This window comes from Arthrobacter sp. 10N44_2, from assembly GCF_056394385.1.
The window spans coordinates 173,015-336,909 of sequence record NZ_JBFTHT010000003.1 but is presented as its reverse complement, the minus strand read 5'-3'; the positions used below and the strand labels follow the sequence as shown (position 1 = coordinate 336,909).

142 protein-coding genes, 5 tRNA genes and 1 pseudogene (1 of these 148 cut by a window edge) are annotated in these 163,895 nt (G+C 67.8%); 50 read left to right on the top strand and 98 right to left on the bottom strand.

What is annotated here, in order from left to right:
* Positions 1–591, top strand: a 591-nt coding sequence (locus AC1DBX_RS06035) for an HNH endonuclease (RefSeq protein WP_476931279.1), incomplete at its 5' end; no start/stop codon positions are given.
* A 178-nt stretch (positions 592–769) separates the two neighbouring features.
* On the opposite strand, the gene leuD is transcribed toward AC1DBX_RS06035, so the two are convergent.
* Together leuD and leuC are read right to left on the bottom strand one after the other, a co-directional pair.
* Positions 770–1,372: a 3-isopropylmalate dehydratase small subunit gene (gene leuD / locus AC1DBX_RS06030; protein WP_018773513.1), complete on the bottom strand. Its 603-nt coding sequence runs from the start codon at positions 1,370–1,372 to the stop codon at positions 770–772.
* An 89-nt stretch (positions 1,373–1,461) separates the two neighbouring features.
* The gene (leuC, locus tag AC1DBX_RS06025; protein ID WP_223916419.1) at positions 1,462–2,916 is read right to left on the bottom strand and encodes a 3-isopropylmalate dehydratase large subunit; all 1,455 of its coding nucleotides are present in this window, start codon (positions 2,914–2,916) and stop codon (positions 1,462–1,464) included.
* A 130-nt stretch (positions 2,917–3,046) separates the two neighbouring features.
* Between leuC and AC1DBX_RS06020 the strand changes: the two genes are divergently transcribed.
* Together AC1DBX_RS06020 and AC1DBX_RS06015 are read left to right on the top strand one after the other, a co-directional pair.
* A complete protein-coding gene (locus AC1DBX_RS06020) occupies positions 3,047–3,766 on the top strand; it encodes an IclR family transcriptional regulator (RefSeq protein ID WP_026266447.1) in 720 nt (239 codons plus the stop codon).
* Positions 3,767–3,779: 13 nt separating this feature from the next.
* A complete protein-coding gene (locus AC1DBX_RS06015) occupies positions 3,780–4,316 on the top strand; it encodes a DUF1697 domain-containing protein (protein WP_230008516.1) in 537 nt (178 codons plus the stop codon).
* Between the two features lie 34 nt (positions 4,317–4,350).
* On the opposite strand, the gene AC1DBX_RS06010 is transcribed toward AC1DBX_RS06015, so the two are convergent.
* From AC1DBX_RS06010 to AC1DBX_RS05995, 4 genes and pseudogenes are all read right to left on the bottom strand, one after another.
* Positions 4,351–6,003 (bottom strand): GTPase, encoded by a 1,653-nt coding sequence (locus AC1DBX_RS06010; protein ID WP_476931278.1) that lies wholly within the window; start codon positions 6,001–6,003, stop codon positions 4,351–4,353.
* Positions 6,000–7,773 (bottom strand): annotated as a pseudogene (locus tag AC1DBX_RS06005) (dynamin family protein). Before AC1DBX_RS06005 ends, AC1DBX_RS06010 begins: the two are co-directional and overlap by 4 nt.
* Before the next feature lie 170 nt (positions 7,774–7,943).
* A tRNA-Glu gene (locus AC1DBX_RS06000) sits at positions 7,944–8,016 on the bottom strand.
* Between the two features lie 129 nt (positions 8,017–8,145).
* Positions 8,146–8,217 (bottom strand) — tRNA-Gln (locus AC1DBX_RS05995).
* Positions 8,218–8,562: 345 nt separating this feature from the next.
* On the opposite strand from AC1DBX_RS05995, the gene AC1DBX_RS05990 reads away from it, so the two are divergent.
* Positions 8,563–9,927, top strand: a complete 1,365-nt coding sequence (locus AC1DBX_RS05990) for a hypothetical protein (protein ID WP_476931277.1) — start codon at positions 8,563–8,565, stop codon at positions 9,925–9,927.
* Positions 9,928–9,964: 37 nt separating this feature from the next.
* On the opposite strand, the gene AC1DBX_RS05985 is transcribed toward AC1DBX_RS05990, so the two are convergent.
* From AC1DBX_RS05985 to AC1DBX_RS05915, 15 genes are all read right to left on the bottom strand, one after another.
* Complete coding sequence (locus AC1DBX_RS05985) at positions 9,965–10,690, bottom strand: HAD family hydrolase (protein ID WP_476858779.1); 726 nt, start codon at positions 10,688–10,690, stop codon at positions 9,965–9,967.
* Position 10,691: 1 nt separating this feature from the next.
* Positions 10,692–12,209 carry a glutamate--tRNA ligase gene (gene gltX / locus AC1DBX_RS05980; protein WP_476931276.1) on the bottom strand — a complete coding sequence of 506 codons (1,518 nt, stop codon included), beginning with the start codon at positions 12,207–12,209 and terminating at the stop codon, positions 10,692–10,694.
* Positions 12,210–12,326: 117 nt separating this feature from the next.
* A complete protein-coding gene (locus tag AC1DBX_RS05975; protein ID WP_476857798.1) occupies positions 12,327–13,103 on the bottom strand; it encodes a fumarylacetoacetate hydrolase family protein in 777 nt (258 codons plus the stop codon).
* Positions 13,104–13,108: 5 nt separating this feature from the next.
* The gene (locus AC1DBX_RS05970; protein WP_476931275.1) at positions 13,109–13,906 is read right to left on the bottom strand and encodes an MBL fold metallo-hydrolase; all 798 of its coding nucleotides are present in this window, start codon (positions 13,904–13,906) and stop codon (positions 13,109–13,111) included.
* A 115-nt stretch (positions 13,907–14,021) separates the two neighbouring features.
* Positions 14,022–15,134 (bottom strand): branched-chain amino acid aminotransferase, encoded by a 1,113-nt coding sequence (locus AC1DBX_RS05965; protein ID WP_476931274.1) that lies wholly within the window; start codon positions 15,132–15,134, stop codon positions 14,022–14,024.
* 150 nt (positions 15,135–15,284) lie between these two features.
* The gene (locus tag AC1DBX_RS05960) at positions 15,285–16,337 is read right to left on the bottom strand and encodes a 3-isopropylmalate dehydrogenase (protein ID WP_476931273.1); all 1,053 of its coding nucleotides are present in this window, start codon (positions 16,335–16,337) and stop codon (positions 15,285–15,287) included.
* Positions 16,338–16,550: 213 nt separating this feature from the next.
* Entirely contained in the window at positions 16,551–18,110 is a 1,560-nt protein-coding gene (metG, locus tag AC1DBX_RS05955; protein WP_476931272.1) for a methionine--tRNA ligase, read from the bottom strand.
* Between the two features lie 9 nt (positions 18,111–18,119).
* Positions 18,120–18,887, bottom strand: coding sequence for an ABC transporter ATP-binding protein (locus tag AC1DBX_RS05950; protein ID WP_018773527.1), 768 nt, complete (start codon positions 18,885–18,887; stop codon positions 18,120–18,122).
* The gene (locus AC1DBX_RS05945) at positions 18,884–21,670 is read right to left on the bottom strand and encodes an ABC transporter permease (RefSeq protein ID WP_476931271.1); all 2,787 of its coding nucleotides are present in this window, start codon (positions 21,668–21,670) and stop codon (positions 18,884–18,886) included. Before AC1DBX_RS05945 ends, AC1DBX_RS05950 begins: the two co-directional genes overlap by 4 nt.
* A gap of 205 nt (positions 21,671–21,875) precedes the next feature.
* Positions 21,876–23,471: a phosphoglycerate dehydrogenase gene (gene serA, locus AC1DBX_RS05940; protein ID WP_028277927.1), complete on the bottom strand. Its 1,596-nt coding sequence runs from the start codon at positions 23,469–23,471 to the stop codon at positions 21,876–21,878.
* 127 nt (positions 23,472–23,598) lie between these two features.
* On the bottom strand, positions 23,599–24,624 hold the full coding sequence (gene ilvC, locus AC1DBX_RS05935; RefSeq protein ID WP_026266449.1) for a ketol-acid reductoisomerase: 1,026 nt from the start codon (positions 24,622–24,624) through the stop codon (positions 23,599–23,601).
* A 78-nt stretch (positions 24,625–24,702) separates the two neighbouring features.
* Complete coding sequence (ilvN, locus tag AC1DBX_RS05930; RefSeq protein ID WP_018773531.1) at positions 24,703–25,215, bottom strand: acetolactate synthase small subunit; 513 nt, start codon at positions 25,213–25,215, stop codon at positions 24,703–24,705.
* Between the two features lie 2 nt (positions 25,216–25,217).
* On the bottom strand, positions 25,218–27,116 hold the full coding sequence (locus AC1DBX_RS05925) for an acetolactate synthase large subunit (RefSeq protein WP_028277928.1): 1,899 nt from the start codon (positions 27,114–27,116) through the stop codon (positions 25,218–25,220).
* A 471-nt stretch (positions 27,117–27,587) separates the two neighbouring features.
* Positions 27,588–29,309: a dihydroxy-acid dehydratase gene (gene ilvD / locus AC1DBX_RS05920; RefSeq protein ID WP_476857803.1), complete on the bottom strand. Its 1,722-nt coding sequence runs from the start codon at positions 29,307–29,309 to the stop codon at positions 27,588–27,590.
* A 129-nt stretch (positions 29,310–29,438) separates the two neighbouring features.
* Positions 29,439–30,377 (bottom strand): LysR family transcriptional regulator, encoded by a 939-nt coding sequence (locus tag AC1DBX_RS05915; RefSeq protein ID WP_230011110.1) that lies wholly within the window; start codon positions 30,375–30,377, stop codon positions 29,439–29,441.
* Between the two features lie 185 nt (positions 30,378–30,562).
* Between AC1DBX_RS05915 and AC1DBX_RS05910 the strand changes: the two genes are divergently transcribed.
* The 6 genes from AC1DBX_RS05910 to AC1DBX_RS05885 all read left to right on the top strand — a co-directional run bounded on the left by AC1DBX_RS05910 (position 30,563) and on the right by AC1DBX_RS05885 (position 34,544).
* Positions 30,563–31,633: a sunset domain-containing protein gene (locus tag AC1DBX_RS05910; protein ID WP_476931269.1), complete on the top strand. Its 1,071-nt coding sequence runs from the start codon at positions 30,563–30,565 to the stop codon at positions 31,631–31,633.
* Between the two features lie 46 nt (positions 31,634–31,679).
* Entirely contained in the window at positions 31,680–32,807 is a 1,128-nt protein-coding gene (locus AC1DBX_RS05905) for a PQQ-dependent sugar dehydrogenase (RefSeq protein ID WP_476931286.1), read from the top strand.
* 116 nt (positions 32,808–32,923) lie between these two features.
* A tRNA-Lys gene (locus AC1DBX_RS05900) sits at positions 32,924–32,999 on the top strand.
* A gap of 203 nt (positions 33,000–33,202) precedes the next feature.
* Positions 33,203–33,748, top strand: a complete 546-nt coding sequence (locus tag AC1DBX_RS05895) for a hypothetical protein (protein WP_476931268.1) — start codon at positions 33,203–33,205, stop codon at positions 33,746–33,748.
* Positions 33,749–33,818: 70 nt separating this feature from the next.
* On the top strand, positions 33,819–34,316 hold the full coding sequence (locus tag AC1DBX_RS05890; RefSeq protein WP_476931267.1) for a hypothetical protein: 498 nt from the start codon (positions 33,819–33,821) through the stop codon (positions 34,314–34,316).
* A 63-nt stretch (positions 34,317–34,379) separates the two neighbouring features.
* Positions 34,380–34,544, top strand: a complete 165-nt coding sequence (locus AC1DBX_RS05885; protein WP_476931266.1) for a hypothetical protein — start codon at positions 34,380–34,382, stop codon at positions 34,542–34,544.
* 881 nt (positions 34,545–35,425) lie between these two features.
* Here AC1DBX_RS05885 and AC1DBX_RS05880 read toward each other — a convergent pair.
* Positions 35,426–35,614, bottom strand: a complete 189-nt coding sequence (locus AC1DBX_RS05880) for a hypothetical protein (RefSeq protein WP_476848899.1) — start codon at positions 35,612–35,614, stop codon at positions 35,426–35,428.
* A gap of 288 nt (positions 35,615–35,902) precedes the next feature.
* Between AC1DBX_RS05880 and AC1DBX_RS05875 the strand changes: the two genes are divergently transcribed.
* Positions 35,903–36,532, top strand: coding sequence for a DUF2510 domain-containing protein (locus tag AC1DBX_RS05875; RefSeq protein WP_476857808.1), 630 nt, complete (start codon positions 35,903–35,905; stop codon positions 36,530–36,532).
* A 366-nt stretch (positions 36,533–36,898) separates the two neighbouring features.
* Positions 36,899–37,288, top strand: a complete 390-nt coding sequence (locus AC1DBX_RS05870; protein ID WP_476848897.1) for a hypothetical protein — start codon at positions 36,899–36,901, stop codon at positions 37,286–37,288.
* An 89-nt stretch (positions 37,289–37,377) separates the two neighbouring features.
* On the opposite strand, the gene AC1DBX_RS05865 is transcribed toward AC1DBX_RS05870, so the two are convergent.
* The gene (locus tag AC1DBX_RS05865) at positions 37,378–37,860 is read right to left on the bottom strand and encodes a MarR family winged helix-turn-helix transcriptional regulator (protein ID WP_043433894.1); all 483 of its coding nucleotides are present in this window, start codon (positions 37,858–37,860) and stop codon (positions 37,378–37,380) included.
* A 109-nt stretch (positions 37,861–37,969) separates the two neighbouring features.
* On the opposite strand from AC1DBX_RS05865, the gene bcp reads away from it, so the two are divergent.
* The 6 genes from bcp to AC1DBX_RS05835 all read left to right on the top strand — a co-directional run bounded on the left by bcp (position 37,970) and on the right by AC1DBX_RS05835 (position 46,335).
* Positions 37,970–38,443 (top strand): thioredoxin-dependent thiol peroxidase, encoded by a 474-nt coding sequence (bcp, locus tag AC1DBX_RS05860; protein WP_476931265.1) that lies wholly within the window; start codon positions 37,970–37,972, stop codon positions 38,441–38,443.
* A gap of 118 nt (positions 38,444–38,561) precedes the next feature.
* Positions 38,562–38,643: transfer RNA gene (locus AC1DBX_RS05855), tRNA-Leu, on the top strand.
* Positions 38,644–38,880: 237 nt separating this feature from the next.
* Complete coding sequence (locus AC1DBX_RS05850; RefSeq protein ID WP_476931264.1) at positions 38,881–39,558, top strand: fasciclin domain-containing protein; 678 nt, start codon at positions 38,881–38,883, stop codon at positions 39,556–39,558.
* A gap of 241 nt (positions 39,559–39,799) precedes the next feature.
* A complete protein-coding gene (locus tag AC1DBX_RS05845) occupies positions 39,800–41,455 on the top strand; it encodes an ABC transporter substrate-binding protein (protein WP_476931285.1) in 1,656 nt (551 codons plus the stop codon).
* A 78-nt stretch (positions 41,456–41,533) separates the two neighbouring features.
* Positions 41,534–43,036, top strand: coding sequence for a malate:quinone oxidoreductase (locus tag AC1DBX_RS05840; protein ID WP_476857811.1), 1,503 nt, complete (start codon positions 41,534–41,536; stop codon positions 43,034–43,036).
* Between the two features lie 119 nt (positions 43,037–43,155).
* Positions 43,156–46,335, top strand: a complete 3,180-nt coding sequence (locus tag AC1DBX_RS05835) for an efflux RND transporter permease subunit (protein ID WP_476931263.1) — start codon at positions 43,156–43,158, stop codon at positions 46,333–46,335.
* Here AC1DBX_RS05835 and AC1DBX_RS05830 read toward each other — a convergent pair.
* The 5 genes from AC1DBX_RS05830 to AC1DBX_RS05810 form a co-directional block, all read right to left on the bottom strand.
* The gene (locus AC1DBX_RS05830; RefSeq protein ID WP_476857813.1) at positions 46,332–50,666 is read right to left on the bottom strand and encodes a Pls/PosA family non-ribosomal peptide synthetase; all 4,335 of its coding nucleotides are present in this window, start codon (positions 50,664–50,666) and stop codon (positions 46,332–46,334) included. The two genes, AC1DBX_RS05835 and AC1DBX_RS05830, sit on opposite strands and share 4 nt — an antisense overlap.
* Positions 50,667–50,681: 15 nt before the next feature.
* Positions 50,682–52,133 carry an aspartate kinase gene (locus AC1DBX_RS05825; protein ID WP_476931262.1) on the bottom strand — a complete coding sequence of 484 codons (1,452 nt, stop codon included), beginning with the start codon at positions 52,131–52,133 and terminating at the stop codon, positions 50,682–50,684.
* A 75-nt stretch (positions 52,134–52,208) separates the two neighbouring features.
* Positions 52,209–53,480, bottom strand: coding sequence for a diaminobutyrate--2-oxoglutarate transaminase (gene ectB / locus AC1DBX_RS05820; RefSeq protein ID WP_476848890.1), 1,272 nt, complete (start codon positions 53,478–53,480; stop codon positions 52,209–52,211).
* Positions 53,481–53,953: 473 nt separating this feature from the next.
* Positions 53,954–54,985, bottom strand: coding sequence for a M20/M25/M40 family metallo-hydrolase (locus AC1DBX_RS05815; protein WP_476931261.1), 1,032 nt, complete (start codon positions 54,983–54,985; stop codon positions 53,954–53,956).
* A gap of 43 nt (positions 54,986–55,028) precedes the next feature.
* A complete protein-coding gene (locus AC1DBX_RS05810) occupies positions 55,029–56,456 on the bottom strand; it encodes an MFS transporter (RefSeq protein WP_476931260.1) in 1,428 nt (475 codons plus the stop codon).
* Positions 56,457–56,733: 277 nt separating this feature from the next.
* Between AC1DBX_RS05810 and AC1DBX_RS05805 the strand changes: the two genes are divergently transcribed.
* Together AC1DBX_RS05805 and AC1DBX_RS05800 are read left to right on the top strand one after the other, a co-directional pair.
* Complete coding sequence (locus tag AC1DBX_RS05805) at positions 56,734–57,858, top strand: LLM class flavin-dependent oxidoreductase (protein WP_476857818.1); 1,125 nt, start codon at positions 56,734–56,736, stop codon at positions 57,856–57,858.
* Positions 57,858–58,319 (top strand): MarR family winged helix-turn-helix transcriptional regulator, encoded by a 462-nt coding sequence (locus AC1DBX_RS05800; protein ID WP_223916163.1) that lies wholly within the window; start codon positions 57,858–57,860, stop codon positions 58,317–58,319. The genes AC1DBX_RS05805 and AC1DBX_RS05800 overlap by 1 nt, the downstream gene beginning before the upstream one ends.
* A gap of 26 nt (positions 58,320–58,345) precedes the next feature.
* Here AC1DBX_RS05800 and AC1DBX_RS05795 read toward each other — a convergent pair whose 3' ends face one another.
* The 3 genes from AC1DBX_RS05795 to AC1DBX_RS05785 form a co-directional block, all read right to left on the bottom strand.
* Positions 58,346–59,149, bottom strand: a complete 804-nt coding sequence (locus tag AC1DBX_RS05795) for a transglutaminase-like domain-containing protein (RefSeq protein WP_476931259.1) — start codon at positions 59,147–59,149, stop codon at positions 58,346–58,348.
* Between the two features lie 85 nt (positions 59,150–59,234).
* Positions 59,235–60,014 (bottom strand): hypothetical protein, encoded by a 780-nt coding sequence (locus tag AC1DBX_RS05790; protein ID WP_476873160.1) that lies wholly within the window; start codon positions 60,012–60,014, stop codon positions 59,235–59,237.
* 99 nt (positions 60,015–60,113) lie between these two features.
* Positions 60,114–61,556, bottom strand: a complete 1,443-nt coding sequence (locus AC1DBX_RS05785) for a M20/M25/M40 family metallo-hydrolase (RefSeq protein WP_476931258.1) — start codon at positions 61,554–61,556, stop codon at positions 60,114–60,116.
* A gap of 126 nt (positions 61,557–61,682) precedes the next feature.
* On the opposite strand from AC1DBX_RS05785, the gene AC1DBX_RS05780 reads away from it, so the two are divergent.
* Positions 61,683–62,357 carry a DUF1684 domain-containing protein gene (locus AC1DBX_RS05780; protein ID WP_028277528.1) on the top strand — a complete coding sequence of 225 codons (675 nt, stop codon included), beginning with the start codon at positions 61,683–61,685 and terminating at the stop codon, positions 62,355–62,357.
* Positions 62,358–62,361: 4 nt separating this feature from the next.
* Positions 62,362–62,847: a GtrA family protein gene (locus AC1DBX_RS05775; protein WP_476857822.1), complete on the top strand. Its 486-nt coding sequence runs from the start codon at positions 62,362–62,364 to the stop codon at positions 62,845–62,847.
* Positions 62,848–62,927: 80 nt separating this feature from the next.
* On the opposite strand, the gene AC1DBX_RS05770 is transcribed toward AC1DBX_RS05775, so the two are convergent.
* From AC1DBX_RS05770 to AC1DBX_RS05750, 5 genes are read right to left on the bottom strand one after another with little or no spacing between them, the layout of a single operon-like run.
* Positions 62,928–64,082 carry a cysteine desulfurase family protein gene (locus AC1DBX_RS05770; RefSeq protein WP_476931257.1) on the bottom strand — a complete coding sequence of 385 codons (1,155 nt, stop codon included), beginning with the start codon at positions 64,080–64,082 and terminating at the stop codon, positions 62,928–62,930.
* A gap of 8 nt (positions 64,083–64,090) precedes the next feature.
* Positions 64,091–65,017, bottom strand: coding sequence for a carboxylating nicotinate-nucleotide diphosphorylase (gene nadC, locus AC1DBX_RS05765; RefSeq protein WP_230008790.1), 927 nt, complete (start codon positions 65,015–65,017; stop codon positions 64,091–64,093).
* Between the two features lie 35 nt (positions 65,018–65,052).
* On the bottom strand, positions 65,053–66,903 hold the full coding sequence (locus tag AC1DBX_RS05760; protein WP_476931256.1) for an L-aspartate oxidase: 1,851 nt from the start codon (positions 66,901–66,903) through the stop codon (positions 65,053–65,055).
* Positions 66,900–68,207 carry a quinolinate synthase NadA gene (gene nadA, locus AC1DBX_RS05755; RefSeq protein WP_476871094.1) on the bottom strand — a complete coding sequence of 436 codons (1,308 nt, stop codon included), beginning with the start codon at positions 68,205–68,207 and terminating at the stop codon, positions 66,900–66,902. Before nadA ends, AC1DBX_RS05760 begins: the two co-directional genes overlap by 4 nt.
* Positions 68,204–68,920 carry an NUDIX hydrolase gene (locus AC1DBX_RS05750; protein WP_230012031.1) on the bottom strand — a complete coding sequence of 239 codons (717 nt, stop codon included), beginning with the start codon at positions 68,918–68,920 and terminating at the stop codon, positions 68,204–68,206. The genes nadA and AC1DBX_RS05750 overlap by 4 nt, the downstream gene beginning before the upstream one ends.
* A gap of 218 nt (positions 68,921–69,138) precedes the next feature.
* Here AC1DBX_RS05750 and AC1DBX_RS05745 point away from each other — a divergent pair, with 218 nt between their 5' ends.
* Positions 69,139–69,798, top strand: a complete 660-nt coding sequence (locus AC1DBX_RS05745; protein ID WP_476931255.1) for a maleylpyruvate isomerase N-terminal domain-containing protein — start codon at positions 69,139–69,141, stop codon at positions 69,796–69,798.
* Here AC1DBX_RS05745 and AC1DBX_RS05740 read toward each other — a convergent pair.
* Positions 69,795–70,271: an Lrp/AsnC family transcriptional regulator gene (locus AC1DBX_RS05740; RefSeq protein WP_028277521.1), complete on the bottom strand. Its 477-nt coding sequence runs from the start codon at positions 70,269–70,271 to the stop codon at positions 69,795–69,797. The genes AC1DBX_RS05745 and AC1DBX_RS05740 overlap by 4 nt on opposite strands.
* Before the next feature lie 183 nt (positions 70,272–70,454).
* Between AC1DBX_RS05740 and AC1DBX_RS05735 the strand changes: the two genes are divergently transcribed.
* From AC1DBX_RS05735 to AC1DBX_RS05715, 5 genes are all read left to right on the top strand, one after another.
* Positions 70,455–71,903: an amino acid permease gene (locus AC1DBX_RS05735; RefSeq protein ID WP_476871091.1), complete on the top strand. Its 1,449-nt coding sequence runs from the start codon at positions 70,455–70,457 to the stop codon at positions 71,901–71,903.
* 106 nt (positions 71,904–72,009) lie between these two features.
* A complete protein-coding gene (locus tag AC1DBX_RS05730; protein WP_476858808.1) occupies positions 72,010–73,047 on the top strand; it encodes a thiamine pyrophosphate-dependent enzyme in 1,038 nt (345 codons plus the stop codon).
* 115 nt (positions 73,048–73,162) lie between these two features.
* Entirely contained in the window at positions 73,163–74,146 is a 984-nt protein-coding gene (locus AC1DBX_RS05725; protein WP_476871183.1) for an alpha-ketoacid dehydrogenase subunit beta, read from the top strand.
* Positions 74,139–74,468 carry a biotin/lipoyl-containing protein gene (locus tag AC1DBX_RS05720; RefSeq protein WP_018775751.1) on the top strand — a complete coding sequence of 110 codons (330 nt, stop codon included), beginning with the start codon at positions 74,139–74,141 and terminating at the stop codon, positions 74,466–74,468. The genes AC1DBX_RS05725 and AC1DBX_RS05720 overlap by 8 nt, the downstream gene beginning before the upstream one ends.
* 4 nt (positions 74,469–74,472) lie before the next feature.
* Entirely contained in the window at positions 74,473–75,300 is an 828-nt protein-coding gene (locus AC1DBX_RS05715) for an alpha/beta fold hydrolase (RefSeq protein WP_476848875.1), read from the top strand.
* Positions 75,301–75,438: 138 nt separating this feature from the next.
* Here the strand turns inward: AC1DBX_RS05715 and AC1DBX_RS05710 are convergent, their stop codons facing one another.
* The 3 genes from AC1DBX_RS05710 to AC1DBX_RS05700 all read right to left on the bottom strand — a co-directional run bounded on the left by AC1DBX_RS05710 (position 75,439) and on the right by AC1DBX_RS05700 (position 78,996).
* Positions 75,439–76,794: an MFS transporter gene (locus AC1DBX_RS05710; protein ID WP_476858811.1), complete on the bottom strand. Its 1,356-nt coding sequence runs from the start codon at positions 76,792–76,794 to the stop codon at positions 75,439–75,441.
* A 159-nt stretch (positions 76,795–76,953) separates the two neighbouring features.
* On the bottom strand, positions 76,954–78,408 hold the full coding sequence (gene hpaB / locus AC1DBX_RS05705; RefSeq protein WP_223915967.1) for a 4-hydroxyphenylacetate 3-monooxygenase, oxygenase component: 1,455 nt from the start codon (positions 78,406–78,408) through the stop codon (positions 76,954–76,956).
* A gap of 51 nt (positions 78,409–78,459) precedes the next feature.
* Entirely contained in the window at positions 78,460–78,996 is a 537-nt protein-coding gene (locus tag AC1DBX_RS05700; protein ID WP_476857500.1) for a flavin reductase family protein, read from the bottom strand.
* 199 nt (positions 78,997–79,195) lie between these two features.
* Between AC1DBX_RS05700 and AC1DBX_RS05695 the strand changes: the two genes are divergently transcribed.
* Positions 79,196–79,912 (top strand): IclR family transcriptional regulator, encoded by a 717-nt coding sequence (locus AC1DBX_RS05695; protein ID WP_476857501.1) that lies wholly within the window; start codon positions 79,196–79,198, stop codon positions 79,910–79,912.
* A 40-nt stretch (positions 79,913–79,952) separates the two neighbouring features.
* Here AC1DBX_RS05695 and AC1DBX_RS05690 read toward each other — a convergent pair whose 3' ends face one another.
* The 6 genes from AC1DBX_RS05690 to AC1DBX_RS05665 form a co-directional block, all read right to left on the bottom strand.
* Positions 79,953–81,377: an MFS transporter gene (locus tag AC1DBX_RS05690; RefSeq protein WP_476931254.1), complete on the bottom strand. Its 1,425-nt coding sequence runs from the start codon at positions 81,375–81,377 to the stop codon at positions 79,953–79,955.
* A 188-nt stretch (positions 81,378–81,565) separates the two neighbouring features.
* Positions 81,566–84,664: an AAA family ATPase gene (locus AC1DBX_RS05685; protein ID WP_476931253.1), complete on the bottom strand. Its 3,099-nt coding sequence runs from the start codon at positions 84,662–84,664 to the stop codon at positions 81,566–81,568.
* Entirely contained in the window at positions 84,661–85,842 is a 1,182-nt protein-coding gene (locus AC1DBX_RS05680) for an exonuclease SbcCD subunit D (protein ID WP_476931252.1), read from the bottom strand. Before AC1DBX_RS05680 ends, AC1DBX_RS05685 begins: the two co-directional genes overlap by 4 nt.
* 82 nt (positions 85,843–85,924) lie before the next feature.
* Entirely contained in the window at positions 85,925–86,917 is a 993-nt protein-coding gene (locus tag AC1DBX_RS05675) for an aquaporin (RefSeq protein ID WP_476931251.1), read from the bottom strand.
* A gap of 193 nt (positions 86,918–87,110) precedes the next feature.
* Positions 87,111–87,452: a DUF202 domain-containing protein gene (locus AC1DBX_RS05670; RefSeq protein WP_476858817.1), complete on the bottom strand. Its 342-nt coding sequence runs from the start codon at positions 87,450–87,452 to the stop codon at positions 87,111–87,113.
* Positions 87,449–87,805 carry a YidH family protein gene (locus AC1DBX_RS05665; RefSeq protein ID WP_018775740.1) on the bottom strand — a complete coding sequence of 119 codons (357 nt, stop codon included), beginning with the start codon at positions 87,803–87,805 and terminating at the stop codon, positions 87,449–87,451. The genes AC1DBX_RS05670 and AC1DBX_RS05665 overlap by 4 nt, the downstream gene beginning before the upstream one ends.
* 184 nt (positions 87,806–87,989) lie before the next feature.
* On the opposite strand from AC1DBX_RS05665, the gene AC1DBX_RS05660 reads away from it, so the two are divergent.
* Positions 87,990–89,168, top strand: coding sequence for an ADP-ribosylglycohydrolase family protein (locus AC1DBX_RS05660; RefSeq protein WP_476931250.1), 1,179 nt, complete (start codon positions 87,990–87,992; stop codon positions 89,166–89,168).
* Between the two features lie 324 nt (positions 89,169–89,492).
* Here AC1DBX_RS05660 and AC1DBX_RS05655 read toward each other — a convergent pair whose 3' ends face one another.
* Both AC1DBX_RS05655 and AC1DBX_RS05650 read right to left on the bottom strand, forming a co-directional pair.
* Positions 89,493–90,035: a DUF4395 domain-containing protein gene (locus AC1DBX_RS05655; protein ID WP_223916168.1), complete on the bottom strand. Its 543-nt coding sequence runs from the start codon at positions 90,033–90,035 to the stop codon at positions 89,493–89,495.
* A 170-nt stretch (positions 90,036–90,205) separates the two neighbouring features.
* Complete coding sequence (locus tag AC1DBX_RS05650) at positions 90,206–91,222, bottom strand: 3'-5' exonuclease (RefSeq protein WP_476931249.1); 1,017 nt, start codon at positions 91,220–91,222, stop codon at positions 90,206–90,208.
* Between the two features lie 114 nt (positions 91,223–91,336).
* Between AC1DBX_RS05650 and AC1DBX_RS05645 the strand changes: the two genes are divergently transcribed.
* On the top strand, positions 91,337–92,104 hold the full coding sequence (locus tag AC1DBX_RS05645) for a VTT domain-containing protein (RefSeq protein WP_476849009.1): 768 nt from the start codon (positions 91,337–91,339) through the stop codon (positions 92,102–92,104).
* Positions 92,105–92,231: 127 nt separating this feature from the next.
* Here the strand turns inward: AC1DBX_RS05645 and rdgB are convergent, their stop codons facing one another.
* The 4 genes from rdgB to murI are packed head-to-tail and all read right to left on the bottom strand — an operon-like array spanning position 92,232 to position 95,528.
* Positions 92,232–92,909 carry an RdgB/HAM1 family non-canonical purine NTP pyrophosphatase gene (rdgB, locus tag AC1DBX_RS05640; protein WP_476931248.1) on the bottom strand — a complete coding sequence of 226 codons (678 nt, stop codon included), beginning with the start codon at positions 92,907–92,909 and terminating at the stop codon, positions 92,232–92,234.
* The gene (gene rph / locus AC1DBX_RS05635) at positions 92,906–93,664 is read right to left on the bottom strand and encodes a ribonuclease PH (RefSeq protein ID WP_028276043.1); all 759 of its coding nucleotides are present in this window, start codon (positions 93,662–93,664) and stop codon (positions 92,906–92,908) included. The genes rdgB and rph overlap by 4 nt, the downstream gene beginning before the upstream one ends.
* Before the next feature lie 53 nt (positions 93,665–93,717).
* On the bottom strand, positions 93,718–94,515 hold the full coding sequence (locus tag AC1DBX_RS05630) for an MBL fold metallo-hydrolase (protein ID WP_223915988.1): 798 nt from the start codon (positions 94,513–94,515) through the stop codon (positions 93,718–93,720).
* Positions 94,512–95,528 (bottom strand): glutamate racemase, encoded by a 1,017-nt coding sequence (murI, locus tag AC1DBX_RS05625; RefSeq protein ID WP_476931247.1) that lies wholly within the window; start codon positions 95,526–95,528, stop codon positions 94,512–94,514. Before murI ends, AC1DBX_RS05630 begins: the two co-directional genes overlap by 4 nt.
* A gap of 200 nt (positions 95,529–95,728) precedes the next feature.
* On the opposite strand from murI, the gene AC1DBX_RS05620 reads away from it, so the two are divergent.
* Entirely contained in the window at positions 95,729–96,523 is a 795-nt protein-coding gene (locus AC1DBX_RS05620) for an EAL domain-containing protein (RefSeq protein ID WP_476931246.1), read from the top strand.
* 5 nt (positions 96,524–96,528) lie between these two features.
* On the opposite strand, the gene AC1DBX_RS05615 is transcribed toward AC1DBX_RS05620, so the two are convergent.
* Positions 96,529–97,089 (bottom strand): DUF2017 domain-containing protein, encoded by a 561-nt coding sequence (locus AC1DBX_RS05615; protein ID WP_223915995.1) that lies wholly within the window; start codon positions 97,087–97,089, stop codon positions 96,529–96,531.
* Positions 97,082–97,447, bottom strand: coding sequence for an ATP-dependent Clp protease adapter ClpS (clpS, locus tag AC1DBX_RS05610; RefSeq protein ID WP_018775730.1), 366 nt, complete (start codon positions 97,445–97,447; stop codon positions 97,082–97,084). Before clpS ends, AC1DBX_RS05615 begins: the two co-directional genes overlap by 8 nt.
* 37 nt (positions 97,448–97,484) lie before the next feature.
* On the opposite strand from clpS, the gene AC1DBX_RS05605 reads away from it, so the two are divergent.
* From AC1DBX_RS05605 to AC1DBX_RS05595, 3 genes are all read left to right on the top strand, one after another.
* Positions 97,485–98,813: a nicotinate phosphoribosyltransferase gene (locus tag AC1DBX_RS05605; protein ID WP_459385190.1), complete on the top strand. Its 1,329-nt coding sequence runs from the start codon at positions 97,485–97,487 to the stop codon at positions 98,811–98,813.
* A complete protein-coding gene (locus AC1DBX_RS05600) occupies positions 98,814–99,512 on the top strand; it encodes an isochorismatase family protein (RefSeq protein WP_476931245.1) in 699 nt (232 codons plus the stop codon).
* Positions 99,513–99,587: 75 nt separating this feature from the next.
* Complete coding sequence (locus AC1DBX_RS05595) at positions 99,588–99,935, top strand: hypothetical protein (protein WP_476931244.1); 348 nt, start codon at positions 99,588–99,590, stop codon at positions 99,933–99,935.
* A gap of 142 nt (positions 99,936–100,077) precedes the next feature.
* Here the strand turns inward: AC1DBX_RS05595 and AC1DBX_RS05590 are convergent, their stop codons facing one another.
* The 8 genes from AC1DBX_RS05590 to AC1DBX_RS05555 form a co-directional block, all read right to left on the bottom strand.
* Positions 100,078–101,865 carry a DEAD/DEAH box helicase gene (locus tag AC1DBX_RS05590; protein ID WP_079554437.1) on the bottom strand — a complete coding sequence of 596 codons (1,788 nt, stop codon included), beginning with the start codon at positions 101,863–101,865 and terminating at the stop codon, positions 100,078–100,080.
* Positions 101,866–102,078: 213 nt separating this feature from the next.
* On the bottom strand, positions 102,079–102,396 hold the full coding sequence (locus AC1DBX_RS05585) for a DUF3039 domain-containing protein (RefSeq protein WP_370122952.1): 318 nt from the start codon (positions 102,394–102,396) through the stop codon (positions 102,079–102,081).
* Between the two features lie 60 nt (positions 102,397–102,456).
* Positions 102,457–103,239, bottom strand: coding sequence for a glucosamine-6-phosphate deaminase (gene nagB / locus AC1DBX_RS05580; RefSeq protein ID WP_230008509.1), 783 nt, complete (start codon positions 103,237–103,239; stop codon positions 102,457–102,459).
* A gap of 59 nt (positions 103,240–103,298) precedes the next feature.
* Complete coding sequence (locus AC1DBX_RS05575) at positions 103,299–104,870, bottom strand: transporter (RefSeq protein WP_476931243.1); 1,572 nt, start codon at positions 104,868–104,870, stop codon at positions 103,299–103,301.
* Positions 104,852–105,682 (bottom strand): ABC transporter ATP-binding protein, encoded by an 831-nt coding sequence (locus AC1DBX_RS05570; protein ID WP_476931242.1) that lies wholly within the window; start codon positions 105,680–105,682, stop codon positions 104,852–104,854. The genes AC1DBX_RS05575 and AC1DBX_RS05570 overlap by 19 nt, the downstream gene beginning before the upstream one ends.
* A 137-nt stretch (positions 105,683–105,819) precedes the next feature.
* A complete protein-coding gene (locus AC1DBX_RS05565) occupies positions 105,820–106,920 on the bottom strand; it encodes an NADH:flavin oxidoreductase/NADH oxidase (RefSeq protein WP_230008676.1) in 1,101 nt (366 codons plus the stop codon).
* A complete protein-coding gene (locus AC1DBX_RS05560; RefSeq protein ID WP_476931241.1) occupies positions 106,920–107,957 on the bottom strand; it encodes a co-chaperone YbbN in 1,038 nt (345 codons plus the stop codon). Before AC1DBX_RS05560 ends, AC1DBX_RS05565 begins: the two co-directional genes overlap by 1 nt.
* Positions 107,958–108,013: 56 nt before the next feature.
* Complete coding sequence (locus AC1DBX_RS05555; protein WP_476931240.1) at positions 108,014–109,933, bottom strand: hypothetical protein; 1,920 nt, start codon at positions 109,931–109,933, stop codon at positions 108,014–108,016.
* A gap of 193 nt (positions 109,934–110,126) precedes the next feature.
* On the opposite strand from AC1DBX_RS05555, the gene AC1DBX_RS05550 reads away from it, so the two are divergent.
* Positions 110,127–111,443, top strand: a complete 1,317-nt coding sequence (locus tag AC1DBX_RS05550) for an AI-2E family transporter (protein ID WP_374706739.1) — start codon at positions 110,127–110,129, stop codon at positions 111,441–111,443.
* A 108-nt stretch (positions 111,444–111,551) separates the two neighbouring features.
* Here the strand turns inward: AC1DBX_RS05550 and AC1DBX_RS05545 are convergent, their stop codons facing one another.
* Both AC1DBX_RS05545 and AC1DBX_RS05540 read right to left on the bottom strand, forming a co-directional pair.
* Positions 111,552–112,361, bottom strand: a complete 810-nt coding sequence (locus AC1DBX_RS05545) for an alpha/beta hydrolase (RefSeq protein WP_476858829.1) — start codon at positions 112,359–112,361, stop codon at positions 111,552–111,554.
* A gap of 10 nt (positions 112,362–112,371) precedes the next feature.
* Positions 112,372–112,743, bottom strand: coding sequence for an ATP/GTP-binding protein (locus AC1DBX_RS05540; protein ID WP_476848852.1), 372 nt, complete (start codon positions 112,741–112,743; stop codon positions 112,372–112,374).
* An 81-nt stretch (positions 112,744–112,824) separates the two neighbouring features.
* Here AC1DBX_RS05540 and nucS point away from each other — a divergent pair, with 81 nt between their 5' ends.
* Both nucS and AC1DBX_RS05530 read left to right on the top strand, forming a co-directional pair.
* On the top strand, positions 112,825–113,520 hold the full coding sequence (nucS, locus tag AC1DBX_RS05535; protein WP_026266819.1) for an endonuclease NucS: 696 nt from the start codon (positions 112,825–112,827) through the stop codon (positions 113,518–113,520).
* A 289-nt stretch (positions 113,521–113,809) separates the two neighbouring features.
* A complete protein-coding gene (locus AC1DBX_RS05530) occupies positions 113,810–114,013 on the top strand; it encodes a cold-shock protein (protein ID WP_011692441.1) in 204 nt (67 codons plus the stop codon).
* 180 nt (positions 114,014–114,193) lie between these two features.
* On the opposite strand, the gene AC1DBX_RS05525 is transcribed toward AC1DBX_RS05530, so the two are convergent.
* From AC1DBX_RS05525 to AC1DBX_RS05460, 14 genes are all read right to left on the bottom strand, one after another.
* A complete protein-coding gene (locus AC1DBX_RS05525; RefSeq protein WP_476931239.1) occupies positions 114,194–116,812 on the bottom strand; it encodes a bifunctional lysylphosphatidylglycerol flippase/synthetase MprF in 2,619 nt (872 codons plus the stop codon).
* The gene (locus tag AC1DBX_RS05520; protein WP_476931238.1) at positions 116,809–118,188 is read right to left on the bottom strand and encodes an alpha/beta hydrolase; all 1,380 of its coding nucleotides are present in this window, start codon (positions 118,186–118,188) and stop codon (positions 116,809–116,811) included. The genes AC1DBX_RS05525 and AC1DBX_RS05520 overlap by 4 nt, the downstream gene beginning before the upstream one ends.
* Before the next feature lie 5 nt (positions 118,189–118,193).
* Positions 118,194–118,625 carry a DUF2550 domain-containing protein gene (locus tag AC1DBX_RS05515; RefSeq protein WP_223916017.1) on the bottom strand — a complete coding sequence of 144 codons (432 nt, stop codon included), beginning with the start codon at positions 118,623–118,625 and terminating at the stop codon, positions 118,194–118,196.
* Between the two features lie 10 nt (positions 118,626–118,635).
* On the bottom strand, positions 118,636–118,920 hold the full coding sequence (locus tag AC1DBX_RS05510) for a F0F1 ATP synthase subunit epsilon (RefSeq protein ID WP_018775711.1): 285 nt from the start codon (positions 118,918–118,920) through the stop codon (positions 118,636–118,638).
* Between the two features lies 1 nt (position 118,921).
* On the bottom strand, positions 118,922–120,376 hold the full coding sequence (gene atpD, locus AC1DBX_RS05505; RefSeq protein ID WP_018775710.1) for a F0F1 ATP synthase subunit beta: 1,455 nt from the start codon (positions 120,374–120,376) through the stop codon (positions 118,922–118,924).
* Between the two features lie 81 nt (positions 120,377–120,457).
* Positions 120,458–121,351 carry a F0F1 ATP synthase subunit gamma gene (locus AC1DBX_RS05500; RefSeq protein WP_028276063.1) on the bottom strand — a complete coding sequence of 298 codons (894 nt, stop codon included), beginning with the start codon at positions 121,349–121,351 and terminating at the stop codon, positions 120,458–120,460.
* 76 nt (positions 121,352–121,427) lie between these two features.
* Positions 121,428–123,065 carry a F0F1 ATP synthase subunit alpha gene (gene atpA, locus AC1DBX_RS05495; protein WP_026266817.1) on the bottom strand — a complete coding sequence of 546 codons (1,638 nt, stop codon included), beginning with the start codon at positions 123,063–123,065 and terminating at the stop codon, positions 121,428–121,430.
* Between the two features lie 83 nt (positions 123,066–123,148).
* Positions 123,149–123,976, bottom strand: a complete 828-nt coding sequence (locus AC1DBX_RS05490) for a F0F1 ATP synthase subunit delta (RefSeq protein ID WP_230008751.1) — start codon at positions 123,974–123,976, stop codon at positions 123,149–123,151.
* Entirely contained in the window at positions 123,976–124,527 is a 552-nt protein-coding gene (locus tag AC1DBX_RS05485; RefSeq protein WP_223916021.1) for a F0F1 ATP synthase subunit B, read from the bottom strand. Before AC1DBX_RS05485 ends, AC1DBX_RS05490 begins: the two co-directional genes overlap by 1 nt.
* Before the next feature lie 48 nt (positions 124,528–124,575).
* Complete coding sequence (atpE, locus tag AC1DBX_RS05480; RefSeq protein WP_003804776.1) at positions 124,576–124,794, bottom strand: ATP synthase F0 subunit C; 219 nt, start codon at positions 124,792–124,794, stop codon at positions 124,576–124,578.
* Positions 124,795–124,919: 125 nt separating this feature from the next.
* Positions 124,920–125,720 carry a F0F1 ATP synthase subunit A gene (gene atpB / locus AC1DBX_RS05475; protein ID WP_223916023.1) on the bottom strand — a complete coding sequence of 267 codons (801 nt, stop codon included), beginning with the start codon at positions 125,718–125,720 and terminating at the stop codon, positions 124,920–124,922.
* Between the two features lie 91 nt (positions 125,721–125,811).
* On the bottom strand, positions 125,812–126,174 hold the full coding sequence (locus tag AC1DBX_RS05470; protein WP_476873179.1) for a hypothetical protein: 363 nt from the start codon (positions 126,172–126,174) through the stop codon (positions 125,812–125,814).
* Positions 126,167–126,652, bottom strand: a complete 486-nt coding sequence (locus tag AC1DBX_RS05465; RefSeq protein WP_476931237.1) for a hypothetical protein — start codon at positions 126,650–126,652, stop codon at positions 126,167–126,169. The genes AC1DBX_RS05470 and AC1DBX_RS05465 overlap by 8 nt, the downstream gene beginning before the upstream one ends.
* A 129-nt stretch (positions 126,653–126,781) precedes the next feature.
* On the bottom strand, positions 126,782–127,906 hold the full coding sequence (locus AC1DBX_RS05460; protein WP_476848847.1) for an MraY family glycosyltransferase: 1,125 nt from the start codon (positions 127,904–127,906) through the stop codon (positions 126,782–126,784).
* Positions 127,907–128,211: 305 nt separating this feature from the next.
* On the opposite strand from AC1DBX_RS05460, the gene AC1DBX_RS05455 reads away from it, so the two are divergent.
* Positions 128,212–129,108, top strand: coding sequence for a glycosyltransferase (locus AC1DBX_RS05455; RefSeq protein WP_476858834.1), 897 nt, complete (start codon positions 128,212–128,214; stop codon positions 129,106–129,108).
* 33 nt (positions 129,109–129,141) lie between these two features.
* Here AC1DBX_RS05455 and AC1DBX_RS05450 read toward each other — a convergent pair whose 3' ends face one another.
* The 10 genes from AC1DBX_RS05450 to argS all read right to left on the bottom strand — a co-directional run bounded on the left by AC1DBX_RS05450 (position 129,142) and on the right by argS (position 141,985).
* Positions 129,142–129,909, bottom strand: a complete 768-nt coding sequence (locus AC1DBX_RS05450; RefSeq protein WP_476931236.1) for a WecB/TagA/CpsF family glycosyltransferase — start codon at positions 129,907–129,909, stop codon at positions 129,142–129,144.
* Positions 129,906–130,655, bottom strand: a complete 750-nt coding sequence (locus tag AC1DBX_RS05445) for an L-threonylcarbamoyladenylate synthase (protein WP_476931235.1) — start codon at positions 130,653–130,655, stop codon at positions 129,906–129,908. Before AC1DBX_RS05445 ends, AC1DBX_RS05450 begins: the two co-directional genes overlap by 4 nt.
* Positions 130,652–131,581, bottom strand: coding sequence for a peptide chain release factor N(5)-glutamine methyltransferase (prmC, locus tag AC1DBX_RS05440; RefSeq protein ID WP_476931234.1), 930 nt, complete (start codon positions 131,579–131,581; stop codon positions 130,652–130,654). The genes AC1DBX_RS05445 and prmC overlap by 4 nt, the downstream gene beginning before the upstream one ends.
* A 16-nt stretch (positions 131,582–131,597) precedes the next feature.
* On the bottom strand, positions 131,598–132,671 hold the full coding sequence (prfA, locus tag AC1DBX_RS05435; RefSeq protein ID WP_079554478.1) for a peptide chain release factor 1: 1,074 nt from the start codon (positions 132,669–132,671) through the stop codon (positions 131,598–131,600).
* A 258-nt stretch (positions 132,672–132,929) separates the two neighbouring features.
* Entirely contained in the window at positions 132,930–135,104 is a 2,175-nt protein-coding gene (gene rho / locus AC1DBX_RS05430) for a transcription termination factor Rho (protein WP_476858837.1), read from the bottom strand.
* A gap of 319 nt (positions 135,105–135,423) precedes the next feature.
* Entirely contained in the window at positions 135,424–136,410 is a 987-nt protein-coding gene (gene thrB, locus AC1DBX_RS05425) for a homoserine kinase (protein WP_476857521.1), read from the bottom strand.
* Between the two features lie 2 nt (positions 136,411–136,412).
* Positions 136,413–137,519 carry a threonine synthase gene (thrC, locus tag AC1DBX_RS05420; protein WP_028276075.1) on the bottom strand — a complete coding sequence of 369 codons (1,107 nt, stop codon included), beginning with the start codon at positions 137,517–137,519 and terminating at the stop codon, positions 136,413–136,415.
* Positions 137,520–138,836: a homoserine dehydrogenase gene (locus AC1DBX_RS05415; protein WP_028276076.1), complete on the bottom strand. Its 1,317-nt coding sequence runs from the start codon at positions 138,834–138,836 to the stop codon at positions 137,520–137,522.
* The gene (gene lysA, locus AC1DBX_RS05410; protein ID WP_476858838.1) at positions 138,837–140,315 is read right to left on the bottom strand and encodes a diaminopimelate decarboxylase; all 1,479 of its coding nucleotides are present in this window, start codon (positions 140,313–140,315) and stop codon (positions 138,837–138,839) included.
* 5 nt (positions 140,316–140,320) lie between these two features.
* The gene (gene argS / locus AC1DBX_RS05405) at positions 140,321–141,985 is read right to left on the bottom strand and encodes an arginine--tRNA ligase (RefSeq protein WP_476931233.1); all 1,665 of its coding nucleotides are present in this window, start codon (positions 141,983–141,985) and stop codon (positions 140,321–140,323) included.
* Positions 141,986–142,181: 196 nt separating this feature from the next.
* Between argS and AC1DBX_RS05400 the strand changes: the two genes are divergently transcribed.
* The 6 genes from AC1DBX_RS05400 to AC1DBX_RS05375 all read left to right on the top strand — a co-directional run bounded on the left by AC1DBX_RS05400 (position 142,182) and on the right by AC1DBX_RS05375 (position 146,956).
* A complete protein-coding gene (locus tag AC1DBX_RS05400) occupies positions 142,182–142,619 on the top strand; it encodes an FMN-binding protein (protein WP_476848838.1) in 438 nt (145 codons plus the stop codon).
* A gap of 23 nt (positions 142,620–142,642) precedes the next feature.
* A complete protein-coding gene (locus tag AC1DBX_RS05395; RefSeq protein ID WP_476848837.1) occupies positions 142,643–143,515 on the top strand; it encodes an FAD:protein FMN transferase in 873 nt (290 codons plus the stop codon).
* Positions 143,512–145,095 (top strand): FAD-dependent oxidoreductase, encoded by a 1,584-nt coding sequence (locus AC1DBX_RS05390; RefSeq protein ID WP_476931232.1) that lies wholly within the window; start codon positions 143,512–143,514, stop codon positions 145,093–145,095. The genes AC1DBX_RS05395 and AC1DBX_RS05390 overlap by 4 nt, the downstream gene beginning before the upstream one ends.
* Positions 145,096–145,277: 182 nt before the next feature.
* Positions 145,278–145,350: transfer RNA gene (locus AC1DBX_RS05385), tRNA-Arg, on the top strand.
* A 191-nt stretch (positions 145,351–145,541) separates the two neighbouring features.
* On the top strand, positions 145,542–146,615 hold the full coding sequence (locus AC1DBX_RS05380) for a M4 family metallopeptidase (protein ID WP_476848835.1): 1,074 nt from the start codon (positions 145,542–145,544) through the stop codon (positions 146,613–146,615).
* Between the two features lie 44 nt (positions 146,616–146,659).
* On the top strand, positions 146,660–146,956 hold the full coding sequence (locus AC1DBX_RS05375; protein ID WP_230007827.1) for a protealysin inhibitor emfourin: 297 nt from the start codon (positions 146,660–146,662) through the stop codon (positions 146,954–146,956).
* Between the two features lie 24 nt (positions 146,957–146,980).
* Here AC1DBX_RS05375 and AC1DBX_RS05370 read toward each other — a convergent pair whose 3' ends face one another.
* On the bottom strand, positions 146,981–147,946 hold the full coding sequence (locus tag AC1DBX_RS05370; RefSeq protein ID WP_079554497.1) for a GlxA family transcriptional regulator: 966 nt from the start codon (positions 147,944–147,946) through the stop codon (positions 146,981–146,983).
* 92 nt (positions 147,947–148,038) lie between these two features.
* Here AC1DBX_RS05370 and AC1DBX_RS05365 point away from each other — a divergent pair, with 92 nt between their 5' ends.
* Together AC1DBX_RS05365 and hrpA are read left to right on the top strand one after the other, a co-directional pair.
* Positions 148,039–148,206 (top strand): hypothetical protein, encoded by a 168-nt coding sequence (locus AC1DBX_RS05365; protein WP_230007826.1) that lies wholly within the window; start codon positions 148,039–148,041, stop codon positions 148,204–148,206.
* Positions 148,207–148,385: 179 nt separating this feature from the next.
* Positions 148,386–152,426 carry an ATP-dependent RNA helicase HrpA gene (gene hrpA, locus AC1DBX_RS05360; protein ID WP_476858843.1) on the top strand — a complete coding sequence of 1,347 codons (4,041 nt, stop codon included), beginning with the start codon at positions 148,386–148,388 and terminating at the stop codon, positions 152,424–152,426.
* A gap of 48 nt (positions 152,427–152,474) precedes the next feature.
* On the opposite strand, the gene AC1DBX_RS05355 is transcribed toward hrpA, so the two are convergent.
* Both AC1DBX_RS05355 and AC1DBX_RS05350 read right to left on the bottom strand, forming a co-directional pair.
* Positions 152,475–152,903, bottom strand: a complete 429-nt coding sequence (locus AC1DBX_RS05355) for an HIT family protein (RefSeq protein WP_476857530.1) — start codon at positions 152,901–152,903, stop codon at positions 152,475–152,477.
* On the bottom strand, positions 152,900–154,084 hold the full coding sequence (locus tag AC1DBX_RS05350) for an NAD(P)-dependent alcohol dehydrogenase (protein ID WP_476931231.1): 1,185 nt from the start codon (positions 154,082–154,084) through the stop codon (positions 152,900–152,902). The genes AC1DBX_RS05355 and AC1DBX_RS05350 overlap by 4 nt, the downstream gene beginning before the upstream one ends.
* Positions 154,085–154,377: 293 nt before the next feature.
* Here AC1DBX_RS05350 and AC1DBX_RS05345 point away from each other — a divergent pair, with 293 nt between their 5' ends.
* Positions 154,378–155,883 (top strand): HNH endonuclease, encoded by a 1,506-nt coding sequence (locus AC1DBX_RS05345; protein ID WP_476931230.1) that lies wholly within the window; start codon positions 154,378–154,380, stop codon positions 155,881–155,883.
* 77 nt (positions 155,884–155,960) lie between these two features.
* Here AC1DBX_RS05345 and AC1DBX_RS05340 read toward each other — a convergent pair whose 3' ends face one another.
* Positions 155,961–156,833, bottom strand: a complete 873-nt coding sequence (locus AC1DBX_RS05340; protein WP_476871295.1) for a sulfurtransferase — start codon at positions 156,831–156,833, stop codon at positions 155,961–155,963.
* Between the two features lie 48 nt (positions 156,834–156,881).
* Between AC1DBX_RS05340 and AC1DBX_RS05335 the strand changes: the two genes are divergently transcribed.
* Positions 156,882–158,000, top strand: a complete 1,119-nt coding sequence (locus tag AC1DBX_RS05335; protein ID WP_476931229.1) for a PLP-dependent cysteine synthase family protein — start codon at positions 156,882–156,884, stop codon at positions 157,998–158,000.
* A 61-nt stretch (positions 158,001–158,061) separates the two neighbouring features.
* Here AC1DBX_RS05335 and AC1DBX_RS05330 read toward each other — a convergent pair whose 3' ends face one another.
* Positions 158,062–158,718: an MBL fold metallo-hydrolase gene (locus tag AC1DBX_RS05330; protein ID WP_476931228.1), complete on the bottom strand. Its 657-nt coding sequence runs from the start codon at positions 158,716–158,718 to the stop codon at positions 158,062–158,064.
* 132 nt (positions 158,719–158,850) lie between these two features.
* Between AC1DBX_RS05330 and AC1DBX_RS05325 the strand changes: the two genes are divergently transcribed.
* Positions 158,851–159,312: a Fur family transcriptional regulator gene (locus AC1DBX_RS05325; RefSeq protein ID WP_223916071.1), complete on the top strand. Its 462-nt coding sequence runs from the start codon at positions 158,851–158,853 to the stop codon at positions 159,310–159,312.
* Positions 159,313–159,435: 123 nt separating this feature from the next.
* On the opposite strand, the gene AC1DBX_RS05320 is transcribed toward AC1DBX_RS05325, so the two are convergent.
* The 5 genes from AC1DBX_RS05320 to AC1DBX_RS05300 form a co-directional block, all read right to left on the bottom strand.
* Entirely contained in the window at positions 159,436–160,323 is an 888-nt protein-coding gene (locus AC1DBX_RS05320; RefSeq protein ID WP_476848826.1) for a metal ABC transporter permease, read from the bottom strand.
* A complete protein-coding gene (locus AC1DBX_RS05315) occupies positions 160,324–161,139 on the bottom strand; it encodes a metal ABC transporter ATP-binding protein (protein WP_223916075.1) in 816 nt (271 codons plus the stop codon). It abuts the gene before it with no gap.
* Between the two features lie 49 nt (positions 161,140–161,188).
* Positions 161,189–162,163 carry a metal ABC transporter solute-binding protein, Zn/Mn family gene (locus AC1DBX_RS05310; RefSeq protein ID WP_476931227.1) on the bottom strand — a complete coding sequence of 325 codons (975 nt, stop codon included), beginning with the start codon at positions 162,161–162,163 and terminating at the stop codon, positions 161,189–161,191.
* Positions 162,164–162,339: 176 nt separating this feature from the next.
* Entirely contained in the window at positions 162,340–163,404 is a 1,065-nt protein-coding gene (locus AC1DBX_RS05305; RefSeq protein ID WP_028277499.1) for a hemolysin family protein, read from the bottom strand.
* Positions 163,401–163,895, bottom strand: partial view of a hemolysin family protein gene (locus AC1DBX_RS05300; RefSeq protein ID WP_476856718.1) — the 3' portion only. It continues 843 nt past the right edge of the window; 495 of the gene's 1,338 nt are visible here — the last part of the coding sequence; its start codon lies beyond the right edge, outside the window; its stop codon occupies positions 163,401–163,403. Before AC1DBX_RS05300 ends, AC1DBX_RS05305 begins: the two co-directional genes overlap by 4 nt.

Here is a 163,895-nt window from a genome sequence, read left to right as displayed (position 1 = left end):
AACACGGACAGAAACGGTGACGGCCAGTCCGGCGGTCCGGGGCACAGTGGTCGCCCTGGACCGGGTGGCACCGGAGGGAGCGGCGATGACCCCGCGTTCAACCTCTGGCTCCGGCGGCTCTACACCCACCCCGGGAGCGGGGAGCTCGTGGGGATGGACTCCCGCGCCCGGCTCTTCCCACCCGGGCACCGCCGCTTCATCCAGGCCCGCGACGACACCTGCCGCACCCCCTACTGCGACGCGCCCATCCGCCACCTGGACCACATCATTCCCTGGCACACCGGCGGTGAAACAACCAGCACCAACGGCGCCGGACTCTGCGAAGCCTGCAACCACACCAAAGAAACCCCCGGCTGGACTGCCCGGACCGTCCCCGCAGCAAGAGGCAGCGGCAGCAGGCACACCCTCGAACTCACCACCCCCACCGGCCACACGTACCACTCCACCGCACCACCGTTGCCCGGAACACCGCTTCGGCCACCAGCCGCAGACCAGCCAGGCTCCGAGCCCGGTTCCCGCCAGCTTCACCTGATCCGGATTCGGGCGAAGGCCCTCAAGAGCCGCAAACGCGTTGCCGTCGCGGCGGCCTAAGCGCGATGAAGGCCGTACAAAACATGAGCACCGCACAAACACGAGTGCCGCCGTCGAGTCTTACAACTCGACGGCGGCACATCACCAGGCGCAGTGCCAGGCGCATCACTGGGCCCCGGCCCTCGGCCCAGGAGCCTAAGGTCAGGAGCCTAAGGTCAGGAGCCTCAGGTATGGAACTTTAGGACAACCGGGCGGGCAGCGTCTTTGGCTTGAAGGAAGGCCGGGTGGCCTCGTACGCGGTGATGTCGGGTTCGTGCTTCAGGGTCAGCCCGATGTCGTCCAGGCCCTCGAGGAGGCGCCACCGCGTGTAGTCATCAATCTCGAACGGCGCCACAATGTTGCCGCACTGCACGGTCTTGGACACGAGGTCCACCGTCACCTCGGTACCCGGGGCGTTTTCAAGTTCTTTCCAAATGAGCTCGATGTCATCCTGGGCGACTTCGGCGGCAAGCAGGCCCTGCTTGCCGGAGTTGCCGCGGAAGATGTCGGCAAAGCGGGAGGACAGGACCGTCTTGAAGCCGAAGTCCTTCAGCGCCCAGACGGCGTGCTCGCGGGAGGAGCCGGTGCCGAAGTCGGGACCGGCCACCAGAACGGATCCTGCATTGAACGGCGCCTGGTTCAGGATGAAGGACGGGTCCTTGCGCCACGCGGCGAAGAGCGCGTCCTCAAAGCCGGTGCGCGTGATGCGCTTGAGGTACACGGCGGGGATGATCTGGTCCGTGTCGACGTTGCTCTGGCGCAGCGGGACACCGATTCCGGTGTGAGTGGTGAACTTTTCCATGGCGGATCCTTCGGGACTGTGTGGATCGAAACTGTATGGATCGAAACTGTATGGATCGAGGCTTCGGATCTGGGCGGGAAAGGCGGAGACTACGCGGCGCCGACTCGGACCGCCGCGGACTCCGGAGCAGGGTCCAGATCCGACGGCGAACTCAGGGTGCCTCGGACTGCCGTCGCCGCAGCGACCACGGGCGAGACGAGGTGAGTGCGGCCGCCCTTGCCCTGGCGCCCCTCGAAGTTGCGGTTGGACGTGGAGGCGCAGCGCTCCCCCACCTCCAGCTGGTCCGGGTTCATGCCCAGGCACATGGAGCAGCCGGCGAAGCGCCACTCGGCCCCGAAGTCCTTGAAGACCTTGTCCAGGCCCTCGGCTTCAGCCTCGAGCCGGACGCGGGCGGAGCCGGGCACCACCAGCATGCGCACGGCCGGGTCCTTGGTCCGGCCCCGGATGATGTCGGCGGCGGCCCGGAGGTCCTCCATCCGGGAGTTCGTGCAGGAGCCCAGGAACACCGTGTCCACCCGGATGTCCTTCATCGGGGTGCCGGCCTCGAGCCCCATGTACTGCAGGGCGCGTTCGGCGGCGGCCTTGGCGTTCTCATCGCCGAAGTCATCGGGCGAGGGCACCTTTGCGGACAGCGACACGCCCTGGCCCGGGTTGGTTCCCCACGTCACGAACGGTTCCAGGGTGTCGGCGTCGAGGTCCACCTCGACGTCGAACGCTGCGTCGTCGTCGGTGTGCAGCGTGTTCCAGTATTCGACGGCGGCATCCCAGTCGGCGCCCTCGGGCGCATGCGGGCGGCCGTGCATGTAGTCGTACGTGGTCTGGTCCGGAGCCACCAGCCCGGCGCGGGCGCCGGCCTCGATGGACATGTTGCAGATGGTCATCCGGGCTTCCATGGACAGCGCACGGATGGCGGAGCCGCGGTATTCCAGCACGTAGCCCTGCCCGCCGCCGGTGCCGATCTTGGCGATGACGGCCAGGATGATGTCCTTGGCGCTCACGCCGGGGCGCAGCGTGCCCTCAACATTGATCGCCATGGTCTTGAACGGCTTCAGGGACAGCGTCTGGGTGGCCATGACGTGCTCCACCTCGGAGGTGCCGATGCCCATGGCGAGCGCTCCGAAGGCGCCGTGGGTTGAGGTGTGCGAGTCACCGCAGACCACGGTCATGCCGGGCTGTGTGAGGCCCAGCTGGGGGCCCACCACGTGCACGATTCCCTGTTCGGCGTCGCCGAGGGAGTGCAGGCGGACGCCAAACTCCTGGCAGTTGTTGCGCAGGGTCTGGATCTGGGTCCGGCTGGTGAGATCGGCAATTGGCTTGTCGATATCCAGCGTGGGAGTGTTGTGGTCCTCGGTGGCGATGGTGAGGTCCGGGCGGCGCAGCTTGCGGCCGGCGAGCCGCAGACCTTCAAAGGCCTGCGGCGACGTCACCTCGTGCACCAGGTGGAGGTCAATGAAGAGGAGATCCGGCTGGGCGTTGGCTCCTTCGCCGTCCCCCTTGCGCACAACGTGCGCGTCCCAGACCTTCTCGGCCAGTGTCTTTGCCACGGCCTGCTCCCTTCACTGCGGTAAGTATTGTGCGTTCCGACGGACTATCTCCTCCACTGAACCAGCACAGCCAAGTAATACGCCAGCGCGTTGACTTGCATCTCAGATAATGAGACGTCAATATCATTACATGGACAATTCTAGTGGAGTCGGTGTCATCGATAAAGCGGCCCATGTGCTTGACGCACTTGAGGCCGGCCCCACCACCCTGGCGCAGCTCGTGGCGGCCACGGGACTGGCCCGGCCCACCGTGCACCGGCTGGCTCTCGCGCTGGTGCACCACAGGCTCGTGAGCCGCGATATCCAGGGCCGCTTCGTGCTCGGGAGCCGTCTGGTGGAACTGGCCTCCGCCGCCGGCGAGGACCGCCTCATCGCCTCCGCCGGCCCCGTGCTCATGCAGCTGCGCGACGCCACCGGCGAAAGCGCCCAGATCTTCCGCCGCCAGGGTGACTGGCGCGTCTGCGTGGCCTCCGCCGAACGCCCGATCGGGCTGCGCGACACCATCCCCGTCGGCACCCAGCTGTCCATGAAGGCCGGCTCCGCCGCCCAGGTGCTGCTGGCGTGGGAGGACCACGACCGCCTCCTGGAAGGCCTCCAGTCCGCCCGCTTCACCCCCACCGTCCTGGCCGGAGTACGACGCCGGGGCTGGGGCCAGAGCCTCGGCGAACGCGAGCCCGGTGTCGCCTCCGTTTCGGCCCCCGTCCGCGGGCCGTCCGGCCGCGTGATTGCCGCGGTGTCCATCTCCGGCCCGATCGAGCGCCTGACCCGCCAACCGGGGCGCCTGCACGCCGAAGTCGTCTGCAACGCCGGCCGTGTCCTGACGGAAGCGCTGCGCAAGACCAACGACTAAGTATGCTGTGCCCATGAACAGCTATGCGGTCTTCCTGCGGGGCATCAACGTGGGCGGCATCAATATCAAGATGGCCGATCTCAAGAACGCCCTGAAGTCCCGGCCATTTTCGGGTGTCGTGACCCTGTTGGCCAGCGGCAACGTCGTGCTGGCCAGCGAGCTGGATCCGGCCGGCGTCAAAAAGGAATTCGAGGCGTGCCTGCGGGAAACCTTCGGCTACGACGCCTGGGTGGTGGTGCTCACCGCGGGCCGTGTGGCAGCCCTGGTGGAGGCCTGCCCCTACCCGGCCGACGACGCGTCCACCCATACGTACCTGACGCTCGCCTCTGATGAAGAGGTCCTCTCGGAGCTGCTCGAGGCAGGCAGGGCCTTGGACGGGGCCGAGCTCACCCGGCTGGGCCCGGAAGCCCTGGCCTGGCTCGCCCCCGCCGGCGGCACTCTGGACAGCCCTTTCAGCAAGCTCTCCTCGAAGGCGAAGTACAAGGCTGCCACCACCACACGCAACCTCCGCACCATGATCAAGGTCCGCGACGCCGCGGCCGGGATTTAGGCAGGCCGCATCCGGCCGGCCCCGCACGGACGGCTCACTGCCGACCCGCGGCGGCCTTCAGCGCGGCCGTGAGCTTCGCCAGGCGGCTGAGCTCACGTTCCACGGGCGCCACGACGAGTTCCCCCGCGACGGCGGCGACGGCGGCTGTCAGTCGCTTCCGTGCCACGGCACTGCGTGACGCTGCCGCGGCTCCGGAGATGAACCGCGCCCCAATCGCCAGGACGATGCCCAGCAGCACTCCCCCGGCGATCATCACGGTAGGAACCGGCCAGCCCTGGACCCGTGGGACCTCTGGCACCGGCAGTTGCAGGTAGCCGAGCGCAGCCAGGACTCCCAGCCACGCGAACCCGGCCAGGGCCGTCACCAAGGCGAGCCACTGAACCGCGTTGAACCCACCCCACCACCAGGACTTCCTGCCAGCGGACAACTCTGTGGAGGCAATTGCCTGGTCCAGTGCATCCGGCAGCCGGTCGTTTCCTTCCCGGGCGGCGCCGCGGATGGCCGCCCGCCACGGGCCAGGGGCACCGGCGGACGCCGCCTCAGCGAATTCCCGGACGGCGGCATCGGTCCGCGCCTGTTCCGGCGCCCCGGCAGGCGGCAGCGAGGTCCGGTTCAGCTCAGGCTTGGCGCCCTCGCGGCGCAGGTTCAGACGCCGCAGCGGATCCGGCCGGAATCTGGCCAGCCAGCGGGTCACCGGCCAGCCCGTGCGCCGGGTTGCCTCCAGCCGATAGGACCGGGCGACGGCGTCGACCACCAACGGCACATTGGCGGCCACAGCCAATTCCCCCGCCAGCCGGGCCTTGGCCGCGGCCGTCGCACCTGCGGCCGTCCCGCCACCAGCGGCCGTCGTGCCACCCGTGGGCAGGCCGGACGCCTCGGCAAGCCGGGCGGCGGCCAGCGTGACATCTGCCGCAAGTCGCTGTGACATCGCTTTACGCTGCATCGCCACCTGCCGGATCGCGGCCCGCACCTTGTCCACCCCCGTCCCCAGCACGGCGGAAGCCCCGAGGACCTGAACTTTGTCCAGCCCGTCCCGCGCCAGGATAGCTGTGAGGGATTCCAGGACCGGCCGGACCTCGTGCTCCGGGAGCCTGTCGATTTGGTTGAGCACCACGATCGTCACGGCCCCGTGCGAGGACAGCGGTGCCAGGAAATCGTTGTGCACGGCGGCGTCGGCATATTTCTGCGGATCGAGGACCCAGACGAGGACGTCCACCAGGCCCACCATCCGCTGCACAATCTCACGGTTGGCGGCCCTGGTCGAGTCAAAGTCCGGCAGGTCCAGAAGGATCAGCCCGGTGTCGTCGTCGGCGAACCCTTTGATCGGTGCCGCAGCGTGGCGCTTTCGGACCTCCAGCCAATCCAGCAGCGCATCGCTGCCCTGGACGCCCCAAATGCCCGCCAGCGGCTCGGTGGTGGTCGGCCTGCGCACGGCCGCCGTCGCGATCTCCTCGCCGCTTACGGCATTGAAAAGCGAGGACTTGCCGCTGCCGGTGGCTCCAAAAAACCCGACCACCGTGTGGTCTCCGGACAGCGACCGCCGCGAACTCGCGCGGTCGAGCACCTGCAGGACACCGGCCAGGATCTCCTCCGGGAGGACTCCGGATGCGAGCTCCGTGGCGCTGTTGAGCGCTTCCAGTCTGCGATCGAGCTGGGACGTCTCGCGGGCGGCCCCATGACGGCTCATGACGTGGCCGCCAGCCGGCGCAGTGCCGCCGCATGCCCGGCAATGGCTGAGGGCGGCACGCCGCCGTCGACCTCCAGCCGGGTCAAGAACCGCCGGCACTCCGCAGCCAGCAGGCCCTGGCACCGCAGATGCAGGTCTTCGCGCGCGGTCCGGGCAAGCCGGCGGACGGTGTCCTCCCCGAATACTGCCTCCAGGAGGCGCTGACCCACGACGGCGGTGCCGCCGGCAACTCCGATCTCAAGCCCGGTCAGGCCCGCGGTCATGGAGAACACCACAATCATCAAGGCAGCGCCGAGGCCGTTGATTCCGAAGGACAACCAGCGGGCCTGGGTGCGCTTGCCCTGGCCTTCGGTGCGGATGAGTTCCATCAGGCTCCCCTGCCAAGCGCGGATTTCGGCCGCCACAGCATCCGCGAAGCCCTCGGAGGCACCGGAAAGATCGTCGGTGCCCAGCACCTGCCTTCCGGCGGGGTCTGAACGCCACCGCTGGTCGGCGTGCTCGGCGGCCTTGGCGGCTTGATCGACAATGACCGCCTGCAGTCCCGTTTCGATCGCGGTTTCCACCCTGACCGCAGGCGCCGGTTCACCCCGGACGAACGCGCCCACGCGGTCACGGAAGCGTCCGATGTTCTGTTCCATGGCGCGGAAGAACTCCCCGGTCCCGACGAAGTCCTGCCAGCGCGCCAGCACTTCGCCGCGCAGCAGTGCGCCGTCGCGGGTGGCCTCGAGGATCCTGGCTACGGCGTCGTCATAGGCGTTGCGGGCGTCGGCTGCGAGAACATCGGCTGCGTGCTGCTGTTCGGACAGCGCCCGCTCCGCCACGTCGGCGCGGTGGGCGAGGGCGAGGAGGGTGCCGTTGAGGGGTGCGCCGGGCGATTCCGGCCCGTCCCGCGGCGTCCCCGGCCAGCTTCCCGAGCCAAACGCGCAGCGGCTCGACGGCCTCTGCCGGAAGCATCCCCGCGGCATCCAGCGGCAGCTCCGGAACCACAAACAGTTTGGCGGCCCCCAGCCCTTCCCGGCTGAGCATGGCCTGCAGATCGGCGCTAACCTCCGCTTCCGCCGCCGGCGGCACCCGGTCCAGGACCACGGCCACCATGATGTCGCGGGAGGCCGCATCCAGGAGCAGGCGCCAGGGCACGGCGTCGGCATACCGGTTGGCTGTGGTGACAAACACCCAGAGGTCTGCGGCGGCAAGCAACTGCCCGGCCAGCTGCCGGTTGTTCTCGGAAATGGAGTCGACGTCGGGCGCGTCGACCAGGGCGATTCCGGGCGGGACCGCGGAGTCGGATACCAGGAGCAGGGAGGTCACCGGGCCGGGATCCAACGCCGCATCAGCCGGGGCCGGCGCCCGGCCGTCCACGAGGGCACCCCGGATGCGGCCCAGGGCCGGCAGCACCCGCTGGCCCTCAAACCAGGCGGCGTCGGCGGGATGGTGCAGCAGGATGGGCTGGCGGGTGGTGGGGCGGATCGCACCGGCCCGCGTGACGGGGTGGCCCACCAGGGCGTTGACCAGGGTGGATTTTCCGGCCCCGGTGGAACCGCCCACCACGGCCAGCAGGGGCGCGTCGAGGCTGCGGTACCGGGGCAGGATGTAGTCATCGAGTTGAGCCACGGCCCTTCGAAGGTCCAGACGGGTTTGGTCCGTCCCGGGCAGGGCGAGCGGCAGCCGGAGGGCCGCGAGGTCCTGCCGCACTGCCTCCAGGAGGGCCACGCCTGTTGCGGCCCCGGGGCCGGTTTCATGGGAGCTCACTGCATCATCATGCCAGTTCAGAACGTGGTTCCTGCGGGGGCGCCGCTGCGCGGAACCAAAGCGCCATGCGCAGCGCCTAGCGGGACTCGGAGCGCCCGGCAATACGCCGGCGGACGAGTCTCGCCTGGAAGCCCAGCCATCGGGGAAAACGAAAAACGGCCCCGGGCTGATGCCCGGGACCGTTTTCATTGTGACCCCAGCGGGATTCGAACCCGCGTTACCGCCGTGAGAGGGCAGCGTACTAGGCCGCTATACGATGGGGCCGCGTACTTCCTGAACAGCATTTCTGCCATTCAAGCCAAATGATTGTTTCATACATTTGGCCGCCGTTTCAAATCGGACCAGCCGATTCAAAACTTCCGAATTTCAGCGGAAACCCGCGGAACTTCAGAGCTGGGATACCAGGACTCGAACCTAGAATGACGGTACCAGAAACCGTAGTGTTGCCAATTACACCATATCCCAAAGGCACTTTTGCTCCGGATGTTTGGGCCTAAACCCTCGCTCCCGGCGCCTCAGCACGAGTAATTACTTTACCCGAGAGTTTTCACTTCCACAAATCGGGCGCACGGCGGCGGGATCGGGCCGCCGGGGCGGGCCGCGCGCGGCGTCGATGGCGGCAATACCCGCGCCAGCCCTTGCCAATCCGGCGGAAACACGTTTACGCTCGGTAAGTTACCAACGAGTAACCACCCCTCCCCCACTCCGTTGCGGGCAGCTTTGCGCTCATTTTCCGGTGTTAGCTGCGTCACAGCTGCTGGGGTGGCCGACAGCAGAGCCGCTGCCGGCGGGAACGTCGAGAGGAATCATGTGCCACAGAGTCGTGCCGCTATCAGCAAGACCCTGACCCGTGCGCAGCAAATCGCCATCGCCACCCTGGCATTGCTGCTCATGGCCCTGCTGGGGTTCTATACCCTCGTCACGGGCCGCATCACGGACGGTTCGGCCAAGCTCAAGGACGGGGCCGCGCAGGCGTCCGCCGGAGCCGGCCAGCTGGACGACGGCGCCGGGAAACTCGCCAACGGCGCCAGCCTGGCCGATACCGGGGCCGGAAAACTTTCCGCGGGGGCGGAAAAGATCTCCTCGGGCATCAGCACCCAGCTGGCACCCGGGGCGGACAAGCTCCAGGCCGGTGCCGGCCAGTTGGCCGAAGGTGCCGTCAAGATCGAAGCCGAGGTCACCAGCAAGCTGGCCCCCGGCGTCTACAAAGTCGACGACGGTGCGCAGAAGCTCGCGGCGGGGGCCGTGCAGCTTTCGGCCGCGCTGACGCCGACGCCGGCGGGCAACGCAGAGAACAACCTCGCCGACGGGGCCACCCGGCTCGACGGCGGCGCTGCCCGGCTGGCCGGCGGCACGGACCAGCTCAAGGGCTACCGCGGTGCCAACGGCAATCCGGAGGCCGGAACCGGGACCGCGGCCCTGGCTCAGGCGCTGGAACTGCTGGAGGCGGCGGCGGATGACCCGGTCAAGGGGCTCGTTCCGCTTTCGGTGGTGAAGGACAAGATCGCCAAGATCACCGCGGGCGCGCACAAGCTCGACGCCGGTGCCAGCCAGCTGCAGGCCGGCGCGCAGCGGCTGCAGGACGGCGCGGGCCAGCTGAACGCAGGAACGGGCAAGCTCAAGGCCGGATTCGCGACGCTGGCCGGGAAGCTCAACAGCCAGGACCCCGGCAGCCCGGGCGTGGTGCTTGGCACCCGGCTTCTGGCCGACGGCACGTCCAAGATCCGGGTCGGGATGGACGGGGTCCCCGGCGACCCCGAGCACCCGGGCCTGCTCAAGGCCGCCGCCCGGATGACCGAGGGCAGCTCTCGCCTGGCCGACGGAACCGTGGCCCTGAACGCCGGGATCAAGGGCAATCCGGCCGATCCTGCCAACCCCGGCCTGCTGGGCGGCTCCCAGGCCCTGGCTTCCGGCGCCTCAGAACTCTCGGCCGGCAGCACCAGGCTGGCGTCCGGCTCCTCGCAGCTGGCCACGGGGGCGGACAAGCTCGCGGACGGCAACGCCCGGATTGCCGATGGCACCGGCACGCTGTATTCCGGAGCTGCCTCGGTGTCGCCCACCAGCTTGCTCCGGCAGTCCGACGCCGCCACGGCACTGGGACTCGTCGCAGTGCTGGCCCTTGGCGCCGTTGGCGCCTTCCTGGCGCTGCGGAAGAGGCAGGCCGGACCACGGTAACTTCCGGTGCCGGTTGCAGCGCCGGTTGCGGCGCCCGTTACAGCGGGGGTTGCGCCAGCAGGTCCAGCAGGGAGCCGACCTCGCGGCCCAGGAAGCCCGGGGCCGGTTCCCCGCCGCGGTTCAGCCAGACGCCGAGGAGGCCGGCCGCCGTCGAACCTTCCGCATCGAGCAGCCGGTTGTCACCGACGTACAGCGTTTGGCCGGGACCCGTACCGATCCGCCGGACACCCTCGAGGTAGATCGCCGGGTCCGGCTTTGCGGCGCCAACGGTGTCGGTGCCAACCAGAACGGTAATCCGTTCCAGCCCGGCCGCATCCAGCTTCACTCGCTGATAGTCGTGGACGTTGTTGCTCACGGCGCCGTAGGGAATGCCGGCCGCGTCCAGGGCGTCCAGCAGGGGCCCGACGTCGTCGAACGCCCGGATGTAGCCGTGCTGGCGGCTCGCGTAGGAACTCACCCAGTGGTGGGCCTGTTCGCCGTCGGCAAGTTCGACGCCGAAGTACCCCAGCGCCGCCCGGCCGCGGAGCAGGCGCTGTTCATTGAACGTGATCTCGCCGGCCAGGTAGCGGTCGTAGAAATGGGTGGTCTCGCGGGTGAAGATCCGCCCGAACCTCTCCCACCCGGCCTCGTCCAGGCCGGGCAGGAGGTGCTCGCTGACGTCGCGGAGGGCCGCCGTCATGGCGAATTCGAGGTCCACGAGGGTGTCATCGATGTCGAACAGAACCCCCTGGACAGCGCCGCCGTCCAGGCCCGCTGCCAGCATGTCAGCCGCGGAAAGCGCGCAGGCGGGCCAGGGAGGAATCCTTGCCCAGGATGACCATGGACTCGAACAGCGGCGGGGAGATCCGCCGGCCCGAGACAGCCGTGCGGACCGGGCCGAACGCCAGGCGCGGCTTGACGCCGAGGCCTTCCACGAGGGCTTCCTTCAGGGCGGCCTGGATGTTCTCGGCCGTCCAGTCGGCAACGGGCTCCAGGGCGGCCAGGGCGGCGTCGAGCACCTCGGTGAGGTTCTCCGGCAGGCCCTTTCGGGCGTCGTCGGCGACGTCGATGGCGTCGTCGGCTTTGAACAGGAACGCGATCATTTCGGGGGCCTCGCCCAGCAGGGAGATGCGCTCCTGGATCAGCGGTGCGGCCTCGGCCAGGATCTCCTCATCGCGGTCCGTGAGGCTCTCCCCCACGAAGCCGGCGGCCTGCAGGTAGGGCACCAGGCGGCCGCGGAAGTCCTCGGCGCCGAGCATGCGGATGTGGGTGCCGTTGATGGCTTCGGCCTTCTTGATGTCGAAGCGTGCCGGGTTGGCCAGCACGTCGTTGACGTCGAAGTGCTCGATCAGCTGATCGACGGTGAAGATGTCCTCGTCGGCGGAGAGGCTCCAGCCGAGCAGGGACAGGTAGTTCAGCAGGCCCTCGGGGATGAAGCCGCGGTCCCGGAGCAGGAACAGGTTGGACTGGGGGTCGCGCTTGGAGAGCTTCTTGTTGCCCTCGCCCATGACGTACGGCAGGTGGCCGAAGGCCGGCATGTAGCTGGCGACGCCGATGTCCATCAGCGCCTGGATCAGCACCACCTGACGGGGCGTGGAGGAGAGCAGGTCCTCGCCGCGGAGCACGTGGGTGATGCCCATGAGGGCGTCGTCCACCGGGTTGACCAGGGTGTAGAGCGGGGAGCCGTCGGCGCGGACAATGACGTAGTCCGGGATGCTGCCGGCCTTGAAGGTGATCTCGCCGCGGACCATGTCCGTGAACGTGACGTCCTCGTCGGGCATCCGCACGCGCAGCACAGGCTGGCGGCCCTCGGCCTTGAACGCGGCGAGCTGGTCCTCGGAGAGTTCGCGGTCGAAGTTGTCGTAGCCGAGCTTCGGGTCGCGGCCGGCGGCGCGGTGGCGGGCTTCAACTTCTTCCGGCGAGGAGTAGCACTCGTAGGCGTAACCGGCGTCGATCAGCTTGGCCACGACGTCCTTGTAGAGGTCCAGGCGCTGCGACTGGCGGTAGGGCTCGTGCGGGCCGCCGACTTCCACGCCCTCTTCCCAGGTGATGCCGAGCCATTTGAGGGCCTCGAGCAGCTGCTGGTAGCTCTCCTCCGAGTCGCGGGCCGCGTCCGTGTCCTCGATCCGGAACACAAAGGTGCCCTTCGTGTGCCGGGCGTGGGCCCAGTTGAACAGGGCGGTGCGGATCAGGCCGACGTGCGGGGTCCCCGTGGGTGACGGGCAGAACCGGACACGGACCGGGGTGTCAGCGGTGACTTCACCGGTGGAGGCAGCAAGGGCGGAGCTGGGAGCAGTAGTCATAGTGGTACCAACATTACCAATCTCTACAACCGCCACTTGTCCGGATTTCCGCTGCGGAAACGGACAGCCGCCCCGTGGATCCACGGGGCGGCTGTCTGAAATCGGCGCGAAGAACCGTTAGCGGCGGACCACCGGGTTGGAGAGCCTTCCGATGCCCTCGATCTCGACCTCGTAGCGGTCGCCTGCCTGCACGGAGCCGACGCCGGCCGGGGTACCGGTCATGATGACGTCGCCGGGCAGCAGGGTGAAGGCCTGCGAGACGATGGAGACGAGCTCCCGGACGCCGCGGATCATCTGGTTGGTGCTGCCGTCCTGGCGCAGTTCGCCATTGAGCCGGCCCTGGATCTGCAGGTCCTCGGTGTCGAGCTCGGTCTCGATCCACGGCCCGAGCGGGGCCGAGGTGTCGAAGCCCTTGGCCCGGGCCCACTGCAGGTCCGTCTTCTGGACGTCGCGGGCGGTGAGGTCGTTGCCGCAGGTGTAGCCGAAGATCACATCATCGACCCGGTCCTCGGGCACGTCCTTGCAGATCCGGCCAATGACGACGCACAGCTCGGCCTCGAAGGAGACGTCCTCGGAGAACTCCGGCAGGACAATGGGATCGTTGGGCCCGATCACGGACGTGTTGGGCTTGAGGAACAGCAGCGGCTGTGCCGGGACCTCGTTGCCGAGTTCCCGGGCGTGCTCCGCGAAGTTGCGGCCAACCCCGATCACCTTGCTGCGCGGGATGATCGGCGCCAGCAGGCGGACGTCCTCCAGCTTGTGCTTCATGGGGGTTCGTTCCACGCCGTGGAAGAAGGGGTCGCCCTTGATGACAGTGACTTCCTCACTGCCGGGCTCACCTTCCACGATGCCGTAGAGGGGATCAGAATCGACTACAAACCGGGCGATACGCATGGTTCCTAGCCTACCGTCCCCTCGGTGCGCAGGTAGTCCAGCTGCGCTGCGACGGAGAGCTCCGCGGCGCGGCGGACGGAGGGGTCGACGTCGGCGTACACGGCGTCCGTGACGGCGCGGACATCGGCGTCGGCGCCCAGTGCCGCGAGGGCTGCCCGGACCTGTCCGAGCCGGCCCCGCCGGTGGTCCCGGTAGGCGCGGGCGACGGCGTCCAGGGCCGGCAGCACCGGGCCGTGGGCCGGCAGCACCGTGGCTGGCCCAAGGCGTTCGAGCCGGTCCAGCGAGTCGAGGTAGTCCCGGAGGGTGCCGTCGGGGTAGTCCAGCACCGTGGTTCCGGAGCCCAGAATCGTGTCCCCGGTCAGCACCGAGCCGTGCGGGCCGTCCTGCGGCAGGTGGAAGCACAGCGAATCCGAAGTGTGGCCCGGCGTCGCCAGAACCCGGATGTCAGTTCCGGCCGCCCGGATGGTTTCGCCGTCCTGCAGCGGGGGTGCACCGTGGCAGTGGGCGGGGTCCGCGGCCCGGACCGGTGCGCCCGTCAAGGCCGAAAACCTCTCGGCGGCCGCGGTATGGTCTGCGTGCCGGTGCGTGATCAGGATGAGTTCGACCGGTCCCTCGCCGGCCAGCGCCTGAAGGTGCGGCCCGTCGAGGGGCCCGGGGTCGACGGCGACCCTTGCCGCCGCCCCCGGGGCGGCAATGAGATAGGAGTTGGTTCCATCCAGGCTCATGGGGCCCGGATTCGGGGCGAGGCGGAACCGGGTCAGCTCACTGCTGCGGACAATGCCGCGGGATGTCTCGGAGGTCACGGACCCATCCTTGCATTGAATCGGGCGCCGTTGGCCCCAGCCCGGGACCACAGACGCCGACGGCGGCCCTCACCCGAAGGTGGGGACCGCCGTCGTGCACTAAGACGTTCTGTGGCTAGGCCAGCCGGGTCAGCCAGCCGTGGGTGTCCTCCACGGTGCCGGTCTGGATCCCGAGCAGCTGGGCGCGGATGGCCAGGGTGGTCTCCCCCGCCTTGGCGTCCTCGGAGCCGATGAACTCGGTGGCGTCCTTGAGCACACCGATGGGGGTGATGACCGCGGCGGTGCCGCAGGCGAAGACCTCGGCAATGTCTCCGGAGGAAACACCGTCGCGCCACTCATCCAGGGTGATCTTGCGTTCGGTGACTTCCCGGCCCATGTCCCGGGCCACCTGGATCACGGACATCCGGGTGATCCCTTCCAGGATGGTGCCGGAGAGCGCGGGGGTGACGAGCGAGCCGTCCTTCATGACGAAGAAGACGTTCATGCCGCCGAGTTCCTCGACGGCGTTGTCGTTGAACTGGTCCAGGAAGAGGACCTGCTTGCAGCCGTTGGCCTCGGCCTCCTGCTGGGCGATCAGCGAGGCAGCGTAGTTGCCGCCGCACTTGGCGGCGCCTGTTCCGCCGCGGCCGGCGCGGGCGTATTCGCGCGAGATCCAGATGGAGACGGGCTTGAGTTCGCCGCCGAAGTAGTTGCCGGCCGGGGAGGCGATCACGCGGAAGGAGACCTCGCGGGCTGCCCGCACGCCCAGGAACGCCTCGGTGGCGATCATGAAGGGCCGCAGGTACAGGGCTTCGCCGTCGCCGGCGGGGACCCAGTCCTTGTCTGCCGCGACGAGCTCGCGGATGGCGCCGAGGAAGTATTCTTCCGGGAGTTCGGGCAGGGCCAGGCGCCGGGCAGACTTGTTCAGCCGGGCGGCGTTGGCCTCGGGCCGGAACGTCCAGACCGAGCCGTCGGCGTGGCGGTAGGCCTTGAGGCCCTCGAAGATCTCCTGGCCGTAGTGCAGCACGGCGGCGGACGGGTCGAGGGAAATCGGGCCGTAGGGCTCAACGCGCGCGTCGTGCCAGCCGCCGTTGCCGGCGGCGTCGACGCTGTAGTCCACAATCGCGGTGTGGTCGGTGAAATAGTCGCCGAATCCCGGGTTTGCCAGGATGGCGGCACGCTCTTCAGCAGACTTCGGGGTCTCCGACAGGTGCTGGGTGAATTCGACGCCATGGGCAGTCTGAGTCATGGTTCCTCCACGATCGGCTGCCTGGTGTGGGAACGTGGTTCACCCTCGGACCACGGCAGCATATTGGTGATTCGAAACAAGCTTACGCCCGTTGGCAGCACGGTTTTGCGGCGTCTGCGGCGCCTGCCGTGCAGGAAATGCAGCCGGGGCCTACAGCGCCGCCGCGATGGCGTCGCCGATCGCGCTGGTGGTGCGGACGGCGCCGTCGCGGGCTTCGACGTCGGCCGTGACGGCCGCCTCGATCTTCCGGGCAGCGGTGGCGAAGCCGAGGTGGTCGAGCAGGAGCGCCGCGGAGAGGATGGCGGCGGTGGGGTCGGCCTTCTGCTGGCCGGCGATGTCCGGGGCGGACCCGTGGACCGGTTCGAACATGGACGGCGCGGTACGGTCCATGTTGAGGTTGCCGGAGGCGGCGAGGCCGATCCCGCCGGTCACGGCCGCCGCGAGGTCTGTGATGATGTCGCCGAACAGGTTGTCGGTGACGATCACGTCGAAGCGGGCCGGATCGGTGACCATGAAAATCGTGGCGGCGTCGACGTGGAGGTAGTCGTGCGTGACGTCGGGGAACTCCTGGGCCACGGCCTCGACCGTGCGCTTCCAGAGCTGGCCGGCGAAGACCAGGACGTTGTGCTTGTGCACCAGGGTGAGCTTCTTGCGGGGGCGGTCGTTGGCCCGGCGGAACGCGTCGCGGACCACGCGCTCCACGCCGTGGGCGGTGTTCAGGGACACCTCGGTGGCCACCTCGTGGGGGGTGCCGGCGCGGAGTGTGCCGCCGTTGCCCACGTAGGGGCCCTCGGTGCCTTCGCGGACCACGATGAAGTCGATCTCGCCGGGGTTCGCGAGCGGGCTGCCGACGCCGGTGTACAGGCGGGAGGGCCGCAGGTTGACGAAGTGGTCCAGGCTGAAGCGCAGCTTCAGCAGGAGCTCGCGCTCGATGATGCCGGAGGGGATCCGGGTGTCGCCGGGGGCCGCGCCGACGGCGCCGAACAAGATGGCGTCGCGGGTGCGGAGGTCGGCGAGGGTGGCCGCGGGGAGGGTCTCCCCCGTCGCGAGCCAGTGCTCCGCCCCCAGCTTGTAGTGGGTCTGCTGGAGCACGATCCCTTCTGCGGCCGCGGCCTTTTCAAGGACCTTCAGGGCTTCGGCGGTGACCTCCGGGCCGATGCCGTCGCCCGGGATGACTGCCAGATCAATCGTGGATGCGCTCATATTTTCAGCGTAGCCAAGTGATCCACATTCTGGTCAAGTTGTCTCACTATTCGATCACCCCTACCGACGCTCCCTCACTTTCGGCAGGAAAAGACGAAACGCTCCCGCACTTCCTGCGGCAAAAAGCGAAACGCTCCCGCACTTCCGAACGGAAGTGCGGGAGCGTCACTCGAAACGCCGCCGGATCTGCGGGGGCGTCAGGGCCGCAGGGGCTCAGGCTTCGGCGGGTTCCTCGTACTTCGGGAACACCGGGGCCGGGGCGGGCAGTTCCGTGCCGGCGGCGATCGGCGTGCCCAGGGCCGAGAACTGGCGGGCCGCGCCCTCGGGCTGGCCGAGCGTGTGCAGGATCGCCGCCGTCGCCACCGGCATGACCGGCTGGGCCAGGATCGCGACGATCCGCAGCACCTCGAGCGTCACGTAGAGCACCGTGTTCATGCGTTCGACGTCGGTCTTGCGCAGCACCCACGGGGCTTGCTCGGCGAAGTAGGCGTTGGTGTGCCCCAGGACAGCCCAGATGGCCTCCAGTGCGCGGCTGAACTCCTGCTTCTCGAAGGCGGCCCGGGCGGCGTCAAGCAGTCCGTTGGCCTGGGCCAGAATCGCGGTGTCCTCGGCGGAAAATGCGCCGGGCGCGGGCACGCGGCCCTCGCAGTTCTTGGCCACCATGGACAGCGACCGCTGGGCCAGGTTGCCGAAGTTGTTGGCGAGGTCGGAGTTCATCCGGCCCACGATTGCCTCGTGGTTGTAGTTGCCGTCGGCGCCGAAGGGGACCTCGCGCAGGAAGAAGTAGCGCACCTGGTCCAGGCCGTACTGGGCCACGAAGTCCGCGGGGGCCACCACGTTGCCGAGCGACTTGGACATCTTGACGCCGTTGTTCTGCAGGAAGCCGTGGATCATGATCCGCTTCGGCAGCTCCAGTCCGGCGCTCATGAGGAACGCCGGCCAGTAGATGGCGTGGAAGCGGGAGATGTCCTTGCCGATCACGTGGACGTCGGCCGGCCAGAACTTCTTGAAGGAGTCCGAGTCGACGTCCGGGTAGCCGACGCCGGTCAGGTAGTTGGTCAGCGCATCGACCCACACGTACATGACGTGCTTGTCGTTGCCGGGCACGGGAACGCCCCAGTCGAACGTGGTGCGGCTGATGGACAGGTCCTCCAGACCGCGCCGGACGAAGCTGATGACCTCGTTGAACCGGGACTGCGGGGCACCGAATTCCGGGTGGGCCTCGTAGAGCGCCAGCAGTTTGTCCTGATAGGCGGAGAGCCGGAAGAAGTAGCTCTCCTCGGCCGTCCAGGTGACCTCGGTGTCGGATTCGCGTGAGTAGCGGATCCCGTCGTCCTTGACCACGGTCTCGTCCTCGACGTAGAACGCCTCGTCGCGGACCGAGTACCAGCCTTCGTACTTGGACAGGTAGATGTCCCCGTTGGCTTCCATCTTCTTCCAGATGGCCTGCGACGCCGCGTAGTGGTCGGCGTCCGTGGTGCGGATGAAACGGTCGTAGGAGACCCCCAGGGCCGCGTGCGCCGCCTTGTAGATCTCGGCGTTCCGGTCCACCAGATCCTTGGGCGCCAGCCCTTCCTTCTCGGCGGTCTGGGCGATCTTCATGCCGTGCTCGTCAGTTCCGGTCAGGAAGAAGACGTCGTACCCGTCCAGGCGCTTGAACCGGGCCATCGCATCGGTGGCGATGTACTCGTACGCATGGCCGATGTGCGGCACCCCGTTGGGGTACGTGATGGCCGTGGTGATGTAGAACGGGGTCTTGTCAGTTGAAGTCACGGTCTAAATCTAGATCAGTTCTGTGAGGGTATCGCTCTGGCGGACCAGTTCGTGGTCATGTGAAGCCACCAGCACGGCAATGCCGTCCGAGGTGGTGTCCTTGAGGATGCTGATGATGCGGTTGGCCGCGGCCCGGTCCAGGCTGGCCGTGGGCTCGTCGACCACCAGGACGCGGGTGCCGAGGATGAGCGCCCGGGCGATCGCGACGCGCTGGCGTTCACCGCCGGAAAGCTGCGCCGGACGGTGGCGCATGCGCCGGCCCAGGCCCACGAGGTCCAGGAGGTCCTTGGCCATGTCGCGGCGCTTCTCGACCTCGCCGTCCGGCACGGCGGGCAGCAGGACGTTCTCGAGCGCGCTCATCCCGTCGATCAGCGCACCGCCCTGGTCGACGTAGCCGATCAGGGCCCGGCGGCGGTCGGCGATCTCGTCGTCGCCCATGGTCTCGAGCGAGTCGCCTTCCCAGAACACCCGGCCCGACGTCGGCAGGGTCAGTCCCGCGCCGACGGTCAGGATGCTGGTCTTGCCCGAGCCGGAGCGGCCCGCGACGCAGTGCATTTCGCCGGCGTGCAGGGTCATGTTGAAGTCGTCCACGACGTTGACGGCCTCGGCACCGCCCTTGCCGCCGCCGTAGTGGATGGTGATGTTGCTCAGTTCCAGCGGGGTGGCGTGGTCCGTGGCCTTCACGATCGTGTTGGCGCGGGTCTTGTGCGCACCGCGACGGGTGCTGGCGGTCATCCGGTCGTGTGCCTCCCGGTCAAGGTTCAGCTCGTTAGTCATTGGACCACTTTCGTTGCAATCGGAATCCAGCAAAGTACAGCTACGAGACCGGCAATTGCGGCCCACAGCGCGGCGTAGGGGGCCAGGAGGAGGCCGATGCCGAGGGCGCCCACAACACCCAGCGGCAGCGCGACGGTTCCCACCATGGCGTTTTCAAAGAAGCGGACCTGGCCCAGCATGTCAGGGTTCCAGCCCATGGCCCGCAGCGTGCCCAGGTACTGGCGCTTGGCCTGCAGCTCGAAGCGGCCGGTGACCATGGTCAGCAGCAGCCCGACGGCAACACCGGACACGCCCAGGATGATGCTGGGCAGGGCGATGCTGGCCGCGGCCAGCCCGCTGAGGGCGCTGGCGCCGGCGGCCCGCGGAATGTCGATCAGCAGGGCGACGAGTCCGCCGACGGCCGCGGCGAAGACACCGACGGCAACGGCCAGCGAGATGGTGTTGAACTTGTTGGTGCTCAGCTGCCGGTTGGCGAAGGTCAGCGGGGAATCGACCGCGATGAGCCGTTCATCGTGTTGCGGCTCCTGGTCCACGACGTCGCGGTGGCGCAGCTGCTGCGCCGCGATGAACGCGGCACCGGCGTACAGCACCAGGACCGACGCCGAGACCACCGCGGTGGCGGTGCTCCAGCTGATCAGGCTCAGGACGATTCCGACGACGGCCAGCAGCGCGGCGCCGACGCCGAATTCGGCCAGCACCCAGGAACGGATCTTGCGCTGGGTCCAGCCCATGGCGCGCAGGGTACCGGCCTCGCTGCGCCGTTTGCGGATGTAGCTGACGGTGGAGGCACCGGTCAGGAGGGCAGCACCGCAGAGGGTCAGGAACAGCAGGGTCAGGTTCGTGGCGGTCAGCGAGCCGGACACGGCGTCCGCGGCGTCCTGGCGGACCCACGACTGCTGCACGGTGCCCAGCGGCGATTCCTTGCCGGCGTCGTCCTTGGAGTAGCCGGGAACGGCGATGCTGGCGTCTTCGCGGGCCGAACCGGCCACCACAGTGGCCTGCAGGCCCATGTCGCGGATCTCGTTGGCGAGCTTCTCCACCTCGGGCTGCGCCTGCTTCCAGCTGCCCGGGACCTTGGCGCGGACCCGGACGGCGTCGATCACGTTGGCGTTCGCATCGTAGCCGCGGGCGGCGGCGAGGCCGTAGTAGTCGGTGATGGCTCCGGCGGACTGGCTGACCAGGCCCGTGGCGCTCAGCGACGGCTTGAGTTCGGTGTTGACGTCCTTGCCGGACGCGTCTTTGGTCAGGGTGAACGGCGCGGGGTCATAGCCGCCCAGGGGCAGCCGGTTGACGTCGCCGGCAGCTTCCTTCACGTTCGCGGCGTCGAAGGTGCCGTAGACCATGGCCAGCGGCGTGGCCAGCTTCTTGCCGGTTTCGAGGTTCTGGCGGTACGAGCGCTCGTCTACAGGTTCGCGTTGGGTCTGGTCGACGGATTCGCCGTTGGCGGCCTTGTCCGGCAGCCGGTTCACGGTGACCCAGTCACCGGGCGTGGCGCTCTTGTCAACGGCGCCGTTGGCGGCGGTTTCGCCGTCCTTGTATGTCGGGGCGGCGGCGAAGTTGGTGGTCCAGGTGGCCGGGTTGTAGAGGCCCTGGCCGAAGGATCCGGTGTCGCCCATGAGCTGGGAGAGGTCCTTGGACCCGGGCCAGGCGAGGGCGAACGGGGACTTGGAAACGAACGGCAGGTAGTCCTTGTCCAGCGAGCGGGTCACGGTGCCGACGTCCTTGGTGACGTTGCCGGAGTCGTCGATTTCCTCGATTTTGACCGAGTATTTCAGGTCCAGGGCGGTGCCCGAGCGCACGATCAGCGGGATGGCCTGCGAATCGTCGGTGAGCTGGCCGTCGCGCTTGGCCTGCTGGTACTGGGTCATCAGCGGTGCCCAGTACTTGAGCTTGACACCGAGGAAGTCCGGGCCTTCCTTGAGTTCGTCCATGCTGATGCCGTTGGTGAAGAGGCTCTCGAAGTGCCGGCCGATCGCGCCGGCGTTGCGGGCGTCCGCGGGCGGCGCCTTCTCCAGCGGGGACAGGAAGTCACCGGCCGTGCCGAGCAGCGCGCGTTCGGAGACGGGGTCGACGGCGACGACGGACTCGGTCACCTGCGGGGCCATCGGCAGGGAAACGGAGAGGTTGAAGAGGTTGTGCTCGGAGCCGCCGGCCGGGGTGGGGAACTTGATGCCGGTCTCGCCCTCCGGGCCCTGGATGCGGACGTTCTTGCCGCCGTCGACCTGTTCCTCGACCAGCTTCGCCTTTCCGAGGGAGCCCTCGGCCGTGGTCTTGAACAGGGTCTGGTCGGAGTGGCCGTCGGAGCTGACGGCGCTGGCCGTGAGGCGGTATTTCTTTGGCGTGTCGCTCAGTACCGATTCCGCGGCCGGCCACTTGCTCGGATCCGTGGCGGTCGGGTCGCCGGAGGTGCCCGCGAGGCCCGCGTTGAAGCCCAGGTAGTCGGTGGCGTCCAGCCGCGGCGACTCCAGGTTCTGCGTCACACGCGAGACCAGGCTGATGGGGGCGGCCACAGAGGTGCCGGAGAGCTTGCGGATGGAATCCAGCTGCTCGAAGCTGATGCCGCCCTGGCCGGTGGCGATGTCCGGCTGCATCAGGCCGCCGTTATCCTTCGCCTTGGCCTGCACCAGGACGTCATAGAGCCCCCGGGAGTTTTGGTCCACGGTCCTGCTCAGCGCCGCCTGGGACTGACCCTGGACGAGCACGGACAGGCACATGGCCACGATCAAAATGGACGCGGTCAGCAAAAGCACTCTGCTTCTGATGAACCTCTGGACGGCGTTCATTGGGCTCCTGAAAGCTGGATTGCGTGCGCACGCCGCAGTTCATTTCCTGAGGAAGTGAAGGCGTCCCGTGCCGGGCGTGCAAAAGTAAAGGCCGGTCTGCCGGCCAAGACCCGAAATTCGGTCCTAGCCATTGTACGCAGACCGGCCGGCCTCTCGTGGCCGCCAGCGGCGGTCATGCCGCCGCCGGGACCACGCGGGGAGGATTTCAGTCCTCGAGGTCAACCTCGCGGACCATGTCAGCGCCGATCCCGGCCTTGATCGCGTCAAGGACCTGCTGGGGAACGGAGCTGTCGATGGTCAGCAGGGCCAGCACCTGGCCGCCTTCCGTCTGGCGTGCCACCTGCATGCCGGCGATGTTGATGTTGTTCATGCCCAGGATGTGGCCGATCGTGCCGATCACGCCAGGGCGGTCCGAGTAGGCAACCACCACGAGGTGTTCGCTGATCGGGATTTCCACCTCGTAGCCGTTGACGCCGACCAGTTTCTGGATCTGCTTCGGGCCCGTCAGGGTTCCGGCGACGGAGATCTGGCTGCCGTCGCTGAGGGCGCCGCGCAGGGTCAGGACGTTGCGGTACGACTCGGTGTCCGGCGTGGTGATGAGGCGGACGTTGATGCCGCGCTGCTCGGCGATGACGGGTGCGTTGACGTAGGAGACCTGCTCGGTCACGACGTCGGCGAAGATGCCCTTGAGCGCCGCGAGTTCCAGGACCTTGACATCGAGCGAGGAGATCTCGCCGGCCACCTCGACGTCGAACTGGGTGAGGGAGGCATGGGTCAGCGCGGTGAAGATGCGGCCCAGCTTTTCCATCAGCGGGATGCCGGGGCGGACGTCCGGTGCGATGACACCGCCGGCGACGTTGACGGCGTCGGGGACCAGTTCGCCGGCCAGGGCCAGGCGGACGGACTTGGCGACGGAGACGCCGGCCTTCTCCTGGGCCTCGTCGGTGGAGGCGCCCAGGTGCGGGGTCACCACGACGTTGTCGAGTTTGAAGAACGGCAGGTCGGTGCTGGGTTCCTTGGAGAAGACGTCGACGCCGGCGCCGGCGATGTCACCGGCCTGCAGCGCGGTGTAGAGGGCTTCCTCGTCCACCAGGCCGCCGCGGGCGACGTTGACGACGTACGCCGTGCTCTTCATCTTCTTGAACGCCTCGGCGCCGAGCATGCCGACGGTTTCCGGGGTCTTGGGCATGTGGATGGTGATGAAGTCCGACTGGGCCAGGAGCTCGTCGAGCGTCACCAGCTGCACGCCGAGCTGGGCGGCCCGGGCGGAGGTGATGTAGGGGTCGTACGCGAGGATCTTGGTGTCGAAGCCCTTCAGGCGGGCCGCGACCAGGGCGCCGATCCGGCCCAGGCCGATGATGCCGATCTTCTTCTCGAAGAGCTCGATGCCGGTGTACTTGGAGCGCTTCCACTCCCCGTCCTTGAGGGCGGAGCTGGCCTGCGGGATGTGGCGGGCGAGGCTCAGGATGTGCCCGACGGTCAGTTCGGCGGCGGAGACGATGTTGGAGGTCGGCGCGTTGACCACCATGACCCCGGCCTGGGTGGCCGCCTTGATGTCCACGTTGTCCAGGCCGACGCCGGCGCGGGCGATGACCTTGAGGTTCTTGGCGGCGGCGATGGCCTCGGCGTCCAGCTGGGTGGCGGAGCGGACCAGGATCGCGTCGACGTCGGCGATCGCGGAGAGCAGCTGGGAACGGTCGGAGCCGTCAGTCTGGCGGATTTCAAAGTCCGGGCCGAGGGCCTCGACTGTGGCGGGCGAAAGTTCCTCAGCGAGGAGTACGACAGGTTTGGTGCTTGTCACCGGTGACCTCTTTAGCTCTCTTGTGTATCTGGTGGGGATTTTGGTGAATCGGGTGGTGCGGGTGGTGCTGGACAGCAGGGAAGCCGGACCCCAGGATGTGGTGTCCGGCTCCCCTGCCGGGCAATGCCTAGCGCGCGACTGTTCCTTCGGTGTAGTCGTCTTCGTTCTTGATCCAGGAGAACAGCTTGCGCAGTTCGCGGCCGGTGGCCTCGATCGGGTGGTCCTCACCCTTCTTGCGCAGCGCCTTGAACTCCGGCGCGCCGGCGTCCTGGTCGTCGATGAAGCGCTTGGCGAAGGTGCCGTCCTGGATGTCCGCGAGGACAGCCTTCATGTTTTCCTTCACCTGCGGGGTGATGACGCGGGGGCCGGAGACGTAGTCGCCGTATTCCGCGGTGTCCGAGACGCTCCAGCGCTGCTTGGCGATGCCGCCCTCGACCATGAGATCGACGATCAGCTTGAGCTCGTGCAGCACCTCGAAGTAGGCGACCTCGGGCTTGTAGCCAGCCTCGGTGAGGGTTTCGAAGCCGTACTGGATCAGCTGCGAGGCGCCGCCGCAGAGGACAGCCTGCTCGCCGAAGAGGTCGGTTTCGGTCTCTTCGGTGAAGGTGGTCTCGATGACGCCCGCACGGGTGCCGCCGATCGCCTTGGCGTAGGACAGGGCCAGTTCCTTAGCCTTGCCGGACGGGTTCTGTTCGACGGCGATCAGGTCCGGCACGCCGCGGCCGGCTTCGAACTCGCGGCGCACGATGTGGCCCGGGCCCTTGGGGGCGACGAGGGCGACGTCGACGTCGGCCGGGGGCTGGATGTAGCCGTAGCGGATGTTGAAGCCGTGGCCGAAGAACAGGGCGTCGCCCGGCTGCAGGTTCGGGGCGATGTCCTCGGCGTACACGTGGCGCTGGACCTGGTCCGGGGTCAGGACCATGATGAGGTCGGCCTCGGCGACGGCGTCGGCAACGTTCAGGACCCGCAGGCCCTCGGCCTCGGCCTTGGCGCGGGACTTCGAGCCTTCCTTCAGGCCGACGCGGACGTCAACGCCGGAATCGCGGAGGCTGAGGGCGTGGGCGTGGCCCTGGGAGCCGTAACCGATGACGGCGACGGTGCGGCCCTGGATGATCGACAGGTCGGCGTCGTCGTCGTAAAACATTTCAGTCACTGGGGTGTCTCCTTTTGAGTGGATTCTTCGTAGATATTGTCTGTGGTGCTGCGGTACAACGGGGCGGCTCCGGCGGTGTTACGCGCTGCGGAGGGCCCTGTCACTCATGGAGCGGGATCCCCGCCCAACGGCCAGGGTGCCGGACTGCACGATTTCGCGGATGCCGAAAGGCTCCAGCACTGACAAGAGTGCCGTGAGCTTCTCGGGGTGGCCCGTTGCCTCAATGACCACCGACTCTGTGGAGACGTCGACCACTGAAGCGCGGAACAGGTCTGCAGCCTGGGTGACCTGCAGGCGTGTTGCGGCATCCGCACGTACCTTGACCAGGATGTGGTCACGCTGTACGGAAGATTCGGAGGTGAGCTCGACGATCTTGATCACGTTGACCAGCTTGTTCAGCTGCTTCGTGACCTGTTCGATCAGCTCGCCATCGGCGTCGACCACCACGGTCATCCGGGACATGCCCGGGACCTCGGTGGGGCCGACGGCCAGGGAATTGATGTTGAAGGCCCGGCGGGCGAAGAGGCTGGCGACGCGGGTCAGCACACCGGGCTTGTCTTCGACCAGAACGGACAATGTGTGGCGGGTCATGTTCAGTCCTCCTCTTCCCATTCCGGGGTCATGTTGCGGGCAACCTGGATCTGGTCGTTGCTGACCCCCGCGGGGACCATCGGCCACACCATCGAGTTGGGGCTCACGACGAAGTCGATGACCACCGGGCGGTCATTGATCTCCAGTGCCTTCTGGATGGTCGCGTCGATGTCCTCGTCGCGTTCGCACCGGAAGGCAGCGCAGCCGTAGGCGTCCGCCAGCTTGACGAAGTCCGGGATGCGGACCGTGTCATGTCCGGTGTTGAGGTCGGTGTTGGAGTAGCGGCCCTCGTAGAAGAGGGTCTGCCACTGCCGGACCATGCCCAGGGAGGAGTTGTTGATGATGGCGACCTTGATGGGGATCTTGTTGATCGCGCAGGTGGCCAGTTCCTGGTTGGTCATCTGGAAGCAGCCGTCGCCGTCGATCGCCCAGACCACGCGGTCCGGTTCGCCCACCTTGGCGCCCATGGCCGCCGGCACGGCGTAGCCCATGGTGCCGGCGCCGCCGGAGTTGAGCCAGGCGTGCGGGCGTTCGTACTTGATGAACTGTGAGGCCCACATCTGGTGCTGTCCGACGCCGGCGACATAGACGCCCTCGGGACCGGTCAGGGCGCCGATGCGTTCGATGACGCGCTGCGGGGCGCTGAGGCCGTCCTCGGGTTCGGTCCAGCCGAGCGGGTAGGTTTCCTTGAGGTTGTTAAGGAAGGCCCACCAGGTGGTCAGGTCCGGGGTGCCGAAGGCTTCGAACTGCAGGCGCAGGGCCTCGGTCAGCTCCGGGATGATCTCCTTGACCGAGCCGACAATCGGGACGTCGGCCGTGCGGTTCTTGGAGATTTCCGCCGGATCGATGTCGGCGTGGATGACCTTGGCGTTCGGGGCGAAGGACTTCAGGATGCCGGTCACGCGGTCATCGAACCGCGCGCCCAGGGTGATCAGCAGGTCCGACTGCTGCAGGGCTGTCACGGCGGAAACCGTGCCGTGCATGCCCGGCATGCCCACGTGCTGCGGGTGCGAGTCCGGGAACACGCCCCGGGCCATCAGGGTGGTGACCACGGGGGCGCCGGTCAGCTCGGCCAGTTCACGCAGCTCGGCCGAGGCGTGGGCCTTGACCACTCCGCCGCCGACGTAGAGCACGGGCTTGCTGGCACCGGAAATGAGCCGGGCGGCCTCGCGGACCTGCTTGCTGTGGCCGCGCACCACCGGCCGGTATCCCGGGAGATCGATCTTGGGCGGCCAGGAGAACGTCATCTGGCCCTGCTGGGCGTCCTTGGCGACGTCCACGAGGACCGGGCCCGGGCGTCCGGTGGACGCCAGGTGGAACGCCTCGGCCATCACATGCGGAATGTCGTTGGGGTCCGTGACCAGGAAGGAGTGCTTCGTGATCGGCATGGTGATCCCGACGATGTCCGCTTCCTGGAAGGCGTCGGTGCCGATCACCCCGCTGGAGACCTGGCCGGTAATGGCCACTATCGGCACGGAGTCCATGTGGGCGTCCATGATGGCGGTAACGAGGTTGGTGGCACCCGGGCCCGAGGTGGCGATGCAGACGCCAACCCGTCCGGTAACCATGGCGTAGCCTTGCGCGGCGTGGCCGGCTCCCTGTTCGTGACGGACCAGAACGTGGTTCATTTTGGAAGCCATCAAGGGGTCGTAGGTGGGCAGGATCGCGCCACCGGGCAAACCGAAAATGTCCTGGACGCCGAGTTCTTCGAGCGAGCGGACAATTGCTTGCGAACCGGTCATGACCGTCGGGGGTACGACGTTGTTCGGTCCGAGGACAGGAGAGACGGCAGCAGAGTCGACGCCGGCGTCAGCCGGACGTTCGACGCGTTCCGGAGCCTTGTGGGCTCCAGTGGACTTGGTGGCCATCAGCGAGGGGCTGATCGGCGATCCTTTGCTCATCGGACTCTTCCTTTGTGGATCTTCGGTGATCGTGGAACTACTGGATTGTTCTGGTGGTGCGGCTGGTGAAGCGGGAAATAAAAAAACCCCTCAGCCGGCGGGCTCTTCGAGGGGTTGCGCGTGACGGTTCTTTACCAGTGAAGGCTAATGAGCCACGCGCTTGGTAAGTACGACGGAAACACCTGCAGCGCTCTCGACTGCAGTGCACTCAAATTCAGTGACTCCGGCTGTAACGATCTCGATCATGCGTTCAGTTTTCCCTCTGAGTGAGACGGGTGTCAACGAGCCCGGCCCGTGTCTCACTATTTGGACAACGGTGTCCACTGGTTGGGACCATCGTTTTCCCTTGGAGAGCCTGCAGCCATCGGCGGCAGGCGGGAATCTCCTACCCCGAACACCCGGCGCGGACGCCGTGCGTTCGGGGCCCCTCGGAGCTTCCCGTATTAAGCCTGGTCACCCAGGCCCGGAGGATCAGCCGCAATACGCGCCCGTGGAGGCGCTGTGGACGAGCTTGGCGTACTTGGCGAGCACACCCTTCGTGAACTTGGCCGGGAGCGGCTCCCAGCCGACCTTGCGGGCCTCGAGCTCGGCGCCGTCGACCAGGAGGTCGAAGGTGCGGGCCGCGATGTCCACGCGGATCCGGTCGCCGTCCTTGACGAACGCGATGGGGCCGCCGTCGACGGCTTCCGGCGCGACGTGGCCGATGCACAGGCCGGTGGTTCCGCCGGAGAACCGTCCGTCGGTCAGCAGCAGGACGTCCTTGCCCAGGCCCGCGCCCTTGATGGCGCCGGTGATGGCGAGCATCTCGCGCATGCCGGGGCCGCCCTTGGGGCCTTCGTAGCGGATCACGACGACGTCGCCCTTGTGGATCTCACCCTTGTCCAGGGCATCGAGCGCGCCCTGTTCGCGTTCGAACACGCGGGCCGTGCCCTCGAAGACGTCGGCGTCGAAGCCGGCGCTCTTGACGACAGCTCCTTCCGGGGCCATCGAGCCGTGCAGGATGGTGATGCCGCCGGTCTTGTGGATCGGGTTGTCCAGTGCGCGCAGGATCTTGCCGTCCAGGTCCGGCGGGTTGATCGCGGCGAGGTTCTCGGCCACGGTCTTGCCGGTGACGGTGAGGCAGTCACCGTGCAGCAGGCCGGCGTCGAGCAGTGCCTTCATGATCACCGGCACGCCGCCGATCTTGTCGACGTCGGTCATGACGTAGCGGCCGAACGGCTTGAGGTCGCCCAGGTGCGGGATCTTGTCGCCAATCCGGTTGAAGTCCTCCAGCGTCAGCTCCACCTCGGCTTCGCGGGCGATCGCGAGCAGGTGCAGCACGGCGTTGGTGGAACCGCCAAAGGCCATCGTGACGGCGATGGCGTTCTCGAACGCCTTGCGCGTCATGATGTCGCGGGCGGTGATGCCCAGGCGCAGGAGGTTGACCACGGCTTCGCCGGACTTGTGCGCAAAGGCGTCGCGGCGGCGGTCCGCGGAGGGCGGTGCGGCCGAGCCTGGCAGGGACATGCCCAGGGCCTCGCCGATGCAGGCCATGGTGTTGGCGGTGTACATGCCGCCGCAGGCGCCCTCGCCCGGGCAGATGGCCTTTTCGATGCGGTCCAGGTCCTCGCGGCTCATCTTGCCGGCGGCGCACGCGCCGACGGCCTCGAACGCGTCGATGAGGGTGACTTCCTTTTCGGAGCCGTCCTCGAGCTTGACCCAGCCGGGCATGATGGAGCCGGCGTAGAGGAACACGGCGGCCAGGTCCAGGCGGGCCGCGGCCATCAGCATGCCGGGCAGCGACTTGTCGCAGCCGGCCAGGAGCACAGAGCCGTCGATCCGCTCGGCCTGCATGACCGTCTCGACGGAGTCGGCGATGACTTCGCGGGAGACCAGGGAGAAGTGCATGCCCTCGTGGCCCATGGAGATGCCGTCCGAGACGGAGATGGTGCCGAACTGCATGGGGAACCCGCCGCCGGCGTGGACGCCTTCCTTGGCGCCCTGGGCGAGCCGGTTCAACGAAAGGTTGCAGGGGGTGATCTCGTTCCACGAGCTCGCCACGCCGATCTGCGGCTTGGCGAAGTCGTCGTCGCCCATGCCGACCGCCCGGAACATGCCGCGCGCGGGGGCGGCGTGGATTCCATCGGTAACGACCCGGCTGCGGGGCTTGATGTCCGGCTTGGTGTCTGCTGCTGTGTGGGTGTCCTGACTCATGGCTCAAAGTCTAGGGCTCTGCTACAGGCGCCAACGACCCAAGAACGGAGCGTTAAGCGGAAAACCGGGAATATTTCGATCAAATAGTGGACTCTCGTCTCACATCATGAAACCGGGACCCGATTTGACCTAGGCCTGGTGAGCCGTGTCACGCAGTTCCGGGGCCTCGGCGACACCTTGGGCCTCGGCCTTGAGCATCGCCAGGACCTGCTGGATGGTGGTCCGGGCCGCGACGTCCGGACGGGCCAGCGCCACGATGCTCCGGCTGGCCTTCACACCCTCGAGCGGGCGCAGGACGAACCCCCGGCCCTGGTTGCTGACCGCCGTGTACCGCGGCAGCAGGCTCAGCCCGTGCCCGGCGCTGACCAGGGCTTCCAGGACCCGCAAATCCGGGAACTGCTGGGCCCGGACCGCCTGCGAGTCGGCCCGCACCTCGATCTGGCGCAGCACGGTGTCGAAGGGGAATCCCTCCGGGACTCCCATCCACGGAAAGCCGACGACGTCCTCGGCGCACAGTGTGGCTTTGCCGGCCAAAGCGTGCCCGGCCGGCAAAGCCACGTCCAGGGGTTCGTCCAGCAGCGGCACCACTGTCAGGCCCTGGCCGCCGAAGACTTCCGGACCGTCGACACTGTGCGCCAGGACGATGTCGTAGTCCGCGGTCAGCCCGGCGAACCCTGCAACGCCCGGGTCCTCGAAATGCGCCTCGAACCGCAGCCCCTCGACGGCCTTGACCCGGTGCAGCATGCCCGGCAGGAACATCTCCGCGGCGCTGGGAAAGAAGGCTGCCACCACCCGCGTCTGCCAGCCGCGCCGGTACGTGTCGATGGTTGCTTCCGCCCGCGCCATGGCCGTCGACACGTCGGCGGCGGCGCCTGCCATGGCCAGCCCTGCCTCGGTAAGGCGCACTCCCCTGCCGGACTTCTCCACCAGGACGACGCCCAGTTCCTCCTGGAGGGTCTTCAGTTGCTGCGACACTGCAGATGGCGTGACCTTCATGGCCTCGGCCGTGGCGCCTACGGTCCCGCGGCCGGCGAGTTCACGCAGTATCTGCAGTCGCTTGAAATCCATGAGGCGAGGCTACACGCCGGGCCGGGTTTGGTTCCGGTTCCGGGTTGCTCACCGGGCCGGGGACCCGCTCCAGGAATGCCCGGCATTTGGCCGCCGGGAGGGTGGACAGCCGGCTTTGCCCGGACGTAACGTCAAGCATCGGCAACCATGCCTCATGGGCTGAATACGGACTGAAAGGCTCTGCTATGGACTGGATCGTCTGGCTCGTTGTCATCATCGTGGTGGTCGCTGTGGTCTGGCGGCTGCTGAACCGCAACAAGAGCCGCCCGGGCGCAGATTCCTCATCCGCCGCAGGCACCAGCACCGGCACTGCTGCCGGCATTTCTTCTGGCAGCCCCGCCGGTTCGACGCCGGTGTCTGGCGCGGAGAGCGGTTCGGCGGCCAGTTCGACGGCGGCGGCCAGTCCGGTTGGCCCGGCAGCGGCCGGGGCCGCGGGTCCGACGGCGGGTGCCGCCGGTGCCGGGATGGCCGCGCCCAAGGCAGCGCCTGCGCCTGAGCCGGACGCAGCGGCCCGGGAGGCCACGGCTGCCCCCGAGGCGACCGAGCCCGCAGCGGCCACCGCGGCCCCGACCATCGAGCCGGGCGCCGAGGCCGCCCCGGAAGCAACGGGAGCCCCGGGCAATGCCGAGTGGGAGACCCAGTGGTCCGAGACCGCCCCGCCGGCGGAGACACACACCGCCGCCCACGCTGAGCCGGCCCGCGGTGCGCACGCCGTGACGGCCGCCGAGCTTGGCGCTGCTGCGGAGACTGGACCGGCAGGCCTGCCCGTCCACCACCCCGAATACACTGAGCCCCACGCGCCGACTCTGCCCGGGGCGGAATCGGCAGCCGCGGAACCGGCCGACGACGAGGACACCGTTACCGGCACGGCCACTTCAACCAGCACTGGCGCTGGTACCGCCATCGGCACGGCGATGCCCGGAGTGCCCGACGCCGGGACACAGCCCGCAGGTCCCGCTGACACGGAAACGACGCAGATGGCGGCCTCGCCGGCAGGGGCCGAGGCCTCCGCCAGCCAAACGGCCGAGCCCACCGGCCACTTGGCCACCGAGCAGCCCTACGGCGAGGGGTCAGCGGCTCCGGCGGCCGACGGAAGCGGTCCTGAGGGTTTCACAGTCAAGGGCAATGCCTCGTCGATGATCTACCACGACGAGACCAGCCCGGCGTATGAAGAAACCCGGGCTGAGGTGTGGTTTGCCTCCCCGGCCCACGCCGAAGCAGCCGGGTTTCGGCCGCCGCGCCGGACGCGGCAGTAGCCGGCGGTCCGGGCGGCCGACCCATCCCCTCTCAACGCGTCCCTTGATACTCCCGCGTTTTACCGGCAGCCGCTTCGCTGGCAGGGCAGCGGCCCGGGCCGTGGCGCTTGCCGTTGTCCTTTTTTTCTTGAGCGCCTGCACCGGCGGCTCAACCTCGCCCGTGGTTCAGCCGGGAGACCGCACTGCCACCGGCGCAGCGGGTACGGCCGGGTCACCGGGTGAGCCCACGGTTGCGGGCCGGGTTAATGGGCTGCAACTGCCGTGGTCCACGGTCCATCTACCCGACGGCACCGCGGTCATCTCCGAGCGCGACACAGCACTGCTCAGGACCATCAAAGACGGACAGCTCGGCACGGTCGGCAAAGTGCCCGGCGTCGTGCCCGGCGGCGAAGGCGGCCTCCTGGGCCTTGCCCTTTCCCCCAACTTCGCGTCGGACCGTTACCTCTACGCCTACTTCACCGCGGCGGCGGACAACAGAATCGCCCGCATGCGGCTGGAGGAACGTGGCGGCAGGCTGGAGCTCGGCGCCTTGGAACCGGTTTTCACCGGCATTTCCAAGGCCGGCACGCACAACGGCGGCCGGATCCGCTTTGGGCCCGACGGTTTCCTGTATGTGGGGACGGGCGACTCCCAGCGCCGGGAGCAGCCGCAGGACCGCGCGGCGCTGGGCGGGAAGATCCTCCGCCTCACTCCGGATGGCAGGCCGGCACCAGGAAACCCGTTTGGTGATAACCCGGTCTACAGCTTTGGCCACAGGAACGTCCAGGGACTGGCCTGGGACAGCGCGGGCCGGCTCTGGGCCAGCGAATTCGGCCCGGACGTCAACGACGAGCTCAACCTGATCGTGCCGGGCGGCAACTACGGCTGGCCCGAGGTGACGGGCGCCCCGCACCGCCCCGGCTTCCTGGACGCCAAGGTGGTGTGGCCGTCGACGGCGGAGTCTTCCCCCAGCGGACTCGAAATTGTCGGCAGCACCGCCTACCTGGGCGCCCTGCGCGGCCAAAGGCTCTGGGTGGTTCCCCTCAACGGCGAATTCGCCGGAGATCCTGTGAGCTATTTCACAGGAAAGTATGGCCGGGTGCGCAACGTTTCACTCGCTCCTGACGGGCGCCTGTGGCTCCTCAGCAACGGGCAAAACCCTGATTTCGCGCTGATTTTGAACCTCCCCGGCTGACCCGGACCATCCCGCGCCCCTCGATTTCACACGACAGCCAATCTCGTGTAGAGTTTCATGTCGTTGCGGAGAACAACGCGGGAAATAAAAAGCCCCGGTGAACGAAAACAACAGATGCACCTCTAGCTCAACTGGCAGAGCAATTGACTCTTAATCAATGGGTTCCGGGTTCGAGTCCCGGGGGGTGCACCAGCGAGAAACCCTGTCTCGCAGGCTTAGCGGCCTGCGGGTCGGGGTTTCTTTTTTGTTGGCGAAAAGGAGCCGGCGACGACGCCGTGGCGGGCCAGATCCGGGCTGGTGCGCAGACCAGACTCGCAATCAGGTTGCCGAAGGCCTCCCCGACCGGCCGGGCCGGAATGACTTGCCTTTTAGGGCACTGACCGTAGACTCGGCCCATGTCTGGTCCTGGGGGAACGAAAACAGTCCGCTGCGCTGCGGCATACGTTGTTGGCCTGCTGCTCGCCGGTAGTTTGGCCTCCTGCGCCTACGAGGACGAGGGCGATCCGCGGCCGACGGCGGCCGGGCAAAGCCACCGCCCGGCACCCGCCGCCCCGACCAGAGATCCGGGGGTGCTGGGGGTGGAAGCGAGCAACTACGCCGAGCTGCACAAGCGTCTGGCCGAGGCGCCAGGGGCCGTGCTCCTCTCCGACGCCGGTCCGGCGGACGGGCCAGGGGTTGGCTTCACCAAGGCCGCTACGGTGACGGCCGCCGGTCCGCACACAGTCACCGCGGCCTGCGTGGGCATCCCCCATGCCCAGATCTTCCTCTCCCAGAACTCGCCGGGCGGAACAGAGCACACGGTGTTCGAGGTCGATTGCTCGCGAACCCAATTGCAGGTCGTCCAACTGCAGAAGGGCTACGTCAGTGCCCAGTTGACCCGCCCGGACCCGACCGGTCCCTGGACCGGGGCGGTCGCCGGCATCAAAGTCACGGGCCAGTGAGGCCGACGAGCTTGTATCGACTCAACTCGGCGCATCGGACCCAGCCCAACGCGTGGTGGAGGGACTACTGATGCCAACCGTAAATGCCGCCCTCGAGCCGTATCGCAACTGGACCGAGCCTCGCGACGGAGTCGGAGTCGGGTCGAACCCATTCCGGCTCGCCTGCAAGGTGGAGTCAGGAGCCTCCCTCGACGAAGTCTCAGGGGCTTGGGCCGCCCACCCACTTTTGCCCGAGCTGGAGGCCCTCTGGCTATCAAGTCGCGAGGCGTGGCTGTTCCAGGACATCGACTACGGCCAATGGGGCCTCCACTTTCTGGAACCCGCGACGGCGGCAGCGCGCACCAACGCCGAGCGAGCGAGCCGACCGACAGACGTTGTGCCGAGCGACGCCGTCATCGGCGAGTTCCTTGGCGACACGGACCTCTTGGTACTGAAAGCCAACGGCGCCGTCTTGGTCGCACAGCCCCTGGACCCGCGCAGTGACTGGCCACTGGCGGCGTCGACGCTGTCCGAGTTCCTGACCCTGTATCTCGAAGCTGTGGGCGATAAATACTGGGAGAGCTCCTGACTTCGACCTGAGCGCCGGAGTACGTCCTGCGACCGGCCGCTGGCCACGCGAGCTTCGGGACGGGTGACCCGCAAGGCGCTTGTCGTCCTCTCCGTCATCGCCGGTGGGCTCTGGATCGTCTTTGCGGTCCTCGCATTCCTGGGTGAGTCCGCCTCCCCGTTGGTTCCGATCGCCTGGACCATTGTGCTGGCCCTCCAGGGCCGCCGCTGGAGATCCTTGCCGCGGTGAATGCCAGGTCAGCTGTGCGGCCGGAGCCGGTCCAGGAGCCGCGAGTCATCCGCGGCTCCATTCGCTTGCGGCCCTCAATGTTCGGCATGAGTCAGATCTCCGGATGCTTGGGGTCTTTGGCGGGAGCGGGGTTCACTGTCGCTGCCCAGTGGTTGCCGAGCGAAGACCTTGCCCAAGCTAAGGAGACACGCAAAGGCCGGGATTCCCTGGCTGCCGGCGGTGAAACCCTACGATGGTGAGGATGAACTCCACCCGGAAGGTCTCGTACGCATCCGCCGTGGCCCTGCTGCTCGCCGTCTCGCCGTTGGTCCTTGCGCTGCCCGCGGCGGCCGCGCCCTGCAAGCCTGCCGGCCTTCTTCCCGTAAAGATCTGTCCCGCCTCGCCGACGCCGGGCCCACCGTCCGCTTCCCCGGCGCCCAGTGTGACTCCCCCGGGCAGCACAGCGCCGCCGTCGGACCCCGCGCCGCCCCAATCACCGTCACAGTCGCCGTCTCAAAGCCAGGTCCCCGGACAGGACGCGGCTCCGCCGACGCCGGGCCCCGCCCCCTCTGTCAGCCAAGGAGCGCCCACCCCACCGGCCACGGGTTCCGTTCCGGTCCCGGCCACGGCCACGGCGGGAACGTCCGCCCCTCAGTCGCCGGACGCTGGCCAGGGCCTGGGGTCCGCAACGGCGAATCCTTCCGCAGCGGCGGCCGGCAGGGTTGGTCCCGGACCGGACGGGCAAGGCAGTCTCGCCGGCGGATTCCTGCTGGCGCTCAGCGGCCTGCTCATAGGCCTTTCCGCGGCCATTGGCCTCCGCCGGCCCGCCCGGCCATGAAACGGCCGCCGAACCGTCACAGTGATCTGTGTGGTTCAGCGGCCGCCTCATGCACATCGATTTATCAGACCTTCTCGCGGGAACGGTCGCGCACCTTCTCCGGTTCTTCGACCGTGAACTCCTTGCTGCGGCGGGGGAAGGCCCAGAACCTGAATTCCGGCGCCTGCGACCGCGTCTCCGGGCGATCCTCAGATTCCTTTGCGGCATCCTTCCTGGTTTCCCGCCAGGAATCCCTGTTGTACGAATAGCACATCACTGACCTCCTTCGTGGTGATTGCCTATTAATCGTCCTCCCGATCGGCTGGCGCGTCGATACTTCCGGACTGCCCTTTTGCGCCTGGGCGGCAGGCTGGCCCAAGGGTTCCAGCGGACGGGTGTGCGCCGTCGGCCGGCCTTCCCGCCGGCACGGGCCGCGGTTAGACTCCATCCAGTGCACCACTGCGACCAATGGGGGAATCATGGAGTTGCCCATCCCCCTGTACGCTCTGTCACGGAACAGAAGAAACCAACGCGCGCCACGCCCCGCAAAGGATGAACAGCCATGACCGTCCCGCCCAACGCCTCCGCCCCTGGCCCTGGCTGGTATCCGGACCCGGCGGGCTCGGGCCGGCTTCAGTGGTGGAACGGTTCGGCCTGGACCGGCCAGTTCAACGCACCCCAGTTCCAGGCGACGCCGCCCCGCCACCCGGTGGCGCAGCGCAGGCGCATCAGCGACCGGACACCGGTCTACAACGCGTACATCTGGACAATTGTGGCCCTGCCGCTCGTGCCGCTCATCCTGCTGATGTTCTGGAACCCTGTGCTCCGGCTGCGCACCGTGGGCCCGCGGCAGATCCAGACAATTGATCCGGCGTCGATTTTCACGGCGCCTTACTTCCTCTTCATAGCAATCAGTTTCGTGGCCTACGGTGTGTCCGCCCTCCTGGCGTACCTGGACTGGGACCGGCTGCGCAAGGACGGCGTTGTCCGCCCGTTCCACTGGGCGTGGGTGTTCCTCAGCAGGGAGGTCTACGTGATTGGCCGCTCCGTGATCGTCCACGAGGTCGCCCCGCGGCGTGGGCTCGCCCCGGTGTGGGTCACGATCAGCGTCGTCTTGCTCACGGCGGTGCTCACCGGCCTCAAAATGTCAGCCATCGTCGCCACCCTGGCGAACCAGGCTGTAACGGTGTAGGCAGCGTCAATCCAGGCAGCGGCCAACGTGCCGGGGCTGCTCCGACCGCCAGCTTCCTGGCTCCTGAAACGATCCGTCCGATTGCGGCAGAAACAGGGTCTTTAGTCCCTTTTGAGAGTCAATGCTGGGGCGTTGACTGGAAAGGTGCTCCGGGCAACAGTTCTGGAGCGACCGGTCCTGCAGACCCGGACCGACAACAACGCCGGCCAGAGGGCCCGACGCGACCACCAAAAATGATATTCAGATCTCCCGGTGCCCACACTGAGGATCGCGTCAGCAGACACGGAAATCATGGGCCCCCGGCAGCATGCCTGCACGGCCCGCCCCCGGGGCCAGGGAAATCGATCTCCGTAAGGACCAAGTTTCATGAACAAGGCTATTCGCATCATTGGAACAACCGCGGTGACCGCCGCACTGGGCCTGGGCGCCAGCGCCGTGCCTGCCAGCGCCGCCGTTACCACTTCGACCGCCTCCGCCAGCTCCTGGAGTCAGTCCTCATTTGTGAACCGGCACCACATGCGGGACAACAACCGGCACGACACGCGCAATGGCTGGTGGGACGGGGAGAACCGGTGGCATGACAAGGACGACGGATGGGGTTGGCGCGACGATCATGGCAACTGGCGTGACGACAACGACCACCGCGGCTCATGGACGGGCCGGGACGGCTGCCGGCATGACAAGGACGGGTTCTGGGACCATCACGGAAACCGGCACGACAATAAGAAACACAACCACCACAGGAACACCTGGTGACCGGTCACCACTGAAGGCCTCGAGAACGGAACTGATTGGGACGGCGGGAAACCCTGCCGTCCCGTTCCCGTTCCCCCTCAGCAGCGTGGCTAATTCAGCGGGGTGGCCCCGGCAATGGCGCCCGGCTCGGCAGCCGTGACGATGGCATTGGCCTCCGGCGAGGAAGACTTGGTTGCCAGCACCCTGACCACGGCCTGGAGCTCCTGCCGCAGCACGTCGGGGTCAATGGGCGTGGCGGCGAGCACGGAACGTTCCATGTCGGCGGCCGCGGCAACCGCCTCGCGCCCCTGGTCAGTCAGCGACACCACATGGCTGCGCCGGTCGGAGGTGCTGCGGTGCCGCGAAATGTGGCCGTGCGCTTCCAGCCGGCTCAGTGTCTTGCCCATCGTCTGGGCCTGGACCCGGACGAGCTGGGCCAATTGGGCTTGCGTCATCGGCCCATTCGCCGAGAGCACCTCCATGGCGATCACCCCGGCATGGGTCAGGCCAATGGCCCCCAATTTTTCGTTCCAGGAGTGTTCTACAAGACGTGCTGCCGTGGACAATAGGCGGCCCGTGGGCCAGCGATCCATATCAGGCATACCCAAGAGTATAGCGAGCAGCGGATTCGTCCGGCGCCGATCGCGTCACTACGCTGGATTATCACCCCGCTTCATGACCAACCTCACCAAGGAGACACCCGTGTCCGAGCGACTCACCGCCGGTGCCACAGCACCGGATTTCACCCTCAAGAACGCCGAAGGACAGGACGTCAGCCTGCGTGATTTCCGGGGCCGGAAGACCGTGCTCTACTTCTACCCGGCAGCCGCCACGCCGGGATGCACCAAGGAGGCCTGCGATTTCCGGGATTCCCTCGGCGCGCTTCAGGCCGCAGGTTATGACGTCGTGGGCATCTCCCCCGACCCCGTCGGGAAGCTTGCCGCGTTCGCGGCCGCCGAAGGGCTGAACTTCCCGCTGCTCTCCGACGAGGACCACTCCGTCGCCGAGGCCTACGCGGCCCGGGGCGAAAAGAAAAACTACGGCAAGACCTACCAGGGCCTGATCCGCTCGACCATCGTCGTCGACGCCGACGGCCGGGTTGCCGTCGCACAGTACAACGTCCGGGCCACCGGGCATGTCGCCAAACTTCGCCGGGACCTGAAACTCGACGCCTAGTCCCCGGTCTCCGGTCCGTCCGCCCGCGGCAGCCGTTGCAACCAGCAAACCGGCAATAGGTACAATGGAGCCTGGCGTCCGCCGCCGGGGTTCTTTCCCGGGACGACGACGGCGCCGCGCGCGAGTGGTGAAATTGGCAGACACGCAGGATTTAGGTTCCTGTGCCTTCGGGCGTGGGGGTTCAAGTCCCCCCTTGCGCACAGAGAGAACCCCGGTCTTCGGACCGGGGTTCTCGTGGTTTCCGGCGCTGTTCCGGGATTTTTCAGGAGTTTTGACCCCGCCAAAAAGAATTTCACATCCGCACCCATCCGTTTCCTCCGAGCAGCCGAATACCCATTGAGACACCAACCAAGGGTCGGTGCCCAACAGTCGGGAAAGGGCCGCAGCGGCAAATATTCGCCGCCGGCAAACATCGGCACAACAAAGGAGAAACCGAAATGCAGAACATCAAGCGCACCACGTTCGCCGTTGCAGGTATCGCAGCTGCCGCCATGCTCAGCCTCACTGCCTGTGGCGGAACCAGCGCCTCGTCGGCCCCCGCCTCCTCGGCCCCGTCCTCCGCACCGGCGGAATCCAGCATGGCCTCCCCCTCCACGAGCGCCTCCGCCGCGGCCATGGATCCGGCCGCCAACCTCGTCGGCTCCGGCTGCGCCGCCTACGCCGCCCAGGTTCCCAGCGGTGCCGGCTCCGTCTCCGGCATGGCGCTTGACCCGGTAGCCACCGCGGCGTCCAACAACCCGATCCTCACCACCCTGACCGCCGCCGTGTCCGGCAAGCTCAACCCCAAGGTCAACCTGGTGGACACGCTCAACGGCAGCGAATTCACCGTCTTCGCCCCGACGGATGACGCCTTCAAGAAGATCGATCCGGCCACGATCGAGGCCCTGAAGACGGACGACGCCACGCTGAGTAAGATCCTGACCTACCACGTTGTCCCCGGCAAGATCACCCCGGACCAGATCGTCGGCACCCACAAGACGGTTCAAGGCGGTTCGGTGACGGTCACCGGCACCAAGGATGCCCTCAAGGTTGACGGCGCCAACGTTGTCTGCGGCGGCGTCCAGACCGCCAACGCCACTGTCTACATGGTCGACTCAGTTCTGATGCCCAAGTAGTCAGCCCATTTGCACTCCTGCCCGGCTCCAGCCTGACTCCCTGGACCACTAGGAGAAGCGGAGGCCCGCACCACCAGGTGCGGGCCTCCGCTTTTTGCGCTGCCGTGCGCCTTGCGGCGGTGTGCCACAAGAGCTGGCGGACCCGGCCGTCAACTAGACTGGGGCTGGTCCGCAGCCGGCGGACCATCCAGTTCCCAGAGGTGATTCTCGAGTGCCCAGCAGTACAGTGCCCAGCAGGACAGTGCGGCGGATTGCCGCCAGCATCGGGGCCGCCCTCCTTGTCCTGCCGCTCGCGTCCTGCACGGGCAGCCTCGGCCCGGCACCCAGCTCCCCCACCGCCTCTGCCACCGCCAGCGCGGCACCTACCGCGCTTTTCACCTTCGGCACCGGCTCGGAGCCGCTCGGGCTCGATCCTGCCCTGGTCTCCGACGTCGAGTCATACCGCGTCTCCCGGCAGGTACTGGAAGGCCTCGTGGGCGTAGACCAGACCACCGGCCAGCCCACGCCGCTGCTGGCCACCGAATGGTCCCAGAGCGATGAAGGCCGGACTTACGAGTTCAAGCTGCGCGGGAACGTTAAATTCCAGGACGGGACACCGTTCGACGCCGCCGCGGTCTGCACCAACTTCAACCGCTGGTTCAACTTCTCACCGGCCCTCCGCGAACAGGCCACCGGTACCACCTTCAAGGGCGTCTTCAAGGCCCATTCGGACCAGGCGTCGCTGTCCATATACAAGAACTGCACCGCCGTCGCGCCGGACAATGTGCGGATCGGCCTCACCCAGCCCTTCACGGGTTTTCTCCAGGCCCTCACCCTGCCGGCCTTCGCGATCTCTTCGCCCAAGGCCCTCGCCGCGGAGAACGCTGACGTCCTGAACCAGCGCCGGGGCGGGCAGCCGGTATCCGCCTACGGCCTCCACCCGGTAGGCACAGGGCCGTACGTTTTCGGCTCCTGGGACTCGGGCAGCGTCTCCCTGGCCAGCAACAAGGACTACTGGGGTGACAAAGGGCAGATCGGCACCATCAAGTTCGTGACCTACGATCACCCGCAGACCCGGATGCAGGCGCTCCTGGACGGCAAGATCGACGCCTACGACGCCGTCACCGTGGGAAACTTTGACCAACTGGTCAAGAGCGGAAAGCAGATCATCCAGCGGGACCCGTTCTCCGTGATGTACCTGGGCATGAACCAGCAGGTCCCCATCCTGCAGAACCTCAAGGTCCGCCAGGCGATCGAAATGGCGCTGGACAAGGACACTCTGATCCGCCGGTTCTTCATCGACAACACGGCCCAGGCATCCCAGTTTGTTCCGCCCAAGCTCAGCGGCTTCAACAACAATGCCGCGGCGCTCGGCTACAACCCGGGCAAGGCCAAGGAACTCCTGGCCGAGGCCGGCTACAAGGGCGAGGAGCTGAAGTTCTACTATCCGCTCAACGTCACCCGGCCCTACCTGCCGACGCCGGAAAAGGTGTACGCCGAGATCAGCCGGCAACTGACCGCCGTCGGGCTCAACGTCAAGCCCGTACCGGTGGACTGGGCTGACGGCTACCTGCAGAAGGTCACGTCCCCGGGCGACCACGCCCTGCACCTGCTGGGCTGGAACGGCTCGTATTCGGACCCCGACAATTTCGTGGGCCCGCTCTTCGGCGAGAACACCGGCGAATTCGGTTACCAGGATCCCCAGGTCTTCTCCAAGATCGCCCGGGCCCGGGGCCTGCCGGACGGCAAGGACCGCACCGAGGAGTACCAGACCATCAACGGGCAGATCGCGGCCACGGTGCCTGCGGTTCCCATTGCCTTCCCGATCTCGGCCCTGGCGCTCTCGGACCGGGTGCTGAAGTACCCGGCGTCGCCGGTGCTGAACGAAGTTTTCACAAAGGTCGAGCTAAGGCCTTGACGCCCGGGGCCAATTTCAGTTAGTGGGCGGTGCGGGATATTCTGTGACAGCCAGAGCCGCTGCTATCGGAGACTGATTGTGACTTTCATTTCCAAGACCCAACACGCCGACGTCGTCCTGATTGGCGGCGGCATCATGAGCGCCACGCTCGGCGCCTTCATCAAGCAGCTTGAGCCGAACTGGACCATCTCGCTCTTTGAGCGTCTGGACGAGCCCGGACTGGAAAGCTCCGACCCGTGGAACAACGCCGGCACCGGACACGCTGCCCTGTGTGAGCTTAATTACTCCCCCGCAGCCAAAGACGGCTCGGTGGACCCCGGCAAGGCCCTGAACATCAACGAGCAGTTCCAGTTGTCCCGCCAGTTCTGGTCCCACCTCGTCTCGAACTCGCTGATCGGCTCCCCCAAGGGCTTCATCAACACCGTTCCGCACATGAGCTTCGTGATCGGCGAGGACCACACCAAGTTCCTCCGCACCCGCTACGAGGCACTCAAGCCGAACCCGCTGTTCCGTTCGATGGAGTATTCCGAGGACCACGCGCAGATCGCCAAGTGGGCCCCGCTGATCGTCAAGGGCCGCGACCCCAAGCAGCGCGTCGCGGCAACCCGCGCCGCCGAGGGCACCGACGTCGACTTCGGCGCCCTGACTCGCGAGCTGACCACCTACCTGGGCAACAACGGCGTGGAGATCAACTACGGCCACAACGTCAGCGACATCAAGCGCGCGTCCGGCGGCGGCTGGGACCTGTCGCTGAAGCACGCCAGGAGCGGCGAGCACGGCTCCATCCACGCGAAGTTCGTGTTTGTCGGAGCCGGCGGCGGGGCCCTGCACCTGCTGCAGGCCTCCGGTATCCCGGAAGGCAAGGGGTTTGGCGGTTTCCCGGTCTCCGGCCAGTTCTTCCGCTGCACCGACGAGGGCATCGCCGCCCGGCACAGCGCGAAGGTCTACGGCCAGGCGTCTGTCGGCGCCCCGCCCATGTCCGTGCCGCACCTGGACACCCGCTACGTCAACGGCAAGCGCTCCCTGCTGTTCGGCCCGTACGCCGGCTTCTCCACGAACTTCCTCAAGAGCGGCTCTTACCTGGACCTGCCGCTGTCCATCCGCCCCTCCAACATCATCCCGATGCTGGCCGTGGCCAAGGACAACATGGACCTCACCGCCTACCTGATCAAGGAAGTCGCCAAGCGTCACGGCGACAAGGTCGAGGCCCTGCGGGAGTACTACCCCGAGGCCAAGGACGGCGACTGGGAGCTCATCACCGCCGGCCAGCGGGTCCAGATCATCAAGAAGGACCCGAAGAAGGGCGGCGTGCTGCAGTTCGGCACCGAGGTCATCGCCGGACGCGACGGCACCATCGGCGCCCTGCTTGGCGCATCCCCGGGCGCGTCCACCGCCGTGCCGATCATGATCGAGCTGCTCCAGAAGTCCTTCCCGAAGAACTTCAAGGGCTGGCAGTCCAAGCTCAAGGACATGATGCCCGGCTACGGCGTCAAGCTCAACGACAACCCTGAGCTCGCCGCCACGCTGGAGGCCGAGACGGCCAAGGCGCTGCAACTCGAACAGGTCACCGCCAGCAACTAAGCCGGTGCCCGGCCGCGGCTGGTTTACACTGCTGGTTTGGGACCGCTGCAACCCGTGACGTCCCCGTTTTTTGATGTCCCGTTGTGCAGGACGCCCCCGACCCACCAGGAGACCATGAGATGTTCCGGCTCGCAAAGCTGTCTCTCGCCAACCGGGCCCTGATCGCGCTGATCACGGTGTTCGCTTGCGTTTTCGGCGTGATCACGATGTCCTCGCTGAAACAGGAGCTCATCCCCTCCATCGAGTTCCCGCAGATCACTGTGATCTCCTCGATGCCCGGTGCGTCGCCGGAAGTCGTGGACAAGCAGATCAGTGCCCCGTTGGAAAAGGCGCTGAACAGCGTCGAGGGGCTGGAATCGACGTCGTCAACGTCCCGGAACGGCGTCTCGCAGATTTCCCTGGCGTTCACCTACGGCTCCAACCTGGACCGGGCCCGGAACCAGATCGACCGCGCCATCTCCAACGCCAAGCAGGCCCTGCCGAAGGACGTCCAGCCGCAGGCGATCGCCGGGAGCATCAGCGACTTCCCGATCGTCTTCCTGGCCGTGTCCTCCGACAAACCGCTCAGTGAACTCAACGCCGATCTCGCCCGGCTCAGCGTCCCTGTGCTGCAGAAGCTCGACGGCGTGCGCGGCGCCGACGTGACCGGCGGCGCCACGCAGCACATCCAGATCCTGCCGCGGCCCCGGGACCTGGCGGCATCGGGCACGAGCCTCCAGGCCATCAGCGACGCGCTGAAGAACAACGGTGCATTGGTCCCGGCCGGCACCATCGAGGAACAGGGCAAAACCCTCTCGCTGCAGATCGGCAGCCCGGTCGACTCCCTCGACGCCATCAAGGCCCTCCCGCTGGGCGCGGCCCGTGATGCGGCGACGATCGGCAGCGTGGCGGATGTCAGCCTGGTCGAGGACGCCCGCACGTCAATCACGCGGACCAACGGCAAGGAAACCCTCGCCCTGTCCGTGACCAAGAAGCCCGAGGGCGACACCGTCGCGATCTCCCACGCGGTCAAGGACGCCATCCCGCAACTTGAGGCCGAGCTTGGCTCCAACGCCAAATTCACCCCGGTCTTCGACCAGGCGCCGTTCATCGAGAAGTCCATCAAGGACCTCACCACCGAGGGCCTGCTGGGACTGGGCTTCGCCGTCCTGGTGATCCTGGTGTTCCTGATGTCAGTGCGCGCCACCCTGGTGACGGCCGTGTCCATCCCGCTGTCCCTGCTGATCACGTTCATCGGCCTCGCTGGCACCGGCTACTCACTCAACATCCTCACCCTTGGCGCGCTCACCATCGCCATCGGCCGCGTCGTGGACGACTCGATCGTGGTCATCGAAAACATCAAACGGCACCTGAGCTACGGCGAGGACAAGATCACCGCGATCGGAACCGCCATCCGCGAAGTTGCCGGCGCCATCACGGCGTCCACCCTGACCACCGTGGCCGTCTTCCTGCCCATCGCCTTCGTCGGCGACCTGGCCGGTGCGCTGTTCCGTCCGTTCGCCCTGACAGTGACCATCGCCCTGCTCTCCTCGCTGCTGGTCTCGCTGACCATCGTGCCGGTGCTGGCCTACTGGTTCCTGCGCACGCCCGCCGTCACCGGCTCTCCGGCCTCTGCCGCTGGCATTGCCGCCAAGGCGCACGAGGCCGAGCAGAGCACGCTCCTGCAGCGCGGCTACCTGCCTGTCCTGTCCGGCACGCAGCGGCACCCGGTCCTCACCCTGGTCGCCGCGGCCCTGGTGCTTGCCGGCACCGTGGCGATGTCCCCGCTGCTCGCCACCGACCTCCTGGGCCGCTCCGGCGAGAACAGCATGACCGTCAAGCAGGCCCTGCCGGCAGGGACCAGCCTTGACGAGGCCAGCGCTTCGGCGATCCGCGTCGAGGTCACCCTGCGGGGCATCGACGGAATCAAAGACGTCCAGGCCACCACCGGCAACGCCCAGACCGGCTTCTCGGCCCTGCTCTCCTCCGGCGCGTCCAATTCGACGTTCACCGTGGTGACGGACGAGAAGGCCAACCAGGGCAAGCTCCAGGAGACCGTCCGCAGCGAACTCTCCAAGCTCGGCGATGCCGGAAAGATCACGGTCGGTTCCCAGCAGGGCGGCTTCGGCACTTCGTCAACCGTGGACATCACCCTCAAGGCCGCCACCACCGCCGACCTCCAGACGGCCAGTGACGCGATGGTCAAGGCCATGGACGGTGTCCCGGGCAGCAGCGAAGTGGCCACCAACCTGGCCGCCAGCCAGCCGGTGGTCCAGGTCAAGGTGGACCGCGCCAAGGCCGTCGCGGCCGGCCTGAACGAGGGGCGCGTGGCCGGGGTCCTGGCCGCCACGATCAGCCCGATTCCGGCCGGGACGATCCGCATCGACACCAACGACTTCCCGGTCCGGATTGGCGAGGGCACCCGCTTCACGAGCATCGAGGCCGTCCGGGACATGCCGCTCCCGACGGCGGCCGGCGCCGTTGCGCTGGGCAGCATCGCCTCGGTAGAGCAGGTGGACGTCCCCGTCTCCATCACCGCCAGCAACGGCCAGCGCACCGCGCGGGTCTCGGTGACGCCGTCGGGCTCCAACCTCGGCGCGGTCAGCACCGAGGTGCAGAACCGGCTCAAGTCAGTCCAGCTGCCGCCCGGGGTGACCGCCACGATCGGCGGTGCCACGACGCAGCAGGCCGATTCGTTCCGCCAGCTCGGGCTCGCACTGCTCGCTGCCATCGCGATCGTCTACGTGATCATGGTGGCTGCGTTCAAATCGCTCGTGCAGCCGCTGATCCTGCTGGTCTCCGTCCCGTTCGCCGCGACAGGCGCAATCGCCCTGCTCGTGGTGACCGGTGTGCCGTTGGGCCTGCCGTCGCTGATCGGCATGTTGATGCTCGTGGGCATCGTGGTGACCAACGCGATTGTGCTGATCGACCTCATCAACCAGTATCGCCAGCCGCGCAACGGCGAACCCGGGATGAACGTGGCGGACGCGATCATGCACGGCGCCCGCCAGCGCCTCCGCCCCATCCTCATGACAGCGCTCGCCACGGTGTTCGCCCTGACCCCGATGGCGCTGGGACTGACCGGCGGCGGCGGATTCATCTCCCAGCCCCTGGCGATCGTGGTGATCGGCGGCCTGATCTCCTCCACCGCCCTCACACTCATCCTGGTCCCGGTGCTGTACCGGCTCGTGGAAGGCCGGCGCGAGCGCAGGGCACTACAGAAGTCGCTGCGCCGTGGACGCCATTCCGGGCCGGCCGTGACCGAGGACTTCCCCGACGACTTCCCCGAAGACGCTCCCCTGCCAACCAGTTCGCACTAGGAACCAGAACCCGGCGTCCCTGCTTTGTCCTCGGCCTCGACGTTAGGCTTGACGAGGGTCCGCGCTGCCTTGGGAGCCCTGTGCGTCCCGTGAGTTGCGTAGGTTCCCTTCGAGAGTCTGACGAGTCCAGCGGGTACTGCGACGGCTTCCCGGTGGCGGGGGCCACCGTGGCGCGGAACGCCGTAGCGAGGGCTCCCAGAAACCACGGCCGCGAGCGGTTTGGGGGCGACGGGGCTTGTCACCTCCCGCGCCGGGTTGCCGGTATAGGTTGCATCTTCCGGGACGTCTTCGCCCTTCATCAAGAGGGCGTCGGCACCGAGTGACGAACCATCCTGCATCGTCACCCCGTAGTTGACCCACGAATCCACGCCAAGGGAGCAGCGGTTGCCGAGAACGATGTAGTCGGACTTGAAGGCCCCGTCTTCCATGGAGTGGCCCTGAATGGTGGCTCCTTCATTGAACGCACAATCATCACCGATAGCCACAAGAGTTTTCTCCGGTATGTTGGCGCCGGCATCGTAGAGCCGCTTGCCGACTTTGACGCCCAGCATTCGCCAGATCACGGGCTTGAACGGGGTTCCGTTGAAGCCCGGCATGGCCAGCAGCTTCCATAGACGTTCGTGCCGCCAGAAGTAGGGGTCGTAGATGGAGCAGTATTGCGGCTTCAGGTGGCGGAAGCCCATGACCGAGCGCTCAACAAGCACGGCAATCAGTACGCGGAACAGCAGCAAGGTGAGCATCATGGCTGCGATCGCCAGCACACCGAGGAAGCTGAATGCCGACACGGCAACGGCGGCGCTAAACGTGGCAACAAACAACAGGAACCAGCGCACGGCCAGGAACAGCACCATGCTCAGGATGTTGTGCCGGTTCTTTGCCGGGAGAGCGCTGTTCCGCGCCTCTGCAATCGTCTGTTCATCAAATTGGGCGTCACGCTGAACAGACCGGGGAATCTCGAACGGCGGTGACCCCAGCAGGCCCACATCCGCACGGATCGGACCGTCGATCGGAATCATCACCTTCGTGGCCAAGAGACAGTTCTCCCCGACCCTGGATCCGATCGGAACACTGATGGCATTACCGAGAAAGTTGTGGCCAGCCAGGTGGACCCGCGAGAGACGGAACGACGTGCTTGAGAAGTCGGCGTTCATCATGTTGAGGCCGTCCGCGACCATAGTTCCTGTTCCCACTGAGCTCAGGAACGGCGACTCGTGGGCCAGTGTGGGGCCGAAGTTTGACCCGGTTTGCTCCACCCTGCCGAGGTTATAACCCAAGGCCTTGAGATAGTGCACTATGTACGAACTGTCGCCGAAGACATCTTTGTACAGTTTGACGTTGGACACGCGGGCGATCATGCGCTGGATGGTGAAGTGCACGCCGTACAGCGGATAGACCTTTTCCGGCTTGATGAAGCGATTGAGCAAACGCGGGATGCTGAAGATGATGATCAGGCCGGTGATCAGCCCGACAACGAACAGAACCAGTGTTACGGCGAGTACGTCTATGAAAAAGTTTGGGGAGCCCGGCTGCAGGTGTCCCGTGCTCAGGTAGGGGGGCAGGAGCACGGCCAGCCCGAGAAGGCCCGCCGGAACCACCAGGACCAAACGGTTGAACAACTGGAGAAGGCTGAAAATGACCCTGCGTCGCGTGCCGCAATTAGTGGGCGGGACACGCAGGTAATTGGTGTTGGTGCGCGCAGCAGGCGAACCGTGCCAGATTTGTCCACCAGGTACAACCTGCCCGGTCTGCAACGATGAAGCATGTCCCAGCTGAGTGTCGTCTCCCATCGACGTAGCGATGTCCAACGTGGTTTTCTCCGACACAAGGACATTTCTGCCCAGCATCACGGGACCGGTTTCAATCATGCCCGAGCGTGCCCGATAGCATTGGAACGAGGAGTTCTTGTGGATGACTGTGTTGTCACCGACGGTGAGCAGGTCCGGGCACGCGGGCACCTTCCGGGAGAAGATCACCACCCCCTTGCCGATCTTTGCGCCCAGGAGCCGCAGGTACACCACATACAGCGGAGAGCCGGCGAACAAGACCAGTGGATTTGCCCTGGTAAGTGTCTTGACTGCCCAAAAACGGAGATAAGCCAGACTCCATATTCGGATGTTGCCCGGCTTCCACCGCCCAACCAGAATCCACTTGGCGAGGATCGGGGTCGCGGAAAGGATCAGGAACATGGCGGCGCCGAAACCAATGGACCGCAGCCACATGTCAAATGGATTGCTGCCCCCGGATGTCCACTGGAAGCCGATAATCAGCAGGGAAGCAGCGTACGAAGTGTAACCCAGGAAAATCAGCAACTGAATTGCCCCGCACATGACGAACTGGAAGGTGCTGGGTGGTGGCATCGGAACCGGGGGTACAGCGTCGGTCTCTGCTACGGCCGCGCTGAGGACGGATTCACTGTGCCGGGCTTCGAGGCAGGCGGCGAGCTGCCGGACCGTCGGGTTCTCATAGATATCCTGCATCGCGGCTGCGGGCAGGGCGGTTTCTTTCCTGATGCGGGCGCAATAGCGGGCCATCAACAGCGAGTCGGCGCCAAGGTCGTTGAAGAAGTGGGCATCGGTGGAAACCTTCTCAAGGCTCAGGACGGTGCCAAGCTGCGCGGCCAGGGCCTCTTCGGCGGCAGTTGTGGGGGCGGTAAAGGACCCCGCGGCCGCCCGGCTGATCCTGTGCTCGGGACGGGGTAGCCGCTTCCTGTCCACTTTGTCACTGGCCATCATGGGAATGGAGTCCAGCTGTTCAAAATAGGCAGGAACCATGTATCCGGGGAGCCTGGTGCGCAGCATCCGGTGGAGGTCATGAGCATCCACGCCCTCCACGTCCTGGCGCAGGGTGTAGTAGGCGGCCAGCTCCACGGTTCCTTGTTCCGGCTCATACGTCTGTACGACTGCCTGTGCAATGCCGGGGAGCTGCAGGAGGACGGATTCTATTTCGCTCAGTTCGATGCGGTAGCCACGTATTTTGACTTGGGTATCGATCCGGCCGAAATATTCGAGCTGCCCGTCGTCGTTCACCCGTCCGAGGTCCCCTGTGCGATAAATCCGGCCGGACGGGTTGTTCTCGATTCCGAGGAAATCCGGGACAAAGGCCCGCTCCGTCAGGTCCTGACGGTTCACGTACCCGCGCGCCAGCCCCACCCCTGCGAGGCCGATTTCTCCCATTTCACCGCGCGGCAGGGCCCGAAGCTCGGCGGGATCCACAATGACCGCGGTGTAGGTGGGCAAGGGCACTCCGAGGGACACGGGCAGGTCCGGGTCCAGGACCGACCAGGTGGCAGTCACGGTCGCTTCGGTGGGGCCGTAGACGTTCAGGAAGCGCCGGCCGGGGCGGTGCCAGCGCATCACGAGATCCTTCGGGCACGCCTCTCCGGAGACCAGCAGGAACCGCAAATCGGGCAGGTCCTCGTCAAGCGTCGCCAGCAGCGTTGGAACGCAGCAAAGGGCGGTGATCCGTTTTTCCTGCAGGTACTCCGCGAGTTCGGCACCCAGCATGCTGGACCGGCCCGGCTTGGGCACCAGCGTGGCTCCGACCATCCAGGCAACCCAGATTTCCTCCACCGAGAAATCGAAGGCGATCGTCATACCTTGGTACACGCGGTCCGTGGACTCAATCCCGTAGATGTCAGAGGCCACCCGGACAAAATTGCAGATGCTGGCCTGCTCCACTGCCACGCCCTTGGGCCGGCCGGTCGAGCCGGAGGTGTAGATAATGTAGGCCAGCTCATCCTTGGTTCCGCCATGGTCCGCGCTTCCCAAACGGGAGGAATCCTTGGCGTCGATCTGGGCCTGCACATCATCGACGCACACCGTGACAGCGGCCACCTCAGGCAGCAGATCCCTCAGATGGGACAGAGACAGGACCATGGCCACGTTGGCGTCCTCGACAATGTACTGAAGACGGTCAGGGGGGAAACCCGGGTCCAGGGGAACATAGGCCGCGTGGATCTTCAGAACGGCCAGCATCGCCACGTAGGCCCGCCATGGCTGGTCAAACAGCAGGGCGATGCGGTCACCCGGCCGGGCACCGCACACCAAGAGATGCCGCGCCAGCTGGTTCGCCCGTTCATCCAGCTCCGTGTACGTCAGGACAACGTCCCCCGCATCGACGGCAACCTGGTCGCCGCGCCCCTGTTCCCGCAAGCGGTCGCAACTATCCTCAAACAGCCGGTCCAACCGCTCGCCCCGCCGCCAGCGGGCGGCCTGATCGGGCGCAGCCGACGTCAGGACAGTTCCGCCTTCCGAGCCGCCGATCATCGACATGATTCCCCGCAACTCGGGAGGTCTGGTGAGGCCGTTTCCGGTCCTCGCGGTCTTGCCCATCCTTTAGCTCCTTCGCTAGAAGTGACGTGCCACAGTTCTGTCGCCCGCCGGAACAGGGGTCATATCCTGGCCGGAAATCGGGACCCACGTCTGGAGCGGGGGGCCAACAGCGGGTGTGAGATGGCCTTCATGACCGGCCGCCGTTGCCTCGTCCGCCGGGGTCATGCCGAAGGCCCGCCGGACAGCGCGCTCGGCATCCGCGAGCCGGTCGGCGTGCGTGACAGCCCCCACGGACGTCTCGGAGATGTCGACGAGATCGAGCTCCACGTCGGCGTCGGACAGGGCCTTGAGGAAGGTGCAGAAGATTTGCGGGGACGACCGCATGCCCAGTCCAGTAATGGACACCCGGCCCACCCGGTCGTCGTGCTGCAAACCTTCAAATCCAATGCTTCCCTTTTCGGCATCCAGCACAGCAAGGGCGTTACCTGCATGGGCAGCAGGCACGATCAGTGCAACATCGGAACGCCTCGGGCCGGGGCCGGCCGTATTTTGGACAATTGCCTGGACATGCGCCCCGGACCGAGAGAGGACATGCAAGATGCGCGCCATGCTCTCCGGCTGGTCCGGAATTCCCACGACAGTGATTTTCGACGCCGAGTTGACCCCGGCTACAGCGGTCACCTCGGGTTGTTCCCTGGCGGGCTGGAGCAGTGGATGACGGTCAAGGCCGGGCAGGATCAACGTCCCGGGCTCCGGCACGAAGGAGGACCTCACATGGATCGGAATACCGAACCGGCGGGCGTATTCAACACACCGCAGGTGCAATACCTTGCAGCCGGAGGCGGCGAACTCAAGCATTTCCTCGCTCGAGAGGATCTCGATCTTCCGCGCCGTCGGGACAACCCGGGGGTCCGCGGTGTAGACGCCGTCGACGTCCGTGTATATCTCGCAAATATCGGCTTCGAGCGCAGCGGCCAGGGCGACCGCTGTGAGATCCGAGCCGCCACGGCCGAGCGTGGTCACCCTGTTCCGTTTCTTCGTCCTGCCCTGGAATCCTGCGACGATGGGGACCTCGCCACGGGCCAGACTACTGCGGACGCGGTCCGGCCTGACATCGGTGATGTGTGCCTTGCCGTGGATGTTGTCGGTAATGAGGCCGGCCGCACTGCCCGTAAATGTGCGGGGCAGCTGGCCGAGATCCGCCAGGGCAATCGCCAAAAGGGCCGAGGACACAAGCTCGCCGATGCTCAGCAGGGCGTCAAGGTCCACAGGCAAGGGCCGGGCGGAAACTTCCGCGGCAAGATCGCAGAGTTCATCGGTGGTGTCCCCCATGGCGGACACCACCGCCACGACCCGATAGCCGTTGGTCCGTGTTTTGGCGATCCGCTCGGCTGCCCGGAGGATACCCGCGGCATCTGCCAGGGACGAACCGCCAAACTTTTGAACAATGACACTACCCGGGGGAATCGCCCGGTCGGTTTCCGCTAGATCACTGTCGTTGAAAGCTGCTGCCTTGCGGGTACCCATTTTGCTCCCCGAAATCTACTTCGATTCTTGCAAGGGGCACTGGCCCCTTCGAGCCGTTTCGCCCTGATCGGATGCTCAAATGGTTGATCCCAAGGCCACCGGCTCCCCGGTCACAGTCACTGCGGCCGCAGCGAGAATATCGAGTCCCTTCTGAAGATCCTCGGGGCTGATAGTCAGCGCGGGCATCGTCTTGACCACTTCCCCTTCGGGTCCGGACGTTTCCACGAGCAGACCCCGGGCAAAGGATTCAGCCGCAATCCTCTCCGCAGTCTCGGGGTTGGGGTAGTAAACACCCGCGAGCAGTCCCCGGCCACGGACCGTGGCGCCTTCGACGCCCGCTGCGATCTGGGTAAGCCCCTCGTGGAGCTGGGAAATGAGCCCCGCGACGCTTGACTGGAAGCTGCCGTCCCGCCAGTAGTGCTCCAGGGCAGCGGCGCCGGTGACGAATGCCGGGTTGTGCCCCCGGAAAGTTCCGTTGTGCTCGCCAGGCTTCCAAATATCCAGTCCGGGTTTGAACAGTGTCAGTGCCAAAGGCAGTCCAAAGCCCGAGATGGACTTCGACAGGCAGACGATATCCGGAGTGATCCCCGCCTCCTCGAAGCTGAAGAAGGTCCCGGTCCGTCCGCAGCCGGCCTGGACATCATCCACGATGAGCAGGATGTCGTGTTGCCGGCACAGCTCGGCAAGGCCTCGCAGCCAGGACACCCGGGCGGCCCTGAGCCCACCCTCGCCCTGGACGGTTTCCACGATCACCGCTGCGGGCTTATCGATGCCCGATCCCCTGTCCTCCAGGGCTTGCCGGAGCCACAGAAAGTCCGGCATCTGACCATTGAAGAACCCGTCATAGGGCATGCTCGATGTGTTCGTCAGCGGGACGCCGGCTCCCTGCCGTTTCATTGAATTGCCCGTGACCGACAACGATCCCAGGGTCATCCCGTGAAACGCGTTGGTGAAGCTCAGGACATGCTGCCTGCCGGTAACCTTCCGGGCAAGCTTCAGGGCTGCCTCCACTGAATTTGTTCCCGTCGGTCCGGGGAACATGACTTTGTAGTCCAAATTCCTGGGCTCGAGGATCAACTCCCGGAAGGTTTCCAGGAAGCGCCGCTTGGCCGGTGTTTTCATGTCGAGTGAATGAACGATTGCGCCGGAGAGAAGATAGTCCACCAGCGGCTGCAGCAGCACCGGGTTGTTGTGCCCGTAGTTCAGTGCTCCGGCACCGGAAAAGAAGTCCAAATATTCTCTGCCGTCTTCACTGTAGAGGCTGCTGCCGGACGCACGTTCAAACACGGTGTCCCAACTGCGGCAGTAGCTGCGGACCTCAGACTCCAAGCTTTCGAAGATATCCATCTGTCGATGTCCCCCGTACTTCCGACTAGCGAAGTTGCCCGAGCGCAAACACAACCCGGGTTCCCGGATGACGGGCGCGGGGAAGGGGACAGCGCAGCGCCTGTGGCGCACTGACCTTTGCTTCACGGGGCCCGTATTTACTCCCGCATAGAGGTGCTCTAGGCGGGAACTGGGCAGATCCTAGACGCCTGCCCAAATGCTTTTCCGTTTCTTATCGTAAACTCAGGAAACTCACAGCACCTGAGTAGCGGGTACCTGTCTTTTCCCCTCAAACGGCTGATTAACTACCCGATTCGGCAGGGTTTCTCACCTTTGAAGGCCCCGGGCTACTCGGAAAAATGCCGGCCGCCGGGCATCCGGCGGACATGGGCGCCGGCGCCATGGACATCCGACTTCCTCTCCCAACGGGGCCGGCGAACGCGGCGAGGGATGGGACACCGTTTTGAGAGTCGTTTGAAAGGCGAAGCTGGTGTTTAGCCGGTCTTGGCCATCGCGTAGGCCACGGTGCCGTAGGCCAGGGCGCCGGACATTTCGGTGAGCAGTTGCGGGTTGGTGTTGGCGATCGTGTCGCAGGCCTCGTGGTAACAGGGATCCAGGTCCTTGCCCGCCACCCCGCCATAGGACTGCGCCTGGGCCTGGGTCTTCCGCTTCTCATCGCCGGTGAACAGCCCGCCGCCGGGAATGCCGGCCGAGAGGAAGGCGTCGTAGTCCGAGCCGCCGTCAAAGGGCGTGGTCTCTGCCGGCAGCGCGTTCTCCTGGAAGTACCGGAACAGGATGTCCTCGATCGCCTTGGACCCGGCCGGGCCGGCGTCGCCGAAATCCGATCCGTCCCCGTCATGCACGGACCGCACACCGTTGGGCGAGGCCGCCATGTCCACGTTCAGGTTCGCCGCGGTCTGGCCGATCTCGGTCTGGCTGAGTTCGTCGACGTAGTGCTGGGACCCGTACAGGCCGTCCTCCTCGCCGCCCCAGAACGCGAACCGGACCCGGTTGGCCGGGGCGATCCCGGCCTCCTTCATCCACCGCGCGGTCTCCAGGACGGCCGCGACCCCGCTGGCGTTGTCGTTGATGCCCGGGCCCTCCTGCACGGAGTCCAGGTGCGCACCCACCACCACGGTGTGCCCGGCATCGCCACCCGTGTCGGCGAGGATGTTGAAGGACTCCACCGTCTTGCCGCGCCGGCCGTCCTCTTTGAACGTGAAGCTCTGCCGCACCGGTTCATACCCGGCCGCGCGCAGCTGCTCCTCGACGTAGCGGGCCGACTCCTCATACCCCGAGGTCCCCGAGGCCCGGTTCCCGCCGTTGGCATCGGCCACCCGCTGCAGCGCCTGCAGGTGCCCCACCACGTCCCGGGACTCGAACGCCGCCAGCACCGCGCGCGCATCCACCGTGCTCGCCGGGGCCAGCACGGTGGGTGCCGAACATCCCGAAACCAAAAGGCTGATTGCCACCAGGACAGCCGCGGCCGCCGCGCGCCCCCGCTCGTACCTCCGCGTACCCGTCACGCTAAGAACATACTTCCTCAGTCGCCGGGGAGGAAGGCCACCCCTAGTGCGAGCCGGCCCTAAGCGGTGCGGCGGCCACGGCCGCCGGGTCGGAGAAGGCCAGACGGGGCACCACCACCAGCGCGGCAGCGGCGGCAAGCCCGGTGACTCCGCAGATGGTCCATACCGTGAGGTAGCCAGCGAGCGGCGCCGCGGTCTGACCGGCGTCCCCCGCGCCGGCCCCGGCCTCGGCCAGGACGTGGCTGACCAGGGCGATGCCGAACACCGCGGACGCGAAGGCTCCGCCGATGGTCTTGGTGGTGTTGGTCAAACCCGTGGCCATCGCGGTCCGGTTGAGGGGCGCGGCCGCGGCGGCCGCCGAAGGCAGCGCCGCCACGAGGGCCCCGGAGCCGACACCGGCGATCGCCATGTTGGCCAGCGCTTGGGCGAGGCTGCCGTGGAACGGCAGGAACAGCAGGTAGCCCAGGCCCACGAGCGTGGCGGCGCCCACGAGGGTCCAGCGCGGGGTGAGCCGGCGGGTCACCACTGGGTACAGCAGCGCGCCCACCAGCAGCGCCAGCACGTAGACCCCGATGATGATGGAGACCTGCCCGGCGCGCAGCCCGAGGCCGTAGCCGTGCAGCGCGGGATCCGTCCGGGCGAAAGTGGACAGCGGGGCCTGCGCGCCGAGCATCGAGACGCCAAAGAGCCCGGCGGTCAGCTGGACGGGCCACATGGACTTACCCCGCAGCATTCGGAGGTCGACGAGCGGATCGGCCGCGCGCAGCTCGAACCGCGCGAACGGAACGAACACCAGAACTCCGGCTCCCACCAGCGCCCACGGCCACCACGCACCGGCGCCATTGAGGCGCATGAAGGTCAGCCCGGACGTGATAAGCAGCAGCCCGAGGGCGAGGAGCGTGAAGCCGCGGGTGTCCACGCGTCCGCCGCTGCGCTCCCGCGACTCCGGCACGCCAAACCTGACGGCGAACCAGCATGCGGAGACGGCCACCGCGGGGACCAGGAGCACCAGCTGCAGCTGGCCCGCGAACACTTCCACGAGCGCACCGGCGGCGAGCGCCCCGGCGATGACACCGGCTTCCAGCGCCCCGACGAGGACGCCGGCCGCGCGCCGCGTGCGGGCGGCGGCGTCGGGCAGCTGATGGACGCGGCTGAAGATCAGGGCAATTTCCAGGGGCAGCCAGACCACGTAGAAACCCTGGAACGACCACGCGGCCAGGAAGGTCCAGAAGTCCGGGGCGAGCGCGACGCCCCAGGAGGCCGTGGCGGTGACCAGCGTGGAAACCAGCAGGATCCTCTTGTGCCCGTACATGTCCCCCAGCTTGGCCAGCACCGGCACGGCGAGGGCGCTGACCATGAGTTGCGCGGCCTCGAACCAGTTGACGTCGGCGTCGTGGATTCCCAGGTGCCGGGCGATATCGGTGAGGATGGGCGTGTAATAGCCCTGCAGGACTCCACTGGTGAGCTCCACCAGACACAGAAAAGCTACAACACGGCGCATGGCGGCCTTCCGGGAGGGCGGGCACCTCGCGGCCAGCCGATTGATTGCATCCTAGGCCCGCGCCGTCGCCGAAGGCGGGAACGCGGCCGGCAACGCGGCCGGGAAGACGGGGCGGCAAACCCGGCCGGAACGGCGCGGGAATATTCGTCCACGCCGGGCGTTATACCGGTCGATAGATGCAAACGCATCTAAATCGGCTATAGTAGAAACAGATCCCGGATCCACCCCGGCCACGGAAAGGCACACCATGCAGATCGGCGTATTCAGCGTCAGCGACATCACTACCGACCCCACCACGGGCCGCACCCCGACTGAGCACGAGCGCATCAAGGCGTCCGTGGCGATCGCCAAGAAGGTCGAAGAGATCGGCATGGATGTCTACGCCATCGGCGAGCACCATAACCGGCCGTTCTTCTCGTCCTCCCCCACCACCACGCTGGCGTACATCGCGGCCCAGACCGAGCGCATCATCCTGTCCACGGCCACGACCCTGATCACCACGAACGACCCCGTGAAGATCGCAGAGGACTTCGCGATGCTCCAGCACCTCGCGGACGGACGCGTGGACCTGGTCCTGGGCCGCGGCAACACCGCCCCCGTCTACCCCTGGTTCGGCAAGAACATCCAGGACGGGATCGAACTCGCGATCGAGAACTACTCCCTGCTGCGCCGCCTCTGGGACGAGGACACCGTCAACTGGTCCGGCAAGCACCGCACCCCGTTGCAGAACTTCACCTCCACCCCCCGCCCGCTCGACGGCGTCGCCCCCTTCGTGTGGCACGGCTCGATCCGCACGCCGCAGATCGCCGAAGTGGCGGCGTACTACGGTGACGGCTTCTTCGCCAACAACATCTTCTGGCCCAAGGAGCACTACCAGCAGCTGATCGGCCTCTACCGCGAACGCTATGAGCACTACGGCCACGGCAAGGCGGACCAGGCGATTGTGGGCCTCGGCGGCCAGTTCTTCATGCGGAAGAACTCCCAGGACGCCGTCAAGGAGTTCCGCCCCTACTTCGACAACGCCCCGGTCTACGGCCACGGCCCCTCGCTGGAGGACTTCACGTCCCAGACCCCGTTGACCGTCGGCAGCCCGCAGGAAGTGATCGAAAAGACCCTGACGTTCAGGGAGTACTTCGGCGACTACCAGCGCCAGCTCTTCCTGATCGACCACGCCGGCCTGCCGCTGAAGACCGTCCTGGAACAGCTGGACCTGTTCGGCGAGGAAGTGCTGCCGGTGCTGCGCAAGGAATATGCCGCGCTCAAGCCGGCACACGTTCCCGAACCGCCGACGCACGCCGGCCGGGTGGCGGCCGCACTGGCAGCGGGCACCGCCGACGCCGCCGCGGCAGAGACCACCGTTCAGGGCTCATGATGCCCGCCAAGACTACCGAATCGCCGGTACGCCTGGCCGCGGAAACCTGGGAGTCCCTGTTCCGGGCCCAGGTGGCGGTGATGCGCAAGCTGCAGGCGGCGCCGGCATTCAAAGCCCTGGCGCTCAATGAGTACGACGTCCTGTTTACGCTCTCCCGCTGCCCCTCCGGGTGGCTGCGCCTGAACGAACTCAACGACAACGTGCTGCTGAGCCAGTCCAGCCTGAGCCGGCTGGTGGAGCGGCTCGGGAAGCGCGGGCTCGTTGAACGGACTCCAGCCCCGGAGGACGGACGCGGGATCCTCATCCGGCTCACCGATGCCGGACGGGACCTGCAGAAGCAGATCGGCCGGGAACACGTGCGCGACATCGCCGCGCTCGTGGGCCCGGCCCTCTCCGCCGCCGAACAGCAGGAGCTGCTGCGGCTGACCGAGAAGCTCCGCGCCGCTGTCTCCGTGCGCTAAGACCGTGCCGTGAGGCCGTGCGCTGCCTAGTGGATCGCGACGAGCTGGGCCGGGTCTTCCTGCGGCAGGTCATCGACGACGGCGGTGACGCTGAGTTCCTTCAGGGACAGGCTGCCGCCCACGGTGGACAGGAAGGCGGTGTCCGAGGAATCGCGTCCTGCCGTGATCCGCAGCATGCTGTCCCGCGGCGCCAGCCCCGTGGGGTCGATGACGTGCCAGGCGCCATTGATGTGCGCCTCGGCCACGGCGTGGAAGTCCATCGGGGTCAGTCCCGGGGCGTAGACGGCGGCCAGCCGGGCCGGGACGTTCTTGGAACGCAGCAGGGCAATGGCGAGGTGAGCAAAGTCCCGGCAGACGCCGCGGCGGTGCAGCAGTGTTTCGACCGCGCCGTCGGTCCCCCGCGAGGATCCGCTGACGTAGCGCAGCTCGTTGAAAACCCAGTCCCGGACGGCGTGGAGTAGCTCCTCGCCCTGGAGCCCGCCGAATTCGGCATAGGCGGTGGGCAACAGCCGGTCTGATTCCGCGTAGCGGCTGGGCCTGACATAGCGGATCAGTTCCATGAGCCCGGGTTCCTCGGGCAGCGCGAAGCCGGTGACGGTGGCCGAATACTCAACCAGGACTTCGGTGGGTTCGGCGAATTCCATGTAGTGGAAGCGGCCGCCGTGATGGTCCGAGAGCTCGGTCAGCGGCACGTCCCCGCCTCCCGCGGTCACCCTGAGCGATTCTTCAATCGAGTCGTAGCCGGCGTTCCGGGCCACCGCCACGGCGAGAGCCACCTTGGTTTCGGCAACGGTCTTGAAGGCCAGGCGGGCGGCTACGGCGCGTTCCATGTATCTCTGTCTCCGGGATGTGGGATTGAGGTGGGTGCAGGGGAAGCCGCCGTCAACGGCCCGGGGATGTGCGGGGCGGGCGGGACTAGTTTTTGATCTTCAGAGACATTAGCATCCGCTGGAGGTTCGCGAATTCGGACCCCTCATTGACGTACTTGGCCGCCTGGTCGAGAGTGTCGAAGGCCTTGGCGGGGGCAACCTTCTGGTCCGGCGCCAACGCTTTGAGCACTGTCAGGTCCCCGAACGAATAGTCCCCCTTGCCGGCCGGGCCACGGACCACGTTCTGCAACGCGCAGCTCCTGCCGCCGGCGCCGCCCACCACGTTGGTGATGCCGTAGGAGCCGAAGTACTTGTAGCCCTGGATCACCCGGAACACCACGTGCGGGTCAATGGTTCCCCCGCCGCCGGCGTGCGGCAGGTCAACCGGCACGCTGCTGACCACGACGTAGTTGCGTGCAGCGTCGTCCGGGCAGGCCGCGGCCGGCTGCGGGGGCAGGCCGGTCTGCAAGGTGGCCAGGTAAGCGCCGCCGGCGTCCTTGACGGTGATCTTCAGGGCCCCGGGCAGCGCACCGGCGTCGGGAGCTACGGACTGGACAATCCAGTCCTGCGGCACCTCAAAACTGACGGACTTGGCCGGGTCGGTAAAGACCTTCCAGGCCGCTGCGCTCGAGCCCGCGCTGGGGGAAGCGCCGGCCGAGGCGGCGGCACCAGTGGTGGCAGACGGCGTCGCACTCTCACTCGCACCGGGACCCGCACTGTCCGCCGCGCTGCTGCCCGCGGTCCAGACCGGCGTCCCCTTGCCGTCGCTGCTGCAGCCCGAAAGGGCTGCCGCCGCGACCGCGAGCACCGCGCCGGTGCGCAGCACAGCGCACCGGATTCCTGCAGCGCCTGCTGAAGAAGCGGTGCCTGCTGAAGAAGGGGCCGTCCCTGTCATGGTGCCAGCGTAGCCGGGACGCCGCATGACTCAGAGCTCCCGCATCAGTGTTTCGTAGAACCGGACCCCCTGCTCCAGTGTCTCCAGCCCGATCTTTTCGTCAACGGCGTGGATCGAGCCGCGGGCCCGGACGTCCATGAAGAAGGGCGCGAAGCGGTACACGGCACCGCAGATCCCGGTGAAACGGCGCGAGTCGGTGCCGCCCATCATGATGTAGGGGGTGATGATCGCCTCGGGGAAGACCTGCCCGATGCAGTTCGCCAGCAGGTCCCACTGGGCCCCCGAGGAAGGCGACACCGGAGACGGGTCGTCTCCCTCCACGACGCGCAGTTCGACTTTCGGGTCGCGGATGATTTTCCGCAGCAGTGCCATGGTGCCCTCGACCGTCTCCCCCACCGCCACCCTGATGTTGGCGTTGGCCTTCGCCGTGGCGGCGAGGACGTTGGCCCCGGAGCTGCCTTCGAGCGTGGTGATGGCGACGGTGGTTCGGGTCATGGCGTTGGTCTCGCTGCCGAGCCGGCCGAAGAGCCAGGTGATCGGCGCCCGGAGCAGTGCCACGTTCGCGAACACGGCCCGCAGCGGTGGCGGGGTGTGCGGGCCGAAGCGGCGCAGCATCTCGGCGGTCACCTCCGGCAGCGACTGCGGGAACGGGCTGCGCTCGATCCGGGTGATGGCGCGGGCCAGCCGCGCTGTCGCCCCCATCCGCGGCGGCGTGGAGGCGTGTCCGCCCGGGTCCCGGGTCAGCAGCTCCACGTCCAGGATTCCCTTTTCGGCCACGCCGACGACGGCGGCCGGCCGGCTCACCCCGGGGAAGGCGCCGCCCGCGACGGCACCGCCCTCGTCCAGCACGAGCCAGGGCACCACGCCGCGGCCGGCCAGCAGGTCCGCGGCGGCCGCCGCGCTGTTGCCGGCCGTCTCCTCGTTGTTGCCGAACGAGAAGTAGAGGTCGTGCGCGGGCGCATACCCCGCCAGCAGCAGGCTCTCGGCCGCTTCCAGGATGGCCACGAGCTGGCCCTTGTCATCGAGCGTCCCGCGGCCCCAGAGGAACGTGCCGTCGTTGTGGCCGGAGAACGGCGGGTGTGTCCACTCCCCCGGGTCGTCTGCCGGGACGACGTCGTAGTGCGCCATCAGCACCGACGCACGGTGCACGGCCGCTGGGTCCTCCGCTGGTGCGGCGCCGGGCCAGCGGTACAGGAGGGCGTGGCCGTTGACCCGCTCCAGTTCCAGGGCAGCATGGACCGCCGGATACAACCGGGGCAGCGCCGCGATGAAGGCCTCGAACTCGGCTGTTTCCACCCCGGCCCCGGCCCGGGAGGACCCCTCGGCCCGGATGGACACGGTCCGGTACGTCACGAGCTCCGCCAGCGACGCCGCCGCGCGCCCGGCGCCCGGCGGGTGACCGGGGCCGCCCGGTGTTCCGCCGGGGCTCTTGAGGGTATTGCCGGCGGCCGCGTTCTGCAGGGGGTTGCGCATGCGCGAAAGTCTACGGCCGGAGGGTCCGCCGGAACGGGCCATTCGGCGCGCGGGTCCGGCCCCGGAATCCGGGGCACAATTTCGGCGCACAAATTTCGGCCCCGCGAAAGCGGATACGCTGGGGGCATGGCCGAACAGAGCATTGACGGAACGCACTTTGGGGATCTGGGCGACGTGGCAGGCATGTCGGCCCTCGATATCGCGGACTGGCGGCTGCGGACCTTTGCCCTCTACGCCACCACGCGAAAGATTGCCGCGGACAGCCCGGCCGAGGCGCATTCCTACTGGCGCCAGGAGCGGGACCGCATGTTCGGCACCCACCCGGCCTCCGCGCTGACGGCCGAGGCCAAGGCCACTTTCGGCGGCCTGAAGACGGCGGACTACGATCCGATCTACCGTTTCCACGTCCCGCTGACCCCCGAGGGCGCCGGGCGGGAGATGAACGTAGAGACCGGGACCGACGGCCTGGTCCGGTTTGTGCGGCTGGGCACCTTCGACCTGCCCGAGATGGGACAGCTCGCGGTCTGGAAGCTCAGGGGCTACGGCGGGGGCATCTTCGTGCCGTTCCGTGACGCCACCGCAGGCCAGCCCGGGGGCAGTTACGGCGCTGGACGCTACCTCCTGGACACCATCAAGGGAGCTTTCCACGGCGTGCGGGGCTCCGGGCCCCAGGCCGAATTCATCCTGGACTTCAATTTCGCCTACAACCCCTCGTGCGCCTACAACGAGGCCTGGGCATGTCCGCTGGCGGGCCCGGCAAACCGGCTGGCCGTGGACATCCCCGTGGGCGAGCTGTACTGAGCGGATGGAGTCCCAGCTCGAACAGCTTGACCCTGCCCCCGCCGTCGTCCTCGGGCCGAAGACCCGCCGGTACCGTGGAGTCCTCCGTTACCCCGTGGTCCGGCAGCTCATCCGGTTCACCGGCGTCGGCATTGTCTGCACCCTGACCTCCCTGGCCCTGTACGCCCTCTCCCGGCCCTGGCTTGGGGCCCAACCGGCCAACGCGGCGGCCCTGATCCTGACGTCGTTCATGAATACCGCCCTCAACCGGCGCCTGACGTTCAAGATCACCGAACGCCGCCGGATGAAGCGCGACCACCTCAACGGCCTGATCGTGATCGTCGTCGCGCTGCTGATCACCGGCGGCAGCCTCGCCGTCCTGCACTGGGTCAACCCGGACGCCACCGTGGCCGAGGAGCTGTGGACCACCACCCTCTCCGGTTTCGCCGCCACCGCCGTGCGGTTCACGATGCTGCGGCACTGGATCTTCCGCCGCGCCCGCCACCGCTGACGTCGCCCGGGGCCCTCACCCCGGGTTGAGCTATCAGTTCAAGCCGCTATGGAGGCCCGATAAAGACATTTAGTGACAGCTCAACCGGTGGAGGGGGTCCCGAGGGAGCGGACGCCGGCGACGGCGTTGCGGACCGCGGCCGCCGCCTCCTGCAACTGCGCTGCCGTCACGGTCGAGTCAAAGCTGAACCGCACCGCCGTCTGGGCGATCTCGGGCTCGATGCCCAGGGCCAGCAGCACCGGCGAGGGCGCATCCGAGCCGGCGGCGCACGCGGAACCGCTGGAGCAGATGATGCCCTGGCGTTCGAGCTCCAGCAGCACGGACTCGCCGCTGGTGCCCGGGAAGCAGAAGGATGCCACCGAGGGCAGCCGCTCGGTGGGGTGGCCGGTGAGCAGTGCGCCGGGAACACCGGCCAGCACGGCGTCAATAAACCCGTCGCGGAGGGCAGCGACGTGCCCGGCCGGTTCCCGCGGCAGCGCCAGTGCCGTCGCCAGCGCCACGGCCCCGGCGACGTTCTCCGTGCCCGACCGGCGGCCCCGTTCCTGCCCGCCGCCGTGGACCAGCGGTTCAAGCCGGACCCGGCCGCGCACAAACAACGCGCCGCTGCCTTTGGGCGCGCCCAGCTTGTGGCCGGAAATGCTCAGCGCGTCCACACCCAGTGCGCCGGTGTCCAGCGGCAGCCAGCCGGCGGCCTGGACGGCGTCGGTGTGGAACGGGACCCCGTGGGCATGGGCCAGCGCCGCGAGCCGGACGATGGGCTGGACCGTGCCGACCTCGTTGTTGGCGTACATGGTGCTGACCAGGGCCGTGCCGGGCTGCAGCACGGCGGCGAGGGCCTCTTCGCTCACCTGCCCGAAGCGGTCCACGGGGATCACGTCGACGGCGAACCCGTGGACCCGTTCAAGGTACCTGGCGGATTCTTCCACCGCGGAATGCTCGACGGCGCTGATCGCCACCCGGTCCAGGCGCGGATCGGCGGCGCGCCGGGCCAGGGCAATGCCCTTGACGGCGAGGTTGTCCGCTTCCGTGCCGCCGGAGGTGAAGACGACTTCCCCGGGACGGCAGCCGAGGGCCCTGGCGGTTGCGGCGCGGGCCCCTGCGAGCGCCGCGGCAGCCGCCTCACCCAGGGAGTGATGGCTGGACGGGTTGCCGAATTCGCCCGTGAGGTACGGCCACATGGCCTCCAGCACCTCGCGGCGGACCGGGGTGGTGGCCGCGGCGTCGAGGAAGATCATGGCGCGCCTCAGCCGGCCGCCGGGCCGGCGCCTGAGTCGACGGCCGGCTCGACGTCAAGCTCAATGTCCAGGCCGAGGTCCAGTGCCGTGACACTGTGCGTCAGGGCGCCGATCGAGATGACGTCCACCCCGGTGGCCGCGATGTCCGCCACGGTGGCGAGGTTGACGTTGCCGCTGGCCTCGACGCGGGCCCGGCCGCCCACCAGCCCGACGCCGGCCGCGAGCTCGGCCAGGGAGAAGTTGTCCAGCATGATGGTGTCCACCCCGGCGGCCAGGACGGGCTCGATCTGCTCCATGGTGTCCACCTCCACTTCGAAGTGTGTTGTGTGGCCGAGCTGGGCCTTGGCGCCGCTGAGCACTGCGGTCAGCTTCGCCGGATCGCCGCCGGTGAGGACGGCCAGGTGGTTGTCCTTGGCCAGGACGGCGTCGGAGAGGCTGAAGCGGTGGTTGGCGCCGCCGCCGCAGCGGACGGCGTAGCGTTCGAGCACCCGCAGCCCCGGCGTGGTCTTGCGGGTATCGGTGATCCGGGCCCGGGTGCCGGCCACGAGCGCCACGAACTCGGCCGTTTTGGTGGCGATGGCGCTCATCCGCTGGACCAGGTTCAGTGCGACGCGTTCGGCCAGCAGCACGGCGCGGGCGTTCCCGGTCACGCGGGCCAGGGCGGTTCCGGCGGCGAAGGCCTCGCCGTCGTGGACCAGCAGTTCGACGACGGCGCCCGGGTCGGTCAGCCGCATCGCCGCGGCGAAGACCTCCCCGCCGCTCAGCACCCCGGGAGCGCGGGCGTTGAGCACCGCGGTGGCCCGCGCCTGCGCCGGGATGAGCGTCTGGGAAGTGACGTCCCCGTACGGGGCGTCCTCCTGCAGCGCCGCGCGGAGGACGGCCAGGACGGCAGCCTCGGGCAGGCTCCCGGCGAGCGCCGCGGTGCGGGAGGGCAGGGTTTCCGGGGCAGCGGTTGCGTGGGCAGTGGTGGTCACGAGGAAATCCTTTGCATGGAATGGGTGAGGGCTGAGGCGTCGTCCGTGTCCGCCCGGTAGTGGGCTCCGACGGACTGCGTGCGGTTCAGGGCAGCCGCCACAAGCAGGCGGGCCGCGAGGAGCAGGTTCCGGTCCTCATGGGCATCCTGGCAGAGCCAGTCACTGTGGCCGGCATCGGGAGCGGTCTCAGAATGGACAACGGCGTCCCAGGCCGCAAGCACGGTCTCCGCCTCCCGCAGTTGCTCCCCGCCGCGCATTACCCCGGCGTCCGCCGTCATCAACCGCCGAAGAGCGTCGCGCGAGAAAACCCCGTACGCGGATACCGACTTCACAAAATCTTCGGACACGCTCGCTAAAGTGTCCTCCCCTGACGTGAAGTCGTGCGACGGCGCTGCGGAAGCGTGCGTCAAGGGGAGGCCGCCCGCGGCCGTGGGCCCACACGATCCGGGTTCCCTGGCCGAGCTTGCGAGGCTAGGGGGATCGTGGGGATCGTGGGGAGCACGCGGAGCAGTGGTGTCGTGCGACGGGTCGGCGCGCAGGAAGTCCTCGACCGCCCGGCGGCCGAACACCAGGCCCTCCAGCAGCGAGTTGCTCGCCAGCCGGTTGGCCCCTTGGGCGCCCGTGCGGGCCACCTCGCCGGCGGCATACAGGCCCGGTACCGACGTGCGGCCCCACAGGTCGGTGCACACGCCACCCATCCAGTAGTGGGCAGCCGGGGACACGGGTACGGTCTCCGTGGTCCAGTCGTACCCTGCGGCGAGGGTGGCCGCCGTGATGGTCGGGAACCGCCGGGCCAGGAAGCCCGCGCCCCGCTCTGCCTCGATGCCGCGGGCGTCCAGGTAGACCGGGCTGTCCGGCGCGGCCCCGGTGGCGGCCAGGTGCAAGGCGATGCTGCGGGAGACGACGTCGCGGGGGGCCAGTTCGGCGTCGGGGTGGTAGTCGGGCATGAAGCGGTATCCCGCGGCATCCAGCAGCACCGCGCCCTCGCCGCGGACCGCTTCGGAGATGAGCAGGGCCGGCGGCCCGCCCGGAATCTCCCCGGCGGCAAGGGTGGTGGGGTGGAACTGGAAGAACTCGAGGTCCCGCACCGCGGCGCCGGCACGCCAGGCCAGGGCCAGGCCGTCGGCGGTGGCGACGGCGGGGTTGCTGGTGCGGGCAAAGAGCCGGCCCGCACCGCCGGTGGTGAGCAGGACGGCGTCGGCGGCCAGCTCCTGGGGCCGTCCGCCAGCCAGGTAGGCCACGCCGGTGACCCGGGCCGGCGTCGGGGGTGCGCTGCCGGGCTGTGACGGAGCTTCCGGGCGGACACCAGGTTCGGTCAGGAGCCCGGTGACGAACGCGCTGGTCTCCACCCGGAGCCGGCCGTGGCCGGCGCGGTCCAGGACGGCGCGTTCGAGGACGGCGGCGACGAGCCCGCGGGCGATGCAGGCGCCCGTCGCGTCCCCGCCGGCGTGCAGGATGCGCGGGGCCGAGTGTGCCGCTTCCAGGCCCAGGGCCGGTCCGCCGTCGGGAGCTGCGTCGAAGTGCACGCCGTAGCGGCCCAGGCCGGCGATGTCCCGGACAGCCTCCGTGCACAGGATCCGGACTGCCTCGGGGTCGTTGAGCCCGGCACCGGCGGCGAGCGTGTCCGCGATGTGCGCTGCCACGGAGTCCCCGGGGGCAGCATCCTCCGGGGCCAGCACGGCCGAGATGCCGCCCTGGGCGTAGAAGGTGTTGCTTTGCTCCAGCGTCCCCTTGCTCAGGAGGACCACTTCGATGTCACGGCCGCCGGTGGCGGCGTCGTCGGTGGCGAGCAGCGCGGCGTAGAGCCCAGCAATCCCGCTGCCGACGATCACGAGCCGCCTGGTCACGGCCGCGCCGCCAGCATGCGTTCCAGGGCCACCCTGGCCGGGGCGGCCACGTCCTCGTCCACGGTGATGCGGTTCAGCACCTCGCCCCGGACGAGCGCTTCCAGGACCCAGGCGAGATAGCCGGGGTGGATGCGGTACATCGTGGAGCAGGGGCAGATCACCGGGTCGAGGCAGAAGATGGTGTGCTGCGGGTATTCCGCGGCGAGCCGGTTCACCATGTTGATCTCGGTGCCGATCGCAAACGTGGTGGGCTCCGTGGCCGCGGCGATGGCCTTCTTGATGAAGTCGGTGGACCCGGCGGAATCGGCGGCATCCACCACCTCCATGGGGCATTCCGGGTGCACGATCACCTGCACGCCGGGGAACTCGGCGCGGGCCTTTTCGATCTGGCCCACGTTGAAGCGCTTGTGGACCGAACAGAAGCCGTGCCAGAGGATTACCCGGGAATCGAGCAGGGCCTGTTCGTCGTTGCCGCCGAGGTCCTTGCGCGGGTTCCACATCGGCATCTGCTCCAGCGGCACCCCCATGGCCTTCGCGGTGTTGCGGCCCAGGTGCTGGTCGGGGAAGAACAGCACGCGCTGGCCGCGTTCGAACGCCCATTCCAGCACGGTCGCGGCGTTCGAGGAGGTGCAGACGATCCCGCCGCGCTCGCCGCAGAAGCCCTTGAGGGCGGCGGAGGAGTTCATGTAGGTGACCGGGATGACAGGGACCCGGCCCTCGGCGTCGGGCTCGGTGCCGAAGACCTCCTCAAGCTGTTCCCAGCACTCGGTGACCGAGTCGATGTCCGCCATGTCGGCCATCGAGCAGCCGGCGGCCAGGTTGGGCAGGATCACGGCCTGGTCGGGGCGGGACAGGATGTCCGCCGTCTCGGCCATGAAGTGCACGCCGCAGAAGACGATGGCCTCAGCGTCGGGCCGGGTCAGGGCGGCGTTGGCGAGCTGGAACGAATCGCCCACGAAGTCGGCGTATTCGATCACTTCGTCGCGCTGGTAGAAGTGCCCCAGCACGACGGCGCGGTCCCCCAGTGCCGCTTTGGCGGCGCGGATCCGGGCGTCGAGTTCGGCGTCGGAAGCGAGCTTGTATTCTTCCGGGAGCTGGCCCTGCCGGGGAGTGGAGGCCGGTGCGACGTCGGTGGAGGAGGCACCCGGCCCGTAGGCGGGCACGCCGGCGAGGGCCTCGGCGAGGTCGTAGTCCCAGGGCCCGCGGGCCAGCGCGGGGCTGCAGGTGGAGGCGGCCGCGCCTTGTGCCAGAGTGGTGGCCTGCTCGCGCGTGATCAGCTGGATTGCCGTGTTGACGCTGCTCATGGTGTGCTCCTGTTGTCTGGGTCGAGGCCTGGGCGGCCGGTGAAGCGGTAGAGGCGGGGCGGGCGGTGCTTGCCGCCCTGCAGATAATGGTCGGTTTCTTCGATTTCCGGCGTGGCCTTGACCTGCCGGCGGAAGTTGGCGGGATCGAGTTCGCGGTCCAGGACGGCCTCGTAGACCTCCCGGACCTGGGCGAGGGTGAAGTACTCGCCCAGCAGGTGGTAGGCGATGGATCCGTAGGCCATCTTGTTGCGCAGCCGCCACAGCGCGTAGTCGACGATCGAGTTGTGGTCGAAGGCCAGCCCGTCCAGCCTGTCGGCGCGGAACCAGCGCACGTTCTCCGATTCGTCGGCCAGCGCGGCCTCCGTGGGCTGGACGAGTGCCCAGTACACGATCGAGACGACGCGCTGGGTGGGCGAGCGGTGCAGCCCGCCAAAGGCGTAGAGCTGTTCGAGGTAGTTCGGGGCCAGCCCGGTGGTCTCGCGCAGGTTCCGCGAGGCGGCGTCCTGGAGTGACTCGGAGTGCGTGAGCGGGCCGCCCGGCAGCGCCCAGAGGCCCTTGAACGGTTCGCGGATCCGGCGCACCAGCGGGATCCACAGCGTGGGCCGCCCGGAGCGTTCGCTGGGACGCAGCGCAAAGATCACCGTGGAGATGGCCAGCGACGGCGGCGCGGTCTGGCGCTCCGAGACGTTGGCTGCTGTGGTGTAAACGGTGATCTACCCGCCCTCTGAGGTCCCGGGCGGGTCCCGCGATGGACTGCCCGGCTGGATCCGGCCCGACCGCCGGATTAGTTATAGTCACATTGACTAGAACTAATGATACGGCCGCGCCGCCCGGGCGCAAAATGTTTCAGGTCACACGGGCCGGACCGGGATGCCGCCGGCGCACGGACCGGGCTTGTCCGCGGGTGCCGGCACCGGTATTAATCGAGGCTATGGACGGAGAAGTCATGGACCCGGAGGGTACGGGCGCAGAGGCAGCGGGCGCAGAGGCGGTCAGGGCCCGATACGCGGGAGCGGCCCAGGCATTCATGGAGCTCGCCGGGCAGGTACCGCACCAGGCGTGGTCGCGGCCGGCACTGGGTGAATGGGATGTCCGGGCGCTGACCGGCCACACGAGCCGCGCCCTGACAACCGTGGAAACCTACCTCGCCACCCCGGCCGCCGGGGCGCGGGTGCCGGGTCCGGTGGAATACTTCCTGGGCGTCCGGGGCGCCACCTCCCCCGCCGCGATTGCGCAGCGGGGCAGGGAAACCGGGGAGGCGCTGGGCGAGGACCCTGCCGCTGCCGTGCGGGAGCTTGTCCAACGCGTCACGGCCCTCGTCAGGAACACGCCCGACGATGCCCTGGTGGCCACCCCGGCCGGAGTAATGACGCTCATCGACTACCTGCCGACCCGGACCTTCGAGCTGGCCGTGCACACCCTGGATCTGGCGCGCGCCCTGGGCCTGCCGCCGCCCGCCGCCTTGGCCCCGGCGGTCGCGGCCTCCCTGGAGCTCGCCGGAGCCATCGGCTCCCGGTTGCCGTCCGCCGGTGATTTGCTGCTCTTGCTCACCGGCCGGACCGGCCTGCCCGAAAACCTGAGTGTCCTCTAGCCCGTGCCGGCGGCCGCGGCTTCCAGCAGCGGCAGGGTGCGGCCCTGGAAGTGCGTATTGAGCACGATCACGGAGGACGAGCGCAGGACCGATCGGGTGGCGATCATGGCATCGAGGACGCGCTGGAGGTCCGAATTGGAGCGGGCGGCTATCCGGGCCATGAGGTCCGAGCTCCCGGAGACGGTATGGATCTCGATCAGCTCGGGGATCCGCGCCAGGGCTTCCACGACGGCGTCGTGCCCGAGGTCCTGGTTGATCGTGAGGGAGCAGAAAGCCACCACGGGGTAGCCAAAGTGCGCCGGATCGGGCTGGGGCACCCATGAGCCAATCACGCCGGCGTCCTGCATCCGGTCCAGGCGCGACTGCACCGTGGCGCGGGCAACCTTGAGCACCCGGGAGGCCTCCAGGACCGAGGCCCGGGGGGAATCCGTGAAAAATCGGACAATCTTTGCATCAAGCGGATCAACGTCCACTGATTCTTCCTTCCCAAGCGGGACCGGGCCGGACAAACAGCCACCAATGCCCCGATTCAGTTAGCAAACTGCCACCATGCTCTCACGGCGGAGGCGCCCCGGCGGCCGGGGGCCGGGCCCAAATCCGGTAAATTCAATAGGTCCCATAAGGACGCAAAGATCCAAACCACACGAAGGTTCGCCATGACGATGAAGTCCACCGCGACGCTACCCACCGCGGTTCCCGCCCCGAGCCTGGGGCACAGCATGAAACCACGCCAGCTGACCATGATGGGACTGGGCAGCGCGATAGGCGCCGGCCTGTTCCTCGGCTCGGGGGCAGGAATCCAGGCGGCGGGACCGGCCGTGCTGATCTCCTACCTCGTCGCCGGAACCCTGATCATCCTGGTGATGTGGGCGCTCGGAGAGATGGCCGCGGCCAATCCCAACAGCGGCGCCTTCTCCGTGTACACGCAAAAGGCCATGGGCAAGACCGCGGGCGCCACCGTCGGCTGGCTCTGGTGGCTGCAGCTCGTGGTGGTCATCGCCGCCGAGGCCCTCGGCGCGGCCGGGCTCCTGTTCACGGTGTGGCCGGTGATCCCCGTCTGGGCACTGTCCCTGATCTTCATGGCCCTGTTCACCGCCATCAACCTGGCGGGCGTAAAGAACTTCGGCGAGTTCGAATTCTGGTTCGCCATCCTCAAAGTGGCTGCGATCGTGATATTCTTGGCCATCGGCGGGGCCCTGCTGCTGGGCTTGCTGCCGGACGTCCCGTCTCCTGGCCTCGGCAACTTCACATCCGGCTTCGCCCCGGCTGGCCTGGGCGGCATCGCAACCGCACTCTTCGTCGTCATCTTCGCCTTCGGCGGCACCGAGATTGTCAGCGTGGCCGCGGCCGAGACGGAAAACCCGGAGCGCAGCGTCGCCCAGGCGATCCGCACCGTCGTCTGGCGGATCCTCGTGTTCTACATCGGCTCGGTATTCGTCATCGCGGCCGTCCTTCCCTCAACCTCCGCGGCCCTGAAGTCCCCCTTCGCCGGCGTCCTCGACGTCGCCCGGATCCCCGGCGCCGGCGCCGCGATCACCCTGGTCGCCGTTATCGCGCTGCTGTCCGCCCTGAACGCCAACCTCTACGGCGCGTCCCGCATGGTCTACTCGCTCTCTGAGCGCGGCGAAGCCCCCAAGTTCCTCTCCAGGCTCAACACGGCCCGGGTCCCGGTCGTGGCGGTGAGCGTCTCCGTGGCCTTCGGCTTCCTGGCCGCCGTCCTGGAACTGCTCTTCCCCGACCAGATCCTGCCGGCGCTGTTCCAGCTGGTCGGTTCCACCTGCCTCGTTGTGTGGGGCTCGGCCCTGGTGTCCCAGCTGATCCTGCGCCGCCGGGCAGACCGCGACGGCACGGCGCTGCCGCTGCGGATGAAGGGCTTCCCCGGGCTGACGATCTTCGGGCTCGTGCTCCTGGCACTGATCTTCGCCGTCGGCTTCAGCAGCCCGGAGAGCAGCAAGCAGCTGGTCAGCACCCTGGTACTGGTGGCCGGCATCGCCGTGGCGTGCTGGACCGGCGCCCGGATCACCCGGAACCGCAACGCCGCCGCCGCCGGCGCCGGCGCCGGCGCCGGCGCAAAAGCCGACCAGGCGGAACAGCCCAGCCGCTAGACAAATTGCCAAGCTCACCGGCGCGCGGGGCGGCATAAGTGTGCAGTCTGGGCACCCCAGCCTAGGCTGATTGCCCACCCCGCCGCCGGTGACTAGGGTCACAGGCATGGACACACTTCTCCCCGTGGCTTCCGGCAGCGCTGCCGGGCCGCTCACAGCCGATGAACTCCGCGAGCTCTATTCGCTCATGGTGGCCGTCCGGCACCTCGACACCTCGGCCATCGCCTGGCAGCGGCAGGGCATCATCCCCGGCTACGCCCCCGAACTCGGCCAGGAAGCGGCCCAGGTGGGCAGCGGCTACGCCGTGGACACCACCCGGGACTTCGTCTTCCCCACCTACCGCGAAATGGGCGTTGCCCGGACCATGGGGGTGGACATGGTGGCCTACATGTCCACCCACAAGGCCACGTGGCACGGCGGCCTGTACAACCCGCTGGAATCCCGGCTGGCCCCGATCCAGGCGGTAGTTGCCGGATCCGTCCTGCACGCCGTCGGCTGGGCCCACGGCCAGACGCTGGACAAAAAGGACGGCGTCGCAATGACGTACTTCGGCGACGGCGCCTCCTCCCAGGGCGACGTGCACGAGGCGATGAACTTCGCCGCCGTGATGAAGGCGCCCGTCGTGTTCTTCGTCCAGAACAACGGCTGGGCCATCTCGGTCCCCACCGAACGGCAGGTGGCCGGCGGCTCCGTCGCCGCCCGCGCCGCCGGTTACGGCATGCCCGCGCTGAAGATCGACGGCGACGACGTCGTCGCGGTCCTCGAGGCGACCCGCCGCGCCTTCGCCCACGCCCGCGCCGGCAACGGCCCCGTGCTCATCGAGGCCATGACGTACCGCCGCGGCCCGCACTCCACGTCCGATGACCCGGGCCGCTACCGCTCCCTCGACGAGGAACGCGACAGCGCCGGCACCGACCCGCTCGAACGGCTGCGGCAGCGGCTGCTGGCCGATGGCATCGCCGACGAGGCGTTCTTCGCCGAAGCGCTGGCCGCGGCCAAGGCCGAAGAGGAGCAGATCCGTACCGGCATCCAGGCCCTGGGCTCCCGGCCCGGCACCGAAATGTTTGACCTGGTCTTCCAGGAAACCACCCCTGCCCTGCAGGCCCAGGCCGCCAACTGGCGCGAGGAGTCCGAACATGTCTAACTCGATTCTCGAAAACGTAGACGCCGCAGGCGACAACACTGCCGACAACACTGCCGACAACACCGGCGACGACACTGTCACCAACCCGGCAGGAAGCGAGCCCGCCACCACGGTGATGTCGATGCAGCAAGCACTCAACCGCGCCCTCGACGAGGTCCTCGCGGACAACCCCAAAGCCGTCATCTTCGGCGAGGACTGCGGCCGGCTCGGCGGCGTCTTCCGCATCACCGACGGCCTGCAGGCCAGGCACGGCGCGCAGCGCGTCTTTGACACCCCGCTGGCGGAATCCGGCATCCTGGGCATGTCCGTGGGCCTGGCGATGGCCGGGTTCCACCCCATTCCCGAGGTCCAGTTCGACGGCTTCGCCTACCCTGCCATCAACCAGATCGTCTGCCAGATCGCCCGGATGAACTACCGCAGCCGGGGCACCATGCCGATGCCCATCACCCTGCGGGTGCCCAGCTTCGGCGGCATCCGCGCCCCCGAACACCACGGCGAAAGCCTGGAGGCGCTCTTCGCCCACGTACCGGGCCTGAAGGTGGTCTCGCCGTCGAACCCGCATGAGGCCTACCACCTGCTCAAGTACGCTGCCACGCGGCCGGACCCGGTGATCTTCATGGAGCCCAAGTCGAGGTACTGGCAGAAGGGTGAGGTGGACCTTGCGCACTGCGATGCAGACGGCGGCTCCCCCACCGGCGCCAAGGTGATGCGCGAAGGCCGCCACCTCACGCTGGTCGCCTGGGGCGCCATGGTGGCCCGCTGCCTGCAGGTGGCGGAGCTCGCGGCCGAGGACGGGATCGATATCGAGGTCCTGGACCTGCGCTGGCTCAAGCCGATCGACGCCGAGGCCCTCGCCGCCTCCGTGCGCAAGACGCGCCGCGCCGTCGTCGTCCACGAGGCGCCGCTGACCTCCGGCCTCGGCGCCGAAGTGGCGCAGCTGATCACGCAAAGCTGCTTCGACACCCTCAGGGCGCCGGTGGAGCGCATCACCGGCTTCGACGTCCCGTACCCCTCGGGCGACCTGGAAGATGAATACATCCCGAACATTGACCGGATCCTCTTCGGCATCCAGCGAGTATTGGAGTACAAACGTGGCTGAAATTTCCTTCCCGCTCCCGGATCTCGGCGAGGGCCTGATCGAGGCCACCGTGCTGGAATGGCTGGTTTCCCCGGGCGAGCAGGTGGAGCGCAACCAGCCGCTCGTGGAGGTCGAAACCACCAAGTCGGCCGTTGAATTGCCCAGCCCGCAGGCAGGTAAGGTAGTGCGTATCTACGGCGGGCCCGGCGACAAGATCAATGTCGGCGAGCCCCTGATTGTGTTTGAGGTGCCGGACAACACCGCCGGCATCGTGGGCACGGTCCCGAAGGAAGAGGCACCTAAGCGCCGGGTCCGCCTGAGCGCCGTACTTGATGAGGACTGAGAGCATGAGCGGCAGACACACCGGCGAGCAGCATTCGCACACCGTTGAGGGCACCGACCCCCAGCTGTACGTGCAGGTGCATGAGCCCCAGAACGACGCCGGGTTCCGTCCCGTCCTGCTGCTGCACGGCTTCTCCTCCTCCTCCAAGCTCAACTGGGAAGACAGCGGCTGGCTCACCGCGCTCCTGGAAGCCGGCCGGCGCGTCATCACCGTGGACCTGCCCGGCCACGGCCGCAGCGGCGCCCCGGAGGACATGGACTCCTACTCCCCCAGCCGGATCCGTGCGGACCTGCTGCAGATAGTCTTCGACGCCGGCGCGCGGCCGCTGCGCGACGGGGACCCGTCCAGCGGGCTCGACGTGATCGGCTATTCGCTGGGGTCCCGGCTCGCCTGGGAGTTCGGGGCCACGCAGCACGAGCTGGTGCACCGGCTGGTCCTGGGCGGCCCGAACGTCGCCGACCCCCTGGCGGACTTCGACCTGATCGCCGCGCAGCGGTACCTGGCCGACGGCACGCCGATCGCGGACGAGTCGACCGCCGGGCTGCTGAAAATGGCCATGCTGCTGCCCAGCAACAACATCTTCGCGCTGCTGTCCCTGGTCGAGGCAATCAAGACCGAGCCGTATGACCCCGCCGAAGCGGTCCCCCACATGCCGATGCTCCTCGTGGCGGGGGAAAACGACGACCGGGCCGCCACCATGCCGGAACTCGCCGCCCTGGGCGCCAAGGCCGGCGGCATGGTCGAACAGCTCGTGCTGCCGGGCCGCAACCACACCAACGCCATCACCAGCCGCGCCTTCAAGCAAGGCGCCATCAGCTTCCTGGGCGTCTAAACCCGCCTCACAAAAGCGACGCGGGGTCACTTACGGCCCATCCGAATGATCTGGATGGGCGCGCAGTGACCCCGCGTTGCTCTTTAACCCAGAGGGGCTCGGACCTTGCGGTCCGCGCCCCTCGTGCTTGCCTGGTTGCTAGTGCTTTGCGGCTTCGGCCGGCGCGTGGTGCGCGACGCCGAGCGGGCGGCCCTTCGTTTCCCCGGCCAACAGGACGCCGACGGCGGAGATGACGCAGAGGATCATGATGTAGATGCCGATGGAGCCGGTCCAGTGGGTGCCCTGCAGGAGGACTTCCGCGATGGTGGCCGCGAACGCGCCGCCGAGGATCGCACCGAAGGCGTAGCCGATCGAGATGCCCGAGTAGCGCACCTCCGGCGGGAACATCTCGGCGTACATGGCGGACATGGGGCCGTAGGACAGGCCCAGGCCGACCGTGAGGACGAACAGCGCGACGCCGTAGAGCACAATGTTCTTGGTGTCGATGAGGGCGAACATCGGGATCATCCAGGCAAAGACAATGCCGTAGCCGATCAGGAACGTCTTGACGCGGCCGATCTTGTCCGAGAGCCAGCCGCCGACCAGGGTGAAGATCAGCCAGCCGAAGGAAGCCAGCGTCGTGGCGAGCAGGATCTGCGGGGTGGGCATCTTCAGCGTCTTGGTGGCGTAGGAGATGAAGAAGGCAATCAGCAGGTAGCCGGCAGCGTTGTTGCCGATGAAGATCATCGTCGAATAGAGGACAGCCTTCTTGTGCTTGCGGAGCAGCTCGCCCAGGGGCGCCTTGCTTTCTTCCTTGCGGTCCTGCATCTCCTTGAAGACGGGGCTCTCAGCGACTGCCCGGCGGATCAGGTAGCCGACCACGATCAGCACGATGGAGAGCAGGAACGGCACACGCCAGCCCCAGGATGCGAAGTCTTCCTTGGACATGGACGTGTTGAGGAAGTACAGCAGGCCGGTCGCGAGGATCATGCCGACCGGAACGCCGATCTGCGGGTAGGCGCCGAACAGGCCGCGCCTGCTCTTGGGAGCGTGCTCCACGGCCATCAGGGCGGCGCCGCCCCATTCACCGCCGGCGGAGAAGCCCTGGATGACGCGGAGCAGGATCAGGAGGATCGGGGCCCAGACGCCGATCTGCGCATAGGTGGGCAGCATGCCGATCAGGGCCGTGGCGGCGCCCATCATGATCAGGGTGAAGACCAGCATGGCCTTGCGGCCGAGGCGGTCGCCGAGGTGGCCGGCGACGATCGCGCCGAGCGGGCGGAAGAGGAAGCTGATGCCGATCAGGGCGAAGGACAGGATCTGCGCCAGGCCAGGGTTGGAGGCGTTCAGCGGGGCCAGGAACAGCGGCGACAGCAGCGTTGCTGTCAGCTGGGCAAAAATAAAGAAGTCGTACCACTCGATGGTGGTGCCGACCAGTGTCCCGGCGAGGACCTTGCGTTCCTCGTGTTTGCTGCTGGGACCCGCCTCGGAATCTACGGATGAAGTTACGGTCATTGGAACTCCGTTGCTGGGGGCAGAGGTACTGCCCGGGTGGGTGCGAAGTGGATAACTGATGCCTCATGAATTACTGATCGAACGGTCAGTTAGTATCCTGAATACTACTACGAAAGATGTGATAAGGCACACATGTTCCCGGAAAGTGTCTTCCGCGGGTCAGTCGGTGCGGTTGAGCAGCTCGCGGACCCTGGCCCGGACCGGCTCGCGGTCGTAGGTGTTGACCAGGGCGCCGGCCATGCGGACGGGGTCTCCGAAGAAGAAGTACTCGTAGAGCGACTGGCGCCCGGAGAACCCGGAGATCGAGGCGTCGAAGGCCAGTTTGAACAGCCGGACCCGCTCGGGGCCGGTCAGGGTCTTGCCCTGCAGGTACAGCTCGATGTCCTCCCGGGCCTCGCTGTTGACGTCCGCCTCCCCCGGCAGGGCCATGAGGCCCGACGCCGAGAACTTCCGGATGATCTGCGGGAAGCGCTGGGCGATCTTCGGGTACCAGTTGCGGGCGGCGTTCAGGGTGGACCACTTCGGCAGCATGACGCCGGCGTCGTTGAGCCCGGCGTCGGCCTCGGACGCGCGGACCAGGGCCTTGCCGATTTCGACGTCGATAATCAGCTCTGCGATGTCCTCCTGGATGTGCTGGAATCCGTCGATGCCGATCGATTCGGCCAGTTCCGAGGCCAGGCCCAGGTAGAACTCGCTCTTGGCGATCGTGCGGGTGACCACCTGGTGGGTCATGAGCGCGCCGGCCCCGGTCTCGGTGTAGAAACTGTTGCACAGCTGCGGGTGGCCCAGCATGAAGATGCGCTCGTTGGGCACGAAGACGTGGTCAAAAACCGCGACGGCGTCCATTTCCTCATAGCGGGAGGCCAGCGGCTCGTCGTGGGTGCTGCCGCCGTTGTACAGCGAGGTGCGGCAGAGGTAGCGCAGGCCCGGGGCGTCGTTGGGGATGGCGAACGCGTAAGAGTAGGGGGCGTCCTCCGGGGTGCCCCGCAGGACCGTGGACGGAAACACGAGCAGTTCGTCGGCGATCGGGGCGATGGTGGCGAGCATGCGCGCGCCCTGGATGACGATCCCGTCCCCGCGCTCCTCCACGATCCGGGCCGAGAGCTGGCCGCCGAGCTGCTCCGACCCGGAGACGGACCGGTTGACCTGCGGTGGGATGAGGGTGTGGGTGGCGAGCACGTCGTTTTCCCGGGCCCACTCGTAGTAGTTGCGGATGTTCTCGCCAAACTTCGGATCCGCCTGCGCGAACCACTTCCCCGCCGTGCCCAGCGCGGTCAGCGCGGAGTTCATATAGTCCCCGGAGCGGCCAAGGAAGCCGTTGGAGGACTCGGCCCAGGTGGAGATGGCGCGGCGCCGCCGCTGGAGGTCCTCGACGGTCTTCGGCACCAGGAAGGAGGCGCTGACCAGGTCCCCGGTGCTGGGTGAGGCGTAAGTGAGCGCCTCCTGGTACTGCGGATCATGCTGCATGTCGAAGAGCCTGGCGTAGGAGCGGGCCACATTGCGGAAGGCCGGGTGCTCGGCGATCTTCTCGCTCACCACCTCGCCGTCGATCACCACGTGCGGCGTCATGGCATTGAGCTTGTCCAGGTACTGCCGTCCGGTACGGATACCCATTGGTCGTCCTCCAGTCGTCGTTGAGCTGAATTGCCGGGAAGGAATGTGGCGCTAGAGCAGATCCTCCATGCCCAGCTGGCTTTCCGGGATGGTGGTAAAGGTGCTGTTGGCGAAGGCCAAGGCATCGCCGTTGCGGTAGTTGAAGTCCACCACCTCGCCGATATAAAGGGTGTGGTCGCCGCCGTCGTACGCCGCCCACGGCTTGCATTCGAAATAGGCGAGGACATTGGACAGCCGCGGCGCGGTCTTCCCCTCCACCCACAGCGGCTCGGGGCCGGGCCTGCCGGCGAAGTGCATGGCCAGGTACCGCTGCTCGGCGCCAAGGATATTCACGGTGAAGGGCCGGCCGGCGAGCTCGTCGTGGGCCCTGGCCGTGCGGGCGATGCTCACCAGCACCAGCGGAGGGTCCATCGAGACCGAGGTGAAGGAGTTCACGGTGATGCCGTGGCGTTTCGTGGCCCCGTCGAAGGTCACGATCGCGACGCCGGTGGCAAACCTGCCGAGGCTGCCCCGGAAGTGGTTGGCCCGCGGTACCGACAGGGGGCCCTGGGCGCCCCCGGCGTGGCCGCGCGGCGTGGCAATCATCATTGATCCCTTGCGTTCGTTGCGTTTCCCGACCGTGGTGTGGGTGTGCTTTGGATCAGCCGTGTTCTATAGTCGAGTTCTGTATTGTGTTCTATAATCGAACAAACAGTTCCCATATAGAACGCTAGCTGACCATGAGCCGGAACACAAGGGTAGCCCGGCGAGCCCGGCGTCCAGTAACCCCGCACCTAGGATGGACCCCATGACCCCGAATGCCGGCACCGCCCAGGCTTCCCCGTCCCAGACGCTGTCCCGCGGTATCAGGGCGCTGGAGATCCTCGCCGAGGCCCAGCAGCCGCTGACCATTGCCGAACTCGCCGACGCCATGGGCGTCCACCGCTCCGTGGCCTACAGGATTCTGCGCACGCTCGAGGACCACTCGCTGCTGGTACGTGACGATGGCGGCCGCGTCCAGCCCGGCCCGGGCCTCGCGGTCCTGGCCCGCGGGGTCTCCCGGAACCTGCAGTCGGCGGCGTTGCCGGAACTGACCCAGCTGGCCAACACCCTGACCATGAGCGCCTTCGTGGCGGTCTGGGACCGGGAGGAGTGCGTGACGCTGGTGACCGTGGATCCGCGGCACAGCGGCGCCGCGGTGGTGCAGCACCCGGGGTCGCGGCACCCCATCAGCGCAGGAGCGCCGGGCATTGCGATCCAGTCAGCCTTCCCGGAGCAGGAGTGGCGGGCCCTGGTCCCGGGCATCCCGTACCGGTCCGAGGCGGCCGAGGCCCGGCACCGCGGCTATGCCGCCAGCCATGACGAGGTGATCCCCGGCGTGTCCTCGATTGCGGTGCCGCTGCGTGTGCCGGGCGGGCGTCCGGCCGCCCTCGCCGTCGTCTATATCCGCGCCGCGCAGGATCCGGACGAGGTCGCAGCGGCCCTGACCGACGCGGCGCGTCGCATCGAGGCGCAGCTGGGCTAAGCCCGCGCCCCGTCCCGCAGCAGCGCCGTCCCGTCGGGGTCTATGCGGCCGCGGCCGTCTTCTTCCCGCGTTGCCGGAGTACGACGGCGGCTGCCGTTCCGAGCAGGAACAGCGCCGTGGCGGCGCACACCGGAACCAGGAAGGCCGTCGAATACCCGAAGTTCTGCGCCAGCTGTCCGGCGATGGAGGATCCGAGTGCCGTGCCGGCCACAATGCCGCTGGCCAGGGCTGTCATGACCGTGCCGAGCTTTCCGGCCGGGGCCACGAGGCCGCCGATCGCGAAGACAGTGACCATGAGCGGACCAACGGGCAGGCCCAGGACCAGCAGTACAAGGACCATGGGCAGCGCCGTCGAGGGCAGCAACAGCAGTGATGCGAAGCCGGCCATCAGAGCCGCGCAGGCAATCCAGCGGGCGTTCACCGTGAAGCGCCGGGGCCAGTACGCGACCGAGAGGGCGGCCGCGGCAGAGCTCAGTCCCATGACGGCGTAGAGCAGGCCCGCGAGTTCGGAGGTGGCGAAGCTGGCGGAGAAAGAGCTCAGGGCTGTCTGGGTGGAGCCGAAGAACGTGCCCATGCACACCATCGCCAGCACGGGGAGGGCGACGGCGGCGAAGGTTTTGACCCGCCGGGCTGCCGTGCGGGTTTCCCCGTGGTTGTCCCCCGCCGTCGTGGGCGCCGGGCCGGCCGCGTGGCCTGCGGCCGGACCGGCGGGCCGGCGTTTCGTTGTGCGGACCACCGCGAGGTGCGTGGGGTGGACGGCGAAGCCGGGTACGAGGACCACGGTCAGTGCCGCGGCGAGGGCCAGCGGCAGCCACGGCGCGAGCAGGCTCGCGAGGATTCCGACGAGTGCGGGGCCGAGCACGAAGGTGAGCTCGTCCGCGGTGCTCTCATAGGAAAGGGCGGTGTCCAGGTCCGCGGAGTTTCCGGCCGCACGGGTTCCGGAGCCGGCCGTCCGGGAGGTCAGCGCCATCCAGCGGACGCGGGCCAGCGGACCGACCTGCGGGCAGCTCACCCCGGCCACGAAGGCCGCGGCCAGCACGGGCACCGCGGCGGCAAGGTCGTGGACCCCGGGGATGAGGTAGGCCGTGAGGATCAGGGCAACGATGGCCACGGTGTTGGCGATGGCGGATACGAGCAGGACACCGCGCTGGCCGAGCCGGTCGGCGAGGACGCCGAGGACGGGGGCACCGAGTGCGGAACCGATGCCGACGGCGCCGGCCGCGGCGCCGCCCACGGCGTACGAGCCCGTGACGGCGGTGACGAGTGTCAGGGCGCCGACCGTCAGCATGGCAAGCGGCAGGCGGGCGAAGAGCCCGAGGGGGATGAAGCTGCGGCCGGCGAGCAACGGCAGCTGCGCGTAGCGGCCGCCCTTTGCGGGCGACGGGGCAGGCAGAGCGTCGGTCGAAATTGAAGCGGCCGGCAGCGCGTAGGTCGGCGGCAGTGGGGCGTCAAGAGTAGACACCAAAGAAGACGGTGAAGGGTTCATGGTTTCCGGGTTCGCTAAATACTGCGCATCGTCCCTCCTCCCGATGCGCGCGACCCGGTAACAGACCAATGATACCCGATCCCGGGACGCCGGCCCTGGGACCAGACCCCGGGACCGGTCCCAGAGTGGGCCCCGGGACCGGTCCCAGGGCCCACTCTGGGTCCGGCTCAGGCCCGGGTGTCGTCGCTGATGTGCAGGGTGGAGCCGCTGCGGCCCTTGACCACCTGGAGCTGGGTGCCGATGCGCTGCTTCATTTCGGCGACGTGGCTCACGAGCCCCACCACCCGGCCGCCGTCGCGGAGGCTTTCCAGGGCGTCCATGACTTGTTCCAGCGCCTGTTCGTCGAGGCTGCCGAAGCCCTCGTCCACGAAGAGGGTCTCGATGTCCACGCCACCGGACTCCTGCTGCACGACGTCCGCCAGCCCAAGGGCCAGCGCCAGTGAGGCCATAAAGGACTCGCCGCCGGAGAGGGTGGCGGTGTCCCGGCGTTGGCCGGTCCACTCGTCCACGACCTCCAGGCCAAGGCCGGACTTCGCGCCGCGTGCTGCCTTGGCGTCGGTGTGCTGCAGCGTGTAGCGGCCATCGCTCATACCGATCAGGCGTTCGGAGGCAGCGACGGCCACCTGCTCGAGCCGGGCGGCGAGGACATAGCTGTTCAGGCTCATGCGATAGGTGTTGTCTCCGCCGCCCTTGGCCGCGTCGGCGACGGCGGTGAGCATCGCGGCCCGGTCCCGCGGTTCCCTGCCGGCGGCAGCGAGGTCCGCGTAGTCACCGGCGATGCGCCCGAGTATCCGGAGCGAGTTTTCCGCCAGCCCGGCCGCAAGCACGGCTTCCCGGGCTTTGCGTTCAGCCGCCGCCGATTCCGTCCTGAGCTCCTCGAGGGCGGCGTCGCTGACGATGTCCCCGGCGGCCCGCTCGGCTGCCGCCAGGGCCAGGTCCTCTCCGGCGAACAGTTCCTGGATCCTGGCGGCCTCGTCCTGTCCGGCCCGGATGGCCGTTTCAAGGCTTGTGGCCACCGGCGTTGGCAGCAGCGCTTCCCGCGCCGCGGTTTCGGTGCTGAAACCGGCTCCGGGAAGGGCCACTTCAAGGTGCCGGCGTGCCTCCGCGGTGCGGGCGGCGGCCTGTTCGTGGGCCGAGTGTGCGGCGTCGGCGTGCTCCAGGACCGCCGTGGTTGCCGTCAGGGCGGCGATCCGCTGTTCGAGGGTCGCGTGGCCGGCGCGCAGCTTGTCCAGGGTGGCTTCGAGGGCCTGTGCCTGTTCGTCGATTTCGGCGATCGTCGATTGCGTCTGCACGATGCCGGAGGCGGCGTCGGCCTGCGCCCGCTCTGCGTCGGCGATCACCGCTTCGAGTTCTGCCATCCGGGCCCGGCTCGCAGCAAGGTCCGTGGCAGCGCGGACGGCGTCATCAGCCCGTTCCCGGGCCAAGGCTGCCTCCTCACGGGCTTCCCCGGCAGGTGTGTTGCCGCCCTGGGCGGCCAGGACGGCGACGTTCTGTTGGGCCTCGGCGAGCTCACGACCTAGGGCGGCGACGGCTTCTTCTGCCGTGTCGCTGGCCAGTTGCGCGGTTTTCTCGGCCTCGGCGACGGCCAAGGCGGAGGCTGCCGCTGGGGCAGGTGCCGGGTGCTCAGGGCTGCCGCAGACAGGACATGGGACCCCGGCCAGGAGCTGGGTGGCGAGCTCGGCGGCGGCGTTGGTGAGCCGTTGCTCACGGAGGTCCAGCCAGTGCTGCCTCCGGTCCTGGTGCGTGCTGAGGGCCGCGGCGTGCTGTCCGGAGATTGCCGCGCACTCGGCCTCGGCGGCGAGGAAGCGGCCAACGATGGTCACGAGTTCGTCCGCTGCCGTCGCCTCCTTGGTGCGCAACTGGACTTCCGCGGCCAGCTCCTCGAGGGGGCGGATGCCGGCGGACAGGGCCGCCGACTCAGTGCGCAGGGTGTCCAGTGCGGCGGCACCGGCCAGCCGTCCTTTTTCCAGCTCCTGCAGTTGCAGGCGCAGCCGGCTGCCGCGCTGGGTCAGCCCGAGGAACCGGGCTTCGTCGGGCAGGCGTTCGGTGAGCACGGCGTGCAGGGACCGCAGCCGGGCGAGGGTTCCGCGGACGGCCGCGCTGTCCAACATGACGGATTTACCCGCCCGGACGAGGTCGGCATCGTCGTCGTCGGCGGTGGGGGCGCCGGCGTCGAGGACGTCCTGCCCGGCGAGCTCCGGGTCTGTGGCGGCCGCGGACCGCAGCTGCCGCGCGGCCTCCAGCAGGGCCGTTCCTGCCAGGTCCTCGGCTGCCGCGGCGCTTTCGACCGCCTGCAACTGGCCGCCGAGCATTTCGGCCTGGCGGTGCAGGCCCAGTGTGACGGCCTTGCCCGCCAGGACGGGGGCGGCGGCGTCGGCGTCGATCCGCCGCTGTTCCGCGGCGGCGAGTTTGGCGTGGCGGTTGGCCCGCGCGTTCGCCGCCTCCAACAGGGACGCCTGATCGTCGGCCTGCTTCTCGGCTCCCGCGGCAGCGCTGCGCCGGCCCTCCGCGGCGGCTGCCGCGGCGGCGTCGAGCCAGGCCAACAGGGCATCGGGCTCGTCCCGGCCGGGGGCGCCGTCGGGGTCGAGTTCGAGCGCAGCTGTTTCGGACTCCGCCTGTGCCAGCAGCAGGTCCAGCTTCGCGTTGAGGTTGGCGACCTCGGCCTTGGCGGTCTGCGCCTGCCGGGACAGTTCCTGTTCCACGGCTTCAAAGCGCTGGGTGCCGAACAGGCTCTGCAGCAGCTCCAGACGGTCGGATGCCTTGGAGCGCAGGAACGCCGCGAAGTCCCCCTGCGGCAACATGACCACGCGCGTGAACTGGTCCCGGTTCATGCCCAGGACGTCGGTGATCTCGGCGCCGGCCTCATCATTCCGGCCCGATTTCTCCACCCACGCGCCGTCGATGCGTTCGCGCAGCAGCGTGTTGGCCTGCTGGACCGTGAAGCCGTTCCGGCCCCGGGCACTCGGCTTGTCCCACGCGGGCGTGCGGGAGACTTCGAAGTGCCGGCCCTTGGCCGAGAATTCGCAGGTGACGCGCGGTTCGGCGGCGGCCGCCGCGTGGTCGCTGCGCAGCCGCTTTCCGTCCTGGCGGGCCCCGGGAACCGATCCGTAGAGGGCGAAACAGATGGCGTCCAGGACGCTGGTCTTGCCCGCGCCGGTGGCGCCGTTCAGCAGGAAGAGCCCGTGTGCGCTCAGGCGGTCGAAGTCGATCCGCTCCGTGCCGGCAAACGGGCCAAACGCGGAAATCTCCAGGCGGTGGATCCTCACAGGGACACTCCTTCCAGGCGTACGGCGTCGAGCGCCTCGGCGAGGACTGCGGCTTCGGCGTCGGAAGCCGGCCTGCCCCGGACGTGCTCGAGGAATCCGCAGCAGACCGAGAGGTCGTCCCCGGCTTCGGCCAGCCGGCTGCTGTAGCTGGCTTTGGGCGCCGCGCCGGGACCATCGGGATCGAAGCCGAGCACCAGGGTGTCGGGGAACCGTGCCCGCAGTCGGTCCATCGCCTGGGCCGGGCGGGCCTCGTCCGTCAGCGTGATCTGGCAGTAGGCGGTCTCGGCCCACGCGAAGTCCTCCGACTCCAGTAGGTCATCCAGCTTCCCGCGGAGCACGGCGAGGGTCCGGGGCGCGTCCCAGAGCACTTCGCGCACGCCGCCGATCCCCTCGGCGTCGACCTCCACGAGCCAGCTGCCCTTCCTGTGCTTCGCCTCCGAGAACGAATACGCGAGCGGCGAGCCGGAGTAGCGCACTGCCGGCGAGAGCTCCTGCCTGCCGTGCAGGTGGCCCAGTGCGGTGTAGCCAAAGCCGTCGAAGAGATCCAGCGGGACCGCGCCGACGCCGCCGATGCTCAGATCCCGTTCGCTGTCGGAGCTGATGCCGCCGCTGGCGAAGGTGTGCGCCAGGACCACCGAATGGACGGTCCGGGTCTGACTCCGCTGCCGCACGTCGGCACGGATCCGTTCGGTGGCGGCGCGGGTGACCTCGAAGTGGCTCGCGGTCTCGACGCCCAGCTGCTCGGCGACGAGCCGGGGCTCCAGCCAGGGGATCCCGTAGATGGCGAGCACCGGCGCTGCCCCATTCCCGGCATCGTCCCCGAGCGGAAAGAGCACGGGAACGTCCAGTTCATTCAGCCGTGTGCGCAAATGCACTCCACCGCGCTCGAGCAGCCGCGACGCGAACCCCAGCCTGATAGCGGAATCATGGTTGCCGCTGGTCAACACAACTTCGGCGCCGGCCCCGGTGAGGCGCACCAGGGCGTCATCCAGCAAGCCGACGACGTCGACGCCCGGCAATGCGCGGTCATAGACGTCCCCGGCGATGAGGACGACGTCGACGCTCTCTTCCCGGACAAACGCCACGAGCTGGTCGATGAAGGCGCGCTGGGCATCCAGCATGCCGATGCCGTGGAAGGACCGGCCCAAGTGCCAGTCGGAGGTGTGCAATAACCGCATATTCCTACGGTATCGGCTGCCACCGACACTCTTGCGCCACCACCCCGGAGGTGTGACAGAGGTTAAAAGTGGTCAGCAGTGGCTACTTCCCGCCCTTGCGGTCGAAGAAGCTGCGGGCCTCGTCGTTGCCGGCGGGGACGGCCGAAGCAGAAGCGGTGGTGGCCGTGACGTCGGCCAGCCCAGCGTCATCGAAATCGGCGCCATCCACATCGGCTTCCGTGAGCTTTCCGTCGGGCTGGGCGGTAGGCTGGTCGGCGGGCTGGGCGGTGACCGCGGCAGTGGCAGCGTCACTGGCCTGTCCACTGGTCCCGGCCGACTGCACGAAGCCGCGGAAAACCAGCCCGGCGATGGCCGCACCGACCACCGGTGCCACCCAGAAGAGCCACAGCTGCCCGAGCGCGTCCGGGCCGCTGAAGATGGCCGCCGCCGTTGCCCGGGCCGGGTTGAACGGCACATTGCCGAGGGCCTGGCCCAACTGCAGGAGCATCGCCGTCGTCAGGCCGACCGCGAAGGGCGCAGCCGCCCTGGCCGGATTCCGGCGGGCGGTCGTGGCAAGGAAGATGGCCACGAGCAGTGCCGTGCCGAGGACCTCCACGAGCAGGACGCCTGCCATGGGCACCTGGATGATCGAGTGCTCGCCGAATCCGGCGGCCACGGTCGCGAATGCGCCCTGGGAGTCGTTGATGGTCGGCACGGTGCGCAGGACGCCGTACAGGGCGACGGCCCCGAGCACGGCGCCCACCAGCTGCGCGCCGATGTAGGCGGCGGCGTGGGCAAGCCGGATCCGGCCGGCGATGGCGTTGCCCACGGTGAGGGCAGGGTTGAAGTGGCCGCCGGAGACGTAACCGACGGCGAGCATCGCCGCCGTCAGGGCCAGGCCGGCGGCCAGGGCGGCGGGCAGCGGGCTCGACTGCGGAATGGTGAAGAGCGGCACGCCCAGGCCCGCAACCACGACGATCAGGGTCCCCAGGGCCTCGGCGGACAGCCGGGCCACGAGCCCGGGCCGGGGCGGGACGTCGCTGGCGGCCGGTGGCTGGACCTCAACGGAGTCTGGGGCTGGCACAAGCAGGGTCATGGTCAGGATTCCTTTGCTGGCGGCGCGCCCAGGGGCTGCAGTTGCGGCGTCGCTGGACCGCCGCCGGGTTCGTGGTCCGGGGCGGCCTCGGCCGCCTGGGAGAATGGGTCCGCCAGCAGTCTGCCAGCGCAATCTGGATGTTGGCTGGATTCCGGCTGGGTGCCCGTTCCGGCCCGCGGCTCAGTGCCTCAGTTCAGTGCCCCAGGGCCACCGCGGCTACGGCGCTGGCGGCCAGGACCACGACGGCGGCGGCGGCCCAGCGCAGCAACGGCGCCGGCGGCGCAGCGTTGGACCGCCGGAGCTCGCGCCCGCGGACCAGCACGCACACACCCAGGACCAGCGTCGCGGCCATGGCGGCCAGCGCGCAGATGCCAAGGAAATCAACGGGACCTACAACGCCGCCCCGGGATCCTGCGAGCGCCCAGCTGCGCCAGACCAACAGGTCCGCCACGATGAGGGCCAGCAACGTCCGGCGCCAGGCCAGGGAGGTCCGCTCGGGCTGCAGCCCGGGGTCCCTGGCCGCAACTGGCCTCACCGCGCCACCAGGATCAGGACCGCGAACACCAGGGCCGCAGCCGCGACGCCGATGGTCATCACCAGCATCACTCCGGAGAACGGCAGCTCCCTGTTGTTCCGCATGGCAGCCTCCATGAGCCCCCACCGGTGGTAGGACAGGGCGGCCAGGCCAGCGCCCAGGAACGCGAGGATGACGCACAACACGATCCGCACGGGTCCGGGCGCGATCTCCGGGGCCAGCTGGTCGATCGCAAGGGCTCCGGCAATCAGGGCCAGGGACGTGCGGATCCAGGCCAGGAACGTCCGCTCGTTGGCCAGGGAGAACCTGTAGTCGGGGGTGGTCCCGGTCTTCCGCCACGCTGGTTCGCGCATTCGTTTCCTCCGCTGCCCGGCGGTACGGCGCCGGCGTTTGCCTCGTCTGACCGCTGGACGGGTCCTACCAGCACCCTACCGGCCTTCCGCATCCGCCGCCGCCCGGCCCCCAGGCGGCGGCGCTAAGTCCCCGGCGGGCGCCGGCATTGCGGGGTGCGGTGCAGCGCCGGGTAAATTTGAGGGCATGAGCACCGAGCCCGGGACCAGCCCCGCACCCGCCCCAACACCCGGCCAGCCGCACTCCCCTGCCCACGGCTCGCGCATCCACGGCTGCCTACTGGGCGGCGCGCTCGGAGATGCGCTGGGCTACGCCGTCGAGTTCGACAGCATTTCCGCCATCCGGGCCCGGTTCGGCCCCGCAGGCCTGCAGGATTTTTCCGCGCTCGACGCCGGCAGCCCGTTTTCGGACGACACGCAAATGACGCTGTACACCGCCGACGGCCTCCTCGAGGCGCTGGAATGGGCCAACGACGGCGTGGCGGCGGACATCAACGCGTGCCTGTGGCTCGCGTACCTGCGCTGGCTGGCCACCCAGGGCGTCGCCGTGCCGGCGTCGGCCCCGTTCCAGCCGCCGCGCTGGATCGATGCCCAGGATGTCCTGAAGAGCCGGCGCTCACCCGGCAACGCGTGCCTGAGCGGACTCGCCACGGGCGAGATGGGTACCGTGAAGCGGCCGGTCAATCCGGATTCGAAGGGCTGCGGCACCGTGATGCGGTCGGCGCCCTTCGGCCTGATCCCCCACCTCGAAGCGGAAACGGTCTATAAGCTCAGCGCCGATGCCGCGTCCCTGACGCACGGCCACCCCGCGGCACGGCAGAGCGCCGGAGTTTTCAGCCTTCTCATCCATGCCCTGTCCTCCGGCCACGGGCTGCGCGAAGCGGCGGAATCGGCCCTCGAGCAGCTGCTCGGCGGCATCCTGCGCAAGGGAGAAAATCCGGATCCGGAGGTGGTGGCACGGCTGGAGGCGGCCCTGCGGTTGGCCGGAGACCTGCCCGGCGGAGACGTGCTCAGCCCCGAGGGCCTGGTCGGCGAACTCGGCGAGGGGTGGGTGGCCGAGGAAGCCCTTGCCGTCGCGCTGTACGCCGTGCTGGCCACAGCCCCGGGGACAGGAACGGGGACGGCGGACGCCGGCGCTGCCGAGGCCGATCCCGCCCAGGCCGCTGCCCAGGCCCACTTCCGTGCCGCGATCGCGGTGGCGGTGAACCACAGCGGGGACAGCGATTCGACGGCGTCGATCGCCGGGAACATCCTGGGCGCGTTCTACGGCGAGCGGTGCCTGCCGGCAGACTGGCTGGCGGCCCTTCAGGCGCCGGAGGTCATCCGGGGCATGGCCTCGAAGCTGGCCGCCGTCACTGGCTCATAGCTTCGGCGGGCAACTGTCAGCCGGGCCCCTGCACGCCAGGCGTCGAGTCTCCGGCATTTGCGCAGTGCAGCCGGCTCCGCTTGGAAGCAGCGGCCCGGCCTGTCCGCGGGACATGCCCCGTACCTCCCCGCTGCGAAGGACATGTCCATCCCTGGCCGCGGCATCCTCAGGACATGCCCATCTCCGGCGGCGGCGACTGGACATATTGCCACTATGTCCACCCGTCCGAGCCTCCGGAGGCCATGTCCGTCCCTGGCGGCCGCCTCGGCGGAACCCGGCCGCTTCGGCGGAGCCCCGGTGCTCCGGACCTAAGCGCCCCGAGTCCTAGGCGCCGCGGAGCGAGATGTTGTTGCAGGCTTCGCAGACGTCCTCGGGGATGAGCCCGCGGCGCTGCAGGAAGCCGAAAATGGTGCAGCCGAGGCAGAACCCGGCGAACGCCTCAAGGGACGCGGCGGCGATCAGCACGGCGAGCAGCACCCACGCCGCCGGTGCGAGGCCGGCGGCCAGCAGCACCGCCGACGCCGTCGACACGGCAGCGCCGATGCCCTGGGCGAACCGCTTGGGCGGACCGGGAACGAGACGGGTCCGCCCAAGCCAGGGCGTCAGGACCTTGACCGAGAGCTGGGCCAGGGGCGAGATCCGGGGACCGAACAGCACGCGCAGCCAGAAACCGGCCGCGATGACGGCGAGCCCCCAGCCGAAACCGGTCAGCAGGGTCACGGCGGACAGCGCCACCACCAGGGCTGCGGTGATGCGGGCGGCGTACTCATTCACCGGGTTCGGAAACGCGAACACCCGATGCCAGTCAATTCCGCGCGTCGCCGGTGCTGACTTCGCGGGCGCCGACGACGCCGAGTCCGCCGGCATTGACGCCGGCGGCGCTGACTTGGCCGGCGCCGTGGGGGCCTGTGCATCCGTGGGTTTGCTCATCCGCCAAGGCTACGAGCGGGCGCGCAGTGGGAGGAATGATTGTTGCGCCGTGTGACTGCCGGGTCAGGCAGGACCCGGGCAGAAAGGACCCGGCAGCCAGGACCGGGTCAGGCAGGTGCGGCAGCCAGATGTCCGCCGACCATCTGGAGGAATTCGCCCTCGGACAGGACCTCGATCCGTTGCCCGCGTTCGTGCAGTTCCAGGACGCGGCGCGCCTTGCCGGTCAACCGGCCGGAGCGCAGGTCCGCGGCCACAAACCCGTCGCCCACCACCAGAACGGTAGTACGGGCCGTCACCCGGCTTTCAGGCCTGGCGCCAAGCTCCGCGGAACGGACCTTTGCTTCGGGGCGGGGAATTGCCAGTTCGCCGGTGAACACCACGGTCTGGCCGAACAGCGGGTGGTCAGGGCTGGCGGCGGCGTTGGGGGCCGGGTTGAGGCCTTCCTCCGGCCACCCGGCCACGAAGCGCCGGCCCGGGGGCGAGCCGGCGGTTCCCCCCGCGAGCGCCTCCATGGCGGCCACGGTGGCCTTGGACAGCGGGTCGCGCCGGGGGTCGAACGCCGGCTGGTGGGACACCGTCAGGCCGAGGGACAGGTACAGTTCCGCGATGCTTGCTGCCCCGTTGCGGGCCGCGATGTCGATCAGGATGCCGGCACAGGCCCGGGCGTCCTCGGCGGCATCGTGGTGGTTGAGCAGCGGGACCCCGGCCTCCTCGGCGGCGTAGGGCAGCGAATTGGACACCAGGGAGTAGCAGCGCCGGGACAATATCACCGTGCAGACGTAGTCGTAGGCCGGTCCGGACAGCCCGGACACCTCCAGGCCGGAGCGGATCACACCGAGATCGAACCCTGCATTGTGGGCCGCGAGCACGTCGCCGCCGATGAACGCGCCGATCTCCGGGAACAGCTCCCCGAACCGGGGCAGTCCCGCCACCTGATCCGGCCGGATGCCGTGGATCCGGACGTTGTGGGGATCAAATGTGTCATGGTTTTCCGGTGGCCGCATGAGCCAGGAGGCTTCCTCTACGACGACGCCGCCACGGACCTTGCTCAGGCCAACAGCGCACGGTGAACCGCGGAAGCCGTTCGCGGTCTCAAAGTCGATCGCCGTAAAGTCCAAAGTCACGGCCCAACTTTACCGCCCGCGGACGTACCCTCCCGCACCGGACCGGCCCCCGGGGCTTGGCCCCCGGGCCTGCAGCCTGCCGTCAAGTACCCTTAACAGGTGAACGTACTAGCAATGAGCGACCTCGCCGTGTCCGCCCTTGGCGGCGCCGGCCCCGTCCAGCCGCACCTGGCCTCCTTCCTGCCGGACTGGCTCAACCCGCAGGTTTTCCTGGCGAATCCGGCCTTCGCGCCGTGGGTTGTCCTGCTGGTCTGCGGCATCATCTTTGCCGAAACCGGGCTGCTGATCGGCTTCTTCCTGCCTGGGGACTCCATGCTGTTCACTGCCGGGCTGCTCGTGGCCACCGGCACCATCCAGGTCAACATCTGGGTCCTGACCGCGCTCATCATCGTCGCCGCGATCATCGGCAACCAGGTGGGCTACCTGATCGGGTCCAAGGCGGGACCTGCCCTGTTCAACAGGCCCAACTCCAAGCTGTTCAAGCGTGAAAACGTGGATAGTGCGCATGCGTTCTTCGAAAAGCACGGCGGCAAGGCCCTGATCCTGGCCCGGTTCGTTCCGATCATCCGCACCTTCGTCCCGGTGATCGTGGGCGTCGCGCAGATGAGCAAACGCAAATTCTTCACCTACAACGTGATCGGCGCGGTGCTGTGGGGCGGCGGCGTCACGCTCCTGGGTTACCTGCTCGGGGACAAGGTCCCGTGGGTCAAGGACAACCTGGACATCATCTTCATCGCCATCGTGCTGGTCTCCGTGATCCCGATCGCCATCGAGGTTGTCCGCGGCACGATCGCCAAGCGCCAGGCCGAGAAGTACGGCACCGACGTCGTAGACGAATTCATCGAAGAGCACGAGCCGGAAGAAGAACGCCGGACCCCGTAGCGCAGCGCCGCAGTAAATGCAGCGCAGCGCCCCAGTAAATGCAGTGCCGCAGTGAACGCAGCAGTTAACAAGGAAGGCGCCCCACCGAGTGGGGCGCCTTCCTTCGTCCTGAGCCTGGCCGGGCCGGCTACTTCCCGGCCAGGGCCTCGACGATGGCCGGCAGGAGCGCCCGGAACGCATGGCCCCGGTGGCTGATGGCGTTCTTCTCCTCGGAACTGAGCTCGGCGCAGCTGCGGTCCAGCCCGTTCGGCTGCAGGACGGGGTCATAGCCGAAGCCACCCTCCCCGCGCGGCTCCCGCAGGAGTGTCCCTTCCAGCTGCCCGTATTCCACGACTTCCCGGCCGCCGTCGGGCGAGGACCCGGGGACCGCCAGCGCTGCCGCGCAGACGAACGCGGCCCCGCGGTACTCGTCCGGCACGTCGGCCAGCTGGGCGAGCAGCAACTGCAGGTTCGCGGCGTCGTCGCCGTGCCGGCCGGACCAGCGGGCCGAGAAAATCCCGGGCGCGCCGCCGAGGACGTCCACAGAAAGCCCGGAGTCGTCGGCGATCGCCACGAGCCCCGTGGCCTCTGCCACCGCCCGGGCCTTGAGCAGCGAGTTTTCGGCGAAGGTTACGCCGGTCTCGGCGACGTCGGGGGCACCGACGGCGCCGGCGTCCACCACCTGCGTGTCGACGTCGAGCCCGGGAACCTGGCCGCGGAGCAGCTCACGCAGTTCCCGGAGCTTGCCTTTGTTGTGGGTGGCGAGGACGAGCCGCGGGCCCGGGCCGTCGGCTTCCAGCCGGTCCGCGACGGGCGTCTCCGTCACGGGGCCTCCGCCAGGGTGTCGCGCTGGATCGCGGCGAGCTGCTCCGTGCCCAGCAGCGCCAGGTCCAGCAGCTTGTTCAGCTCGTCGCGGTCGAACGGTGCGCCCTCGGCGGTGCCCTGGACTTCGACGAACTTGCCGGAGCCTGTCACCACGACGTTCATGTCGGTCTCGGCGCGCACGTCTTCGACGTAGGGCAGGTCGAGCATCGGGACGCCGTCGATGATGCCGACGGACACCGCGGCGATCGTGTCGATCAGGGGCTGGGCGTTGCGGGCGATCATCTTCTTCTCGCGGGCGAACCGGATGGCGTCGGCCAGTGCCACGTAGGCGCCGGTGATCGCCGCGGTGCGGGTGCCGCCGTCGGCCTGCAGGACATCGCAGTCCAGCACGATCGTGATCTCGCCGAGGGCCTTGGTGTCGATGATGGAGCGCAGCGAGCGGCCGATCAGCCGGGAGATCTCGTGGGTGCGGCCGCCGATTTTGCCTTTGACGGACTCACGGTCGGACCGGGTGTTCGTGGCCCGGGGCAGCATGGCGTACTCGGCCGTGACCCAGCCGCGGCCCTCGCCCTTGAGCCAGCGCGGCACGCCTTCGGTCAGCGAAGCCGTGCACAGGACCCGGGTGTTGCCGAACTCGATCAGGGCCGAACCCTCGGCCTGCTTGGACCAGCCGCGCGTGATGCTGATCGGGCGCAGCTGGTCGGGGGTACGGCCGTCGGCGCGGATGACGGGGACACTGGGAGCTTGGGAAGTCATGCCTTTAGCTTATCGACTCACCCGCCCCGGCCCGCGCGGGCGGTCAGCGCGCGCTAGACGGTGTAGTGCACACCCGCGACGGCGACGGCCACGTCCTTGCCGAAGATCTCTTTGGCCTCGGCCATGACAGTGGTCGGCGACGTCCAGACGGGAATGTGCGTCAGCAACAGCCGGCGCGCGCCGGCGGCGACGGCGGCCTCCCCCGCCCGCTTGCCCGTCAGGTGCACGTCCTTGATCCCGTCGTCGCGGCCTTCCTCGAACGCCGCCTCGCACAGGAAAAGGTCGGCGTCGCGAGCGGCGTCCTCCAGGCCCGCGCAGGAATCCGTGTCCCCGGAGTAGCTCAGGACGCGGGTCACGGGCGTGCCGTCCTTGGCGGGCTCGGTGACCTCCACGCGGAGGGCGTAGGCCTCCTCAACGGGGTGGTTCACCGCGTAGGGCGTCACCGTGAACGGGCCGACGCTGACCGGCTTGCGCTCGGACCAGTTGCTGAAATCGAATTCCTCGTGCATGCCCGGATCCAGGTCCAGCCCGTAGGCCGTGGCCATCCGGTCGGCCGTCGCGGCAGGCCCCCACACCGGAATCCTGCCCCGTCCCCAGCCGCCCGGCTTCCAACGCACGGCAACATGGAGCCCGCACAGGTCCATGCAGTGGTCCGGGTGCAGGTGGGTGAGGAAGATCGCGTCAATGTCCTCCAGGTCCGTGTAGCGCTGGATGGCGCCGAGCGCCCCGCTGCCGAGGTCCAGGACGATCTTCCAATTCCGCTCGCCGTCGTTGGCGGTCAGCAGATAGCACGACGCCGGCGAGCCCGGCCCCGGGAAGGAGCCGGTACAGCCCACGATGGTCAGCTTCACAGCCGTGGTCCCCCGCCCGCGGATCCGCCGACAAAGTTGGAGATCCGCGGCCGGCCCGCGCCGGCCCGGGCGGCGGCGATCATGTCCGGGGTGATCCGGGCGAGGCTGCCGGTGGGGTACTGCGCCGCGACGTGATCCACGTGGCGGACACTGAGGACCTCGGGGCCCAGGAAGCGCCGGGCTAGGTGCTCAAACTGGGCGGCGTCGCCGGTGGCGATGAAATTGTGCTCCGGCGCCGCGGTGTCCGTGCGCTCCAGGCCCCGGGAGGCCAAAGCCCGGTAGACGTCCTTGGCCGTCTCCTCGGCGCTGGAAACCAGCGTGACGTCCTCGCCCATAACGAAGGAGATCACGCCGGTGAGCAGCGGGTAGTGGGTGCAGCCGAGCACCACGGTGTCCACCCCGGCGGCAATGAGCGGTGCCAGGTAGTCGCGGGCGACGGCGAGCAGTTCCGGTCCGGTGGTAATCCCGGCCTCCACGTACGGCACGAACGCCGGGCAGGCCACGGACGTGATCTCCAGGTCCGGGGCCGCGGCGAAGGTGTCCTCGTAGGCGCGCGAGCCCACCGTGGCCGAGGTCCCGATCACGCCCACCTGGCCCGTCCGGGTCGCCGCGACGGCACGCCGCACGGCCGGCTGGATCACTTCGATCACGGGGATCCCGTACCGGGCCGTGTACCGTTCGCGGGCGTCACGCAGCACGGCGGCGGACGCGGAGTTGCAGGCGATGGTCAGCAGCTTCACGCCGGAATCCACGAGCTCGTCCATGACGCCGAGTGCGTTGGCCCGGACTTCGGCGATGGGAAGGGGGCCGTAGGGGCCGTGCGCAGTGTCACCGACATACAGGATGGATTCGTTGGGCAGCTGGTCGATGATCGAGCGGGCCACCGTGAGGCCGCCGACGCCGGAGTCGAAGACGCCGATGGGGCGCGATGCCAGCCCGGCATTTCCGGCGCTGCCCGCTGCGGTCTCCGCCGCAGCTGGCGCTGCCGGATCCGTATTGGATGCTGAAGTCATGATTATTCGAGGATAGGGCTTCACTACAGGCGCGGCCATCACATTGTGTCCTGCAACTCGTGTCTGATGGGTCACACGGGTTTCCGGCGGATGGGCAACGCGGGGAAGACCCCTGCTCATCGGTGGCAGCCTGCCGCTGTCCCCGCCCTGTATGCTATGGGCGCCGTCGAGATATCGGGGGCGACCGTCGTGCCCCCACGATGGACGAAACAGCGAAAGGACCGCATATGACATGCGACGGCTGCACGACGTCGTCACAGCTCGACTTTGATTTCAGCATGGCCTTCCAACCGATCTATGACGCCGTTGCTGGTCGCGTATGGGGCTACGAGGCACTGGTCAGAGGCTTGTCGGGCGAGGGGGCTTTTCACGTCCTGTCCAGAGTCGCACCTGAGCAAAAGTACCGTTTCGACCAGGACTGCCGCGTCAAGGCAATCGAGCTGGCATCGCGGCTGTTTCCTGCCGGTGAGGGCTTGATTCTCTCCATCAACTTCATGCCGAACGCGGTCTACGAACCGGCTGCGTGCCTTCGTGCGACGCTGCTTGCAGCCAGGCGTTGCAGCTTTCCGACGTCGTCGATCATGTTCGAGTTCACGGAGAATGAGGAGGTTTCCGACACTGCCCACCTCACGAACATCATCACCGAATACCGCAAGCATGGTTTCACCACCGCCATCGACGACTTTGGTGCCGGTCATGCAGGGCTGGGGCTCCTAGTCGATTTCCAGCCAGACCTGATCAAGATCGACATGAAGCTCATCCGGGGAATCGACACCAGCCCGGCCCGCCAGGCTGTCGTTGCTGGCATCGTCGGCATCGCCAAGGAGCTCGACATCACGGTGCTCGCAGAGGGCATCGAGACGGAGGAGGAGTTCCGGATTCTGAAGGAAGCCGGCATCCGCTTGTTTCAGGGATACTGGTTCGCAAAGCCGGCATTCGAGGAGCTTCCACAGATACAGTCCGTGCCTGTTTCTGACGCCACCGCTGTCGCTTAGCGGCCCTACCTATCGAGCGAGTGCACCATGGCCTGGACCAGCGACTCCTGCAGCCACGTGGTGAAGTTGTACACCAGGGCCAGGTAGCTTTCGACGTCCTCGGCCTGGGCCCAGTCCTGCATGAGGTGGATGTTGTCGGCGTCGGCATCATCACGGATGTCGAGGCGTTCGGCCAGCACCAGCCGGACATCGTTGAGCGCGGTGGCCCAGTGCCGGGCGTCGTCCGGGGTCAGGACGAGGTTGTCCCGGTCCAGGCTCAGTGCGGCCGCCTTCAGCGCGCCGATCTTGCTTTCGCGCAGCGACCGCTCGGTGTAACGACGGAACTCCAGGGAGGCGTCGTCGTCGTTCTTCATCACGTTCGGCAACAGCCGCCGCATGGCGCGGTCCGAGGGTTCGCGCGCTTCGGTGTCCAAACCCACCAGGGCCGCCAGCGGGTCCTCGTTGGCGCGCTGCTCCGGCTCCAGCATGGAAATGACGTCATCGAAAAGGCTGCGCAGAAGCTCCCGCTCGGCCGGCTCCAGATGGCCCTTGATGCCCTTGAGCCCGTACTTGAATGCCTTAGCCACGTTTTCCCTTGCCTTTGCCGGAACCGCCGGCGTTGCCGCCGGTGGCCTTTTCCACCGTCGCCCAGAGTCCGTAGCCATGCATCGCGACGGCGTGCTGCTCCACCTGTTCCTTGCTGCCGTGCGCCACGATCGAGCGGCCCTTCTTGTGGACCTCCATCATCAGCTTGTTCGCCTTAGCCTCTGAGTAGCCGAAATAGCTGCGGAACACATAGCTCACATAGCTCATCAGGTTTACGGGATCGTTCCAGATCACAAGGTTCCAGGGGACGTCCGGGGCGGTCAGGACGTCGCCGGACGTCACTGTTCCGGTCTGGGTACTCTCCCGTGTGTCGGGGCCGAGCGCAACGCTGAGGGTCATCTGTCCATTCTATGGGGATGCACACTAGAGTGAATTTGTGAGTACCTCCGCTGGCTGGGACCGTCCCCGCACGTCCCTGTACACAGACCACTACGAGCTGACCATGCTGCAGGGCGCCCTGCAGTCCGGCGCGGCGCACCGCAAATCGGTCTTCGAGGCCTTCGCCCGGCGGCTCCCGGACGGGCGCCGCTACGGCATCGTGGCAGGCACCGGCCGCCTCCTGGAAGGGATCGCGAACTTCCGCTTCGGCGAGCCGGAACTGGACTACCTGCGCCGGACCAAGGTGGTCAACGACCAGACACTGGAGTACCTGGCCGGCTACAGCTTTTCCGGCGACATCTGGGGCTATCCGGAGGGTGAGGCGTACTTCCCGAACTCCCCCGTGCTGATCGTTGAGTCCACGTTCGCCGAGGCCTGCATCCTGGAGACCTACCTGCTCTCCGTGCTCAACCACGACTGCGCCATCGCCTCTGCCGCCTCCCGGATGATCTCCGCGGCCGGGACCCGCCCGTGCATCGAAATGGGATCGCGCCGGACGCACGAGGAATCGGCGGCCGCCGCTGCCCGGGCCGCTGTCATTGCCGGGTTCGACAGCACCTCGAACCTGGAGGCCGGATTGCGCTACGGGCTGAAGACGGTGGGCACGGCCGCCCATTCCTTCACGCTCCTCCATGACACCGAGCGGGAGGCCTTCGAGGCCCAGATTGCCGCCTTTGGGCCGGACACCTCCCTGCTGGTGGACACGTACGACGTCGAAACGGCCGTCCGCACCGCCGTCGATCTCGCCGGGGACAAGCTGGGCGCTGTCCGGCTGGACTCGGGCGACCTCGTGGCCCAGGCCCAGTGGGTGCGCCGGCTGCTCGACGAGCTCGGCAACGACCACACCAAGATCGTGGTGACCTCAGACCTCGACGAATTCGCCATCGCGGCGCTGGCGTCCGCGCCGGTGGACTCCTACGGCGTGGGCACCTCGCTCGTGACCGGGTCCGGGGCCCCGACGGCGAGCATGGTCTACAAGCTCGTCAGCCGCACCGACGACGCCGGCGATTTCATCTCCGTCGCCAAGGCCGCCAAGAACAAGGCCAGCAAGGGCGGCCGGAAGTACGCGCTGCGCAAGCTCAACGAGCGCGGGACCGCCACGGCCGAAATCGTCGGCGTCGGCCATCACCCGGAGGACGACGGCAACGACCGTCCGCTGCTGCAGCAGTTCGTCAAGAACGGCGAGCTCCTCCCCGGGTGGACGGGCCCGGAGGGGGTCCAGCGCGCGCGCCGGCGCCACGCGGAAACCATGCGGGAGCTTCCCGCGGTGGTCAACCGGCTCCAGCGCGGCGAGGCGGCCATCCCCACCATCTACGAGGAGGACTGAATGTCCCGCGCCCTGATCATCGTTGACGTCCAAAACGATTTCTGTGAGGGAGGTGCCCTGGCCGTCCCCGGCGGGGCAAGCCTGGCCGGGGAAATCAGCGAGTACGTTGACGCCCACCACGGCCAGTTTGACCACGTCGTGGCCACCCAGGACTGGCACATCGATCCGGGTGAGCACTTCTCGGAGAAACCCGATCTCGTGGACAGCTGGCCGCGGCACTGCGTGGCGGGCACCCGCGGGGCCGAGCTGCATCCCGATCTTGATCCCGAACACATCCAGGCGTACTTCCGCAAGGGCCAGTTCGCCGCGGCGTACTCCGGCTTCGAAGGGCTGCTGGCCCCCGAGGACGAAATCCCCACCGGCGACCGCCAGCCCGGCGCCATGCCCGTTACCGGCGCCGGAGGCTCCGGCGACTCCGGAGACTCCGAAGACTCCGACAACACAGTGAGTTCCTTCGCCGGCAGTGATTTCGCCGCTGGCGAGGACGCGATCGGACTGGACGACTGGCTGCAGAGCCACGACGTCGAGGACATCGTGGTGGTGGGCATCGCCACGGACTACTGCGTCAAAGCGACCGCCCTGGATGCCGTCCAGGCCGGCTACTCCGTCACGGTGCTGCGCGGCCTGACGGTCGGCATTGCCGAAGACCTGGACGATGCCGTGGCCGAGATGGAGCTCGGCGGCGTCGATGTCCTCTGAGCCAGTAGACTCGAAATCCTTGCCCCATCGCCAGTCTTGCCATATTGACAGACCCGTAGAACCCCGGAGTACACCATGAAGAAGACCCTGACCGTCCTGATTGCCGCCGGAGCGCTGCTCGGCGCGGCCGGCTGCTCTGCCACGCCGCGGCTGACCAACGAGGAAACCTGCGCCCGGGTCAAGACCGTGGTCTCCGCCCAGTCGGCCACATCGGACAAGACCGGCATGACCCGGGTCGCCAACCAGCTGCGGCCCATCAAGGCGGCGGCATCCGAGGACCTGCGGGCCCCGCTGCAGACCATCATCGAATACTTCGACGAGTCGGCCAAGCCCTCCCCGGACACCGCCAAGCTCGAGGACATGAAGGCCGACTACACCGCGGCAGGCCAGACCTACGGCCAGGTCTGCGGCGCCGGCCAGTAGCCGAAGCAAAGTTCACAGCAGAGTAAACAGCAGAGGGACCAGTTCACAGTGAACTGGTCCCTCTGCTGTTGCCCGGCGCCTATTGGCCTGTGCCCATAACCCCCGGGCCCATAACCCCGTGCCCATAACCGCCTGCGCGGGGCTACTTCCGGCCGATGAACCAGTCCTGGAGCTTGCGCAGACGGGTCTGCAGCTGTTCCTCGTTGGCCTGGGCGACGGCCGGGCCGCCGCAGACGGTCCGGAGCTTGGTGTGGATGACGCCGTGCGGGGTCCCGGTGCGGGCCGACCAGGCCGCGACGTTTTTGGCCAGCTCGGTGCGCAGGTCCATGAGCATCCGGTGGTCCGGCACGGCCGGGGCCGCAGCCGCGGCTGCCTCAGTCTGCGGGGAGCGCCTGTTCTTCCGGTTCAGCTGCTCGTGCTGGCGCTGGCGCAACAGCGTGCCGACCTGTTCAGCGTCCAGCAGGCCCGGGATCCCGAGGAAGTCGAGCTCGTCCTCCGAGCCCACCTCGCCGCCGGTGCCGAATTCGCCGCCGTCGAAGAGCACCCGGTCAAAGGACGCCTGGGAGTCGAGGGCCTCGAACTTGCCCTTCATCAGGGAATCGGAAGCCTTCTCCTCGCGGTTCGCCTCGTCCATGAGCGAATCCTCGGGATTGAAGAGGCCGTCGCTGTCTTCCTTCTCCGGGCGGTCCAGGGCGTGGTCGCGCTCGGCCTCCATCGAGTTGGCCAGGGCCATCAGCTGCGGCACCGAGGGCAGAAATACCGACGCCGTCTCGCCGCGCTTGCGGGCACGCACGAAGCGCCCCACGGCCTGGGCGAAGAACAGCGGGGTGGAGGTCGAGGTGGCGTAGACGCCGACGGACAGCCGCGGAACGTCGACGCCTTCGGAGACCATCCGGACGGCCACCATCCAGCGCTTCTCGCTGGCGGTGAATTCCTCGATCTTGCTGGAGGCCTTGGCGTCGTCGGAGAGGATGACGGTGGGCGATTCGCCGGTGATCTTCTTCAGCTGGCCGGCATACGCGCGGGCGTCCTCGTGGTCGGTGGCAATGACCAGGCCGCCGGCATCCGGGACGCTGCGCCGGACCTCGCTGAGACGTTTGTCCGCGCCGGCCAGGACGGCGGGGATCCATTCGCCGGCCGGGTTCAGCGCGGTGCGCCAGGCCTGGGATGTGATGTCCTTCGTGACGGCCGACTCCCCGAGCGAGGCGGCCATCTCGTCCCCCGCGCTGGTGCGCCAGCGCATTTGGCCGGAGTACGCCATGAACATCACCGGGCGGACCACGTGGTCGCGCAGTGCCTTGCCGTAGCCGTAGGTGTAGTCGGCCTTGGAGCGCCGGATCCCGTCCCGGTCCTCGGCGTACTCCACGAACGGGATGGGCGAGGTGTCCGAGCGGAACGGGGTGCCCGTCAGGGAGAGCCGCCGGGCCGCCGGGTCGAACGCCTCACGGAGGCCGTCACCCCAGGACAGGGCCTCGCCGCCGTGGTGGATTTCGTCCAGGATCACCAGAGTGCGGGCGGCTTCGGTCTTGGCCCGGTGCAGCATGGGCTTGCTGGCCACCTGGGCATAGGTCACGGCGACGCCGATGAACCCGCGGCCGTGCTGGCCGTCGGCATTCTTGAAGTTCGGGTCGATCGCGATGCCCACCCGGGCAGCGGCGTCGGCCCACTGGCGCTTGAGGTGGTCGGTGGGCGCCACGATGGTCACGCGGTTGACCACCCCGGAATCGATGAGCATGGACGCCACGCGCAGGGCGAAGGTGGTCTTACCCGCGCCGGGGGTTGCGACGGCGAGGAAATCCTTGGGGTGGGTGCTGAAGTAGCTGTCCAGCGCCTCCTGCTGCCAGGCGCGCAGCTTGGGGGCGGTGCCCCAGGCGGCCCGCTCGGGATAGGCGGGGGGAAGCGTGGGTCCGCCAAAAAGTGTCTCCGTCATTAAGGCGCCCTCCATCCGCGCATGGCTGCAGCCGACGGAGAAACCCAATTAAGCACAAAAACACCAATCTTTTTGGATGGACCGTAAGGCAGTACCCGGACAGCATGGACCGGCAATCAGGAAAGCAGAAAATCAGGGGCGCGACGACGCGCCGCCATAGGGAAGCGCCGTCCGAAGGCGGCTAACGGAACCTGTTGGTTCCGTTGATTGCCCTTACTTGTCGCCGGAGCCCTTGCCGCCGTCGTTTCCGGGGCGCAGGCCCTCGTAGACTTCCTTGCATTCGGGGCAGACGGGGAACTTCTGCGGATCCCGGCCCGGAGTCCAGACCTTGCCGCAGAGCGCGATCACCGGTTCACCGGTCAGCGCGGATTCCATGATCTTTTCCTTGCGCACGTAGTGCGAGAAGCGCTCCCGGTCACCGGGCTCAACTTCCTGGCGCAGTTCCTCGCGCTCGATCGTGGCCGTTGACGTCCCGGCTCCGGAGAGCTCGCGCATCGGATCGTTTTCGAGAGGATCGGTCATGCTAGTCATGACACCCATCTTAGCCGTTGGAAGGGCGCTGCCGGACCTGCGGGGTGCCGGCGGCGGGGCCTAGAGGCCCTGCCAGGCGGGTTTGTGGTCGTAGCTGTGGCGGTAGTAATCCGCCAGCCGCAGCGACGACGCCGCCGCCTCGTCCAGGAGGATGGTGGCGTGCGGGTGCAACTGCAGCACGGAGGCCGCACAGATGGCGGCGACGGGGCCCTCCGCGAGGTCCCTGACGGCCTGGGCTTTTTGCGCACCGGTGGCGATCAGGATCACGTGGCGGGCATCCAGGATGGTGCCCAGGCCTTGGGTCAGGACGTGGTGCGGCACGTCGGCCAGGCTGCCGAAAAACCGTGCGTTGTCCCGGCGTGTCTGCTCGATCAGGGTCTTGATCCGCGTCCGGGACGCCAGCGACGAGCCCGGTTCGTTGAACCCGATGTGGCCGTCCGTTCCGACGCCGAGGAGCTGAAGGTCCACTCCCCCGGCGTCGCGGATGGCGTCTTCATAGGCCCGGCAGGCCGCGGGGATGTCCGCCGCCGCGCCGTCGGGCACGTGGACGTTGGCCGGACTGATGTTCACCCGTGCGGTGAATTCGCGGGCGATCACCTCGCGGTAGGACTCCGGGTGGCCGGCCGGCAGCCCCACGTACTCGTCCAGGGCGAAGGCGCGGACCCGGCTGAAATCCAGTCCGGCGCGCTCGTGCCGCGCCGCCAGTTCGACATACACCGGCAGGGGCGTGGAACCGGTCGCCAGGCCCAGGACGGCGTCGGGCTTGCGGCGGAGAAGGGCTTCCACCGCATCCGCGGCAAGCGACGCGATCCGTTTGCTGCCGGGAAGGATGACAACTTCCATGATCCTGCCTTTACTGGCCTGCCTGGTGTCCGAGTCTGCGCACTCCCAGCATGCACCCGTCAGCGGTTGACGGCCAGTTGTGCCAGCAGCTCCGGCGCCCGCCGGTCCAGCCACGCGCCGCCGGTCCGGACACCGACGGCGAAGAGCGTGAGACCGAGCACGGGTCCGAGGGCCAGCGTGATCCAGCCCGGCATGGAGCTGCCGGTGATGAACTGCGCGGCCACGAGCGCCGCCTCGGGCGCCACGAGGACCAGCAGCACGGCCATGCCCCCGAACTGCACGGCGAGGGTCTGGGCCACGTTGCCCGGCGGCTTCTTGAATGGGCTGTCCCCCGGGAGCGGGACGCTCACGGTGTAGCGCGCCGAGATCACCGAGGCCAGGCCCAGGCCGGTGAAGAGGACGCCGAGGCTGAGGCCCAGGACCGCGGGCAGCTTGTCCCAGTCGCCGGTGAAGAAGAACGGCCCGACACTGAAGAGGACCGCCACCGGCAGCGCGAAGCTCAGGCACGCCAGCGCACGGCCGAGCCGGTCGTCGGCGCCGCGCACCCCCGTTGCCACGTGCAGGGCGAAGGCGGTGCTGTCATAGGAGACATCCGTGGAGATCGACCACGCCAGGAGGAAGGCCGTCAGCGGCCCGACGAACTGGAACGGGCCGTAAAACCCGCTCTGGCTGCCCTGGAAGAGGAACAGCACCGGCAGGAGCGGAACGACCACGAGCGCGCCGGCGTAGCGGGGATCGCGCAGCCAGTAGTACAGGGACCTCGCGGCGACGGCGGCGGCCGGTGTCGCCGGGAGCAGCCCGAACAGGCCCGTGCCGCCGGTCCGCCGCTTGGATGTCCCGGCGTAGGGCGGGGTCACCAGGGCGCGCTGCAGCAGGAGCTTCCACGCCAGGGCCAGGCCCGCCAGGGTGGCCGCGGCGATGAGGAATTTCACGGCCGCGGCCGCGTAGCTGCCGGCAGCCAACTCGCCGCCGAGCGAGAAGGCCGCCCCGGCCGGCGTCCAGGACAAGGCCCGGGCCAGGCCGGTCAGGAAATCGCCGGAACCGGCGATTCCCCTCGCGATGCCCGCCACAATGGGCCCCGTGAGCACGAGCGGGATGAGGAAGGCGACGGAGCTGATGTCCTTGAAGCGCCGGGAGCTTGCCAGTCCGGCCGTGGCCGTGGTCACGACCTTGGAGAGAACGATGCAGCTCAGCACGCCCAGCACGGCACCGACGAGGGCGCCGGCTGCGGCCGGCAGGCTGCGGGACCAGGTGCCCACCGTGCCTAGCGCAACGAGAGAGGTTGCGAGACCCGGTATGCCGATCAGGCCGCCGAGCGCCAGCCCGGCCAGCAGCTTCGGCATGGGCACGGCAAAGGTGGTGAACCGGGCAGGGTCCAGCGTCAGGTCCGCGGCGGAGACAGCGACGGGAATGATGGCCCAGCCCAGCAGCGCCGTGGCGCCGCCCAGGACCACCACGGTCTGGGCGAGTTCAATCTCCACCCCGCGCAGGACGAACAGCCCGGCCACGCAAACAGCCACGATTCCCAGGGCATACAGGGCGCCGATCCCGAGGCCCACCAGCTGCCACGGGCTGCGCCGGACGCTGTTGCGCAGCAGGGTCAGCTTGAGCCTCAGAAGGTGCGCAACCATTCCAGCCCTTCCGTGTGGTTCCGGCCGCCCACGAGCTGCACGAAGCGGTCCTCGAGGCTGGCGCCGGCGCGGACTTCCTCCACAGTCCCGGCGGCGAGGACCCGGCCGCCCGCGACGACGGCGACGTGGTCGCACATGCGCTGGACCAGGTCCATGACGTGGCTGGAGACGATGACCGTTCCGCCCGAGGAAACGTAGCGGTCCAGGATGTCGCGGATGTTCGCCGCGGAGATCGGGTCCACCGATTCGAACGGCTCGTCGAGGACCAGCAGCCGCGGGGCGTGGATCAGCGCCGAGGCCAGCGCGATCTTCTTGGTCATGCCGGCGGAGTAGTCCACCACCAGCGTGCCGGCGTCATTGGCCAGGTCCAGGGCAGCGAGCAGTTCCGCCACCCGGGACGCCACCATCTCCCGGTCCATCCCGCGCAGCAGGCCGGCATAGGTGACCAGCTGCTCGCCGCTGAGGCGGTCGAACAGCCGGACGCCGTCGGGCAGGATCCCCATCAGCTTCTTGGCCTCCAGCGGATGCTGCCAGACGTCGACGCCGTGGACCAGCGCTGTGCCGAAGTCGGGGCGCAGCAGGCCGGTCGCCATGGACAAGGTGGTGGTCTTGCCGGCCCCGTTGGGCCCGACCACACCGTAGAAGGAGCCGGCCGGAACGTCCAGGCTGATGCCGTCGACGGCGATTTTGTCGCCGAAGCGCTTGGCGAGGCCGAGCAGGGACAGGGCAGGCACCTGCAGGACAGCCGCCGGCGGCGAAGTCGGACCGGGCGGGGCTGGCTGTCCCTGCTGGCCAGGGGGTTGGAATGTCATGACGCCAGACTAACCGCCGGACGGCGCGAAAAGGATAGTCCGCAAGGCGTACGTTTTCACTCGCGGGAACCGCGCAGCTGTTTCTGGAATAAATGCCGGTTCTGGAATGAATGCCGGTTCTGGAATGGATGCCGGTTCTAGAACGAATGCCGGGGCATGGCGCGCTCGTACTGCGGCGGCCACGCGAGGTCATGGCCGAGCTCAAACGCGGCCCGCAGCCACCAGTGCGGATCCCGCAGGGCGGCACGGGCGATGAACACGCCGTCCGCCTGGCCGGTGGCCACCGCGTGCTCGGCCTGCCCGGCGGACGTCAGGAGTCCCACCGTGCCGGTCCTGACCCCGGTTTCGCGCCGGATCCGTGCGGAGAACCCGGTCTGGTAGCCGGGGCCTACGGGAATCTGCTGGTGGGCCACGGCCCCGCCGCTGGAAACGTCCACCAGGTCCACTCCGCGCTCGGCGGCGGCCGCGGCCATCCGGACCGAGGCGTCGGCCTCGATCCCGCCCGGCGCCCAGTCCGAGGCCGAGATCCGCAGCAGCAGGGGCATGGAGTCCGGGATGACCGCGCGGACGGCGTCCACCACGGCAAGCGTCAATCGGTTCCGGCCCGCCTCGTCCCCGCCCCAGCGGTCCGTGCGGTCGTTGACCAGCGGGCTTTGGAACTGGTGCAGCAGGTAGCCGTGCGCGCCATGGATTTCGATCGTGTCGAACCCGGCATCGACGGCCCGCACGGCGGACGCGGCGAAATCGGCGATCACGCCGTCGATCTGCGCTTCCGTCATGGCCGACGGCGGCGCGTAGCCGTCGAATGCGCCGGTGCCAGGACCCACGGTGTCCCAGCCGCCCTCGGACGCCGGCACGCTGCCCACCTTGCCGGAGAACGGCCAGTAGGAGGACGCTTTCCGGCCGGCGTGCGCCAGCTGGGTGCCGATCTTGGTCTCCGCGGTGCCGTGGCGGTGCACGAAGGCGGTGATGCGTTCCCAAGCCGCGGCCTGGTCGTCGTTGTAGAGTCCGGCGTCGCGGGGGCTGATCCTGCCCGCGGCGTTGACGGCGTTGGCCTCGGTGAGGACCAGGGCCGCTCCCCCGGTGGCAAAGGAGCCCAGATGCATCAGGTGCCAGTCTGTGGGCACGCCCTCGCCCGTTTCGGGGTCGCAGCTGTACTGGCACATCGGGGACACCCAGCCACGGTGCTGCAGCCGCAGTGACCTTAGATCCAGCGGCGCAAAGAGTGCCGATCCCACTAGAACAGCACCCGGGCCAGCCCCTGGCGGGCCTTGGCGACGCGCTCGTCGCCGGTGCCGACGACGTCGAAGAGTTCAAGCAGCCGGACCCGGGCGGTCTCCCGTTCCGGGCCGAAGTTGCGGCCAATGAACGTCACGATCCGGCCAAGGCCGTCCTCGATGTGGCCGCCGGCGATATCCAGGTCCGCAACCCCGAGCTGGGCCTCTAGGTTGTCCGGTTCGTCGGCCGCGAGCCGGCGCAGGGCATCTGCCTCGGGCCCGGAGAGGGCCTGCAGGCGATCCATCAGTTCCACCTGCGCCAGGCCGGCCTTGGCCTCCGCGTCGGCGGGCCTCTCGTTCAGGGCCTGCCGGTAGGCGGCGGCCGCGGCCGCGTAGTCGCCGGCCTCGATCGCATCGAACGCCGCCTGGTGCAGCGGCGGCAGCGGCGGCGCCTCCGGTTCCGCGCCAACCGGGCCGCCGGCGCCGATCCGTCCGGTCACGCCGTTGGTGGCCGCGACCTTGAGAAGTTCATCGAACAGGCTGCGTACCTGCTGTTCGTCCGCGCCTCCCTGGAAGAGCGGCACGGGCTGGCCTTTGACCACCGCGACGGCGGTCGGCACGGCCTGCACCTGGAACGCCTGGGCAAGTTCCGGGAACACGTCGATGTCCGCGGCCCCGAGGACCAGCCGGCCGTCGTAGCTCTCGACGATGCCTTCAAGGACGTCCACCAGCTGGCCGGAGCCTGGCGAATAGGAGGCCCAGAGGGCGATCACCACAGGCACCTGGGCCGAGAGGTCCACGAGCTCCTGGAAGTTGCCCTCGGTCACATCCACGCGCAACGGCCGGCCTGCGTGGTCGGCCGGGCCGGATGCCGGGGCCGCCGGGGCACCGGCAGAATCGGCGGACCCCGCCGGGCCGGGGGCTGCGGCGCCGGGACGGGCAGGTCCCGGAGAACTCGGTGCCGGCCGCTGTTTCAGGGCGGAGAGATCGACGGCGCCGCGCAGGTTCAGCGGGCTGGCGGCAACTGGCGGGACCGGGCGGGAAGCTGGCGTAGTCATAGCTCCACTCTAGCCATTGAAGTCCCGCCCGGCGCCACCATGCCCGCCGGCGAAGGCTACTTGAAGGACGCCCCGACCAGGCCGCGGGTGGCGGCCACGAGCTTCATCGGGTCCGTGGAACCGGCCGGCGGAACATAGACAGCCACGGACTCTGCGAAGTCCAGCACCATGCCGGTGCTGGTCTCCTTGCCGCCGGCCAGGGCGGCCGCGTCGTCGCCGATGGTGAGCTTGTCCCCGTCAGCCTTCGGAGTGCCGTCGAACGAGAAGTTCAGCCGTCCCAGCACCAAGGCCCCGCCGTCAGCGGTTCGGAACACGACAGTGTTGTCCGCGGCCGCCTTGTGCGTGAAGGCGAAGGTGCCGTTGACGCCTGATTTGACGACGTCGGCCTGGTAGGCGAGGGTGTCCGCGATGTACGGGGAGGACTGGCCTTCGACGAGCTTGTCCTTGAAGGTGGAGTCGGCCTTGGTCAGGCGGTCACCGAGCCCGGCGAGGGCTTCGTCGCCGCTGTACGCGAGCCCGGTCTTGTCCGCGGGCGCCAGCGTCTCCGTACCGGCCCTGCCGATCCCCGGGAAGGTGGCACCCGGCTGCAGCGGGGTGCTGCTGACCAGCTTGTAGTTATCCCGCGGGGAGTCCTGGGTCAGGGTCAGCAGCTGCGGGACGACGTTGCCCTCGCCCTGCGTCACGGCCATGACCGAGCGCGGCCAGCTGCGCTTGTTGGTGACCACGGTGGTCAGCAGCTTGGTGGAGCGGACAGGCATGCGGGCCTCGTAGGAACCGACCTGCGAGCGGATCTTGTAGTTCTGTGTGCGCACCTGGAGTTCGGACTTGGCCACCCGCGGCGCCAGCTTGGCGGCGTCCTTGGCAGCGTCTCCTGCATCGACGGCACCGGCAACCTGTTCCAGGACGCGGCGGAACTGCGCGTCCAGCAGCACCGGCGCGTCGCCGGTCTGGCCCTCACTGCCCGGGGTCGCGGCGTCGGAGGCCGGGGCACCGGAGGCGGGAGCACTGGAGGCCGGGGCACCGGAGGCCGGAGCACTGGGCGGCGGCGCGGGCGTCTGGCTGGCCTGGGCGGCCACTGACGTTCCGGCGACGGCGGCGGCGGTCAGCACTGCCACCACGATGCCGGAACGGCGCACCGTGCCGGAGCCCTTCTTCTGGCCGGCTGCTGCTTTCTCCGGCGCTGTTTTTTCCGGGCCTGTTTTCTCCGGCGTGGCCGGCTGCGGTGCAGTTTCGGGTGCGGGGGTGCCGGGTGCGGCAGGATCCTGGGTGCTTTCCGTCGAGCCGTTGTCCCCGCGGCGTGCCGCGGCCTTGGCCTGCGCGCGGCGGGCGAACGTGCTGCCGCCGCCGGTGCCGCCCCCGGTGCGGTTGCCTGACTTCGGCTTGAGGACCAGCAGCGCCCCGCCGGCGATGATCAGCAGGCCGCCGAGCACCATGAGCGGAATGGCCCAGGGCGTGGAGGTGTCGTTCGGGAAAGTCATCGTGATGGAGCCCGGGGCGGGCTTGGTGCCGTCCGCGGCGAGGAGCAGCGACCAGTCGCCGTCGGCCGGCGCGTTCCACGAGTAGTCCATTTCGCCGGTGGCGTTCTCGGTGGTGACCCAAAGATCCGATCCGGCGGGCGACGGCGCGGTAGCTTCGCCGTCGGTATGCGTCAGCTGCAGCGCCTTGCCGTCCTCGGAGACGCCGGCGACGGTGTTGTGGGCCGTCTTACCCACCCAGGCGTCGACGTCGTCCGGGCGTCCCGCGGCCAGCAAGAAGGCCCCTTCACCCTTGACCGTGATCTTCACGGTCCCGGGGTGCAGAGTCTTCAGCTTCTGGTCGAAGACGGTCAGCGGCGCGGCGGTGCCGGTCGGAGCGGTGGCCGTAATCGTCTCCGGGGGAGCCCAGAACGTCTTCTGGCCAATCCCGGCCAGGAGTGTCAGGAGGCCAAGCAGCACCAGGGCGACTGCAGTCTTGAAACGCAAAATACTACCTATCATCAGCGGACAGTTAGCTTCAATAGTAACCATTTTGTTACCCGCGAGTCAGATCGGGGACCCGGACGGCCCCCGGCGGCGGTGCCCCCGGGGGCGTTCTTCCCCTCTGGTGACAAGCCTGCTGATAGTGTTTGCGGTGATCATCACACCAGTGCCGCCAGTGTGGCGCAGCAAGGAATTAAGGGCATTTAACGCAGTGACTGAACATACGGATTCGTCCTCCGCCGGACCAGAAGAAGCGCAGGAATCCGACAGCCAGGAACCCGGCCCCGAACAACCCGTTTCCAGTCCCCGGCCTACAACCTCCCGGCCCCGGATTGCCGCGGCAAATGTCCTTCTGTCCGCGGCCCGGCGCCTGCGCCAGCCCCTGCCCGGAGCCCAGCCGAGAATCCGCTTCGAGATGCCCCCGGAGCATGAGGCCGGGGACGCGGAGACGTCCGCGGCCGATGCCCGCTTCGGCAGTCCCGGTCCGCGCATGTCGGCCCAGCACCCCTTGTACATGGGCTTCATGGGCACGGTCGGCGTCGGCTTCGCCCTCCTGGTCTACTGGATCGGATCAAATACGACGCAGCTGCTTTTGTGGATCATCACGGCGCTCTTCATCACCCTCGGCCTGGACCCGGTAGTGCGGTGGCTCGAACACCGGAATGTCCCCCGCGCCGCCGGCATCCTCCTGTCCGTGTCCACCCTGGCACTGGGCGTCGCCGCATTTTTCGCCACCCTGATCCCCACGATCGTGCAGCAGGTGACGCAGATCGTGCAGCAGGCGCCCAAGTGGGTCCAGGACTTCATTGACTCGGACTTCTTCCGGAGCATTGACAGCCAGTTCGGCATCCGGGACCGCATCAGCCAGGAGCTGGAGAAGTTCGTCAACAACCCGGACGCCATGGGCGGCATCTTCGGCGGCGTTGTGGGCTTCGGCTCCACCGTGGCAAACGGGATCTTCGGCGCACTGATCGTGCTGGTCCTGAGCCTGTACTTCCTCGGCGCCCTCCCTGCGATGAAGAAATGGGGCTACCGGCTCGCGCCGCGCTCACGGCGGGCCCGGGTAGAAGCCCTGTCCGAGGAAATCACCGGTTCGGTCGGCAACTACGTGATCGGCCAGGCCGCCGTGGCAGTGCTGAACGCGACGTTCGCGTTCATTGTGATGTCGATCATCGGAGTGCCTTTTGCAACGCTGCTGGCGTTCGTGGTGGCCCTGCTGGCCTTCATCCCCCTCGTGGGCGGCATGATTGCCGGGTGCCTGGTGACGCTCGTTGCCCTAACCGCCGGCTGGCAGACCGCGCTCGTCTTCGCTATCTGCTATTTCGCGTACCTCCAGTTCGAGGCCTACTTCATCTCTCCGCGGATCATGCAGAAGGCCGTGGCGGTCCCCGGCGCCGTCGCCGTCATCTCCGTGATCGCCGGCGGCAGCCTCCTGGGCGTCCTCGGAGCCTTGATCGCCATTCCCACTGCGGCGGCCATCATGCTGCTGGTCAAGGAAATCCTCATCGCGCGCCAGGACAGCCGCTGACGGGGCTCCCCTGTCGGGTTTTCGCACTGAAACAGGACAGCCGCACCGTGGTCCACGGTGCGGCTGTCCTGTTTCGGTGCGGTTTTCTCTCTTCGCGCCGTTGGCGGCTCAGGCGTGTGCCGTGGCGACCGGCCCGTCCCATTCCTGCGGCAGCACCGTTCGGGCACCCCCTGTGGCGCCGCCGGGGATGACCTCGTCCACGATTTCGTTGAGAACCCGCCCGGCGTACTTCTCCCCCACCCACAGGTGTTTGGCGCCGTCGACCCCCACCACCTGCGCCTGCGGCACCAGCGCGAACCTCGCGGCCGCAGCCGCCGGCTGCAGGTAGTCGTCGTGCTCGGGGACCAGGACCTTCAGCGGCTTGCCGGCCTCGGCCCATTCCTTCAGGTGCACGTCTGTGGCCCGGTGCAGCGGGGGCGAGAGCAGCACAGCCCCCTCGATTTCCGAGGCGACGGGCTCGGCGGCGCCGTACATCAGGGCCAGCTCGGTGCCGAAGGACCAGCCGACCAGCCACCGGTTCGGCAGGCCGCGGTCCACGGCGAACTGCACCGCGGCCTCGACGTCGAGACGCTCGCCTATGCCTTCCTCGAAGGCTCCCCCGCTGGTTCCCCGCGGCGATGAGGTGCCGCGTGTGTTGAAGCGCAGGACGGCGATTCCCGCGAGGGCGGGCAGCCGGTAGGAGGCCTTGCGGTAGACGTGCGAATCCATGAAGCCGCCGTGCGTCGGCAGCGGGTGCAGCGTGATGAGTGTTGCCTTGATTCCGCCGGTTTCCGGGACGGCGAGCTCGCCCACCAGCCGGTGCCCGTCCGACGTGCGGAGTTCGACGTTCTCGCGGCGGGCCGGCAGGACCGTGGAGGCACGGATGGCAGTGGGAGCAGAGGGCTGGGTGAAGACGTAGGACGCGGGATCAAAGCTCATGCTGACCAGCTTAGCGATACCGGTAGCTCCGCGAAGTCCAGCAGTTGCTGTGCCAGTGGCGCCGCTCGGCGAGACCCGCGGCGGCGCCAAAGAGGTGGTCCTCGGACCAGACCACCAGGTGGGCGATTCCCGGCAGCACGGCGGTGGAGCAGCCAGGGCAGATGTAGGTCTTCTCGGCGCGGCCCGCGGTGATGGGGCGGACCATCCATTCGCCGTCCGGTGCGCTCTCGCGGCGGGCGAAACCCGAGCGGGCGCGCTCCAGGTCAAGTTCCGGCGCCGGGCCGTGCTTGGCTCCGGCGGCTTTGCTCTTTCCGGGCACTGTGCCCTTGCCGGAGCCTGTCTTCGCAGAACCGGCGCGGCGGGGGCGGTTGGAACGGGGCATGCCTCCATTCTGCCCCAGTCCGGCTGCCGCTCATTGCCGCCCCGCCAAGCCGCCGCCCGCGCAGGCGGTAGAGTTGACCGGGTGCGTTTAGTCATAGCCCGCTGCTCCGTTGATTACGTCGGCCGCCTCAAAGCCCACCTGCCGCTGGCCACCAGGCTGTTGCTGGTCAAGGCCGACGGTTCGGTCCTGGTCCATTCCGACGGCGGGTCCTACAAGCCGCTGAACTGGATGAGCCCTCCTGCGTCCCTGCGGGTCTCCACACCGGATGAGGTCGACGTCGAGGTCGGCGTCGTCGAACAGTGGACGGTCCAGTCGGCCAAGACCGATGACCGGCTCATCATCAACATCCACGAGCAGCTGCACGATACCTCCCACGAACTGGGCCAGGACCCCGGCCTGATCAAGGACGGCGTCGAGGCGGACCTCCAGCGGCTCCTGGCCGCCCAGATCGAACTGCTGGGCACCGGGTTCTCGCTGATCCGCCGGGAGTACTTCACCGCGATCGGCCCCGTGGACATCCTGGCCCGGGACGCGGACGGCGCCACCGTGGCCATTGAGCTCAAGCGCCGGGGCGACATCGACGGCGTCGAGCAGCTCACCCGGTACCTGGAACTGCTGAACCGGGACCCGCTGCTGGCCCCGGTCCGGGGAATCTTCGCAGCCCAGCAGATCAAGCCGCAGGCCAAGGTCCTCGCCAAGGACCGCGGAATCGACTGCGTGACCCTGGACTACGACGCCATGCGCGGCGTTGACGACAGCGAATCCCGGCTCTTCTAAGCACCCCGCGGCAGGCTTTCCGTGGCGGCGATTCGCGTTAAGACGTTCTTTGCACAATTTTTATGCAATTCTTCCGTTCGCCCGTTGACCTGACGCAAGTGTCATGAAATTCTTATACGAGTCTTTGTGTAGGTGTTTTTTCATGCTCGCAAGACATGTTGCGAGCGTGAAGCTCCTGCCGCCACGGTCCGTGAATCCGGTTCCGTTGCCAAAGGTTCTTCTCGCAGAGTGACCAAGTCCGGTGCGAAGTGCGCCGGATTTATTCAAGATCCACAATGAGGAGAAACAAATGGCTCAGGGAACCGTCAAGTGGTTCAACGCAGAAAAGGGCTTCGGCTTCATCACCCCGGATGACTCCGATGGCGATGTCTTCGTTCACTACTCCGAGATCCAGACCGGTGGCTTCAAGACCCTCGACGAGAACCAGCGTGTTCAGTTCGAGATCGGCCAGGGCGCCAAGGGCCCCCAGGCCACCGGCGTAACGCTGGTCTAGTCTGCCGTCGGGAAGTGCTTTAGGGCATTTCCGGCACCAGGAATGATCCCCGGCATTTGTGCCGGGGATCATTTTTTTGTGCATTCTTGGGCGCGGTCTTTCAGCTCGTCCGCATTGGCCCGGATGCATTCTTCAGCCGAATTCCGCACTCACCCCGGGCACTAACCCGCCGGGCCCTGCCTAACGCACCAAAGTGCGCAGCAGGCGGGCACTTTGCCGGACGGACAACCCGGGAAGGTACGCGCGGCTCAGGGCCCGGCCCATCGCCGGCAATTGCAACGGATCCTGGTAGTAGAGGTACAGCGTGCGGTAGTCCGGTTTGAAACGCGACTTGAAGGTTGCCAGCGAGCGGAAGCCGTAGACGGGTTCCAGGGCCCTGCCCACCACGTCCAGGATCCCGGCCAGCCCCTCCGGCCCGGCGTCGCTGCCGCCGGAGTCGCCTCCGGAATCGCCTCCGGAGTCGCCGCCGCCGGCACTGTCTCCGTCACGGTCCTTCGCCAGCGGCGAGCCGGACAGGGAGATCACCTCAACCGTGCGCTTGAGCTCCAGCACGGCGGAAGCAATGAGGAACTCCATGACACCGGGGAACGCGTCGCCGCGCCGGCGCATGAAGTCCAGGGTCCAGCTCACGAGCTGTCCGTCCGCGTACACCGGCAGCCAGCTCGTAACGCCCTGCACGCGTCCGGAAGCGTCCACCGCCAGGCAGCACAGCACCTCGTCGTCGTCGAGCTCGTCGATGCTGCCGAGCGTGAAGCCCATCTCCGGCACGTGCTTTTGCGCCGCCCATTCTTCGGAGACCTCGCTGAGCTGGGTCCGCAGCGGGGCCGGGAATTCGCTGTAGCGCCCCCATACGGTCTGGACACCGGTCTTCGCGGCACGGTTCAGGGCGGTGCGGACGTTTTGCCATTCTTTGCCCTTGAACTCGAGTTCGCGCACGGCGAGCCTGGTTTCCTGGGCCACGGCCACGCGGCGGAATCCGCGGGCCCGGAGCATGGGCCAGAGGCCGGCGGTGCAGGAGTAGAAACACGGGATCAGGGCGTGTTCGGCGCAGTAGCGCATGAAACCCGCCGCGGTCTCCTCGTGGAGGGCGGCGGATCCGAACGGGCCCGCCAGCGTCAGGGCCACGTTGCCGTGCTGCTGATAGGCCACGCCGCCGCGCCGGTCCGGCGTAAACCAGTATTTGTTCGGTTCCCAGAGCGCCATCCAGGACAGTGAGTCCCCGCCTTGGCGGATCAGGTCACGGGCCGTGTCCCGGTCCCCGGAGCCGACGTCGGTGCTGTGTCCGGTACCGTGCAGCCGCCGCCGCAGCACCAGCCAGACCGCCGCCAGGGCCACCCCCCAGAAGATGATGCCGGCATAGGCGAACAGAAATGACTCGACGGCGTTGCGGTTCTGGAACAACCTGCTGTAGGCGCCCGGAATGGGCAGCGGCAGGTACTGCCGGGCGAGTTCCGCCGCGAGGCCCAGCACTCCCCCGTCGCGGTCCATCCCGCCGGCGGCGAGCCAGGCCACCGAATAGGCCCCGGCGAGCACCAGCCACGTGCCCCCTACCACGATGCCCAGGATCCGCCTGGCCCGCGGAGCAGTCTCGACCCGGAACTGCCGGCGGTTAAGCCAGAGCAGCACAACGAGCAGCAACGGGACGGCCACGAGCGGAAGGACGCGGACGAAGCCGGAGCCCATCACGGCCGTGTGCGGCTGGCTGGCGTAGTGCGGAATCCGGGCGAACAGGGCCAGGTACACGGCGGCCAGGGCTGTCACGCCAAGCTGGACGATGATCGCGATCCGCAGGGCCAGGCGGCGGCCCTGACGCATGCCGTCCGCACAGATCAACAGCAGGACCACCGGGACAACCGCCAGCGCAAGGCCCAGCGGACCGGCGAGTCCGGCGCGGCCGGCCTCCAGGCAGCTGACGTCCACCGTCCCGCCGCAGTTTTCCTCCAGCTGGCCCAGCGTGGGCAGCGGGTTCAGCACGACGTCGCGCAACAGGGCCAGGGGCCCGGTGGGGCTGCTGACGGTGGCCGTGAGGATCGGCCCCACCGCGAAGATCGCGACCGTGAGGGCCAGCAGGTTGCGGGTTTCGCGTCCGGTTGAGCGGTGCCGGTGCAGGGTCCCCCGGTCGCCCTGGATCCACCAGCCCGCGGCCAGGCCGGCAAGGGCACCGGCGAGCCCAACCACTGTCTCCGGATGCCCGACGTAGAGCACCAGCAGCAGGGACGCGGACAGGCCGGCGGTCCGCAGCCTGCGTTGCCACAGCGTGGGCAGCAGGCCGCTGGCGGCCAGGGCCACGGCCAGGACGGCGGCGTAGGGGCCAATCAGCCGGGCGTTGACCATGGGCCCCAGCCAGCCGTCGCCGATATACCGGGCCAGCTGGGTAACCAGCAGGAACACCGTCACAGCAGCGAACTGGCCTACAAAGAAGAATACGGCCGTCCGCAGGGTCCCCAGATGCCGTTCAGCGAGACCCAGCGGCAGGAGGATCATCAGTGATGCGGCCAGGTAGGCCAGCAGGTTGGTGGCGAAGAACAGCGAGGTGAACAAGGACCACCAATGCCCCGCTTTCAGCCCCGAAGCGTTGACGGACGCTACAGGCAACAGGGCGTCGGGCGGGCCCGACAGGAAGCTGCCCGTGACAGCCCCGACACCGAGGAAGGCCGCGAGGACCGCCAGCGTGAAGGGTACGGCACGGAAGTGCGCCAGCGTCCGGCGCAGGCCCTGGCGCCAGACACCCTGCAGCGGCGGGATCTCCGGCCCAGGGGCCGCCACGGTCCGGTTACTGCCGGTCTTGGCCTGGCTCATGGCGCGATCCCCCAGCGTCGGGCCAGGAAGTCTAGGCCGCCGGGAAGGCCGCCGGATGCCACGTCCCAGGAGTGCCCTGCGTTGGCGATCCGGTGTGTTTCAACGCTGAACCCGGCCCGGCGTGCCGCCTCGGAGAGCACGTCCATGTAGCCGGTGAACTGCGGGTCGCGGTCTCCGGCGGCGAAGTACACGCCGTGGCCGTCGAAGCGGTGTTCCGCCATGACGCGCAGCGGGGTCAGCTGGTCGAAGGCCGCGGCGTCGGCGCCGAAGGAGGCCTCAATGGTCTTGGCCCGCACCTTCGCGAGGGCCGGCTCCTCCTCGCTGGAGAAGGCCAACGCCGCGCTGTAGACGTCGGGATGCCTCGTGACCATCTGCATGGCGCACGTGCCGCCGAAGGAGAAACCGCCCGCGGCCCACCGGCGGGGATCCGGGTCGACGTCGAGCGTGCGCTTGATCCAGTCTGGCACGTCCCGCGCCAGGAAGGTGTCCGCCTGGGCAATCCGGCTGTCCATGCACAGCGTGTTTCCTGACGCCGAGCCGTTGGGATCGACCACCACCGTTACGGGCGCCACCCCGGCGTGCTCCGCGGCGAACCGGTCGAGCCGGCTCCGGAGTGCGCCGCCGGTCAGCCAGTCGGCAGGACCGCCCGGCTGGCCGGAAAAGAGGACCAGCACCGGCAGCGCGGGCCGGGGGGAACCCAGGTAGGCCGGGGGGAGATAGACGTAGGCGTCCCGGCTCTGGAAGCCGGAGGCGGTGACCGGGATGACCGCCTTGCGGATGACGCCGTCGGGAAGGTGGGCGGGCGCCTGCCAGTGGGTGAGCCCGGTGGCGGCAGGGGCGCCGGCGGCGCGCGTCAGGCCGGCCTCGAGCGGCTGGATCCGGGCGACGGCCGCTCCGGTGAGGTCGCCGACAGTGTGGTTCAGGCCGAAGTAGATGTTGATCTGGACGGCGGACAGCGCGAGGACGGCCAGGAAGGCGGCCGTGGCTGCTGCGCTTGAACGCCAGCGATGGCTACGGCCCGGATTAGTGCCGGTCCGTCCGCGGCCCCAGAGTCCAAGCAGGCTCATGAGCCACAGCAGCAGGGCGAGGACGCCGGCAACGGACCAGGCCAGGGTCTCCCACGGCAGTTCGGCAGGGAAGACGGTGACGGCGTAGAGCAGGAACCAGTGCACGGCCGCGACGAGCGCCGCGGCGAGCAGGGTCATGGCAGCCGCGACGGCCACGGCCGCGCCGGAAGCGCGGCGGCCCGTGCGCCGGAAACCCGTGTGCCGGAGGGCAACGTGCGTCAGGAGGTAGGCCAGGCCCGCCGCGGCGGCTGCCCACACGATCCACACCACCGGGCCGTCGACCAGGCTAAGGCCATCGAGGTAGTCCACCGGGGCTAGCGCCAGGTGCCGACGCCGATGACGGGTCCGGCCTCAAGCCAGGATGACAACCCTGTGTAGGCATCGAATCGCATGGCCAGGAGGACCTGCTGGCCCTCGTAGCGGAGCTCCACGATGACGGCGTCGGGCTGGACCTTGAGGAGCTCGGATTCGGTCGGCTTGCGCCGGCCAAGCAGCTCCAGCGAACTGCGCCGGAAGGTGTGCTTGGGGCGGACGCTGAGTGAGACCAGGCGGAACCATTCGAGGTCGTTGTCCTGATAACGACAAACCCCCATCTGCCAGCTGTTTCCAGCCGTGCAGATGGAGGCGTCCACCGTGCCCAGGGCGCGCCGCAGATTGAAGCGGCGCACCCCCGAAAGGCACAGTGCAAATACCAGCAACCCAAACGCAGTTGCCAGGACGATGAACGGCAAACCAATATCGTTCATCAAGGTCGTGCTAGCGGATCCCCGCAGTAGCCGCTTCGCCCATTTGGGCGTTGTCAGCAACAATGACCACCCTGTTGTTGTCGACAGAGAAGAATCCCCCGTCAACAACTACAGCGATGCGGTCACCGGATACCGGCTCGATTGCCAGCTCACCTTCGGCCAGAATCGCCAGCAGGGGCGAGTGGCCGGGCAGGATTCCGATTTCACCATCGCTGGTGCGGGCCTTGACCATCTTGGCCGCTCCGGACCACACAAAGTGGTCCGCTGCGACAATCTCAACCTCAAGCTCAGCCATATTACTTGGTCTGTTCCTGGATCTTGGCCCACTGGCGCTCGACGTCGTCCAGGCCACCGACGTTGAAGAACGCCTGCTCTGCAACGTGGTCAAGGTCGCCGTCGCAGATAGCGGTGAAGCCTTCAACAGTGTCCTTGATGGACACGGTGGAGCCCTCGACGCCGGTGAACTGCTTGGCGGTGTAGGTGTTCTGCGAGAGGAACTGCTGGATGCGGCGTGCACGGGACACGACGATCTTGTCTTCTTCAGAGAGTTCGTCAACGCCGAGGATGGCGATGATGTCCTGAAGTTCCTTGTTCTTCTGCAGGATCTGCTTGACGCGGACGGCCGTGTTGTAGTGGTCGTGGCCGATGTACTGCGGATCCAGGATGCGGGAGGTCGACGTCAGCGGGTCAACGGCCGGGTACAGACCACGGGAAGCGATTTCACGGGAAAGTTCCGTGGTCGCGTCGAGGTGTGCGAAGGTCGTGGCGGGAGCCGGGTCGGTGTAGTCATCTGCGGGAACGTAGATGGCCTGCATCGAGGTGATGGAGTGGCCCTTGGTGGACGTGATGCGCTCCTGGAGGAGGCCCATCTCGTCAGCCAGGTTGGGCTGGTAGCCCACGGCCGACGGCATGCGGCCGAGGAGGGTGGAAACCTCGGAGCCTGCCTGGGTGAAGCGGAAGATGTTGTCGATGAAGAGCAGCACGTCCTGGTTCTGCACATCGCGGAAGTACTCCGCCATGGTCAGGGCGGACAGTGCAACGCGCAGACGCGTTCCCGGCGGCTCGTCCATCTGGCCGAACACAAGGGCGGTGTCCTTGAGGACGCCGGCCTCTTCCATTTCGACCCAGAGGTCGTTACCTTCACGGGTACGCTCGCCGACACCGGCGAACACCGAGGTGCCGCCGAAGTTGCGGGCAACACGGGTGATCATTTCCTGGATCAGCACGGTCTTGCCGACGCCGGCACCACCGAACAGGCCGATCTTGCCACCCTTGATGTACGGGGTGAGGAGGTCGATCACCTTGATGCCGGTTTCCAGCATCTCGGTGGAGCCTTCCAAGGTCGCGAAGGCCGGAGCCTTGCGGTGGATAGGCCAGCGTTCGCTGATCTGGAGTTCGGACTCGGCAACGTCGAGGGGCTGGCCCAGCACGTTGAAGATGTGGCCCTTGACGCCGTCGCCCACGGGCACGGAGATCGGGGCACCGGTGTCCACCACGTTGGTACCGCGGACAAGTCCGTCGGTGGCCTGGAGGGAGATGGCACGGATCAGGTTGTCACCCAGGTGCAGGGCAACCTCGAACGTGATGGTTCGGGTCTCACCGTTGAGAGTGATCTCGGTGGTGAGTGCGTTGTAAATCGAGGGGATTGCGTCAGCCGGGAATTCGACGTCGACAACCGGGCCAATAACACGTGCAATACGACCGGTAGCACCGGACGTTGCGGCTACGTGATCGGTAGCAGTGGCAGTCATCTCTCTCACTTCACTCAGTAGATGGCGTGGGGTTAAGTTTATCTTTTGGTGCAGGTACAGCTGGATCCGGGCTCGTGCTGGCTAGGACGCGGACAACGCGTCGGCACCGGCAACGATTTCGGAAAGCTCCTGCGTAATTTCAGCCTGACGGGCAGTGTTGCGCAGACGCGTGTACTTCTTGATGAGATCCGTCGCGTTGTCGCCGGCGGACTTCATCGCACGCTGGCGGGCTGCGAGCTCGGAAGCTGCTGCCTGCAACATGGCGGCGAAGATACGTGATTCGATGTAGCGCGGCAGCAGGGCATCGAGAACCTGCTCCGTTTCCGGCTCGAATTCGTAGAGGGGCAGCAGGTCCGATTCGGACGCGGCTTTCTCTTCGACAACCTCGAGCGGCAGCAGACGGACGACCGTCGGCTCCTGGGTCACCATCGACTTGAAGCGGGTGTAGACGACGTGGATTTCGTCGACGCCGCCCTCTTCGTAGGCGTTAGCGAATTCGGCCAGCAGTGCTTCACTGACTTCGCGCGCGGTCGCAAACTCCGGTGCATCCGTGTTGCCGGTCCATACGCGAGCGTATTCACGGTTCCGGAAGTCGAAGTACGCCTGCGCCTTGCGGCCGACCAGGAACGTCTTGACTTCCTTGCCTTCCCCGTGGAGCAGCTCGTTGAGGCCTTCGGCCTGCTTGAGGACACTCGCCGAGTAAGATCCCGCGAGGCCACGGTCCGAGGTGATGACCAGGACGGCGGCCCGGCGGATCTGCGCCGGCTCGGTGACCAGGGGGTGGTCGATTTCGCTCTGGCTTGCGACAGCAGAAACGGCACGCGTGATCGCGTTCGCGTAAGGCAGTGAAGCTGCTACGCGTGCGCGGGCCTTGCCGATGCGCGAGGTAGCGATCAGTTCCATCGCCTTGAAGATCTTGCGCATCGACGTCGTCGAGCTGATCTTCTGGCGGTAGACCCGGATCTGGGCTCCCATACTTATCCTTTCCTAAGATCCCGGTGGCCGGGACTGCCGGAACCCGTGCGGGTCCCGGCAGTCCCTGCCAGCGAAACTAGCGCTTCTGCTTGACGATTTTTTCCTGGTCGACCTGATCCTCGCCGATGGGGGCGTGCTCCTCGTGCCCCGCACCGACCAGGAGGTTGTCTCCCTCGCCGAAGAAGCCCTTCTTGAAGTCCACGATTGCGGTCTTCAGTGCTTCAGCGGTGTCATCGTCCATGACGTTGGTCTGGGCCAGCGTCGTCAGGATGGAGGACTTGTGCTTGAGGTGCTCCAGGAACTCGGTCTCGAAGCGGTTGATGTCTTCAACCGGAACCTCGTCCAGGTGGCCGTTGGTGCCGGCCCAGATGGAGACGACCTGGTTCTCGACCGGGAACGGCGAGTACTGGCCCTGCTTGAGCAGTTCCATCAGGCGTGCACCGCGGGTCAGCTGCTGGCGCGATGCGGCGTCCAGGTCCGAGGCAAACATGGCGAAGGCCTGCATGTCGCGGTACTGGGCCAGTTCCAGCTTCAAGGTACCGGAGACCTTCTTCATGGACTTGACCTGGGCGGCGCCACCAACACGGGAGACGGACACACCGACGTCGACAGCGGGGCGCTGGTTGGCGTTGAAGAGGTCCGACTGCAGGAAGATCTGGCCATCGGTGATGGAGATCACGTTGGTCGGGATGTAGGCGGAAACGTCGTTTGCCTTGGTCTCGATCAGCGGCAGACCGGTCATCGAGCCTGCACCGAGCTCGTCGGAGAGCTTGGCACAACGCTCCAGCAGACGGGAGTGCAAGTAGAAGACGTCGCCCGGGTAGGCTTCGCGTCCCGGCGGGCGGCGGAGCAGCAGTGACACTGCACGGTAGGCCTCGGCCTGCTTGGACAGGTCATCGAACACGATGAGGACGTGCTTGCCGCCGTACATCCAGTGCTGGCCGATGGCCGAGCCGGCGTACGGTGCCAGGTACTTGAAGCCTGCGGGGTCGGACGCCGGGGAAGCCACGATCGTGGTGTATTCCAGGGCGCCGTTGTCCTCGAGGGTCTGGCGGACGGCTGCGATCGTGGATGCCTTCTGGCCGATCGCCACGTAGATGCAGCGCACCTGCTTCTTCACGTCGCCGGAAGCCCAGTTGGCCTTCTGGTTGATGATCGTGTCGATGGCAATGGCGGACTTGCCGGTCTGGCGGTCACCGATGATCAGCTGGCGCTGGCCGCGGCCGATCGGGATCATGGCGTCGATAGCCTTGAGTCCGGTCTGCATCGGCTCGTGGACCGACTTACGCTGGGTCACGCCGGGTGCCTGGAGTTCCAGGGCACGGGTGGTCTCGGCCTTGATCTCGCCGAGGTCATCGATGGGCTGGCCCAGCGGGTCAACCACGCGGCCGAGGAAGGCGTCGCCAACCGGCACGGACAGAACCTGCCCGGTGCGGTGGACTTCCTGGCCTTCTTCGATTCCGGTGAAGTCACCGAGGATGATGACGCCGATCTCGCGGACGTCGAGGTTCTGGGCCAGGCCCAGCGTGCCGTCTTCGAAGCGAAGCAGCTCGTTCGCCATGACCGAGGGAAGGCCCTCAACACGGGCGATGCCGTCACCTGCGGTTGTTACACGGCCGACCTCTACGCGCTCTGCGTTTCCGGGTTCGTAGGACGCCGCGAACTCGTTCAACGCATTACGGACGTCGTCGGCGTTGATGGTCAATTCGGCCATCTGCAGTCCCTGCTCTCCTGTTTTCGTGATCATCGTTGCTCACGATGACCGGGGTTTCTTGTCGTTAGGTTGTGCTTGTCCGGCTAGCCGGCAAGCTGACGCTGGAGCTGGCCCAGGCGGCCGGCGACCGAAGCGTCAACCACTTCGTCACCTACCTGGATCCGGATGCCACCGATCAGTGCCGGGTCAACATTCATGTTGATCTTGAGCTCGCGCCCGTAAAGGGCGTTCAGCCCCGCCTGCAGGCGGCTGATCTGCGTCTCCGTCAGCGGACGGGTGACGTCGACCGTTGCAATCCAGCGCTGCTGGCGCTTGGCGGCAAGCTCGGCGAAACGGCGGACCAGCCTGGTGACCTTAAGCCCGCGCGGAGCCGTGACGGCCTGCCCGATCAGGACTTTCGCGTCCTCGCTCGCACCGGGTACGAGTTTGTCGGCGAGGGACACCTTGGCGGCCGGGCTGGCCTGCGGCTCGGACAGAGCACGCTGGACCTCGTGGCTGGACTCAACGGCCTGGTTGAAGGAGAACAGATCGTTCTCCAGCGATTCCAGTCCGCTGAGCCCGGAGGCAGAGACGGCCGACTTGTTCTCGGCAACAGCGATGACCACCGAAGCGGCAAGAGTCTCGAGTGCATCGCCGATATCCCGTGCCGATGCCCAGCGGGAGCTGGCCAGTCCGGCTGCGATTTCAACAGCGTCAGCGGATACTTTCCCGCCGAAGAGCTGCTTGACCAGCGCCGACTTTTCGTCACCGCTGCGGGACGGGTCAGTCAAAGCACGGCGCAAGCCGGCCGAGCTGTCCACGGTTCCCAGGATTCCGAAGAGTTCCTTTGCCAACTGCAGCGACGCGGTGGGAAGCTTGGCCTCCAGTGCCGCCAGCGCAGCGGCCAGCGATTCGCTCGATACACCTGCCATTACTTAGCTACACCCGCGTTCTGGTTCTCCAGATCTGCCAGGAAGCGGTCCACCACTCGGGCCGACCGTGCATCGTCGCTCAGTGCCTCGCCGACGATGCGGCTCGCCAGCGTCGTGGCCAGCGTGCCGACCTCCGCGCGGAGCGACACAACGGCCGCCTGGCGCTCGGATTCGATCTGCGTGTGGGCCTGCGCGGTGATGCGGGCAGACTCGGCAGCCGCCTTCTCCTTCAGCTCTGCAAGGATCTGGGCGCCTTCGGCGCGTGCTTCCTCGCGGATGCGGTTGGCTTCGGTGCGGGCTTCCGTGAGCTGCGCCTTGTACTCTTCGAGCGCTGCGGAGGCCTCGGCCTGGGCCTTTTCGGCCTTGGCGATACCGCCCTCGATGGCTTCGGCCCGCTCTGCGAAGGTCTTCTCGAACATCGGGACAACGTACTTGACCACGATGAACAAGAGGAGCGCAAAGCCGGCGAAGACGACAAGCATTTCCCAAGGATTGGGAACGAGGGGGTTAGTACCGCCTTCGGTGGCGGCTGAGATGATCGCTTGATTCATATTTCACCCGTCCTTATCTACTCGGTTCTGGATGTTCGGTTGTTCTGTTTACTTAAGAACGAACGCGAAGACCAGGCCAAGGATGGCGAGGGCTTCAGTCAGCGCGAGGCCGAGGAATGCGATCGGCTGCAGGACGCGCTGGGCTTCCGGCTGACGTGCCACACCGTTGATGTAAGCGGCGAACACGAGACCCACACCGATACCACCGCCGATGGCGGAGAGGCCGTAGCCGATGAGGTTGAGGGAGCCGTTGATGGAGCCTTCCATTTTTCTTCCTTTCAAGATGCCACCCATGTGGCAGGTTGTTTGGGTTGCTTCATCCCCGTGAGGGGAAGACTATGTTGTGCCGGCTGGGGTTGTGCCTTCTGGCGTGTGCGCCTGAAGGCCTTCGCCTAGTGGCTGTCGGCGTGCAGCGCGCCTTCGATGTAGATCGCGGTCAACAGCGTGAAGACGTAGGCCTGCAGCACCATGATCAGCGCTTCGAGCATGTACATGGCGATCGCACCGCCAAGGACGAGTACGGACGCGCCCTTGAGGAGGACGTTTTCCTGCATCACGAGGTATTCGATGCCCGCACCGGAGATCATGATGATCAGGTGGCCGGCCAGCATGGTGGCGAACAGACGGAGGCTGTGCGTGACCGGGCGGACCAGGAAGTTGGAGATGATCTCGATCGGTACGACGATCGGGAGAATGTAGAACGGCACACCGGACGGAACCGTGGCCAGCTTGAAGTACTTCAGGCCGCTCTTCCGGATGCCGACGGCGATCCAGGTGACGTACACGATCGCGGCGAGCACATAGGCACCGCCAACGTGCGAGAAGGTGGGAAGCTGGATCAGCGGGATTGCACCGTAGATGTTGTTCACGAGGATGAAGAAGAAAAGCGTGAACAGCAGCGGGACATACTTCATGAAGTCCCGGCCGCCGATAATGTCCTTGGCGATGCTGTTGCGGACGAAGCTATAGGCGGCCTCGCCAGCGAACTGCAGCTTGCCGGGAACCAGCTGCTGCTTCCGTGCAGCGATCACAAAGAATGTACCGATAATGACGACCGACAGGATTACCAGCAGCATCTGCTTGGAAAATCCGTCGGCAGCACCCCAGGGGATGATAGCCGGCAGGTGAAGTTCTTCAATTCCAGGAGGCGTGAAGGTTCCTGAATCTTGGGCCGGGAGCGCAAGCGCGATCAACGCGTTTCCTCTCTGCAGTGTCCATCATTGGGCGTTGGGCGGGGACCGGCGACATTGGTGCCCGCCTCTCCCCCTGTGAAATTATTTGGCATTACTGTTCCTCGTCCTGGGACGGGCCACGTGCAGCAGTGCCGTCATCAGCTGAAGTTCTGTTACTGGTGAGGCCGTGCATATGAGAAAGATAGAACCCTCCCGCAGCTCCAAGCAGAGCGCCTGCGAGCACAATCCAGCGGGTTCCCCACAGATTATCCAGTCCCCACCCTATCAAACTCCAGACGATGATTCCGCCAACAATGTAGCTGAAGACGGCGATTCCGGCGTTGTATCCGCCGTCGCTTCCGTCGGTCGATACACCGGGGGCACCGGACGTAGTTTTGGGTGATTTGGCTGGCTGGTTTTCTGGTCCGGTACGTGGTCCGGCAACTGGCCTGCGGCCGGATTTGCGGCTAAACATCGGTGCCGCCTTTTCGCGTTTCGGGATCGTTGTAAATCTGGAGCCTGGCCTTGCTGAAACCGTAAATTTCGGCTGCCTGCCAGAACACGACCGTGACGACGGCGCCGATCAGGAACCAGCGGCCGTGCAGCCAGGCCGGGGCGCCGATGACGAAGAGGACCACGGCGAAGCCGACAACCTTGACGAAGTACGTCGCGACGAACAGTCCGATCGCTCCCGAGGGGTTGTTGCGGCCGACGAAGTGGCCCACCGCGAGGCTGATGGCAAAGAAGGCCATCACCAGCGCGCCGCCGAACAGGGCGGACCAGAGCCCCACGGCGCCGTTAAAGATGAAGGCGGCCGTGCCGGTCAACACCAGTGCTGCGGCGGAGGCCGCGGAACTGATTGCCAGCAGCCTGAGCCACAGGGATTTTGTGGGGCCGGAGACGCCAACGGGTCCGTTGCCGGAAGCGGGTTCCGGTTCGGCGTTGGAGGTCATCAGATCCCAATCGTCGCTGGCGTATTGCTGGTCAAGGCAGGCGGCGAAGTACCGCCCCTGAATTCTACATTAGATAGAAATTATTCGGAAAAGCGCGTCGGACCGGTTTCCCCGGGCATGCCGGTCAGGCTATTCGGGAGTGCGGGCCATCTGCCTCGGCCCGCGCTGGCGCAGGTACGGCCAGGCAGTCGCCACGGCCATGATTGCCGCGGCGGCCAGATCGACGGCGAGGACTATGTGCCAGGGGAAGATCGCGAAAGCGAGGCCGCCGAAGGCAAGGATGCAGGTCCACAAGTACATCAGCACGACGGCGCCGCGGTGCGAGTATCCGATGTCCAGGAGTTTGTGGTGCAGGTGTCCGCGGTCCGCCGACCACGGCGACCGGCCCAGCGCTGTCCGCCGCACCACCGCCAGGCACAGGTCCAGCAGCGGCAGGAACAGCACCGCGAACGGCAACAGGATGGGGATGATCGTGGGGATGCCGTTGGCCCGGTCGTAGAGGCCTGAGCTGATCTGGCCGGTCGAGACGACGCCGGCCGAGGCCATCAGCAGGCCAATCAGCATGGCCCCGGAATCGCCCATGAAGATTTTGGAGGGGAACCAGTTGTGCGGCAGGAAGCCGACGCAGCTGCCGACCACGACGGCGGTCAGCAGGGTGGCGAGGTCCGAACGGTCCAGCAGGACGGCCGTGCGGTGGACCCAGTAGGCCGTGAGGAAGAACGCCGCTCCGCCGATGATCGCCACGCCCGCGGCGAGCCCGTCCAGTCCGTCGATGAAATTGAACGCATTCATGGTGGTGACGATCAACCCGGCCGTCAACACAATGCTCACGGCCTCGTTCTGGATCACGATCGGCTCGGGAATGAACGGGATGATCGTCATCCGGACCCCCCAGGTGGCCACGACCAGTGCCGCGGCGCTTTGGCCGATCAGCTTGACCCACCACCTCAGATCCAGCAGGTCGTCCGCCACGCCGACAACGACGATCACCGCGGCCCCGGCCAGGATTCCCCATGGGGCCGTGTTGTTCCGGAAGATGTCCTTGACGAAGAACGAATTGCTCGCCGTGACCAGGGCAACCAGCACGCCCGCGAAGATGCCGAGGCCGCCGAGCCGCGAGATCGGGGTGGAATGCATGTCGCGGCTGCGGATCGGGGAATACAGCTCCAGCTTGTTGCCCGCGAGCCGGGCACCCCATGTCGCCGCGTAGGTCACGATCGCTGCCGTCAGCATCATGAGCAGGTACATGATCACGGGACGACCACCAGCCAAACGCCGTCAGTACCGTCAGCACAGGCACCGCACGCCGGCACGTCCCGCAGCACCGGACGCGCCGGTGAGCTGCGGAAATGGGGTGGATTCGATTGCGGTGGAACTGTCTTTCGAAAAATGAAACTTCTCCGTCGCCGTGCGCAGGGCAGGCAGTGCGTAGTGCCTGACAGGGCTGTATTACAGTGGACTCTAGTCAAGATACTAATGCCAACGGCCACCTGTCTTCGCGTCACACGGCCCTCTGCCGGCGGGAAAACCACTGACGGTCGTGCTGAAAGGACCCCGCGATGACCCCCTCGGTTGCAGTCGCTGCCGTGACGTTTGACCGTCCCAGGGAGCTGGCGGTCCTGATGGACGCCATCAACAACCAGACCGCTCCAGTGCAGTCCATTTGCCTCGTCGACAGTGGCACCGTGCCGTCGACGGACGTTGCTGGCCAGCACGCCAACGTGGACTATGTCCGGTCCGAGGCAAACCTCGGCGGCGCCGGCGGATTCTCGTTGGCCATCCTCAAGGCCGTGGCCAGCGGGGCTGACTGGATCTGGATGATGGACGACGACGCCGAACCGGCAGATCCCGACTGCCTTGCCACGTTGCTCCGTGAGGCCCAGGAACGTGACCTGGACGCCGTCGTGCCCCTCGTGGTGGCCCCCGGCCACCCGGACCAGCTGTCCTTTTTCTTCCGGCTGGACGGCAAGGTCACGCATGAGCGCGCGGAGGTGGAAAAGGTCGGATTCCTGCCCGACGACGGGCACTTCTTCAACGGCGCCCTGATCCGTTCCGATGTCTTCTTCAAAGTCGGCCTGCCGGACATGCGCCTTTTCATCCGTGGCGACGAGGTGGACTTCACGCTCAGGCTCAGGAAGGCCGGGATCCGCTTCGGCACGGTGACCACCGCCGCCATCACGCACCCGCACGCCTTCGCTGAAACCAAGCACGTCTTCGGTGCGCGGTGGCACGTGATCGTTCCGGATTCCGCCTTCAAGCGCTACTTCTACTACCGGAACCGCGGGTACATGATCCGCCGCCACTTCCGGGTCAAGTCCTTCATCGCGGATGTGGGCGGCTACCTCGGCTACTTCCTGCGCAGCGGCGACTTCCGCGGGCTCGCTGACTGGTTCCGCGCCTTTTCCGCCGGGCTCCGCGGCAAGGGCTTCGGCCCGCTGGAGGACCAGAAGTTCTGACCGTGGTCCCCCGCCCGCAGCCCCGCCGGCAGCCTAGGGCTGCCGGCGCAGGCGCCGGCGGAGCAGCAGGCCCAGCAGCACCCAGGGTTCGCCGAACACCCGGTAGGCTACCCGCTGCGGGTGGAGCATGAGCCGCCATGCCCATTCGAGTCCGAGCCGGCCGATCCAGCGCGGCGCCAGTTTCTGCACACCGGCAATCTGTTCGATGGCGCCGCCGACGGTGCAGTAGACCGCAGGCGGAAGCGCGGCAAGCCGGCGGGCCATGACCTGCTCCTGCAGCGGCATCCCGAGGCCCAGCAGCACAAGCTGCGGGCGCAGCCGGTTCAGCCATTCGACCGCGGCTTCCTCAACTTCCTTGTTCCAGCCTTCGCCGGGCATGCCGTCGACCCGCGCCCCGGGGACGATCTCCCGCAGCCTGGCCACGGCACCGGCGTTGGCCACGGCGCCTGCACCGATGACCGCAATGCGCTCCAGTCCCGCGACATTGCCGAGCGCGGGAATCCAGTCGGTCGACCCAAGGCGGTAGTCCATCACCGGTTCCCTGCCGTCGTCCTCTTCGCCGGTCTTCGCCCAGAGCCAGAGCACCGGTGCGCCGTCGATCAGGACCACGTCGCTGCGCTCATAGAAAGAGCGGAAGGCAAGATCGGAGTGCAGCAGCGTCACGCTGTGCAGGTTGTGGCCCACCACGATCCGGGTCTTGCCCTCGGCCATGAAGGTGCTGAGGACCGCGGTCAGCTCGGACACCGTCACGGGGGTCGCTTCGACGTCGAGGAAAGGGACGCGCTGACGCTCCAGCGTCATGCGGAACCGGGCTCCGGCGCAGCGTCGCCCGGCGCAGCGGCGGACTCTGCGGCGGCCTCCGGAGCGTCCGCAGCATCGGGGGCGTTGCCGTCGATGTCCAGGACGCCGGGCACCACGCCGCGCAGGCGGTCGAGGCTGATGGCTCCCTGCCGGACGACGCGCAAGGGCAGCGCCGTCGCGTCGACGATGGTCGAGGCGAGGGCCTCGGCGCCGTCGGCGGGCCGGGGTCCGCCCTCCAGGTAAACCTCCACGGATTCCGCCAGCTGGGCTTCGGCGTCCGCGGCGGTCTGCGCCGCGGCGTGCCCGGTGCGGTTAGCGGAGGACACCGCGAGGGGTCCGGTAAGCGTCAGCAGGTCCTGGGCGATCTCGTCGGCCGGGATCCGCAGGGCGACCGTGCCCTTGGTCTCGCCGAGATCCCAGTCCAACGACGGCTGGGCATGCAGGATCAGGGTCAGGCCGCCGGGCCAGAACGCCTCGGCCAGCCGCCGCGCCTCGGCCGGAACGTCCGTGGCCAGGCCATCGAGGGCGTTCAGCCTGGGGATCAGCACGGGCGGCGGCATCTTCCGGCTCCGGCCCTTGGAGGCGAGCAGCAGGGTCACGGCAAGGGGTGAAAAGGCGTCGGCCGCAATCCCGTAGACCGTGTCCGTGGGAAAGACCACGCACTTGTTCTCCCGGATGGCCCGTTGGGCGTGCTCAAGTCCCGCAGCGCGCTGCTCGGCCGCCGTGCAATCGTAGCTAGTCGTCACTGGCCTATTCTTTCATCACTTGTCACACGATTTTTCGCGGGCGTCGGCCCTGACGGTGCCAGGACGGCGCTGGTGGCGCGGTCCTTGCCGTTGAGGTCACGGTGCGTTGTCACCCCGGCGAACACCCCGGCGCGTTTGAGCATCACGGCGATCCATTCCGACTGGACCTCGGCGTGCTCCATCACGAAGTAGCCGCCGGGGGCCAGCAGGCGGGCAGCCGAGGCGGCCGCCGCCGTCGGAAGTTCCATCCCGTCCGCTCCCCCGCCGTAGAGCGCCTCGGGCGGGTCGTGCAGCGCCACTTCGGGTTCGTTCGGGATCGCTTCGGCGGGGATGTAGGGCGGGTTGGAGACGACGACGTCGAACGTGCCGTTGTGTTCGGCCAGCGCGTCGCGCAGGTCGCCGCGGATGAGGTGGACGCCCAGGGGAGCCAAGTTTTTCGCCGCCCACGCGTGCGCGAATTCGCTGAACTCGACCGCGTGGACTTCCGCGCCGGGAACCTCATGGGCGATCGAGCCTGCAATGGCACCGGACCCGGTGCCCAGGTCCACGACCTTGGGGTGCGCCAGGGCGTCCAGTTGTTTCCTAGCGCTGAGCCAGTCCAGGACCAGCTGCACCACGGATTCGGTCTCCGGCCGCGGGATGAACACACCGGGACCGACGGCGAGTTCGAGGTAGCGGAAGTGCGCCACGCCCGTTATGTGCTGCAGCGGGATCCGCTGCGCCCGTTCGGCGACCAGGTCGGCGTAGCCTTCCGGCGCCGGCGAGTCCCCGAGCATCAGCGCGCGCAACCGGCCCAGTCCGACGCCGAGCAGGTGCTCGGCCAGGAGCTCGGCGTCCACGCGCGGGCTGGGCACGCCGGCCGCCGCGAGGACCGCCGTCGCCTCGCTGACGGCCTCCGCGAGGCTCGGACCATCACCTGCAGTCATCACCAGTGACCCGCGCCTATTCGCCGATGGCGTCGAGCCGGGACTGCTCGTCCAATTCGATGGCCGACTGGATCACCGGTTCCAGGTCGCCGTTCATGACCTGGTCCAGGTTGTAGGCCTTGTAACCGGTGCGGTGGTCCGCAATCCGGTTTTCCGGGTAGTTATAGGTACGGATGCGCTCGGAGCGGTCCATGGTGCGGATCTGCGACTTGCGCTGCGCCGAGTTTTCGGCGTCGATCAGCTCCTGCTGGTGCGCCAGGATGCGGGCACGCAGCACGCGCATGCCGGCCTCACGGTTCTGCAGCTGCGATTTTTCGTTCTGCATGGCGACGACGATTCCGGTGGGAAGGTGCGTGATGCGCACTGCGGAGTCGGTGGTGTTGACCGACTGCCCGCCGGGACCGGAGGAGCGGTAGACGTCGATCTTGAGATCGTTCTGGTTGATCTCGAGCTCCTCGGGCTCGTCCACTTCGGGCAGCACCAGCACGCCGGCGGCCGAGGTGTGGATGCGGCCCTGGGATTCGGTGACGGGAACACGCTGGACCCGGTGCACGCCGCCTTCGAACTTGAGCCGGGCGTACACGCCTTCGGCCGGATCGTTCGAGCTGCCCTTGACGGCCATCTGGACGTCCTTGTACCCGCCGAGGTCCGACTCGGTGGCGGAGATGATCTCGGTCTTCCAGCCGCGGGATTCCGCGTAACGGCTGTACATCCGCAGCAGGTCCGCGGCGAACAGGGCTGCCTCGTCGCCGCCTTCGCCGCCCTTGACCTCGAGGATCACGTTGCGGGAGTCGTCCGGGTCGCGCGGGATCAGCAGCCGGCGCAGCTTGGCCGCCGCCAGCTCCAGCGCGGCCTCCAGCTCGGGCACCTCGGCCGCAAACTCGGGGTCCTCGTCCGCCATTTCCTTGGCAGCGGCCAGGTCATCGCGGATGCCTTCCCAGCGGTGGTAGGCCTCCACAATGCCGTTCAACTGGGCAGAACGCCGCCCCAGCTTCCGGGCCAGCCGCTGGTCAGCATAGACAGCAGGATCCCCCAGCTGAGCCTGGATAGAGTCGTGCTCATCCAACAGGCCCTGTACGGACTCAAACATTTTCAAACCTCTTTCGACTCTCTCAAGTCTAGTTACTGCAACGCGGGGTCACTTACCGCCCATTCCGGCGGCCCTGATGGGCCGTAGGTGACCCCGCGTTGCTCCGGCCAGGGGGTGGTGAGTTAAACCAGAAGCCGCTCAAAATATGCCGGCCAGGGAGTGGCTTCGGGCCTGCCGGAGCCGGGTGGCTAACGATCGCAGATCGTTGGCCACCCGGCGGAGGGGCGGGGCCGGCATATTTTGAGCGGCGAAAGCCAGCTACTTGTCGTTATCGGACTTCGCACCAAGCGTCGTCTTCTGCACCTGCATGAGGAACTCGACGTTGCTCTGGGTCTCCCGGATCTTGTTGGTCAGCAGCTCAAGGCTCTGCTGCGTTTCGAGTCCGGACAGGACGCGGCGCAGCTTCCACATGATCTTGACTTCCTCGGGGGAAAGCAGGTTTTCCTCACGGCGGGTACCGGACGCGTTGACGTCCACGGCCGGGAAGATGCGCTTGTCCGCGAGCTGGCGGGACAGGCGCAGTTCCATGTTGCCGGTGCCCTTGAACTCTTCGAAGATGACCTCGTCCATCTTGGAACCGGTCTCGACGAGCGCGGTGGCCAGGATGGTCAGCGAGCCGCCGTTTTCGATGTTGCGGGCTGCACCGAAGAAGCGCTTCGGCGGGTACAGCGCTGCGGAGTCCACACCACCGGACAGGATGCGGCCGGAGGCCGGTGCTGCCAGGTTGTAGGCACGGCCCAGGCGGGTCATGGAATCAAGGAGCACCACAACGTCCATGCCCATTTCCACGAGGCGCTTGGCGCGCTCGATGGAAAGCTCGGCCACGGTGGTGTGGTCGTCGGCGGGACGGTCGAAGGTGGAGGCAATGACCTCACCCTTGACGGTGCGCTGCATGTCCGTGACTTCTTCGGGACGTTCGTCAACGAGCACCATCATGAGGTGGACCTCAGGATTGTTGGTGGTGATGGCGTTGGCGATGGACTGCAGGATGAGCGTCTTGCCGGCCTTCGGCGGCGAAACGATCAGACCGCGCTGGCCCTTGCCGATCGGGGCCACGAGGTCGATGACGCGCGGGCCGATCTTCTTCGGGTCCGTCTCGAGGCGCAGGCGTTCGGAGGGGTAGAGCGGGACGAGCTTCGCGAATTCGACGCGGTCCTTGAGCTCTTCCGGCGTCTTGCCGTTCACCGAGGTGACGCGGACCAGGGCGTTGAACTTCTGGCGGGCGGACTGCTGCTGATTCCCCTGCTGGGCTTCGCCTTCGCGCGGTGCACGGATGGCGCCGACGACGGCGTCGCCCTTGCGCAGGTTGTACTTCTTGACCTGGGCGAGGGAGACGTAGACGTCGTTCGGGCCCGGCAGGTAACCGGAGGTGCGGATGAACGCGTAGTTCTCGAGCACGTCGAGGATACCCGCGACCGGCAGCAGGACATCGTCCTCGGTGACCTCAACGTCGTCGACGTCGGGTCCCTGCTGACGCCCGCGGCGGCGGTCGTTGCGGTCGCGGAAGCGGTCGTTGCGCGAGGAGTTGTCGCGGCTGTCCTGCTGGCCCTGGCGGTCACCGCGGTCGTTGCGGTCACGACGGTTGCGGCGGTTCCGGCGGCTTCCGCCGTCAGAATCATCGCTGTCGCGGGTGTTTTCGCGGGTGCTCTCGCGGGTGCCGGCCGAGTCGTCGCGGCCGCCACGGGTGCGGGTGTCACGGCGCTGGCCGTCTTCGCTGCCGGGCTCGCGCTGTTCGGTGCGCTGTTCACGCTGTTCGCGCTGTTCAGTGCGCTGTTCAGTGCGCTGTTCGCGCTGCTCAGTGCGCTGTTCACGCTGTTCAATGGCGGGCTGTTCGGCCTGGGCCTCGACGGCGGTCTGGCCGGCCTCGGTGGCCTGGGCTGCGGCTTCGCCGCGGCGGCGGTTGCGGGTGCGCGGCTGCCTCGTGCGGTCGCTGCCTTCGGTCCCGGAAACGGCAGAACCGGATTCGGCAGTCGCGGAGGCGCCGGAGTCGGTGGAAACCGCGGGGGCTTCAGCCGGGGCGGCGGCGGGTGCCTCTACGACGGGCGCCGTGACGACTCCGTCGCTGCCTGCGCGGCGGCTGCGGCCACGGCGGGCGCGGGGGCTTTCCTGGGCGGGGGCGTCATCGGCGGCGGGCGCTGTTGCGGGCGCAGCTGCCGGGGCCGCTGCGTGGGACACAGTGCCGTTGTCGCTCGCCTTTTCGGCAGCGCGGGCCGGAGCCTTGCTTACCGGGGTGCCTGCGCGGTGGGCGGAAATGGCCGTGACCAGATCACCCTTGCGCATGCGCGAACCGCCGGAAATGCCCAGCTGGCTGGCGAGGGCCTGGAGCTGGGCGAGCTTAAGGCCTGCAAGGCCGCTGCTCTTGGCGGGTGCTGCCGTTGATTCGGCAGCAGAAGATGTATCCACAGCCGGAGACAGCTCAGTGGTTTCGGTCACGAAGGATCCTTCCCCCTCGACGGCGTCCAGGCTAAGAGCTGGACGCGGTGATTTGATCTGGGCTGCAGTTCAGATCTGCAGCCGGGATTTCGGCCTTGCCGGATGTATATCGGCCAGCAGGGCCGGATATTGCTTCACCATGCACGATCCGAGAAATGAGGAACGGCGGGCTGAGTTTCAGGGGGCAGATCAATTCTGCTGATTCCTGCGTCAGACCGAAAGCAGGTGGCACCGGAAAATATTGCGCAGTGAAAGATGAGAGAGGCTACGTGGCCAACATCGCGGTCTTACAACGGTTAAAAATTTACCGCCTGCGTATTTACCGCCGGTGCACTTCCACTTTAGCACCTTCAACGTCCACGGCCAGCTTCATCACGCGCCAGCCCACTTCCGGCGTGTTGCCCGCGGTGTGGGCGCCGATGAAGTCCACAACCTCACGGGCTTCCGCTTCGCCGTTGGCTAGGACCAGCACGGTGGGTCCGGCGCCGGATACGACGGCGGCGTGCCCTGCCCGGCGCAGCGCGCCGATCAGTTCCGCGCTGGGCCGCATGGCCTCGGCGCGGTAGCTCTGGTGCAGGTAGTCCTCGGTGCCGGGCAGCAGGAATTCCGGGTTCGTGGTCAGGGCATGGATCAGCAGGGCGGCGCGGCCGGAGTTCATGGCCGCGGCATGGTGGCCCACCGAGGCGGGCAAAAGGGCCCGGGCGGCCTCAGTGGAGAGCTCGTAGTCAGGCACAGCGACCACGGGGATCACTGAGGCGGCCACGGACGCGCACGTGCTGCTGTACTGGTCACTGTCCTGCCATGACAGCGCCAGTCCGCCGAAAATGGCGGGTGCAACGTTGTCCGGGTGGCCTTCCATTTCGCTTGTGAGCTGCAGGATCCAGTCGCGGCCACGCCGGGAGGCCTCCGGAACCAGGGCATTGGCGGCGCTGACGGCCGCCACCACGGCCGAGGCCGATGAGCCCAGGCCCCGTCCGTGCGGGTTGACGTTGTCCGCCGTGATCCGCAGGCCTTCGTGCCGGAACCCAAGGCGGTGCAGGGCCTCGGTCAGGGCCTTGACCACGAGGTGCGTCGCATCGCGGGGCAGGGACTCGGCACCCTCGCCGCTGAGCTCGAATTCAAGTTCACCGCTGGCCAGGGTTTCCACGGTCAGCGTGTCATGCAGCGAGAGGGCCAGGCCGAGGCTGTCGTACCCGGGGCCCAGGTTGGCGCTCGTGGCCGGGACACGCACGGTGACCAGCTGGCCCGCCGGAACAGCCGGGGAGCCGGCAGCTGATTCGGCCGGGACGGTGACGGTTGTTTCCAACGTTATTTTTCTTCCAGTCCCAGTGCTGCGGCGACGGTGACGACGTCGTTGGAAACCTTGACCGGCTGCACGTCGCTGCCGTCCTCGGTGCGCAGGGCCCACTGCGGGTCCTTGAGTCCGTGACCGGTCACCGTGATCACGATCGTCTTGCCTGCCGGCACTTCCCCGGCCGCGTGCTTCTTGATCAGCCCGGCGACGCCGGCAGCGGAGCCGGGCTCCACGAAAACGCCTTCCCGGGCGGAGAGCCACCGGTGCGCGGACAGGATTTCCTCGTCCGTGACGGCCTCGATCACGCCGCCGGATTCATCCCGGGCCGCCACGGCGGTGTCCCAGGAGGCCGGGTTGCCGATCCGGATGGCGGTGGCAATGGTGTCGGGCTCGGTGATGGGGTGGCCGGCCACGAAGGGCGCCGCCCCTGCGGCCTGGAAGCCCCACATGACGGGTGTCTTGGTGGACACTGCGGGCAGCGACCCGGCGGTGGGCGACTCAAACGCCGCAGCGTATTCCTTGTAGCCCTTCCAGTACGCGCTGATGTTGCCGGCATTTCCCACCGGGAGCACGTGGAAGTCGGGGGCGTCGCCGAGCGAATCCACCACTTCGAAGGCGCCGGTCTTCTGGCCTTCGATCCGGGCCGGGTTGACGGAGTTGACCAGGAACACCGGGTAGGACTCGCCGAGCTTGCGGGCGATGTCGAGGCAGTCGTCGAAGTTGCCGTCCACCTGCAGCAGCGTGGCCCCGTGCGCGACTGCCTGGCTGAGCTTGCCCATGGAGATCTTGCCCTCCGGGACCAGCACCGCGCACTGCAGCCCGGCCGCCGTCGCGTAGGCCGCGGCGGAGGCGGAGGTGTTGCCGGTGGAGGCGCAGACCACGGCCTTGGCGCCGGCAGCCACCGCTGCCGTCATGGCCATGGTCATGCCGCGGTCCTTGAAGGAACCGGTCGGGTTCATGCCTTCGACCTTGAGGTATACGGTGCTGCCGGTCAGCTCGGAGAGGTGGCGGGCGTGCACGAGCGGGGTGCCGCCCTCGCCCAGGCTGATGACCTTGGTCGCTTCCGTGACAGGAAGACGGTCGGCGTATTCGCGGATGACACCGCGCCATTGGTGAGCCACTTAGACTCCTTCTACCCGGAGTACGGATGTGACGGAATTGATGACGTCCAGGCGCCTGACGGCCTCGACGGTTGCTGCAAGTGCGGCTTCGCGTGCACGGTGTGTCACGATCCGCAGCTCGGCCGATTCCACGTTGGAGTCGGCGTCGCGGTGAATGGTCTGCCGCATGATTTCGATGGACACGCCGTGCTCCGCGAAGAGCTGCGCGATCCTGGCCAGGACACCGGGCTGGTCCGCGACGTCGAGTCCGATGTAGTAGCTGGTGACGGCCGCGTCGATGGGCAGCGATGGCACGTGCCCCGTGGTGGTTTCGGTCCGGCCGGGGCCGCCCAGGACAATGCGGCGGGCCGCGGAGACGAGGTCGCCCAGCACGGCGGACGCCGTCGGGGTGCCGCCGGCACCCTGGCCGTAGAACATGAGCTCGCCCGCGTTCTCGGCTTCGATGAAGACGGCGTTGAATGCACCGCGGACAGCGGCGAGGGGGTGCTCGCGGGGCAGGAGCGTGGGGTGGACACGGACCGAGACGCCGGTCTTGCCGTCCTCGTCAACCAGTTTCTCGGCAATGGCCAGCAGCTTGATGACAAAGCCGGCTTCCTTGGCGGCGGCGATGTCCGCCGCGGTGACCGACGTGATGCCCTCGCACGAGACGTCTTCCAGGGCGAACCGCGTGTGGAAGGACAGTGAGGCGAGGATCGCGGCCTTGGCGGCGGCGTCGTAGCCTTCGATGTCGGCCGTGGGGTCGGCTTCCGCGTAGCCCAGGCGCTGGGCCTCGGCCAGCGCGTCGGCGAACTGCGCGCCGGTGGAGTCCATCTGGTCGAGGATGAAGTTGGTGGTGCCGTTGACAATCCCGAGCACCCGGGTGATCCGGTCGCCGGACAGGCTGTCGCGGATGGGCCGCAGGATGGGGATGGCGCCGGCCACGGCGGCCTCGTAGGACAGCTGCACCCCGGCCTTGTCCGCTTCCTCGTACAGTGTGGGGCCGTCCTGGGCCAGGAGCGCCTTGTTGCCGCTGACAACACAGGCACCGTGCCGCATGGCGGTAAGGATCAGGGTCCGGGCCGGCTCAATGCCGCCCATGAGTTCAATGACGACGTCGGCGTCCTTGACGAGGACTTCGGCGTCAGTGGTGAACAGCTCCTGCGGCAGCTCGACGTCGCGCTTGGCATCGAGGTTGCGCACCGCGATGCCCTGCAGTTCCAGCCGGGCGCCCGTGCGCGCGGCGAGGGCGTCGGCGTCGTCAATGAGAATCCGCGCAACCTGGGCCCCAACGTTGCCACAGCCCAGGAGGGCCACTTTCAGGGTTCGCAATTCAGACATTCAGACTCCCATGTCGCGGTTGAGCAAATCTTCTTCGGTTTCCCCGCGGACAATGAGCCGGGCAGATCCGTCGCTGACAGCGATAACGCCCGGCCGGGCCAGATAGTTGTAGTTGCTTGACAGGGCCCAGCAGTAGGCGCCGGTCCCCGGTACAGCAAGCAGATCACCGGCTGCCACGTCCTCGGGCAGATATACATCTCTAACAACTATGTCGCCGCTCTCGCAATGTTTGCCCACCACTCGGGACAGCTGCGGCGCCGCGTCGGAGCTCCGCGAGGCGAGAATCGCCGAATAATCCGCGTCGTACAGCACCGGCCGGGGGTTGTCGCTCATCCCGCCGTCCACCGACACATAGCGGCGCGGGTGCGTAACGTCCCCGGCTCCGTTAGGCCCGGCCGCGGCACCAGCCGCGGCCGGGGCATCCACCCGGACGGTCTTGAGCGTGCCGACCTCGTACAGCGTAAAGGTGGTGCTTCCGACGATCGCGCGGCCCGGTTCGATCGAAATCCGGGGGGCGGTTATGCCGAGGGCAGCGCATTTGGAACGGACGACGGCGGCCATCGCCTGCGCGATTTCGGCGGCCGGGCGCGGGGTGTCCACGGGGGTGTAGGCGATGCCGTAGCCGCCGCCGAGGTCAAGCTCGGGCAGCACGATGGAGTACTTCGACTGCATCGCTGCCAGGAAGTCCAGCAGCCTCTCGGCGGCGAGGGCGAAGCCGTCCGGTTCGAAGATCTGCGAGCCGATGTGGCAGTGCAGGCCCAGCAGTTCGATGCTGGCGTGCCCGGTGGCCGCGGCCACGGCTTCCTCTGCGGCGGACAGTCCGGCCTGGTCCGTGGAGTCCCCGGCCATGGACAGGCCGAATTTCTGGTCCTCGTGGGCCGTGGCGATGAATTCGTGGGTGTGGGCGTGCACTCCGGGGGTCAGCCGCAGCATCACCCTGGCGGTGTCGCCCCGGTTGGCGGCGATCGCCGCGACGCGTTCGAGCTCATCGAGGCTGTCCACCACGATCCGTCCCAGCTGCATGTCCAGCGCCCGGTGGATTTCGCCGTCGGACTTGTTGTTCCCGTGCAGGGCGACGTCGGCGCCGGGGATGCCGGCGCGGAAGGCCACGGCGAGTTCGCCGCCGGACGCCGTGTCCAGGCGCAGCCCCTCTTCCTCGACCCAGCGGACCACGGAGGTGCACAGGAAGGACTTGCCGGCGTAGTAGACGTCCACTCCCCCGCAAATATCGGCGAAGGCGTCGTTGAAGGCGTCGCTGAACGCCCGGGCCCGGGCCCGGAAGTCGGTCTCGCTCAGCACGAACAGCGGCGTGCCGTACTGGCGCTGAAGCTCACTGACCGTCAGCCCCTCGATGGTGAGCTCGCCGTCGTCGTTGCGCGCAACACCGCCCGCCCACAGCGGTTCGTGGAGGGCATTGAGGTCGGCGGGGACCTCGAGCCAGTCCGGGGCGAGCGGGGACTGTCCTGAATTTGCGCTCATGGCGGTCACATCCGTTCCGGCGCCGAGACGCCCAGCAGTTCCAGTCCGTTGGCCAGCACCTGGCTGGTGGCGTCATTGAGCCACAGCCTGGTGCGGTTGGTGTCGGTGATGGGTTCCTCGCCCTGCGGCGCCACGCGGCAGGCGTCATACCAGCGGTGGTAGGCGCCGGCGATCACTTCGAGGTGGCGGGCCACGCGGTGCGGCTCGCGCAGCTCGGCGGCCTTGGCCACGATCGAGGGATAGCTGCCCAGGTGCGAGAGCAGCTCGTTTTCGGTGGGGTGCTCCAGCAGGGCGGCGTTGAAGCTGTCTATGCCGTCCACACGGCGCTCCACGCCGGCGGCCACGGCGTTGCGGGCGGCGCCGCGGGAGCGGGCGTGGGCGTACTGGACGTAGAACACCGGGTTTTCGTTGCTGTGCTTCTTCAGCAGCTCCGGGTCCAGCGTCAGCGGCGAATCGGCGGGGAACCGGGCCAGCGAGTAGCGGACGGCGTCCTTGCCGAGCCAGGAGATGAGGTCCTTGAGCTCGATGATGTTGCCGGCTCGCTTGGATAGCTTGGCGCCGTTGACGGAGACCAGCTGACCGATCAGGACCTCGATGTTGACCTCGGGGTCGTCCCCGGCGGCTGCCGCGATGGCCTTGAGCCGGTTGATGTAGCCGTGGTGGTCGGCGCCGAGGAGGTAGATCTTCTCGGTGTAGCCGCGGTCCTTCTTGGACAGATAATAGGCGGCGTCGGCGGCGAAGTACGTGGGCTCACCGTTTGCGCGGACCATCACGCGGTCCTTGTCATCGCCGAAGTCGGTGGTGCGCAGCCAGACCGCGCCGCCGTCGTCGAACACGTGGCCCTGTTCGCGCAGGCGGGCGACGGCGTCCTCGATCGCGCCGGCGTCGTGGAGCTCCTGCTCGGAGAAGTAGACATCGAAGTCGACGCCAAACTCGGCCAGCGTCTGCTTGATGTCATGCATCTGCGCCTTGTAGGCGGCGCCCCGGATCACCGGCAGGGCCGCCACCTCGGTGAGTTCGCGGATGTCCGGGTGCTCGGTGAGCACCTCGTGGCCGAGGTCCGCGATGTACTGGCCCGGGTAGCCGCCCTGGGGCACGTCCAGGCCGTGCAGCCTCGCGAACACGGAGTTCGCGAATACGTTCATCTGGGAACCGGCGTCGTTGATGTAGTACTCGGCAGTGACGTCGGCACCGGAGGCCCGGAGGACGCGGGCGATCGCGTCGCCGAGGGCGGCCCAGCGGGTGTGGCCGATGTGCAGCGGGCCGGTGGGGTTGGCCGAGACGAATTCCATGTTGACCACGTGCCCGGCGAGCGCGGTGTTGGTGCCGTAGGCCGCACCGGCCTCGACGATCGCCTTGGCGAGGGCACCGGCGGCAGCGGCGTCCACCGTGATGTTCAGGAAGCCGGGGCCGGCAATGTCCACCGCGGACACGCCGTCGATCGTTTTGAGCCGGGCGCTCAGGACGGACGCGAACTCCCGCGGGTTGATGCCCGCCGTTTTGGCCAGCTGGAGGGCGACGTTGGTGGCCCAGTCCCCGTGGTCCCTGTTCTTGGGGCGTTCCACGCGCACCTCATCCGGGATGTCGGCCGCGGAGAGGGCTATGTCACCGGCGGCGACGGCGTCCTTCAGGCAGGCGGATATGGCGAGGGAGAGTTCTTCTGGGGTCACACTTCTAGCCTACCGGTGGGCCCGGAGTGCGGCGGAATCTGGCACCCGGCATGACGGCGGGGCCGGTTACGGGAATACCCAAGGTCTTCGATGCCTCGCACCAAGGGTGAACCGTTACCCTGAATTCAACGTCTGCAACCGTGTCAGTGCCTCCACATTGTTCGCTGTCCGATCCCCGCAAAGAATCGAGTCCCGCATGAATACCGCCTTCCGCAAAAGCGTCCTCGTCGGCATTGCCGGCCTCTCCGTGGCCGGAACTGCGGCTGGCTGCGCCCCTTCTGCGCAGGCCCCGGCCGCAGAGGCCGCGCCGCCCGCAGCTTCCGGGACCGCCGGTACCGGTTCCTACAAGGACGGCACGTACAGCGCCGACGGGAACTACACCTCCCCCAACGGCACTGAGACCGTGGGCGTGGAGCTGACGCTGGCCGGCGGTGCCGTGTCCGACGTGAAGATCACGCAGCACCCCTCGAATCCGAACACCCGAAAGTTCCAGGGCGAGTTCGCCGGCGGCATCCAGTCCCAGGTTGTTGGCAAGAAGCTCGACGAGATCAAGGTTTCCAAAGTGGCCGGATCCTCGCTGACCAGCGGCGGCTTCAACCAGGCCGTGGCGAAGATCAAGTCACAGGCCCAATAGCGCAACAAGGGAACAGAGGAATCGTGGCGCATCCGGGCTGGGCGCACTTCAGCTTTGACGGGATCGGGACCCGCTGGGAGATTTCCACCCCGTCCCGGCTCTCCGGCGAGCTCCGCCGCGGCCTGCTCGCCACGGTGGCGGAGTACGACGCCGCGTGGTCCCGGTTCCGCCCCGATGCGCTCATTGCCGACGCAGCCCGGACGCCTGGCCGCATTGAGCTGCCCGCCGAAGGGGCCGCCCTGGGCGAGCTGTACGGCACCCTGTACCGGCTCACCGGGGGTGCGATGACCCCGCTCATCGGCGGGAGCCTGGAGCGCCTGGGCTACGACGCCACCTACACCCTGCGCCCGGGCGGTGCGCCGCTTCCCGCGCCCCGGTGGGAGGATGCGCTGGACTGGCAGGGCACCGCGCTGACCACCACGGTTCCGGTGGTGATCGACGTCGGCGCGGCCGGAAAGGGCCAGCTGGCCGATCTGCTCTCCGCCCAGCTCCGGGACGGCGGCTGCGCCGGGCATTTCATCGATGCCAGCGGGGACCTGCTGAATCCGGGGCCGGATCCGGTGGCGGTTGCCCTCGAGCACCCCTACGATCCCACCCGGGCAATCGGCACCGTCCAGCTGGGGGCCGGTGCCCTGTGCGCTTCCGCCGCCAACCGGCGCGCCTGGGGCGACGGGTTCCATCATGTCCTGGACGGCACCACGGGAGCGCCGGTGCGTACCGTTGTCGCCAGCTGGGCCATGGCCGGGACCGCGATGGTGGCGGATGCGCTGGCCACTGCGTTGTTCTTTGTCGACGGTCCGCGGCTGGAGCAGGAGTTCGATTGCGCCTGGCTCACGGTTTATGCGGACGGGCACGCGGAATATTCAGCCGACTTCGAAGGGGCCCTGTTCTCATGACTGCCATCACCACCACAGCCCTCGGCTCGAGGCTGGACACCGCCTTGGGCCGGCTCACGATGTACCGGCTGGTGCTGTGGGTCCTGGCCGTCCTGGCCGGCTACAGCCTGCTGCTCAATGTGCTGGGCTGGCTGACGTTCGGGCTGCCGGAAATGCTGGCCCACCTTGCCCTGTGCCTTGGCCTGACGTACGCCTCCAGCCAGGGGCTGGCCGCACTGTTCCATGTGCGGCCGCACACGGAATCCTCACTCATCACCGGCCTGCTGCTGTACTTTCTTTTCTGGCCCAGCGAGCTGACCCAGGGCCTCCAGCTGGCGGAGATCGCCGGCGTCGCCCTGGCCTGCGTCCTGGCCTCGGCCTCGAAGTACGCGCTGGCCTGGCGCGGCCGGCACATCTTCAATCCGGCCGCGGCCGGCGCGTTCCTCGCCGGGCTGACCGGGCTCAACATTGCCACCTGGTGGGCCGCGACGCCGGCCATGCTCTGGCTGGTGCTGCCAGGGGTGCTGCTGGTGCTCTACCGGACCCGGAAGTTCGCCATGGCCGCCGTCTTCACCGTGGTTGCCGTGTCCATCGTGGCCGCCGATCTGCTCCAGGCCGGGATGAATCTCCCCGAGGCCCTGTGGCAGACCCTCGCGCAGCGGCCGGTGCTGTTCTTCGTCGGGTTCATGCTCACCGAGCCGCTCACCCTGCCCCCGCGGCGCTGGCAGCAGCTGGCGCTGGCCGCCGTCGTCGGGGCACTGTTTGCCGTCCCCTACAACCTGGGGTTTGTGGCCAACTCCCCCGAGCTGGCGCTGCTCGCGGGCAACGCGCTTGCCTTCGCCGTCGGACAGCGGGGCGGGGTCCGGTTGGCGTTCGTCGCGAGCCGTCCGCTGACGCCCACGACGACGGAATTCAGCTTCCGCCCGGAACGTCCGGTGCGCTTCGCTCCCGGACAGGCCCTGGAGCTCCACCTGCCCCCGGACACGGCCGGCGACGCTCGCGCCGCCAGGGGCGATGGAAAGGGTGATGGCAAGGGAATTCGGCGCGTGTTCAGCCTGACCAGCGCCCCCGGAGCATCACTGCTGACGATCGGGGTGGGGACGGCCGAACCGGTGTCCTCAGCCAAGCGATCGCTGCTGTCCCTGGCACCCGGCGCCGGGCTCACCGCCACCACGGTGAGCGGCGACTTCGTCCTGCCCCGGGACCCGGCCACCCCCGTGCTGCTCGTCGCGGCCGGAATCGGGATCACCCCGTATGTGGCCCAGCTGGCCGGGGCGTCGGCCGGAAACCCGGCCGGGGACCGCGACGTTGTCCTGCTGTACCTGGCCAAGAGTGCCGCCGAACTGAGCTACGCCGAGGAGCTCCAGCGCTCGGGGGCGCGCATCGTGGCCCGGCTGGCCGACGGTTCGGCGCCGCCGGCCAACATGGAGGACGCAGGCGCCGGAAGAATTGACGCGGCGGCCCTCAAGGACCTGGTGCCGGACATCGGCGGCCGGGAAGTCTTCATCTCCGGCTCGCCCGCCAGCGTGCGTTCGCTGCGGGCCGCGGCGCGTGGCGCGGGCGCCCGCCGGGTCCATGTGGATACGTTCACCGGCTACTGACGCCGCTACTGAGCGGACCGGCCAATCCGCGGGAACGGCCAAGCTGAGGACCCCGCACATAGGCCGTGTTGGACCGAAACTTGACTCCACAAATGAGCGACCGTTTTCCACGGTTTTCCGTTGGAGGCCACCTTCCTGCTAAGCTCTAGGACGTCCCGCCGGTAACGGCAGGAACCCTGACTGCCCTCGTAGCTCAGGGGATAGAGCGTCTGCCTCCGGAGCAGAAGGTCGTTGGTTCGATTCCAATCGAGGGCACAAAATACCGGCATCGCCGGCAAACCCCGCTGTTTCATTGAAACGGCGGGGTTTTTTTGTGCCCTGAATCCCGCCCAAAGATCGCGGAAATCCAGCGGCTTTGCCCCTGCCGATTGTCGGTGCTCCCTCGTAGGCTGTTTTCATCGGTGGCGGGCTACCCTGCCGGCTCCGAAGCATGAAGGGGGTCTCAAGTGTTCTTCTCAACTGTGCACTGTTCCATCGTTCCGCCCTATTTGCTCCGCAGGCTGGCCGCACAGCAAAAGCCGGAGCTCTCCAGGGCCGCCCACGGGGCAAAGCAGGCCCTGCAACACGTCCCGGGGTTCCAGGCCTCCCGCGCAGTGCCCGGACCCGGCAGCCGTCCGGGCCTGCGGGAGCTCAAGCCGTCCCCGCCGGAACGGACGGTCTACGATGCCAAGTCCACCGAGAAGCTGCCCGGCAGCGTGGTCCGCAAAGAAGGCGAACCGCCCACCGGCGATCCCGCCGCCGACGAGGCCTATGACGGGCTGGGGCACACCCACCGCCTCTACGCCGAGGCCTTCGGACGCAATTCGATCGACGGCAAAGGCCTGCACCTTGATGCCACGGTCCACTACGGCCGCCTGTACGACAACGCTTTCTGGGACGGCCAGCAAATGGTCTTCGGCGACGGTGACGGCCAGGTCTTCGGGCGGTTCACGAAATCCCTGAGCGTCATTGGCCACGAGCTCACCCACGGCGTGACCCAGTACTCGGCCGGGCTGGTCTACCGCAACCAGGCCGGCGCCCTGAACGAATCGATGTCCGATGTCTTCGGTGCCCTCGTTGAGCAGTACGTGCGGAAGCAGTCGACGGCGGAGGCCAGCTGGCTGATCGGTGAAGGCCTCTTCACGGACCAGGTGCAGGGGGCCGCCTTGCGTTCCATGAAGGCTCCGGGAACGGCATACGACGACGACGTGCTCGGCAAGGACCCGCAGCCGGACTCGATGGACGGCTACGTGCGCACAAGCGCGGACAACGGCGGCGTGCACATCAACTCCGGCATCCCCAACCGCGCGTTCTGCCTGGTGGCCACCGCCCTCGGCGGCAATGCCTGGGACGCACCGGCACAGATCTGGTACGAGACCCTGACGGGCGGCAAGCTGTCCCCCACCGCCACGTTCGGTGCCTTCGCCAAGGCAACAGCCGCCTCTGCCAAGGAGCTTTTCGGCGAGGATTCCAAGGAACATGACGCCGTGCGCTCCGCGTGGGAAACTGTGAAGGTCAAGCTCCCGGGAGCCCGACGATAAGCCCAGGCCCCTGCAGATCCGAGTCCGATGAAGGTCCGAGTCCGATGAAGATAACTGTCCAGCGCAGTGGCGGCGTGGCCGGAATGAAAAGGACGTGGACCGTCCGGCCCGAGCCGCCCGAGGACACCGACCGGTGGCAGCCGCTGATTGAGGCCTGCCCCTGGGACGACGTCGCCGGGACCAGCGGGACATCCGGCCAGCCGGACCGGTTCATGTACAGCATCCGGGCCGATCAACGGCGGGCGGTCCTGCCCGAGCGTGAACTGACGGGCCCGTGGCGCGACCTCGTCGAATGCGCACGGGCCGCGGCCGAGGAATCGGCGCCGCCGGGCTTTGCCTAGACGCTCCTGCCGGGCCGGGGCCCGCTACGCCGTGGCCAGGTGCCCGCGGAACGTGCGCCGGTAGGACTGCGGGCTGGTGTCCAGCGCCTTCGTAAAGTGGTGCCGCAACAGGACCGAATGTCCGAAGCCGGATTCCCTCGCGATTTCGTCGATATTGAGCTCCGTGGTTTCCAGCAGCTCCTGGGCACGGAGCACCCGTTGGGAATTGAGCCAGGCCGCCGGGGTGGCCCCCGTTTCCGCACGGAAGCGCCGCGCAAATGTCCGCGGCGACATATGGACCCTGGCCGCCAGCTCGTTGACTGCGTGTTCCTCGTCCAGGTGCCGGACCATCCACTGCAGCAGCTGCTCCATGGGTTCCGAGCCGCACTGCGGAATGGGCCGGTCGATGTATTGGGCCTGGCCGCCGTCCCGGTGCGGAGGGACCACCATGTCCCGGGCGATGGCGGCGGCCACCTTGGCGCCGAACTCCACGCGGACCAGGTGCAGGCAGGCATCGATCCCCGCGGCCGTGCCGGCACTCGTGATGATCCGGCCGTCCTCGACGTAGAGGACATTTTCATCCACCAGCACGGCCGGGTATCGGCTGGCCAGTTCCTGGGAGTAATGCCAGTGCGTGGTGCATCGGCGGCCATCGAGCAGGCCTGCCCGGGCCAGGGCAAAGGCACCGGAACAAATGGACATCACCCAGGCGCCCCGGGCATGGGCCGCCCGCAGCGCCTCCAGGACGGATTCGGGAACGTCCTCGTCCCGGCCGTACGGCGCCATCACCACCAGGTCGGCGTCGGCAGTTGCTTCCAGCCCGAGACCGACGTGCATGGACAGGCCGGACTTGAGCGGGACGTCGCCCGGCTCGGGCGCGCAGACGCGGAAATCGAACGCGGGCACGCCGTTTCCGCGGTCCGAGCGGTCGATGCCGAAGACCTCGAAAGCCGTCGCGAACTCGAAGATCGAGAAGTTGGGAACCACGATCATTGCCACTGATTTGATCATGATTTCATCCTGACAGAACAGTGGCAGAAATTATAGCTTTTTGGGCATTTCTGCCACTTCTTTTAGTTCTTGGACCGGAGAACCATAGAGGTATGGAACTCCTCGGAATCGCCGTCATCGTCCTGATCATCGCCGGCCTCGCAGCCACCATCTCCGCCCTGCGGAAGGACGGCCTCGGTCACACCCCGCCCGTCCGCTCGGAAGAGTACTGGATGGCCCGGGACCTGCCGAGCGTCAACTACACCCTGCGGAACTTCTAAGTCCGCGCACGTTTTGCCCACACGCCCATCGGGCCCGGCCCATCAAGCCGGGCCCTCACTATGCGCCGGGCCTGAAGCAGCAACGGAACAGCCCGGCCGCAGCAGCCGGACCCGATAGAAGGACCGCACAGCCGCCGCCACCCCAGCGGACAGTCCACCCCAGTAGACTGTCTCCAGCCATGACATTGCATATTTCCTACCCCGCCGAGCTGCCGGTCTCCGAGCGCCGCGAAGATCTTATGGCCGCCATCGCGGCCAACCAGGTGACCATCATCGCCGGCGAGACCGGCTCGGGTAAGACCACCCAGATCCCCAAGATGTGCCTTGAGCTCGGCCTGGGCGAGAACGGGCTGATCGGCCACACCCAGCCCCGCCGTCTCGCGGCCCGCACCGTGGCCGAGCGCATCGCGGAGGAACTCGGCGTCGAAATCGGCCAGGAAGTCGGTTTCCAGGTCCGCTTCACCGGCGAGGTCAGCCGGTCCACCAAGGTCAAACTCATGACCGACGGCATCCTGCTGGCGGAGATCCAGCGCGACAGGCTGCTGCGCAAGTACAACGCCATCATCATTGACGAGGCGCACGAGCGCAGCCTCAACATCGACTTCATCCTCGGCTACCTCAAGCGCATCCTGCCGCAGCGCCCGGACCTGAAGATCATCATCACCTCGGCCACCATCGATCCGGAGCGCTTCGCCAAGCACTTCGGCAGCGACGAGGAGCCCTCCCCCATCATCGAGGTGTCGGGCCGGACCTTCCCGGTGGAAATCCGCTACCGGCCGCTTTCCCAGCCGGCCGGCGGCGCCGAAGATGGAGCCGGAGAAGGTGCCGCGGCGGACGACGAACTCGAGGAGGACCGCGACCCGCTCGATGCGGTGTGCGACGCCGTCGACGAGCTCGCCCTGGAAGCCCACGGCGACATCCTGATCTTCTTCTCCGGCGAGCGCGAAATCCGCGACGCGGCGGAGGCCCTCAACGCCCGCATCCAGTCCAACCGGCGCCTCGCGGGCACCGAGGTCCTTCCCCTCTTCGCCCGGTTGAGCCTGCAGGAGCAGCACAAGGTTTTCCACCCCGGCAGCAAGCGCCGGATCGTACTTGCCACCAACGTCGCCGAAACCTCGCTGACGGTCCCCGGCATCAAGTACGTGATCGACACCGGCACGGCCCGGATCTCGCGCTACTCGCACCGGACCAAGGTCCAGCGCCTGCCGATTGAGCGCGTCTCCCAGGCTTCGGCCAACCAGCGCTCGGGCCGCTGCGGCCGCGTTTCCGACGGTATCGCGATCCGGCTGTACTCCGAGGAGGACTTCGAGTCGCGGCCGCTGTTCACGGATCCGGAGATCCTGCGCACCAACCTCGCGGCCGTCATCCTGCAGATGACCGCCATGGGCGTGGCCCGCGGACCGAAGGACGTGGAGAACTTCCCGTTCGTCGAGCCGCCGGATTCGCGCGCCATCAACGACGGCGTCAGTCTCCTGCGCGAGCTCGGCGCCCTGACCGCCGCGCGGCAGGAGCCAACGGACGACGGCGGGCAGCGCGACGGCGGGCAGCGCCGCGGTTCCGGCCGTCCCGGAAGCGGGCTCACCGCCGTCGGGCAGCAGTTGGCCCAGCTGCCGGTGGACCCCAGGCTCGGCCGGATGATCGTGGAGTCCGGAAAGCGGGGCTGTGTCCGGGAGGTCATGATCCTGGCCGCCGCGCTCACCATCCAGGACCCGCGCGAGCGTCCAACAGACAAGCAGCAGCTCGCCGCGGAGAAGCACGCCCGCTTCCGGGACGAGAACTCGGATTTCACCGGTTACCTGAACCTGTGGAACTACCTGCAGGAGAAGCAGCAGGAACTGTCCTCCACGGCGTTCCGCCGGCTCTGCCGCAACGAGTTCATCAACTACCTGCGGGTCAGGGAGTGGCAGGACCTGTTCGCCCAGCTCCGCCAGCTGGCCCGCCCGCTGGGCATCAGCCTGGACAACAAGCGCCTTGCCGATCCGGTGGGCAACCACGACGGCATCCACATCAGCCTGCTCTCGGGGCTGCTGAGCCACGTCGGCATCCTCGACGAGCGCAAGCGCGAGTACGCCGGAGCCCGCGGCAGCCGCTTCGCGATTTTCCCGGGTTCGGCACTGTTCAAGAAGTCACCCACGTTCGTGATGGCCGCCGAGCTCGTGGAGACGAGCCGGCTCTGGGCCCGCGTCGCGGCGAAGTTCGATCCGCTCTGGGCCGAACAGGTGGCCCCCGACCTGGTCAAGCGCAGCTACAGCGAGCCGCACTGGTCCAAGAAGATGGGCGCGGTGATGGCCCACGAAAAGGTCACGCTGTACGGCGTGCCCATCATCCCGAGCCGGCGGATCAACTACGGCAAGGTGGATCCGGAGCTCTGCCGCGAGCTCTTCATCCGCCATGCCCTGGTTGAAGGCGACTGGCAGACCCACCACAAGTTCTTCCACCGCAACCGCGCGCTGCTGCACGAAGTCGAGGAACTCGAGGCCCGGATGCGGCGCCGCGACATCCTGGTGGACGACGAGACACTCTTCGAGTTCTACGACGCCCGGATCGGCGCGGAGGTCGTCTCGGAGCGGCACTTCGACAAGTGGTGGAAGGACGCACGGCAGCAGGATCCCACGCTGCTCGACTTCGACCAGTCCCTGCTGATCAGCGAGGACGCCGCGGCCCTGGACGATTCGGCCTATCCCAAGACCTTGTTGCACAAGGGCTTCGAGCTGCCGCTGAGCTACGAGTTTCACCCCGTGGCGCCCGGTTCGCCGCCAAATCCATCCGACGGCGTCACCGCCGAGGTGCCGGTGCTGTTCCTGAACCAGCTCGACGATGCCGCGTTCCGCTGGCTGATCCCCGGGCAGCGCGTGGAACTCGTCACGGCGCTCATCAAGTCGCTGCCCAAGCAGATCCGCAAGAACTTCGTTCCTGCCCCGGACGTGGCCCGCCAGGCCGTCGCGGCACTGGAAGCGGACTTCGATCCCGCCACGGACGAGCTCGAACCGTCGCTGGAACTGGTGCTGCGCCGGATCCGCGGACAGGTCATTCCGCCGGGCTCCTGGAACTGGGACGCCGTCCCGTCGCATTTGCGGGTCAGCTTCCGCGTGGTGGATTCCCGCGGCAAGTTGCTGGATGAGGGCAAGGACCTAAACGCGCTGCAGGAGCGGCTGGCCCCAGCCACCCGCCGGGCCATCGCGGAATCCCTCGGTGCCACCCCGGGCACCACGGCACCCCAATCCAAGGGAAATGCCGCGGCGAAGGCGAAAGCCGGCGCGAACGGCAAGGATGGCGCGCGTTCATCACGGGCCGGCACGTCCCCGTCGGCCGCCCTGGCCGCTGCCGCAGCCGCGGCGCCGGGCGGGTTCACCGAAATGTCCGGGCTCAAGGACTGGACCTTTGGAACCGTCCAGCGCCAGGTCCAGGGAACCGTTGGCGGGCACACCGTCACCGGCTATCCCGCCTTGGTGGATGAGGGAACGTCCGTGGCGCTGCGGCTGTTCCAGACGCCGTCGGAACAGCAGGAAGCCATGCGCGGCGGGGTCATCCGGCTCCTGGCCCTGAAAGTGCCGCCGCCGGACCGCTATGTCCTGGAGCACCTGAACAACACCGAGAAACTGACGTTCAGCCAGAACCCGCACGGTTCCGTGGCCGCGCTGATCGCCGACTGCGCCCTGGCCGCCATCGACAAACTCACGCCGGCCCCGCTGCCGTGGGACGAGGCCTCCTTCAAGGCACTCTACGAGAGCGTCCGGGCGGAGCTGATCGACACCGTCTTTACCGTCACCGCCGTCGTCGAACGCATCCTGGCCAGTACCCGCCGGATCGAAAAGCAGCTCAAGGGCACCACGAGCCTGGCCCTGATCAGCGCGCTCAACGACGTCAAGAGCCAGCTCGAGCAGCTGGTGTATCCGGGTTTCGTGGCACGCACGGGCTACGCCCAGCTCAGCCAGCTGCCCCGCTACCTCGCGGCGATCGAAAAGCGCCTCGAGAAGCTGCCGGGCAACGTGCAGCGGGACGCCCAGCACATGGCCGCGGTCCAGGCCCTGGAGGACGACTACGACGACGCCGTGTCCGCGCTGCTGCCCGGGCGGCGGGCGGGCGCGGAGTTAACCCACGTGCGCTGGATGATCGAGGAACTGCGGGTGAGCCTCTTCGCCGTCGAACTCGGGACCGCCTATTCGGTGTCCGAAAAGCGTATCCGGGCCGCCCTTAACAAAGTGCTGGCGCCGGCGTAGACCCCTGAGGGTGCTGCGCCGGCGCCAGCACTGGCGGCCGGGCGGGACCTAGGCGGCCGGGACGTGCTCCGCGTGGCCGGCCGTGCGGAGGCCTTGGCGGAGCTTCTCCGCGTTGGCGTCCAGCCTGGCCGGATCCGGGTGCTGGTCCACGGAGCCGAAATCAAAGTCCGCCATCGAGTTCGATGGCCACACGTGGACGTGCATGTGGTTGATTTCGTAGCCGGCCACGATCAGCCCGGCCCGGGCGGCGTCGAACACCTCCACCTGGACCGCGCCGATCTTGCGGGCAACCTCCATGACCCGGCCGAGGACCTCGGGCGAGGCATCCGTCCAGCGGTCCACTTCCTCGGTGGGCACCACGAGGGTGTGGCCGTCGGCCAGCGGGCCCATGGTCAGGAACGCCACGACGCCGTCCTCGCGCCAGACGAAGCGGCCCGGGATCTCGCCGTTGATGATTTTGGTGAAGAGAGTGCTCATGCGTCCGCCTTTTCTGCCGGGGACCCCAGGGTACTGACGTCCAGGACAAAACGGTACTTGACGTCGCCTGCCACCATGCGGTCGTAGGCTTCGTTGAGCTGGTCCGCGCCGACCACCTCAACGTCGGACACCACGCCGTGCTCGGCGCAGAAGTCCAGCATCTCCTGCGTCTCGGCGATGCCGCCGATCAGCGAACCCGCATAGGCGATCCTGCGCCGGATCAGCACCCCGGGATTGACGGGCGGCATCGCTTCGGCGGGCAGGCCCAGCTGGAACAGCACACCGTCCAGGCCCAACGTGCGGAAGTAGGGGTTGAGGTCGTGCGGTGCGGCGACGGTGTCGATAATGACGTCGATGCTGCGGTTCGCGGCTTCCATCGCGGCCGGGTCGGTGGAGAGGATGACGTCGTCGGCGCCCAGCTCGCGCGCTGCGGCGAATTTGTTCTCCGACGTCGTGAAGACCTTGACCTCGGCGCCCATGGCCTTGGCGATCTTGACGGCCATATGGCCGAGGCCGCCCAGTCCGACGACGCCGACGACGTCGCCTTCCTCGACCTCGAAGTGGTTCAGGGGCGAATATGTGGTGATGCCGGCGCACAGCAGGGGCGCCGCGGCGGCGGGGTCCAGTGCTTCCGGCACCCGCAGGACATAGTGGCGGTCCACCACGATCGACGTGGCATACCCGCCCTGGGTGATGGCGCCGTCGTTGCGGGCATCCTTCGCCCCGTAGGTTCCCACCGCGGCGTTTTCGCAATACTGCTCGAGGCCGTCCAGGCAGCTGTCGCACTCGCGGCAGGAGTCCACGATGCAGCCCACGCCCACGCGCTCACCCACCGTGAAGTCGTCGACGGCGGAACCGAGCCGGGTGACCCGGCCGACGATCTCGTGGCCCGGGATCAACGGGTAGGTGCCGCCGCCCCATTCGCCCCGGGTGGCGTGCACGTCCGAGTGGCACAGTCCGCAGAATTCAACGGCGATCTCGACGTCGTCCGCCTTCGGCGCCCGTCGGGACACGGTCAAGGGAACAAGCCCGCTGTCCGGTGAGGTGGCACCGTACGCAGCAGCGAGTGTGGGGCCGGCGTTCTGCGCGGCGCTGTCCGCGGTGGCGGATTTGGTGTCTGTGGTGTCCAAATCCGGCAACGGCTTGGCAAGGGGCGGGGGTACGGGACGTCCAGGTGTCATACGTTGACGCTACCCCCGGTCCCGGGATGTATTCCACTTTGGGGTGGCTCGCTGGCGACGGCTCGTCGCTCAGGTCGGGCACGTTGCCCAACTGGTCGTGCGTCAACGAACCGGGGGCACCCTGGGGACGCCGTACGAGCAACTGGCCGGAAGGCCGGATACTCAACTGCGTCCAAGACTTCCGCACCGACAGCCGCCATCATTCGCTAACGAATTGGCCGCCGCCGGGCAGTTGGCACCCGGGGCGGACCCCTGCGGCCATCATTGTCGGGGGTCCCTGAAACACTGGATTCATGGACGGCAATCAGGGGCCCGAAGTGGCTCCGGCAGGATACGGCGACGATGGCCCGAGTCGCGCCGGGAGCGGCGCGGCCACCATTCCGGGCACCGCGGAGGCAGCCTCCGCGGAGGTGGCGGGCCGGCTGGACGCCGGGCCGATGGGCTTAGGCTGTCCGCCCACGGACAGTGCCGGGATCATTGACCGGATCCGGGAACTGGAAGACTGGAAGTCCGCCGCGTCCGCGGAACAGGCCCGGCTCGCCGTGGCCTTCGACCTGCTCCAGCGCCGCGAACAAGGCCGGCTCGGGGTCCCGGCCGAGAGGCTTGGCGCCGGGGTCGGTGCGCAGATCGCCCTGGCCCGGCGCGAATCCCCGGCCAGGGGCGGCCGGCTGCTGGGCCTGGCCAAAGCCCTCGTCACCGAGATGCCGCACACCCTTACCGCCCTGGAAGCCGGGCAGCTGAACGAATGGCGCGCCACCCTGCTGGTGCGCGAAACCGCGTGCCTGACCCCGGCCGACCGGGCCGCCGTCGACGCCGACCTCGCCGCCGATGCCGGGACGTTCGCCGGGGCCGGTGACCGGTCCCTGGTCGCCGCTGCCCGGGCCGCCGCGTACCGGCGTGACCCCCGCTCCGTCACCGAACGCGCCGCGCACGCCGCCACCGAGCGGCACGTCAGCCTCCGCCCGGCCCCCGATGCGATGACCTGCCTGACCGCGCTGCTGCCCGTGACCGCCGGCGTCGCCGTCTACAAGGCGTTGAGCGGGCACGCCGACACCCTCCATGCCGCCGGGGACCCGAGGGGCCGCGGGCAGCTGATGGCCGATGCGCTGGTCGAACGCACCACCGGCACCCCCGGCGGGATCACCGGCGTCGAAATCCAGCTCGTCATCACCGACCGCACCCTCTTCCAGGGCAACGCCGAACCCGCCGTCCTGCCCGGCTACGGCACCGTCCCCGCCGGCTGGGCCCGGGAACGCATCGGCGCCGGGACGAACGCCGAGGACCGGAACTTCAACCTCTGGCTCCGCCGGGTCTACACCCACCCCGGCGCCGGCGAGCTCATCGCCATGGACTCCCGCGCCCGGCTCTTCCCGCCCGGGCACCGCCGCTTCATCCAGGCCCGCGACGACACCTGCCGCACCCCGTACTGCGACGCGCCCATCCGCCACCTGGACCACATCATTCCCTGGCACACCGGCGGCCCGACCACCACGGACAACGCCGCCGGCCTCTGCGAAGCCTGCAACCACACCAAAGAAAACCCCGGCTGGAAAGCACGCCCCAGCCCCGAAGCCGCACCCGGATCCGCCTTGAGCATCGGCGCGAGGCACACCCTCGAACTCACCACCCCCACCGGCCACACGTACGGTTCCACCGCGCCGCCCCTGCCCGGAACACCGCTTCGGCCATCAGCCACAGACCAGCCAGGCGCCCAGCCAGGCTCCCGCCGCCGGCGCCAGCTCCGGCACCAAGCCAAAACGCTCAGGCGTGGAAAGCCCAAAGTGGCCGCCGCAGCATAGGAATCATTGTCTGCCTGGGGATGAACTGGAGGCGCTCTGAGCAGCCTGCGCGGGCCGTCCGGCGCTCGGGCTGGCCCTTAGTGTGAAGCTGCGTCCTCGCCGTACGGTTCCGGCCCGGTGACAACATCGTTCGCGGGACCGTGGCACCACTCCGAAAAGGACCCCGGATAGAGGGCAGCGGAAAAGCCGGCAATCTCGAGGGCGGCGATTTCATGGGCCGCTGTCACTCCGGACCCGCAGTACACGGCAGTGGGAACGCCGTCCCGGTAACCGAGCTGTTCGAAGCGCTCCCGCAGCTCCGCCGGGGCAAGGAAGCGCCCGTCAGCGCGCAGGTTCCCGGTGGTAGGGGCACTGACGGCCCCCGGAATATGGCCGGCGCGGGGATCCACGGGCTCGATTTCGCCGCGGTACCGCTCCCCCGCCCGGGCGTCCAACAGCAGCCCCCGCCGGCCCCAACTGGCGGCTTGTCCGGCGTCGATCGCGGGCATGGCGCCGTCGGACAGGGTGACGTTTCCGGGTGCGGGCTGTTCGGGTCCGGCCGCCAGCTCGAACCCGGCAGCCCGCCACGCGGCCAGGCCGCCGTCGAGCAGGTACACAGAACTGAAGCCGGCGTTGCGCAGCATCCACCACAGCCGGGCCGCAGCCATGTTGCCGCTGTCGTCGTACGCTACGACCACATCGCCGTCGTTGATGCCCCAGCGGCGCGCTGACTCCTGGAACTGCTCCGACGGCGGCAACGGATGCCTGCCGCGTTCCGGTTCCGCCGGTCCGGCAAGTTCAGTGGCGAGATCCACGAAGACGGCCCCGGGGATGTGTCCGCGCAGGTAGTGATCGTGACCGTGGGGATCCCCCAGCGCCCAGCGAACGTCGAGGAGTACTGTGCGCTGGCCGGCTGCGCCGGCGTCGTCCATCCGGTCCTTGAGGGCGGCAGCATCGAGAAGGGTGTCCATTTCCCCACTCTATCTTTGGCGTCCCGCCGCCCCCGGTAGGCTGTAGCGGTGAACACAGCGCACCTGCAGGACCGGGCCTGGGCCGACGAGGCCGTCCGCCGGATCAACGCCGAAAACAACCGCTCAGCCGACACCCACCTGTACTCGGTGCCGCTCCCGGAGCACTGGGGCGTGCAGCTGTACCTGAAGGACGAATCCACCCACCGCACCGGCAGCCTCAAGCACCGGCTGGCGCGGTCCCTGTTCCTCTTCGGCCTCGTCAACGGCTGGATCCGGGAAGGCACCACGATCGTGGAGGCATCCAGCGGCAGCACCGCCGTCTCCGAAGCCTATTTTGCGCAGCTGCTGGGACTGCCCTTCATCGCCGTGATGACCCGGACCACCAGCCGCGAGAAAATCGCCCTGATCGAACAGTTCGGCGGCTCCTGCCATCTGGTGGACCATGCCTCCGAGGTCTACGAGGCCGCCGCGGATCTGGCCAGCAGCACGGGCGGGCACTACATGGACCAATTCACGTACGCCGAACGGGCCACGGACTGGCGCGGGAATAACAACATCGCCGAATCGATCTTCGGCCAGCTGGCGCTGGAGGAGCACCCGGTCCCCCGCTGGGTGGTGGTCGGGGCCGGCACCGGCGGGACCAGCGCCACGATTGGCCGGTACCTGCGCTACCACCGCTACGAGACGGGCCTCGCCGTCGTCGACCCTGAAAATTCCGCGTTCTATCCGGGCTGGCGGAACAGCCGGCCCGACGGCGGGACAGCTGGCGGCGGGACTGCAGCTGACGCACCCGCGGCGGGATTGCCCTCCCGCATCGAGGGCATCGGCCGGCCGCGGATGGAGCCGAGTTTTGTGCCCGCCGTGATCGACCACATGATCCAGGTTCCCGACGCCGCGTCGGTGGCGGCCATGCGGCATCTGAGGGACCACGCCGGTCTGCACGCGGGTCCGTCCACCGGGACCAACCTCTGGGGCGCGTGGCAGCTCATCGCCGGGATGATCGCGGAGGGCCGCCGGGGCAGTGTTGTGACCCTGATGTGCGACGCCGGGGACCGCTACGCCGGAAATTACTACAACCCGGAGTGGCTGGCGGCCCACGGCTTGGATCCCGAACCCCACGAGGCCGTGCTGGGCGAGTTCTTCCGGACCGGCGTCTGGCCGGCCTAAACCAGCCGGCCAGCCCGCCCGTCAGCACGCCGGCCTAAGCCCGCCAAGGGGCCAGCGGCGGCTAAACCTCCGCTGTATCGCCGGCGGAAAGGTGCCGGTACTCGGTGCCGTACTTGGCGCCGATCCGGGTCACGTGCCCCTCCACCAGGCCGCGGCCCAGCTCGTTCAGGAGCGCGTCGTGGATCGGGAAGGCCTGTGGTGCGCGGACACCGATGACAAAATCCACCACTTCGCCCACCTTGTTCCACGGGGCGTGGATGGGTACAAGCAGCGTCTTGACATCGACGCCGTCGGGGATCGCGAAGGAGTCCCCCGGGTGGTAGACATTGCCGTCGACGAGGTAGCCGACGTTGGCCACCACGGGGATCTGCGGATGGATGAGGGCGTGCTGGCCGCCAAAGGTCCTGATGGCGAAGCCCGACGTTTCAAATTCCTCACCCGCGCCCGCCGCATGGATGCGGCTTCCGGCGTCGGGCGCCTTGCCGCGGAGCGTCGCGGCCACGGCCTCCGGGGCGAAAAGCTCAAGGGTGGTGTTCGACTGCAACGCCGCGGCGACGGCGTCGACGTCCACATGGTCCGCGTGCTCGTGGGTAATGAGCACCGCATGTGCTCCGGCCAGGGCCTGGTCCGTCTCCGAAAAGGTGCCCGGGTCAAACACCAGCACCCGGCCGTCCTGTTCGAGGCGGACACAGGCGTGAGTAAATTTGGTCAGCTTCATCCGGCCAGCCTAGGCACCAGCCGTCACAGTGTCCACGAAGCGCCGCTGGCAATCTTGGGCGCTGGTAATCTTGGACATTGCCACACTCAGCGAGTCCCACCCGCGAATTCTTTTGACGAAGCGAGTTCCACGATGTCCCAAGGCGCTACCACCGGCAGCAGCCGGACTCCGGCCTCGGCACCCGTGCAGGGCAAGGAACAGCGCGTCACCAAGCAGCGTCTCGCCGTCAGTGCCGCCCTGGACGACCTGGCGGACTTCGTCAGCACCCAGGAACTGCACCGCATCCTCCAGGAGCGCGGCACCGCGGTGTCCCTCGCGACCTCCTACCGGATCCTGCAGTCCCTCGCCGACGACGGGCTGGTGGATGTCCTGCGCAACGCCGACGGCGAAGCGGTGTACCGGCGCTGCGCCGTCACCGGGCACCACCATCACCTGCTGTGCCGGAACTGCGGCAAGGCCGTGGAAGTGGAAGCACCGGCGGTCGAGGCCTGGGCCGCGCGGATCGCGAATGAGCACGGCTTCACCGCGGTGGAGCACACCGTGGAAATCTTCGGCCTGTGCCCAGAATGCACAGCCAGTCAGCCAGGCCAGTAGCCGAAGCTGCTGAAATTCCCCACCTTTGACCTCGTGACCCCAGAAATCACCGGCGGGGCGCAGGGACCCGCCGGCGGCCGACGGCAAACCTGGGGAAATTCCGCCACTGTGGCGTGAGAGCGTTTAAGCCGACGCAGCGGCGCTCCGCACCACCCGGCCGTTGAGTCCCCGTCTGGCCCGTGCGCCACCGATCATCCGGCAGGCCACGTAAATCAGGAAGGACAACGTGGTCACATAGGGGCTGATCGGCAGCCGGCCGCCGAGGGCCAGCAGAATGCCTCCGACGGTCGCCGTCATCGCAAAGACGATGCTCAGCGTGACAACCAGTCGGGGCGAGGACGTGACGCGCATGGCGGCGGCCGCGGGCGTGATCAGCAGGGCCAGCACCAGCAGCGCGCCCACAATCTGGATAGACAACGCCACGCTGATCCCCAGCAGCACCATGAAACCAAGGGCGAGGGCCCGCACCGGCACGCCGCGGGCGGTGGCGACATCGGGGTCGACACTGGCAAAGGTCAACGGCCGCCAGATGGCGGCCAGCGCCAGCATCACCACGACGGCGGCGACCGCCAGGACCTGCAGCTGGACGGTCCCGACCGACACGATCTGCCCGGTGAGCAGGCCGAACTTGTTGGCCGCCCGGCCCTCGTACAGGGACAGGAAGAGGATGCCCAGGCCAAGCCCGAAGGGCATGATGACGCCGATGATCGAGTTCTTGTCCCGTGCGCGGACCCCCATCACGCCCAGCACCAGGGCTGCCAGCACGGATCCTGCCAGCGAGCCGAGGATGATGTCGGCGCCGATCAACAGCGCGAACGCCGCGCCGGCAAAGGAGAGCTCCGAGATCCCGTGGACGGCGAAGGCGAGGTCGCGTTTCATCACGAAGGTGCCCATGATTCCGCCGAGCAGCCCGAGGACGGCGCCGGCCCAGATGGAGTTCTGCACCAGGACCAGCAGCTCGCCGTAGTTTTCGAAGTTGAAGATTGAGTGCAGCAGGTCGCCCAGATCCACTTAGCCCACCTCGCCCGCGACTGAGTGCGCGTCCAGATGGTGGTGCGTCGCGGCGTCCGGCAGCCCGACGACGATCAGCCGGCCGTTGGCCTGGATGACCTCAACACGGCTGTCGTACAAATCGGAGAGCACCTCGGTGGTCATGACCTCCGCGGGTGTGCCCACCCGGAACTTTCCGCCGGCCAGGTACAGGACCCGGTCCACGTAGTCCATGATCGGGTTGATCTCGTGGGTCACGAACACCACGGCGCTGTCCGCGTCGCGGCATTGCCTGTTGATCAGCGCGCTGACGCCCTGCTGGTGCTGAAGGTCAAGGGAGAGCAGCGGCTCGTCGCACAGCAGCACCTTGGGATCGGTCGCGAGGGCCTGCGCCACGCGCAGGCGCTGCTGCTCACCGCCGGAAAGCTGCCCCACCGGCACCTTGGCGTAGTCGGTGGCGCCCACAAGCTCCAGGAGTTCATCGACTTTACGGTTCACCTTGGCGCCGCCGAGGCGGATGCCCCAGCGGTGGCCGTCGACGCCGAGGGCCACGAGGTCGCGGGCGCGCAGGGGCGTATCGGGGTCGAATGATTTCTGCTGGGGCACGTAGCCGATCCGGCGGCTTCCCCGTTCAACGGGGTGGCCGTCGAGCACGGCCGTTCCCGTGCTCAGTTCCTGCAATCCCAGCAGGACCTTCAGGAAGGTGGTCTTGCCGCTGCCGTTGGGCCCGAGCACGGCAAAGAATTCACCCGGGTTGATGTCCAGGTCCAGGCCCTCCCAGAGAGTCCGTTGGCCGAACGCCAGGGAGGCGCCGCGCAGGCTCACTACCGGTGTCAAAAGGGGTTTCCTCGATTTTCCGCGGAGATGGCTGCTCCCGCTGTTGCGATCATCCTAGGGCCTTGCCGATGCTCTCCACGTTTCCGGTCATCCACTGCAGGTAGGACTGGCCGTCCGGGAGGGTCTCGCTGAAGTTCACGACCGGGACGCCGGCGTTCTCGGCGGCTTTTTTCACCGCCGCCGTCTGCGGTCCCTCGGTCTGGGTATTGTAGGCCAGCAGCCTTACGCCCCGGGATGCCACGAGATCGACGGTGGTCTTGAGCACGGCGGGCGGGACGTCGGCGTCCTCCTCGATCGCCGCCGTGTACTCGGCCGGGGTCTCGTTCTCCAGTCCGGCGTCCTCGAGCAGGTACAGCGGTACAGGCTCGGTGACGGCCACGGGCGCGTGGGCCGCCGAGGCCTTGATGGCGGCGAGCTTCGTTTCCAGGCCGCCGAGCGAGTCCTTGAAGGCCGCCGCGTTGCTCCGGAACGTCTGCGCCGAGGCCGGTTCCAGCGAGCCCAGCTTCTCGGCGACGGCGTCCGCGAGGCGGGACATGGCAGGCAGGCTGTACCAGACGTGTTCGTTCAGCCCCGTGGACCCGTGGGTGTGGCCGGCGGAGTCGGGGCTCGCCGCTGCCGGGCTTTCGCTGGCAGCGCTTTCGGAGACAAGGCCTGAAACATCCACGGCGCTGATGACGCTGCCGCGGTCCAGGCCGGTGTCGGTCGCCAGCGTGTCCATGAAGGCGTCGTATCCCCCGCCGTTCTCCACCACCAGCTCGGCCTTGGAGACGGCCAGCTTGTCCTGCGTGGTGGCCTCGTAGGAGTGCGGGTCCTGGCTGGTGCGGTTGATGATCGAGCTGACCCGGACCTTGCCGCCGCCGATGCTGGAGACGATGTCGCCGTACACGCTGGTGGATGCGACGACGTTGACCACACCGTCCCCCGCGGTCCCCCGCGGGCTGCCGGACGTCGGACTGCACGCGGTGAGCAGGAGGCCCAGGCCGGCAAGGCCAGCCAGCAGGACTCGGGCAGCGGGACGACGCACGGAAAACCTCGGATCTGTTATTGAGAATCAGGAGCAATAGCAACAGCCCGAGTGTATCCCTAAATAGGAATCATTCCTATTTAGGGATACACGGCGTGCCCCGCCGGTGCCCGGCCGCAGCTGGGCTGCCCGTTACTGGACCGGCTGTTACTGGGCCGCCCGTTACTGGGCCGCCCCTACTGGTCCTGGCCCAGCCTGCGGTAGCCGGTGGCCTGCGTCGCGTCCCGGATTTCGCCGACGAGCTGCTCGATCACGTCTTCGAGGAACAGCACTCCCTGAGTCAGCCCGTCGGGTCCGATCACGCGCGCCAGGTGCGAACCCGTGCGCTGCATGACGGACATGGCCTGCTCGATTTCGTCGTCCATGGCGAGGTTCGCCAGCGACCGGATGCGGCTTTCCGCAATCGGCTGGTGGTACCCGGCGTCCGGGATGGACAGCACGTCCTTGATATGGAGGTAGCCGGCCAGCATGCCGTCGTCGTCGAGCATCGGGAAGCGCGAGAACCCGGTCCGGCTCACTGCCTTTTCGAATTCGACCGGCGTGGTGGCCGCCTTGAGCATGACGAGCTTGCCCAGCGGAACCATCACACGCGACGCGGTGTGTTCGGAGAACTCGAGCGCTCCGGTGATGAGTCCGGCGTCGTCGTCCACGAGTCCGTGGCGGGTGGATTCCTGCACGATCGACTGCACTTCTTCAAGGGTGAAGGTGGAGGTCACCTCGTCCTTCGGCTCAATCCGCATCAGCTTCAGGATGTGGTTCGCGGACCAGTTAAGCGCCGCAATGACGGGCTTGACGAGCCGCCCGATGAACATCAGCGGCGGCGCCAGCAGCAGCGCAGCCTTGTCCGCGACGGACACGGAAATGTTCTTGGGCACCATTTCGCCGAATGTGACGTGCAGGAACGTCACCAACAGCAAGGCGACGGCGAAGGCCACAATGTTCGCGACCTCCTCGGGGACGCCCACCGCTTCCAGCGGCACGGCCAGGAGGTGGTGGATCGCGGGCTCGGCCACCTGCAGGATCAGCAGCGAGCAGACGGTGATGCCGAGCTGGGCGCAGGCGAGCATGAGGGAAACGTTTTCCATCGCCCGCAGGGTGGTCTGCGCGCGCTTGGAACCTGCTTCGGCCAGCGGCTCGATCTGGCTCCGGCGGGCCGACATGACGGCGAATTCCGCGGCCACGAAGAAGGCGTTGCCCACCAGGAGGAACGCAAGCCAGAGGATTCCGGCCCAGTCGCTCATGCGGCACCTGCCTGGCTGGCGGGCTGGCCCTCGCCGGACACCCGGATGGGCCGGAAACAGATCCGGTCGATCCGGCGGCCGTCCATGCGGGTCACGCTGAGTGTCCCGCCGACGACGTCGACCGTGTCGCCGACTGCCGCGATGCGGCCGAGCTGGCTCATGACGTAGCCTCCCACCGTTTCGTAGGCAGCCTCGTCGGGCACGGTCAGGCCCGGGATCTGTTCGGAGAGTTCATCGGGCCGGAGCAGGCCCGGGAAGTACCAGTCCCCCGAGGCGCTTTGGAGCAGGCCGGGCCGGACCTTGTCATGCTCATCGGCCACTTCCCCGACGATTTCCTCCACGAGGTCCTCCAGCGTGGTGATGCCGGCGGTTCCACCGTATTCATCCAGGACCACGGCCAGTTGCAGGTTGCCCTCGCGCAGTTCGGCGAGGAGAGCGTCCAGGTGGATGGTTTCGGGGACCCGGAGCACGTCGGTCATGATGGCCCCCGC

Coding starts and splice junctions, on each gene's coding strand:
- leuD (WP_018773513.1), bottom strand. CDS start 1,372: ATGGAAAAGTTCACCACTCACACCGGAATCGGTGTCCCGCTGCGCCAG.
- AC1DBX_RS06020 (WP_026266447.1), top strand. CDS start 3,047: ATGGACAATTCTAGTGGAGTCGGTGTCATCGATAAAGCGGCCCATGTG.
- AC1DBX_RS06015 (WP_230008516.1), top strand. CDS start 3,780: ATGAACAGCTATGCGGTCTTCCTGCGGGGCATCAACGTGGGCGGCATC.
- AC1DBX_RS06010 (WP_476931278.1), bottom strand. CDS start 6,003: ATGAGCCGTCATGGGGCCGCCCGCGAGACGTCCCAGCTCGATCGCAGA.
- AC1DBX_RS05985 (WP_476858779.1), bottom strand. CDS start 10,690: ATGCTGGCAGCGGGCCTGGACGGCGGCGCTGTCCAGGGGGTTCTGTTC.
- gltX (WP_476931276.1), bottom strand. CDS start 12,209: ATGACTACTGCTCCCAGCTCCGCCCTTGCTGCCTCCACCGGTGAAGTC.
- AC1DBX_RS05975 (WP_476857798.1), bottom strand. CDS start 13,103: ATGCGTATCGCCCGGTTTGTAGTCGATTCTGATCCCCTCTACGGCATC.
- AC1DBX_RS05965 (WP_476931274.1), bottom strand. CDS start 15,134: ATGACTCAGACTGCCCATGGCGTCGAATTCACCCAGCACCTGTCGGAG.
- AC1DBX_RS05960 (WP_476931273.1), bottom strand. CDS start 16,337: ATGAGCGCATCCACGATTGATCTGGCAGTCATCCCGGGCGACGGCATC.
- AC1DBX_RS05950 (WP_018773527.1), bottom strand. CDS start 18,887: ATGACTAACGAGCTGAACCTTGACCGGGAGGCACACGACCGGATGACC.
- AC1DBX_RS05945 (WP_476931271.1), bottom strand. CDS start 21,670: ATGAACGCCGTCCAGAGGTTCATCAGAAGCAGAGTGCTTTTGCTGACC.
- ilvN (WP_018773531.1), bottom strand. CDS start 25,215: ATGACCCGCCACACATTGTCCGTTCTGGTCGAAGACAAGCCCGGTGTG.
- AC1DBX_RS05925 (WP_028277928.1), bottom strand. CDS start 27,116: ATGAGCAAAGGATCGCCGATCAGCCCCTCGCTGATGGCCACCAAGTCC.
- ilvD (WP_476857803.1), bottom strand. CDS start 29,309: ATGAGTCAGGACACCCACACAGCAGCAGACACCAAGCCGGACATCAAG.
- AC1DBX_RS05915 (WP_230011110.1), bottom strand. CDS start 30,377: ATGGATTTCAAGCGACTGCAGATACTGCGTGAACTCGCCGGCCGCGGG.
- AC1DBX_RS05910 (WP_476931269.1), top strand. CDS start 30,563: ATGGACTGGATCGTCTGGCTCGTTGTCATCATCGTGGTGGTCGCTGTG.
- AC1DBX_RS05895 (WP_476931268.1), top strand. CDS start 33,203: ATGTCTGGTCCTGGGGGAACGAAAACAGTCCGCTGCGCTGCGGCATAC.
- AC1DBX_RS05890 (WP_476931267.1), top strand. CDS start 33,819: ATGCCAACCGTAAATGCCGCCCTCGAGCCGTATCGCAACTGGACCGAG.
- AC1DBX_RS05880 (WP_476848899.1), bottom strand. CDS start 35,614: ATGTGCTATTCGTACAACAGGGATTCCTGGCGGGAAACCAGGAAGGAT.
- AC1DBX_RS05875 (WP_476857808.1), top strand. CDS start 35,903: ATGACCGTCCCGCCCAACGCCTCCGCCCCTGGCCCTGGCTGGTATCCG.
- AC1DBX_RS05870 (WP_476848897.1), top strand. CDS start 36,899: ATGAACAAGGCTATTCGCATCATTGGAACAACCGCGGTGACCGCCGCA.
- AC1DBX_RS05865 (WP_043433894.1), bottom strand. CDS start 37,860: ATGGATCGCTGGCCCACGGGCCGCCTATTGTCCACGGCAGCACGTCTT.
- AC1DBX_RS05850 (WP_476931264.1), top strand. CDS start 38,881: ATGCAGAACATCAAGCGCACCACGTTCGCCGTTGCAGGTATCGCAGCT.
- AC1DBX_RS05835 (WP_476931263.1), top strand. CDS start 43,156: ATGTTCCGGCTCGCAAAGCTGTCTCTCGCCAACCGGGCCCTGATCGCG.
- AC1DBX_RS05830 (WP_476857813.1), bottom strand. CDS start 50,666: ATGGGCAAGACCGCGAGGACCGGAAACGGCCTCACCAGACCTCCCGAG.
- AC1DBX_RS05825 (WP_476931262.1), bottom strand. CDS start 52,133: ATGGGTACCCGCAAGGCAGCAGCTTTCAACGACAGTGATCTAGCGGAA.
- ectB (WP_476848890.1), bottom strand. CDS start 53,480: ATGGATATCTTCGAAAGCTTGGAGTCTGAGGTCCGCAGCTACTGCCGC.
- AC1DBX_RS05805 (WP_476857818.1), top strand. CDS start 56,734: ATGCAGATCGGCGTATTCAGCGTCAGCGACATCACTACCGACCCCACC.
- AC1DBX_RS05800 (WP_223916163.1), top strand. CDS start 57,858: ATGCCCGCCAAGACTACCGAATCGCCGGTACGCCTGGCCGCGGAAACC.
- AC1DBX_RS05795 (WP_476931259.1), bottom strand. CDS start 59,149: ATGGAACGCGCCGTAGCCGCCCGCCTGGCCTTCAAGACCGTTGCCGAA.
- AC1DBX_RS05785 (WP_476931258.1), bottom strand. CDS start 61,556: ATGCGCAACCCCCTGCAGAACGCGGCCGCCGGCAATACCCTCAAGAGC.
- AC1DBX_RS05780 (WP_028277528.1), top strand. CDS start 61,683: ATGGCCGAACAGAGCATTGACGGAACGCACTTTGGGGATCTGGGCGAC.
- AC1DBX_RS05775 (WP_476857822.1), top strand. CDS start 62,362: ATGGAGTCCCAGCTCGAACAGCTTGACCCTGCCCCCGCCGTCGTCCTC.
- AC1DBX_RS05770 (WP_476931257.1), bottom strand. CDS start 64,082: ATGATCTTCCTCGACGCCGCGGCCACCACCCCGGTCCGCCGCGAGGTG.
- nadA (WP_476871094.1), bottom strand. CDS start 68,207: ATGAGCAGCGTCAACACGGCAATCCAGCTGATCACGCGCGAGCAGGCC.
- AC1DBX_RS05745 (WP_476931255.1), top strand. CDS start 69,139: ATGGACGGAGAAGTCATGGACCCGGAGGGTACGGGCGCAGAGGCAGCG.
- AC1DBX_RS05735 (WP_476871091.1), top strand. CDS start 70,455: ATGACGATGAAGTCCACCGCGACGCTACCCACCGCGGTTCCCGCCCCG.
- AC1DBX_RS05730 (WP_476858808.1), top strand. CDS start 72,010: ATGGACACACTTCTCCCCGTGGCTTCCGGCAGCGCTGCCGGGCCGCTC.
- AC1DBX_RS05725 (WP_476871183.1), top strand. CDS start 73,163: ATGTCGATGCAGCAAGCACTCAACCGCGCCCTCGACGAGGTCCTCGCG.
- AC1DBX_RS05715 (WP_476848875.1), top strand. CDS start 74,473: ATGAGCGGCAGACACACCGGCGAGCAGCATTCGCACACCGTTGAGGGC.
- AC1DBX_RS05710 (WP_476858811.1), bottom strand. CDS start 76,794: ATGACCGTAACTTCATCCGTAGATTCCGAGGCGGGTCCCAGCAGCAAA.
- hpaB (WP_223915967.1), bottom strand. CDS start 78,408: ATGGGTATCCGTACCGGACGGCAGTACCTGGACAAGCTCAATGCCATG.
- AC1DBX_RS05700 (WP_476857500.1), bottom strand. CDS start 78,996: ATGATGATTGCCACGCCGCGCGGCCACGCCGGGGGCGCCCAGGGCCCC.
- AC1DBX_RS05695 (WP_476857501.1), top strand. CDS start 79,196: ATGACCCCGAATGCCGGCACCGCCCAGGCTTCCCCGTCCCAGACGCTG.
- AC1DBX_RS05680 (WP_476931252.1), bottom strand. CDS start 85,842: ATGCGGTTATTGCACACCTCCGACTGGCACTTGGGCCGGTCCTTCCAC.
- AC1DBX_RS05675 (WP_476931251.1), bottom strand. CDS start 86,917: ATGACCCTGCTTGTGCCAGCCCCAGACTCCGTTGAGGTCCAGCCACCG.
- AC1DBX_RS05665 (WP_018775740.1), bottom strand. CDS start 87,805: ATGCGCGAACCAGCGTGGCGGAAGACCGGGACCACCCCCGACTACAGG.
- AC1DBX_RS05660 (WP_476931250.1), top strand. CDS start 87,990: ATGAGCACCGAGCCCGGGACCAGCCCCGCACCCGCCCCAACACCCGGC.
- AC1DBX_RS05655 (WP_223916168.1), bottom strand. CDS start 90,035: ATGCCGGCGGACTCGGCGTCGTCGGCGCCCGCGAAGTCAGCACCGGCG.
- AC1DBX_RS05645 (WP_476849009.1), top strand. CDS start 91,337: ATGAGCGACCTCGCCGTGTCCGCCCTTGGCGGCGCCGGCCCCGTCCAG.
- rph (WP_028276043.1), bottom strand. CDS start 93,664: ATGACTTCCCAAGCTCCCAGTGTCCCCGTCATCCGCGCCGACGGCCGT.
- murI (WP_476931247.1), bottom strand. CDS start 95,528: ATGACTTCAGCATCCAATACGGATCCGGCAGCGCCAGCTGCGGCGGAG.
- AC1DBX_RS05620 (WP_476931246.1), top strand. CDS start 95,729: ATGGACGAAACAGCGAAAGGACCGCATATGACATGCGACGGCTGCACG.
- clpS (WP_018775730.1), bottom strand. CDS start 97,447: ATGACCCTCAGCGTTGCGCTCGGCCCCGACACACGGGAGAGTACCCAG.
- AC1DBX_RS05600 (WP_476931245.1), top strand. CDS start 98,814: ATGTCCCGCGCCCTGATCATCGTTGACGTCCAAAACGATTTCTGTGAG.
- AC1DBX_RS05595 (WP_476931244.1), top strand. CDS start 99,588: ATGAAGAAGACCCTGACCGTCCTGATTGCCGCCGGAGCGCTGCTCGGC.
- AC1DBX_RS05590 (WP_079554437.1), bottom strand. CDS start 101,865: ATGACGGAGACACTTTTTGGCGGACCCACGCTTCCCCCCGCCTATCCC.
- AC1DBX_RS05585 (WP_370122952.1), bottom strand. CDS start 102,396: ATGACTAGCATGACCGATCCTCTCGAAAACGATCCGATGCGCGAGCTC.
- nagB (WP_230008509.1), bottom strand. CDS start 103,239: ATGGAAGTTGTCATCCTTCCCGGCAGCAAACGGATCGCGTCGCTTGCC.
- AC1DBX_RS05575 (WP_476931243.1), bottom strand. CDS start 104,870: ATGGTTGCGCACCTTCTGAGGCTCAAGCTGACCCTGCTGCGCAACAGC.
- AC1DBX_RS05570 (WP_476931242.1), bottom strand. CDS start 105,682: ATGACATTCCAACCCCCTGGCCAGCAGGGACAGCCAGCCCCGCCCGGT.
- AC1DBX_RS05560 (WP_476931241.1), bottom strand. CDS start 107,957: ATGACTACGCCAGCTTCCCGCCCGGTCCCGCCAGTTGCCGCCAGCCCG.
- AC1DBX_RS05555 (WP_476931240.1), bottom strand. CDS start 109,933: ATGATAGGTAGTATTTTGCGTTTCAAGACTGCAGTCGCCCTGGTGCTG.
- AC1DBX_RS05545 (WP_476858829.1), bottom strand. CDS start 112,361: ATGAGCTTTGATCCCGCGTCCTACGTCTTCACCCAGCCCTCTGCTCCC.
- AC1DBX_RS05540 (WP_476848852.1), bottom strand. CDS start 112,743: ATGCCCCGTTCCAACCGCCCCCGCCGCGCCGGTTCTGCGAAGACAGGC.
- AC1DBX_RS05530 (WP_011692441.1), top strand. CDS start 113,810: ATGGCTCAGGGAACCGTCAAGTGGTTCAACGCAGAAAAGGGCTTCGGC.
- AC1DBX_RS05525 (WP_476931239.1), bottom strand. CDS start 116,812: ATGAGCCAGGCCAAGACCGGCAGTAACCGGACCGTGGCGGCCCCTGGG.
- AC1DBX_RS05515 (WP_223916017.1), bottom strand. CDS start 118,625: ATGAACGATATTGGTTTGCCGTTCATCGTCCTGGCAACTGCGTTTGGG.
- AC1DBX_RS05510 (WP_018775711.1), bottom strand. CDS start 118,920: ATGGCTGAGCTTGAGGTTGAGATTGTCGCAGCGGACCACTTTGTGTGG.
- atpD (WP_018775710.1), bottom strand. CDS start 120,376: ATGACTGCCACTGCTACCGATCACGTAGCCGCAACGTCCGGTGCTACC.
- AC1DBX_RS05500 (WP_028276063.1), bottom strand. CDS start 121,351: ATGGGAGCCCAGATCCGGGTCTACCGCCAGAAGATCAGCTCGACGACG.
- atpA (WP_026266817.1), bottom strand. CDS start 123,065: ATGGCCGAATTGACCATCAACGCCGACGACGTCCGTAATGCGTTGAAC.
- AC1DBX_RS05490 (WP_230008751.1), bottom strand. CDS start 123,976: ATGGCAGGTGTATCGAGCGAATCGCTGGCCGCTGCGCTGGCGGCACTG.
- AC1DBX_RS05485 (WP_223916021.1), bottom strand. CDS start 124,527: ATGAATCAAGCGATCATCTCAGCCGCCACCGAAGGCGGTACTAACCCC.
- atpE (WP_003804776.1), bottom strand. CDS start 124,794: ATGGAAGGCTCCATCAACGGCTCCCTCAACCTCATCGGCTACGGCCTC.
- AC1DBX_RS05470 (WP_476873179.1), bottom strand. CDS start 126,174: ATGTTTAGCCGCAAATCCGGCCGCAGGCCAGTTGCCGGACCACGTACC.
- AC1DBX_RS05465 (WP_476931237.1), bottom strand. CDS start 126,652: ATGACCTCCAACGCCGAACCGGAACCCGCTTCCGGCAACGGACCCGTT.
- AC1DBX_RS05455 (WP_476858834.1), top strand. CDS start 128,212: ATGACCCCCTCGGTTGCAGTCGCTGCCGTGACGTTTGACCGTCCCAGG.
- AC1DBX_RS05450 (WP_476931236.1), bottom strand. CDS start 129,909: ATGACGCTGGAGCGTCAGCGCGTCCCTTTCCTCGACGTCGAAGCGACC.
- prmC (WP_476931234.1), bottom strand. CDS start 131,581: ATGACTGCAGGTGATGGTCCGAGCCTCGCGGAGGCCGTCAGCGAGGCG.
- prfA (WP_079554478.1), bottom strand. CDS start 132,671: ATGTTTGAGTCCGTACAGGGCCTGTTGGATGAGCACGACTCTATCCAG.
- AC1DBX_RS05415 (WP_028276076.1), bottom strand. CDS start 138,836: ATGTCTGAATTGCGAACCCTGAAAGTGGCCCTCCTGGGCTGTGGCAAC.
- lysA (WP_476858838.1), bottom strand. CDS start 140,315: ATGAGCGCAAATTCAGGACAGTCCCCGCTCGCCCCGGACTGGCTCGAG.
- AC1DBX_RS05400 (WP_476848838.1), top strand. CDS start 142,182: ATGAATACCGCCTTCCGCAAAAGCGTCCTCGTCGGCATTGCCGGCCTC.
- AC1DBX_RS05390 (WP_476931232.1), top strand. CDS start 143,512: ATGACTGCCATCACCACCACAGCCCTCGGCTCGAGGCTGGACACCGCC.
- AC1DBX_RS05375 (WP_230007827.1), top strand. CDS start 146,660: ATGAAGATAACTGTCCAGCGCAGTGGCGGCGTGGCCGGAATGAAAAGG.
- AC1DBX_RS05370 (WP_079554497.1), bottom strand. CDS start 147,946: ATGATCAAATCAGTGGCAATGATCGTGGTTCCCAACTTCTCGATCTTC.
- AC1DBX_RS05365 (WP_230007826.1), top strand. CDS start 148,039: ATGGAACTCCTCGGAATCGCCGTCATCGTCCTGATCATCGCCGGCCTC.
- hrpA (WP_476858843.1), top strand. CDS start 148,386: ATGACATTGCATATTTCCTACCCCGCCGAGCTGCCGGTCTCCGAGCGC.
- AC1DBX_RS05355 (WP_476857530.1), bottom strand. CDS start 152,903: ATGAGCACTCTCTTCACCAAAATCATCAACGGCGAGATCCCGGGCCGC.
- AC1DBX_RS05350 (WP_476931231.1), bottom strand. CDS start 154,084: ATGACACCTGGACGTCCCGTACCCCCGCCCCTTGCCAAGCCGTTGCCG.
- AC1DBX_RS05345 (WP_476931230.1), top strand. CDS start 154,378: ATGGACGGCAATCAGGGGCCCGAAGTGGCTCCGGCAGGATACGGCGAC.
- AC1DBX_RS05340 (WP_476871295.1), bottom strand. CDS start 156,833: ATGGACACCCTTCTCGATGCTGCCGCCCTCAAGGACCGGATGGACGAC.
- AC1DBX_RS05330 (WP_476931228.1), bottom strand. CDS start 158,718: ATGAAGCTGACCAAATTTACTCACGCCTGTGTCCGCCTCGAACAGGAC.
- AC1DBX_RS05325 (WP_223916071.1), top strand. CDS start 158,851: ATGTCCCAAGGCGCTACCACCGGCAGCAGCCGGACTCCGGCCTCGGCA.
- AC1DBX_RS05305 (WP_028277499.1), bottom strand. CDS start 163,404: ATGAGCGACTGGGCCGGAATCCTCTGGCTTGCGTTCCTCCTGGTGGGC.